General features: G+C 74.2%; 185 protein-coding genes, 1 pseudogene and 3 CRISPR repeat arrays (1 of these 189 cut by a window edge). Of the genes and pseudogenes, 79 read left to right on the forward strand and 107 right to left on the reverse strand.

Annotated elements, in window-relative coordinates; translation table 11 throughout:
* Nucleotides 1-928: 928 nt before the first annotated feature.
* Both cyaB and K1J57_RS29640 read left to right on the forward strand, forming a co-directional pair.
* Complete coding sequence (gene cyaB, locus K1J57_RS29635; protein WP_255647261.1) at nt 929-1,516, forward strand: class IV adenylate cyclase; 588 nt, start codon at nt 929-931, stop codon at nt 1,514-1,516.
* Nucleotides 1,517-2,659: 1,143 nt separating this feature from the next.
* Nucleotides 2,660-3,022 (forward strand): hypothetical protein, encoded by a 363-nt coding sequence (locus K1J57_RS29640; protein WP_220561989.1) that lies wholly within the window; start codon nt 2,660-2,662, stop codon nt 3,020-3,022.
* A 79-nt stretch (nt 3,023-3,101) separates the two neighbouring features.
* Here the strand turns inward: K1J57_RS29640 and K1J57_RS29645 are convergent, their stop codons facing one another.
* The 12 genes from K1J57_RS29645 to K1J57_RS29700 are packed head-to-tail and all read right to left on the reverse strand — an operon-like array spanning nt 3,102 to nt 13,342.
* Nucleotides 3,102-6,041 (reverse strand): OmpA family protein, encoded by a 2,940-nt coding sequence (locus tag K1J57_RS29645; protein ID WP_220561990.1) that lies wholly within the window; start codon nt 6,039-6,041, stop codon nt 3,102-3,104.
* 19 nt (nt 6,042-6,060) lie between these two features.
* The gene (locus K1J57_RS29650; RefSeq protein ID WP_255646697.1) at nt 6,061-6,474 is read right to left on the reverse strand and encodes a TadE/TadG family type IV pilus assembly protein; all 414 of its coding nucleotides are present in this window, start codon (nt 6,472-6,474) and stop codon (nt 6,061-6,063) included.
* Nucleotides 6,471-6,887: a TadE/TadG family type IV pilus assembly protein gene (locus K1J57_RS29655; protein WP_255646698.1), complete on the reverse strand. Its 417-nt coding sequence runs from the start codon at nt 6,885-6,887 to the stop codon at nt 6,471-6,473. The genes K1J57_RS29650 and K1J57_RS29655 overlap by 4 nt, the downstream gene beginning before the upstream one ends.
* On the reverse strand, nt 6,884-7,246 hold the full coding sequence (locus K1J57_RS29660) for a TadE/TadG family type IV pilus assembly protein (RefSeq protein ID WP_255646699.1): 363 nt from the start codon (nt 7,244-7,246) through the stop codon (nt 6,884-6,886). The genes K1J57_RS29655 and K1J57_RS29660 overlap by 4 nt, the downstream gene beginning before the upstream one ends.
* Before the next feature lie 9 nt (nt 7,247-7,255).
* Nucleotides 7,256-7,429, reverse strand: a complete 174-nt coding sequence (locus tag K1J57_RS29665) for a hypothetical protein (RefSeq protein ID WP_220561991.1) — start codon at nt 7,427-7,429, stop codon at nt 7,256-7,258.
* Nucleotides 7,430-7,450: 21 nt separating this feature from the next.
* On the reverse strand, nt 7,451-8,344 hold the full coding sequence (locus K1J57_RS29670) for a type II secretion system F family protein (protein WP_220561992.1): 894 nt from the start codon (nt 8,342-8,344) through the stop codon (nt 7,451-7,453).
* Nucleotides 8,341-9,204 (reverse strand): type II secretion system F family protein, encoded by an 864-nt coding sequence (locus K1J57_RS29675; protein ID WP_220561993.1) that lies wholly within the window; start codon nt 9,202-9,204, stop codon nt 8,341-8,343. The genes K1J57_RS29670 and K1J57_RS29675 overlap by 4 nt, the downstream gene beginning before the upstream one ends.
* On the reverse strand, nt 9,192-10,550 hold the full coding sequence (locus tag K1J57_RS29680; RefSeq protein WP_220561994.1) for a CpaF family protein: 1,359 nt from the start codon (nt 10,548-10,550) through the stop codon (nt 9,192-9,194). The genes K1J57_RS29675 and K1J57_RS29680 overlap by 13 nt, the downstream gene beginning before the upstream one ends.
* On the reverse strand, nt 10,547-11,293 hold the full coding sequence (locus tag K1J57_RS29685; RefSeq protein ID WP_220561995.1) for a hypothetical protein: 747 nt from the start codon (nt 11,291-11,293) through the stop codon (nt 10,547-10,549). The genes K1J57_RS29680 and K1J57_RS29685 overlap by 4 nt, the downstream gene beginning before the upstream one ends.
* Entirely contained in the window at nt 11,293-11,967 is a 675-nt protein-coding gene (locus tag K1J57_RS29690) for an SAF domain-containing protein (RefSeq protein ID WP_220561996.1), read from the reverse strand. Before K1J57_RS29690 ends, K1J57_RS29685 begins: the two co-directional genes overlap by 1 nt.
* A 23-nt stretch (nt 11,968-11,990) precedes the next feature.
* Nucleotides 11,991-12,845: a hypothetical protein gene (locus K1J57_RS29695; protein ID WP_220561997.1), complete on the reverse strand. Its 855-nt coding sequence runs from the start codon at nt 12,843-12,845 to the stop codon at nt 11,991-11,993.
* On the reverse strand, nt 12,839-13,342 hold the full coding sequence (locus K1J57_RS29700) for a hypothetical protein (protein ID WP_220561998.1): 504 nt from the start codon (nt 13,340-13,342) through the stop codon (nt 12,839-12,841). Before K1J57_RS29700 ends, K1J57_RS29695 begins: the two co-directional genes overlap by 7 nt.
* 604 nt (nt 13,343-13,946) lie before the next feature.
* Between K1J57_RS29700 and K1J57_RS29705 the strand changes: the two genes are divergently transcribed.
* A complete protein-coding gene (locus K1J57_RS29705) occupies nt 13,947-34,961 on the forward strand; it encodes an ADP-ribosyltransferase (RefSeq protein ID WP_220561999.1) in 21,015 nt (7,004 codons plus the stop codon).
* Between the two features lie 164 nt (nt 34,962-35,125).
* A complete protein-coding gene (locus K1J57_RS29710) occupies nt 35,126-36,355 on the forward strand; it encodes a S8 family serine peptidase (RefSeq protein ID WP_220562000.1) in 1,230 nt (409 codons plus the stop codon).
* A gap of 2,342 nt (nt 36,356-38,697) precedes the next feature.
* Here the strand turns inward: K1J57_RS29710 and eccCa are convergent.
* Complete coding sequence (eccCa, locus tag K1J57_RS29715; protein WP_220562001.1) at nt 38,698-42,669, reverse strand: type VII secretion protein EccCa; 3,972 nt, start codon at nt 42,667-42,669, stop codon at nt 38,698-38,700.
* 212 nt (nt 42,670-42,881) lie between these two features.
* Between eccCa and eccD the strand changes: the two genes are divergently transcribed.
* The 10 genes from eccD (at nt 42,882) to K1J57_RS29760 (ending at nt 58,035) form a co-directional block, all read left to right on the forward strand.
* Nucleotides 42,882-44,282 carry a type VII secretion integral membrane protein EccD gene (gene eccD, locus K1J57_RS29720; RefSeq protein WP_220562002.1) on the forward strand — a complete coding sequence of 467 codons (1,401 nt, stop codon included), beginning with the start codon at nt 42,882-42,884 and terminating at the stop codon, nt 44,280-44,282.
* A 1-nt stretch (nt 44,283) separates the two neighbouring features.
* Complete coding sequence (eccB, locus tag K1J57_RS29725) at nt 44,284-45,732, forward strand: type VII secretion protein EccB (protein WP_220562003.1); 1,449 nt, start codon at nt 44,284-44,286, stop codon at nt 45,730-45,732.
* A gap of 24 nt (nt 45,733-45,756) precedes the next feature.
* On the forward strand, nt 45,757-46,080 hold the full coding sequence (locus K1J57_RS29730) for a WXG100 family type VII secretion target (RefSeq protein WP_220562004.1): 324 nt from the start codon (nt 45,757-45,759) through the stop codon (nt 46,078-46,080).
* Between the two features lie 60 nt (nt 46,081-46,140).
* Nucleotides 46,141-46,437, forward strand: coding sequence for a WXG100 family type VII secretion target (locus K1J57_RS29735; RefSeq protein WP_220562005.1), 297 nt, complete (start codon nt 46,141-46,143; stop codon nt 46,435-46,437).
* Between the two features lie 146 nt (nt 46,438-46,583).
* The gene (locus K1J57_RS29740) at nt 46,584-49,175 is read left to right on the forward strand and encodes a hypothetical protein (protein WP_220562006.1); all 2,592 of its coding nucleotides are present in this window, start codon (nt 46,584-46,586) and stop codon (nt 49,173-49,175) included.
* Nucleotides 49,176-49,221: 46 nt separating this feature from the next.
* On the forward strand, nt 49,222-52,311 hold the full coding sequence (locus tag K1J57_RS33810) for a hypothetical protein (protein ID WP_255647282.1): 3,090 nt from the start codon (nt 49,222-49,224) through the stop codon (nt 52,309-52,311).
* Nucleotides 52,256-52,537 carry a YbaB/EbfC family nucleoid-associated protein gene (locus tag K1J57_RS29745; protein WP_255646700.1) on the forward strand — a complete coding sequence of 94 codons (282 nt, stop codon included), beginning with the start codon at nt 52,256-52,258 and terminating at the stop codon, nt 52,535-52,537. Before K1J57_RS33810 ends, K1J57_RS29745 begins: the two co-directional genes overlap by 56 nt.
* A gap of 40 nt (nt 52,538-52,577) precedes the next feature.
* The gene (locus K1J57_RS29750) at nt 52,578-52,919 is read left to right on the forward strand and encodes a hypothetical protein (protein ID WP_220562008.1); all 342 of its coding nucleotides are present in this window, start codon (nt 52,578-52,580) and stop codon (nt 52,917-52,919) included.
* Nucleotides 52,916-54,649 (forward strand): hypothetical protein, encoded by a 1,734-nt coding sequence (locus K1J57_RS29755; RefSeq protein ID WP_220562009.1) that lies wholly within the window; start codon nt 52,916-52,918, stop codon nt 54,647-54,649. The genes K1J57_RS29750 and K1J57_RS29755 overlap by 4 nt, the downstream gene beginning before the upstream one ends.
* Before the next feature lie 83 nt (nt 54,650-54,732).
* Nucleotides 54,733-58,035: a right-handed parallel beta-helix repeat-containing protein gene (locus K1J57_RS29760; protein ID WP_220562010.1), complete on the forward strand. Its 3,303-nt coding sequence runs from the start codon at nt 54,733-54,735 to the stop codon at nt 58,033-58,035.
* A 307-nt stretch (nt 58,036-58,342) separates the two neighbouring features.
* Here K1J57_RS29760 and K1J57_RS29765 read toward each other — a convergent pair whose 3' ends face one another.
* The gene (locus K1J57_RS29765) at nt 58,343-59,068 is read right to left on the reverse strand and encodes a response regulator transcription factor (RefSeq protein WP_255646701.1); all 726 of its coding nucleotides are present in this window, start codon (nt 59,066-59,068) and stop codon (nt 58,343-58,345) included.
* On the reverse strand, nt 59,056-60,312 hold the full coding sequence (locus K1J57_RS33815) for a sensor histidine kinase (RefSeq protein WP_255646702.1): 1,257 nt from the start codon (nt 60,310-60,312) through the stop codon (nt 59,056-59,058). Before K1J57_RS33815 ends, K1J57_RS29765 begins: the two co-directional genes overlap by 13 nt.
* 133 nt (nt 60,313-60,445) lie before the next feature.
* Here K1J57_RS33815 and K1J57_RS29770 point away from each other — a divergent pair, with 133 nt between their 5' ends.
* Nucleotides 60,446-61,435, forward strand: coding sequence for a CPBP family intramembrane glutamic endopeptidase (locus tag K1J57_RS29770; protein WP_220562012.1), 990 nt, complete (start codon nt 60,446-60,448; stop codon nt 61,433-61,435).
* 86 nt (nt 61,436-61,521) lie between these two features.
* Here K1J57_RS29770 and K1J57_RS29775 read toward each other — a convergent pair whose 3' ends face one another.
* Entirely contained in the window at nt 61,522-63,015 is a 1,494-nt protein-coding gene (locus K1J57_RS29775; RefSeq protein WP_220562013.1) for a serine hydrolase, read from the reverse strand.
* Nucleotides 63,016-63,134: 119 nt separating this feature from the next.
* Here K1J57_RS29775 and K1J57_RS29780 point away from each other — a divergent pair, with 119 nt between their 5' ends.
* The 4 genes from K1J57_RS29780 to K1J57_RS29795 all read left to right on the forward strand — a co-directional run bounded on the left by K1J57_RS29780 (nt 63,135) and on the right by K1J57_RS29795 (nt 67,063).
* On the forward strand, nt 63,135-64,589 hold the full coding sequence (locus K1J57_RS29780; protein ID WP_220562014.1) for a sensor histidine kinase: 1,455 nt from the start codon (nt 63,135-63,137) through the stop codon (nt 64,587-64,589).
* Entirely contained in the window at nt 64,586-65,239 is a 654-nt protein-coding gene (locus K1J57_RS29785; RefSeq protein ID WP_220562015.1) for a response regulator transcription factor, read from the forward strand. The genes K1J57_RS29780 and K1J57_RS29785 overlap by 4 nt, the downstream gene beginning before the upstream one ends.
* 9 nt (nt 65,240-65,248) lie before the next feature.
* Complete coding sequence (locus K1J57_RS29790; protein ID WP_220562016.1) at nt 65,249-65,683, forward strand: MarR family winged helix-turn-helix transcriptional regulator; 435 nt, start codon at nt 65,249-65,251, stop codon at nt 65,681-65,683.
* 129 nt (nt 65,684-65,812) lie between these two features.
* Nucleotides 65,813-67,063, forward strand: a complete 1,251-nt coding sequence (locus K1J57_RS29795) for an MFS transporter (protein WP_220562017.1) — start codon at nt 65,813-65,815, stop codon at nt 67,061-67,063.
* Nucleotide 67,064: 1 nt separating this feature from the next.
* On the opposite strand, the gene K1J57_RS29800 is transcribed toward K1J57_RS29795, so the two are convergent.
* The 6 genes from K1J57_RS29800 to rpmG all read right to left on the reverse strand — a co-directional run bounded on the left by K1J57_RS29800 (nt 67,065) and on the right by rpmG (nt 72,049).
* Entirely contained in the window at nt 67,065-67,715 is a 651-nt protein-coding gene (locus tag K1J57_RS29800) for a hypothetical protein (RefSeq protein ID WP_220562018.1), read from the reverse strand.
* Nucleotides 67,716-67,803: 88 nt separating this feature from the next.
* Nucleotides 67,804-68,637 (reverse strand): MetQ/NlpA family ABC transporter substrate-binding protein, encoded by an 834-nt coding sequence (locus K1J57_RS29805; protein WP_220562019.1) that lies wholly within the window; start codon nt 68,635-68,637, stop codon nt 67,804-67,806.
* Nucleotides 68,638-68,786: 149 nt separating this feature from the next.
* The gene (locus tag K1J57_RS29810; protein ID WP_255646703.1) at nt 68,787-71,165 is read right to left on the reverse strand and encodes a lysylphosphatidylglycerol synthase transmembrane domain-containing protein; all 2,379 of its coding nucleotides are present in this window, start codon (nt 71,163-71,165) and stop codon (nt 68,787-68,789) included.
* Between the two features lie 181 nt (nt 71,166-71,346).
* Nucleotides 71,347-71,517 (reverse strand): 50S ribosomal protein L32, encoded by a 171-nt coding sequence (gene rpmF, locus K1J57_RS29815; RefSeq protein WP_220562020.1) that lies wholly within the window; start codon nt 71,515-71,517, stop codon nt 71,347-71,349.
* 60 nt (nt 71,518-71,577) lie between these two features.
* The gene (locus K1J57_RS29820; RefSeq protein ID WP_220562021.1) at nt 71,578-71,820 is read right to left on the reverse strand and encodes a type B 50S ribosomal protein L31; all 243 of its coding nucleotides are present in this window, start codon (nt 71,818-71,820) and stop codon (nt 71,578-71,580) included.
* A gap of 64 nt (nt 71,821-71,884) precedes the next feature.
* Nucleotides 71,885-72,049, reverse strand: coding sequence for a 50S ribosomal protein L33 (gene rpmG, locus K1J57_RS29825; RefSeq protein ID WP_220562022.1), 165 nt, complete (start codon nt 72,047-72,049; stop codon nt 71,885-71,887).
* 180 nt (nt 72,050-72,229) lie between these two features.
* On the opposite strand from rpmG, the gene K1J57_RS29830 reads away from it, so the two are divergent.
* Nucleotides 72,230-73,990: a PhoX family phosphatase gene (locus tag K1J57_RS29830; protein WP_220562023.1), complete on the forward strand. Its 1,761-nt coding sequence runs from the start codon at nt 72,230-72,232 to the stop codon at nt 73,988-73,990.
* 16 nt (nt 73,991-74,006) lie between these two features.
* On the opposite strand, the gene K1J57_RS29835 is transcribed toward K1J57_RS29830, so the two are convergent.
* On the reverse strand, nt 74,007-74,753 hold the full coding sequence (locus K1J57_RS29835) for a DUF2087 domain-containing protein (protein WP_220562024.1): 747 nt from the start codon (nt 74,751-74,753) through the stop codon (nt 74,007-74,009).
* Entirely contained in the window at nt 74,750-75,946 is a 1,197-nt protein-coding gene (locus K1J57_RS29840) for an amidohydrolase family protein (RefSeq protein WP_220562025.1), read from the reverse strand. Before K1J57_RS29840 ends, K1J57_RS29835 begins: the two co-directional genes overlap by 4 nt.
* Nucleotides 75,947-75,997: 51 nt before the next feature.
* On the opposite strand from K1J57_RS29840, the gene K1J57_RS29845 reads away from it, so the two are divergent.
* Nucleotides 75,998-76,633: a TetR/AcrR family transcriptional regulator gene (locus K1J57_RS29845; RefSeq protein WP_255646704.1), complete on the forward strand. Its 636-nt coding sequence runs from the start codon at nt 75,998-76,000 to the stop codon at nt 76,631-76,633.
* A gap of 199 nt (nt 76,634-76,832) precedes the next feature.
* Here K1J57_RS29845 and K1J57_RS29850 read toward each other — a convergent pair whose 3' ends face one another.
* The 7 genes from K1J57_RS29850 to metH form a co-directional block, all read right to left on the reverse strand.
* Entirely contained in the window at nt 76,833-78,590 is a 1,758-nt protein-coding gene (locus tag K1J57_RS29850; RefSeq protein ID WP_220562026.1) for an ABC transporter ATP-binding protein, read from the reverse strand.
* 41 nt (nt 78,591-78,631) lie between these two features.
* Complete coding sequence (locus tag K1J57_RS29855; protein ID WP_220562027.1) at nt 78,632-79,645, reverse strand: ABC transporter permease; 1,014 nt, start codon at nt 79,643-79,645, stop codon at nt 78,632-78,634.
* A gap of 85 nt (nt 79,646-79,730) precedes the next feature.
* Nucleotides 79,731-81,482, reverse strand: coding sequence for an ABC transporter substrate-binding protein (locus tag K1J57_RS29860; protein WP_220562028.1), 1,752 nt, complete (start codon nt 81,480-81,482; stop codon nt 79,731-79,733).
* 113 nt (nt 81,483-81,595) lie between these two features.
* A complete protein-coding gene (locus tag K1J57_RS29865) occupies nt 81,596-82,654 on the reverse strand; it encodes an ABC transporter permease (RefSeq protein ID WP_220562029.1) in 1,059 nt (352 codons plus the stop codon).
* Nucleotides 82,655-83,349: 695 nt separating this feature from the next.
* Nucleotides 83,350-83,853, reverse strand: coding sequence for a cellulose synthase (locus K1J57_RS29870; RefSeq protein ID WP_255646705.1), 504 nt, complete (start codon nt 83,851-83,853; stop codon nt 83,350-83,352).
* Between the two features lie 169 nt (nt 83,854-84,022).
* Nucleotides 84,023-84,715 (reverse strand): HAD family phosphatase, encoded by a 693-nt coding sequence (locus K1J57_RS29875; protein WP_220562030.1) that lies wholly within the window; start codon nt 84,713-84,715, stop codon nt 84,023-84,025.
* A 286-nt stretch (nt 84,716-85,001) separates the two neighbouring features.
* Nucleotides 85,002-88,475, reverse strand: a complete 3,474-nt coding sequence (metH, locus tag K1J57_RS29880; protein ID WP_220562031.1) for a methionine synthase — start codon at nt 88,473-88,475, stop codon at nt 85,002-85,004.
* 440 nt (nt 88,476-88,915) lie between these two features.
* Here metH and K1J57_RS29885 point away from each other — a divergent pair, with 440 nt between their 5' ends.
* The gene (locus tag K1J57_RS29885; RefSeq protein WP_220562032.1) at nt 88,916-89,752 is read left to right on the forward strand and encodes a PAC2 family protein; all 837 of its coding nucleotides are present in this window, start codon (nt 88,916-88,918) and stop codon (nt 89,750-89,752) included.
* A gap of 62 nt (nt 89,753-89,814) precedes the next feature.
* Here K1J57_RS29885 and K1J57_RS29890 read toward each other — a convergent pair whose 3' ends face one another.
* The 3 genes from K1J57_RS29890 to K1J57_RS29900 all read right to left on the reverse strand — a co-directional run bounded on the left by K1J57_RS29890 (nt 89,815) and on the right by K1J57_RS29900 (nt 92,139).
* Complete coding sequence (locus tag K1J57_RS29890) at nt 89,815-90,093, reverse strand: hypothetical protein (RefSeq protein ID WP_220562033.1); 279 nt, start codon at nt 90,091-90,093, stop codon at nt 89,815-89,817.
* Between the two features lie 222 nt (nt 90,094-90,315).
* Entirely contained in the window at nt 90,316-90,729 is a 414-nt protein-coding gene (locus K1J57_RS29895) for an ABATE domain-containing protein (RefSeq protein WP_220562034.1), read from the reverse strand.
* A 135-nt stretch (nt 90,730-90,864) separates the two neighbouring features.
* Nucleotides 90,865-92,139: a hypothetical protein gene (locus K1J57_RS29900; RefSeq protein ID WP_220562035.1), complete on the reverse strand. Its 1,275-nt coding sequence runs from the start codon at nt 92,137-92,139 to the stop codon at nt 90,865-90,867.
* Between the two features lie 194 nt (nt 92,140-92,333).
* Between K1J57_RS29900 and K1J57_RS29905 the strand changes: the two genes are divergently transcribed.
* Nucleotides 92,334-92,903, forward strand: a complete 570-nt coding sequence (locus K1J57_RS29905; protein ID WP_220562036.1) for a hypothetical protein — start codon at nt 92,334-92,336, stop codon at nt 92,901-92,903.
* Between the two features lie 277 nt (nt 92,904-93,180).
* On the opposite strand, the gene mshC is transcribed toward K1J57_RS29905, so the two are convergent.
* The 3 genes from mshC to K1J57_RS29920 form a co-directional block, all read right to left on the reverse strand.
* Nucleotides 93,181-94,404: a cysteine--1-D-myo-inosityl 2-amino-2-deoxy-alpha-D-glucopyranoside ligase gene (gene mshC / locus K1J57_RS29910; protein WP_220562037.1), complete on the reverse strand. Its 1,224-nt coding sequence runs from the start codon at nt 94,402-94,404 to the stop codon at nt 93,181-93,183.
* A gap of 126 nt (nt 94,405-94,530) precedes the next feature.
* Entirely contained in the window at nt 94,531-94,722 is a 192-nt protein-coding gene (locus K1J57_RS29915; RefSeq protein ID WP_220562038.1) for a hypothetical protein, read from the reverse strand.
* 342 nt (nt 94,723-95,064) lie between these two features.
* Nucleotides 95,065-95,430, reverse strand: a complete 366-nt coding sequence (locus tag K1J57_RS29920) for a hypothetical protein (RefSeq protein ID WP_220562039.1) — start codon at nt 95,428-95,430, stop codon at nt 95,065-95,067.
* Nucleotides 95,431-95,730: 300 nt separating this feature from the next.
* Here K1J57_RS29920 and K1J57_RS29925 point away from each other — a divergent pair, with 300 nt between their 5' ends.
* The 3 genes from K1J57_RS29925 (at nt 95,731) to K1J57_RS29935 (ending at nt 99,649) form a co-directional block, all read left to right on the forward strand.
* Nucleotides 95,731-96,528, forward strand: a complete 798-nt coding sequence (locus K1J57_RS29925; protein WP_255646707.1) for a siderophore-interacting protein — start codon at nt 95,731-95,733, stop codon at nt 96,526-96,528.
* A 328-nt stretch (nt 96,529-96,856) separates the two neighbouring features.
* The gene (locus K1J57_RS29930; protein WP_220562040.1) at nt 96,857-98,098 is read left to right on the forward strand and encodes a glycoside hydrolase family 16 protein; all 1,242 of its coding nucleotides are present in this window, start codon (nt 96,857-96,859) and stop codon (nt 98,096-98,098) included.
* A 339-nt stretch (nt 98,099-98,437) separates the two neighbouring features.
* Complete coding sequence (locus K1J57_RS29935) at nt 98,438-99,649, forward strand: MFS transporter (RefSeq protein ID WP_220562041.1); 1,212 nt, start codon at nt 98,438-98,440, stop codon at nt 99,647-99,649.
* Nucleotides 99,650-99,682: 33 nt separating this feature from the next.
* Here K1J57_RS29935 and K1J57_RS29940 read toward each other — a convergent pair whose 3' ends face one another.
* A complete protein-coding gene (locus K1J57_RS29940; protein ID WP_220562042.1) occupies nt 99,683-101,113 on the reverse strand; it encodes a PLP-dependent aminotransferase family protein in 1,431 nt (476 codons plus the stop codon).
* Nucleotides 101,114-101,157: 44 nt separating this feature from the next.
* Here K1J57_RS29940 and K1J57_RS29945 point away from each other — a divergent pair, with 44 nt between their 5' ends.
* The 4 genes from K1J57_RS29945 to K1J57_RS29960 all read left to right on the forward strand — a co-directional run bounded on the left by K1J57_RS29945 (nt 101,158) and on the right by K1J57_RS29960 (nt 108,447).
* Complete coding sequence (locus tag K1J57_RS29945) at nt 101,158-102,141, forward strand: DMT family transporter (protein WP_220562043.1); 984 nt, start codon at nt 101,158-101,160, stop codon at nt 102,139-102,141.
* Nucleotides 102,142-102,375: 234 nt separating this feature from the next.
* Nucleotides 102,376-104,466, forward strand: coding sequence for a WD40 repeat domain-containing serine/threonine protein kinase (locus tag K1J57_RS29950; protein ID WP_220562044.1), 2,091 nt, complete (start codon nt 102,376-102,378; stop codon nt 104,464-104,466).
* A 25-nt stretch (nt 104,467-104,491) separates the two neighbouring features.
* Nucleotides 104,492-106,585: a WD40 repeat domain-containing serine/threonine protein kinase gene (locus K1J57_RS34075; RefSeq protein ID WP_220562045.1), complete on the forward strand. Its 2,094-nt coding sequence runs from the start codon at nt 104,492-104,494 to the stop codon at nt 106,583-106,585.
* A 14-nt stretch (nt 106,586-106,599) separates the two neighbouring features.
* Nucleotides 106,600-108,447, forward strand: coding sequence for a hypothetical protein (locus tag K1J57_RS29960; RefSeq protein WP_220562046.1), 1,848 nt, complete (start codon nt 106,600-106,602; stop codon nt 108,445-108,447).
* A gap of 75 nt (nt 108,448-108,522) precedes the next feature.
* On the opposite strand, the gene K1J57_RS29965 is transcribed toward K1J57_RS29960, so the two are convergent.
* The 7 genes from K1J57_RS29965 to K1J57_RS29995 all read right to left on the reverse strand — a co-directional run bounded on the left by K1J57_RS29965 (nt 108,523) and on the right by K1J57_RS29995 (nt 111,696).
* Nucleotides 108,523-109,047: a hypothetical protein gene (locus tag K1J57_RS29965; RefSeq protein WP_220562047.1), complete on the reverse strand. Its 525-nt coding sequence runs from the start codon at nt 109,045-109,047 to the stop codon at nt 108,523-108,525.
* Nucleotides 109,048-109,338: 291 nt separating this feature from the next.
* A complete protein-coding gene (locus tag K1J57_RS29970; RefSeq protein WP_220562048.1) occupies nt 109,339-109,527 on the reverse strand; it encodes a DUF397 domain-containing protein in 189 nt (62 codons plus the stop codon).
* Between the two features lie 111 nt (nt 109,528-109,638).
* Nucleotides 109,639-109,833 (reverse strand): DUF397 domain-containing protein, encoded by a 195-nt coding sequence (locus K1J57_RS29975; RefSeq protein ID WP_220562049.1) that lies wholly within the window; start codon nt 109,831-109,833, stop codon nt 109,639-109,641.
* 75 nt (nt 109,834-109,908) lie between these two features.
* Nucleotides 109,909-110,091 carry a DUF397 domain-containing protein gene (locus tag K1J57_RS29980; protein ID WP_220562050.1) on the reverse strand — a complete coding sequence of 61 codons (183 nt, stop codon included), beginning with the start codon at nt 110,089-110,091 and terminating at the stop codon, nt 109,909-109,911.
* Nucleotides 110,092-110,292: 201 nt separating this feature from the next.
* Nucleotides 110,293-110,478 (reverse strand): DUF397 domain-containing protein, encoded by a 186-nt coding sequence (locus K1J57_RS29985; RefSeq protein WP_220562051.1) that lies wholly within the window; start codon nt 110,476-110,478, stop codon nt 110,293-110,295.
* 164 nt (nt 110,479-110,642) lie between these two features.
* A complete protein-coding gene (locus K1J57_RS29990) occupies nt 110,643-110,831 on the reverse strand; it encodes a DUF397 domain-containing protein (RefSeq protein WP_370634548.1) in 189 nt (62 codons plus the stop codon).
* 10 nt (nt 110,832-110,841) lie between these two features.
* Nucleotides 110,842-111,696 (reverse strand): helix-turn-helix transcriptional regulator, encoded by an 855-nt coding sequence (locus K1J57_RS29995; protein WP_220562052.1) that lies wholly within the window; start codon nt 111,694-111,696, stop codon nt 110,842-110,844.
* A gap of 176 nt (nt 111,697-111,872) precedes the next feature.
* On the opposite strand from K1J57_RS29995, the gene K1J57_RS30000 reads away from it, so the two are divergent.
* From K1J57_RS30000 to K1J57_RS30015, 4 genes are read left to right on the forward strand one after another with little or no spacing between them, the layout of a single operon-like run.
* On the forward strand, nt 111,873-112,379 hold the full coding sequence (locus K1J57_RS30000) for a hypothetical protein (protein WP_220565937.1): 507 nt from the start codon (nt 111,873-111,875) through the stop codon (nt 112,377-112,379).
* Complete coding sequence (locus K1J57_RS30005) at nt 112,379-112,597, forward strand: hypothetical protein (protein WP_220562053.1); 219 nt, start codon at nt 112,379-112,381, stop codon at nt 112,595-112,597. Before K1J57_RS30000 ends, K1J57_RS30005 begins: the two co-directional genes overlap by 1 nt.
* Nucleotides 112,594-112,824, forward strand: coding sequence for a hypothetical protein (locus K1J57_RS30010; RefSeq protein WP_220562054.1), 231 nt, complete (start codon nt 112,594-112,596; stop codon nt 112,822-112,824). The genes K1J57_RS30005 and K1J57_RS30010 overlap by 4 nt, the downstream gene beginning before the upstream one ends.
* Nucleotides 112,825-112,827: 3 nt before the next feature.
* Complete coding sequence (locus K1J57_RS30015) at nt 112,828-112,971, forward strand: hypothetical protein (RefSeq protein WP_220562055.1); 144 nt, start codon at nt 112,828-112,830, stop codon at nt 112,969-112,971.
* A gap of 214 nt (nt 112,972-113,185) precedes the next feature.
* Nucleotides 113,186-113,639: direct repeats of the CRISPR family, unit length 29 nt; unit sequence CTGCTCCCCGCGCACGCGGGGATGGTCCC.
* A gap of 121 nt (nt 113,640-113,760) precedes the next feature.
* Here K1J57_RS30015 and K1J57_RS30020 read toward each other — a convergent pair.
* Nucleotides 113,761-114,126 (reverse strand): MerR family transcriptional regulator, encoded by a 366-nt coding sequence (locus tag K1J57_RS30020; RefSeq protein ID WP_220562056.1) that lies wholly within the window; start codon nt 114,124-114,126, stop codon nt 113,761-113,763.
* Between the two features lie 151 nt (nt 114,127-114,277).
* Here K1J57_RS30020 and K1J57_RS30025 point away from each other — a divergent pair, with 151 nt between their 5' ends.
* Nucleotides 114,278-115,183 carry an NADP-dependent oxidoreductase gene (locus K1J57_RS30025; protein ID WP_220562057.1) on the forward strand — a complete coding sequence of 302 codons (906 nt, stop codon included), beginning with the start codon at nt 114,278-114,280 and terminating at the stop codon, nt 115,181-115,183.
* A gap of 269 nt (nt 115,184-115,452) precedes the next feature.
* On the opposite strand, the gene K1J57_RS30030 is transcribed toward K1J57_RS30025, so the two are convergent.
* Nucleotides 115,453-115,938 carry a MarR family winged helix-turn-helix transcriptional regulator gene (locus tag K1J57_RS30030; RefSeq protein ID WP_220562058.1) on the reverse strand — a complete coding sequence of 162 codons (486 nt, stop codon included), beginning with the start codon at nt 115,936-115,938 and terminating at the stop codon, nt 115,453-115,455.
* 94 nt (nt 115,939-116,032) lie between these two features.
* On the opposite strand from K1J57_RS30030, the gene K1J57_RS30035 reads away from it, so the two are divergent.
* Entirely contained in the window at nt 116,033-116,467 is a 435-nt protein-coding gene (locus tag K1J57_RS30035) for a nuclear transport factor 2 family protein (protein ID WP_220562059.1), read from the forward strand.
* A 160-nt stretch (nt 116,468-116,627) separates the two neighbouring features.
* Nucleotides 116,628-117,011 (forward strand): VOC family protein, encoded by a 384-nt coding sequence (locus K1J57_RS30040; RefSeq protein ID WP_220562060.1) that lies wholly within the window; start codon nt 116,628-116,630, stop codon nt 117,009-117,011.
* Between the two features lie 206 nt (nt 117,012-117,217).
* Here K1J57_RS30040 and K1J57_RS30045 read toward each other — a convergent pair whose 3' ends face one another.
* Nucleotides 117,218-117,763 carry a lytic polysaccharide monooxygenase auxiliary activity family 9 protein gene (locus K1J57_RS30045; protein WP_220562061.1) on the reverse strand — a complete coding sequence of 182 codons (546 nt, stop codon included), beginning with the start codon at nt 117,761-117,763 and terminating at the stop codon, nt 117,218-117,220.
* Between the two features lie 632 nt (nt 117,764-118,395).
* Nucleotides 118,396-119,064: an HNH endonuclease family protein gene (locus K1J57_RS30050; RefSeq protein WP_220565879.1), complete on the reverse strand. Its 669-nt coding sequence runs from the start codon at nt 119,062-119,064 to the stop codon at nt 118,396-118,398.
* 188 nt (nt 119,065-119,252) lie between these two features.
* Here K1J57_RS30050 and K1J57_RS30055 point away from each other — a divergent pair, with 188 nt between their 5' ends.
* On the forward strand, nt 119,253-119,708 hold the full coding sequence (locus tag K1J57_RS30055) for a DUF6098 family protein (protein WP_220562062.1): 456 nt from the start codon (nt 119,253-119,255) through the stop codon (nt 119,706-119,708).
* Between the two features lie 297 nt (nt 119,709-120,005).
* On the opposite strand, the gene K1J57_RS30060 is transcribed toward K1J57_RS30055, so the two are convergent.
* From K1J57_RS30060 to K1J57_RS30085, 6 genes are all read right to left on the reverse strand, one after another.
* Nucleotides 120,006-120,335 (reverse strand): PRC-barrel domain-containing protein, encoded by a 330-nt coding sequence (locus K1J57_RS30060; RefSeq protein WP_220562063.1) that lies wholly within the window; start codon nt 120,333-120,335, stop codon nt 120,006-120,008.
* The gene (locus tag K1J57_RS30065) at nt 120,332-120,718 is read right to left on the reverse strand and encodes a hypothetical protein (RefSeq protein WP_220562064.1); all 387 of its coding nucleotides are present in this window, start codon (nt 120,716-120,718) and stop codon (nt 120,332-120,334) included. The genes K1J57_RS30060 and K1J57_RS30065 overlap by 4 nt, the downstream gene beginning before the upstream one ends.
* 1 nt (nt 120,719) lies before the next feature.
* Nucleotides 120,720-121,949: an NRAMP family divalent metal transporter gene (locus K1J57_RS30070; protein WP_220562065.1), complete on the reverse strand. Its 1,230-nt coding sequence runs from the start codon at nt 121,947-121,949 to the stop codon at nt 120,720-120,722.
* Nucleotides 121,946-122,446 carry a hypothetical protein gene (locus K1J57_RS30075; RefSeq protein ID WP_255646708.1) on the reverse strand — a complete coding sequence of 167 codons (501 nt, stop codon included), beginning with the start codon at nt 122,444-122,446 and terminating at the stop codon, nt 121,946-121,948. Before K1J57_RS30075 ends, K1J57_RS30070 begins: the two co-directional genes overlap by 4 nt.
* 341 nt (nt 122,447-122,787) lie before the next feature.
* Nucleotides 122,788-124,014: a triacylglycerol lipase gene (locus K1J57_RS30080; RefSeq protein ID WP_220562066.1), complete on the reverse strand. Its 1,227-nt coding sequence runs from the start codon at nt 124,012-124,014 to the stop codon at nt 122,788-122,790.
* Nucleotides 124,015-124,330: 316 nt separating this feature from the next.
* Entirely contained in the window at nt 124,331-124,540 is a 210-nt protein-coding gene (locus tag K1J57_RS30085) for a hypothetical protein (RefSeq protein WP_220562067.1), read from the reverse strand.
* A gap of 201 nt (nt 124,541-124,741) precedes the next feature.
* Between K1J57_RS30085 and K1J57_RS30090 the strand changes: the two genes are divergently transcribed.
* Nucleotides 124,742-126,961 (forward strand): molybdopterin-dependent oxidoreductase, encoded by a 2,220-nt coding sequence (locus tag K1J57_RS30090; RefSeq protein WP_220562068.1) that lies wholly within the window; start codon nt 124,742-124,744, stop codon nt 126,959-126,961.
* A gap of 218 nt (nt 126,962-127,179) precedes the next feature.
* On the opposite strand, the gene K1J57_RS30095 is transcribed toward K1J57_RS30090, so the two are convergent.
* The 7 genes from K1J57_RS30095 to K1J57_RS30120 all read right to left on the reverse strand — a co-directional run bounded on the left by K1J57_RS30095 (nt 127,180) and on the right by K1J57_RS30120 (nt 133,116).
* On the reverse strand, nt 127,180-128,007 hold the full coding sequence (locus K1J57_RS30095; protein WP_220562069.1) for a SigB/SigF/SigG family RNA polymerase sigma factor: 828 nt from the start codon (nt 128,005-128,007) through the stop codon (nt 127,180-127,182).
* Nucleotides 128,008-128,578: 571 nt separating this feature from the next.
* On the reverse strand, nt 128,579-129,460 hold the full coding sequence (locus K1J57_RS30100) for a GntR family transcriptional regulator (RefSeq protein WP_220562070.1): 882 nt from the start codon (nt 129,458-129,460) through the stop codon (nt 128,579-128,581).
* Between the two features lie 19 nt (nt 129,461-129,479).
* A complete protein-coding gene (locus tag K1J57_RS30105; protein WP_220562071.1) occupies nt 129,480-130,739 on the reverse strand; it encodes a carotenoid oxygenase family protein in 1,260 nt (419 codons plus the stop codon).
* 249 nt (nt 130,740-130,988) lie between these two features.
* Nucleotides 130,989-131,171, reverse strand: coding sequence for a hypothetical protein (locus K1J57_RS30110; protein WP_220562072.1), 183 nt, complete (start codon nt 131,169-131,171; stop codon nt 130,989-130,991).
* A 150-nt stretch (nt 131,172-131,321) separates the two neighbouring features.
* Nucleotides 131,322-131,450 carry a hypothetical protein gene (locus K1J57_RS33825; RefSeq protein WP_255646709.1) on the reverse strand — a complete coding sequence of 43 codons (129 nt, stop codon included), beginning with the start codon at nt 131,448-131,450 and terminating at the stop codon, nt 131,322-131,324.
* A 157-nt stretch (nt 131,451-131,607) separates the two neighbouring features.
* A complete protein-coding gene (locus K1J57_RS30115) occupies nt 131,608-132,345 on the reverse strand; it encodes a hypothetical protein (protein WP_220562073.1) in 738 nt (245 codons plus the stop codon).
* 171 nt (nt 132,346-132,516) lie between these two features.
* Nucleotides 132,517-133,116, reverse strand: a complete 600-nt coding sequence (locus K1J57_RS30120; protein ID WP_220562074.1) for an ABATE domain-containing protein — start codon at nt 133,114-133,116, stop codon at nt 132,517-132,519.
* 67 nt (nt 133,117-133,183) lie between these two features.
* Between K1J57_RS30120 and K1J57_RS30125 the strand changes: the two genes are divergently transcribed.
* The 13 genes and pseudogenes from K1J57_RS30125 to K1J57_RS30180 all read left to right on the forward strand — a co-directional run bounded on the left by K1J57_RS30125 (nt 133,184) and on the right by K1J57_RS30180 (nt 145,915).
* The gene (locus K1J57_RS30125; RefSeq protein ID WP_220562075.1) at nt 133,184-133,573 is read left to right on the forward strand and encodes a RidA family protein; all 390 of its coding nucleotides are present in this window, start codon (nt 133,184-133,186) and stop codon (nt 133,571-133,573) included.
* Nucleotides 133,574-133,646: 73 nt separating this feature from the next.
* Nucleotides 133,647-135,080, forward strand: a complete 1,434-nt coding sequence (locus K1J57_RS30130; protein ID WP_220562076.1) for an MFS transporter — start codon at nt 133,647-133,649, stop codon at nt 135,078-135,080.
* Between the two features lie 57 nt (nt 135,081-135,137).
* The gene (locus K1J57_RS30135; RefSeq protein WP_220562077.1) at nt 135,138-135,635 is read left to right on the forward strand and encodes a GNAT family N-acetyltransferase; all 498 of its coding nucleotides are present in this window, start codon (nt 135,138-135,140) and stop codon (nt 135,633-135,635) included.
* Nucleotides 135,636-135,645: 10 nt separating this feature from the next.
* A CRISPR array of direct repeats spans nt 135,646-136,224; the repeat unit is 29 nt; unit sequence CGGTCCATCCCCGCCTGCGCGGGGGTCAC.
* Between the two features lie 165 nt (nt 136,225-136,389).
* Nucleotides 136,390-136,644, forward strand: a pseudogene (locus K1J57_RS34215) (HD domain-containing protein); the annotation flags it as partial.
* Nucleotides 136,645-136,670: 26 nt separating this feature from the next.
* Entirely contained in the window at nt 136,671-139,154 is a 2,484-nt protein-coding gene (gene cas3, locus K1J57_RS30140) for a CRISPR-associated helicase Cas3' (protein WP_255647262.1), read from the forward strand.
* Between the two features lie 66 nt (nt 139,155-139,220).
* Nucleotides 139,221-140,798: a type I-E CRISPR-associated protein Cse1/CasA gene (gene casA, locus K1J57_RS30145; protein WP_255646710.1), complete on the forward strand. Its 1,578-nt coding sequence runs from the start codon at nt 139,221-139,223 to the stop codon at nt 140,796-140,798.
* A complete protein-coding gene (gene casB, locus K1J57_RS30150) occupies nt 140,795-141,574 on the forward strand; it encodes a type I-E CRISPR-associated protein Cse2/CasB (protein WP_220562079.1) in 780 nt (259 codons plus the stop codon). Before casA ends, casB begins: the two co-directional genes overlap by 4 nt.
* Nucleotides 141,571-142,704 (forward strand): type I-E CRISPR-associated protein Cas7/Cse4/CasC, encoded by a 1,134-nt coding sequence (gene cas7e, locus K1J57_RS30155; protein WP_220562080.1) that lies wholly within the window; start codon nt 141,571-141,573, stop codon nt 142,702-142,704. Before casB ends, cas7e begins: the two co-directional genes overlap by 4 nt.
* The gene (gene cas5e / locus K1J57_RS30160) at nt 142,701-143,459 is read left to right on the forward strand and encodes a type I-E CRISPR-associated protein Cas5/CasD (protein ID WP_220562081.1); all 759 of its coding nucleotides are present in this window, start codon (nt 142,701-142,703) and stop codon (nt 143,457-143,459) included. Before cas7e ends, cas5e begins: the two co-directional genes overlap by 4 nt.
* Nucleotides 143,456-144,139: a type I-E CRISPR-associated protein Cas6/Cse3/CasE gene (locus K1J57_RS30165; protein ID WP_220562082.1), complete on the forward strand. Its 684-nt coding sequence runs from the start codon at nt 143,456-143,458 to the stop codon at nt 144,137-144,139. The genes cas5e and K1J57_RS30165 overlap by 4 nt, the downstream gene beginning before the upstream one ends.
* A 5-nt stretch (nt 144,140-144,144) precedes the next feature.
* Complete coding sequence (gene cas1e / locus K1J57_RS30170; RefSeq protein WP_255646711.1) at nt 144,145-145,134, forward strand: type I-E CRISPR-associated endonuclease Cas1e; 990 nt, start codon at nt 144,145-144,147, stop codon at nt 145,132-145,134.
* Complete coding sequence (cas2e, locus tag K1J57_RS30175) at nt 145,134-145,547, forward strand: type I-E CRISPR-associated endoribonuclease Cas2e (protein ID WP_220562083.1); 414 nt, start codon at nt 145,134-145,136, stop codon at nt 145,545-145,547. Before cas1e ends, cas2e begins: the two co-directional genes overlap by 1 nt.
* Nucleotides 145,548-145,753: 206 nt before the next feature.
* Nucleotides 145,754-145,915, forward strand: coding sequence for a hypothetical protein (locus tag K1J57_RS30180; protein ID WP_220562084.1), 162 nt, complete (start codon nt 145,754-145,756; stop codon nt 145,913-145,915).
* Between the two features lie 56 nt (nt 145,916-145,971).
* Nucleotides 145,972-146,549: a CRISPR direct-repeat array (repeat unit 29 nt; unit sequence CGGTCCATCCCCGCGTGCGCGGAGCTGAC).
* A gap of 359 nt (nt 146,550-146,908) precedes the next feature.
* Here the strand turns inward: K1J57_RS30180 and K1J57_RS30185 are convergent.
* Entirely contained in the window at nt 146,909-147,979 is a 1,071-nt protein-coding gene (locus tag K1J57_RS30185; RefSeq protein ID WP_220562085.1) for an alkene reductase, read from the reverse strand.
* A gap of 259 nt (nt 147,980-148,238) precedes the next feature.
* On the opposite strand from K1J57_RS30185, the gene K1J57_RS30190 reads away from it, so the two are divergent.
* Nucleotides 148,239-149,324 (forward strand): S-(hydroxymethyl)mycothiol dehydrogenase, encoded by a 1,086-nt coding sequence (locus K1J57_RS30190; protein ID WP_220562086.1) that lies wholly within the window; start codon nt 148,239-148,241, stop codon nt 149,322-149,324.
* Nucleotides 149,321-149,953 (forward strand): MBL fold metallo-hydrolase, encoded by a 633-nt coding sequence (locus tag K1J57_RS30195; RefSeq protein ID WP_220562087.1) that lies wholly within the window; start codon nt 149,321-149,323, stop codon nt 149,951-149,953. Before K1J57_RS30190 ends, K1J57_RS30195 begins: the two co-directional genes overlap by 4 nt.
* 79 nt (nt 149,954-150,032) lie before the next feature.
* On the opposite strand, the gene K1J57_RS30200 is transcribed toward K1J57_RS30195, so the two are convergent.
* A complete protein-coding gene (locus tag K1J57_RS30200; protein WP_220562088.1) occupies nt 150,033-150,824 on the reverse strand; it encodes an NRDE family protein in 792 nt (263 codons plus the stop codon).
* Nucleotides 150,825-151,338: 514 nt separating this feature from the next.
* Here K1J57_RS30200 and K1J57_RS30205 point away from each other — a divergent pair.
* The gene (locus tag K1J57_RS30205; RefSeq protein WP_220562089.1) at nt 151,339-153,882 is read left to right on the forward strand and encodes an HAD-IC family P-type ATPase; all 2,544 of its coding nucleotides are present in this window, start codon (nt 151,339-151,341) and stop codon (nt 153,880-153,882) included.
* 82 nt (nt 153,883-153,964) lie between these two features.
* A complete protein-coding gene (locus K1J57_RS30210) occupies nt 153,965-154,441 on the forward strand; it encodes a nucleoside deaminase (RefSeq protein ID WP_220562090.1) in 477 nt (158 codons plus the stop codon).
* A gap of 1 nt (nt 154,442) precedes the next feature.
* Here the strand turns inward: K1J57_RS30210 and K1J57_RS30215 are convergent, their stop codons facing one another.
* The 10 genes from K1J57_RS30215 to lnt all read right to left on the reverse strand — a co-directional run bounded on the left by K1J57_RS30215 (nt 154,443) and on the right by lnt (nt 163,729).
* Nucleotides 154,443-154,787, reverse strand: coding sequence for a helix-turn-helix domain-containing protein (locus K1J57_RS30215; protein ID WP_255646714.1), 345 nt, complete (start codon nt 154,785-154,787; stop codon nt 154,443-154,445).
* The gene (locus K1J57_RS30220; RefSeq protein WP_255646715.1) at nt 154,784-155,155 is read right to left on the reverse strand and encodes a type II toxin-antitoxin system RelE/ParE family toxin; all 372 of its coding nucleotides are present in this window, start codon (nt 155,153-155,155) and stop codon (nt 154,784-154,786) included. The genes K1J57_RS30215 and K1J57_RS30220 overlap by 4 nt, the downstream gene beginning before the upstream one ends.
* A gap of 58 nt (nt 155,156-155,213) precedes the next feature.
* Nucleotides 155,214-155,753, reverse strand: coding sequence for a suppressor of fused domain protein (locus K1J57_RS30225; protein WP_220562091.1), 540 nt, complete (start codon nt 155,751-155,753; stop codon nt 155,214-155,216).
* A gap of 107 nt (nt 155,754-155,860) precedes the next feature.
* A complete protein-coding gene (locus K1J57_RS30230; protein WP_220562092.1) occupies nt 155,861-156,184 on the reverse strand; it encodes a nuclear transport factor 2 family protein in 324 nt (107 codons plus the stop codon).
* 66 nt (nt 156,185-156,250) lie between these two features.
* On the reverse strand, nt 156,251-158,500 hold the full coding sequence (locus K1J57_RS30235; protein WP_220562093.1) for a xanthine dehydrogenase family protein molybdopterin-binding subunit: 2,250 nt from the start codon (nt 158,498-158,500) through the stop codon (nt 156,251-156,253).
* Nucleotides 158,497-159,483, reverse strand: a complete 987-nt coding sequence (locus K1J57_RS30240) for a xanthine dehydrogenase family protein subunit M (RefSeq protein WP_220562094.1) — start codon at nt 159,481-159,483, stop codon at nt 158,497-158,499. The genes K1J57_RS30235 and K1J57_RS30240 overlap by 4 nt, the downstream gene beginning before the upstream one ends.
* Nucleotides 159,483-160,058 carry a (2Fe-2S)-binding protein gene (locus tag K1J57_RS30245; RefSeq protein WP_220562095.1) on the reverse strand — a complete coding sequence of 192 codons (576 nt, stop codon included), beginning with the start codon at nt 160,056-160,058 and terminating at the stop codon, nt 159,483-159,485. Before K1J57_RS30245 ends, K1J57_RS30240 begins: the two co-directional genes overlap by 1 nt.
* 221 nt (nt 160,059-160,279) lie before the next feature.
* Nucleotides 160,280-161,287, reverse strand: coding sequence for an aldo/keto reductase (locus K1J57_RS30250; protein ID WP_220562096.1), 1,008 nt, complete (start codon nt 161,285-161,287; stop codon nt 160,280-160,282).
* A gap of 205 nt (nt 161,288-161,492) precedes the next feature.
* Nucleotides 161,493-162,059 (reverse strand): FxsA family protein, encoded by a 567-nt coding sequence (locus K1J57_RS30255; protein ID WP_220562097.1) that lies wholly within the window; start codon nt 162,057-162,059, stop codon nt 161,493-161,495.
* 110 nt (nt 162,060-162,169) lie between these two features.
* The gene (gene lnt / locus K1J57_RS30260) at nt 162,170-163,729 is read right to left on the reverse strand and encodes an apolipoprotein N-acyltransferase (RefSeq protein WP_255646716.1); all 1,560 of its coding nucleotides are present in this window, start codon (nt 163,727-163,729) and stop codon (nt 162,170-162,172) included.
* Nucleotides 163,730-164,417: 688 nt separating this feature from the next.
* Here lnt and K1J57_RS30265 point away from each other — a divergent pair.
* From K1J57_RS30265 to K1J57_RS30275, 3 genes are all read left to right on the forward strand, one after another.
* The gene (locus K1J57_RS30265) at nt 164,418-165,635 is read left to right on the forward strand and encodes an ABC transporter ATP-binding protein (RefSeq protein WP_220565885.1); all 1,218 of its coding nucleotides are present in this window, start codon (nt 164,418-164,420) and stop codon (nt 165,633-165,635) included.
* Nucleotides 165,636-165,949: 314 nt separating this feature from the next.
* A complete protein-coding gene (locus tag K1J57_RS30270) occupies nt 165,950-168,130 on the forward strand; it encodes a prolyl oligopeptidase family serine peptidase (protein WP_255646717.1) in 2,181 nt (726 codons plus the stop codon).
* Between the two features lie 214 nt (nt 168,131-168,344).
* Nucleotides 168,345-169,547, forward strand: a complete 1,203-nt coding sequence (locus tag K1J57_RS30275) for a cupin domain-containing protein (RefSeq protein WP_220562099.1) — start codon at nt 168,345-168,347, stop codon at nt 169,545-169,547.
* A 46-nt stretch (nt 169,548-169,593) separates the two neighbouring features.
* Here K1J57_RS30275 and K1J57_RS30280 read toward each other — a convergent pair whose 3' ends face one another.
* Nucleotides 169,594-170,388 carry a TetR/AcrR family transcriptional regulator gene (locus K1J57_RS30280; RefSeq protein WP_255646718.1) on the reverse strand — a complete coding sequence of 265 codons (795 nt, stop codon included), beginning with the start codon at nt 170,386-170,388 and terminating at the stop codon, nt 169,594-169,596.
* A 98-nt stretch (nt 170,389-170,486) separates the two neighbouring features.
* On the opposite strand from K1J57_RS30280, the gene K1J57_RS30285 reads away from it, so the two are divergent.
* The 4 genes from K1J57_RS30285 to K1J57_RS30300 all read left to right on the forward strand — a co-directional run bounded on the left by K1J57_RS30285 (nt 170,487) and on the right by K1J57_RS30300 (nt 174,361).
* Nucleotides 170,487-171,476, forward strand: coding sequence for an ATP-binding cassette domain-containing protein (locus K1J57_RS30285; RefSeq protein ID WP_220562100.1), 990 nt, complete (start codon nt 170,487-170,489; stop codon nt 171,474-171,476).
* 22 nt (nt 171,477-171,498) lie between these two features.
* A complete protein-coding gene (locus K1J57_RS30290; protein WP_220562101.1) occupies nt 171,499-172,344 on the forward strand; it encodes an ABC transporter permease in 846 nt (281 codons plus the stop codon).
* Between the two features lie 149 nt (nt 172,345-172,493).
* The gene (locus K1J57_RS30295) at nt 172,494-173,228 is read left to right on the forward strand and encodes a DUF2306 domain-containing protein (RefSeq protein ID WP_220562102.1); all 735 of its coding nucleotides are present in this window, start codon (nt 172,494-172,496) and stop codon (nt 173,226-173,228) included.
* Between the two features lie 272 nt (nt 173,229-173,500).
* Nucleotides 173,501-174,361, forward strand: a complete 861-nt coding sequence (locus tag K1J57_RS30300; protein ID WP_220562103.1) for a ferric iron reductase — start codon at nt 173,501-173,503, stop codon at nt 174,359-174,361.
* Between the two features lie 70 nt (nt 174,362-174,431).
* Here the strand turns inward: K1J57_RS30300 and K1J57_RS30305 are convergent, their stop codons facing one another.
* From K1J57_RS30305 to panD, 5 genes are all read right to left on the reverse strand, one after another.
* Nucleotides 174,432-175,847 carry an MFS transporter gene (locus K1J57_RS30305; RefSeq protein ID WP_255646719.1) on the reverse strand — a complete coding sequence of 472 codons (1,416 nt, stop codon included), beginning with the start codon at nt 175,845-175,847 and terminating at the stop codon, nt 174,432-174,434.
* A gap of 338 nt (nt 175,848-176,185) precedes the next feature.
* On the reverse strand, nt 176,186-177,316 hold the full coding sequence (locus tag K1J57_RS30310) for a DUF4352 domain-containing protein (RefSeq protein ID WP_338151182.1): 1,131 nt from the start codon (nt 177,314-177,316) through the stop codon (nt 176,186-176,188).
* A gap of 128 nt (nt 177,317-177,444) precedes the next feature.
* The gene (locus K1J57_RS30315) at nt 177,445-178,713 is read right to left on the reverse strand and encodes an MFS transporter (protein ID WP_220562104.1); all 1,269 of its coding nucleotides are present in this window, start codon (nt 178,711-178,713) and stop codon (nt 177,445-177,447) included.
* Nucleotides 178,714-178,806: 93 nt separating this feature from the next.
* Nucleotides 178,807-179,049, reverse strand: coding sequence for a hypothetical protein (locus tag K1J57_RS30320; RefSeq protein ID WP_220562105.1), 243 nt, complete (start codon nt 179,047-179,049; stop codon nt 178,807-178,809).
* Between the two features lie 181 nt (nt 179,050-179,230).
* On the reverse strand, nt 179,231-179,638 hold the full coding sequence (panD, locus tag K1J57_RS30325) for an aspartate 1-decarboxylase (RefSeq protein WP_220562106.1): 408 nt from the start codon (nt 179,636-179,638) through the stop codon (nt 179,231-179,233).
* A 280-nt stretch (nt 179,639-179,918) separates the two neighbouring features.
* Here panD and K1J57_RS30330 point away from each other — a divergent pair, with 280 nt between their 5' ends.
* Nucleotides 179,919-181,013 (forward strand): LacI family DNA-binding transcriptional regulator, encoded by a 1,095-nt coding sequence (locus tag K1J57_RS30330; RefSeq protein WP_370634551.1) that lies wholly within the window; start codon nt 179,919-179,921, stop codon nt 181,011-181,013.
* Here the strand turns inward: K1J57_RS30330 and K1J57_RS30335 are convergent.
* The 7 genes from K1J57_RS30335 to K1J57_RS30365 all read right to left on the reverse strand — a co-directional run bounded on the left by K1J57_RS30335 (nt 181,006) and on the right by K1J57_RS30365 (nt 189,080).
* Nucleotides 181,006-183,867, reverse strand: a complete 2,862-nt coding sequence (locus tag K1J57_RS30335; RefSeq protein ID WP_220562108.1) for an RNA helicase — start codon at nt 183,865-183,867, stop codon at nt 181,006-181,008. The two genes, K1J57_RS30330 and K1J57_RS30335, sit on opposite strands and share 8 nt — an antisense overlap.
* A gap of 12 nt (nt 183,868-183,879) precedes the next feature.
* Nucleotides 183,880-184,779 carry a diacylglycerol kinase family protein gene (locus tag K1J57_RS30340; RefSeq protein WP_220562109.1) on the reverse strand — a complete coding sequence of 300 codons (900 nt, stop codon included), beginning with the start codon at nt 184,777-184,779 and terminating at the stop codon, nt 183,880-183,882.
* A gap of 88 nt (nt 184,780-184,867) precedes the next feature.
* Nucleotides 184,868-185,296, reverse strand: a complete 429-nt coding sequence (locus tag K1J57_RS30345) for a DUF397 domain-containing protein (RefSeq protein ID WP_220562110.1) — start codon at nt 185,294-185,296, stop codon at nt 184,868-184,870.
* 108 nt (nt 185,297-185,404) lie between these two features.
* Entirely contained in the window at nt 185,405-186,235 is an 831-nt protein-coding gene (gene tatC / locus K1J57_RS30350; protein ID WP_220565890.1) for a twin-arginine translocase subunit TatC, read from the reverse strand.
* Nucleotides 186,236-186,397: 162 nt separating this feature from the next.
* Nucleotides 186,398-186,715: a Sec-independent protein translocase subunit TatA gene (gene tatA / locus K1J57_RS30355; protein WP_220562111.1), complete on the reverse strand. Its 318-nt coding sequence runs from the start codon at nt 186,713-186,715 to the stop codon at nt 186,398-186,400.
* Nucleotides 186,716-186,781: 66 nt separating this feature from the next.
* The gene (locus K1J57_RS30360; protein WP_220562112.1) at nt 186,782-186,961 is read right to left on the reverse strand and encodes a hypothetical protein; all 180 of its coding nucleotides are present in this window, start codon (nt 186,959-186,961) and stop codon (nt 186,782-186,784) included.
* Between the two features lie 103 nt (nt 186,962-187,064).
* Nucleotides 187,065-189,080 (reverse strand): YafY family protein, encoded by a 2,016-nt coding sequence (locus tag K1J57_RS30365; RefSeq protein ID WP_220562113.1) that lies wholly within the window; start codon nt 189,078-189,080, stop codon nt 187,065-187,067.
* Nucleotides 189,081-189,175: 95 nt separating this feature from the next.
* On the opposite strand from K1J57_RS30365, the gene K1J57_RS30370 reads away from it, so the two are divergent.
* Nucleotides 189,176-190,255: a DUF3866 family protein gene (locus K1J57_RS30370; protein ID WP_220562114.1), complete on the forward strand. Its 1,080-nt coding sequence runs from the start codon at nt 189,176-189,178 to the stop codon at nt 190,253-190,255.
* Between the two features lie 3 nt (nt 190,256-190,258).
* Here the strand turns inward: K1J57_RS30370 and K1J57_RS30375 are convergent, their stop codons facing one another.
* The 6 genes from K1J57_RS30375 to K1J57_RS30400 all read right to left on the reverse strand — a co-directional run bounded on the left by K1J57_RS30375 (nt 190,259) and on the right by K1J57_RS30400 (nt 196,265).
* Nucleotides 190,259-191,320 carry a methionyl-tRNA formyltransferase gene (locus K1J57_RS30375; protein WP_370634552.1) on the reverse strand — a complete coding sequence of 354 codons (1,062 nt, stop codon included), beginning with the start codon at nt 191,318-191,320 and terminating at the stop codon, nt 190,259-190,261.
* Nucleotides 191,321-191,463: 143 nt separating this feature from the next.
* The gene (locus tag K1J57_RS30380) at nt 191,464-192,579 is read right to left on the reverse strand and encodes an FKBP-type peptidyl-prolyl cis-trans isomerase (RefSeq protein WP_220562115.1); all 1,116 of its coding nucleotides are present in this window, start codon (nt 192,577-192,579) and stop codon (nt 191,464-191,466) included.
* A gap of 234 nt (nt 192,580-192,813) precedes the next feature.
* Nucleotides 192,814-194,172 (reverse strand): Pup--protein ligase, encoded by a 1,359-nt coding sequence (gene pafA / locus K1J57_RS30385; RefSeq protein ID WP_220562116.1) that lies wholly within the window; start codon nt 194,170-194,172, stop codon nt 192,814-192,816.
* A 97-nt stretch (nt 194,173-194,269) separates the two neighbouring features.
* Nucleotides 194,270-195,007, reverse strand: coding sequence for a proteasome subunit alpha (gene prcA / locus K1J57_RS30390; RefSeq protein WP_220562117.1), 738 nt, complete (start codon nt 195,005-195,007; stop codon nt 194,270-194,272).
* 57 nt (nt 195,008-195,064) lie between these two features.
* The gene (gene prcB, locus K1J57_RS30395; protein ID WP_220562118.1) at nt 195,065-195,916 is read right to left on the reverse strand and encodes a proteasome subunit beta; all 852 of its coding nucleotides are present in this window, start codon (nt 195,914-195,916) and stop codon (nt 195,065-195,067) included.
* 148 nt (nt 195,917-196,064) lie between these two features.
* Entirely contained in the window at nt 196,065-196,265 is a 201-nt protein-coding gene (locus tag K1J57_RS30400; RefSeq protein WP_220562119.1) for a ubiquitin-like protein Pup, read from the reverse strand.
* A gap of 350 nt (nt 196,266-196,615) precedes the next feature.
* Between K1J57_RS30400 and K1J57_RS30405 the strand changes: the two genes are divergently transcribed.
* The gene (locus K1J57_RS30405; RefSeq protein ID WP_220562120.1) at nt 196,616-197,677 is read left to right on the forward strand and encodes a S1 family peptidase; all 1,062 of its coding nucleotides are present in this window, start codon (nt 196,616-196,618) and stop codon (nt 197,675-197,677) included.
* Between the two features lie 522 nt (nt 197,678-198,199).
* Nucleotides 198,200-199,339, forward strand: a complete 1,140-nt coding sequence (locus K1J57_RS30410) for a S1 family peptidase (protein WP_220562121.1) — start codon at nt 198,200-198,202, stop codon at nt 199,337-199,339.
* 129 nt (nt 199,340-199,468) lie between these two features.
* On the opposite strand, the gene K1J57_RS30415 is transcribed toward K1J57_RS30410, so the two are convergent.
* Both K1J57_RS30415 and K1J57_RS30420 read right to left on the reverse strand, forming a co-directional pair.
* The gene (locus K1J57_RS30415) at nt 199,469-201,079 is read right to left on the reverse strand and encodes an amidohydrolase (RefSeq protein WP_220562122.1); all 1,611 of its coding nucleotides are present in this window, start codon (nt 201,077-201,079) and stop codon (nt 199,469-199,471) included.
* 129 nt (nt 201,080-201,208) lie between these two features.
* Nucleotides 201,209-202,513 (reverse strand): MFS transporter, encoded by a 1,305-nt coding sequence (locus K1J57_RS30420; protein ID WP_220562123.1) that lies wholly within the window; start codon nt 202,511-202,513, stop codon nt 201,209-201,211.
* 183 nt (nt 202,514-202,696) lie between these two features.
* Between K1J57_RS30420 and K1J57_RS30425 the strand changes: the two genes are divergently transcribed.
* A complete protein-coding gene (locus tag K1J57_RS30425; protein WP_220562124.1) occupies nt 202,697-204,313 on the forward strand; it encodes a PucR family transcriptional regulator in 1,617 nt (538 codons plus the stop codon).
* 57 nt (nt 204,314-204,370) lie between these two features.
* On the opposite strand, the gene K1J57_RS30430 is transcribed toward K1J57_RS30425, so the two are convergent.
* The gene (locus K1J57_RS30430; protein WP_220562125.1) at nt 204,371-204,976 is read right to left on the reverse strand and encodes an NAD(P)-dependent oxidoreductase; all 606 of its coding nucleotides are present in this window, start codon (nt 204,974-204,976) and stop codon (nt 204,371-204,373) included.
* 264 nt (nt 204,977-205,240) lie between these two features.
* Here K1J57_RS30430 and K1J57_RS30435 point away from each other — a divergent pair, with 264 nt between their 5' ends.
* The gene (locus K1J57_RS30435; RefSeq protein WP_220562126.1) at nt 205,241-205,837 is read left to right on the forward strand and encodes a TetR/AcrR family transcriptional regulator; all 597 of its coding nucleotides are present in this window, start codon (nt 205,241-205,243) and stop codon (nt 205,835-205,837) included.
* A 22-nt stretch (nt 205,838-205,859) separates the two neighbouring features.
* On the opposite strand, the gene K1J57_RS30440 is transcribed toward K1J57_RS30435, so the two are convergent.
* A complete protein-coding gene (locus tag K1J57_RS30440) occupies nt 205,860-206,654 on the reverse strand; it encodes an SDR family NAD(P)-dependent oxidoreductase (RefSeq protein WP_220562127.1) in 795 nt (264 codons plus the stop codon).
* Between the two features lie 93 nt (nt 206,655-206,747).
* Nucleotides 206,748-207,356, reverse strand: coding sequence for a TetR/AcrR family transcriptional regulator (locus K1J57_RS30445; RefSeq protein ID WP_220562128.1), 609 nt, complete (start codon nt 207,354-207,356; stop codon nt 206,748-206,750).
* Nucleotides 207,357-207,430: 74 nt separating this feature from the next.
* Between K1J57_RS30445 and K1J57_RS30450 the strand changes: the two genes are divergently transcribed.
* Nucleotides 207,431-208,246 carry an SDR family oxidoreductase gene (locus K1J57_RS30450; protein ID WP_220562129.1) on the forward strand — a complete coding sequence of 272 codons (816 nt, stop codon included), beginning with the start codon at nt 207,431-207,433 and terminating at the stop codon, nt 208,244-208,246.
* A gap of 12 nt (nt 208,247-208,258) precedes the next feature.
* Here K1J57_RS30450 and K1J57_RS30455 read toward each other — a convergent pair whose 3' ends face one another.
* Together K1J57_RS30455 and dop are read right to left on the reverse strand one after the other, a co-directional pair.
* Nucleotides 208,259-208,735, reverse strand: a complete 477-nt coding sequence (locus tag K1J57_RS30455) for a PPOX class F420-dependent oxidoreductase (protein WP_220562130.1) — start codon at nt 208,733-208,735, stop codon at nt 208,259-208,261.
* Between the two features lie 133 nt (nt 208,736-208,868).
* Complete coding sequence (dop, locus tag K1J57_RS30460) at nt 208,869-210,386, reverse strand: depupylase/deamidase Dop (protein WP_338151183.1); 1,518 nt, start codon at nt 210,384-210,386, stop codon at nt 208,869-208,871.
* Between the two features lie 341 nt (nt 210,387-210,727).
* On the opposite strand from dop, the gene K1J57_RS30465 reads away from it, so the two are divergent.
* Both K1J57_RS30465 and K1J57_RS30470 read left to right on the forward strand, forming a co-directional pair.
* A complete protein-coding gene (locus K1J57_RS30465) occupies nt 210,728-212,176 on the forward strand; it encodes a basic amino acid/polyamine antiporter (RefSeq protein WP_220562131.1) in 1,449 nt (482 codons plus the stop codon).
* A 22-nt stretch (nt 212,177-212,198) separates the two neighbouring features.
* The gene (locus K1J57_RS30470; RefSeq protein ID WP_220562132.1) at nt 212,199-213,452 is read left to right on the forward strand and encodes an arginine deiminase; all 1,254 of its coding nucleotides are present in this window, start codon (nt 212,199-212,201) and stop codon (nt 213,450-213,452) included.
* A 178-nt stretch (nt 213,453-213,630) separates the two neighbouring features.
* Here the strand turns inward: K1J57_RS30470 and K1J57_RS30475 are convergent, their stop codons facing one another.
* From K1J57_RS30475 to K1J57_RS30485, 3 genes are all read right to left on the reverse strand, one after another.
* Complete coding sequence (locus K1J57_RS30475) at nt 213,631-214,413, reverse strand: SDR family NAD(P)-dependent oxidoreductase (protein WP_220562133.1); 783 nt, start codon at nt 214,411-214,413, stop codon at nt 213,631-213,633.
* Nucleotides 214,414-214,535: 122 nt separating this feature from the next.
* Nucleotides 214,536-216,305 (reverse strand): proteasome ATPase, encoded by a 1,770-nt coding sequence (gene arc, locus K1J57_RS30480; RefSeq protein WP_220562134.1) that lies wholly within the window; start codon nt 216,303-216,305, stop codon nt 214,536-214,538.
* 402 nt (nt 216,306-216,707) lie between these two features.
* A complete protein-coding gene (locus tag K1J57_RS30485; RefSeq protein WP_255646721.1) occupies nt 216,708-217,718 on the reverse strand; it encodes a tRNA (adenine-N1)-methyltransferase in 1,011 nt (336 codons plus the stop codon).
* Nucleotides 217,719-217,910: 192 nt separating this feature from the next.
* Between K1J57_RS30485 and ppgK the strand changes: the two genes are divergently transcribed.
* Nucleotides 217,911-218,687, forward strand: coding sequence for a polyphosphate--glucose phosphotransferase (gene ppgK / locus K1J57_RS30490; protein WP_220562135.1), 777 nt, complete (start codon nt 217,911-217,913; stop codon nt 218,685-218,687).
* 398 nt (nt 218,688-219,085) lie between these two features.
* On the opposite strand, the gene K1J57_RS30495 is transcribed toward ppgK, so the two are convergent.
* On the reverse strand, nt 219,086-219,388 hold the full coding sequence (locus K1J57_RS30495; protein WP_370634555.1) for a hypothetical protein: 303 nt from the start codon (nt 219,386-219,388) through the stop codon (nt 219,086-219,088).
* A gap of 377 nt (nt 219,389-219,765) precedes the next feature.
* Here K1J57_RS30495 and K1J57_RS30500 point away from each other — a divergent pair, with 377 nt between their 5' ends.
* A complete protein-coding gene (locus K1J57_RS30500; protein WP_220565894.1) occupies nt 219,766-221,019 on the forward strand; it encodes a helix-turn-helix transcriptional regulator in 1,254 nt (417 codons plus the stop codon).
* Between the two features lie 21 nt (nt 221,020-221,040).
* Nucleotides 221,041-221,514 carry a hypothetical protein gene (locus K1J57_RS30505; RefSeq protein ID WP_220562136.1) on the forward strand — a complete coding sequence of 158 codons (474 nt, stop codon included), beginning with the start codon at nt 221,041-221,043 and terminating at the stop codon, nt 221,512-221,514.
* A gap of 48 nt (nt 221,515-221,562) precedes the next feature.
* Here the strand turns inward: K1J57_RS30505 and K1J57_RS30510 are convergent, their stop codons facing one another.
* Complete coding sequence (locus tag K1J57_RS30510; protein ID WP_220565895.1) at nt 221,563-222,627, reverse strand: site-2 protease family protein; 1,065 nt, start codon at nt 222,625-222,627, stop codon at nt 221,563-221,565.
* 184 nt (nt 222,628-222,811) lie between these two features.
* Here K1J57_RS30510 and K1J57_RS30515 point away from each other — a divergent pair, with 184 nt between their 5' ends.
* From K1J57_RS30515 to K1J57_RS30530, 4 genes are all read left to right on the forward strand, one after another.
* On the forward strand, nt 222,812-223,630 hold the full coding sequence (locus K1J57_RS30515) for a RecB family exonuclease (RefSeq protein ID WP_220562137.1): 819 nt from the start codon (nt 222,812-222,814) through the stop codon (nt 223,628-223,630).
* A gap of 49 nt (nt 223,631-223,679) precedes the next feature.
* Nucleotides 223,680-224,363, forward strand: coding sequence for a response regulator transcription factor (locus K1J57_RS30520; RefSeq protein ID WP_220562138.1), 684 nt, complete (start codon nt 223,680-223,682; stop codon nt 224,361-224,363).
* Nucleotides 224,364-224,561: 198 nt separating this feature from the next.
* Nucleotides 224,562-225,989, forward strand: coding sequence for a threonine/serine exporter ThrE family protein (locus K1J57_RS30525; RefSeq protein WP_255646722.1), 1,428 nt, complete (start codon nt 224,562-224,564; stop codon nt 225,987-225,989).
* 179 nt (nt 225,990-226,168) lie between these two features.
* Nucleotides 226,169-226,360 carry a DUF5999 family protein gene (locus K1J57_RS30530; protein WP_220562139.1) on the forward strand — a complete coding sequence of 64 codons (192 nt, stop codon included), beginning with the start codon at nt 226,169-226,171 and terminating at the stop codon, nt 226,358-226,360.
* A gap of 116 nt (nt 226,361-226,476) precedes the next feature.
* Here K1J57_RS30530 and K1J57_RS30535 read toward each other — a convergent pair whose 3' ends face one another.
* Both K1J57_RS30535 and gcvP read right to left on the reverse strand, forming a co-directional pair.
* Nucleotides 226,477-227,709: a tetratricopeptide repeat protein gene (locus K1J57_RS30535; RefSeq protein ID WP_220562140.1), complete on the reverse strand. Its 1,233-nt coding sequence runs from the start codon at nt 227,707-227,709 to the stop codon at nt 226,477-226,479.
* Nucleotides 227,710-227,940: 231 nt separating this feature from the next.
* Nucleotides 227,941-230,686, reverse strand: partial view of an aminomethyl-transferring glycine dehydrogenase gene (gene gcvP, locus K1J57_RS30540; protein ID WP_370634695.1) — the 3' portion only. 131 nt of this gene lie beyond the right edge of the window; 2,746 of the gene's 2,877 nt are visible here — the last part of the coding sequence; its start codon lies off the right edge, out of view — the gene reads right to left on this strand; its stop codon occupies nt 227,941-227,943.

The following is a 230,686-nucleotide window of genomic DNA, read 5'->3' on the forward strand; positions in this document are numbered from 1 at the left end:
CCCCGGCCGCAGGGGGTTGTCCACCCGACTGGGTCCCTCAGCCACAGCCGGAAGGTGAACCGCCTTCTGCGCCGCAGGGGGTTTCCCACCCGACCGGGAGCTCCGCCCCAGCCGTGTCAGGCCAGTGGGGTGCCCGGCCATAGGGGGTCTTCGCCGAGGTAGTTGTAGGTTTCCAAGAGCTCGGCCGCTTGGGAACGGCGGTCCGCGCCGGGTGGGCCCGGCCCCGGCCGCAGTCGGCGCACGGCAGACCACCAGGGGGAATCGTTGGGCGCGCGTGGCGGGTGGTGGGGGTGTGACTGCCGGAGCCGGGTGCACCCGGAGCGCGCACACCCGCACCGCCTGGAAAGGTTGGGGGCGCCGACGGCGGTGAAGGGGCTCCACGCTGGTGCCTACTCCCGCGGATGACCGCGGTACGGACGGGAGCGGGGGTGAAAGCCGCACGCACCCGCGACCCCGGCCCCAGACCGGGCACAGGACCGCGCACCTCAGCCCAGGGGGTGAAGGCCGCACACACCCGCGGCATCAACCCGAGGGGGTGAGGAAGGAGGAACCGCGACCTCCGCCCCAGGGGGTGTTGCCGCACGTTCCCGCGGCCCCGGCCACAGACCGGACACCGGACCGCACACCTCAGCCCCAGGAGGTGAAGGCCGCGCGCACCCGCAGCCCCGAGCCCCAGGGGGTGTGGGAAGGAAGAACCGCGACCCCCGCCCCAGAGGGGTATGGCCGCACCCACCCGCAACCCCGACCCCAGGCTCGCCAACCCTCTACCGGACGCCAAACAGCTGATGCTGTTCCGTAACATCCCGACGTCGGATTCCCGGACTCTGGCCGAAGCGCTGACAGGGGTACGAGAGTCGGTCAGCAAGCACAACCTCGCCCGCGTGTACGCGGCCCTCACCCCTGGAAGGGGATGATCCCGGTGGCCTTGGTGGAGATCGAGCGCAAGCGTGTTCTGGAGGAACGCGGGGCGCTGGAACGGCGCTTGGAAGAGTCGGGCTTCGCCTCCGCCGGTTCGGCGGTGGAGGTCGACACCTACTACAGCCGCCCTGACGTCGACTTCCTGGAGACGGTCGAGTGCCTGCGGGTCCGGGCGAAGGAGGACCGGTGCGAGATCACCTACAAGCCGGCCTCCGACGGGAACACCAGCAGCGCCGAGGGGGTCATCGCCAAGCGGGAGACGAACGTGGCGCTGGCCGATGGAGGAGAGGCCGAACACGCGCATCGGTTGTTGGAGGCGTTGGGCATGGTGCTGCTGGTTCGGGTGGAGAAGGTGCGCACCTGTTATCGGGCGCCGAGGCGGCCGGGACTGGCTGTAGTGGTGGACGAGGTCGCGGGTGTGGGCTCGTTCGTGGAGACCGAGATCGTGTCCGCGGACGCCTGGGAGGAGGTCGCGCGCCGGTTGGAGGAGACGGAACGGCTTCTGGGGTTGGAGGCTCTTCCGGTGGTAGCGGTGCCGTACCGGGATCTGGTGTTGGCGGCGGCGAAAGAGGGTTCTGGGAGTGTTGTGAAGCGATGAGGTCGTGAAGTCGTGCAGGCGGGGCGTCGTCTGATGACGTCTGTGGGATGCGGGTGCGGTCTACTCGGTGGCGCCGTGTGGGGGGTGCGGTTCTTCCTATGGGCTGGGGGCGGGGTCGCGGGGACGTACCGCTTTCACCCCCTGGGGCGGGGGTCGCGGGCCCTCCTTCCCACACCCCCTGGGGTGGAGGTGCGCGGTCCTGTGTCCGGGCTGGGGCTGGGGTCGCGGGAACGTGCGGCAACACCCCCTAGGGCGGGGGTTCCGGTTCTTCCTTCCCACACCCCCTGGGGCGGAGGTGCGCGGTCCTGTGTCCGGGCTGGGGCTGGGGTTGCGGGAACGTTCGGCAACACCCTCTGGGGCGGGGGTTGCGGTCCTTCCTTCCCACACCCCCTGGGGCTCGGAGCTGTGGGTGCGTGCGGCTTTCACCCCCGGCACTGACCGGTACCGCGGTCATCCGCGGGAGTAGGCACCAGCGTGGAGCCCCCGCACCGCCGCCGGCGCCCCCAACCTTTCCAACCGGTGCAGGTGTGCGCACCTCGCGCGGACCCGCCCCCGGAAAGCGCACCCCCACCGCCCACGATGTGCGCCCAACGAAACCGCCCGGTGGTCTGCCGGACGCCGACTGCGCGGGGACGGATCCACGCTCCGCGACTGTACCTTCACAGGCGATCGGGCTCTTGGAAACCAGTCACCTGTGGCTGCGACCACAGACCGCCGTTCCCAGATGGCGGACGTCTTGGAAACCTCACAGTCCGCCTCACCCCCTGGAGCCCGGGCCGAGTACCGCCCTACCCCAACCCCCTGGGGCCGGGGCGGGAAGCCACCCGCGGCCCTCACCCCCTGCGGCGGAGGAAGCAGCGATGCCCTCCGGCAGTGGCTCAGGGCCCCGGTCAGGTGAGAAACCCCCTGCGGCGGAGGTAGCGGTTCGCCCTCCGGCTGTGGGTGAGGGGCCCGGCCGGGTGGGAACCCCCTGGGCTGCGGGTGTGGTGTCCACGGTGTCCGCCCCGGGAGGCGACTCCCCGTGTACACCCGCGCGTTGCCGGGCGCATGGGTGCCGATCACCCGGCGGGGCTAGAACGTGGCCGGGGGACGTGTGCGGTTCCGGTCAGGCGGGGCCGCGCCCCCGTACGGGAAGGAACGCCGATGTCCGACGACCACCTGACAGTGCTGCCGGAAGATATGGCGCGGGCCGGTGAGGACCTGCGCGAACCCGGTCGGCTCGTGCGCGAGGCCTTCGCCCGGCTGCGGACGGCCCGGCAGTCCCTCGGGGCGGTCTGGGGGTCGGGCGATGACATCTCGGAGTCCCTGACGAAGAACCTCACCCCCATGATCGAGACGCTGGACGAGTACGGCGAGGCGCTGCCCACGGCTTTCGACCAGGCGGCCGACCGGACGCTCCAGATGGCCCGCAACTACGAGGTCAGCGAGGACTACGCCTTCGACGTCAGCAGCGACCTGGGCTCCGGGTCGGGCTACGGCGGGGGTGGTGGCGGCCGCAACGGCTGACGGTCCGGGTGAGGCCCGGGACGCCGAGGGGCGGCCCCCTGGAGGGGGCCGCCCCTCGGCGTCGTGGGACCGGTGCGGGTCAGCCGTCGTCGCGCGGCTTCCAGGTGCGTCCCCGGCCCGCCTTGCGGGGCTTGGCGGGCTGGGGGCGGTAGGCCGGGGAAGCCTCCTCCTCGGCCATCGGAGTGGGCTCCGCGTCGCGCGGCTCCGCCCGGTCGCGGACGACCGCCCTGCGGCGCGGACGGGCGGCGGCCGCCGCCGGGGCCCGTTCCGGTCGGGTGCCGGGGGCCGGTGCCACGGGGCCGGCCGGGACCGGTACGGACACGGGCTCGGCCGCCTGCTGTTCCGGGGCCTCCGGACGGTCCACGCGGACCACGCGGACCCGGCCTGCCTTGCGGCCGGGGGCGCGCTCGTGGCGGACCCGGGTCCTCTGCTCCTCCTTCGGGGCGGGAGCCGCGGGGGCTGCGGGAGCCGCGGGAGCGGCGGGTGGGGACGGAGGTGCGGGCGGGGCCTGGGCGGCGGCCTCGGGTGCCTCTCCCCCGGCCTTGGGTTTCTCTTCCCCGGTCTCGGCGCCGTCCGTGTCGGGGGGCGTGACGGCGGGAGTGTCCCGCACGGGCTCCGGGGTTTCGGCCGGAGCGGGCGCGGGAGCGGCCGCGGGGCTCTCCGGTGCCGGGGTCGCCCCGTTGAGGGCGGCGAAGGCGTCCCCCTGCTCAGCGGGGGTATCGCGTGAGCTCCGACGGCCGGTCGGGGACGCGTCGGCGTCCTCCTGCCCGGTGGTGGTGCCGACCTCGGCGGGCGGGGCGGCCGGGGCTTCGGCGGCCGTGTTCTCGTGAGGACCCGGGGCGTCGTCGGGCTCCGGTGTGCCGGGGGCCTCAGCGGTCGTGGTGGCGGAGTCGTCCGGGGCCGTTTCTCGGACGGGCTCTTCCGGGACGGGGGTCTCGTCCCACCAGGAGTCGTCCTCGGCATCCGCCGTGGTGGTCGTGTCAGCCGCGGTGGTCGTGTCCGTCGTCGGCCTGTGCGCGGGGGTGTCCGTGGCGGTCTCGGCGTACTCCCCCTCGCGGAGCGCCCGGAAGGCGGCGTCCACGGTGGCCCCGTCGTCCGGGGCGGGTTCGGGGTCCAGAGCTGGTTCGGGCTCCAGGGCGGTGGTGGTCTCCCCGTCGTCGTCGGCCGTGGTGCCGGCCGCGGCCTCCTCCTCCCAGGCGCGGGTGAGCCGTTCCCAGGCGGCGTCGTCGCCCACCCGGACGAAGGCGTCGTCATCGTCCCAGTCCTCCGCGACCAGCACCGGGCGCGGCTCGGCGGCCCCCCGGTTCCGGGAGGACGGCCGTACCGGCCGCTCCGACCCCGAGTGGTCCGCCGCGTGGTGGGCGTGCACGGCCGCGTGGACCTCCTCGGCCGTCGAGCCCGGCCAGGAGCAGTGGAACAGGGTGGCCAGCGGCTGGCTGGTCTGCGAGATGAGCCCGTCCGCGTCGATCGTGCAGTTGCCGCCCAGCGGCCAGCTCCCGAGGATGACGGCGGTGACGCCGCGGTGCTGCCCGTGCAGCAGGAGGCCGGACAGGGCGTGCTCGTGCTGGGCCTCGGGCGCGGAGATGATCAGGGCGAGCGGGGCCCGGTCCTCCTCGGCCATGGCGTGGAGTTCGGTGGCGAGCACCGCCAGCGCGTCCTCCGTTCCGGGGACCAGGGTGACCGGCTCGCACGGGCGGTCGCGCAGCAGGTCGCGGCCGGTCTCGCCGAGCAGCCGGACGGCCTCGTCCTCGGTGATGAGGATCCGCACCGCGAGGGGTTCGGTCGGGTCGAGGGCGTTGGCGATCAGGCGCCGGGCCGCCCCGTCCGCCCCCTTGCCGGTGAGGCCCAGGCCGGGGACGTGGTCGAGTTCGACGGTGACCCGCTCGTCGATCTCGGCGCCGGGCTCGGGGCGCGGCGGGACCGGCGGCAGCGCCAGGCGGCGCGGGCGGCCGGTGAGGCGCCGGGGCAGGCTGAGCGCCATCCTGGGGACGAAGGAGCCGCGCTTGCCCAGGAGGTAGCCCCCGGCGAGGCCGGCGAACCCCACGAACCCGGCGACCGCGCCGTCGGGGATCTCCAGGACGACGACGCGGGGGCCGTCGTCCTCGACGGCGGCGGCGTTCTCCACGGTGATGAGGGACCGGTCGGCCTCCTCCTCCGCCGCGGCGGCGCCGTCAGCGGCGTCGTCGCCGGTCTCCTCCGGGGCCGTGTCCGTGCCGGCCTCCTCCTGCGGGGCCGGGGTAGAGGCGGGAGCGGACGCGGGGGCGAGGGTGTAGGCGATCTCGACGCGGCGCTGGCTCTCGGCGGGCCCCTCCACCGGCTGCTCGGCCCCCCTGCCCGTGACCTCGGTGTCCGGGGCGTCCTCCCCGAGCTCCTCCTCCAGGTAGTCGGCCACCGCCTGGGCCCGCTCCCGGGACAGCTCCCGGTTGCGGTCGGCGTTGCCGCTGGGGTCGGCGTGCCCGGTGATCGCGACGGGGACGTTCTCGTCCCAGTGGTCCCCCAGCATCTCGACGGTGGGGGCGAGGTCCTCCCGCATCCGCTCGGTCAGCTCGGCCGATCCGACCGCGAACCCGCTGATGGTGCGGGTGCGCTCCACCGGCCCCTGCTCCGCGGTCTCCTGCGGGGCCGCGGGGGCGCTCTCCTCCCGGTCCGGCGACTCCTCGTCCTGGGCGACGGTGTCGGCGAAGGCGGCGGCGGGGGTGACCGCGGTGGCCGCGACGGCGGTGGCGGCGATGGCCTGGAGCGGTCCGAACGGGCGCAGGCGCAGGGGCACGCCCCGCAGGCGGGCCACGGCCTCGGCGGCGAGAGCCAGGGCGAACATCCCCCACAGCGCCCACAGCGCGGTGATCAGCACGGCGGCGGGCACGCCCGGGGGCAGCCGCCAGCCGCGCAGGTGGGCGAGAGCGACGTCCCAGGAGGGGAGCGTGTCGGGCCAGGCGGCGTGCCACAGCAGGACGTAGGGGACGCCGACGAGGAAGGCGAGCGCGAACACGGCCGCGCCGAGCCTGTTCAGTGGATGCATGTCCGCCTCACAAAGGTGCTCAGGGGGTCGTCGTCTGTGTGTAGGGACGTGCCGTGGCGGTCGTCTCGACGGTGGTCGATCCGGCCGGGACGAGGGTGAAGGAGTAGGACATCGTGCAGGTGACGGTGACGGTGTCGCCGGAGACGCTGACGGTCCCGGTGGCCCCGGCGGAGGAGAGGAAGGCCTGGGCGGCGGCGGAGGCGGCGGCCGGGTCCAGCGGGACCTCGTCGGCGCCCTCGCGGTACGTGTTCCAGTCGAGCTGCTGGGCGCCGACCCGGGCGGCCTCCTGGGCGAGCGTGGCGGTCTGTCGCCGGGCCTGGAGGAGTTCCCCGCCCTCGTAGACCAGGCCCAGGCACGCGATGAAGGCGACCGCCATCACCGCGACGAAGGCGCTGACCTGTCCGCGGTCGTCCCGCGCGGCGGCGGTGGTCACGGCTGCCCCCGGAAGGTGTCCACGGCGACGGTGGCGCCGCCCTCGATGGTCTGGCCGCCGGGGAAGGCAACCCCGTACAGATCGGAGAAGTCCACCGTGCAGTGGACGGTGACGGAGACCGCGCCCCCGGCGGCCAGGCCGCCGTGGTCGACGGTGGTGGTGTGGTCGGTGCAGGCCATGCCCTGCTCCTGGAGCCCGGCGGCGGCGATGGCGGTCGCCGTGGAGGAGGCGGCCGTGGGCGTGCGCTCCAGCGAGGCGGCGCGGGCGGCGGAGTGGGCGACCTCCCCGACCGTGGCCCGCGCGTCGACGACGCGGCCGGCGAAGACCATGAGCATGGCGAAGGTCAGCAGGGCGGGTGCCAGCAGGGCCAGCTCCACCGAGGCCGAGCCGCGGTCGCGGTCGCGGTGCCTCACGGTGTCTCACCTCCGGGGACGAAGCGCTCGACGGGGGCCACGGACACGTGCCGCACGTTCCAGGTGACCCCGGGGACGAGGCTGGGGACGGAGCCGGTCACGGTGACGGTGACCTCCTCGGCCCCGCGTTCGACGGCGATGTCGATGTCGGACAGGACGGAGCCGGAGGGCGCGGCCGCCGGGGCGGCCGTGCCCTCCACGGTGCGCGACTGCTCGGCCGTGCGGCGTGCGAGGTCGGCGGCGACGTGCTCGCCGTGCATCCACAGGGCGGCCTGGACGACCAGCATGACCAGGAGGAGGAGCGCGGGGGCCGCAACTGCCAGCTCGGCACTGCCCCGGTCGTCTTTCTGCTGTCGCAAGGGAGTCTCCTACGGAGTGCCGAAACTGGCGATCTCTTCGGCGACGAAGGTGCTGATACCGCCGACCGCCGCGATGCCGACGAGGATGAGGAGCGCGGTGACCACCACCGTCTCGGTCGAGTAGCCGCCGTCGTCCTTGGGCAGGGTCAGCGCGGTGACGATGCGGTAGTACAGCTCTTTCATGGTGCTTCTCCAAGCAGGGGATCAGGTACTGAAGAGGATGAGGTTCATGGCCGGGTATCCCAGAAGGACCAGGAACCCGGCGAACAGCAGGACGACGGGCAGGCTCATTCGCTCCGTTGAGGCCTGGGCGGCGGCCTCCATCTCGGCGAGGAACTGCACGCGCAGGGTCTTGGCCTTGGCGGAGAGGGAACTCCGGACCCGGGCGCCGTCGGCTCCGGCCAGGTGCAGGCTAGCGGACAGTTCCGCGAACTCCGGGGTGTCGTAGCGTTCGCCCAGTTCGCGGAGCACCTGCCAGGCGGGTACCCGGGTGAGGGACGCCTCCCGGAGGGCGTCGCGGATCGCGGCCATCGCCCAGCCGCCGCCGTTGGCAGAGGCGTCGGTGAGGGCGCCGCTGACGCCCGCGCCCCCGGCCAGGGAGACCACGACCAGGTCGGCGAAGCCGGACAGGGTGCGGCGCATCTCTTCCTTGCGCTTGGTCGCCTCGTCGTTGAGGGACAGGTCCGGGGCGAACCACATGAGGAGGGCGAACCCCACCCAGAGGATGACCGGCACGAGAGGCCCGTTCAGCACCCCCAGGGGGGACAGCAGCAACCCCATCACCGGCGGGAACAGCACCCCCACCACCACTCCCGCCGCCTTCTCCGCCAGGTAGCCGCCCGGGTCGCGGTCGCAGATCCTGAGGTTGCGCGCGGCGCGCTTGCCGGGCAGACCGGCGGCGTGCAGCAGGGGGACGCCGACCCGGCCGAGCCGGGTCAGGAGGCCGCCCTCGGAGGGGCGCAGTGCGAGCCGTGCCGGCGGGCGGGGGCCGGACAGGCGCTCGGCCAGGGTCGGGCGGGCCCAGCGGGCCGCCGCCAGCGCCCACAGGGCCAGGCCCAGGGCGGCGCCGGCCAGGGCCGCCGCGGTCGTGGGGTTCACAGCGCGGCCTCCTTGAGCGGGTCGGGGGCCAGGACGCGCGGCCCGAGGGAGAAACGGGACATCCGGGTCATCCACACCACGGCGGTGGCCCAGATGCCGCCGATGGCCGCCAGGACGATCTGGCCCAGCAGGCCGTCGAACGGGGCCAGGTACTCGGGGTTGAACAGGAGCATGAACGCCGCCATCCCCAGCGTCGCGCCCATGATGATGCGCGAGGAGGTGCGCAGCCGCGCCCGGCCGGCCGACACTTTGACCAGCATGGCGGCCTGGTCGCGGGCGGACTCGGCCAGGGCGCCGAGCAGGACGCCGAGGTCGGTGGCGTGCCGGGTGGCGGCCATCGCCAGGGCGGAGGCGACCAGGTCGCCGGTGGGGTTGTCGACGGTGCGGGCGAAGGTGTGGAGCGCGTCGCGCGGCTCGCGGCCGCGGCGCATGTCGTCGGCCAGCCGCTGCACGGCCCCGCGCAGCGGTTCGGGGGCGATGGGCGCGGTGGCGGCGACCGCCTGGTGCAGGCCGGAGGACCCGGCCATGAGGTCGCGCAGCATCTCGGTCCAGGCGGCGACCGCCTCGACCCCCTCGACCTGCTGCTTGTGTTCGGCGTCGCTGCCCAGGACCTGCGGGGCCCACCAGACCGCGGCGGCGGCCAGCGCCCCGGCCACCGGCCAGCCGGTCAGGAGCCAGGCGCCGACGCCGGCGGCGGTCGCGAAGGCGACCCTGCCCGGGCGCGGGAGCGGCCGGGACCGGCCCCGGCGGAGGCGTTCGGAGACCAGCGGGGCGGCCCAGACGAACAGGAGGAAGACGCCGAGTCCGGCGACGCCCCCGGCGGTGGCGAGCAGGAGCGTGTTCGTGTTCACCGGCCCCACCCCGCCGTCTCCGCCTGGAGCGAGAGGGGGTCGAAGCCGTGGTCGGCGAGCACGTCGAGGGTGTCCGGGCTGGGCGGGGCCGCGGCGAGGCGGCCCTGGCGCGGCGAGTAGCGGTAGATCTCGTTGGAGACCACGTTCTGCCCCTCCGCGCCCACGACCTCGCGCACGCTGGTGACGCGGCGTTCGCCGGTGGGCAGCGCGGAGACGTGGACGACCAGGTGGACGGCGGAGGCCACCAGCGACGCGGTCGCCTCCAGCGGCAGCCGTTCGGCGGACTGGGCGGCGTAGGCGCCCAGCTTGGTGAACGCCCCGGCGGAGCCGGCCGCGTGCAGGGTAGTGAGGCTGCCGTCGTTGCCCTGGCTCATGGCGTTGAGCAGGGGGACGGTCTCGCTGCCGCGGGTCTCCCCCACGATGACGCGGTCGGGCGACATGCGCAGCGCGGTGCGGACCAGGTCGGCGATGGTGATCTCGCCGACGCCCTCGATGTTGGCGGGGCGGGCCTGGAGGGCGACGCAGTCGGGGTGGGCCTCGCGGTCGCGGTCCAGGCCGAGCTCGAAGACGTCCTCGATGGTGACCAGGCGCTCGGTCGGGGGGATCTCCGAGGCCAGGGCGCGCAGCAGGGTGGTCTTGCCCGCGCCGGTGCCCCCGGTGACGACCATGTTGCGGCGGGCGCGCACGGCGGCCCGGAAGAGGGAGACCAGGGCCGGGTCGAGCGTGCCGAGCTTCTCCAGCCGGCGCAGCGACGAGTGGGTGTACCGGTGGCGGCGGATCGACACCGAGGGCTGGCGGGAGACCTCCATGACCGCGTTGAGGCGCTCCCCGCCGGGGAGCTGGAGGTCGAGGATGGGCGCCCCGGGGTCGAAGCGGCGCTCGCCGCTGGCCGACTCGGCGGCCAGGCGGCGGACCAGGGCGATGACGTCGTCGGTGTCGGCGAACAGCCCGGCGTGCAGGCGGCGGCTGCCGTCGGCGAGCCGCACCCAGGCGTCCACGCCGTTGATGTTGATGTTCTCGATCTCGGGGTCGTCGAGCAGGGGCTGGAGCGGCCCCACACCGGTGACCTGGGCGAGCGAGGCGGCGGCGATGGCGGCCTCGGTGGCGGGGGCCAGCAGGGGGCGGCCCTCGGCCAGGGCTGCGCGGGCGGCCTCGTCGAGGATGTTGGCGATGACCCGGTCGGCGCGGGCGCGGTGCTCCTGCGGGGTGTCCGGGTCCTCGCCGCGGGTCTCCTCACTGATCCTGCGGCCCGCCTCGGCGGACACGTAGGCGACCCACTGGGCCTCCACCCGGTCGGTACCGGGGTCGAGGAAGCGCTCGGCGGCGCGGTCCGCGAACTCGTCGGGCGGGGTCATGCGTTCACCCCCGGGGGCAGCGGCGCGTAGACGACGGGCTCGGTCCGGGCGGCGGCCAGTGCGCGCGCCAGCCGGTCGGCGGCCCGGAACAGGGGGCGCTTCTGGGGCCGGGCGATGTCCTGTTCGCCGCGCAGGAACCGGGCGGAGCGGGGGTCGTCGGGCACGCGCCCCCAGACGGCGGAGCCGAGGGCGCCGGTGATCTCGCCGACGCCGCCGCGGCCGCCGCAGACCACGACCGTGAGGTCGCGGGCGGGGAAGGACGGGGCGAGGAGGTGCTCGCGGGCGCGGCGCAGCTCGGTGAGGCGCTCCGAGACGACGAGGACGGCGTGGTCGACCCGGGCGACGAGGGCGCGGGCCGGGGAGGAGGGGGTGAGGCGGCCGAGGTCGAGGACGGCGACCGGCGCCGCCATCGCGCCGAACGGCAGGGGGTGCTGGCCCAGGAGCCGCACGGCGCCCTCGGCGGGGTCGGCGGTGATCGGCGCGGGGCAGACCCGGAGCCCGCCGGGCAGGGCCTGGGTGTGGGCCTCGGGGTCGGCGCCGCCGCCGCGGCGCATGGCGGCGGCCAGGCCGGTCAGGCCGGGCTCGGTGGGCAGGCGGCGCCAGACGGCGACCGCTCCGCCGGAGGGGTCGGCCTCCACCAGCACTCCGGGCGCGTCCCCGGGCCAGACCGCGGCCAGGGCCATGCCCAGGCTGGTCACGCCCGGGGCGCCGCCCAGGGAGAAGACGGCGACCGTCGTCGTCATCACGCCCCTCCGCGCGGGTGGACCTGCACGAGGCTGACCTGTCCGGCGGAGGCGGCCGCGGCGATGCGGGCGGCGTCGGCGGAGGAGACCAGCAGCTCGACGTTGACGGCGCCCTCGACCCCGGGGTCGGGGACGAGGGTGCGGACCAGGGCGAGGTAGGCCTGGGGGGCGCCGTCCTCCTGCTGTTCGCCGCCGCTCACGACCACGGACACGCTGGCGCCCGCGCCCAGGGAGGCGGGGAAGCGCCCGGGCTGGAGGGTGGCGCCGACCAGGGCCCGGTCGGACTCGGGGAAGGCGGCGTCGGCGCCCAGGGCGGACTCGGGCAGGACCCCGCCCTCGACCACGGGGAGGGTGAGGGTCAGGCCCACGACCTCCTCCAGGCGGGCGGCGTCCACGAAGGACAGGTCGGAGGACACCGACATCTCCGAGACGCGCAGGTCGTCCATGGTGAGGACGTGGCCCGCGGGGAGGTCGGTGTCGGCGACGACCACCCCGGTGCGGTCGTCGAGGCGTTCCAGGGCGATGACGCCGCTGAGCGCGCCCGCCGTCGTCAGGGTGAGGGCCAGCGCCAGCCACCGCCAGCGCCGGGCGCCGCCGCCGGAGAGCCGCACGGCGGGGGGCTGCTGTGTCTGCCGCCCCGCCCCGGGGGGCGGGGCCGTCGTCGTCTCGACCACGTCTGTCTCAGTTCTTCTCGGTGTCAGTGGGTGTCCGTGACGAGCCCGTGGGACTCGCGGACGGTGAGGTCGACCTCGGAGGTGCTGGTGAGCTGGTCGAGGGCGCCGCCACCGCCGCCGGAGAAGCTCCACTCGGTGTCCCAGAGCACGCGGACGGTGACGGTGCGGACGCCTTCGGGGGCCGCGTCCGAGGCCGAGGTGTAGACGTGCCCGCAGTCGGGGGAGGCGGAGTCGGCGTCGTGGACGGCGGGGTCGAAGGGGGTGCCGGGGCCCTCGCACTCCACGGTGGAGCCGTCGCCCATGGTCCACAGGGTGCGGGCGGGGGTGGCGGTCACGGTGAGGGAGGAGTCGCCCAGTTCGGCGGAGGTGGACTCGGCGCCCCAGCTCTGGGGGTCGACCCACAGCCACAGGGGGGTGTTGACCAGGATGAGGGAGTCGGTGCCCGGGGAGGTGGCGATGGTGGGCTCGGGGAGCTGGAAGGAGGCCATGGCCTCCTCGATGCTGGTGAGGGGGTCGGTGCCCTCCTCGCCCTCGGCGGCCTCGGCGAAGACCTCCTCCCAGTCGATGGCGTCCCAGTCGACCATGTTCTCCCAGTCCATGGACTCCCAGTCGATGGCGTCCCAGTCGACGTCGGCGTACTCGTCGGAGCCGCCCGCGCCGCCGGTCCCCCCGGAGCCGCTGGCGCCGGGGGTGCCCGGGACGCCGCCGTGCTCCAGGAGCCAGCGCAGCAGGATCTGGCAGCCGTTGCCGCCGGAGGTGCCGCACTCGACGCTGCCGAGGAAGGAGCCGTCGTCGGCGTGCGCGGGTGCGGCGCTCAGGGTCGCCAGCACCAGGGCGGCGGCGGCCGCGGCAGCGGCGGGGGGTAGGGGTCTCAACATGATCCGGCCTCCCAGATGCGCAGTTCGGACACGCGCCAGGCGAGTCCGTCGTGGATGAGCGTGGCGTCGACCTTGCGGGGGCCCGCCGTCCCCGCGGAGCCGCCGGTCCGCCAGGCGGAGTCGTCCACGCAGTCGGCGACGACCGCGAGTTCGGGGCTCTCGACGGTGACGGCCGGGTCGAGGACGGGCTCGCCCTCGGCGTTCCCGCCCGCGGCCGCCTCGTCGAGCGCGGTCCGCATGATCTCCCGGGCGGCACCGACCGCGTGGTCGTCGAGGGCGCGCGAGGCCTCCTCGTCTCCGTGGGAGGCCGCGACCACCGCGTCCCACATCCCGGTGTAGGCCGCCAGGGCGGCCTCCTCGTCACCGCCGGCGGCGGCGGTGGGCGCGGGCCGCGGTTCCGTTCCGGCGCCGTCGGTCTCCGCGGCGGGTGCGGAGCACCCGGCGGCGGCGAGGAGCGCGCAGACGGTGAGCGCCAGGCGGGTCGAGCCGGATCGCATCGCGGCCTGTTCCCTTCGGTGTGCTCCGCCCGGGCGGGACGGGGGTGGGGGGTGGGGAAGCGGCAGGTGGGGCGGGTCCGCGGGGGGACGGGCCGACACCGACCGATGTGGGTTTGCGTGTGTTTCACGCTCTCTCAGCGTGAGAGTACCGAGAGCGCACAGTACACAACAACCCCCCAGAACGAGAAATAGGCCCTACATAGGGGAGATTCGACGCAACCGAAAACCGAAGGCCCGGTGGATCGCACAGAAACGGGCAGCCGAATGGCTGCGTGGGCCGGTGTCGCGGCACCTCCGCGCTCCGGCGCGGCGGTGCGGGCGGCCCGCGCCCGTCCCTCTGGCCTACCCCCGGATCCAGGGTGGAACACCTGCCCCACGGGGAGACCGGCACGGAATGAACCGCGGGGGATCACCCGGCGAAGTCTCGGTCTCCCGACCGGCACGAACACGGTGCTCGAACGAAGTCCAACGTTTCCGTGACACACCAACATGAACAGAAAGGGAAGAACCACCACTTCCACATGCACGGTTCGTGGTGCTAACGTAACCCCACTCCGCGGGCGGGTCGAAGGGGAGGGGATCGGGCGTGCCGCTGGATCCCAACATGTCCGACTCCAGCCGCAAGGCCATCCAGGTCCTGACCGGCATCGAGGTGCCCACCGCCGACCCACCGGCGATGCGCGCGGCGGCCGAGATCTACGACGGCCTCTGGTCGAGGCTGTCCCAGGACCTCAAAGATCTGATGAACACCGTGCGCGGCCGTGTTCGCAGGAACTTCGGCGGCCGTGCGTCGGATTACTACGACCGGTCCATCAACCAGTTCACCCAGGGCGAGAACGACTACCTGGGGTCGGCGGCGGAGATCTCCCGGACCCTGTCCGTGGAGCTGCGCAAGGGCGCGGCCAACGCGGAGTACATGTCCGCGATGGTGATGGTGCAGTTCGCCCAGCTCCTCGTGGAGATCGCCTGGGCGATCGCCATGGCCAAGTTCACCTTCGGCGCGACGCTGAAGTACATCCCCATCTTCAAGATGATCCGCAGCCTGGCCATGCAGCGGGTCCTGGCCTGGTTCCTCCTCACCGTGCCCGGCCACCAGATCATCAGCCAGCTCTTCGCGAGCATGGACAGCGTCATCCAGCGCATCCAGATCGCCAACGGCACCCGCGACACCTGGGACCACGACCTCACCAAGGGGGCCCACGTCGGCGCGGTGATGGAGGGGCTGGTCTCGGCCGGGCTGTCCGGGCTGGTCGGCGCCGTGTTCGACAGGCAGATCGTCAACCTGCTCAACAACCGGATCGACGTGCTGGGGGACCTGCCCGATCCCGTGCCCGTGCCGCCGGTGGGCAGGGGCGTGCCCGAACCCCTGCCCACGCCCCCGCCCCTGCGCGACATCGACGACGTGGTGCCGCCGCCCGCGGGTTCCGGACGGCCCGACCCCGTGCCGTCGGCGCAGCCGGACCCCCCGCCGCCGCGGCCGGACGTCCCCCCGACCGGTCCGGACGCCGACGTCCCGCCCCCTCCCCCGGGCGGGGGGCGCCCCGACCCCGACACGGTCCCCCGCCCCGACCCGGCGCCGACGCCGCGCCCCGATCCGGCGCCGGTCGGCGGCCCGGTCCCCGTCCCCGGGGCCGGAACCGGCGGGCGCGGGCTCAACCGCGACCTCGCCGACGTGTTCTCCCGGCACCGGGACGAGATGGCGGTGCCGTTCGGCTCCAACGCCCCGCCCGGGGCGACCGCCTGGAACAACGCCGCCAACCGGGCCCGGTTCCGCGAGGACATGGCGGGGGTGTTCGAGCGCAACTTCGGCGCCTCGCTGGGGGCCGACCAGGCGCGCCGCCTGGGCTCCGACTACGCGGACACGCTGGTGCGCACCTGGAACACCCCGGACGCGGGGGCGCAGCTGTCGCGCACCCTGGGCGACCACCTGCCGCCGCCCGTGCGCGAGCACCTGTCGCGGCTGCCCCAGGACATGCTCGACCCGGTGTACCAGCACTTCCGGAGCAAGGGGATGTGGTTCACCCAGCTCGGGGTCGGCGCGGGCTCGGGGGCCGCCGAGGGCTACCTGGGCGAAGGCCTGGGCAACGCCGCCATGGGCGAGGGCTTCAAGGCGTCGGTGTACTCCGCCACGTCCGGCGCGAGCATGAACACCGTCCAGCAGGTGTCGACCGACTCGGCGTTGGCCGGCATCGACGCCCTGAGCGGTTCCCCGGACCCGAACACGCAGACGGTGCCGCCGCCCGGGGAGGACACCCGCCCCGGGCCGGAGCCGGTCGCCGACCCGACGCGGGACAGGGTGCCGACGCAGACCGCCGACGGCGCGGGCTCCGACCAACCGCCGGGGCCCGGGCCCGGTTCGGGGCGCGGCGGGACGGACATCGTCGTGGACCTCGGCCGCGGCGACCGGAACGACGACCCGGACTCCGACGGCGGCACGCCCGTCCGGAACGGGGACGGCACGCGCACGGACGACGAGGACGGCCGCGTCCGGCCGCCCCGGCCCCAGGACGGGCCGGTCGCTCCGCCCGAGACCGGCGGTCCCGCGCGTGTGCCGGAGCAGCCGTCGTCCCCGGAGCGCTCCGGGGACGGCGCCCCGGAGGCGTCGCAGGACACCCGGGGCCACCAGGAGCGCCCGCCCGCGCCGGGCCGGGGCGGGGAGGCCGATGGGGCTCCCGCACCGTCCCCGGACGACCCGCCCGCGCCGGTCGGGATCGACGGCCGCGAGGAGTTCGGGGATGCCCCGGCGTCCCCTTCTCCCCCTCTCGGGCACGACGTCCGCACGCCCGGTTCGGGCGAGGGCCGGGAGTCCGCGCCGCCTCCCGGAACGGACGGCGCCGTGCGCACCGACCGGCCGGGCCAGGAGCAGGCCGGGGGTCCGGCCGCCGCCCCGCCGCCCGTGGTGGCGGGAGGCGACCGCGGCGCGCCCCAGCCCGGCCAGCAGCAGGGCGGTACGGGCGGCGACACCCGCACGCAGCGCACCGGGGACGGGGCGCGCGCGAATGGGGAGGGGAACGGCCCGGCCCCGGTCGACCCGAACACCCCCGTGCCGACGGAATCCGGCCCGCCGGACCCCCACGGGCAGGACCCCAGCACGCCCGGTTCGGGCGGGGGCGAGGGCCGGGAGTCCGCGCCGCCTCCTCCCGGAACGGAGGACGGCGGGCGCTTCGAGGTGCCGCCGACTTCCACCGGGGAGCCGGCGACCGGCGGCGAGGTGCCCCCGCCGCCCGCCGGGGGCACCGAGTCCCGCGAGGCCGCCGCGGAGGAGGCGCCCGCGCCGCGGGTCGAGGACGAGAACCCGCGTCCGCACGAGGACGGGCGGCCGGAGGAGGCGCCCGCGCCGCCGCGGGCCGAGGACGAGGACCCGCGTCCGCACGAGGATGTGCGGCCGGACGACACGCGCGACACCAGCGCGGACGACGCGGCCCTGGAGCGCGGACCGGACGGCCCGGCCGTGCCGGACACCCCTCCCCCGGCGTACTCGTTCGAGGACCAGCTCAACCCGGGCGGCCGTCCCGGCGAAGCGGAGGCGCCCCCGGTCCCGGAGGTCCCGGTCGCGGAGCGCGACGACCCGGAGTCCGACGACGACGCCGTGAGCGAGACCGACAGCGTTTTCAGCGAGGACGCGGAGTCGGTGGCCACCGACGCGACGAGCCCGCCCGACGACACCGGGCGGGATACTCCGGACCTGTTCGACGACACCGAACGGGACGAGGCGCCGCCCGCCTACGAGGACGAGCGGTCGTCCCCGCCCGCGTACCCGTACAGCGACCTCGTCGGCGTCCCCGGGACCAAGGATGCCAAGGCGCCGGTGTCCCCGCCGTCGTTCGCCGGGGACCTCAAGTGGCTGCTGGGGCCGGTCCCCCTCCTGGCCCCGCCGCCGCCGACCACGGTCCAGGTCTTCACCGCCGAGATCCCGCTGGTCCGGCTCGACAAGAGCGGCCGTCCGATCCCGCCCGGGACGGAGTCCGAGGGCGGCTCCGGCGGTGTGGAGCGCACGCCCGAGGACCGCTCCGTCCCCGCCGAGGAGACCCCCGAGGAGCCGGCACCGACCGTCACCCGCGGGGAGCCGCCCGCCGCGCCGCCGCGGGACGAGGCCGGTGTGCCCGTGACCGAGTCCGGCGATCCCGCCGACACGGACGACCGCACCCTCCCCGGTTCCGGGGACGACGCCCCGCCGCACACCGGCGGCCGCGACGCCGAACGCGACCGCGCCTTCGACGACCTCTACGACGACGACACGTCCGCGCCCCCGCCGCCCGGGGGCGACCGCACCACGCGGGACGACCGCGCCCGCGACGGGTCCGACGACGAGGCCCCCGCACCGCTCCCGCACACCGCCGAGGGCGACCGCACCGCCGACACCTCCGACGACGCCCCGCCGCCCCCGCCGCCGGGGGACGGCGACCGGACGCCCGAGCGCACCGCGGCCCCCGTCGACCTGGACTACCTCGTCGCCACCCGCTTCATCGACCTCGACGGCGTGCACGTCGAGACCGAGCACGTGCGCACGGCGATCTCCGACTCCGTGGACGCCCAGGGCTTCCTCGTCCCCCCGGACGTGCGCAGGGAGGCCCTGGACCACTTCGAGAAGGAGATGCGGAGCCGCTCCGGCGCCACCGCGTTCTTCGGCCGCGACGGGGTCTCCCACACCGTGCGGCGCGGCTCCGACCAGTGGCACTTCCAGGTGCGGCTGCGCGGCGACGGCGGGGACGGGACCGACGGGTACCACCGCGCGACCGTCGCGGACGACGGCGAGGTGCGGACGGCGACCATGCGCACCGACGCCGCCTCCCACGAGGGCAAGGCCGGCGGGTCCTCCTCGCAGGGGACCAAGAAGGGCCTCAGCGCCAAGTTCAACGTGAACCCGCTCTTCCTGTCCGCCACCCCCGACGGGTGGGCCTTCGGCCCCGTCCTGTCCGCGGGCGGCAGCGCGGGCCTGGGGCTGCGGACGATGACGTTCGGCGGCTCCGAGAAGGGCTCCACCGCCCTGGAGGTGAAGGGCAAGGGCGCCCCGGAGGTCTACACGTCCGACCTGCGCGTCCTCGTGGACGTCGCCGCTCCCCCGGGCGGCGTCCGCACGCCCGGCCCGCCCCCCGGCACCGACGGGGGCGCCCCGACGCCGGACCGCGGCCCGGCCGTGGTGCCCCGCGGCGTCGCCCTCGTCGTCCCCGGCGAGGTCAGGCCCCGGCCCGAGGGGGCCCCGACCGTCATGCGCTTCCGGCCGCGGCCAGACGGGGAGGCCACGGGCGGCCCCGGCACCCCGCCCCGCAGGCCGCGCCTGGAGCACGGCGGCCTGCCGGTCAGCGTGTCCTCCGTCGTCCCCACCGGGCCCCGCCCCAGGGGCGGCAGGGCCTACACCGACCTGGGCACCTGGCTGGCCGACAGGCTGCTGCCGCCGCGCACCGGCTCCGACGGCGGGCCCGCCACGGACAAGCGGGCCGATGCCGAGCGCGCCTGGCGCGAGGAGTTCGCCAAGAAGCTCGACAACGACTCGATCCGGCAGTACTTCCCCGCGATGGACCAGGGCCCGGTCCGGCTCACGGCGGTGCTGCCCGACGGGACCGAGCGGGTCGTGCACATCTCGTCCCCGGCCGCGGACTACCGGGCCAAGGGGCACACCCCGCGCGTGGACGAGTTCGTCCGCCACGACGGCACCGAGCAGACGCGCTCCGACACGCAGGGGCGCACGTCCAAGGCGGGCTTCACCGTGGGGGGCGGTTTCGGCGTCGAGATGCGCCTGCCCGGGGGCCGGCTGCGCCTGGACGCCCCGGTCGGAGAGTACGGCTACACCAGGACGTGGTCCTCGGAGACGCAGAACTCCTCCAAGACCGGCCTGCGCGACACCTTCGCCATGGCGACCTCGGACACCGACGACTTCGCCGCCTACGCGGTCGACCGCGACCTGGTGGTGCAGGTGGACGGCGAGACCGAGCGGCACACGTTCACCGGCGAGACCGTCGAACTCCTCTCGGTGCGCGACGCCCGGACCCTGGACGCCGCCGCGCGGGGCCTGCCCGACCCGCACGCCGCGCCCCGGCCGGACACCCGGCCGCCCTTCGACCACCTGCGCGGGGACCGGATCACCCGGTTCGACGGGTCCCGCCTGGGCGGCTTCTCCTGGCCGCGGACGCCGGGCACCGGGGACGGGGACGCGGCGGAGGGGGGTGCCACCCCGGACGGGCGCCCCGACCAGGTCACCGAGCACCTCATCCAACAGATCCTGACGGGGCTGGCCGAGAGGCTCCCCGGCATCGTGGTCCCGGAGCTGTCCCGCACGCACGCCGACTACGCGCGCAGGCCGGGCCGGGAGAGGGCCCCGTACTTCTCCCGCTCCCCGCGCGAGCACTGGGGCCTGCGCCGCAACCGCCGGGTGGCGCGGCAGAACACCGAGAAGGTCGAGCGGATGCTGCGGGAGGAGTTCCTCAACAACAACGGCGAGGCGCTGGCCTCCCGCGACGGCCTGGCCATCCACCTCGACGAGAAGGCGGTCATCGACCTCGGGAGGACCTTCACCGGCAAGGAGTTCCACCGCCCCGGGCTGGTCACCGTCCGGGTGAAGGCCGAGTTCGGCGCGCTCACCCACCAGGAATCCAAGGACGGCAGGACCGGCATCCACGTCGGCGGCGCCGCCAAGCAGGAGTCGGGCCGGGGCAAGGGCGCCTCGCACTCCGGGACCCTGACGGCGGGCCCGGGCCTGGCCCGCGGCAACCCCGAGGACGCCCGCGGCATGGCCAAGACCATGGGCAGCGGGAGCGTGGCCGCGACCATCGCGCGGGCCTGGAACAGGGACCGCTCCCACGGCTCGGAACACAAGTCCGACCAGCTCCTGCTCTTCCCCGAGGGCTCCGACGACTGGAGCGGCGACGTCCGCTTCACCGCGCGCCTGCACGAGTACGACGCCTCGGAGCAGGTGACGGGCAGGGACGAGAGCGTGCCGCTGCTGAGCGCGCCGATCGACGCGCGGTACTCCCTGACCACGCCCAAGATGCTCTCCGAGCCGGTGACCGGCCCGCCGCGGGCGGCGGACGGCGATGTCGAGACCCTGACCGCGGACGAGGCGCGCGCCCTGGTCCAAGGCGCGCTGGCACCGCCCCCGCCGCCCGCCCCCGCCGCGCCGGCCGAGTCCGGCGGCGACGGCCGGACGGAGGGCGGCGGCCGCACCGACGGGGACCGGGACCGGGGCGACGGCACCGACGAAGGGCGCGACGGCCGGGACGGGGGCCGCACCGACGGACGGCACGACGGCCGCGAGGGCCGCGGGGGCGACCGCACGGACGGGCACCGCGACGGCGACGGCGTCCGGGACGGGGACCGCCGGGAGGACGGCCGCACGGACGGGCACCGCGACGGCGACGGCATTCGGACCGGGGACCGCCACGAGGGCGACCGCACCGGCGAAGGGCGCGAAGGCCGCGACGGCGAGGGCGCCCGGGACGGGGACGCCCGGGACGGGGACGCCCGGGACGGGGACGCCCGGGACGGGGACCGCACCGGCGAAGGGCGCGAGGACCGCGACGCCGACCGGACCGAGGACCACCGCGACGGAGACCGCGGGGACGACACCCGCGACCCCGGCCGGGAGCGCCGTGAGCAGGCCGCGCGGGAGGACGCCCGCCGGGCGCGGGCCCTGGTCGACGACGGCGTGCTGGAACGCGTCAACAACGACCTGGGAGGCACCCGCGGCGACCTCGGCGGGCGGGCCCGCGGCCTGCTGTCCGCCCCCGTGTCGCCCCTCCAGTTCGCGGCCGGCCGCAAACTCCTGCACTTCCTGGACACCCGCGGGGGCCGGTCGTTCTTCGAGCGCCTGTTCTCCCCGACCGGCATGGCCGGGGACCCCGCCACCTTCTCCCCCGGCGGCCAGCGCGACGCCATGGACATGACCGGCGGCCTGTTCTCGCCCAACGACGGGCGCGCCGACCTCGTCACCAGGGCCGACCCCGACCAGGTGACCCGGATGCAGCTCACCAGGATGCAGCCGGTCCTGCACGCCGAGACCTCGGTGAACGCCGGGGCCTCGCACAACGTCACCACCAGCGGCAGCGCCCGGATCGGCGCCAACGCGGGCGGCTCGACCAACCCGGACAAGGCCCACGCCGACGGCCCCGACGACCTCACCCCGGCGGCCGCCCGCGGCCCCATCCCCCTCACCGGGCTCTCCGACACCTGGAACTTCTTCCGGTCGGGCCGGACCACCGGGGAGACCGGTACCTTCACCTCGTCGCTGACCATCGTGCCGAAGGCCGCGCTGGGCTACGCCTTCCAAGTCGGCGGCACGGTCACCCAGGCGGTCCAGCTCATGAAGGGCTGGGGCCTGGCCGTCCCGGGCCTGTGGTCGACGCACTACCGGGGCTGGAAGGCGTCGCTCTCCGACCTGGCGTCCGGCTACATCTCCGCGCGCGACGCGCGCCGGGCCGGGGTCATCGTGGACCGCCTACGGGAGAACGCGGACGGGACGCTGGAGGAGGGCGCCCAGCCCGAGCCCGACGACGCCGGGAACGTCCGCGTCCGCGAGGGGTTCGAGCACACCGGGCAGCGGATCCGCCCGGGCGACCCCACCGCGGCGCTGGAGTCCCTGGCCCGGGAGCTCGACAGGCAGGGGTACGAGCTCACCGGCCGCAGCAGGAAGCGACTGTTCGACAGGCTGACCACGCAGCTGGGCAAGTCCTCGGGCACGAACGTCCCGGTCGCCGTCAAGGTGCGGCCCAAGGGCGCCCCGTTCGGCCACGCGTCGTCCTCGGGCGTGGTGCGGGTCAACCTGCGCACGACCGCGCCCGAGGTGGAGTACCTGGGCTCGGCCGACGAGATGGTGGAGTCGCACACCTGGAAGTCCGAGGAGGTCCGGAGCCGTTCGCGCGGCGGCGGCAACTCCGTGGGCGCCGACCACACGCACCTGATCCCCGCACCCTTCGAGGGCCAGGACCGGGGGCCGGACGACCAGCCCGACCACCGGCCCCTGTTCCTGACCCCCGCCGGGGGCGCGGGCCACACGACCTCGCAGGACCGGACCCACTCCGACACGGTGGAGCGGACCCGCACGGTGCAGCTGGAGACCTCCGGCCCCTACGCCAAGGTCGCCCAGCAGGGCACGCTCGAACTGAGCATCGAGTTCGACAGGCCGACCGACGTCCGCAAGGGCAGGGTGCACGTCCCCTTCACCGACAGGCAGGTCGTCGGCTTCGACGTCGACGGCGACGCGGGCCGGATCCGGACCCTGTACCCCGCCTCCTACCTGGACTTCTCCGGGGCGGACGCCCCGCGGACGGAGACCGGCTCCGGCGGCGGCCCCCGGATCGGGGGCGGGCCGGCCGACGACCGCCCCGACCTGGCGGACGCGATGCGGGACCGGCTGGCCCGGCAGTACACCGCGGGCGGGGCCACCGGCCTCGGCGACGGCATCGTCATGCCGACGGCCGTCGGCGGCCACGGGGCGGACGTCCGAGACACGGCGGTCGTCACCATCGCCCGTTCCCTGGGCTGGACACCCGGCCCCGGGGACGCGGCCGACGGGGCGGACCGGGTCTACTCGGCGCAGGAGATCGACTCCGCCCGCGACTTCCTCGCCGACGAGCTGGACCTGGACCCCCGGTACACGCCCATCGACAGCGTCCTGGAGTCCATCGCCCTGAAGTCCCTGTTCTCCGAGGCGCTCGGGGCGGACGAGGGCGTGCCCCTGATGAGGATCGGCTCCCTGGACTGGCGGCTGGGCGTGGCCCCCGACCTGCGCGGGGCCCGGGTCCTGGACGTGCTCCCCGACTCTCGGCTGAACTGGAGCGACACCGAGGAGCACGCCTCCGAGGACGGGCTCTCCCACAGCGCGGGGGCGACCGCCGAGGGCGGGTTCCGGCCGACCGGCATCAACACCGGGCACCCGGACTTCAAGGACCACGCCGCCGTGATGACCGGGGCGCCCAACGTGTCGGCCACGAGCCCGGCCGGCGCCTCCTCCGACGGGGGCGGTCCCAAGACGGACACTCCCCCGACCGCCCAGAACGAGAAGCGGGGCCCGGTCTACCTCATCGAGTTCGACACCACCTGGCTGCTGGGGGCGCGCTCCGAGAGCGGCCTGCCGTTCCTGAAGGACTCCCACCACCAGCACATCGGCCGGGTCAGCGGCAAGGTGAGCGCCTGGGTGTCCCAGGAGGACGCGATCCGGCTCGGCGTCGTCACCGAGGCGCACGCGGGCGACCTGGCCGCCCGGGCGGAGGAGACCCGCCGGGCCGCCGAGGCCATGGGCCGCGAGGAGCTGTCCTACGACGAGGCCCGGGGCGGGCTCACCGACCCGGTCACCGCCTACCGGGAGGCGCACGCCGCCTACAGCGCCGAGCGCGCCGCCGACGGGATGGAGGCGTCCCCCGAGGCGGCCGACCGGCTGGCCCGGGCCCGGAGCGCCTACCTCGCCCAGGAGGCGGAGGTGGAGAGGGCGAAGGAGTCCTACGAGGAGAGCGCCCGGTCCTGGGCCGAGTCGGTGGCCGACTCCCGCCGGGCGTACGACGCGCCGGAGGCGCTCTTCGAGTCCCGGGTCGCGCAGGACCGCACGACGGCGGACGCGCTGAACGAGCGCGGCGAGCGGGCCCGGGAACGGGTCGGGCAGGCCGAGGACGGCGCCGAGCAGGCGGAGCGCACCCTCGACACGCGTGTACCGCGCGGGGACCGCCTGCTCGACACCGACGGCATCGACGCCCGCCTGCGGAGCGTGCTGGACCTGCGCGCGGCCGTCGAGGGGCTCTCCGCCGACACCGGCGCCCCCCGGGACACGGCGGCGGAGGCCGCCCGGCGCGACGCCCTGCTGGACCGAGTGGACACCCTCCTCTCCCAGGCCCGCGACCTGCGCGCACACCTGGCGGACGCCGCCGACCGGGCCCGGGCGGAGATCGGGGGCGTCCTGGACCTGGTCGACTCCTCCCGGACCGGGGCCGAGCGGGCGCTCGGCGACCTCGCCGAACTGCGGGCCGAGCGGGACCGGGCGGCGGCCGAGCACGACCGCCTGGTGGAGGACGCCCGCCTCCGGACCCCCGCCCCGGCCCCCGAGGGGACGCCCGCACCAGAGGCCCCCGCGCCCGCCGCGCGGCTGGAGGACTCCGGGCGGACCCTGGAGGCGCTCGACCGCGAGCTGCGCGACCGGACCGCGGCCGCCGACGCGCTGAAACCCCGCCTGGACGGCCTGCTGTCCCGCACCGACACCCTGGCCCGCACCGAACTGTTCCGCCTCCAGGAGCAGCAGCGCTTCCACGCGGAACTGGAGGGGATCCTCACCGGCCTGGGCGAGAGGCTGGTCGACACGGCCGCGGCCGGGGTCGAGCGGGACACCGCCCCGCCGGGCACCCGGCTGGGCCGGCCGGAGCACGGGACCGCGGTGGACGAGGCGACCGGCCTGCTGGACGGGCACGCGAACGCCCACACCCCGCTGCCGCCGCGCGGGGACGGCTTCACGACGCCCGAGCAGGTGGCGGACCTGGAGCGGCGGATCGAGGGGTTCGCCCAAGACCTGCGGGAGTTCTCCGCGCTCCCCGAGCGCGGCGCGGCCGACGTCGAGGCCATGGAGCGGCGGCGGCAGGAGCTGATCGCCGAAACGGACCGGCTCACCGCTCCGGTGACCGGGCGCGAGGCCGAGGTCGGCACCCGCCTGGACTCCGGCCGCGCCGCGGCGGCGGGCGCGGCCGGACGCCTGGGCCCCGTCCGCTCGGCGGTGAACGACGCGGACGCCCGGCTCGGGGACATGGACACCCGGATCGGCGGGATCGCCGGGCGGTCCGACGCGCTCTTCCCCGGAGCCCCGGAGCGGGCCGCCCTGACCGCTGCCCGGGACGCCGTCGCACGCCTGCGGAGCCTCAGGGACGGCCTGGCCGACCGCCTGGACGGACCCGAGTCCCGCAACCGGACCCTCACCGAGACCGAGATCCCCGTCCTCGAAAGGGAGGAGGCCGCCCTGCGCGGCCTGCGGGGCGACCTGGAGGGGCTGCGCGCGCGGCTGGACGGCGCCGAGGTCCCGGGCCCGGTGACGCGCGGGGACGACGGCTCCGACGACGACGGCGCTCCCCCGCCCGGGGACGGCCGCCGCGAGGGTGACGGATCGACGCGGCGGACGGATCCCGAGGGGGACCGCTCGGACGGGCACCGCGGCCCGCCGCCGTCCGACGACCGCGACGGCGGCCGGGGGGCCGGGCGGGACACCTCGGCCGACGGCTCCGGCACGGACCGGGCCCCGGAGACCACGTCCCGGGACACGGAGACCGACGGCACGTCCGACACCCCGTCCACACCCTCGGACGACGACGCCTCCACGGTGCCGGACACCGACGGCGTCTTCGACCGCACCGCCGACGACCGCGGGCTGCCGCCCGCCTACGACGGCCCGCCCCGGGCCCCCCAGGAGTCCCAGGACACGGATGGCGTGCGCGAGGAGCCCCTGCCCGCCTACGACGACGAGGAGTCCCCTCCCCCCTACCCCTACACCGAGCTGCTGGAGGCCCTGAACGCCAAGGGCCCCAAGGGCCTGCCCGACCCGCTCGGCCCGAAGTCGCCGTACGGCGACCACTCCCCCCTGCCCGTGCCCGGTTCCACCGATGTCCAGGTGTTCGCCCTCCTGGACCACGCCCTGGACACCCTGGGGCCGGACGGGCGCGCCCTCACCCGGGAGACGGGCGAGGGTTCGGGAACGACGCACCGCGCCCCCGCGGAGACCGGCGAGGGCTCCGGGTCGCACCGCGCCCCCGGGGAGGACCGCTCGCCCGACGACGACCCCGGCGACCCGGACGACGACGGCTCCGGGACCGGGACCACCGACGACGGGGACGGCGGGGACCCCGCGCCGTACACGCTGGACGGCTCGCTCGCCGTGGACCGCGATGGCGAGGCCCACGACCTCGACTACCTCATCGGATCGCGCATGGTCGGCCCCGGCCGGCTGCGCACCGACGGCGTCCCCGACGCGGTCGAGCGGTCCCTGCGCGGGATGCGCCCGCGCATGCCGCGGGCCCGGCGGGAGGAGGTGCTGGCCGAGGTCGACCGCATCGCGCGCGAGGAGGGCATGGACCCGTTCTTCACCGGGACCGGCCCGGAGATCACCGTCGGCCCCGCCGGGGACCGGTGGACGGTACACGTCAGGCTGTCCTCCGACCGGCCCGGCGGCGGCGTCCCGCCCGCCTACCGGCACGTGCCCATCCGCGACGGCGAGGGCACCGACGCCGCGATCATCGGCGGCCAGGAGCGCACCCGCACGGTCTCCTCCGGCGACACCCTCACGCGCGGCGCCCGCCGGGGCGTCAGCGTCAAGTTCACCGCCAACCCGCTGTACTTCGGCCCGACGTTCCTGGGTGACCCGATCGGCCCCAGCTTCACTGTGGGCGCCAGTGGCGGCACCCGGCTGCGCGGCGGGGCGAGCGGCGGCTCCTCGAAGTCCACCGCCGTGCAGGCGATGGACAACAGCGGACCGGCCGAGGTCTACGCCACCGACCTGCGCGTGGACCTGGACGTCACCCCGCCCGCCGGGCCGACGGCCCGGGCACCCCGCCCCGCGGTGGTGCGCGACGGCCTGGCCCTGATCCTGTCCGGCAAGGCCGAGAAGCGCCCCGAGGGCGCCCCCGAGCACATCAGCATCCCCCGGCCGCCCGCCGGGGAGGGCGCGGACGACGCCTCCTCCGGCTCCGAGGGGCCCGCGCCCCGCCGCAACCCCCGCACCCTGCACGGCGGCCTGCCCGTCAAGGTCGAGCGGATCGTCCCCCACGGCGGAGAGGACGGGGCCGCCCCCGCCCACACCGACCTCGGCACCTGGCTCGCGGACCGCCTCGCGCCGGACGGCGCCGAGGGCGCCACCGGCAAGGGCACCCGGGGGTCCCGGGGCAGAGCCGCGCGCGACCTGCACAAAGCGATCCGGACCGTGCTCGACAACGACTCCCTCCAGGAGTACCTGCCCCACCTGGACCGGGGGCCGATCACCTTCAAGCTCTTCGGGCAGGACGGCTCGTCCCGGATGGTGCGCCTGGCGTCCTCCGCCACCGAGTACCGCGCCTTCGGGCACGCCCCGCACCTGGGCGAGCTCACCCGCCACGACGGCGCCGAGCACACCGTCACCTCCTCCGGCAGCCGCAGCAGGAACTTCGGGTTCAGCTTCGGCGGCGGCGTGAACATCGAGCTGTCGCTGCCCGGCGGCGGTATGACCCGCATCGACGTGCCCACCCTGGAGTACGTCTACTCGCGCACCCTGGACTCCGAGGGGCACTCCTCCTCCCGGACCGGCTCCCGCCGCACCATCGCCCGCGACATCGCCGACACCGAGGACTTCCTCGCCTACCGCGTCGAACGCGACATCTTCGTGCGGATCGAGGGGGAGCAGAGCCCGCACGCCTTCACCGGCGAGACGGTCGAGATCCTCTCCCGCCGCGACGCGGAGACCCTCCACGACGCCGCCGGGGGCGGGCCGCGCGGGCGCGACCACGGCGAGTCCCCCCGGCCGCCCATGGCCCACCTGCGCGGGGACACCGTCACCGACCTCAGCGGCACGGCCATCACCGGCTTCGAATACCCCGACCGGGACCGGAACAGGGATGACCGCGGCAGTGCCCCGCAGGTCCGGGACAACGGCTCCACGGTGTACGAGGACCTCCAACAGCAGGTGCTGGAGTCCGTCGCCCGCGAGCACCCCGGCATGGTCATCCCGGACATGGCCCGCAACCGCCGGGACTACGCTCGGCGCCCCGGCAACGAGCGGGCCCCGCGCGGCGAGCGCACCTGGCGCGAGAGGTACGGCGCCCGCCGCAACTACGAAGTGGCCCGTGAGAACACCCTGCGCGTCCTGGACGCCCTCACCCCCGACGCGCTGCACGGCCGCACCGGCGAGCTGACGTCGGACCCGGGCCTGATGATCCACCTCGCCGAGAACGCCCTCGTCGACCCGGCGCTGACGGTCAAGGGCAAGGAGGTGGTGCGCCCGGACAGCGTCACCGTGCACGTCCACGCGGAGTTCGGGGCGCTGTCCTTCGACGGGCGCACGCCCACCGAGACCGGCGTGCGGCTGGGCGGCGACGCCAGGAGCGGCGACTCGCGCGGCAAGGGCTCCTCGCACACGGTCAACCTGACGGCGGGAGCGGGCCTGCTGCGCTCCCGGGAGGCCGACGCCCGCGGCATGGGCCGCCGGATGGGCGGGGTGAGCGGCACCCTGAGCGGCTCCCGCGCCCACTCCTCGGACACCTCGCGCGCCGTCACCCACACGGCCGACGAGACCGTCTTCTTCCCCGGCGGCTCCGACGCCTGGCGGGGGCCCGTCGCGTTCACGGCGCGCATGAGCGACTACGAGGGCTCCGACCAGGCCCGCGGCACCGACCAGGGCACGGACCTGTTCGCCGGGCCGATCCGCGCGGAGTACACGGTGATCACGCCCCGGGTCCTCACCGAGACGGCGTCCCCGCCTCCCCGGGAGGGCGGCGAGGACCACCGGAACCTCACCGAGGCCCAGGCGCGCGCCCTGATCGAGGGCCCCTTCTCGGCGCGGACCGCCACGACGGACGGCGGCGGCTCCGAACGCGGCACGGACGGGGACGGCTCCCGACGCGGGACGGACGGGGACGGCTCCCGAAGCGCCACAGACGGCGGCGGCTCTGAACGCGCCACGGACGGCGACGGCTCCGAACGCGGCACGGACGGCGACGGCTCCCGACGCGCCACGGAGGAGGCCGCGACGGACCGCGACGGGGACCGGTCGGCGGGCGACGGGGCCGAGGGGTCCGGACGGCCCCCGAGGGAGACCGCCGAGCAGGCGCGCGAGCGCCGCCGCGCCGAGGACCTCGTCCGGGTCGGCGGCTCCGTCGAGCGGGTCGGCATCGGCTCCGCGAGCCGCACCTTCGAGCTGTTCTCCGGCTTCCGGCGCGGCCTGTTCCAGGGCTTCGAGCGCAAACTGCGCACCTACCTCAACACCACCGGCGGGCGCACCCACTTCCAGGAGCTGCTCTCCCCCACCGGCATGGCCGACGACCCCTCCACCACGGCCCCGACCGGGCGGCGCTCGCGCCCGGAGATGAGCGGCGGCATCCTGTCGCCCCGCGACCTGCGCGTCACCACCGCGACCCGTGTGGAGCCCGACCGGGTCGCGGAGTTCCAGCAGGTCGAGATGCAGACGATCGCCCACGGTGAGACCAGCGTGGAGATCGGCGCCTCCGACACCGTCACCAAGAGCGGCACCTTCCGCGTGGGCGCCACGGGCGGCGGGACGAGCAACCGGATCGTCGACGAGGCCGGGCAGAAGGACCCGGACACGGCCGTTCCGCCCAAGGACGCCACCCGGCCGATCCCCGTGGGCGGGCTCAACAACGCCTGGAACTTCTTCCGGTCCGTGGACGGCACCTCCGCCAAGGCGTCCTTCACCGCCTCCACGACCATCGTCCCCAAGGCCGCCCTGGGCTACGCGTACCGGCTGGCGGGCCGGGCGACCCAGGCGGTGGCGCTGCTGCACGAACGGGGCCCGGGGCTCGCCAAGGAGTACTTCCGCGGGTGGACGGCCCGCTTCCAGGACCTGATGTCGGGCTACATCTCGGCCCGGGACGCCCAGGAGGCGGGCATCGTCCTGGACCGGGTCACCGAGAACGGGGACGGCACCCTCTCCCTGTCCCCCCAGGACGACCCGGCCGACATCACCGATGTCCGGGTCCGGCCCGGTTTCGAGGACTCCGGCCGGCGCATCCGCCCCGCCGACCCCACCGCGGCGCTGGAGAGCCTGGTCGGGGACCTGCGCCGCCAGAAGTACGAGCTCACCGACGGAAGCCGCGAGCGGCTGCTGGAGGCGCTCACCACCCGGTTGGGCACCACGTCCGGCACGAGCGAGCCGGTGTCGGTGCGCGTGCGCAGGATCTCCGGCGACGGCCCCAACCACGGCGGGTCCGCCCAGGACGCCCGGGTCCACCTGGACCTGCGCACCCGGGAGCGCAAGGTCGAGTACCTGGCCTCCAGCGACGCGATCATCGAGTCCCACACCTGGACGGCCGCCACCGGGAGCAGCCACTCCCGCGGAACCGGCGACACGGTCGGCGGCGAGCTCGTCCCGCTCCAGCCCACCCGCTTCGACGGGGATGCGAACCCGCCCGGGCAGGAGCCGAACAGCCGGCCGCTGTTCACCTCGCCGGCCGTCTCGGGCAGCGCCTCCGCCTCCGACACGCGCACCCGCGGGAGCTCCGACGAGGTCACCCACACCGTGCAGCTGGAGATCTCCGGCCCCTACGCCAAGGTCGAGCAGGACAGCGAACTGGTGCTGCGCCTGAGCGGGCCCGACGACCTGGAGGCCACGGGCCGGGGGGAGTCCGGGCGCATCCACACCTACTACCCCGCCTCCTACCTGGACCTCTCGCCCCGGTCCACGGAGTCCTCGGGCGGCTCCGGCCGACGGAGCGGCCTGCGCGACACGGTGTCCCGGGCCCGCGGCCGGGACCTGGGGCGGGCCCTGGCCGACCGCTCCGGGGCCGAGTTCACCGGCGGACGCGCGTCCCGCCTGCCCGACGACCTGGTGATGATGCCGGCCGCCGTGCAGGACGGCGGGCGCGACGTCCGCGACACCGCAGCCGTCGTCGTCGCGCGGTCCCTGGGCTGGAAGCCCGGGGACGGCGACCGGGACGCAGGCGGGAACCTCACCCCCGCCGGGCTGCGCCACGCCCGCGAGCACGTCGCCGACGCCCTGCACCTGGACCGCCGCCACTCCCCCCTCGACAGCGGGCTGGAGTCCATCGCCCTCAAGGCGCTGTTCTCCCGCACCGCCGGCCACGGGGACGGCGTCGCCCTCATGGACCTGGGCTCGACCCGGTGGAGCCTGACCGCCCTGCCCGACCTGTCCGGGGCCCGGATCCTGGACGTGGTGGCCGGGGCCCGCCTGAGCACCACGAGCAGCAGGAAGAGCGGGATGTCCGACTCCTCCGAGCACGGCTCGGGGACGGCGCTCGACCCCTCGTTCCGCCCCGCCGGCCTGACCACCGACAAGGACGTCTACGACAAGCACACCGGCGTCCTGCCGGGGGCGCTCAACACCCAGCTGGGAGCCACGTCGACGACCGCCGCCGCCGGGCGCGAGATCGCCACGGCGGGCCCGCCGACCGCAGAGATCCAGCGCCTGGGCCCCGCCTACCTCGTCGAGCTCGACACCACCTGGATCGTCGGCGCCTCCTCGGGCAAGGACTCCTACACGGGGCTGACCCGGGACACCGTGAGCGTGTGGGTCTCCCAGGACGACGCCGTGCGGCTGGGCATCGTCACCCCCGAGCGGGCCGCCGAACTCGCCGCGGGGGCCGAGCGCGTCCACGTCGCCGCCGAGACCATGGGCGACGACGAGGGCTCTTACGGCCGCGAGCGCGGCCGCCTGGAGGAGCCCGTCCGCGACTACCTGCGCGCCCACGAGGTCCACCGGCGGACGGAGGAGGAGCGGGCCGTCCGGCCGCCGCGCGAGCCCCGGGACGGGTCCTCCCAGACCTCGGAGTGGGCGGCGGAACGCCTCCAGGAGGCCCGGGACGCCTACCGCGCCCAGGAGGACAGGTACCGGCAGAGCCTGCGCCGGTACGAGGCGAGCACCCGCGCCTGGGTGGACGCCCTCAACGCCGCGCGCGGGGACATGGGCCCGTCCGCGTCGGCCGCGCCCGCGCCGGGGACCGTCCCGGCGGCCCCGGGACTGTCCGGGACCACCCTGCGCGAGACCCTGGACACCGAGCTCGACCCCCGGGCCGGGGACCCGCAGGACCCCGCGGCCGACCTGCGCGGGAAGACCGAGGCGATCGGCGACACCGTCACCGACCTGCGGCAGCGCGAGCAGCGGGCCCGTGCGGACGTGGAACGCGCCGCGTCCCTGGTCAGGAGCGCGAACGACCTGTTGGCGGCCCTCCCCGACCCGACCGGCACGGCCTCCCCCGCCCCGGCCGCCGTGACGGACCTGCGCAACGGGATCGACGCCTTCGAGCGCGACCGCGCCGCGCTGACGGGGGACGAGTCCTCCGCCGACATCGACGCGCTCGACGCCCGGCGGGACGCCCTGCTGGCGGAGGCGCACGCCCTCCTCGACCGGGCCGAGGCGCACCGCGACCTGGCGCGGGAGCAGGCCCGCCTCACTCGGGCGACACAGGACAGGATCGCGGACCGGATGAACCGCGGCCGGGCCCTGGCGGAGTCCGTCGGCGACCGCGTGGGCCGGATGCGCACCGAGACCCTGAACACGCAGGCGCGGCACCGGCCCCTGACCCGGGAGGCCGCGGCGGGCGACGACGTCCGCCGCCTGGGCGGCGACCTGGACACCCTGTACGACCAGGAGAGGGAGCTGGCCGCGCGCAACCGCGCGGTCCGCACGGAGATCGACCGGGTCCTCGGTGACACGGACGCGGCGGCCCGCCGGAACCTGCCCCGGTTCGAGGAGCGCGCGCGGGTCCAGCAGGACCTGGCCGCCGACCTCGCCCGCCTGGGCGGGCCGCTGGTGGCCGACGTGATCGGCGACGTGCGCACCGAGGGCGACCAGGGCCGGCGGGCCTTCGACCAGGCCGCGGCCGCCCTGGACCGGGCGGACGGGGTGCTGGACGCCCGCGGCGCCGACGCCGCGCGGGTGCCCCCGCCGGCCCCCGACCTCACCACCCGCGCGCAGGTCGACGACCTGGCCCGGCGGATCACGGCCTTCGAGGCCGAGCTGTCCGCCTTCGCCGGCCGGCCCGAACGCGGCGGGGCCGAGGTCCAGCGGATGCGGGACCGGCTCGACGCCCTCATCGAGGAGACTGGGCGACTCGACCGGCCCGTGGCGGAGCGGGGCCGGACGGTCTCGGCCGAACGCCAGGCCACCGAGACGGCGGTCACCCGGGTGAACGAGGGGACCCGCGACGTCCGGTCCCTGGTGGACCGGTCCGGGGAGCACCTGGCGGACCTGCGGGCGCAGGCCGGCCGGATCGCCGAGGAGCACGCCCCCTTCCTCGACGCGCGCCCGGACCTGCGCACCACCCTGGACGGGGTGCGGACGACCCTGGACACCCTGCTGACCGACCGGACCGGCCTGGAGACGCGTCTGGGAGACCTGGACACCCGGGTCAGCGACCTCACGGACACCGAGCTCCCCCGCCTGCGCGGACTGGAGACCGACCTCCGCGGACTGCACCAGGACCTGGACACCCTGAACACCCGCCTCCAGGACCTGGACGTCCCCGAGGCGACACCGGACACGGGCGACGACTCCGATGATTCGGACGACTCGGACGACTCCGGCGACGAGGGCGCTCCCCCGGCACCCGGCACCGGCCGCGGAGGCGGGCCCGCCCCGGCGGGCCGGGACGGCCGCCACGGGCCGCCGCCCCCGGGAGGGAGCGCCCCGGAGGGGTCGCGCCACCGCGGAGAGGGCGGTCCCGCCGACGCCTCGGACTCCGGCGGCCGCGGCCTGCCGCCCGCCTACGACGGCCCGCCCCGGGACGCCGACGGCGTACGCGAGGAGCCCCCGCCCGCCTACGGCGACGAGGAGTCCCCGCCCCACTACCCCTACTCCGAACTGCTCGACCGCCTGCGCGACGGGAAGGAGAAGACCCCCGTCACGGAGACCGGCGGCGCGGAGGACGCCCTGTTCCGGCTCTTCGACGCCGAGCTCAACCCGGGCGCCGCCAAGGCGGCCGCCCTCCCCGCACCGGGAGCGGGCGACCTGTCCTGGCTGTTCGACGCCACGGCCGCGGTGCCGCCCCTGCTGCGCGCCGACGTCCCGGTGTTCGTCGTCGGGGCCCCCGAGTACACGGCGCCGGCCGAGGGGCCGGGGGTCCTGGGCACCGACGGCATCCGCCGGTTCCCCGGCGAGGCGGGCCTTCTGGAATACGGCGACCTCCTCCACGACCCGGACTTCAACCCCAACACCCACGACGCGCTCCCGCCCCGCACCCGCCGCTACGTCCACGCGTACACCGCCGACGGCTGGATCGGCGAGTTCTCCCGCCTCCAGCCCCTGGACGAGGACACCGTCCAGGCCGAACTCGACCGCCGCCGCGAACAGAGCCGCTCCCACCCCGGCTGGCAGCTCTACGAGGCCAACCACGGCCGGTGGCCCGCCCTGCACACCCTGCCCCACCTCCTCAACGGCGGCAGGCTCACCCACGAACAGGAGGCGGCCGTCCGGAGCGTCCTCGACTCCCGCCACCCCGAGGCCGCCCTGGAGAACCTCTACCGCGACGCCGGCCCCGCCGGCCGGATCGCCGAGACACTCCCCGACAAGAGGGGGCGGGGCATGTACCCCGACGCGCAGGACGTCCTCGACATCATCGAGCGCCTGGACGGCGCCACCGACGCACCCCTGCCCGAAGGCGTCGAAGCCGTGCGCGGCGTCTACGGCTTCGACCACCTGGCCCCCGGGGGCACCGCCGACCCCTCCACCCTCGTCGGCCGCACCTTCACCGACCCCGGGTTCATGTCCGCGTCCCTGGGACCCCGCCCCAGCGCCGCCGGAGGCTCCCCCACCGACCTCATCCGCCTCACCCTCCCGCCCGGCACCCGGGGCCTGTGGGTCGGCGACCGCAGCCTCCACCCCCACGAACGCGAGATCATCCTCGCCCGCGGCACCGCCTACCGCATCGTCTCCTACGAACCCTGGGGCCGCGGCTACGTCCTGTACGCCGAGGTGGTCCCGGACGGCGGGGAGGAGGCGTGAACACCGGACCCGGCGAGACGGACACCACTCCCCGGAGCGATGCGCAGCCGTTAGGGTGTGTTGCGCGCCCGGCGCGGCCCCCGTCACGGCGGAGCCCCGGCGCCGACCGCGCCCTCCCCTCCCGCGGCGCCCCGCCTCCCCACCCCCTTCGACAGGAGAGCCCGTTGAGATCCACCCCGGCTCCCGGCGCAGCGGTCGGCCGCGCGGCGGCCGCGCTGCTCCTCGCCCTGGTCCCCCTGGCCGCCCCGGCCGCAGCGGCGGCGGACACGGCGGGCGACGAGCCCCCGCCTCCCCTCCCCCAGGTCTTCGAGTTCAAGGGCGAACGGCAGCCCTGCTCCGTCATGGGCACCGAGGTGGTCGAACAGGAACCCTGGACCCGCGCCTTCCTCGGCCTGGACCGGGCGCACCGGCTGAGCACGGGCTCCGGCACGGAGATCGCCGTCCTGGCCCCGGAGCTCGACGCCGCGGGCCCGGCGCTGGAGGGCGCCGTGGAGGGCGGGGGCTCCCAGGACTGCCTGGGCCACGGGACGTTCCTGGCGGGGGTCGCGGGCGGCCGGGCCGTGGAGGACAGCGGGACCCTGGGGGTGGCGCCCGGCGTCTCCCTCAGGTTCATCCCGGCGGGGGACCCCAACACCGGGGTGACCCCGCCCGGCCAGATCGCCTCCGGCATCACCGAGGCGACCGCCGCGGGCTCCGACGTCATCCTCGTGGGCACGGCGGCCTGGGAGAACAGCACCGCCCTGGACGACGCCGTGGCGGCCGCGACGGAGGCGGGATCCCTGGTGGTGGCCCCGGCGACGGTGAACACGGTGCGCGGCCCGATGGCCGGGCACCCGTCCCAGCACCCCGACGCGCTGAGCGTGGCGGCCCACGACCCCGAGGGGCTGCCCGTGGTGGCCGCGCCGGTGCTGCGGGCCGACGGCGAACTGGTGCGGGTCGACCTCCTGGCGCCGGGCGACCTGACCGTGGGGCCGGGGCCCGGCGGCGGGCACGTGATCGGCTCGGGACCGGGGGTCGCGGCGGCCTTCGCGGCGGGGACGGCGTCCCTGCTGGCCGCCCGCGAACCGGAGCTCACCCCGGGCGAGCTGCGGCAGCGGCTCATCTCGACCGCCTACTCGTCCCCGTCGGGCTCGGGCGACCCGGTGGGCGGGGGCGGCCGGGTCGACCCCGTCGCGGCGCTGACCACCGTGCCCGCGGGAGAATCGGCCCTGTCCGCGGGCGGGCGGTTCGTCCCCGACCCCTCGCCCCTGGGCTCGCTGGACGCCCTCCCGACCTGGGCGGTGGTCGGCGGCGCCGGGCTCCTGATCGTGATGTGCGTGCTGGCCGCCGCCGTCGTGCGCAACGGCCGCGCCCGCGACTGGCGCCCCGCCACCCCGGGCGAACCGGTCCCCTGACCCCGACCCGTGGCCGCCCCCATGCCCTTTCAACGCTGTGGTGGGTGACGGGTGGGGCTGTTGGGGGTCGAGCCACGGTCGGAGAGCGCATCATCTCCTTCGACCCCAGAGGCCGGAGCGAGCGTCCCCACCGCCCCGGCCACAAGGCGGTGGAGGCCGCACATACCTGCGGGCCCCGGCCGCAGGGGGTTGTCCACCCGCCTGGAAACCTCGGCCACAGCCGGAGGGCATCGCTGGGCCCCGCCGCAGGGGGTTCCCCACCCGACCGGGCTCCTCAGCCACAGCCGGAGGACATCACTGCTCCCTCCGCCCCAGGGGGTTCCCCACCCGACCGGGGCCCTGAGCCACAGCCGGAGGGCATCGCTGGGCCCCCGCCGCAGGGGGTTCCCCACCCGACCGGGCTCCTCAGCCACAGCCGGAGGACATCACTGCTCCCTCCGCCGCAGGGGGTTTCCCACCCGACCGGGGCCCTGAGCCACAGCCGGAGGGCATCGCTGGGCCCCCGCCGCGGGGGGTTCCCCACCCGACTTGGGTGGCCCGCCATAGCCGTGTCAGGCCAGTGGAGCCCCCGGCCCCAGGGGGTGTTCGCCGAGGTAGTTGTAGGTTTCCAAAAGGCCGGCCGCTTGGGAACGGCGGTCCGCGCCGGGTGGGCCCGGCCCCGGCCGCAGTCGGCGCCCGGCAGACCACCAGGGGGAATCGTTGGGCGCGCGTGGCGGGTGGTGGGGGTGTGACTGCCGGAGCCGGGTGCACCCGGAGCGCGCACACCCGCACCGCTTGGAAAGGTTGGGGGCGCCGGCGGCGGTGCGGGGGCTCCACGCTGGTGCCTACTCCCGCGGATGACCGCGGTACGGATGGGAGTGGGGGTGAAAGCCGCACGCACCCGCGGCCTCAGCCTCAGACCGGGCACAGGTCCGCGCCCCTCAGCCTCAGGGGGTGAAGGCCGCACACACCTACAGCCCCGAGCCTCAGGGGGTGTGGGGAGGAAGGACCGCGACCCCCGCCCCAGGGGGTGTTGCCGCACGTACCCGGAAGCCCGGCCCCAAACCGGGCACCGGACCGCACACCTCAGCTCTGGGGGGTGAAAGCTGTGCGTGCCCACAGCCCCGGGCCCCAGGGGGTGGGGGAAGAAGAACCGCGCGCCTCAGCCCTGGGGGTGAAGGCCGCGGGTACCCGCGGCATCAGCCAGTGGGGGTTGGGGGGAAGGATTGTGACCCCCGCCGCAGGGGGTGGAACGTGCACGTGCTCGCGATCCCCGCCCAGGCCCGGAGGAGAGACCGCGCACCTTCACCCCCGCCGTGGCCGGGGTCGCGGTCCTGTGTCCGGGTTGTGGCCGAGGCTGTGGGTATGTACCGCTTTCACCCCCTGGGGCAGGGGTCGCGGGCCCTCCTTCCCACACCCCCTGGGGTGGAGGTCGCGGTTCCTGTCTCCGAGGTGTGGCCGGGGTTGCGGGTACGTGCGGCAATACCCCCTAGGGCGGGGGTCGCGGTCATGCCTCCCCAACCCCCCTCTGGCTGTTGCCGCAGGAGCGCGCGGCTTTCACCCCCTACGGCCAGGGTCGCGGTCCTGTGCCCGGGCTGGGGCCAAGGTCGCAGGCACGTGCGGCTTTCACCCCCGGCACTGACCGGTACCGCGGTCATCCGCGGGAGTAGGCAACAGCGTGGAGCCCCCGCACCGCCGCCGGCGCCCCCAACCTTTCCAACCGGTGCAGGTGTGCGCACCTCGCGCGGACCCGCCCCCGGAAAGCGCACCCCCACCACCCACGGTGTGCGCCCAACGAAACCGCCCGGCGCTCTGCCGGACACCGACTGCGCGGGGACGGATCCACGCTCCGCGACTGTACCTTCACAAGCGATTCAGCTCTTGGAAACCAGTCACCTGTGGCTGCGACCACAGACCGCCCTTCCCAAGCGGTGACCGACCTGGAAACCTCACAGTCCGCCTCACCCCCTGGAGCCCGGGCCGAGTACCGCCCTACCCCAACCCCCTGGGGCCGGGGCAGGAAGCCACCCGCGGCCCTCACCCCCTGCGGCGGAGGAAGCAGCGATGCCCTCCGGCAGTGGCTCAGGGCCCCGATCGGGTGAGAAACCCCCTGCGGCGGAGGTAGCGGTTCGCCCTCCGGCAGTGGCTCAGGGCCCCGATCGGGTGAGAAACCCCCTGGGGCCGGGGCGGGAAGCCTCCTGCGGCCCTCACCTCCTGCGGCGGGGACTCAGCGATGCCCTCCGGCTGGGGCCAAGGGCCCCGGCCGGGTGAGGAACCCCCTGCCGCGCAGGAGGCGGTTCCCCCGCCGACCGTGGCCGACCGCCCCGCCCCGTCCCGGGGCCCCAGGACGGGCCCACCCCCACTCAGGCGCCCTCTTCCTCCACCAGGGCCAGCTGCACCTCCACCGGGTCCCGGCGGGAGATCCACAGGGCCCTCCCCGGCGGCATCCGGCGGGCCCGGATGCTGCCGAACAGCATCCCCTCCGACGGCGGCGAGGACAGCATGATGCTGGGCGTGTTCAGGTCGATCAGCGACCGGATGAACGGCTCGCCGCTCGCCCGGCCGAACCCGCCCGCCGCGTGCACCAGGATGACGTGCATGCCGATCTCCGCCCCCTGCGCCAGCATGGGCGCCAGCGGGGCCATGGGGCTGGATCCGCTGCCCGCCACCAGCTCGAAGTCGTCCACGATGACGAACAGCTCCGGCCCGTTCCACCAGTCGCGGAGCCGGATGCGGTCGGGTGTGATCTCGGGCCCGGGCATGCGCACCTGCATCGCCTGCGCGGCGGCCTGCATCATCTCCCGCACGCTGTCGCCCGTCACCGCGTACCCCAGCTGCATCTCCTTGGGGACGGCGTCGTAGAGCCTGCGCCTCTGGTCGCCCAGGACGACCCGGGCCTCCGAGGGCCCGTAGTGGCTCCGAATCGCGTTGGTGATGTGCCGGACGAGGTTGGTCTTGCCCGACTCGGTGTCGCCCACCACCAGCAGGTGGGGCGTGGCCCCGAAGTCGTGCCAGAAGGGCTGCATGCGCCGGCTCTCCAGGCCCAGCGGCACCCGCAGGACACCGCCGGTCCCCTCCAGGTCGGAGCCGGGCAGCTCGGCGGCCCGGAGCACGGCGGGCAGGGTCCGCACGGGCGGGGCGACCGGGCCGTCCCAGGCGTCCTTCACCCTGGTGACCAGCTCGCCCATGCCCGCGGCCACCGTCACCGCCTCCGGGATCCCGTCGGCCCGGGGCAGGCCGGTCAGGAAGTGGTGCTTGTCGTCGGTGATGCCGCGGCCGGGGATGCGGGGCACGGTCTGGGCGGCGCGCATGTGGACGAGCGAGTCGACCGGGTCGCCCAGCCGCAGCTCGAAGCGGCTGCCCATGAGGTCGCGGACGCTGGTGTTGAAGTCCGCCCACCGGGGCGAGGCCACCATGACGTGGATGCCGTAGTTGAGGCCGCGCTGCACCAGCTGGACGATGGAGGCGACCAGGTCCATGTTGTCCTGCCGGATGGTGCCCCAGCCGTCCACGATCAGGAACACGTCGCCGTGCCGCTCGTCCGCGAACTCGCCCGCCGCGCGCCGGGCCCGGTAGGTGGCCATGGAGTCGATCCCCTGCTCCGCGAAGAGCGTCTCGCGGTGGGTGAGGATCTCGTGCATCTCCATGACGGTCCGCACGATGCGCCGCTCGTCGGTGCGCGCGGCGACGCTGCCCATGTGGGGCAGGCCCTTGAGCGCCTGGAGCAGGCCGCCGCCGCAGTCGATGCCGTAGAACTGCACCTGGGCGGGGGTGTTGCGCAGCGCCAGCCCCAGGATGAACGACGCCAGCAGTGTGCTCTTGCCGCTCTGGGGCCCGCCCGCGATGCCGATGTGGCCGCCCGCTCCGGTGAGGTCGGCGACCAGGGGCTTGCGCTGGTGCTCGAAGGGCCGGTCCACGACTCCGACGGCGATCCGCAGCGAGCCCCGGTCGTCCCAGAGCACCCCGCCCTCGGGGATGGCGCTCCCGGTCATGAGGTGCAGCTCGTCCAGCAGCGGCGGCACGCCCAGCGGGGGCAGCCACACCTCGCGGGCGGCGGGCCCGTGCCCCGACAGGCGGTCCAGGGCGACCTCCAGCAGGGGGGTCTGCGCGTCCTGCGGCTGCTCCTCCACGACCTGTTCGGTGACGGTCTCCGACATGCGGACGGGCGCGTCCGTGAACAGGACCGTGTCGGCCTCCGCAGCGCCGCTGACGCGGACGGCGCGCGGGCTCACCCGGTAGGCCCCCGAGACGTAGGCGGCCTTGAAGCGGGTCAGCGTCTCGGTGTCGGTCTTGAGGAACCCGTTGCCCGGCGCCGACGGCAGCCGGTGGGCGTCGGGCACCCCCAGCACGCCCCGGCTCTCGATCGCGGAGAACGTCCGCAGCGCGATCCGGTAGGAGAGGTGGCTCTCCAGCTGGTGCATCCGCCCCTCGTCCAGGCGCTGGGACGCCAACAGCAGGTGGACGCCCAGGCTCCGCCCGAGCCGGCCGATCATCACGAACAGGTCCATGAAGTCCCGGTGGGCGGCCAGCAGCTCGCTGAACTCGTCCACCACCACGAACAGGGTCGGCAGCGGCTCCATGGACGGGTCGGACTCGCGCGCCCGCTCGTACTCGTGCACCGAGCTGTAGCCGCCCGACGCCCGCAGGTGCTCCTGGCGGCGGACCAGCTCGCCGTGCAGCGCGTCCTGCATGCGCTCCACCAGGATGGCCTCGTCGGCCAGGTTCGTGATCAGCGCCGAGGTGTGCCGCAGCCCGTCCAGGCCGATGAAGGTCGCGCCGCCCTTGAAGTCCACGAGGATGAAGTTGAGCGTCTCGGGGGTGTGCGTGAGCGCCAGCCCGAGCACGAGGGTGCGCAGCAGCTCGCTCTTGCCGGAGCCGGTGGCGCCGATCAGCATGCCGTGCGGGCCCATGCCGCCCAGCGCCGACTCCTTCAGGTCCAGTTCCAGGGGCGCCCCCTCCGAGGTCATGCCGATGGGGACCCGCAGCCGGTTCTTGGGGTGCAGCTCCCCCCACATCCGCTCCGGGTCGTGGGACCGCAGGTCCCGGATGCCCAACAGCGTGGTCAGCTCGAAGTCGGTCGTCAGCGGCTCCGTCACCTCCACGGCGGCGCCGCTGGCCCGGTAGGGGGCGAGCAGCCGCGCCAGGGAGCCGGCGCGGGACAGGCTGAGGGAGTCGGGGCGGCCGAGGTCCTCCTCGGTGTCCCGGCCGGTGTTGTCGCTGCCCAGCATGACCAACCGGGTGGGCTCCACCCGCAGCGCGAGGGTGTAGGGGTCGTCCTCGGGCGGCATGGGGTCGGCGACGTCCACGACCACGGCGTTGCGGTACCCGCCGCCGAGCAGGCGGGAGCCGGGCGGGATGCTCCCGCCGTCCACGACCACGACCACGAAGGGCTCCTCGCGCCCGGGGGCCGCGGCGGGGTCGAAGCGGGGCCGGTCGGCGAGCCCCTCCCCGAGGAGCTGTTCGAGCTCGATCGCGTCGGTGCAGAGCAGGCGGGCCGGCCCGGCGCCGTCGCGGACGGTGGGGTGCTGGTTGTGCGGCAGCCACTTCACCCAGGACCAGTTGGGCAGGGCCGCCGCCGAGGCGCACACGGCGATGCGCAGCTCGTCGTGGGAGTGGAAGACGGCGAGCTGGCCCAGGAGCGCGCGGGTCAGCGCCCGGGAGGCGGCCAGGTCGCCGCGCATGGTCACCCGGGCGTAGCCGCGCAGGTAGACCTGCACGGGCTGGTCCTCGACCGTGCCGTAGGCGCGGATGAAGCGGCGCAGGGCGTGCGCGCTGAGGGGTTCGAGGTCCTCCACCGGCTTGGACGCGACCGGGGAGATCTTCATGGACAGCGCCTGCTCGCCGACCGCGACGCGGACCTCGCCGAAGTCCTCGTCGTCGGCCCGGCGCTCCCACAGGCGCGAGGTGCGGACGATGGACCACAGGGCGTCGGGGTCGGGGGCGCGCCAGAGCATGGCGTCGCGCTGCTCGGTGACGACCTGGCGCAGCCGGGTGCGCATCTGCCGCAGGTAGCGCAGGTAGTCCCGCCGATCGTCGTTGAGCTTGGCGCGGCGCTCCAGGACCGCGCGCAGGTACTGCCCGCCGAGCATGAGGACGGCGCCGGCCAGCATCATGCCGCCCGCGATGAAGGGCATCACGCTGTTGCCCATGTTCCCCGGCCGGATGAACATCATGAGCATCGCGAGTGAAGTGAACGCCATCGGCATGTACATGAAGACCGAGGACATGCTGGACTGCTGCTCGGTCAGCTCCGGCGGCTCCTGGAGGGTGATCTCCCCCGAGGGCAGGTCGGGGCCGGGGCGCCTCGGCGGGCGCCGTACGCGGATGGTGCTCACGGGGGTGGGTCCTCCTTGGTGGGGCCGGTCGGGGCCGCTCGCGGATGCCGGAACGAGGAGACCACGGCAGGGTGAGCGGCAGGCCACGGGAAAAGCTACCGTTACGAAACAAGGTCACAAATTCGGATACATAAACCAACACAACACCAGAAACCGATATCTGAGTGTTAGTGTCTGTGCCGTTCCGTAGCCCCCCGTCGAACGGCCGCCGGATGTCCGATTCCTCCGCCGCCGACCCCTGCCGCCTCCTGATCCGCGCCCCCGGGCGCGCGTTCGAGATCGCGGCCCCGGTCGAGGTCCCCTTGTCCGAGATCATCCCCACCCTCGTGCTGTACGCCGAGGGCGACGACGGCGAGGACCTGGACGAGAGCGGCCTCGAACACGACGGGTGGGTCCTCCAGCAGCTGGGCGACGAGCCCCTGGACGAGGACGAGACCCTGGCGTCCCTGGGCCTGTGCCACGGGGAGACCCTGTACCTGCGGCCCCGGCGCGAGCAGCTGCCCCCGGTCCACTTCGACGACATCGTCGACGGGGTGGCCACGGGCATGGCGGAGCGGCCCGACCGCTGGTCGCCCGCCCACACCCGCGTCCTGCTCCAGGTCATGGGGCTGGTGGTGCTGCTGATCGGGCTCGGCGTGCTCACCGCCGGGGGCCGGAACCTGTTCACCGTCCTGGGCGCGACCGCCTCGGCGCTCCTCATGCTGCTGTCGGCCTGGGCCGCCTCGCGCGCCATGGCCGACCTCTCCGCGTCCACCGGCCTGGCCGGGTGCGCCACCCTGGCCATGGGGCTGGCGGGGGCGCTGGTCCCCACCGGGGAGCCGGGGACGCTGTTCACGGGCGCGGTGCTCCTGACCGCCTCGGTGACGGCGGCGGGCGCCAGCGTGCTCGGGGTCGCCGCGGTGGCGGGCTCCATCCCCTTCTTCGCCGGACTGTTCGTCGTCGAGGTGCTGGGCGCCGTCGCGGGGCTGCTCCTGATGTTCCTGCCGGGCACCTCCGTCCCGGACGCCGCCGCCCTGGTGGCGATGCTGGCGCTGTTCACCGGCACCTACGCCCCCCAGCTGGCCTTCCGGCTCTCCGGCCTGAAGCTCCCGGCGCTGCCGGCCAACCCCAAGCAGCTCCAGGAGGAGATCGACCCGCTCCCGGCCCGGCGGGTGCTGGACCGGACGCACCTGGCCGACCGGTTCCAGACCGCCCTGTACGCCTCCACCGGCGCCGTGATCACGGTGTGCGCGTGCGTCCTGGCCCTCACCCCGGGCTGGATCCCCAAGACGTTCGTGCTGATCCTGTGCCTGGTGATGCTGCTCCAGTCGCGCGGGCTCGGCAGCGCCTGGCAGCGCGCGCTGATGGTGGGCCCGCCCTGGGCCGCCCTGGGCGTGCTCGCCATCGCCCTGGCCTGGGGCGCGGAACCCCTGGGCCGCCTCCTGGCCGTGCTGGGCCTGTTCGCTGCCACGACGATCCTCGCGGTGGTCTCCTGGAGCCTGCCGGGGCGGCGGGCCCTGCCGCACTGGGGGCGGGCCGCGGAGATCATCCAGCTGATCCTGTGCGTGGCCCTGGTGCCCCTGGTACTGGCGCAGTTCGGGGTGTTCGGCCTCCTGCGCGGGATCGGGGGCTGACGTGCAGTCACGACGCGACCGGGTGATGGCCCACAACTTCACCGTGGGCCGGCTGGGAACGGCGATGCTGGAGGCCGACCCCGACGCCGTCGACGCGCCCATGCGCCGCACGCGCACCGGCACCTACGTCGGCATGGCCATCGGGGCGCTGATCTGCATCGGCTTCCTGGTCTTCGGCCTGATCTTCCCCGGCGGGGCCACCTCCTGGCGCCAGGAGGGGCGGATCGTCATCGACCGCGACGGCGGGGCCACGTACCTGTACTCGGGCGGTGTGCTGCGCCCCGTCGCCAACCTGGCGTCGGCCAAGCTGGCCGTGGGCGAGGGCGCCGCCACCTCCCTCGTCTCCCAGCGATCCCTGGAGGGGGAGACGATGGGCGGCCCGGTGGGCATCGCCGGGGCGCCCGACGGGCTCCCCGAGGCGGGCACCCAGGGCACCTGGCGCCTGTGCGCCGTGGCACCGGTCGGCGAGGAGGACGCGCCGCGCGGCAGGACCGCCCTGGTGGTCGGCGAGGCGCCCGACCCCTGGGTCGTCGGGTCCGGCGACGGCGTCCTCGTCTCCGGCCCGGACGGCACCCCGTACCTGCTGTGGCAGGGCACCCGGCTGCGCATGGACGAGGAGGCCGGGGGCGTGCAGGCCCTCGGCTACGGGACGACCCCCGCGCTGCCGGTGGACTCCGCCTTCCTCAACACGGTCCCCGAGGGCCCGGACCTGGTCGCCCCCGAGGTGGCCGGGGCCGGGGAGGAGGGCCGCGAGCTGGCGGGCTCCACCCGGTCGGTGGGCCAGGTGTTCGCGGTCTCCGCGCCCGGCCAGGAGGACCAGCACTACCTGCTCACCCGGGACGGGCTGGCCCCCCTGACGCTCACCCAGGCGCTGCTGCTGCTCGGCGACACCGCGGTCTCCGGTCCCGCCTACGGCGACGCCTCCCCCGAGCCCGTGCCGCTCGCGTCGGCCGAGGTGCACGCAAATCTCGCCGCCGACCCCGCCACCCCGGACGCGGCCCAGGGCCTGCCCCCCGCCCCGCCCACCGCGCTGGAGGTGGGCGCCGGGGTGCCCTGCCTGCGCTGGGAGGCGGACGGGTCGATGGCCATGACCATGGACGCGCCCTCCGGCATCCGGGCGTGGCCGGTCCAGGAGCGCCCGTTCGTGGAACCCGGGTGCCCCACTCCCGCCCTCGTCGGCATCCCCGCCGGACAGGGCGGCGTGGTCCGCGCGCGGCCCGTGGCGGGCACCGACGCGGCCCCGACCTACTACGTGGTGACGGACGCCGCGGCCAAGTACCCGGTCGCCGACACCGCCGCGCTGACGGCCCTGGGATACACGGAGGACGAGGCGGTGCCGCTGCCGACGTCGCTGCTCCGGGTCCTGCCCACCGGGCCGCTGCTGAGCCAGGAGGCCGCCTCGCTCCCCTTGGCGTCCTCCCCCCGAGGCGGGGGCACCGCCTGCCCCTAGCGCCCAACACCAGAGGAGATGCACATGTCGAGAACACGGAGTACCGATGAGGCCAACCGGCTCGCCCAGGAGGCGATGCAGGAGGCCTACACGCAGTGCAACAACATCTACCAGAACGTCGACGACACCCGTGACGGCCTGCGCGGGTCCTGGCAGGGCGCGGCCTCCAACCGCTACAGCGAGGCGCTGGTGGGCTGGTTGGAGGAGCTGCGGCTCATCACCAACGACATGAACCAGATGATCGGCACCTTCGGCGGCACGGTCCAGGCCATGAACGCCACCGAGGACCAGGCCATCCTGACCGGCTCCCGGTGGATGGACGACCTGAACCCGAACCAGTCGGGCTGACCCCGGGCGGCGGTCCCCGGAGCCCCCTCCACGCACCCCTACGACGGCAAGGCGGAACCCATGAACGGATTCGACGTCAGCTACGGCCATGTCGACGACGCGACGATGCGTCTGGGCCAGCAGACCGAAGCGGTCGCACGGCAGATCGAGGAGCTCGACGCCAAGATGCAGAAGCTCCTGGCCGACCTCGAAGGTGAGACCAAGGAGAACTACGAGGCGAAGGTGAAGTCCTGGCGGCTCAACGTCGCCGACATGCGCACCCTGCTGGGCAAGGCCCAGAACGCCCTGAACGACATCCGCAACAACTACTCCGGCACGGACCGCCGCGAGGCCATGAACTGGGCCTCCCTCCTCTGATCCGCCCGGAAGCCGGACCGGGCCGGGCGGTGCGCGCGATCGCGCCGCCCGGCCTCCCCGGGCCGGACCCGACCGTCCACGGGTCCGGCCCGCACCTCCCCTAGTTCGGATGACGCCCCCGTACGGGCGGCAAGGAGACCGAGAACGTGTCCGAATCGCTGTACGACTTTCGCGCCGCCCTCTCCGGTGAGCCGGAGACGCCCGTCGAGGGCGAGGAGGAGCAGGCCGAACTCCTCACCACCCTGTCCTCCCAGCAGACCGGGTCCGGTTCGGGGACGGGCGGGGCTCCGCTCAGCCTGAACCTGGCCACCGGCCTGCTCATGATGACCAACCGGTCGGGCACGGTCGAGGTGGACACGGCGGACCAGAGCGTGGTGATCGACCCCGAGTCCTCCTCCGTCGTGGAGCGGAACGGGGACCTCGTGCTGGGCGCCACCGCGGAGGCGTCGCCGCTCATGGCCGGCCGCCTCGTGGAGGGCCAGCGGCTCGAACCGATGGTCCAGGGCGTCCCCGCCTCCAGGGAGGAGACCACCGAGGGCGTGGTCGCCGAACCGGTGTCCGCGCCGCTGGAGGATCCGGTGCACGTGGTGTCCGTCCGCGCGCCCGAGCAGTCGGACCTGGTGGAGGCGACGCCCGCCCTGGAGGCGGAGCCGGTGTCCGCGGGCCTGCCCATGGTCGAGCAGGCCCGCCTGGAGCCCGTCATGGCGGGCATCCCCGCGGTCGAGGCCGAGCCGGTGTCCGCCCCCGTCGAAGCCGTCCCCATCAGCGCTCCCGGGGACGACGGCTCCGGGGACGGGGCCTCCGGCGCCGTCGGCCCGGTGGTCACCGTGGACCCCGAGACCGGTGAGACCGTCATCCTCGCCGAGGACCTGCGGATCACGGTCGGCCCCGAGGACGGCGCCGTCAGGATCGAGCCGTCGGACGAGAACGTCCCGCTGGGTCCCGACGCCCCTCCGGTCACCGTGGAGGCCGGCGGCCTCGTCATGACGATCGACCCGGCGACGGGGACCCTCGCGGTCGACCCGGTCAAGGGCGAGTTCGCGGACGTCACCGTCGAGATCGGCGACCTGCGCATCGTCATGGACGGCGAGACCGGCGAGGTCTCGGTCGACCCCGGGGACGGCACCGTCTCGGTCGACCCGGAGACCGGCCTGGTCACCATCGAGCCGGTGGGAGAGGACGAGGGCTCCGAGGACGACAAGGACGAGGGCTCCGAGGACGACGACGAGGACCGCCCCGCCGGGGACGGCGAGGGCGACGAGGGCTCCGAGGGGGAGCACGGCGGCCGCCCCGGCGGCGACGAGGAGGGTGACCGTCCCGGCGGCGAGGACCGGCCCGGCGGCGACGAGGAGGGCGTCACCGACGAGGACGACCACGAGCCCGGCGGGGACCGGGACCGTCCCGGCGGCGAGGACCGCCCCGGCGGTGAGGAGGGGTACGAGGGCGTGCACGGCCGCCCCGGCCAGGACCCCGGCACCTCGGGCGGGGCACCCGGCTCGGTCACCCCCGTGGGCTCGCACCCCGGCGGGGACCACGGCGGGGACGACGGGGAAGGCGTCCCCGACCACATCGACACCGAGGGCATGTACGGGCCCGCCCCGGAAACCCCCGTCGCCGACGACACCCCCGTCCTGGTCGGCGGCCCCACGCCCGGCGAACAGTCCGGTGACCGGACCGGGGGGTACGGCTCCACGGACCCGGGATCCGACCCGGAGGAGGACTCCGGCGAGAACCCGGAGAGTGTCCCCGACCCGATCGTCACCGAGGGCATGTACGGGCCCGCCCCGGACGCCCCCGCCGGGACCGGGGACGAACCGGTCGTGGTGGGCGAGCGCATCCCCCGGGAGGAGATCACCGGTGAGGGCGTCTCCGACCCGGCGACGCTCGACCCCACCGAGAGCACCGAGTTCGTCACCGAGGTCCCCGGCGGGGAGGAGGACGGCTCCACGACGGGCGGGGAGACCTCCGGTCCCGGAACGGAGACCACGGAAGGGCTCTCCCACCTCGACCCGGACAGCGTCCCGGACCCGATCGGGGGCGAGGGCCTGTACGGGCCGGCTCCGGACCCGACCCCCCAGCCGTCCGGCGGCGTGACCGGCACCGGTTCCGAGGACGAGGAAGAGGAGCCGGAGGAGGACGAGGAAGAGGAACCGGAGGAGGACGAGGACGGAGAGGGCGACGAGGACGGCGAGGACGGCGAAGGAGAGGGAGAGGACGAGGAGGACGGCGAGGACGAGGAAGAAGAAGAGGACGAGGAGGACGAGGACGGAGAGGGATCCGGCGGGAGCGGTGACGGCGAGGGCACCGGGGGCAACGGCGACGGCCCCCAGGAGGGCCAGGGCACCAAGATCGACGTCGACCGCCTGCGGTCCTTCCAGACGGAGTACGTGGACGGGCTCGACACCGCCCTGAACGCGCACGACGACAACTACTCCGTCTACGGCGGCAGCGGCACCGAGGGCCAGACCACCGGCGTCACCCTCCTCGGCAACCCGTCCGGGCTCGCCAGCGCGGGCCTCCTCGCCGGCAGCATCGACCAGTCCATGGGCAACCTCTTCAGGATCGTCAAGGACATCCGCAAGGAGCTCGACGACATCAGCGACCGCCTCGAGGTCAACATCATCGAGTTCGAGCAGCTGGAAGAGGACCAGGAGCTCAACGCGAGCCAGGTGGTCTACCTGATCGGGAGCCCGCCAGGCACGACCGGCAGCGGCGGCACCACCACCACGGCCCCCTGACAGCGCCACCGAGACCCGCCGAGACCCCGAGGAGGTCGGAGGAAGAGTGCCCGCACTGCACGAGATCATGAACATCGTCGCCGACGCCGAGGACGGGGGGAACCACCCCCCGATGCCGAGCGTGGACACGATCATCGGCAGCGGTGTCAACTGGGTGGACCACGGCCGGTACCACTTCGCCAAGGACACCAAGCCGTTCGTCGGCTTCGAGTTCGACTACGGCGGCCACGAGATGAACCGCTGGTGGCGCATGCGCAAGCCCGGCTACCAGACCTACTCGTCCGGCTACTACACGTACCAGATGCCCAACGGCTGGGACTACGCCGGCTACACGATGATCGAGGAGCTGTGGACCGGCCCCGAGTCGGCCGAGTCCAAGTTCCGCACGGCTCTGGCCACCCTCGCCGGCGTCATCCCCAACTCCATGCCCGGGACCGGTTCCACCACCTTCCACGGCCAGCCGGTCAAGGACCTCGTCACGCACCTGTCCGAGCTGAGCACCATGCTGGACACGCAGAGCGAGAAGATGCGCACCGCGTACAACGAGCTCGACGTTCCCGACGGGCCGATGACGGGTTCGGCGGCGTCCGCCTACGCGGCCCGGCTCTACGACTTCGCCCTGCGCCTGCGGGACCTGAGGCGCCAGGTCGACAACAACCACGAAGCGCTCAAGGAGGTCATGGACCCGATCCGCCGCAAGGCGGTCGCGCTCCAGGACGCGGTGACGAATGCGCTGAACAATCCGCAAAGCGGCATGCGGCGGATCCTGGACGACTGGTACTTCAACGTGACCACCGGCCGCGAGCAGTGGAACAGCGCCCGCGGACAGTTCCAGATCCCCATCCACGCGGACCCGCCGGTCTACGGGATCGTCGGCGACGACATCACGGACAGCAACGTCAACAACGAGCTGAAGAACCGGTGGCGCGAGCAGTTCGAGGGCGTCTTCACGGCCGCGTCCGAGCTGTACAACAAGATGGAGGAGATGTACAAGAGGGCGCACACCGACCTCAACATCATCGAGGACCCCAAGGGCGGCCTGCCGCTGAGCATGGTCCCCGACATCAACGACACCGACAACCCGTACGACGACATGTTCGGCGACGGCGACGGTGAGGGGGAGGGTCCTCCGGAGATCAAGATCGACTGGGGCGACGGCCCGCCCGGGGGCGAGGGCCCCGACATCCCCGACTGGATGGAGGAGCCGCCCCCCGGCTACGGGGGCCCGGACGACCTCAACTACGAGGGTCCCGGGGAGGGCCCGCCCGACTACGAGGGCGGCCCCGACGACGGCGGGAACTACGGCAGCGGAGGGCCGGGGCCCGAGACCGTCCGCCTGGAGGGGCCGCCCGACCCGGGCAGCGACTACCCCGGGGGCGACGGCACCGGCCCCGGCGGCGAGGTGCCGCCGGGCGGCGTGGTGCCCCCTCCCGGGAGCGTGGCACCCCCTCCCCCGTTGGGTCTCAACGGCCCGGGCGACGTCAACGGCCCCGTCGGCGTCAACGGTCCGGGGGGACCCGGCGGCACCGTCCCGCCGCCCCCCGGCCTGGGCACCGACTTCCCCCAGGGGGGCGGTCCCGTCCCGGGCGGCGTGATCCCACCTCCCCCGCCGCTGGGCCTCAACGGCCCCGGTTCGGGCGGCGGCACCGGCCGCCGCAACGGCGGGGCGAACCTCCCGCCGCCCACCGGCCTGGCGGTGGACCCGGCGACGGGCCTGCCGATCGACCCGGACACCGGGCGGCCCTTCCCCGTCGACCCCGCGACGGGTCGGCCCTTCGACCCCGACACCGGCCTGCCCATCAACTTCGACCCGGAGACGGGCCGGGTCACACCGATCGACCCGGTCACCGGCGAGCCCGTGTCCCCGGACGGGGGCAGCCGCCTCGAACTCGACCCCGAGACCGGCCTGCCGATCGACCCGGACACCGGGCGGCCCTTCCCGGTCGATCCCGAGACCGGCCTGCCCTACAACCCCGACACCGGCCTGCCCATCGACTACGACCCGGAGACCGGGCAGGTCCACCCCGTGGACCCGGTCACCGGGGGTCCGGTGTCCCCCGACCCCGGACTGCCGATCACCTACGACCCCGAGACCGGCCTCCCCCTGCCGCTCGACCCCGTCACCGGCGAACCGGTCACCGGCGACGGCGGGACGCGGCTGGACATGGACCCGGCGACGGGACTGCCCATCGACCCCGAGACGGGGAGGCCGTTCCCGGTCGACCCCGACACCGGGCTCCCCTACAACCCCGACACGGGGATGCCCATCGACTACGACCCGGTGACCGGCCTCCCGGCCCCCGTCGACCCCGTCACCGGGCAGCCGCTGCCGCCCGACTCCTTCACCCCGCCGCCGATCGACCCGGGCCTGGACACCAACTTCCCCGGCGGCGGGGAGGACGTCCCGATCAACCCCGTCACGGGGGAGCCCGCGGAGGTCGATCCGGTCACCGGACTGCCCTACCCCGTCGACCCGGACACGGGCGAGGCGATCAAGGGCGGGTTCGAGGGACCGTCGGAGGAGGTGGAGTACCCGCCGCCGCGCTTCGAGAGCGGCGGGCCCGAGGGCCTCAACTACGGCGGCTACGGCAGCGGCAACGACTCCTCGGGCGGCGGGGGCGGGAACGGCTCCGACTCCTCGGACCGCACCCAGATGTTCGCCGCGCCCACCGGCGCGGGCGGGCCCCAGGTCCAGGCCGAGGGGGGCGGGGGCCCGGGCGCCGCGGGCGCGGGCGGCCCCGGGGGCGCCGCGGGCCAGCAGAACATGAACGGGATGGGCTCGCCGATGATGTCGCCCATGATGCCGCCGATGGGCGGTATGGGCGGTGGCGGCGGTGCCGAGAACCGCGACCGCAACCGGACCACCTGGCTCTCCGAGGACGAGAAGGTCTGGGGGACCGACAAGAACCAGCAGCGGGCCACGCTCGGACGGCCCGTGCCCGGACAGCAGAAGAAGGGGGCCCAGCGCCATGAGCTCATCGATGCGGGAGCAGATGGAGGCCGAACTGGAACGGCTTCACACGACGATGAGGGAACTCTCGGACGCAAGCGCAAGCCTGGAGTCGGCAACCGAAGAGGCCGTGGCCAAGAACAGGCTGGTGGCCGCGACGGTGGACGGGACGGGTCGTCTGACTGAGCTGAAGTTCCACACCGAGGGGTACCGGACCATGGCCCCGGCGGAGCTGTCCGCGGCCATCGTCGAGGTCGTCGGCCGCGCGCAGAAGCAGATGGCGGACCGCGTCGCGCAGGCCTACGAGGCCTTCATGCCCGAGGGCATCGACACGCAGGCGGCGATACGGGGCGACCTCGACCCCGAGGAGACGCTGCGCCGCATGGGCGTCTCCCTGGACGACCTCGGGTGAGGGCCCGGCGCCGCCGGACACGGATTCGAAGGAGGAACCGATGACAGCACCGGGACGAGGCCTGTCGGCCTTCCCTGAGGGCATCAGGAGGAACGGCTCGCGGATCTACGACGCGGCCGACTACACGGACGAGCTCATCGCCCACACCCGCGCCGCGCGCGAACCGCTCGGCGTCCCGTGGGGGACCAAGGGCGAGTACGCGGAGCAGATGCAGAAGAACATCGGCGAGGCGGAGGAGGTCCTGTACACCCTGCTGGACCTCATCGCCGTGGCCCAGCGCCAGGCCGCGGACGGGACCCTCAATATGGGCGGCAGCTTCCAGGGGACCGAGGACGCCAACATCGACCTCGGCGGGACCTTCACCCCCGGAGGACGCAGATGAGCCCGAACCCCGCCTCCGGGGCCCCCGTCCCCGAGGAGGCGCCGGGCGCGGCCGCCCGGCCCGCCCCGGCCTCCGCGGCGCCCGCCGCGGAGGACTTCGGCGCGGCCCTCAACGGCGGGGCCCCCGCCGCCGAACAGTCCGCCGAGAGGGCGGCCGGACAGGCCACCGCGGCGGCCCCGGCCCCGGAGGCCCCCCGGGAGCAGGAGGGCCCCGGCCCCGAGGGCCCCGCCCGCCGGGTGGGCTCGGTGGTCGGCGCCGACCGCGAGGCCGCCGCCGAGGCGGAGCCCGCGCTGGACCGGCCCGGGGCGCCGATGCTGGCGGGCGCCGCCATCGCCGGGCTGATCCTGGTCGCGGCGCCCTTCGCCGTGGTGACCGGCACCGGCGGGGGCCCGGTGTCCCTGGACGTCATGGCGGGCGGTGAGCCGGTGTCCCCCGCCCTCTCCGGGCAGGCGCAGGCCGGCGCCCAGGCCGGCGGGCAGACGGGTGGACAGCCCGGCGGGCAGGCCGGCGGCGACACCGGGAGCGGCCAGTCGGTGCCGGCGGGCGGGGAGGGTGGCGGCTCCCCCGTCACCGACACCGCCCCCGACACCGGCTACGTCCCGGAGGTCCAGCCCGACCTGCGCGCCCCCACCATGCCCGACCCCGGCGACACGGTCGGCGGCTCCGCCGTGCAGACCTCGACCCCCGACCGGGGGTCCGCGCCGGAGGCCGAACCGCCCGCCGCCGAGGGCGCGGAGGCGGACACCGGCGCGGTGGCCGCGTCCGACGGCAGCGGGGACACCGCCGGCGACACCGCCGGGGACCCCGCCTCCGACACCGCCGGAGACGGCGGGGACTCCGCCGGGGAGGCGGAGGCGGAGACCGGCACCGACGCCGCGGCGGATCCCCCCGCGGGGGAGGACGCCGCCGGAGCGGAGGGCGGGCCCCCCGCCCAGGAGGGCGACGCCGCGGACGGGGCGGCCGCGGGCGCCCAGGAGGGCCGCGGCGAGGAGTCCGCGGCCGAGGCGTTCTCCGACACGGGCTCCGCCGGGGACGGTGCCGGGCAGACGGCACCGCAGGACTCCGGGGACGCCGCGCAGAACGCGAACGCGGCCGACCCCGCCGGGCCGCAGGACCCCGGGGTCCCCCAGGACCCGAGCGCGGCGAACGGCGGAGACTCCTCCGTCCTGGGGGGCGTCGCCGAGCGCTTCGCCCCCACCGACGGCTCCTACCTCGCCGTGGCCGGGCCCGGCTGCCCGGCGCTCCCCGGCGCCTCCTACGGCCACGAGGGCCGGTGGGGCGGAGCCGAGGACGCGGACGAGGGCTGGGCGACCCGGCCCGGGGGCTACGACGGCGAGGGGTGCGCGGGCGAGTACGACGCCCTCCCCGTGTCCGGCGACCCCGAGCAGGGGAACGGGCAGTACGCGGTGTGGTCCTTCGTGCCCGGGCGGGAGGGCGTCTCCTGCGAGCTGTACGTCCACGTCCCCGACGACGAGAGCCCCCTGTGGCTGGCCCCCGGCGAGGCCCGGTACCTGATCCGGCCGGGTGTGGGCACCGAGCAGCCGCCCGTGGCGGTGTTCGGCTTCGACCAGTCGCAGGTCCGCGGCGGCTGGGTCCAGGTCACCGGCTTCGTCACCCCCGCCGCGGAGTTCACCGTCGAACTGACCAACGCGGGCGCCGACCCCCTGGCGGCGCAGGAGGGCGCGAGCGCCCACGTCGCCGCGTCGGCCGTGCGCGCCTCCTGCCCCTGACACCCCGGCGGGGCGGCCCTGCGGGCCGCCCCGCCCTCCCCCACCCGGGCCGCGGCGCGGCCGGACGAACAAGGAAGGCACCGATGAGCAGGCAGCTCCTCACCGTCAACCCCGGCGCCCAGGGAGCGCACGAGACGATCACCGCGGCGCTGGAGGAGGCCTCCGGCGGCGCGCTGATCACCATCGCGCCCGGCAGGTACGAGGAGAGCCTCGTCCTGCGGGAGGTCGTCACCCTGGTCGCCCGCGACGGCCGCGGGAGCGTGGAGGTGATCAGTCCGTCCGGGAGCGCCGTGCTCTCAGGCGCGGAGGCGGTCAAGCTCTCGGGTCTCGTCCTGCGCGGCCGCGACGAGGAACGGCCCACGGTGGACATCCCCGCGGGCCAGGTCGAGATGGCCGACTGCGAGGTCGTCGGCGCCTCCTGGGCCGCGGTGTCGGTGCGCGGGACGGGCGCCGTCGCCATGCGCGACAGCCGGGTGAGCTGCGCCGGGGGCGCCGGGGTGGTCATCGTCTCCCCCGGGCTCAGCCTCATCGAGGAGTGCGTGGTCGAGGACGTCGGGACCAGCGCCCTGGTCATCGGGGAGCAGGGGCGGCCGACGGTCCGGTCCTGCGTGTTCCGCGACGCCGGGGGCAACGGGCTGTTCGCCAGCGGCGACGCCTCGGGCACCCTGGAGGGCTGCGAGATCACGGCGACCGGCAAGCCCGGCGTGGCCCTGGAGGACGGGGCCGCCACGACCCTGCGCGGCCTGTACGTGCACCGCACGGAGAAGGACGGCATCGCCCTGTCCAGCCAGGCGCGCCCGGTGGTCGAGGACTGCACGGTCGAGGAGGTCGGCGGCGACGGGATCGTGGTCCGCGGCAGCTGCGACCCCCAGGTGGCCCGGACCCGGTCGGTGCGCGTGAAGGGCGCCGGGGTGCACGTCACCGAGCGGGCCCGCGGCGTGTTCACCGACTGCGAGGTGGAGGAGTCCGGGGGGGACGCGGTCCGCTCCGGGGGGCGCGCGTCCACGGCGTTCCTGGGCCTGCGGGTGCGGGGCGGCCGCGGCCTGCTGCTGGCCGAGGACAGCGTCGTGGAGTTCGACCGCGGCGAGGTCGGCGGCACCGGCGGACACGGCATCGTCATCACCGGCGGGGCGCCGTTCCTGCGGGGCATGGCGGTGTCGGACACCGACGGGCACGGGGCCCTGCTGGAGGGCTCGGCCCGCGGCCGGCTGGAGGGGATGACCTTCGAGCGGACCCGCAGCGCCTCCGTGGCGGTGCGCGAGGGCGGCCGCCTGGAACTGGAGGGGGCGCGCATCGCGGAGAGCCGCGACGCGGGCGTGGCCGTGGGCCCGGACGGCGAGGCGGACCTGCGCGACTGCGAGGTCTCCGCGTCGGCGGGGGACGGGGTGTCGGTGCGCGGCGGCAGCCGCGCGACGGTGCTGCGCACCCGGGTGCGGGAGGGCAGGCGCAACGGCGTGCTGCTGGCCGCCGGTGCGCGGGCCACCCTGCGCCGGTGCGAGGTGTTCGGCAACCGCGCCGACGGCGTCCTGGTCCACTCCACCGAGGAGGTGGTGGTGGAGGACTGCACGGTGCGCGACAACGGGCGTTCGGGGCTGCGCCAGACCGTGGCCAGCGAGCAGGCCCGCACCGAGGACCTGTTCAGCCAGGGCAACGGCTCGCCCGACGCGTTCGGCGAGCAGGCGGGCACCGCCGTCCCCCTGGCGCCGCTGCCGGAGGAGGAGGGCGCGGGCGGGGAGGAGGCCGCCGCCGGCCCGATGCTGGAGCTGGACGCCCTGATCGGCCTGGGCAACGTCAAACAGGAGGTGCGGACCCTCATCACCCGCAACCAGATGGCACAGCGGCGGGCGGAGATGGGCCTGCCCACCCCGCCGATGAGCCGCCACCTGGTCTTCGGCGGCGCTCCCGGCACCGGCAAGACGACGGTCGCCCGCCTGTACGGGCGCATCCTGGCCGAGCTGGACGTGCTGCGCTACGGACACGTGGTGGAGGTGGCCCGGGCCGACCTGGTCTCGCAGTACGTGGGCGGGACCGCGATCAAGACGACCGAGGTGTTCGAGCAGGCCAAGGGGGGCGTCCTCTTCATCGACGAGGCGTACACCCTCTCCAGCGGCGGCGACGGGGGCAAGGGCCCCGACTTCGGCAAGGAGGCCATCGACACGCTGGTCAAGCTCATGGAGGACCACCGCGACGAGGTGGCGGTGATCGTCGCCGGGTACACCGAGGACATGGACCGCTTCCTGGCGGCCAACCCCGGCCTGGCGTCGCGGTTCAGCAAGACCATCGAGTTCGTCAACTACGAGGTGGGCGAGCTGGTGGAGATCGTGCGCCGGCTCTGCGAGGGGCACAGCTACCGGCTGGCCCCGGAGACGGAGGCCGCCCTGGCGGGGATGTTCGAGAGGATGCCCAAGGGGCCGAACTTCGGCAACGCCCGCGAGGCCCGCAAGGTGTTCGAGGAGATGATCGACCGCCAGGCGAACCGCCTGGGCGCCTCCTCCCCCGAGGACCACGAATCGCTGACCCTGCTGCTGCCGGAGGACCTGGGGGCGGGGGCGGTGGAGGAGGACTCCCCCGCCGACCGCGACCGGCAGATCACCGAGCTGCGCGAGGAGCTGGACGCCCTGGTGGGCCTGGCGCAGGTCAAGGACACCGTCAACGACCTGGCGAACCTGCTGCTCATGGCGGAGCAGCGCAGGTCGATGGGGCTGCCCGTGTCCTCGATGAGCCACCACCTGGTCTTCACCGGTCCCCCCGGTACCGGTAAGACCACGGTGGCGCGCCTGTACGGGAGGCTGCTGCACACGCTGGGGGTGCTGCCGGGCGACCACGTCGTGGAGGCCGCCCGGTCGGACCTCGTGGGGCGCTACGTCGGGCACACGGCCCAGCTCACCGCGGAGGTGTTCGAGCGGGCCCGGGGCGGTGTGCTCTTCGTGGACGAGGCCTACACCCTCACGCCCAAGGGGGAGGGCAACGACTTCGGCCAGGAGGCCGTGGACACGCTGCTGAAGCTGATGGAGGACCACCGCGACGAGGTCGCGGTGATCGTCGCCGGGTACCCGGCCGAGATGGACCGGTTCATGGACTCCAACCCCGGTCTGGCCTCCCGGTTCAACCACCGGGTGGAGTTCCCGTCCTACGACGACGGCGAGCTGGTCACCATCGTCACCCGCATGGCGGCGTCCTCGGGGTACGAGTGCGGGCCCGAGACGCTGGCGGCGCTCGCGGCGCACTTCGCCACGGTGGAGCGGGACGGCTCGTTCGGCAACGCCCGTTACGCCCGTCAGGTGCTGGAGCGGATGATCACCCGCCAGGCGGGCCGCCTGGTGGGGCTGGGCGCCTCGGCGACCCGGGAGGACTTCACCGCGCTGCTGCCCGCCGACGTGCCCTGACCCGCACGGCACCGCCCCGGCGCACCGTCCGCGCCGGGGCGGTCTCATGCCCGGCCCACGCCGAAGGGCCCTGCCGGAGCCGCGGCGGAACGGGGCGGCGACGGCTCCCGACACCCGGCGGCCCCCGCTCGGGCGGACGTCAGCCCGGCGGTCCTCCCCCGGAAGCGCGGCCGGAGCCGCGGCGGAACGGGGCGGCGACGGTCCCGGCGCCCGATGGGCTCCCGGGCGGGCGTCAGCCCGGTGGTCCGCACCGGGAGCGCGGAACAGGGCGCCGGCGGCCCCGGCACCCGGACCACCCGGGCGGGGGTCAGCCCGGCGGCGGGCCGCCGGGGGCGCGGGCCGTGTGTTCGAGCACGCGGATCGCCAGCTGCACCCGGTTGGTGACGTGCAGCTTCGCGTACAGGTTGCCGAGGTGGGTCTTCACCGTCGCCACGCTCAGGCCGAGCTCCTCGGCGATCTCGGCGTTGGTCCGGCCCTCGGCGACGAGCCGTCCGACCTCCCACTCCCGCGAGGTCACGTACCCGGGCGGCCCGGCGGGGTCCGGGTCCGCGGCCTCCGCCGCCCCGCCCCCGGTCCCGCCGTTGGCCGCGGCCAGCGCCACGAGCCGGGACAGGACACTGGGCGAGAACACCGGCCGGCCGCGCGCCGCGTCGTGGATCGCCGTCACCACGGTCTCCGGCGGGGACTCCTTGAGCAGGAACGACACCGCGCCCCCGCGCAGCGCCTCCAGGAGGTAGTCGTCCGTGTCGAAGGCGGTCAGGACGATGACGCGCGCCCGGGAGCCCGCCGCCCGCAGCTCCCGGACGGCCTCCAGGCCGTCGGTGCCGGGCATGCGCACGTCCATGAGGACCACGTCCGGGTCCAGCGCCGCGACCTGGGCCACCGCCCCCGCCCCGTCCGATGCCTCGCCCACGACGGCGATGCCGTCGGTGCCGTCGACCATCAGCCGCAGGCCGGCGCGCATCAGCGCCTCGTCGTCCACGATGAGCACCCGCACGGCGGGCTCTCCCGAGCCCCCGGTCAACGCCGCCACGGGACCCTCACCTCCACCTCGAACCGGTCGCCCACGCCACCGTACCCGGTGGTGCCCCCCAGCAGCTGCGCGCGCTCGGCGACACCGATGAGCCCGAGCCCGGTTCCCTGGGCCGGGGGCGCGCCGCCGGCCAGGGGGTTGGAGGCGCGCACCGACAGCTCGTCGCCCTCGCGGGCGAACACGAGGGTCACCGGCTCCCCCGGCGCGTGCTTGCGCGCGTTCATGAGCAGCTCGGAGGTGATCCTCGCCAGCGACACGGCGGTCGTGGGGGACAGCGATCCGAGGTCTTCGGGGGCCAGTCCGTGCCATCGCGCCTCGACCGGCCGCCCGGCGGCGCGCGCCTCCTCGATCAGGTCGGTGACGGCCCCGGGGGCGGGCAGCGGCGCGGTGTCGGGGTGCGACGGGCCGTCGTCCCCGACGGCCCGCAGCGCCGAGAGCACCTCGCGCAGGACGCCGTTCGCGTCCGCCGCGGCGTCCCTGACCGTGCGGGCCGCCTCGCTCATCCGGTCCGGCGGCAGGTCGGAGCGGTAGGCCAGGGCGCCCGCGTGCATGGCGATGATCGCGAGCTGGTGGGAGAGGCCGTCGTGCATGTCCCGCGCGATGGCGTTGCGCTCCTCGGCGCGGGTCCGGGCGATGTCGGCGCTGCGGCCGCGCTCCGTCGCGACCCGGGCGCGCTCGGCGGCTTCGGCCCGCTCCTCCAGGCTGGCCAGCAGCGCCTCCCGCGTGCCCAGGGCGTAGCCCCACAACAGCGGGACCGCCGTGCAGAGCGCGAGGGCGGGGACCACGAAGAGGAGGGGCTCCTGCGGGATCCCGGTGAGGTCGGCGTACAGCCACGAGAACGCCGTGCCCGCGCCCACCGTGCCCGCCATGACCAGGCCGGCCAGGGGGTAGGAGCGCCGGGCCCCCAGCCGCACGATCGCGACGGCGCACGCGGGCAGCGCCCAGGCGCTGACGATCCCGGCGGGGATGAGGAGGAGGTTGCCCGTCCGGGACCGGTGGACGGGACCCACGGCGACGCAGGCGACCAGGCCCACCAGCGCGTCCACCAGCAGGAACACGATCATCACCACGGGTTCGCCGGGTTCGGGCTCTTCGAGCTGGAAGCCGAGCACCAGGAGGAAGAGGAGCGGTCCCAGCAGGCTGCACAGCACCGAGACGAACACGGCGCGCACGCCGCGCCGCCGGTGGAACGCGCGCCTTCGGCGCGTGTCCGGTCCGGGCGCCTGCATCACGGATTCGGTCACGCCGCCATCCTAGGGACGGCGCCGGGCGCACCGGATCAACCGATCGGCTGATGCGCCTCCGCCGCGCGGATGAGGCGCGGTCCTGGTCCGAACGACCGATCCGCCGCGCGGCGCGGGCGGGCAGCCTGGGGGCATGACCGCAGAAACCCTTCCTGTGCGGCCCCGCCCGAACACGGGGCTGCCGTACCACCGGCTCACCCTCCTCGAACACCGCACGTCCCGGTGGTGGCGGCCGCTGGCGACCGTCGCCGTGGCCTGTGCGCTGTTCGTGGTGCTCGGCCTCCTGAGCGTCGTGGTCCTGCCCCTGGCCTCGATGTTCGTGACGTGGCTGCCCGAGCCGTCGGACGCCGACTCCTTCGCCCTGGACAACCCGACCGACGTGCTCCTCACCTTCGGGATGCTGGCCCTGATGATCCCGGCGGTCCTCCTCGGCGCGCGCTGGGGCGGCGGCCGTTCGCGGATCCTCCACTCGGTCGCGGGCCGGCTGCGCTGGCGGATGATGCTCACGGCGGCCGCCGTCCTCGTGCCGCTCTACGCGGCCGTGTACTGGGGGGCGTTCCTGCTCGACCCGCCCGCCGACGCCTCGGTGCCGCGGGCGGACCCCATGCTCGTCGTCGGGCTCCTGCTCTGCCTGGCGCTGGTCCCGTTGCAGTGCGCGGCCGAGGAGTACGCGTTCCGGGGCCTGCCGCAGCAGGTCCTGGGCACCTGGCTGCGCTCGCCCCTGTGGGGGATCGTGCTCCCGGTGCCGCTGTTCATGCTCGGGCACGGCTACGACTGGGTGGGCCAGGTGGACATCGCGGTCTTCGCGCTGTGCATGGGCTTCCTCGTGTGGAAGAGCGGGGGCCTGGAGCTGGCGATCGCCGTCCACACCGCGAACAACCTGACGCTGCTCCTGGCGGCGCCGTTCAGCCCCTCGTCCCTGGACCAGGGCGCGGTGGACCCCGCCACCCTCCTGATCTCGGTGCCGCTCACCCTCGTGTCCACCGCCGGCCTGGCCCTCTGGTTCTCACGCGTCCACGGGCTGCGGCCGTTCGAGCCGCTCCGGGGGACGGGCGGGGCGCAGACCGTCCCCGCTCCCGACGCCCTCCCCCGCGAGGCGCGGCCGGCCGCCCCGTCCCTCTGAGCACATGTGCCGGTAGCGCCCCGCCCCGGTGGCCGGACACGGTGCCCCGCCCCGCTCTCCCCCGGGGCGCGGGCACCGTCCGCCGTTCAGGGGGAGGGCACGGCCCCGGGGGCCGCGGACACCCCCTCCGCGGGGCGTCGGCGGAGGCGCCACAGGCGGGTGCCCGCCACTGCGGCACAGACCAGGGCGGCCGAGACCAGCAGGACCAGTTCGGCGGGGACGCCGTAGAACCGCTGCAGCCAGGTCCCCTCCCGTCCGCCCATCACGAACGTCACCGCCGGGTCGAAGGCGGCCAGGGCCAGCGGCGGCAGGGCGTAGGGCGCCAGGCGGACCGCCGCCCGCCACCGGGGCCGGCCCGCGCGGGCCGCCGCCCAGGCCGGGGCGCGCAGCACCCCGCGCACACCCAGGGCGAGCACCGCGAGGGTGGCCGCGCCCAGGACGGCGTCCACCTTCCACAACACCGAGTCCGCCGGGGCGGGTGTCCGCCCCTCGGTCAGGTCGATCAGCCCCTCGGCCAGGGCCCAGGTGTCCTCCTCGGTGAGCGCGATGCCGACGTTGGTCAGGACGGCCACGCCGTACCCGGTCTCCGGGACGAGGACCTGGTAGGCGGTGTGCGTGGAGTTCGTGCCGCCGTGCCAGACCTGGACCCGGGACGCCCCGTCGGCGGGGCCGCGGCGCATCCAGCCGAGCCCGGTGCGCCCGTTGGGCGCGGAGGGCGTGTGCGCCTCCTCCACCGTCTCCGGCGAGACGACGCGGGGCCCGCCCGGGACGGCGCCGCCGTTGAGGTGGAGCAGCAGCCAGCGGGCCATGTCGTCGGCGGTGGAGACCATGTCGCCCGACCCGGTGGCGAAGTGCGCGGGCTCGGCCACGGGCAGGTTCAGGCCGTAGGCGCGGAAGTGGCCGGGCGCCGTCCGGGCCCCGTCGGAGGCCGACCGGGTGTCGGCCATCCCGGCCGGGGCCAGGACGGCGCGCTCCAGGTACGCGGTGAAGGGTTCGCCGGTGACGGTCTCCACCAGGCGGGCCGCGACGTGGTAGTTGGGGTTGTGGTAGTTCCACTCCCGGCCCGGGGCCGCGGCGAGCCGGGCTCCGGACAGGCGGTCCACGGCCTCGGCGAGGGTGGCGGGTTCGGGGCCGTCGGGCAGGCCGAGGTCGTGCAGCCCCGAGCTCTGGTCGAGGACCTGGCGGACGGTGATGTCCGCGCCGCGGGGGTCGGCGGTGGCGAACCCGGGCAGGTGCTCGCGCACCGGGTCGTCGAGGCCCAGGGCCCCCTCCTCGACCAGGCGCAGGACGGCCAGCGCCGTCATGGACTTGCTCAGCGAGGCGACGGGCAGCGGGGTGTCGGTGCGCAGCGGGCGGCCGTGGCCGTCGCGGCCGTGGGCGCCGGTGTGCACGACCCGGTCGCCGTGGACCACCGCGAAGGCCGCGCCGGGCAGGCCGGTGCGTTCCAGGTGGTCGGCGACGAAGGCGTCCAGTTCGGCGGGGGCGGGTCCGGCCGGGGCCGCGGAGGCCGGGGGCGCCGGGGCCAGGACGGCCAGGCAGGCCAGGGCCGCGGCGGCGAGGGCGGTGCTCTTGAAGGGCATGCGGAGGACGGTAGGTCCCGGGCCCGGGGGCGGGCCTCCCCCGAACGGGTGCGGGTGGGGCGGGCGACCGGCACTTTCGGGTGAGGCGGCCGGGGCCGGGGCGCGCGTAGCCTGGGCCGGTGCACAGAGGACGAGGGCCCGACACGCTTCGGGCGGGACTGCTGGCCGCGGCGACCGCGGCCGCGTGCGCGTTCCCGGTGACCGATCCGTCCGCCCTGCCCTGGCCCTCGCTCGCGGTGGCGGCGGCCGCTGCGGCCGCGGGCCGGTGGGGCCCGTACGGGCGCCCGGGGGCGGTGCTCGCCGGGGTGTGCGCCGCGGCCTGGCCGGCGGCGGCGCTCGTGCGGGGGGCCGACCCGACGCTCACCGCCGCGCAGGCCGGGTTCGCGGTGCTGTGCACGGTGCTGCCGTGGCTGGTGGGGCGTGCGCTGCGGTACCGGTCGGAGGTCACCGACCTGGGATGGCGCCGGGCCGAGCTGCTCGAACGCGAACGCGCGCTGGTGGCGGCCCGGGAGCGCGCCCGGACCCGGGAGCGGATCGCGGCGCGCATGCACGACTCCCTGGGCCACGACCTCAGCCTGCTGGCGGTCCGGGCCGGGGCCCTGGAGGTGGCCGAGGGCCTGTCGCCGCAGGACTACCGGCGCGGCGCCGCGGAGCTGGGCGCCGGGGCCATCGGCGCGGTCGAGCGGTTGCAGGAGATCATCGGCCTGCTCGACGGGCCCGACACGGACCCCGAAGGCACGGCCGAGCACCGGGCTCCCGGGATCCCCAGGGCCGGCGGAGCGGTCGGCCCCGACGCCCTGGAGGGGCTGCTGGCGGGGGCGCGCGGCGCGTCGGTGGAGGTGTCGGCGGCCGGCGCGGAGCTGTGGGAGGACATGGCGCCCCCGGTGCGCGTCCTCGCGCACGCCGTGGTGCGCGAGGCGCTGACCAACGCGGTCAAGCACGCCCCCGGCGCGGCGGTGGCCGTGGACACCTCCCGGACGGGGGACGGCGGGTTCGCCGTGGCGGTGCGCAGCGCCCCCGGCCGGGACGGCCCCGCACCGGCCTCCGGCGGGCGCGGGCTGGCCGGACTGCGCGACCGGGTGGCGGCCGCGGGCGGCGTGTTCGAGGCGGGGCCCGGGGAGGACGGCGGTTTCCGCGTGGCGGCCCGGCTGCCCGCACGGCCGGACCCCGCGCCCGGACCGGGCGGTTCGGAGTCCGACCGGCGGCGCGGAGCCGCGCGCCGCGCCCGGCGCGCGGCGGTGCAGGCCGCCGCCGTCCCGGCCGCGCTGCTGCTGCTCGTGGTCCTGGCCTGGTCCGGGTACTACGCTTCCGCGTCGGCGCGGGCCGTGCTGCCGCCGCCGGTCTACGCCGGGCTGGAGGTCGGCGCGCCGCGTTCCGCGGTGGAGCCGCTGCTGCCGCCGCGGACCATGCTCGACCCGCCCGAGGCGGCGGCGCCCTCCGGCTGGGAGTGCGTCCACTACCGTTCCGGCACGGGGTGGCCCGGGAGCGCGGGGAGCGCGTACCGGCTGTGCTTCGCGCAGGACCGGCTGGCCGCCAAGGACGAGGTACCGCTCAACGGGGAGGGGACGCGATGATCCGGGTGCTGCTGGCCGACGACGAATCGCTGATCCGGTCGGGCATCGCGGCGATCCTGGGCTCCGACCCGGGGATCACCGTGGTGGGCGAGGCCGCCGACGGCCGGGAGGCGGCCGACCTGGCCGCGCGGGAGCGCCCGGACGTGGCGCTGCTGGACATCCAGATGCCGGGGGTGGACGGGTTCGCCGCGATCGAGGCGGTGCGCGCGGCCTCCCCTGCCACGGCGGTGGCGATGCTCACCACCTTCGGCCGGGACGAGTACGTGGCCCGGGCGCTGGACGGCGGGGCCAGCGGGTTCCTCCTCAAGGCCTCTCCCCCGCGCGAGCTGCTGGCCGGGGTGCGGGCGGTGGCGGCGGGCGGCGCCGTGCTGTCGCCCAAGGTCACCGGCCGGGTCATCGAGGGCTTCCGGCGGCGCCGGGGCGCGGACGCCCACGCCCGGCTCGACACCCTCAGCCCGCGCGAGCGCCAGGTGCTGGCCCAACTGGGCTCGGGGGCCTCCAACGCCGAGATCGCGCGCACCCTGCACCTGGCCGAGGACACGGTCAAGACGCACGTCAGCGCGGTGCTGTCCCGGCTGGGGGTGCGCAACCGGGTGCAGGCGGCGATCATCGCCCACGACGCCGGGCTCTCGGAGACCGCGCGCGACTAGGCTGACCGTGTGAACGACCCGGATGTCGCCCGCCTGCTGGTGCGCGTGATCAACATCAGCAACCGCCTGGCGCGCTACGCCGCCCACGAGACCGGGGAGCGGACCTCCCCGGCGACTTGGCGGGCGCTGAGCGTGCTCCAGGAGAAGGGGCCGCTGCGGCTGGGCGTGCTGGCCGAGTTCTGCCGGGTGCGCCAGCCCACGATGACGGTGATCGTGGAGTCCCTGAACGCCTCGGGGTACGTGCTGCGGCGGCCGGATCCGGCGGACGGGCGGGCGCACCTGCACGAGCTGACCCCGGCGGGCGCCGAGGCGCTGGACGACTGGCGCCGCCGGGTCGGCGAGGCGCTGCTGCCGCTGTTCGACGACCTCTCCGAGCACGAGCGCGCCCTGCTGGCCGACGCGGTGGCGCTGCTGGACGGGCGGTTGCGGCGCGGCGAGGGCTGACCGGCTCCCCCGGTGCGCGCCGGGGAATGCGCGGGGATTAACATAGGTTACCTATATGAATTCCCGTGAGGGCCCCGACCGCAAGGCCGCCGTCCTCCCCACCTGAACCCGTGAAGGAGCCGTATCCCCATGGTGGCGGAGACCGCAACACCCACCGTGTCCACCCCGGAGGCGCCGTCCCTCCTCAGGCAGCCGCGGGCCGTCTGGGCCGTGGCGTTCGCCTGCGTGATCGCGTTCATGGGAATCGGGCTGGTCGACCCGATCCTGCCCGCGATCTCGCGCAGCCTCGACGCCACCCCCACCCAGACCTCGCTGCTGTTCACCAGCTACCTGGTGGTCACGGGCCTGGCCATGCTCGTCACCAGCTGGGTCTCCAGCCGCCTGGGCGCCAAGCGGACGCTGCTCGCGGGGCTCGCGCTGATCGTCGTGTTCGCCGCGGCCGCCGGCTCCGGGGACACCGTGGAGGCCGTCATCGGGTTCCGTGCGGGCTGGGGCCTGGGCAACGCCTTCTTCATCTCCACCGCCCTGGCCACCATCGTCGGCGCCGCCAGCGGCGGCTCCGCCGCGGCGATCGTGCTCTACGAGGCGGCGCTGGGCCTGGGCATCGCCACCGGGCCGCTGATGGGCGGGCTACTGGGCGGCGTCAGCTGGCGCGGCCCGTTCTTCGGCACCGCGGTGCTGATGGCGGTCGGATTCCTCACCATCGCCGTGCTGCTGCGCGGGGACACCGTCCCCAAGGGCGACCCGGTGCCGCTGTCGGCGCCGTTCGCCGCGCTGCGGGTGCCCGGGCTCCTGGTGCTGTCCCTGATCGCGCTGTTCTACAACATCGGGTTCTTCGCCCTGCTGGCCTACACCCCCTTCCCGCTGGGCCTGGACGAGACGGGGCTGGGCCTGGTCTTCTTCGGCTGGGGCCTGGGGCTGGCGGTCACCTCGGTGTTCGGCGCGCCGCTGCTGACCCGGCGGCTGCCGCGCACCGGCGTCCTGTGGGCCACCCTGCTGCTGCTCGCGGCGGACCTGGTGGCGGCGGGCGCCCTCATCGGTTCGCGACCCGGGCTGATCACCTGCGTCATCGTCGGCGGGCTGCTGCTGGGCGTGCTCAACACCGTGCTCACCGAGTGCGTCATGGAGGCGAGCGACCTGCCCCGGTCCGTGGCGTCCTCGGCCTACTCCGCGGTCCGCTTCCTGGGCGGCGCGGTCGCCCCGCCCGCCGCCTCGGCGATCGCGGTCGCCGTCTCCCCCGGCGCCCCGCTCTACGCGGCCGCCGGATCGGTGGCGGTGGCCGCGCTGATCGCCCTGGCCGGCCGCCGGGTCCTGCGCCGCGTGGACGACGGCCCCGAGCCCGCGGAGGTCGAGGCCGAGGCCATCACCCGCGGTGCCTGACCTACCCCGCCCGGCCCACCGACTCCCGTGCCCGGCGCAGCAGGTCGGCGGGATCGGCGGCGTCCGGGTTCAGCAGGGCCGCGGTCTCCTCGGTCGGCTCGCCCAGGACGGCGTCCACCACGGCGAACTCGTCGAGGGGGCGGCCGTAGTAGACCTGGAAGTGGTCGCGGTAGTGCATCTCGGGGGCCGGGTGGAAGAGGCCCTCCAGCAGCCACCCGGAGCCGTCGTCCATGTCGCCGGGGACCCCGGTCCCCCACCGGCCCGACCCGTCCCGCCACCAGATCAGCGCGCTCACCGAGAGCGGGTCGCCGCCGTTGAAGCCGGGGTCGGCGAGGACGTCCGCGAACTCCGCGGGCAGGAGGTCCACGGTCCCCGGCCGGTGCTCCTCGCCGTTGGCGTAGGGGCTCATCGGCGACTCGTGGTCGAAGCAGCGGATCACCGCGGACGTGTCGGAGAAGGCGATCGCGTAGTCGTCCCCTCCCCCGTTGGCCATGGTCGCCAGGTCCCACCCGGGGCGCGGGCCGGCGCGGAAGGCGTGCTTGCGGTAGGGGCTGTCCGGGGCGATGAGGAACTCCAGCAGCGCGATCCTGCGGGAGAGGTCCCGCACCCGGTCGGGCGCGGGCAGGCGGCGGGCGGTCTCCGGTGCGTTCATGCGGACCATTCAACCCCGCCCCGGTGACACGCGCCGCCCGCCCGCCCCGCCCTCGGGCGGGCCGGACGGGCGGGCGCCGGGGCGCGGGTCAGCCCTGGGCGGCGGGGATGACGCTGCCGCCGAACTCCTCCTCGATGAACGCCGCGGTCTCGGCCGAGGTGAGCAGCTCCACCAGGGTGGCGATGCGCGGGTCGTCGGCGTTGTCGGCGCGGGCGGCCAGGATGTTCACGTACGGGTTGTCCTCGAAGGCCTCCAGCAGGATGGAGTCCTCCTGGAAGTCCAGCCCCGCCTCCTGGGCGTAGTTGTTGTTGACGATGGCGGCGTCCACGTCGTCCAGCGAGCGCGGCAGCTGGGCCGCCTCGACCTCGCGGAATACCAGGTCCTTGGGGTTGTCCTCCACGTCGTCCAGGGAGAAGGTCGCGGCGTCGGCGTCCTCGGAGAGGGTGATGAGGCCGCCTTCCTGGAGCAGGAGCAGGGCGCGGAACTCGTTGGTGGGGTCGTTGGGCAGCGCGACCTCCGCGCCCTCGGGCAGGTCGTCGACCGCGTCGACGGTGCGGGAGTACAGCCCCAGCGGCGGCAGGTAGACCTGCTCGACGGCCACCAGGTCGGTGCCGTTGCCCTCGTTGTACTCCAGCAGGAACGGCTCGTGCTGGTACAGGTTGACGTCCAGCTGCCCCTCCGCCAGGGCGGCGTTGGGCGCGATGTAGTCGGAGTACTCGACGATCTCCAGGTCGAGGCCGGCGTCCGCGGCGAGCTCGGCGTCGACGAACCCGAGGATGTCGCCCGCGGGGACCGCGGTGGCGCCGACGGTGAGGACCTCGGTGCCCTCCGCGGGGGCGGCCGCGTTCTCGGAGGGGGCGCCGCAGGCGGCCACCGCCAGGACGGCGGCGGCGGTGGGGGCGGCGAGGGTCAGGCGGCGCATCGTCGGGGTCCTTTGCACGGTTCCGGTCGGTTATTTCCTACTTATCCGACCTTAAATCAGGACTAACCGCCGCCGCGACCGCGCGCGGACTTCTGTGACAAACCGCACGGATGGGTACTTTTCCGGCGTTCCTCCAGGTTACCGGCCCCTCAGACGGCCTCCCGCCGCTGGAGGTAGGAGAACGCCCCCCACCCTGGCAGCACCGGGAACCAGAACGTGAGCACCCGGAACAGCAGCACCGCGGGCAGCGCCACCGCCGCGGGGACCCCCGCCACCGTCGTCAGCCCGCCGATGAGCGCGGCCTCCACGGCGCCCAGCCCGCCCGGGGTGGGCGCCGCGGAGCCGACCGCGTTCCCGGCCAGGAACACCACGGCGACCGCCACCAGGCTCACCTGCGCGGCGTCCGGGGCGAACGCCAGCACCGAGAAGTACAGGCACAGCACGAACGCCACCGTCAGCAGCACGGTCCCGCCCAGCCCGATCGCCAGGGAGGCCGGCCGTTGCAGGGTGTCCAGCAGCCGGGGCAGCACCCCGCGCAGGTAGGGCCGCACCCGGTCGGCGATCGCCCGGCGCAGCTTCGGCGCCAGCAGCACCGCCGCGACGAGCACGGTGACGGCGATCGCGATGGTCACCACCGTCGGCGAGGGCGTGAACCCCGTCCAGTACGAGGTCCCGGTCAGGTAGGCGCACACCAGCAGCAGCGGCACGTGCACCAGCAGCCCGACCAGCTGGCCGAGCCCGACCCCCGACAGCGCCAGCGGGGTGGACGCCCCGGCCTTGATCGCGAACCGGGTGTTGACGGCGATCGACCCCAGCCCCGCCGGGGCGGCGATGCGCACGAACGACGCCGCGTACTGCACCAGCACGCTGCGCCACCAGGGCAGCCTGACCGGCACGAAGCCGATGAGCACCATCGCCGCCGCGACCATGCACACGGTGGACATCGCGAACGCGGCCAGCGCCCACCCCGGGTCGGCCCGGCCGACGGCGCTCAGGTCCACGCCGGTGAGCTGGTAGAGCAGGACCAGGCCGACCACGGTGGCGACGATGACGCTGACCACGGTGCGCGGCCGCATCCGCTCCACCCGCGCCGGTTCGGCGGGAGCCTCGGGGGCGACCTCGACCACCGCCTCGCGCAGCCGGCCGATGAGCCCCTTGCGGGCGCGCAGCGCGCGGCGCAGCGGGTAGGGCAGCCCGGGCGGTTGCAGGAACGGCAGGATCGCGGCGGTGGCGGGCACCCCCAGAGCGCGCACGGCGGAGGCGACGGCGCGTTCGGCGCCCACCCGGGTGGCCAGCAGGGCGACCAGGGCGGCGGAGTCCAGGGAGACGGTCAGGGGCGGCGCGGCCACCGAGCCGCGGCCCACCCCGGTGAACACGATCCCCCCGTGCTCCAGGTCGGTCCCGACGGTGGCCCCGTGCAGGTCGCCGTGGGCGATGCGGTGCCGGTGCAGCAGCCCCAGCGCCTCCCAGCAGCGGTCGAGCAGGGCGTCGGTGAACTCCTCCTCGGCCAGGTCGTCCAGGGGCCGGACCCCGGGCAGCTCGCGGACCAGCAGGACGGTGCCGGGCCGGGGCTCGCCGACGGCCAGCACCCGGGGGGTGGCCACCCCGGCGTCGCGCACGGCGTGGGCCATGAGGGCGGCGTGCTCGGCGCGGCGGCGCACCCCGTAGAGCATGCGGGGGGCGAAGGGGCCGCGCAGCAGCAGCAGGTCGCGCAGCCTCCGCCAGAACCCGGCGGTGTTCTCCGAGCCGAGCACGACGGCCTCGGCGCGCCCGCCGCCGGCCAGTTCGACCAGGTGGCGGGGGTCGCCCTCGGGGTCGGTCCCGGCCGGGACCACGTCGGCGGGCTCCAGGCCGAACCGGCGCAGCTCGGCGCGGATCGCGTCGTCGGCGGGGGGCGGGGTGCCCGCGCCGACGGCGTAGCCGAGCAGCCCGGCGCAGGTGGCGCCGGCGACGGCGGTGAGCAGCAGGGCGGGCAGGCTGGTGACCCCGGCCAGCAGGGCGCAGGCGGCGGCGGTGGCGGTGGCGGCCCACAGCAGGGAGCGCACGCGGGGCTGGCCGGCCGGCATGGTGAGGAGGTAGGCCAGGGCGGCGGCGACATAGCCCAGGGTGGCGCCGGTGAACAGGTCGCCGGGGGCGCCGGGCAGGCCCGGGGGGACCCGGTCGGGGCCGATGAGCGTGTACAGGACCGCGTTGACCAGGGAGGTGAGCGCGTAGGCGGCGACGGCGGCCGCGCCGGCCCGCAGCAGGTCGCGCAGGGCCCCGGTGAAGAGGGTGATCAGGACCGAGGCGCAGATCAGGACGATGAGGGCGAGGTTGGCGCCCAGCGCGGCGAGGAAGAGCGGTCCGGCGGGCAGCAGGGAGCGCAGGGCGTCGGGGCCGGCCTGGCCGTCGGTGGCGGCCCGGGCGGCGAGCAGGATCACCGCGATCACGCACAGTCCGCCGACCCCCACGAGGAGGTCGACGGGTCTGCGCGGAGCGCGCACTGTGGTGGGGCCGGGGGACGGGTCCCCCGTGGCGGTCGTCGTCACCCCACCAGCCTGCCCGACGGCGGGAGTGCACGGGCACCGGGACGGGGGCGTTTCGCGCGGTCCGTTCGGCGCCTCCCGGCCGCCCCGGCGCGCGGCGCCCCGGAGACGCGGACGGGGGCGCCCGGCGGGCGCCCCCGTGCCCGGGGCCGTGTCGGGCCGGGCCGTGTCGGGCCGGACGGCGTCAGGCCGGCGGGGGCAGCAGTTCGCGCCGGTAGGCCGGGACCAGGTTGCGCGGTACGAGGTACTCGCGTCCGCCCAGGGTGAGGGGCACCAGGTCGGGGGTCTTCGCCCGCCACTGCGAGCGGCGCGTGCGGGTGTTGGCGCGCGACATCCTGCGCTTGGGTACGGCCATCGTGTCCTGTCCTGGAATGTTCGGCGGCGGGGCCCGCGGGCCCCGCCGTCACCGTGTGTCTTACTTGTTGTAGCGGCGCTTGAAGCGCTCGACGCGGCCGGCGGTGTCCACGACGCGGGCGTTGCCGGTGTAGAACGGGTGGCTCGCGCTGGAGATCTCGACGTCGATCACCGGGTAGGTGTTGCCGTCCTCCCACTCGACCGTCTTGTCGCTGGTCCGGGTGGACCGGGTGAGGATGGCGAAGTCGCCGGCGCGGTCGCGGAAGACGACGGGGCGGTAGTCGGGGTGGATGCCCTTCTTCATGTCCGTGTGCCCTTTCCGGGGTCGGGGTGCGTGTACGCGGTGGCGGCCGGGGTGCGGCGCGGGGTCAGCGCTCTTCCCTGAAGTCGACGTGGCGGCGGACCACCGGGTCGTACTTGCGCAGGGTGAGGCGGTCGGGGTTGTTGCGCCGGTTCTTGCGGGTCACGTAGGTGTATCCGGTCCCGGCCGTGGACTTGAGCTTGATGATGGGGCGGACGTCGTTGCGCGCCATGGGACTCTCCTTCACCTGTGGACTGCGGGGCCGCTGTGCACCCTAGAAGGAAATGATAACCGTTTTTATTTCCTCCGCGCGACGCGAGTCCCGCCTGCGGGCAATTGGTTACTCTGTGTGGTTATCTCATCACTATTGGAGAGATTCGTCGCGAGCGCGACACACCCCCGGAGGGGACCCATGCCCGACCGCACCCGGCCGACCGCCGCGGCCGCACCCGCCGTGTCCCGGCGCAGCCTGCTCTGCGCCGCGGGCGCGGGGACCCTGGCCGCCGCCCTGGGCGGAACGCCCGTCCCGGCCCTGGCCGCCCCCGACGACGGGGCCCCGGGGTTCACCGAGGTCCCGGTGACCCGCACCGACCGGGTGACCGTCCCGGCCGGGTACACCGCCCGCGTCCTGCTGCCCTGGGGCGCGCCGATCGCCCCGGGCGGGCCCGTCTGGCGGCCCGACGCCTCGAACACCGCCGCCCACGCCGGGCAGCAGGTCGGCACCGGGCACAGCGGTCTGCACTACCTGCCGCTGGGCCCCTCCCGCGAGGGCACCCGCAACGGTGTGCTGGTGCTCGGGCACGGCGCGCTGGACCCGGCGCTGCTGCACCCCGACGGCGGCCGCGCCGACACCCCCGAGCGCGCCGCCAAGGAGATCGCCTCCCTGGGGGCGACCGTGGTGCGGGTCGAGCTGTCCGAGGGGCGCTGGCGGATGGCGCGCGACGAGCTCAACCGGCGGATCACCGCCGACACCCCCGTGGTGTTCTCCGGCCCCCTGGCCGAGCACGAGGCCTTGGACACCGGGGCCGAACCGCTGGGCACCACCGGCGGGTCCGCGTACGCGGTCACCCCCTGGCACACCTACCTGACCGGGGAGGACGCCTTCGCCGACGCCTTCGGGACCCGGGACCCCTCCTGGCGCCCGCGGTCCGAACACGAGGCCTACGGGCTGACCGCGGACTCCGCCCGCGGCTGGCACCGGCACCTGTCCCGGTTCGACCTGGCCCGCACGCCCGGGGAGGCCGACCGGTTCGGCTGGGTGGTGGAGATCGACCCGTTCGACCCGCAGGGCCCGCCCGCCAAGCGCACCGCGCTGGGGCGGCTGGGGCACAGGGGGCTGGTCGTCGCCCGGTCGCTGGGGCGCCCGGTGGTGTACATGACCGACGACGCCCACGTGTACAAGTTCGTCGCCGCCCGCCCCTGGAGGGAGGCGCGCGGACCGTCCGCGAGCCCGCTGGACGAGGGCGCCCTGTACGCGCTGCGGCTGGACGCGGACGGGACGGGGACCTGGCTGCCGCTGGCCCACGGCCGCACCGGGCTGACCGCCCGGGACGGGTTCGCCGACCAGGCCGCCGTGCTGCTGCGGGCCCGCCGGGCGGCCGCCGCGGTGGGGGCGACCGGGTTCCGGGGGCCGGGCCGCCCGGCGGTCCACCCCCGCACCGGGGAGGTGTACCTGCCCGAGGCCGGAGAGGGCGGCGGCGGCCGCCTGCTGGCCTGGACCGAGGGGGCGATGGACCACGCCGCCACCGTCCTGGCCTGGCGGGAGTTCGCCCGGGCGGGGCAGGGCACGGGGTTCGCCTCGCCCGGCGGGGTGTTCTCCGGGGCGGACGGGCGGCTGTGGATCACCACCGACGTGACCGGACTGGGCCGGGACGACGGCCGCGAGCAGCTGGGCAACAGCGCCCTGCTGTGCGCCGACCCGGACAGCGGACGGGTGCGCCGCTTCATGACCGGACCGCGCGGGTGCGGGATCGCGGGGGTGAGCGCCACCCCGGACCAGCGCACCCTGTTCGTGGCGGTGCGCGGGCCGGGGTCCTCCGACGCCCGCTGGGGCGAGCCCACCGCAGAGGACCCGCGGGCGGTCGGCAACTGGCCCGGGTTCGACCCGCAGGGCCGCCCCCGCTGCGCGGTGGTGGCGGTGCGCAAGGACGACGGCGGGACCGTCGGCACCTGACCGGCGGGGGCGGGGGTCAGACCTCGCGGCCGGGCAGGGCCCGCCAGTACTGGCGGTGCTCCCGGTCGCGCACCACCAGGCCCCGGTCGGCCAGCGCGGCGCGCAGCTCGGCGGCGTCGTCGGCGTCCTTGCGCTCCAGGGCCTCCTGGCGGGTGCGCAGCAGCGCCTGGGTGCGGGCGTCCAGGTCGGGGGTGCCGTCCAGCCAGCGCTGGAACGCGTCGGCGTGCGGGTCGCCCTCGGACCACGCGTAGCCGTGCGCCTCGAAGGCGGCGCGCAGCCGCTTCGCCTTGTGGTCGGTCCGGGCCCGCACCGCCTCGGCGGTGCCGGCGTCCAGGACCACCAGCTCCCGGCCGTCCAGGAAGGCGGTCCCGAAGCGCTCGCGCGGGACCTCGGCGGTCTCCCCCGAGGCGGTGACGCGCACGGCCTCCCCGTCCACCTTCACCGTGATGACCTCGTCGTACGACATCAGCGCCAGGAAGCACCCGGCCACCACGCCGATGACCGTCAGGACGGCGGTGAGGATCGGCCCGCTCACCCCCGCCAGCAGTTCGAGCTTGTCCGCCCCCGGGAGGAACGGCAGGGCCAGGACCCAGTCGGGCAGGGCGAGCAGCCAACCCGGGAGCAGGGACAGCAGTCCGCCCGCGGCCGCTCCCAGCGGCAGGAGGACGCCCCACACGGACAGGTGGTAGGCCGCACCGTGGCGGACGACGGCGGGCGGGGCGGCGGGCTGGGCGGTCACGTTCACTCTTTCCTCGGTGTTCACGGTGTCCCTCCTCGGCGGGGTCGGCGGCGGGCGACCGGGCGGCCGTCGCGCACGACCAGGGCGACCCGGCGCAGGGAGCCGGGGTCGGTGCGCGGGTCGCCGCGCACGATCAGCAGGTCGGCGGGGGCGCCGGGGGCCAGCGGGGCCCCGGCGCCCAGGGTGCGGGCGGGCCCGGTGGTGGCGGCCGCCAGGGCCTGCGCCGGGTCCAGGCCGCAGGCGGCCAGCAGCTCGATCTCGCGGACCAGGCCCGCGCCCGGGCGCACGGCGGGCATGCCGCTGTCGCTGCCCGCCAGCACGGTGCCGCCCGCCTCGTGGAACTCCAGGACGCGGCGGCGCAGGGTCCGTGCGGTGTCGGCGTCCAGCGCCGCCTCGGTGACGGCGAGGGTGGGCGCGAGGGTGACCCCGCGCGCCACCATGGCCTCCAGCATCTCGGCGGGCCAGCCGGCCAGCGGCCCGCGCGGCTCCAGGTGCTGGAGGTGGTCGACCCCGGCCTCCAGCAGTTCGGCCAGGTCCGGCAGGGTCCCCCAGTGGGCGACCACGGGGACGCCGTGCCGGTGGGCCTCGTCCGCGATGGCGGCCAGTACGGGCGGGGCGATCGGCTCCAGCGACCGCCGGGCGGGGTCGCCCCGGTCCTGGACGACCTTGACCACGTCGACGGGGTCGTCCCCGCCGGCCAGTGCCGCGACCTGTTCGCGGGCCTGTCCGGGACTGCGGGGGACACGGACCCAGTCGTCGCCGGGCGAGGCGCCGATGGTGGCGACCGGGTGGCCGCCCGGCGCGGTGAAGAGCGGTCCGGCGATGCGCACGCGCGGACCGGCCAAGGTGCCGTCCGCGGCGCGGCGGCGCAGGTCGTGGACCCAGGCGTTCTCGTCGCCCAGGCTGCACACGGTGGTGACGCCGTGGGCGAGGAAGGCCCGCCGCTTGCCCGGCTGGAAGCGCAGGTGGTCGGCGATCGCCCGGACCGTGGCGAGCGGGCCCCGGCCGTCGGGGGCGCCCAGGTGGACGTGGGTGTCCACCAGGCCGGGCAGGACGGTGCACCCGGGCAGCGGGACCTCGCGGGCCCCGGCGGGGACGGAGGCCACACCCACGGCGGCGATCCGGCCGTCCTCGATGACGAGGGCGCCGTCGACCGGTGCCAGGTCGCCGCCGGCCAGCGCGGTGACCCGTGTCAGCGCCACGGTTCCGGATTCCATGGACCCTCCTGTGGTGGACTCACTCCTAGTTGAGCATATAGTATCCTGTACATGCAACCAGGAAATGAGTCGGAGGGGTCCGGGGAGACGTTCGTGGAGGCCGCCCGGCGCGACCAGATCGTGCGCGCCGCCATCGCGACCATCGCGGACGAGGGGTACGCCAAGGCGTCGTTCGTGCGCATCGCCGGGCGGGCGTCGATCAGTCCCGGCCTGATCACCTACCACTTCAAGACCAAGGAGCGGCTGATCCGGCGCGTCATGCAGGACATCGCCGCCCGGCTCGACAAGGCCATGGAGGGCGGGGAGGAGCCGCTGGAGGGGTTCGAGGACGGCCTGCGCCGGATCATCACCGGCAACGTCGCCTACTGCGCGAGCAACCCCGAGGAGATGGCGGCCCGGCGGGAGATCGTGTCCGCCGCCACGTTGCCCGAGGCCCTGCGCGCCGAGCTGGACGCGGAGGAGCTGGCCGGGCGGGCCGAGCTGACCGGCTTCCTCACCGAGGGGCAGCGGTACGGGGAGTTCCGGGGGTTCGACCCGGAGGTCTTCACCGACGTGCTGTTCGCCGCGCTGCGGGGCGCCCCGGCCGTCCTGCGCGAGCGGCCCGGCGTCTCCCCCGACGCCTACGGCCGCGAGCTGGCCGACCTGTTCTGCGCCGCCGCCACCGGGCGCCCGCCCGCGGCGTTCTGAGGGTCCCGGCGAACGCCGACGGGGGCCGGCCCGCGGATCGCGGACCGGCCCCCGTCGTGGCCCGGTGTATCAGACCGTGTTCTCCCGAACCTCCACTGCGCTTCGGTCCGTGCCCGGCGCCCCCTGGGGGCGGGCCCCCGGCCCCGCCGGGCGCCTGGCGAACCCCCGGCGGCGCGGGAGGGCGTTCGGGGAACAGACCCTAGACGGCCTGGGCGCGCAGCGCCTCGCGCTCGGCGCGCTGGCTGCGGGCCTCGTCCGGGTCCAGCAGCGGAGCGGCCGCCAGCAGCTGGCGGGTGTAGTCGCTCTGCGGGTTCTCGTAGATGGAGTCGCTGTCGCCCAGCTCCACGATCTCGCCCTTGCGCATCACCGCGACCCGGTCGCTGACCTGGCGCACCACCGCCAGGTCGTGGGCCACGAAGATGTAGGTCAACCCGAAGTCGTCCTGCAGCTCCGACAGCAGACGCAGCACCTGGTCCTGGGTGGACACGTCCAGCGCCGACACCGGCTCGTCGCAGATGATCAGCTTGGGCTTGAGGATCAGCGCCCGCGCGATCGCGATCCGCTGGCGCTGACCGCCCGAGAACGCGTGCGGGAACCGGTTGTAGTGGTTCGGCTGGAGCCCGACCCGGTCCAGCAGCTCCTGCACCTCGCGCTTGATCTTCTTGGTGTCGCGCTCGCCCTGCACCCGCAGCGCCGTCCCGATCGCGTCGCCCACCGTCACACGCGGGTTCAGCGACGAGTACGGGTTCTGGAACACCATCTGCACATCACGCCGCAACGGACGCAGCGCGCGCTCGGACATGTGCGTGATGTCCTGGCCCTCGAAGACCACCCGGCCCCGGGTGGGCTCCAGCAGGCGCATGACCATCCGCGACAGCGTGCTCTTGCCCGAGCCCGACTCGCCCACGATCCCCAGCGTCTCACCCTTGTACAGGTCGAAGCTGACGCCGTTGACGGCCCAGAAGTCGGTGGAGCGGCCCATGGCCCCGCCGCGCACCTTGAAGCGCTGGGCGACGTCCTCGACCTTGAGCAGCGGCTCGCCGTCGGTGGAGGCGGGGGTGAACGCCTCGAACTTCGCCGGGTCGGTGACGGTCCCCTCGCGCTTCTCCTTCTCCAGGCGGTCGGCGCGGTCCTGGGCGCGGCGCTGGGCCCGGGAGACCTCCACCCGCGGCACCGCCGCCAGCAGCGCCTGCGTGTAGGGGTGCTCCGGCGCCGACAGCACCGTGCGCACGTCCCCGCGCTCCACCGCCACACCGTGGCGCATCACCACGACCTCGTCCACCGACCCCGCCACCACGGCCAGGTCGTGCGAGACCAGGATCAGGGCCATCCCCAGATCCCGGCGCAGCTCGTCCAACAGGTCCAGGATCCGCGCCTGCACCGTCACGTCCAGCGCCGTCGTCGGCTCATCGGCCAGCAGCACCTTGGGATCGCACATCAACCCCATCGCGATCACCACACGCTGGCGCATACCACCGGAGAACTCGTGCGGATACGAATTGATCCGCTTCTCGGGCTGGGGGATCCCCACCCGGTCCAGCGCCTCGACCGCGCGCTTGAGCGCGACGGACTTGGACGCCTTGGGGTGGTGGACCCGGTAGGCCTCGACCAGCTGGTTGCCGATGGTGTACTGCGGGTGCAGCGACTGCATCGGGTCCTGGAAGACCATCGCGATGTCGTTGCCGCGCATCGCCCGCAGCTGCCTGTCCGTGGCGGTCACCACGTTCTTCCCGGCCACCTCGATGGCGCCGGTGATCTTCGCCCGGCTGCCGCGGTGCAGGCCCATCAGGGCCAGCGAGGTCACGCTCTTGCCCGAGCCCGACTCGCCCACGATGCCGAGGGCGCCCCCGGCGGGCACCTCGAAGGACAGTCCGTTCACCGCCTGGACGTCGCCGTCCATGGTCGGGAACGTCACCCGCAGGTCGTCCACGCGGACGACGGGCTCGGTCGAGGCCATGTCACATTCCTTCACTAGAGCTGATCGGTACCGGCGCGGGGTCAGGCCGCGATGCGCACCCGCGGGTCGACCAGCGGGTACAGCAGGTCGACGATCAGGTTGCAGACGACGATGAAGACGGCGCCCAGGAGCGTCACACCGAGCACGACCGGCAGGTCCTTGCCGATGATCGCGTCGATGGCGTAGGCGCCCACGCCCTTGAGGGAGAACACCTTCTCCGTGAGGATGGCGCCGCCCAGGACCAGGCCCAGGTCGAGGCCGAAGATCGTCAGGATGGGCGTGAGCGCGGGGCGCAGGGCGTGCTTGAAGATCACCTTGCGCTCGCTCAGGCCCTTGGCCCGGGCGGTGCGGATGTAGTCCTCGCCCAGCACCTCCAGCATGCCCGCGCGGGTCTGGCGCGCGTACTGGGCGGCGTGCAGGAACGCCAGGGTGATCCAGGGCAGCAGCATCGCGGTGAACCAGGCACCGGGGTTCTCGGTCAGCGGCGTGTAGCGCGGGACCGGGAGGACCTTCCACTCGTGGACGATGAAGGCCAGGGCCAGCAGGCCGGTGAAGTAGATCGGCAGGGACACGCCCACCAGGGCGGTGCCCATCGCCAGGCGGTCGAAGAGGCTGCCCTTCTTGACCGCGGACAGGACGCCGACGGCCACGCCGCCGATGAGCCAGATCACGGCGGCGCCGAGCGCCAGGGACACGGTGATCGGCAGGCGGGCGAGCAGCTGCTCCAGCACGGGGCTGTTGGTGGTGAAGGAGTAGCCCAGGCAGGGGGCCGCGCACTCCACCGTCTCCCGGCCGAACTGGAACTGGTCGCCGAAGACCAGGGACCGGATGAAGTCGAAGAACTGCACGATGACGGGCTGGTCCAGGCCCAGCCGCTCCACCGTGGCGTCGAGCGCCTCGGGGGTCGGGGCCTTGCCCACGTACATCGCGGCCATCCCGCGCGGGGTCACGCCCGCCCACTTGGGCAGGACGTAGAAGATCCAGAAGGTCACCGCCGTGACGACGGCGAGCAGCAGCAGTCCCGCACCGAGGCGGCGAAGAATATAGTTCAGCATCGCGGTCGGCGGCGGGGGTCCACGGGGCCGTGGACCCCCGCCGCGTTCACCTGCCTTCTCGTACTAGTTCAGGCCGGTAGGGGCGTTAGCCCCGGTTCACGCCGAGGGCCATGTAGTCGTACATGGCGTAGGACGACGTGTAGTAGACGTTGGTCAGCTCGTCCGAGCGGTAGAACATCGCGCGGTCGAACACGACGGGCAGGATGGCGGCCTGCTCCATCACCAGGGTGTCGATCTGGCCGTAGATGTCGGCGCGCTCGTCCGGGTCCTCGGTGGTGAGGGCCTGGTCCCAGAGCTCGTTGACCTCGGGGTCGTCCAGCTCGGAGGTGTTGTAGTTACCGGTCTCCTGGATGGCGTCGCCGGCGGTGATCTTGTAGCCGAAGCCGTAGCCGCTGGCCCAGTCCGGGATCCAGCCCGAGACGCTCAGGCCGATGTTGTTCTCACGGACGTAGTCCTGGGAACCGGCGTACTGCGCGAAGAAGTCCTCGGCCGGGAAGGTCTTGATCTCCAGCTCGATGCCGACGCGCTTGAGCGACTCCTGGAGCGACTCGGCCGTGGCCAGGTCGTTCGGGCGACCGTCGCGGACGGCGATGACGGTGTCGAAGCCCTCGGGCTCGCCGCACTCCTCGAGCTTCTCCTGCGCGGCCTCGAGGTCGCCCTTGTTGTCCTCGGACGGGTAGAGGTTGGCCTCGGGGTCCGAGCCGGGGATGGTCGGCGGGAGCAGGTTGGTGGCCAGGTCGCCACCGGTGTCGCCGCCCCAGGCGCGGTGCAGGCTGTCACGGTCGGCCGCGTAGGCGATCGCCTGGCGGCAGGCCGTGTCGAGGACCGGGGTGTGGACGTTGACGTAACGCAGGGCACCGGACAGCGGGTTGTCCAGGTTGTCCTCGTAGGTCCCCAGGTCCTGGAGGAACTGGCTCTTCATGGCCGGGCCGACGCCCACGCCGGACAGGTCGACGTCGAGCTCGCCGTTGACCAGGCGCTGGTCGATCTCGTTCTGCTCCACACCGATCTCGACGGTGACCTCGTCCGGCAGGGCCGGGCGGATCGGGTCGGTCTCGGGGTCCCAGTGCTCGTTGCGGACCAGGTTCAGCTTCACGCCGGGCTCGTAGGCGCCGTCGAACTTGTACGGGCCGGAGGAGAGGACGTTCTCCCGGTACAGCGCGCCGCGGTCGGCCTCCTGGGGCACCGGGGCGGTCTGCGGCTGGGTCAGGATGTAGGGGAACTCCGAGAAGCTCTCCTTGAGGTGGAAGACCAGGGTGTAGTCGTCCGGGGTCTCGACGGCCGTGAAGGTGGCCATCGGGTCGTCGACGTCGTAGACGTTGAACGGCTCCTGGTCGAGGCTGGACTCGAAGTAGCGCGGGCCGTTGGGCAGCTCGCCGCCGTTGTAGTTGGAGCGGGCGATCGCGTACTTGATGTCCTGGGCGGTGATCTCGGAGCCGTCCTCGTACTTGAGGCCCTCCTGGATCTTGACCGTCCACTCGGTGAAGTCCTCGTTCGGCTCGGGCATGCCGGCGGCGAGGTCCGTGGTCAGCTCGGTGGACGCCTCGGCCGGGGCCGGGGTGAACGCCAGCAGCGTACGGGCGTAGTAGCGGGTGAAGTTCCAGCTGAAGCCGTAGTACGTGTCGCCCGGGTCCGTGGAGTCGAAGTCCGACGAGATGGCGTACCGCAGGGTGCCGCCCGTCTGGTCGGACGGGTTCACGATCTGGGTCGAGCCGGCGTCGTACCCGGCGGCCGCGGCGGCGTCGCCGGACTCGCCGGTGTCGCCGCCACCGCACGCGCTAAGGAAGATGGACGCCGCCGCACCGAGTGCGACGAAGCCGAGGGTGCGTTTCCTCAAGGAACTGCCTCTCTTGCGAACCTGATGTGGGGATGGGTGGGACCGTCCGGGGCCGAGTGCGCCCTTGCCGTGGTGCGGGCCGAGCGGGTGTGCCGCGCACCGGGCGCACGGGCCTAGTCGGAGGTCTTGGGGTCGAAAGCGTCTCGGAGGCCGTCACCGAACAGGTTGAACGCGAGCACGGTGATGAAGATGGCCAGGCCGGGGAAGATGATGAAGTAGGGGGCGGTGGCGTAGTAGTCGACCGCCTCGGAGAGCATCTTGCCCCAGCTGGGAGTGGGCGGGTTGATGCCGACGCCCAGGAAGCTCAGGGCCGCCTCGAACAGGATGTTCGTGGGGATGAGCAGGGTGGAGTACACCACGATCGGGGTGACGAGGTTCGGCAGGATCTCCTTGAACAGGATGTGCCGGTTGCTCGCGCCCAGGCTCCGGGCCGCCTCGACGAACTCCCGCTCGCGCAGGGAGAGTGTCTGGCCGCGCACGATGCGCGCGATGTAGGGCCAGTTGAAGAACCCGATGATGAAGACGATGACGCCGACGCGCAGTCCGTTCCCCTCCAGGCCGAGGAAGCCGTTGGGGATGACGCCGACCAGCGCGATCGCGAAGAGCATCAGCGGGAAGGCCAGGAAGATGTCCATGGCGCGGCTGATGACGGTGTCGATCCAGCCGCCCTTGTAGCCGGCGATGATGCCGAGCAGGGTGCCCAGGACGACGCACAGCAGGGTGGACAGGAACGCCACCAGCAGGGAGATCTGCGCGCCGTAGACGATGCGGCTGAACAGGTCGCGGCCGGTCTTGGGCTCCAGGCCCAGCAGGTGGTCGCCGCTGATGCCGCCCCAGGTGTCGACCGCGGGGAGCGGCTGGCCGGGGGCCGGCTCCCGGTTGTTCGGGTCGGCGTAGGGCAGGCCGGTGTTGGGCTCCATCAGGTCCTGGTTGAACTGGGTGGGCGGCTGCCCGAACCACTTGACCAGGAGGGGCGCGAGGATCGCGGCCAGGATGAGCAGCACGACGATCACGCCGGACACCATCGCGACCTTGTCCTTGCGCAGGCGCTGCCAGGCGATCTGGCGCAGGGACCGGCTGTCGGCGTCACCGCGCCCACCCGGCGCCTTGACGCCCGCGGCGGCGGCCTCGGGCCGCTCCGCCGACTCTGGGGCATGCGAGGGCGCGCTCATCAGGCCACCACTCTCCACTCATACGCTTCTGGCCGAGGGGGGACAGAGCCCACACGTGAGGCCTGTGGGGGGTGACCCATGCGGGTCTCACGGGTGGGGCCGGCCGGTTCTCGACGCTGGCTGGCGTGGGCGCCGGGTCCGCGGTGCGGGAGGATGACCCGTCACCGTGGGCCCCGCCCGCGGAGGTGTCCGGTTTCATACGAGGAGTTGGACACGACCACAGGACGTTCCGCCCGGGTTGTTACACAGCGACAAACCTACTCGCCCCGTGGGTGCATATCGTCCAATCTCTGGCCATGTAGCTAAATCGTGACAAAAGCACGGAAAAGTCTCATATAACTACAAATGCCTAGATAGCTCGCATTCGTCGGATGACCGCCGCGAGCTGGGGAGACACGGGTATATCGCCGGGCCAACCATACGTGCGTGATCCACCCACGTCATCACCGGGTCGGACAAGCTATGGCAAGTGCTATGAGTCCGCCCATGTCGATACGTTTCCGTTACTGTACGGAGTCCTTCCTGTTTGCTGGGGGTCCTCCAAGCATGGGGTTTCTGTCACCCTCTGTGATTACGGACGACCCCTGGGGCACCAGTGGCCAGAGGGGCGTAAGATGCGCGGTCACCCCCGACACGCGACGGGGCCGCCCCGCGCGGTGCGCGGAGCGGCCCCGGACGACGGACCGGCGGTCGGGCTACTCGATGCCGTGCTTGCGGAGCAGGTCCTCGATGTCGCCGAACTCGGAGAGGTCGTCCTGCTTCTTGCCGCCCTTGGGGGCGGCGCCCCCCACCTGTCCCTTCGGGGCGGTCGGCGCTCCGGCCGCGGGGGGCGCGGCGGCCCCGCCCTCCTCGGCGGCCCCGGGCTCCCTGGCCCGGCCCCGGGTGCCCACGCCGCGGGCGCGCATGAACCCGGAGACGACGTAGAGCACCACGGCCAGCCCGGCCAGGGCCACGCCGGCCCACACCATCGGGTTGAAGATCAGGCCCATCAGGATGCCCAGGATGCTGAGCACGAACTGCCACACGGCGTTCATCAGCCCCAGCAGCCCCGCCGCCAGCGGCACCAGCGACCAGGCCACACCGCGCAGGCCCGAGGCCGGGCCCTTGGCCCGCCACACCAGGAAGCTGATGACGAGGCCCACGAGGGTGAGGCCGCCGCCCAGGATCACACCGGTCATCGTCGTCAGAGTGTCAGGCATGGCACCAGTCTCCCACTCCACACCGCCGCGCACATCGGGCCGATCCCCTAGGGCGATCCCCCCATCCGGGCCCTCTACCCGGGCCGGCGGGGCGGTGCGGGAGCCCGCTGGTCACCACCGTACCCGCGGCGGGCCGGCCCCGCCGGGACGGCGCACCACGGGCGGCGGGTCAGCGGTCGGCGACCAGGGACTCCAGCCACTCCAGGTCCACGCCCACCAGGCCGTCGCGGAACACCACGCCCTCGCGCGGCGGGATCTCCACGTGGTCGGGCACCGCGACGGTGACGCACCCGGCGTCGGCCGCGGCGGTCACGCCCACCAGCGAGTCCTCGAAGGCGACGCAGCGGCGGGGGTCCACGCCCAGGCGGCGGGCCGCCCGCAGGTAGGGGTCGGGGTGGGGCTTGTTGGCCTCCACCTCGTCGCCCGCCACCGAGTCGTCGAAGCTCTCCAGGCCGATGCCGTCGATGGCGTCGGCGACCAGCTCGCGCTCGGTGGAGGTCACCAGCGACACCGGGACCCCGGCGGCCGACAGCATGCGCACCAGTTCCTTGGCCCCCGGGCGCAGCCGGGCGCCGCCCGAGAGCTTGGTGCGGAAGCGCGCGTACAGCAGGTCCGCGACGTCGCGCGGGGTGAGGTGGTCGGCGCCGGTCAGCTCGATGATGTAGCGGCCCACGGGCTCGGCGGCGTTGCCCACGTTGGCCTCGTGGTCGCGTTCGGTCCACACCCCGCCGAGTTCGGCGACCGTCTCGGCCTCCGCCTCGTTCCACAGGTGCTCGCTCTCGATGAGCGTGCCGTCCATGTCCAGGAGCACCGCCTGTAGGCGGCGCTCGGCGGTCGGGTGCGGGCTGCTGGTCTCGGTCATGCGCTCGGCGGCGGCCCCGGGCGGTGCGGGCGCGCCGCGCTCTCCCCTCGGATGCGGTGGTCTCGTCGGCACGGCGGTCGGCCCTCCATGCTGGCCGGTCGGGGGTGCCCGCCCGTGAAGCCGGGCTGTCGCCGTCCTTTCCACCGTACGAACTCTCGGCCCGCCGCGGGGGGCCGAGGGCCGCGTATCCGCCGAGAGGTGCCCCACACCCGCGCGGGCCCCGTGTCCGGGCACGGCCGCGGCCGGGCACGGGGCCCGGCCGCGGTGCGCTGTTCTCCAGGGGAGGTCAGACGTTGAAGTACGTCGCCTCCGGGTGGTGGACCACGATCGCGTCAGTGGCCTGCTCCGGCACCAGCTGGAACTCCTCCGACAGGTGCACGCCGACCCGCTCCGGCTCCAGCAGGCGCATGATCTTGGCCCGGTCCTCCAGGTTCGGGCAGGCGCCGTAGCCCAGCGAGAAGCGGGCGCCCCGGTACCCGAGCTTGAAGAACGCCTCCAGCTCGGCCGGGTCGTCGCCGGCGAAGCCCAGCTCGGCGCGGACCCGCGTGTGCCAGTACTCCGCCAGCGCCTCGGTGAGCTGCACCGACAGGCCGTGCAGTTCGAGGTAGTCGCGGTAGGCGTTCTTCTCGAACAGCTCGGCGGTGGCCCGGCTGATCGCCGACCCGACGGTCACCACCTGGAAGGACACCACGTCCAGCTCCCCCGACTCCTTGGGCCGGAAGTAGTCGGCCAGGCACAGGTGCCGGTCGCGGCGCTGGCGCGGGAAGGTGAACCGGGTGCGCTCGGTCCGGCCCTCCTCGTCCAGCACCACCAGGTCGTCGCCCTCGCTGTAGCAGGGGAAGTGCCCGTGCACGACCGCGGCCTCCAGCAGGCCGTCGGTCTGGATGCGGTCCAGCCACATCCGCATGCGCGGGCGGCCCTCGGTCTCCACCAGCTCCTCGTAGGAGGGGCCCTCGCCGCCGCGGGCGGCCTTGAGCCCCCACTGGCCCATGAAGGTGGCGCGCTCGTCCAGGAACGCGGCGTAGTCCGCCAGCGGGATGCCCTTGCTGATCCGGTCACCGAAGAACGGCGGGACCGGCACCCGGTTGTCGGTGGCCACGTCGCTGCGGGCGGGCATCTCCTCGGGCTCGGTGACCTTCAGGGAGGCGCCCCGCTTGACCCGCCGCTGGCGCAGCTCGGGCAGAGCGGCCCCTTCCTCCCCGCGCTTGACCGCCATGAACGCGTCCATCAGGCGCAGGCCCTCGAAGGCGTCCTTGGCGTACCGCACCTGGCCGTCGAACACCTCGGCCAGGTCCTGCTCCACGTAGGAGCGGGTGAGCGCGGCGCCGCCCAGCAGGACGGGGAACCGCTCGGAGATGCCCCGGGAGTTCATCTCCTCCAGGTTCTCCTTCATGATCACCGTGGACTTGACCAGCAGCCCGGACATCCCGATGACGTCGGCGCGCTCGCGCTCGGCCGCCTCCAGGATCGCCGACACCGGCTGCTTGATGCCGATGTTGACGACGTCGTAGCCGTTGTTGGACAGGATGATGTCGACGAGGTTCTTGCCGATGTCGTGCACGTCGCCCTTGACCGTGGCCAGGACGATGCGGCCCTTGCCGTCGGCGTCGCTCTTCTCCATGTGGGGTTCGAGGTAGGCGACGGCGGCCTTCATGACCTCGGCGGACTTGAGCACGAACGGCAGCTGCATCCGGCCGGAGCCGAACAGCTCGCCGACGGTCTTCATGCCCGCGAGCAGGGTGTCGTTGACGATGGACAGGGCGGGGCGCTGCCGGAGCGCGTCGTCGAGGTCGGCCTCGATGCCGGTGAGCTCGCCGTCGATGATGCGCCGCTCCAGGCGCTCCCACAGCGGCAGGGCGGCCAGCTCCTCGGCCCGGGAGGCCTTCATGGACTTGGCGTCGACGCCCTCGAACATCTCCATGAACCGGGAGAGCGGGTCGTAGTCGCCCTCGCGGCGGTCGTAGACGAGGTCCAGGGCCACCTCGAGCTGGTCCTCGGGGATCTGGTTGATCGGCACGATCTTGGAGGCGTGCACGATCGCCGAGTCCAGCCCCGCCTGGACCGCCTCGTGGAGGAACACGGAGTTCAGCACGATGCGGGCGGCGGGGTTGAGGCCGAAGGACAGGTTGGACAGGCCCAGGGTGGTCTGGACCTCGGGGTAGCGGCGCTTGAGCTCGCGGATGGCCTCCAGCGTCTCGATGCCGTCGCGCCGGGTCTCCTCCTGGCCGGTGGTGATGGGGAAGGTGAGGCAGTCGATGATGATGTCGCTGGTGCGCACCCCCCATTCACCGGTGACCTGGTCGATGAGGCGGGAGGCCACCCGGACCTTCCAGTCGGCGGTGCGGGCCTGGCCCTCCTCGTCGATGCACAGGCCCACGACGGCGGCGCCGTGCTCCTTGACCAGGGTCATGATGCGGGTGAACCGGGAGTCGGGGCCGTCGCCGTCCTCGTAGTTGACGGAGTTGACGACCGCGCGCCCGCCCAGCGCCTCCAGTCCCGCCTCCAGCACCGGGGGCTCGGTGGAGTCGAGCATGATCGGCAGCGTGGAGGAGGTGGCCAGCCGGGAGGCCAGCTCGCGCATGTCGCGCACGCCGTCCCGGCCGACGTAGTCGATGTTGAGGTCGAGCAGGTGGGCGCCGTCGCGGATCTGGTCGCGGGCCATCTCCACGCAGCCGTCCCAGTCCTCGGCGAGCATCGCCTCACGGAACTTCTTGGACCCGTTGGCGTTGGTGCGCTCGCCGATGGCCAGGTAGCTGGCGTCCTGGCGGAAGGGGACGCTCTGGTAGAGGGAGGAGGCCGCGGCCTCCAGGACGGGCCGGCGGTCCTTGATGCCGCGGCCCTGCACCCGCTCGACGACCCGGCGCAGGTGCTCGGGGGTGGTGCCGCAGCAGCCGCCGACCAGGCTCAGGCCGAACTCGGAGGTGAAGGTGTCGTGGGCGTCGGCCAGCTCCTCCGGGGTGAGGGAGTAGACGGCGCCGTCGGGGCCCAGCTGGGGCAGGCCCGCGTTGGGCATGCAGGAGATCGGCAGCCGCGAGTAGTGCGACAGGTAGCGCAGGTGCTCGCTCATCTCGACCGGGCCGGTGGCGCAGTTGAGGCCGATCATGTCGATGCCCAGCGGCTCCAGGGAGGTCAGCGCGGCGCCGATCTCCGAGCCCATGAGCATGGTCCCGGTGGTCTCGATGGTGACCTGGGCGATGACCGGGACGTCCCGGCCCAGGGCCTTGCGCGCCCGGTTGGCCCCGACGACGGCCGCCTTGACCTGGAGCAGGTCCTGGCAGGTCTCGATCAGGACCGCGTCGGCGCCGCCGTCGATGAGGCCGCGGGCGCACTGCTCGTAGTGGTCGCGCAGGAGGGAGTAGGGGGCGTGGCCCAGGGTGGGCAGCTTGGTGCCCGGGCCCACGGAGCCCAGCACGTAGCGGGGCTGGTCCGCGGTGGAGTAGGAGTCGGCCGCCTCACGGGCGATGCGGGCGCCGGCCTCCGCGATCTCGTAGGTGCGGTCCTCGATGCCGTACTCGGCGAGGCCGCCGTAGTTCGCGGAGAAGGTGTTGGTCTCGACACAGTCCGACCCCACCGCCAGGAAGGCGGCGTGGGTGTCGTGGACGATGTCCGGCCGGGTGATGTTGAGGATGTCGTTGCATCCCTCGTGCCCTTGGAACTGGTCCAGGTCGAGATCGTGCGCCTGGAGCATGGTCCCCATCGCGCCGTCCGCCACGACGACTCGCTGGGAAAGTGCTTCACGGAAGGTCAGGCGAGCTTTCATAGTCCGCAACTCTAATCTCGGGGCACCCGGGGGATCCGGTGCTCGACCCCCCGTATCCCCGTGTCCGATCGGTGGCTTGTGGGGTGCCCGTGCCGGTGCAGTCCGGCTCTCCCCGTCCCGTGGTCGCGTGCCGAGCAGTGGCGGGCTCGGTCGGACCCGTGGAGCGGTGGCGGCGAGGCCGCCGGGCTGGTCGCTCACTGGACCCGTCCGTGGTGCGGTCGGGTCGATGCGGCCGGGGACAACGGTGTCCGGATCAGTCGCTGCACCGAGGCTACAACATCGACCGTTCCGGGACCTGAGACGGATGTCTTACATCGTGTCCGGGCGGCGTGTCGTACACGGCGCCGGGGCGGGAGAGCGCGTGCTGTGAATAACCGTTCCCTCCGCGGGGTGCCACCCCATAGGGTGGACTGCGTTCGTGTGCAGGAAGGGGCCGCCGAATGACCAAGCTCACCCGGGAACTCGTGGACCCGGTGCTGGTGGCTGCGTTCGAGGGCTGGAACGACGCGGGCGAGGCCGCGAGCCTGGCCGTGGAGCACCTGGCCCGGGAGTGGGACGCGCAGGAGCTGTGCTCCATGGCGCCCGACGACTACTACGACTTCCAGGTGACGCGGCCGCGGCTGACGGTGGTCGACGGCCAGGTCGGCCAGGTCGAGTGGCCCACCACCCGGGTGCGGGTGGCGCGCATGCCGGGCGGGCGCGACGTGGTGCTGGTCACCGGGCCCGAGCCGAACATGCGGTGGCGCTCCTACGCCGCCGACCTGCTGTCCATCGCCCGGGGTCTGGGCGTGCGACGCGCGGTGATGCTGGGGTCCCTGTTGGCGGACGCCCCGCACACGCGGCCGATTCCGGTCACCGGCATGGCGTCGCCGCGCGAGCTGGGCGCGGAGATGGGACTGGACGCCACCACGTACTCGGGGCCGACCGGCATCGTGGGCGTGGTGCACGAGGCGTTCTCCTCCGCCGGGACCGAGGCGGTGTCGCTGTGGGCGGCCATCCCCCACTACGTGGCCCAGCCGCCCTGCCCCAAGGCGACCCTGGCGCTGCTGGCCTGGGTCGAGGACTTCCTGGACGCCAAGGTGCCGCTGGGCTCGCTGCCCGAGGAGGCGGTGTCCTGGGAGGCGGGGGTCAACGACCTGACCGCCGAGGACGAGGACATCGCGTCCTACGTGCGGGGCCTGGAGGAGGCCAAGGACACGGCCGAGCTCCCGGAGGCCTCCGGCGACGCGATCGCCCGCGAGTTCGAGCGCTACCTGCGCCGCCGCGACGACGAGTGAGCGACCCCGGGGAGGGGCGGACGGGGCGGCCCGGTCCGCCCCTTCTCCGTTCTCCGTGCCGTTCACCGCAGGACGTACAGCCTGACGGTGTTGGGCGGGCCGACGATGATGGGCGTACAGCGGTAGTCGGTCCACTCCCCCGCCTCGAGCCCCCTCCGTCCGGCGTAGTCGCAGGAGGTCCGGCCGCCGGGGCCGAGGATGGAGCTGTAGGTGCCCGCGTACTCCCAGGCGGGTTCGGCCGCCGGGGCCGGGTCGGCCCACGCGGGGGCGCTCTCCGCGAGGAGCGCCAGCGGGAGGGTGAGCAGGAGGGCGGCTGCGCGGCGCGCGAAAGGAACAGGCACGGGTCTCCTCCGGGGTGCGGGCGCCCGGGACCGTCCCGGGGCCTGTCCCAGGGTCCGCCGCCGTCCTCACAGGCGGCTCACGGGCGCTCACACGCGTCCGGCGGCCGGGGCCGCCGTTCCCGGTTCCCTCGGTTCCGCGGTCCCCGGTCCGGGGCGCCGTGCTCCCGGGCGCCCCCGGACACCGGTGCCCGCCGGAACGTCCCGGGCCCCGGCGGGCGGGCCCTACCGGCGCAGGTGGCGCCACTCGCCGCTGGCGAGCACGGTGGCCCAGGCCCCGGCGATGCGGGCCAGGCCGCGGCGGACCTCGTCCACCACGGCCGGGGCCAGCTGCTCCTGGGAGGGCTGCAGGCGCACGGTGACGCGCAGGCCGTCGAGCACCTTCTGGCCGCGGGCCAGCGCCTCCTGGTCGGGTTCGGCGGCCTGCTCCAGGACGGCGCGGATGCCCTCGCGCAGGGCGATGGCCTCGTCCAGGTCGGCCAGGGTGATGGGGATGGCCCCCTCGGCGGCCAGGCGGTGGGCGCGCAGGAAGTGCGCCAGGTCGGCCCGGTCGCCCAGGGCGGCGCCGGTCGAGACGAAGGCGGCGACGAGGTCGGCCGCCGGGCTGAGTCGTACGGGGGATTGGGGCTGCGTCTTCATGGGGGGTATCCCACCACGCTTCGGTAGCGGATTTTGCTGAACGGCGGGGCCGGTGGCCACAGGTGGTCACCGCCCGCGTTCACATCGGACCGAAACCGGACGAACACCCCCGGTACGCCCGGGATGTCCGCGGTTTCATCCTGCCCCGAAACCGGGTTCGCGGTCGGCCGGTTCGCGGTCGGCCGGTTCGCGGGCCGCACGGCCGCCGCCCGTCGGGGCACCGGCGGGGACGCCGGGCCGGGCGTCGTCCGCCCCGGCGGCCGCGAGGGCCCGCACGGCGTCGCGGTCGCCGGGCAGGCCGAGCCGTTCGAGCAGCGCCGCGAACCCGGTGGCGTGCGCGCCCGTCCAGGGCAGGGCGCTGTCGGCGAGCACGCGCAGGTACTCCCGCTGAACCCGGCCCGGCCGTGCGGGCGCCCCGGCGGGGAAGGCCGCCTCCAGCATCGGCCCCAGGTCGGCGCCGGCCCGCAGCGCCGGGGCCGCGGGTGCCAGCGCGCGGAACACCGGCAGCATCCGCTCGGCGTCCCCGGGCCCGCAGCGGCGGGCGGCCTCGCGCAGGAGGGTGGCCCGCACGCTCCCGGAGAAGTACGCGGGCCGCTGCGCGAACCACGCGTCGGGCACCTCGGGGCCGCCCGCGGCCGCCAGCAGTTCGGCGAGCGCGGCCGGGTTCCCGCGCTGTCCCGGGGCGAGCGCCGCGCAGGCGCGGATCGCCGGGTCGGAGTGGGTGAGGAACTCGGTGGTGTCCCCGCCGGTCTCGCCCATCACCAGCACGATGACCGCGCCCTCCTCCCGGGTCTCGGCCATGTCGGCCGCCCCCGACAGGTCCGGGGCCGGTCCGCCCAGGAGGGCGAGGGCCCCCGCCGCCTCCACCGCGCGGATGCGGGTGGTCCCGTCGTGGTGGGTGAGGTGGGGGCGCACCGCCGCGTACAGCTCCGGGGCGGCGTCGCGCAGCGCCACCGCGGCCTCGTGGTACATCAGTGCGTGGAGGACCTCGTCCTCCCAGATCCCGAGGGCCTCGTCCTCGTCGTCGGAGGCCAGGGCCGCGTGGACCCGGTCGCGTTCGGCGGAGTCCGGCGCCGGGGGCGCGGGCTCGCACAGGTGGCCGGCGACGCCCTCGGCGGCGTCGCGCAGGAAGCCGAGCAGGTGCGCGCGCAGGGACGCCGCGCCGACGGGCGCGTCCAGCCGGGGGTCGGCCAGGACGCCGGCGACGTACCGGGCCGCCGGAACCGTCGCCGAGTAGACGGTGCCCTGGTGGATCACCGCGGAGTAGAGGTGGTCCAGGGCCCGGGAGCGGTCCGCCGGGTCGTCGGAGAGCAGGAGGGCCAGGTGCCCGGGCACGTCGGTGCCCGGCCCGTAGGCGTGGAAGGTCCGGTTCCAGTCGGTGGCGGCGAGTACGTCGGTTCCTGTGCTCATGCCTGGATCGTGACAGCGCCCACCGACGTTTCCGGGCCCCGGTCCCGGCCGCGCGGACGGGGGCCGGCGGGCCGGGGAACCGATCGGCCGGGGGCGGCGTCCCAGGGGACGAACGGCTTCTCCCCCGTCACCCCTGCACCGGACCCCGGATCCGGAGAAGCGGACCACCCGCACCCTAGGCTGGGAATCCCCTGATGACCCGCAGCACCGCCATCCCCTCCCCGACCGCCCCCGTGCTCGCCAGAGCGACCGCCGCGATCGCCTCCCTCACCCTCGCCACGGCCCTGACCTCCTGCTCCTTCTCGGTCGGCGAACTGGAGCCGGTCGGCGGTGAGGAGACCGCCGCGGCGGAGCCCACCGCGGCCGCCGAGCCGGACGCCCCCGGGCAAGGCGAGGAGAGCCCGGCCGCCGAGGCCCCCGGCGCCGGGGAGTCCGGCGCCCCGGCCGAGGGGCTGCCCATGGACGCCTCCGAGGCCCAGGCCTGGGCGGAGGACGTCTACTGGCTCAGCGGCTCCGGGGAGGCGTTCTACCGGCTCGACTGGACCGCGTCGGCCTCCACGGCCCTGGAGCTCACCCACTCCGGCAGCAGCAACTTCATCATCGTGGCCTACGGCGCGGACGGGGAGCGCTACGCGAGCATCGTCAACGAGATCGGCTCCTACGAGGGCGGCAGCACGTTCGGCGACCTGCCCCTGCTCGACGGCCCCGAAGCGGTCGAGTTCGTCCACATCCAGGCCGACGGCGCCTGGACCATCGGCCGCTGACCCGGCGGCGGTCCGCACGGGTCGAAGCCCCGAACGCGCCTGCGGCCCGGCCGTTTCCGGCCGGGCCGCGGGCGCGGTGCCGGCCGGCTCCCCGCAGGGGTCCTCTTCGCGCCACTCGTGGCCGGCGGCCTCACCGCCCGCGCCCCGGTCCTGCGAGGCCGTGTGGGTACCGGTCGGTACGACCGACGCGCGGGCGTCGGTGAACATCGATCGCGGACGCGCCGGGCCCGGCGCGTCCGCGAGAGCGGGAATCCCCGGAACCTTCTCGGGGAGGGCGTCAGAGGGCCACGCCGAGCAGGGTGTCGACGGTGGTGCGGGCCAGCGCCGGGGCGGCGGTGTCGGTGCCGCCCTCGGTGAGCGCGGCCTGCGCCCAGGCGTCCACCGCGGCCAGCGCCGCCGGGGAGTCCAGGTCCCGGGCCAGCGCGGCGCGCACCGCGGCCAGCAGCGGGGCGGCGTCGGGGGCCGCGCCCAGGGCGAACGCGGCGCGCCAGCGCTCGGCGCGGGCGTGGGCCTCGGGCAGGTGGTCGTCGGTCCACTCCCAGGCGCCCCGGTAGTGGTGGGTGAGCATGGCCAGGCGGATCACCGCCGGCTCCACCCCCTGCTCGCGCAGCTTGGACACGAACACCAGGTTGCCCAGCGACTTGGACATCTTCTCGCCGTCCAGGCCGACCATGCCCACGTGCAGGTGGGCCCGGGCGTTGGGGCCGCCGGTGATACAGCGGGTCTCGGCCGCGCCCATCTCGTGGTGGGGGAAGACCAGGTCGTTGCCGCCGCCGTTGAGGTCGAAGTCCGGGCCCAGCCGGTCCAGGGCGATGGCGCTGCACTCGATGTGCCAGCCCGGGCGGCCCCGCCCCAGCGGGCTCTCCCAGGCGGGCTCGCCCGGCCGTTCGGCGCGCCACAGCAGCCAGTCGAGCGGGTCCTTCTTGCCGGGGCGGTCGGGGTCGCCGCCGCGCTGCCCGAACAGGTCGAGCATCACGTCCCGGTCCAGGTGGCCGATCTCGCCGAAGCGTTCGGCCTCGGCGACGGAGAAGTACAGGTCGCCGTCGAGGTCGTAGGCGGCGCCGGTGTCGCGGATGCGGGCGGCCAGGTCGCTGATGAGGTCGACCGACTCGACCACGCCGACGTAGGAGGTCGGCGGGATGATGCGCAGGGCCGCCATGTCGTCGCGGAAGACGTCGATCTCGCGGTGGGCGAGGTCGCGCCAGTCGACGCCGATGGCCTCGGCCCGCTCCAGCAGCGGGTCGTCGATGTCGGTGGTGTTCTGCACGTAGTTCACGTCGTGCCCGGCGTCGCGCCACACCCGGTTGACCAGGTCGAAGGTCAGGTAGGTGAACGCGTGGCCCAGGTGTGCCGCGTCGTAGGGGGTGATTCCGCAGGCGTACATTCCGGCCCGGGGCCCGGGGGCGGTCTCCTGTATCCGGCCGGTGGCCGTGTCGTGGAGCCGCAGGGGACCGCCGGTACCCGGCAGGGGGACGATGTCAGGCGCAGACCAAGAACGCATACCGGGAAGACTATCCGGACACCGGGTGGGCAAACGCCCAGGGAGGGGCGGTGCCGCGGTGATGATCACCCCACGGGGACGGGGAATCGGCGGCGGGCGTGCGGGGTTCGGCCGGGGCCGGCGCGATCAGCGGTGGGCGGCGAGGTCGTCGCGGTGCCGGGCGGCGATGAGGAGCGCCGCGAGGACGGCCGCCGCCCCGCAGATCGCCGCCAGCTCCTCGTTGCCCAGCCTCCAGTGCATCAGCGCGCCGCAGACGGAGACCACGTAGAGGAGCCAGTAGGCCCCGGTCTCCATGAGAACGCCGTTGCGTCCCTCCATCTCGTTTCCCCCTGCCGTGCGCACGTCGCCGCATGGTGCGCGTGTGACGGCGTGTCCACCGTCTCTGACAGAGACGCACCGGTCACGCAGGGGGTTGTCACGAAGTGGCATCAAGGAGTGTGACAGCCACCATTGGTACGGAGTGCCCGCAGGTACGCGTACGTCCTCTCCGTCCTTTTCCGTGACCAGAGTGACGGAAGGCGGGGCGGTCGCGACCTCCGGCCGGGACGGCCCCGGCACCCCCTCCGGGGCCGGGACTGTCCGAAACCCGGCCGCGGGGGCCGGGGGCGGGGACGGCCCCCGCTCGGAGCGCGCCTGTTCCGAGCGGGCGGCGCACCCGGCTCAGGGCCGGGCCGCGGCCTCCAGCTCGAGGAGGTCCAGGTCGGCGGCGGCCCGCGCCAGGGCCGGGTCGTCGGGGGCGCCGAACTCGGCCAGGTCGGCCAGCTCCGCGCGCAGTCTGCGGCGGGCCGAGCGCAGGTCGGCGGTTTCGGTCAGGGGACGAGCGGCCAGCGGGCCGCGACCCGAGACGACGCCGTCGGAGGTGCGCAGCTCCCACTCCCAGCCGGCGCCCCCTCCGGTCCGCCGGGCGTGTTCGAGGACCCCGACGGAGGCGGGGGCCCGGTCGTCGACGCGGACCCAGCGGCCGACCAGGGCGGCCGGGTCGGCGGGGCGCTGGTAGGGCTGGTCGGGGGCGGGGATGGCGCTCATCGGCGGTCCTTCCATCGGGGACGGCTGACCTGGGCGTGCGTTGCACTCCTCGTGCGGGTTGACGCAACACCCGGGTTTTCGGTTCACCCTCAACACGTTCATGCGGGTCGCCTATGACGCGGTTTCGGAATTCTTTCGGAGGTTTTTTGTGGCGACCGCCCGGGTGGGTCCCCTACCGGTTCCCCGGGGAGCCCTACCCGAAACACCGGACGGGAAGTTGGATAGGCTAACCTAACCAGGACCGGGTCCCCTCGCAGATGCCCGGCCCCACCCTTCGCCGGGAGAAGAGAGACGACCCCCATGAAGATCCGCAACCCCGAGCGCCGCGCCATGGTCCGCGCCCGCGTCGTCCGCACCGAGCGGACCACCCCCAACTTCGTCACCGTGACCCTGGGCGGCGAGGAGCTCGCGGACTTCGAGTTCCTGGGCCTGGACCAGTGCGCCCGGCTGTTCCTGCCGCGCGAGGGCCAGGAGCGGCTGCGGCTGCCCCAGGCCGCGGGCAACGGCTGGATCGCCAAGTACTACCTCATGCCCTCCGCCGAGAAGCCGCTCTTCCGCAACTACACGCCCCGCCGGTTCGACGCCGAGCGCCTGGAGCTGGACATCGAGTTCGCGGTGCACGGCTCCCGGGCCCCCGCCTCCGGCTGGGCGCTGAACGCCAAGGAGGGCGACGAGGCCGGCCTGTTCGCCGAGGGGTACTACTACCTGCCGCCCGAGGACGCCGACTGGCAGCTGCTGGTGGGCGACGAGAGCGCGTTGCCGGCGCTGCTGTCGATCGTCGAGCAGGCTCCCGAAGACCTGCGCGCCGAGGTGTTCCTGGAGGTCCCCGAGACGGCCGACGTCCGCGAGGTCGAGGTCCCCGACGGGGTGAACCTGCACTGGCTGCCGCGCGACGGCGGCGGTGGCGTGCCCGGCGAGCTGGCGCTGCGGACGGTGCTGGCGGCGGACCTGCCCGCGGGGACCCCGTACTGCTTCGTGGCCGGGGAGCGGGCCCTGCCGACGGGGCTGCGCCGGGAGCTGGTGCGCGGGCGCGGGGTGCCCAAGACGCACATCTCCTTCATCGGGTACTGGCGCCACGGGGCGGCCGCCTACAAGTGACGCGCGCGGCGGCCGGGACCCGCGGTCCCGGCCCGGCCCGCCCCCGGCGGCGCCGGGGCGGGGCGGCACGCGGCCGGATGACACCCCACCGGATGGCGCGCGACCCGGCGGGCCGGACGGGGGCGACCGGGCGGCGGCCGGGAACGCGGCCCCCAAGAGACCGGGTCTCACCTCTTGTTCCGGTCCCCTGACTAAACGTAAAGTCACTTTACGATTCAGTGGGTCACACGGCGACCGCGCTCGGTCGCCATGGTCGCGCCCCGGCGGCACGACCGCTCCGTCCGCTCCCCCGCCCCCCGGGGCGGGACCACTCCCCCGGAGTACGCGCATGCGCACGAGACGATTCCGCACCCCCCTCTCCGTGGCGGCGGCCGTGGCCGCCCTGGCCCTCCTGGCCCCCGGCACCTCCGCCGCCTCCCCCGCCCCCGCCGAGGCCGAGCCGGCCGCCGCCGCGCAGGCCGCGCTGGTCTGGTCCGACGAGTTCGACGGCGCGTCTGGGAGCGCTCCCTCCGCCGCGAACTGGAACCACGAGACCGGTGACCACGGCTGGGGCAACAACGAGCTCCAGAACTACACGAACAGCCGCGCCAACTCCGCCCTGGACGGCAACGGCAACCTCGTCATCACCGCGCGCCGCGAGGCCGACGGGAGCTACACCTCGGCCCGGATGACCACCCAGAACAAGTTCCAGCCCCACTTCGGCCGGGTCGAGGCCCGCATCAAGATCCCGCGCGGCCAGGGCATCTGGCCCGCGTTCTGGATGCTCGGCGGGAGCTTCCCGGGCACCCCGTGGCCCAACTCCGGCGAGATCGACATCATGGAGAACATCGGCCGCGAACCCCACCTGGTCCACGGCACGGTCCACGGCCCCGGCTACTCGGGCGGCGAGGGCATCACCGGCTCCTACATGCACCCGCAGGGGTGGTCGTTCGCCGACGACTTCCACACCTTCGCCGTCGACTGGCGCCCGGGCTCCATCACCTGGTCTGTGGACGGCAACGTCTACCACTCCGTCACCCCCTCCAGCACCGGCGGCGACCCGTGGGTGTTCGACCAGCCGTTCTTCATGATCCTCAACGTGGCCGTCGGCGGGAACTGGCCCGGCTACCCCGACGGCAGCACGCAGTTCCCGCAGCAGATGCTGGTGGACTACGTGCGCGTGTACTCGCTCGACGGCGCGGGCGGCGGCGGGACCGGCACCATCACCGCCTCCAACGGGATCTGCCTCGACGTGGCGGGCGCGGCCAACGCCGACGGCACCCCGATCCAGCTCGCCCACTGCAACGGGAACCAGGCCCAGCAGTGGACGGTGGGCTCCGACGGCACCGTCCGCGCCTACGGCCGGTGCCTGGACGTGGCGGGCGGCGGCACCGCCGCGGGCACCCGGGTTCAGCTGTGGACCTGCAACGGGACCGGCGCCCAGCAGTGGACGCACACCGCCCAGCAGGGGCTGCGCAACCCGCAGTCGGGGCGCTGCCTGCAGCCCGTCGGCCGGGCGCAGACCGACGGGACCCGCACCGAGATCGCGAACTGCGACGGCAGCGCCGTCCAGAGGTGGAACCTGCCCTGACCCTCCCACCCGCGCCCCGGGCCGTTCCGGGGCGCACCCGTGACCCCCGTTGAATCGCGCGGCCCGCCGGTCTTCCCCACCGGCGGGCCGCCCCCTTTCCCGGGGGCCGCGCGGCCCGGCCGCCGGGCGGCGCACCGGCCCGCCGCGCCGCAGGTCGGCGGGCGAGTCGGACATCACACCCGGTGGCCGGCGGTTACCGGGAAGTAGACCACCCCCGGCCCCGGTTGTGCCAGTGTCGCCGGATGTCCGGACATCCGACGCCCCGGGCAACGGAGCCCGCACCCCCGCACACCGACCTCACCCCCCGGTCCACTCCACAGCCGTTCAGAGAGGTCCGCCATGCCCTTGGCCCTGCTCGCCCTCGCCCTGGGCGCTTTCGCCATCGGAACCACCGAGTTCGTCATCATGGGCCTGCTGCCGGAGGTCGCCGACGGGCTCGGCGTGAGCATCTCCCACGCCGGGTACCTCATCTCCGCCTACGCCCTCGGCGTCGTCGTCGGCGCCCCGCTGCTCACCGCGATGGCCACCCGGCTGCCGCGCAAGACCGTCCTGATCCTGTTCATGGTCCTGTTCGCCGTGGGCAACCTGGCCACGGTGCTGGCCCCCACCTACGAGACCGTGTTCGCCTCCCGGGTGGTCGCCGGGCTCCCGCACGGCGCGTTCTTCGGCGCCGGGGCGCTGGCCGCCGCCCAGATGGCCGGGCCCGCCCGGCAGGGGCGCGCGGTGGCCCGCATGTTCCTGGGCCTGACCGTCGCCAACATCATCGGCGTCCCCGCGGGCACCCTGCTCGGCCAGGAGCTGGGCTGGCGGTCCGCCTTCCTGGTGGTGACCGCGATCGCCGTGCTGGCCGTGGTCGGCATCGCCGTGTTCGTGCCCCGGCTGGAGCGCACCGGCACCGGGCGGCTGATGCCCGAGGTGCGGGCGCTGGGGAACTCCCAGGTGCTGCTGGGGCTGCTGTCGGCGGTGTTCGGGTTCGCGGGCGTGTTCGCCGTGTACAGCTACATCGCGCCGATGATGACCGAGCTGGCCGGGATGAGCGGCGGTGGCGTGACCGTGGTGCTGGCGCTGTTCGGCATCGGCATGACCCTGGGGTCGCTGGTCGTGGGCCCGCTGGCCGACCGGGCGCTGCGGCCCACCATCTACGGCGCGCTGGGGTCGCTGGCCGTGGTGCTGGTGGTCTTCACGTTCACCGTGCACAACCCCTGGACCGCGATGGCGTCGGTGGTGGTGCTGGGCGCGGTCGGGTTCGGCGTGGCCACGCCGTTGCAGCTGCTCGTGATGAACAAGGCGGGCGCCGCGCCGGCCCTGGCGTCGGCGGCCAACCACTCGGCGTTCAACCTCGCCAACGCGGGCGGCGCCTGGCTGGGCGGGGTGGGCATCTCCGCGGGGCTGGGGCTGTCCTCCCCCGCCGCGATCGGCGCCGTCCTGGCAGTGACGGGGCTGGGGATCGCGCTGACGGCCGGACTCCTGGACCGGCGCGCCGGGGCGGGAGAGCCGGAGGCCGCCAAGGCCGCCGCCGAGCCGTCCCGGGAGGCCTCGCAGGTCTCCTGAGCCGCCCGGCGGACCCGCGGCCCCGGCCGCCCGTCAGAGGCGGACGGCGGCGCCCAGCCGGGCCACGGCCTCGCGCAACCGCGCGGGGCCGTGGCCCGCGTAGGCGATGACCAGGCCCGGCGGTCCGGGGGCGGTGCGGTGCCGCGACAGCGGCTGCACCGCCACCCCGGCGCGCTCGGCGCGGGCGGCGGCCTCCCGGTCGTCCACTCCCCCGGGCAGCAGCACCAGCAGGTGCAGGCCCGCCGCCACCCCCAGGACCGTGCAGCCGGGCAGGTGGGCGCGGACCGCCGCCACGGCGGCGTCCCGGCGGGCGCGGTGGCGCGCCCGCATCGTGCGCAGGTGGCGGGCGATGGTGCCGTCGCGCAGCAGCAGCGCCAGGGCCAGCTGGGGCAGCGAGGGCGAGCCCAGGTCGGCGGCCCAGCGCGCCTCGACCACGTCCTCCAGCAGGTGCGGGGGCGGGACCAGCCAGCCCGCGCGCAGGGCCGGGGCCAGGGTCTTGGACAGGCTGGAGGTGTGCGCCACCAGGTTCGGGTCCAGGCCGTGCAGGGCGCCGACCGGTGAGCGGTCGTAGCGGTACTCGGCGTCGTAGTCGTCCTCGATCACCAGGCCGTCGCGCTCGCGCGCCCAGGCCAGCAGCGCGCGGCGGCGCAGCGGCGACAGGACCACGCCGGTCGGGAACTGGTGGGCGGGCGTGACCAGGACGGCGCGGGCGTCGGTGGCGGCCAGGGCGTCGGTGTCGATGCCGTCGCCGTCCACCGGGACGGGGACCGTGGAGCGCAGCCAGTGCCCGAGGATCATGCGGTTGCCGTCGGCGCCGGGGTCCTCGCGGGCCATGGTGTCCAGGCCGCGGGCGCGCAGGACCTGGGACAGGATGCTCAGGGCGCCGGTGACCCCGGCGGTGACCACGATCTGCCCGGGGGCGGCGCGCACGCCCCGGGAGCGGGCCAGCCAGGCGGAGAGCTCGGTGCGCAGCTCCGGGGTGCCCTGGGGCGGGGCGTAGCCGAGGGAGCGGGCGGTGGCGGTGGACAGGACCTCGCGTTCGGCGCGCAGCCAGGCGGCGCGGGGGAAGGCCGCCAGGTCGGGGATGCCGCTGGCGAGGTCGACGGTCTCGGGCGCGTAGACGGTGGGTTCCCAGGTGCCGGTGGAGCGTGCGGCGGGGGCGTCCAGGGGGCGGGCCGCCACGGCGGTCCCGGCGCCGCGGGCCGCCGTGAGCAGGCCCTCCTCGGTGAGGCGCTGGTAGGCCTCGACCACCGTGCCGCGGGCCACGCCGAGGTCGGCGGCCAGCACGCGGGTGGGCGGGAGCCGGGTGCCCAGCGGCAGGACACCGGAGGCGACGGCCGAGCGCAGGGCCCCGGTGAGCCATTCGGTGCGCTCGCCGCGCGGGACGGCGGAGGCGTCCAGTTGCAGGAAGTCCGAGCCCTGGGCCATCTCCCCCGCCCCCTTTGGTCCGGTCGGAACGCTCATGCTTGGTCCTGTCGGTCGGACCATACCGGGTCCAGAGTGGAGGCGTGCAAAAGACACCTTCCCTGAGCCCCGCCCCTTCCGCCTCCGCGGCCTCCGCTCCGTCCGCCGCCCCCGCGCCGCCGTCCCTGTGGGGGCTGGGGCCCGCCCTGGGCGGGATGGCGCTGATGGGCAGCAGCGTCGCCGTGATCGGGGCGACCGCGGACATGCCCGCCTTCGTCGTCCAGTCGGCCCGGTACGCGGTGGCGGCGGTGGCGGTCGTCGCGCTGGCCCGCCTGTTCGCCCAGAAGGTGCCGCTGCCGCGCGGCCGGGACGTTCTCTGGGTGATCGCCGGCGCCCTCTCCGGGCTGGTGGGATTCAACCTGGCCCTGATCGTGGGGACGGCGCACGCGGAACCGGCGGTGCTCGCGGCGGCGGTGGCGTGCATCCCCATGGTGCTGTCGGTGGCCGGGCCGCTGACCCGCGGCGAACGGCCGTCGGCTCGGGTCGTGGCGGGGGCGCTGGTGGTCAGCGCCGGCGCGGTCGCGGTGACCGGGTGGGGGCACGCGGACGTGATCGGCGTGCTGATGGCGCTGGCGCTGATCGCGCTGGAGGCCGGGTTCACGCTGTTCGGGGCGCCCGCGCTGCCGCGCATGGGGGCGTGGGGGTACACGGCGGCGACGACGGTGACGGCGGCGCTGGTCTTCGGGGTGCTGTCGCTGTTCGTGAACCCGGCGGGGTGGGCGATGGTCGCCGACCCGGCGGTGCTGGGCGCGGTGGTCTACCTGGGGGCGGTCGCGACCGCGCTGTCGTTCGTGCTGTGGTTCACGGGTGTGGCGCGCATCGGCGCGGGCGCCGCGAGCCTGGCTGCGGGTGCGGCCGCCCCGACGGCCGCCCTGGTCGCCACCGCCCTGGGCGCCCCCATGCCCTCGCTCGGCGCGTGGATCGGCATGGCGGTGATCGGCGCCGGGCTCGCGGTCGGCTTCGCCCCCCTGCCCCGGCGGAGCCCGCGGAACGCGGCCCCGGCGGCGACGTCGGCCCCATCGGCCTGAGCCCGCGGAACCCGCGGGCGGCGGCAACGGCGGCCTGATCCGCCGGGGCCGCCGGGACGGGGCCCACGCGATGATCGGGGGCCCGGTACCGAGGGTGCGCAGTCCGGCACGGCACGGAGTCCGCATTCGGCCACGGGCTCCGCGCACGGCCGTCCGAGAGATATCTTGGCCGAGCCCTCCCCTGCCCCCGGTACGGCGCCCCGGTCCCGCGACGCCCTGAGGAACCCCCGCCCCGTGTACCCCCTCACCTCCGACGACCCGCGCACCGTCGGCCCCCACCGCATCCTGGCCCGCCTGGGCGCGGGCGGCATGGGCCGGGTCTACCTGGCCCGCACCCCGGGCGGGGACCTGGCCGCCCTCAAGCTCGTCAAGGACGACCTGGCCCAGGACCCCGAGTTCCGGGCCCGGTTCGCCCGCGAGGTCCGCGCCGCGCGCCGGGTCTCCGGCCCCCTCACCCCGGCCGTGGTGGACGCGGACACCGACGCCGCCGTCCCCTGGATGGCCGCCGAGTACGTGCCCGCCCCCACCCTCAAGGAGGCGGTGCGCGAACACGGGCCGCTGCCCGCCGAGTCCCTGCCCGTGCTGGTGTCCGGCCTGGCCCGCGCCCTGGAGGCGGTGCACGCGGCCGGGCTGATGCACCGCGACCTCAAACCCGGCAACGTGCTGCTGTCGCCGCGCGGGCCGCAGGTGATCGACTTCGGGCTGGCGCGAGCGGTGGAGGGCACGGTGCTCACCCGCACCGGGCAGACCTTCGGCACCCCCGCCTACACCTCGCCCGAGCAGATCAGGGGCCGGGACGTCTCCCCGGCGAGCGACGTGTTCTCGCTGGCCGGGACGGTGCTGTTCGCCGCCTCCGGGGAGCCGCCCTTCGGCTTCGCCCCGCCCCGGGAGACCCTGCGCCGGATCCTGGAGGAGGCGCCGAACCTGGGCGCGGTCCCGGAGGGCCCGCTGCGCGACCTGCTCGCCCGCTGCCTGGCCAAGGGCCCCGGGCACCGTCCGGACATCGCCGGGATCCTGGCCGAACTGGCCGACGTCCCGATGCCGGACACCGGGCACCCCTGGCTGCCCGGCCCCGTCACCGAGGACGTCCGCCTCCTGCGGGAGCGGGAGGCCGGGGAGCGCGCTCGTGCGGACCGGGCCCGGTGGCGGCGGCCCGCGCTGGCGGCGGGGGCGGCGGCCGCCGCACTGGCGCTGGTGGCCGGGGGCGGGTACGCGCTCACCGTTCTGCCCGGAGGCGGAGGGGGCGGCGGCACGGGCGACGGCACAGCGTCGGCCGGCGCAGGCGGCACGACGGGCGGCGCGGACGGCGAACCGTCCGCCGACCCGGCCTTCGCCTCGGAGGAGTACCAACAGAGCCTGTCCTCTGCCGACGGGGTGGCCTTCTCCCCCGACGGCGAACGGATCTACGTGACCGGCTCGTTCTACTTCGCCGTATGGGACTGGCGGGCGGGTGAGATGACGGCCTTCCTGGACCCCTCGCCGTCCGAGACCGACATCAACGCCGAGGGCACGATCGCGGCGGTCCACGCGGACGGTTCGGGGCCCGACCACGAGGACCGCATCGAACTCCTCCGGGACACCGGCGGCCCCCTGGCCCGGGAGGCCGTCCTGGTCTACGAGGAGCAGGGCACCAATCCCCGCAGGCCGGCGCTGTCCCCCGACGGGACCCGCCTGGCGGTCGTCGCCAACGAACTCGACGGGGACACCATCGACCACGTCGTCCACGTGTGGAACGTCCCGGCGGGCGAACGCGTCCTCACCGTCCCCCTCCTCGGGCCGGACACGTTCACCTACGTGTTCGACCTGGAGTTCACCGCCGACGGCGAGATGCTCGTCGGCACCGTCAGCGACGACTTCGAGCGCGTGCTGGGCGTCGCCGTGTGGGACGTGGAGACCGGGGACTGGGTCCACTACTTCGAGGGCCCGGGGAACCTGGGGTTCGCCCTGCACCCGGCCGAGCCGTCGGTGATGGCGCTGCTGGAGGGCGGCGACCGGGTGCGCCTCGTGGACCTGGGGACCGGGACCACCCTCCGAGACCTGGGCCGCGCCGGCGAGGACTCCCCCGAAGTCGCGCTCTCCCCCGTGTTCTCCTCCGACGGGGAACGGCTGTACCTCGGCGTCGAGGACCCTTTCGGTGCCACCGACCTGCTCGGGACCGTGTGGGACACCGGCACGGGCGAGGTCCTCCGCGACGGCGACGCCCTGCTGCCCGGACCGGTGGGACCGCACCCCCGCGACGAGTTCCTGGCCGTGCTCGACACGGAGGCGGACCAGGTGCTGGTACTGGACGGCGAGAACCTCACCGTCGTCGACGAGCTGTACTGAGACACCCCGCTGAAACGAAGGCCCCATGCACGACCTCTCCCCGGACGACCCCCGCGACATCGGCCCGTACCGCCTCCTCGCCGTTCTCGGCTCGGGCGGCATGGGCCGCGTCTACCTGGCGACGGGCGCCGACGGCACCCTCGCCGCGGTCAAGTCGGTGCGGGCGGAGTTCGCCTACGACCCCGGCTTCCGCGCCAGGTTCGCCCGTGAACTCGACCTGGCCGGCCGCACCCTCGGTCCCTTCACCCCGCGTGTGCTGGACAGCGACCCGGCCGCCCGGATCCCGTGGATGGCCACCGAATACGTGGCCGGTCCCACCCTGCACGAACTCGTCCGGGAGTCCGGACCGCTCCCCGAGGGGGCGGTGCGGTTCCTGCTGCGGGCCGTCGCCTCCGCACTGGAGGGCATGCACGGGAACGGGCTGGTGCACCGGGACCTCAAACCCGGCAACGTCATGGTCGCGGCGTCCGGTCCACAGGTGATCGACTTCGGGGTCTCCCGTGCCCTGGAGGAGGCCGAATCCGCCGAGGACGAGGAGACGATGGTCGCCGGAACACCCGGGTACACCGCACCCGAACTGTACGGAGGCGCGGAGGCGTCATCCGCTGCGGACGTCTTCTCCCTGGCGGGCACCGCCGTGTACGCGCTCACCGGTACCGGGCCGTTCGGCGAAGGGCACCCCTCCGCGGTGGCCTACCGCATCACCCGCCTGGAGCCGGACCTGGACTCCGTCCCCGGGAACCTGCGTGCACTGCTCTCCCGGTGCCTGGCCAAGGACCCCGGCGACCGGCCGACCGCGGCCGGGGTGTTGGAGGAGCTGGGCGGGCCGGTGGACCCGGCCGGCTCGGCCCCGGACTGGCTTCCGGCCGAGGTGGCCCGGAAGGTGGAGGGGGTCGCGGAGGAACACCGGGAGTACGTCTCCCGGGACCCGCGGAACGGGTCGGCGCCCTCCCGTCGTGGTCGGTCGTGGGCGGTGGGCGCCGGCGCGGCCGCACTGGTCCTGGCCGTGGGCGCGGGGGTGTGGGCGGGTTCGGCGCGGAATGCGGAGGGGAACGGGCCGCCACGGGAGGAAGCGACTGCGCAACAGGGCGAAGGGGACGACGGCGAGGCGGATACGTGTTCGCGGCCCGAGGAATTCGCGGCCGAGTACGCACAGGCCGCCCGGGACCGGTTCGAGGTTCCGGGCGAGGACACCTACGACCTCGACTTGGCAGTCCGCCCCACACTCGGCTTCGTGGCCGACGGCGGCCTGCTGGCCGTGTCGCATCCGACCGGTGTCGCCCTGTGGGACTGGGAGGCGGGAACGGAGGTCGCCTTCACCGGTGATTCCCTACCCGAATTGGCGGGGACCCCGACCGTGAGCCCGGACGGGTGCCGTTTCGCCTACACGTCCCGGGAAGGCGGGGTGCACGTCTTCGACCTGCGAACCGGAGAACGGGCCGTGTACGCCGAGGAGCTGACGATCGATCACTACGACGACGACCCGCTCGCGTTCTCACCGGACAGCGGGAAGATCGCGGTCAGCCAGGGTTTCAGCAGCCATGGAACCCGAGTGATCGATCTGGAGACCGGTGAGGTCGAAACCGTCCTCGCCGAGTCGAGTCACTGGCCCGCCTACTCCCCGGACGGAAGGTACCTCGCCCTGAACCTGCAACATGCCGTCGTTGTGTTGGAGACCGCGACCGGCCGAGAGGTGTTCCGCAGGGAGGAGGCCACCGAGTTGGCGCGCGGCTCGATCGCCGTACCCAATGATGAGGGGGATCTGCTCTACCTCACCAGGGAGGGGATCGCCCATGTGAACTTCCTGGCGGAGGACGAACCCCGTCTCCTCCGTCCGGAGGGCGAGCCGCCCCATTGGTTCAAGGAACTCACCGCGGTGCCCGGCACGGACCTGTTCCACGTCGTGTACGAGGCGGGCATCCTCAACGGGGACAGCGGATGGGCCGTCTCCTGGGACTTCTCCACCGGAGAGCAAGTGGTGGCCGGCACCGGTGAGCGGGACACCAGGAGCCTTGCCGCCCACCCGGCGGGGGGCGTACTCGCCGTACTGCCGCCGGAGGCGGCCTCCGTCCGCATCGTCGATGCCACGACCTCGGATGTCCTGGCCGAACTCGGCTGACGGAAAGGAACGGCATGCTCCCCCTGCACCCGCACGACCCGCCCTCCATCGGCCCCTACCCGCTGCTCGGCAGACTCGGAGAGGACGGGGCGGCACGCAGCTACGTGGGCGGAACCGGTGACCGTGCGGCCGTGACCATCGTGCTCCTGAAACCCGCGCGCGCCACCGACCCGTCGTTCCGTGCCGAGTTCGCCCGCCGGGTGGAGGCCCTGCGGAAACTGAAGAGCCGGTACGTGTGCGCGGTGGCCGACGCCGACACCCGGGGCGCCGTCCCCTGGGTCGCCTTCGTCCGGCCAGGGGAGGAGACCCTGGCCGACCTGGTCGAGGGTAACGGGGGTGCGCTGGCCCCGCAGCGGTTCCCCACCGTGGCCACAGCACTGGCCAGGGGACTGGCCGACCTGCACGCGGTGGCGGTGCCGATCGGACCCCTGCGGGCGGAGGACGTGCTGCCGGCTCCGGGCGGCGCGGTGTTCGCGGGACCGGTCTTCGCTGAGCCGCCCGAAGGAGAGAAGGGGGCCGTACGGCATTGGGCGGCCCTGATGTCCTCCATCGCGGGAGAGGCCGGTCCCCCGCTCCGGTTCCGGAAGGTGATCGACGGTTGTCTGCATCCCGACCCGGACCTGCGGCCGAACCCGCGCGAACTGGCGAACATGCTCGCGGGGGCCGCAGCGGAGGAGTCGGCGCCACGTGGAAAAGAGGGCGAAGAGGACGCTGCCGACGGGAAGCGGAACGGGATGCGCCCCCTGGTACCGCTCGCCGCCGGGGCTCTCGCCGTGACCGCTGCCGCCACCACCGCGCTCGTGGTGTCGGGGGGCGAGCCGGCCGAACCCGCTGGTACACCGGAGGCCGTGGTCACCGACTGCACCGAGGCCGAGGGATTCACTCCTCCCGAAGCGCGAAGCGGCGGGGAACTGGACGCCTCCCACATGGCGTTCTCTCCGGACGGGGACCTGCTGGCGGTCGGCACGTGGCAGGACGGGGTGGGTGTCTGGGATTGGCCGGAGGGCAGGGAGATCGCCCGGTTCCATGAAGGCGCCCCGGAGACCGGAGCCGTCGATTTCCTGCCACAGGGCTGCACCGTCGCCGCAGTCGTACCGGATCCCGATGCGAAAGAGGAGGTCCCACCCCTCAACGCCGCCGTGTTCGACCTGGTGGCGGGCACGACCACCCGGCACCGGCTCAAGGAGCCGGCAAGAGGCACGGGGCTGAACGCAGAGCTCGGCGTGAGCGAACTGGCGGTCTCCCCTGACGGGCTGATGGCTCTGACCGGTTGGAGCCCTGACCACACCGTATCGGTCATCGACGGAGGGACGGGAGAGCCCGTGAGCAGTATCGACGTTCCAGGGAACAATCCCGTCTTCATCGATGACCAAAGGCTGGCGGTGACGGAGCTGGTGAGCTTCGACGACTGGAGCATCACCATCTGGGACGCGCGCGGGGGTGAACGCCTGCAGACCGTTCGTCCGGCCTCGGAACTGGACTTCGCCCCGATCGCCGGAACCGACAGGATCGCTTACGTGCGCGGAGACCAGATCATCGTCCAGGACTTCGTCACCGGTTCGCAGGTCGACACGTTCACCATGGAGGGGTTCGCGGATCTCGAAGAGCCCAGGGTCATCGAACTCGTGGTGGACCCGTGGCTCGGCCGGGTGTACTCCACATGGCTCGATAACACCCCGGAGAAGGTGGAGTACCACGGGAGTGCGTGGGATATGCGGAGCGGGGAGGATGTCCTCCCGGAGGGGATGGTGCCTCTCCTGGTGGCCCCGCACCCGGACGGCGAGGTCGTCGCGGTGAGAACGGAGGAGCCGGGGGTGCGGCTCCTGGATCCGGAGACCTGGGAGGTCGTCGGGGAGTTGTGAGGGGCTGTAGGGGCGTCAGGGCGGCCCCGGAGCGGGCGCTCCGGGGCCGCGGTCACCGGGCCGTGCGGCCGCCGGTCAGTACCCGCAGGAACCCGCCGGGTTCCAGGGGCTGAACAGGCCGCTCGGGTTGTGCTGGTACAGCCACACGTGCAGCGTGTAGTTGACCGGCAGGCCCGGCTCCTGGGGCTCGTCGGGCCCGTCGAACGGGTGCCCGAAGAGGGAGGGACGGTCGTCGTCGGTCTCCACGTCCTGGTCGGCGTCGACGTAGTAGTACTCCAGGGCCACGAGCTTGCGGCCGCCGTACCCGTCCGGCTGGTAGACCAGCACCTCGGGGGTGCGGATGTCCAGCTTCCGGTCGATCAGGTACGGGTTGACGTAGTGGTAGCCCATAGCACCGTCCGGGCTCTGCGCGCACTGGTCGGTCGGCACGTAGCCGTCGGCGATCGCCTCGGCCTCGTCCTGGTACTTGGTGGTGGCCTTCTTGGCGGTGGCGAGGTCCTGCTCCACCGTGCTGTGAGCGCTCGCGGCCATCGGCGCGAGCAGCGCCAGTGCGGTCCCGACCGCCGCGGCGGCGGTGAGGCGTGCGGCACTTAGCGACATCTTGTCCCCCTGAGCTTCGAGCGCCCTCGCGAGTCGTCCGCCCGGTCGAGGACCGGGTCCGGCACCGATTCCGGGAGCGGTGCCGGGGGCACGGGCCCTTGCGGACCGGGGCGCTTATCCGGGGACAGCATGCATCCGTCTGCGCTGGTCAGAGCGTTGAACATCGCGCCGGTAGAACCAAAGCCGACCCAAGCTTGACCTTGAAGGGGTGGCGATGTGCTCCCGTACGCCCCCATAACCGGCAAACCGCGAGCCCCGCCGGCCACGCCGGAGTCACCGGTTCCCGGCTCCTTAGCTAGGGGCAGCCGCGCGGAGGAGGAAGACCCACTCCGAGGAGGGGAGGCGGAGGAGCCCCGCGTCCGGGTTCTGCGAGTCGCGGACAGCGGTGTCGCCGCCCAGATCCGCCACCTCCACACAGTCGTTCGCGGTCGCGCTGTAGGACGACTTGCGGAAGTTCGGCTCGAGGGAGCCAGCACTCATGGTCACCCCTCAGTGGTCCCCCGCGCTTGGCTTCTCACACCCTGTCTGTCCCCATGCGGCCACCAGGCCCCGGTGCCTTCCCGCCCCCGAGGCCTCTCCGACTATCCGCACCTAACCGCGTCGAACCACACCCAGGAGCGCTCCCCACTCCCGACCGGTCAGCAGGAAATATCCAGCATCGGGGTTCTGGGAGTCACGGACCGCGGCGTCGCCATCGGGCACGTCGGCGACCTCCACACAGTCCTGACCCTGTCCGCTGCTGTAACTGGACTTACGGAAGACGAGCTGGTCAGTGGATGAGTACATCAGTGCTCCTAACCGATCAGGGACCGTAGGTGAACGACGGGACCCTCTGCGGAGGGCCCCGTTCTTGTCTTCGCCCTACGCCTCTGCCGTGCGCAGGAACGCCGCCCACTCCGCCGCCGGGAACGGGAGTTGCCCGAGCTCGGGCTGCTTGGAGTCGCGGACCAAGGTCTCTGCACCTTCCGCCACTTCGACACACGCGGATTCGTTAGCGCTGTGGCTGGACTTGTGGAAGGCCGGCCGGTCGGTGGATGAGTACATCGGCGCTCCTAGACACGAGCAAGGCGGAGATTCTGCGGCAGCGGTCCACCTGAGGGCGTTCAGCCAGGCACAGACCAGCTCCATCCGCCTCAACGAACACGATGGGTTCCAGGGCTTCGGCCAGGTCGGCAGGAAGCCCCGGCTCTGTACACGGCATGGGGTGCCCGCCCGACCATGCCGGAGTTTCGGCCCGCCGCACCCTTACCTGCGGGCAGCCGCGCGGAGGAGGGAGACCCACTCCGAGGAGGGAAGGTGAAAGAGTCCCGCGTCCGGGTTCCGGGAGTCACGGACGACCGTTTCGCCACCCAGATCCGCCACCTCCACGCAGTTGCTTCGGTCGCTGTAGCTCGACTTGCGGAAGTTCGGCTCAAAACCGCCAGCGCTCATGATCACCCCTCCGTGATCCCCTGCGGCCGGCTTCTCACACCCTGCCTGTCCCCATGCGGCCACCGAGCCCCGGTGCCTTCCTAGACCGCCCCTTCGGTGTAGGGCGAGAGCCCCGGGGAGCACGGAAGCCCTCAGCCTCGCCCTGGGGGCTTCCGTGTTCACTCCTACAGCTCCCGGCGAGCAACACCGAGCAGGATTGCCCACTCTGAAGCCGGAAAAGCGAGGTGTCCGTCCTCCCGGTTCTGGGTGTCGCGCATCGCGGCGCCTTCGGGAAGGTCGGCGACCTCGACGCACTCCTGGGCGGTCGTGCTGTAGCTGCTCTTGCGGAATTTCAGATCGTCGGTCAGGTGCACGTGCAGTGTCCTAGTCGGTGAGTAGTCGGGTCAGGTGTTGCACGGACTCAGCTGGTGACAGCGCCGTGCCCTGGAGGTGGTCGAGAACGTCGCGGTAGTCCGCGACCTGCTCCGCATCCTCCAGATAGAGCCCATCGTGACGGGTTTCCAAGAACACGATGGGCCGGTCTAGGGGGTTGGGAAAGTCCAGCAATACGAAGGGGCCACCGGTTCCAGCGTGCAGTCCCGTTGAGAACGGGAGTACCTGGACGGTGATGTTCGGACGTTTGGTCATCGTCACCAAGTGGCGAAGCTGGCCATGCATCACCTCGGGATCGGTGGCGGTGGCCGGACGTGCGAGGGCCGCCTCGTCGATGATCGCCCACAACCGCGGCGGCGTCCCCCGATCAAGGATGCGCTGACGGCGCACGCGGGCGTCGACAATCCGCTCGACATCCTCCGGCGGGGTGAGCGCGGCCCGCGTGGATGCGGCCGCGTACTCCGGTGTCTGAAGCAACCCCGGAATGGCACCCACTTGGTATGTCGCGATGGACGATGCCTCTGCTTCGAACCCGAAGTAGGCCCCGGCGAAGTCGCTGTATCGGGTCCACCAGCCCTTGATGCGGGACTGCCGAGTCAGTTCGAAGAGCGCTTCTCTCCGAGCCTCGTCGGTAACGCCGTAGACGTCCAACAGCAGAGCGATGTCCGTGACGTAGGGCCTCAGGCGCTTTCCGGTCTCGATGTTGGCGATTTTCGCCCTGCTCCATTCGAGCTTCTTGGCTGCCTGCTCCAAGGTGAGCCCGGCCGTCGCCCGAAGCTGCTTCAGCTCCTCGGAAAGCCTCCGGCGGCGGATGGTCGGACTGAAGTCACCTGTGGATTCGGGCATGCGTCGATGGTAGGGGCGTGAGCGCGTTGGGGCCAATGTCCGATTCACCTTCCCATCTTCACGATGACCGTTTCACCGTACCGCCTTGAAAAACGGTGATTCACCGTTTTTAATGGAGCCCTATCCAACCCCTGCCGGGCCACCCACCCGGCACCCCTGACCGGAGGTGTGCGCGTATGGCGCGATACCGCTACCTGAACTGCTCCGAACCCGTGGCCGCCCGCTGGCCAGCGGGCGAGGCCCTGCGCCGGCGGCGGCCCCGCCGGGCCGCCCGGGCCCGCGCCTACGTCACCCACCCGGCCCGCGACCTCGCCCCGCTCACCCTCGCGGTCCGCCGGTGGCTCGCCCGGCAGAACCCGACCCCGCCGGCGTTGCCGCCCTTCCTCCCCGCCGAGGACACGACACCCCTCCGTCCGCGGGTCCCGGCGCCCCGCACCAGCCCGGACTCCGACCCGGGATTCGCCGCAGCGGTGGCGTCCCGCCCCCGCATCCGGGCCCTGCGTTCCAAAGCCCGCACCCGGCCGGAGTCCACCACCGCCAAGAGCAGGGCCGCCGCGCGGCTGCGGGTCCGCACGGCCACCATCCGGTCCACCACCCGGCTGACCGCCGACCGGGACGGATTGTGGAAGGACGCCCTGGCCGCCGCCCGCATCCTCAAGCGCAACCTGGGGAGGGCGGCCTGATGCGGCACGTGTGCGACATCCGCGAATTCCCCTCGATCCAGACCCTCGGCTTCTGGGCCCACACCCACCGGGTGCCGCTGCGCTACCTCGGCCCCACCCTGGAGGGCCGCGCCGTCTACGCCGCCACCAGCGGCCACACCACCCGCGTGGCGATCACCGCCGGACGCGACCCCCACCCGCACCCGCTCATCTGGCGCAGCCCCCTGGAGGACCTGTGACCACCCACCCCGCCGACCCGGATCCGCGGGTGCGGGTCCTGGACGACCTCATCCACGGCCGCTGGGTCCTCACCCTCGAACCCGCCCCCGGCGGCGGCACCGAGGTCGTCGCCTACCGGCCGCCGGGCTGGACCGGCCCGGACCCGCACGAGCGCCTGGCCGCCCCCGACCACGCCGGGATGCGGGAGCTGCTGGCCCGCCGCCACACCACCGAAGCGAGGGAGTAGGACATGGACGATCCCGCCTACGATCCGGCCCGGGACCCGATCCCGGACGACCTCACCGACGAGGAGAAGGAAGCGGTCCGCCGCCAGGGCGAGTTCCTCGCCTGGCAGCGCACCCAGCGCGGTGGTACCGACCCGGAGGGGGACTGAGCCGCTCTCGGAGCAATAGGGACCGTATCTGCTCGCACCCGAGGGGAAGCCGCCCCGTTGCTCCGATCCCGGGCCTGCAAGCGGATGGGTGAATCAGCTGCTGGCGCTGTGCTTGGCCGCTACAGTGAGCAGCACGTTCCCGGGTGGAATGTCCGTTTCTTGAGAACTTGCAAATTCGACTGGTTGACGCCGTAATCCGCGCAGGTCAACGAGCCTGCTCCCCGCGCACGCGGGGATGGTCCCCCGAAGGCCTCCCGCGAGGAGCTGCTGGCCGACTGCTCCCCGCGCACGCGGGGATGGTCCCTCCTCTAACCCGTTTCACCTGCACAGACAGGACTGCTCCCCGCGCACGCGGGGATGGTCCCGACAAGCTTCAATGGCGGTCCGACTTCGGCCTGCTCCCCGCGCACGCGGGGATGGTCCCTCCGCCACGGTGGCGGGGGCGGTGGGGTACGCCTGCTCCCCGCGCACGCGGGGATGGTCCCATAAGACAACCGCTGAGCGGGGGTGCTAGACGCTGCTCCCCGCGCACGCGGGGATGGTCCCAAAGCACCCCCCGACTCCGAAGAGTCGGGGGGCTGCTCCCCGCGCACGCGGGGATGGTCCCAGCCACCGGCGTTCGATGATCTTCGGGACCGCCTGCTCCCCGCGCATGCGGGGATGGTCGACCGAGCTGACCCACACGGTCCGCTCCCCTCTCACTCCCGACCCATCTCCTCGGGGCGGCGGGGGCGCCGCTGCGTCCGGTGGCCCGCCCGCACGGCCCCGGACGCGACCACTCCCTCACCCTCACCACATGTGCTCGCATTCCGGAGGAGGGTTCCGCGTGTTCGCGATCACCACGTCGAGCCGGTCGCGCGCCGCAAGCAGGTCAGCGATCCGCTCACTGATCCGATCGCGCTCGACCTCCAGATGGTCCACCAGCCCCGGGGGTGCCGTCCCCTCGTCCACGCACGGCAGCACCTCGCGCACGGACCTGCTCGGCAGGCCGGCGGCGAAGAGCTGCCGGATCAGCCGGACCCGTTCCACCGCGGACTCGGTGTACAGGCGCTGCCCTCCGGCATTGCGCTCGGACCGCAGCAGCCCCTGCTCCTCGTAGTACCGCAGGGCCCGAACGCTCACCCCGGCCTCGGCCGCCACCTCACCGATACGCACCGCTCCCCCGCCCTCCATCCCGCCCCATGCCCGCCCCCGCCCTCCGGGCCGTCCGCCCGATTTGCACCTGACGTTGACGTCAGGTTTTAGCGTAGCGGCGTCGGGGTCCACCGCCCCCGGCGAGCCCACCGATCCGATAAGGCAGGACACCATGCGCGCAGCCCGTTACCACGAGTACGGCGGTACGGACACCCTGATCATCGAGGAGGCGCCCGACCCGCACCCCGGCCCCTCCGAGATCCGCATCCGGGTCTCGGCGGCCGGCGTCAACCCCGTCGACTGGAAGGTGCGCAACGGCGCGGTGCGCGACATGCTCCCCGTGGAGCTGCCCGCCGTCCCCGGACGCGACGCCGTCGGCGTGGTGGACGCGATCGGCGACGAAGTGGACGGGGTCGGCATCGGAGACCGCGTCTTCGGCCTGGGCGGCCTCACCGGCGCGACGGCGGAGCTGGCCCTGCTCTCCGCCTGGGCCCCCGCGCCCGCCGCCTGGAGCGACGAGGAGGCCGCCGGCGCCGGTCTGGCGTCCGTGACCGCCCTGGCCGGCCTGGAGGTGTTCGGCCCCCTCAAGGGCCGCACCCTCCTCATCGAGGGCGCCGCCGGAGGCGTGGGCAGCGCCGCGGTGGAGATCGCCCTCGCGCGGGGTGCCACGGTCATCGGCACGGCCGGCGAGCACAACCACGGGTTCCTCGCCTCCCTGGGAGCCAGGGCCACCACCTACGGGGAGGGGCTCGCGGAGCGCGTCCGCTCCCTCGCCCCGGACGGCGTCGACTTCGTGCTGGACACCGCGGCCTCCGGTTCCCTGGCGGACCTCGTCGCGATCGCGGGCGACCCCGCCCGCGTGTCGAGCGTCGCCGACCACGTCAACGCCCCGCTCCTGGGCACGCACCTGGCGCACGCCCGCAACGATTCCGCACTGTTGGAGGAGGCCGCGGACCTGGGCCGTCAGGGGCTCTACACACCGCGGATCGAGCGTTCCTACCCGCTCGAGGAGATCGTGGAGGCGCACACCCACTCCGAGCGCGGGCACGTGCGGGGAAAGATCGTCGTCCGCGTCTGACCCACCGGGTCACGCACCCGCTCGCCCGGCCGGGCTCCCTGCCCCGGCCGGGCTCCGAAGTCTCCCGTTCGAGTCCGGGCCCGGCCCGCCCGGGTGACCGGCCGTGCGTCCCCGCCCGGGCGGCCGACCGCAGCCGGGCCGTGCACACCCCGCTTCCGCACGGCGTGAACACCCGCACCACACCCGCGCCCACTGCGGCGTTCCACCCCACCCGGGTGCGCCCCCGCCCGGGGCCCGGAACCGCCAGCCGTCCGCTCCAACCCCGGCGGTCAGGCACTCCCCTGCGGGTCGGCCAGGTGGGCGTTGATCCGGCCCAGCAGCGCGAACAGCTGCGCACGCTCCTCACTGTCGAGCGGCGCCATGACGTGCTCGTTCACGCCCTCAAGGACGCGGTCGAGTTCGGCGAGGCGGCGCTCGCCCGCGCCGGTGATGGTGATGACGTTGCGCCGCTTGTCCGCCGGGTCGGGGGCACGGCGGACCCACCCGCCCTTCACGAGGTCGTTGAGAACCGAGACGAGGTCGCTGGTGTAGATCCGGGTGCGGCCGGAGAGGTCCGCCTGGCTGGCGTCGCCGAACTCCGCGAGTGCGGCCAGCACCATGAAGTGGTTCTTGTGGGCGCCCACCGCGGCGAGCGCGTCACCCGCGACGCGGCCCGTCTGGACGGCGGTCATCCCGAGGAGGCGCGAGAGCTGGCCCCTGAGTCGGGCCGGGGTCTCGTCGCCGTGGTCGAAGCGCAGCTCGTCTCCGGTCTCCATGCGGACAGGCTACCGGCTTGCGTTAGTGCCACTAACGATCTAAATTCATTAGTGCCACTAACATTAGTTCCACTAACAAACCGGAGGACCTCCCATGACCGGCACCGACACCCTCGTCCGCGAACTCACCGACCGCGCCGAACTGGCCGACCTGGTCGCCCGCCACAGCCTGTGGATCGACGAGGGCCGCTACGACGAGAGCGACCGGCTCTTCACCGAGGACGTCGTCGTCACGTCCCTCCGCGGACGGGCCCGCGGCATCGGGGCGCTCGTCGAACTCGTCCGCTCGCGCCACGACGACTACGCCCGCACCCTGCACAACAAGTCCAACCTCGTCATCGAGATCGACGGCGACACCGCCGCCGTCCGCGCCCACGACATCGCCGTGTTCGTCATGGACGACGAGTCCGAGGCCATCGCGGCCGCGGTCCACCGCTACGGGGCGCGCCGCACCGGCGACGGCTGGCGCTTCGACCGCCTGGAGATCACCCCGGTCGCGCTGACCGCGGCCCTCGACCGAGCCCTCTAGGACACGGGCACCGCGTTCGGCGCGGGGGCCGCGAACCCGCCCCTGCTCTGCTCCTCCCCTCCCCCGCCCTCCCCGCTCCCGCACGACCGGGCCTCGCGGACGACACCGGCACGGGGAAACCCGGTGGCGTCCGGAGCGCGGATCGGCGAAGCTGGGCCGCATGGTCTCGGTAGTGCAGAATGTGGCGATCGACTGTGCGGATGCCTATGAGCTGGCCCGGTTCTGGAGCGGGGTGACCGGACGCCCGCTGCATCCGGAGGACGAGCCGGGAGAACCGGAGACGCAGGTGATGCTGGCGGAGGGCCCGATCCTGCACTTCAACCAGGTGCCCGAGCCCAAGACGATCAAGAACCGGATCCACCTGTGCCTGCGCCCCGAGACCTCACGCGACCGGGAGGTGGAACGGCTCCTGAGCCTGGGCGCCGCCTTCGTCGCCGACCACCGGAACCCCGACGGTTCGGGCTGGGTGGTTCTCGCCGACCCCGAGGGCAACGAGTTCTGCGTTCTGCGCAGTGAGTCCGACCGGGCCGCCGCGCACCCCTGACGGGCTCCGGCGGAGGCACGGGGCCGGGACCGGCGCAGGCACAGGCACCGAACACGGGCCCGGACCCGCGTCCGCGGCCCCCTGCCCCTCCCGGCGCACTCGGCCCTGAAGGCGGGCCGCGCCGGCCCGGCGGGTTCCACGGCGTTCGCGACGCCGCCGCCGGGCCGGACGGGCCCTCGGAGGTCCCGCGTGCGCGGGACCGGTCTCTAGCTGCGGATGTTGATGTCCACGCAGGCGTAGAAGGCGTTGGCCGTGTCGGCGACGTTCCACCGGGCCAGCAGCTTCTGCCGTCCGCTGTACCCCGACAGGTCCACGGTGTGGCTGAACGACCACGGCGGACGGGCGCCGTTGTCGTTGAACACGGCCACCCGCTGGTTGCCGATGAAGTACTCCCAGGTGGACGTGGAGTGCGCCGCCGTGATGGTCCAGTTGAACGTCTGGACCCGGCTGACGTCGGTGACCCGCCAGCCGTGGTTGTCGTTGTTCAGCTCGGAGAAGCGGCCGACGCCGCCGTCGCACCGCATGAGCCCCTTGGGGCCCTCGACGCTCTGCGGCTCCCACTGGATGCCGCCGCACTGGACGATGCCCGCGGCGCACTGGGCCTGGCGGCTCATCGGGTTGGAGATGTAGCCGTGGGCGCTGGCCGTGCCCGTGGGCATGAGGCCGAGGAAGAGGGTGGTCGCGGCGGCCACTGCCGCCGCCGCGCGGAAACGGTGCTTCTTACGAGAGGTGTCGGACGTGAGGGTCGGCATGGTGCGGGTCCTTCGGTCGTGGATCGCGTCCCGGCACCGCGGAGGCCGGGAGGTAGCGGGAATCCATTGGGGGGAGTCCCGGGCCGGTACCGGCCCGGGGCGAAGGCGAGCGCTCGGAACTGCGGAGGTGTCGGAGGGGCCACGGGCTCCGAGCCGTGGGGGGCGGGTACCCGGGATCCCTCTGTCTCAGGGGTTTCCCGCCCGCGGGGGCCGGTAAGCAGCCCGTGACGAAGCGTCGGATCCGCTGGTGGGCGGCGGGACCGGACCGCCCACAGGACCAGTGGGCGCCCTGCGCACGGCGGTACGGGCGGGGCCGCCGGGCACCGGCGAACCGGAACAGGAAGGATTCCGTCCCATTGCGCGGGTGGTTCGCACCCGCGGGCAGTGGACCAATCCGGCCCGGGCCGGTCGGCCCCGGTAGACCTCACCGGAAGGCCACATTTTGCTTCCCCGGAGCGGTTTCCGCCACCGGAGCGGCGGCCGGGGCCGGAGGCCGCGCACGGGAGCCCGGACGGAACTCCGGCCGGGGCCGCGCACGGGAGCCCCGCGGGGAACGCACGCGGGCCCCGGCACCGCGTCGGACGCGGTGCCGGGGCCCGGCGGCGGGCGCCCTCCGTCAGGCCGCGGACTCGTCAGGCCGCGGGCTCGGTCTCCACGACCGCGTCCGGGCAGGACTGCGCGAAGCCGAGCAGGGCCTCCCGCTCGGCGGTGTCGACCGACAGGCCCCACCGCGTCTTCACGGTGGTCCACTCGGTGACGTACCGGCAGTGCGCCTCCGCGGAGGCGGGCATCCACTCGGCCGGATCCTGGTCGGCCTTGCTGCGGTTCTGGCGGGCGGTGACGGCGACCAGGGCCACCGGCTCGCCCAGGTCGTTGGCGTAGTCACGGCGCCGGGCGGTCGTCCACTGCGAGGCTCCGGAGTCCCAGGCCTCGGCGAGCGGCACCATGTGGTCGATGTCCAGCGCCCGTGCCTCGGTGACGGTCTCCCCGTCGTAGTAGGAGGACCACTCCCCGCCGGAGATCCGGCACCGGTCCCCGACCTCGGGGGCCACCACGGCCTCCTCCAGCAGGACCTCGGAGCGGGTGTTGCACCCGTTGCGGTCGGCGTCCACCCAGTGGGGGAAGAGCGAGCGGTCGTAGCCCTCCCGGGCCTCGTCGGCGACGGGCAGGGCGGCCACCGCGGCGGCCAGGGGCAGGGGGACGGACACGGCGGTCTCGTGGGCATGGGCGGGAGCGTGGGCCGGGAGTGCCACGACCGCCGCCAGAACGGCCGGGGCGAGGGCGGAGAAGCGTGCGAGCAGGGACACGGAAGCGCCTTTCGATGTCGATCACTTTCTGTGACGGCAGGGTGATTCTCCGGTAAGGAGGCGGGCGGGGGCGGGCGACGCGCGAGGGGCGGCCGTATCCTCCCGGAATGACCGGGGCCCTCTCCCACCCCGGAAAGGGGCGTTCCTGGCATGGCCCGGGGCCGGGCGGGTAGTCGGCACCCATGGCGGACGGTTCCCGACTCTTCGCCGCCGGAGGCGAGCCGACGGTGGTCACCGACCTGAGCGGCCTGGCGGACCTCGTCCGCGACCCGCGCCCGCTGTACCTGCGGTACTCCGAGGGCCCCGAGCGGGACGCCTGCATCACCAGCAGGGACTACGAGAGCGGGCTGGACCTGCCCGGGCTGTCGGCGACCCCGCTGACGCCGGAGCCGTGGTGGACCCGCCCGCTGGAGGACTGGCTCGCCCGCCAGGTGCGCAAGTACGCGTCGCTGGCCGAGGAGGACTCCGGCCGGCACGGGTGGGCCCTGCGCGGGCGGGTGGTCGCCCGCGGCCCGGACCACGAGCCGCTCCTGGACCGGGTCGAACCGGTCGCCCGCCTCGCGGCAACGGTCATGGAGGAGGCGCTGGAGAGGTACCGGCTGCGGTTCTCGGCGGGCCGGGGGCCCAACGACGAATGAGCCGGCGGGGCGCGGCACATGCGCCCCGCCGGACCCGCGGGCACGGCTCCCCGGCCCGCCTACCGCCCCTCCCCCGCGCCGCCCTCCTCCGGCGCGACCCGTACTCCGACGCGCCTCTCCTTCGATGCGCGCCCGCCTCGGCGTGCCTCCGCTCCGGCGCGCGCCCACCTCGCGGTCCCGCCTCAGCGCGTCCGGCGTGCCCGCGCCCCGCGTTCCCGCGCCCTGTGCTTCAGCGCGCCTCACGACTCAGTGCGCCCCGCGCTTCAGTGCGCCCCGTGTGTCAGTGCGCCCCGTGTGTCAGTGCGCCTCGTGCCAGCGGCGGGGCAGCGACCCGTGGTCGACCCCGATCTCGATCCGGTCCTCCCGCACCGCGATGACGTCCTCCCACTTCACGTAGCGTTCGTGGCGCCGCAGCCAGCCCAACAGGTGCTTCCACGGCGTGGGCGGCTCCAGCGAGTCCCCGTACCCGAAGCGCCCGGCGAGCGCGGAGCGGCCCAGGACCAGCCCCAGGACCGTGTAGACCCCCTCCTCGTGGCGCACGACGATGTCCTGGACCGAGCCGGCCTCGCGCCCGTACCGGTCCACCACCCGCACCCCGAGCAGCTCGCCCGCGCGCAGCCGCCTCACCGCCGGCCCCCGGGTATACGGCAGATGATGTGCTCCGCCACCCAGGTCTCCATGGGGCGCATGCCCGACGGCGCCGGGATGGACAGGACCGTGGAGGGGGCGAACCGCTCCACGTCCTCCGAACGGATGAGCGTGGGCTCCTCGTCGGACGGCCGCAGCCTCCCCAGGAGCACCTCCCAGGACCGGCCCAGGCGCCCGGCGATCCTCGGGCCGAGGGCCGCGGTGTCGCTGACCAGGGCCGTCATCGTGGGCGGCTCCCCCTCACGCCACTCGAACTCCACGTCGTCGACCTTGCCCACGTTGTCGCCGTCGGCGTCGACGATCTGGCGGTCCAGGACGGTGAACCCGATCCGGAAGACGGAACCGTCTCCTCTGTCGGACATCTCATTGACCCGCTTTCGTGTAGACCATCAGGGGGATGGCGGCCAGGGAGACCGCGGACAGGAGCACCAGGTAGACCGACCCGAGGACGTTGGTGAAGCGCGAGTTGACGCGGTCCCCGAGATAGGAGCGGTCGTTGGCGACGACGAAGATCGGCAGGTAGGTGAGCGGCAGGGCGGCGGCCGACAGCACCAGGCTGTACTCGGTGACGGTGATCGGGTCGACGCCCGTGAGGACGAAGAGCGTCCCCGCCAGCAGGCCGCCCAGGATCACGAGCTGGAAGTAGGCGGCCCTGCGGGGCGGGAGCTCCTTGCCCCACTGCCACCCGAAGTACTGGGCCACCGCGTACCCGGCGGCCAGGCCCGACTCCAGCGAGGCGCCGAAGGTGGCGGCGAAGAACCCGAGGATCGCGATGACCACCCCGATCTTGCCCAGCGAGGAGACGACCGGGAGGGCCACCTGACCCAGGTCCGACACCTGGATCCCGGCGGGCAGGAGCGCGACCGCGGCGCAGCCCATGATCGCCAGGGCGAGCAGCCCCCCGAGGGGGAGGCCGAAGAAGATGTTGACGCGCGCCGTGGCCAGGTCCTTGGGGGTCCACTTCTCCTCCACGCCGCTGGAGGAGAAGAAGAGGACGCTGTAGGGGGTCATCGCGGACCCGAACAGGGCGATGGCGTAGTACCACCAGACCGCCGTGCCCTCGTCCGCGGGCGGGGCGAACGCGAGCGCGTCCTCCAGCAGCACCCCCCAGTCCGGCCCCAGCCGCCACAGCGCGACGCCGAACACCACCAGGGCCAGGCCCATGAAGCCGTAGATCTTCTCCATCCGGTCGAACGGCACGCGCCAGAGCACGATCCAGACGAGGGCGGCGGCCACCGGCACCCACAGCAGGTAGTGGATGCCGCTGGCCAGTTCCAGGGCCAGGGCGATGCCGCCGAGCTGGGCGGCGAAGGTGAGGAGGGTGATGAGGTAGGAGGCCAGCAGGTTGGCGAGGCCGACCCGGGAGCCCAGGCGTTCGCGAACCAGGTCGAAGGTGCCCCGGCCCGTGGTGGAGGTGACGCGGGCCGACATCTCGGTGAACAGCATCAGGCCGACCAGCCCGACGAGCATCACCCAGGCCAGGGTCATGCCGAAGCGGGAGCCCACGACCGCGTTGGCGACGAGGTCGCCGATGTCGAGGAAGCCGCCGACGGCGGTGAGCAGGCCCAGGGTGAAGGCCGTCAGCCACCTCATGAGAGCTCCCCCTCGAGGCGCTCCAGGGCGTCGGCCGTCTCCGTGAGCAGGCGCGCGGCCTCGGCGACCCCCGCGGAGTCGTCCCTGCGCAGGGCGATGCGCAGGTCGGCGAGGGCGTTGACCGCGTCGTCGCACAGGGGGACCAGACGGGCGCGCAGGAGGTCGGACTCGGCCGAGGGGGGCTGGATGATCCCGTAGGTGTCGGCGATCGAGCGGGCCGCGGACTCGGCGTCCCAGGCGACCGTCTCCAGGTAGGGGGAGAAGGCCTTCCCGTCCCGGTGGGCCGCGGCGACCAGGACTCCGGAGTTGACGGCGGAGAGGAGGTCGGTGACGGTCTGCCCGGCGGAGGCCCGGTGGGAGTCGGTGGTGGGGGTGGGGGCCACGCAGCCGGTGAGCGCGAGCACGAGGAGGGCCAGCGCGGCGAGGAGTCCGCGGGCCGCCGGCGTCGGGGGCCACCCGCCTGAGGTGCGCACACGGGGCGCCAGGGTTTCCAGCACCCTTCGACCATAGCTCTGGGTAACGATTTTATCGCTTATCGCAACCGGGAGTTCGGGGAAGTCGCGGTCGGGCCGCCCGGGCGCCGCGGGAGGGCGGGCCCCGGGCGGACCGGGCGCCGTCCGGCCCCCTCCGGTCGCCGGACACGAGAGGGCCCCGCCCTCCGGGGGTACCGGAGGGCGGGGCCCGGTGGTGCACCCGACCGGTGGGACACGCTGGAGCTCGGGGACCGGGATCGGCCGGCGGGCTCGCGTCCGCGGGTCCGCCCGGGTGCGGTCCGCCCGGGTGCGCGGCGGGCAGGCCGTCACTCCTCCCCGACACGCCCCCGGTCCCGAGCCCGGTCTCAGGGCAGCTGGTTCAGGAACCAGGTGGCGAGCTCCTCGCTGACCAGGGCGTGCATCTCGTTCCGCGTGGCGAGTTTGACGGCGTCGAAGGGCGTCTTCTCCAGTTCCTCCTCGCTGAGCGGGGTGTACAGGTCCTCGTGGGTGGCCGGCTCGCGCGCGGCGACGGCGCTGACGGCCGGGACGAAGCAGTGCTCGCGGACCGGGGCGTCGACCTTGAAGCCCAGCAAGGCCGGGAGCGCGTTCAGCGCGTCGGCGAGGATCCCGAAGCCGGGCAGGGTGCCGCCGGGCGCGCCGTCGGCGTCGGGCAGTCCGCTGGTGCGGATCTGGCGGGTGGGCAGGGTGACCACCCGGAGCTTGGCGGCCAACCGGTCGTCACCCTCGGCCTGGGTGCGCAGCTCGGTCCCGGTGACGGCCGGCCCCTTGCCGACCACGGCCTCGGCATCGGGGTCCACCCCGTTGCCGGCACCGGTGGCCGGGCCGTTCGCCAGGGCGATCAGCCTGGGCTCCTGGGGCCAGTTGCCGACCTCCTCCAGCGCGCGCAGGAACGCCCGGCGCTTCTCACTGGCGGTGGGCTTGTCCTTCCAGCTCGCGGTATGCCTGGTCAGCAGTTCCTGGGAGGCCGGGCTGTTGATCTGGTCCGAGAAGCGGCCGTCGAGCTTCTTGATGTAGTGCGCGAACGCCTGCAGGGGGACCGGGATCCAGGCGCCGGTGTGCGGACTGTCCCAGGAGTAGTAGAGCCGCGCCTGATGGTCGGTGCCCGTCGTCTCCATCTTGGCGAGGGCGTACCGCGTGACCAGACCGCCCATGCTGAAGCCGCCGACGGCCAGCGGGTGGTCGCCCACCCGCCGGTCGTTCGCCTCGGTGACGGCCGCGATCACCGTCTCGGCGTTCTGGAGGATCGGGGCGCTGCGCTCGTGGTAGCCGACCAGGACCACGTCGCGGCCCCGGCGGCGGAGCTCGCTCAGCAGCGGGAACGGTCCGTACTCCAGGAGCTCCCAGGTGAGGGCGAGGTCGCTGGGGCCGGAGCTGAAGCCGTCCGCGATCAGGACCGGGCGGGTGAGCCCGCTGTTGCCCTCGCCCTGGTAGACCCAGGCGGTGCCGTAGGGCAGGTCCCAGACGTCGGTGGGCGGGGGCGGGATGCGGTCGGTGGTGCGCGGACCGGGCGCCAGGATGATCGGAGGAGCGGCCTGCAAGGCCTCGGCGGCCTGCTCTTCGGTGGTGCTCACGAGCGTCCTTCCTTTGTTCCCGGCGGGCGCCGACTGCCCGCCGCGTCCCGGCCATCGTCACTCTCCGTTAACGGATTCGCGGGAGGACAGACCGTCGACGTCCGAACAATGGGGCGAGGCGCGCGCTTGGCGACGGTATGGGCGGCTACAGCATCCGCATCCGCGAGAGATCCGGCCGACCGTAGATCCCCCTTGCGGCCTGACCGAGTCCGGGGTGGAGGTCGGCCCGGCCGGTGGCGGCGCATCCTTCGGGGCGCACGTGCCGCGCCCTCGGTACCGGCAGCGGCGTGGCGGCCGCCGTGGCCTCGGTGCGGCCTCAGCCGTCCGCCGGGCCCCGGCCGCGGATGGCGGCCTCGATGCGCAGGCCCACCGCCAGCAGGGCGAGCACCGGTACCGCCAGCGTGGTCCAGTGCGTCGGGGCGACGACGTGCAGCACGAACATCACGGCGCACAGGCCCAAAAGGCCGTTCGCCGCCGCCTCGACACCGGTCGCCGGAACACGGGTATCCCCCGCACGCTTTGTCATGCGGCCATTGTGGCCGTGCCCGGGGCGGGCTCAGTCGGCGGGCCCGCGTTCGGTACCCGGCTTCTCCCCGTCCTGGTCCGCCTCCGGCTCCGGCTCCGGGACCGGGACCGGGACCGAGGAGCACCCCGATCTGTACGCCCCGGTACGGGCGGAGGTAGTGTCACACCAAACCGACTGTCCGGTATGTCACTGGAGCCCCCCATGGAAACGGCACTTCGGATCTGCCCGCTGTGCGAAGCCACCTGCGGCCTCACCCTCACCATCGACACCGGTCGGGTGACGGCCGCCCGCGGCGACCGCCGGGACGTGTTCAGCGCGGGGTTCGTCTGCCCCAAGGGCGCGACCCTGCCCGCCCTCGACAACGACCCCGACCGCCTGCGCCGCCCCATGGTGCGCGAGGGCGGGCACTGGCGCGAGGTCGACTGGCCCGAGGCGTTCGCCGCCGTCGACGCGGGGCTCTCCGGGGTCCTGCGCCGCCACGGCCGCGACGCGACCGCCGTCTACCTGGGCAACCCCAACGTTCACACCCTGGCCGGACAGCTGTACTCGGGCCTGCTCGCGCGCACCCTGGGCAGTACCAACGTCTACAGCGCCAGCACCGTCGACCAGATGCCCAAGCACGTCTCCTGCGGGCTGATGTTCGGCGACCCGCTGGCCATCCCCGTCCCGGACCTGGACCGCACCGACCACCTGCTCATGCTCGGCGCCAATCCGGTGGAGTCCAACGGCAGCCTGTGCACCGCGCCCGACTTCCCCGGCCGGCTCAAGGCGCTGCGCGCCCGCGGCGGCCGCCTGGTCGTGGTCGACCCCCGGCGCACGCGCACCGCCGACCTGGCCGACGAACACGTCCCAGTCCGGCCCGGGACCGACGCCTACCTGCTCTTCGCCATGGCGCAGACCCTCTTCGCCGAGGGGCTCGCGGACCCGGGGGCCCTGGCCGGGCACGTCGAGGGCCTGGCGGAGGTCCGCGCCCTGTCCGAGGAGTTCACCCCCGAGGCCGTCGCGTCCGTCTGCGGCGTGGACGCCGACCGCATCCGCGCCATGGCCCGCGACCTGGCGGCCGCGCCCACCGCCGCCGTCTACGCCCGCGTGGGCACCACCACCGCCGAGTTCGGCACCCTCACCAGCTGGCTCGTGGACGTGCTCAACCTGATCACCGGCAACCTCGACCGCCCCGGCGGTGCCCTCTTCCCACGCCCAGCCCACCGCCCGGCCGGAGCCGGCCGCAGCCGCCCCTTCCGGCTCGGGCGCTGGCGCAGCCGCGTGCGCGGCCTGCCCGAGGCCAAGGGCGAACTGCCCGCCGTGACCCTCGCCGACGAGATCGCCACCCCCGGCACCGGGCAGGTGCGGGCCCTGGTCACCGTGGCCGGGAACCCGGTGCTGTCCACCCCCGGCGGCGACCGCCTGGACCGGGAGCTGGCGGGCCTGGAGTTCATGGTGAGCGTGGATCCCTACCTCAACGAGACCACGCGGCACGCGCACGTCATCCTCCCGCCCGCGCCGCCGAGCCGCACCCCCCACTTCGACCTCGCCTTCGCCGAACTGGCGGTGCGCAACACCGTCCGCTACTCCCCCGCACCCCTGCCCCTGGGCGAGGGGGAGGCAGACGAGTCGCTCATCCTGCGCCGACTCGTGCAGATCGCCGCCGGCCAGGGGCCTGACGCCGACCCCGACGCGGTGGACGAGGCCGAGGCCGCCCGGCTCCTGTCCCGCGCCGTCGCCGACCCCGACTCGTCCGTGTACGGACGCGACCCCGCCGAACTGACCGCCGCCCTGTACCCGGGCACCTGGTCAGAACGCCGGATCGACCTGCTCCTGCGCCTGGGTTCCCACGGCGACGCCTTCGGCGCCCGCCCCGGCGGCCTCACCTTCCAGAGCCTGCTGGACGCGCCGCACGGTGTGGACCTGGGGCCGCTGGACCCCCGCGTCCCCGAGATCCTGTCCACCGCCTCCGGCCGCATCGAGGCCTGCCCCGCACCCGTGGCCGAGGACGTGGCACGCCTCCGCGAGGGCCTGGCCGCGCGCCGCGACTCCCTGGTGCTCGTCGGCCGCCGCCACCTGCGCTCGAACAACAGCTGGTCGCACAACGTCCCCCGGCTCACCGGCGGCAGCAATACCTGCACCCTGCACGTCCACCCGCAGGACGCCGCCCGCCTGGGCCTGGCCGAGGGCGCCGAGGCCACCGTGCGCAGCGCCTACGGGGAGGTGAACGCCCCCGTGGAGCTCACCGACACCGTCTCCCCCGGCGTGGTGAGCCTGCCGCACGGCTGGGGGCACGGCCTGCCCGGCACCCGCATGGCGGTCGCCGCACAGAACCCGGGGGTCAACGTCAACGCCGTCACCGATCCCTCGGTGGTGGATCCGCTCTCGGGCAACGCGGTCCTCAACGGCGTCCCCGTCGCGGTGCTCCCCCTCGGCTGACCGACACGGCAGGCGGGGCGGGGCGACCGGTCCGGTACGGGGCGGCGTGCCCGCGGCGGCGCCGGGGCCGCTCCTCGTCGGTCGCGGACCGTCGGAGGGCCGTCCACCGGTCCGCTCCGCCCGGGCGGGCAGCGGCCCGGCAGGACCGCGGTCCCGGGGCCGGGCAAAGGGGCCGGCGGGGATCGGCCGCCCGGTGGCGGCGGTGCGGCACCGGGCCGTCAGCCGGGTGGCCGGTCGGACTCCCCGAGCCGGTCGCGCACCAGGTCCAGGACCTCGCGCAGGAGGCGGGAGACGTGCATCTGGGAACAGCCCAGGTGCTCGGCGATCTGGGCCTGGGTGAGGTCGTCGAAGAAGCGCAGGCGCAACAGGGCGCGGCCCCGGTCGTCCAGGCCGGCCAGCACCGGCTTGAGGGACTCGCGTTCCAGGACCAGCTCGTAACCCGTCTCCTCATCGCCCAGGCGGTCCTCCAGACGGGTCCCGGCCTCCTCGCCCTCATCGTCGGGCTCGGTCCGGTCCAGGGACAGGCACTGGTAGGCCTCGGACGCCTGCAGCAGCCGCCGCACCTCCTCATCGGACAACCCCAGCAGCCCGGCCAGTTCGGCCGTGGTGGGACGGCGCCCGTGCTCCTGCTCGAAGCCCTCCGACACCCGGCGCAGCCTGATCCGGTTCTCCTGGTGGCAGCGGGCGACCCGCACGGCCCAGGTGTGGTCGCGGAAGTGCCGCTTGATCTCGCCGGTCACGGTGGGCCGCAGGTAGGCCAGGAAGGGCGTGCCGCGACCGGGATCGAACCCGTGCACGGCCTTGACCAGCCCCACCATGGCGGCCTGGGTGACGTCTTCCAGGGGCTCGCCCCTGCCCCGGTAGTCGCGCGCGATCCGGGACACCAGGGGAACGAACTCCTCCAGGAGCCGCTCCCACAGCTCCCGGGCCTGGGGCGCGTCGGGTGCCAGGGAGTGCAGCCGGGCCAGGATGTCCTCGGCCGAGCCCTCCTCGAAGCCGTGGGAGTCGACGGGGCGTCGGGGCCGGGGCACCTGGACCGGTGCCATCGCGGTCGGAGTCGCGGTCGGAGTCGGAGACGGGGTGGCGTGTGCTGCGGGCGGGACCAAGAAAACCCCCGGTGCTGTGTCCTGCGTGGAACTCGTCCCTGCGGGTGGACAGGGCCGGCCGGTATCTCCCCGGCCGCACCCACCACCCGTGTGACACATGAGGCCCAAGGGGGGATCCGGTGAGCCTGACCCTGCCCGGAAAAATCCCCCCAAAGCGCCATAGAGACGGTTTTCTCCCCTGAGCACCTCGGGCCCGTCACGTGTCGCGGTCGGCGCCCCGGGCCCGGAACCGCCCCTTGGATCCGGGGCCGGGGCGCTCACCGTGCGGGTCATCCCCCGAACACGCGCGGGCCGCACGGCCGTCCCGCCCGGACCGGGCGCGCATCCGTTCGACGGCGCCCGGACCGGTCGAGGCCCGCCCACGGTAAGCACACGGCCGCGCCGGGTCCCGGACCGCGGGCGGCGTGTTCGAAATCGGCCGCCCCGCTCCTGGAACCGGAAAGGGCCCCGTCCGCCCCGGAAGGACGGGGCGGGCGGGGCCCGGTGGTGTTCGGGGAAGCGGTGGGCCCGGTCAGGGGCGGGGCCCGCGCGGCGTCACCACATGGGTCAGACCGTCCAGCAACCGCTCCAGCCCGAAGGCGAACAACGACTCCAGGTCCAGCTCCACCCGCGGATCCGTGACCCCGGGCACCGGCATCCCCTCGGCCGCGACCCGCGCCGCCGTCCACTGGCGGCTCGTCATGCCGGTGTCCATCTCCGCCAGGGCCTCGCTCTCGATGCTCATCGCCGTGCCCCGCACGTAGTTGACCACCGTGGCGTACACGTGCAGCCGCACCACCGGGTCCAGGTCCAGGCCGTCGAGCGCGGCCAGCGTCCAGCGCCCGTACTCCAGCAGTCCCGGCAGCAGGGCCGGGCGGGTGATCGACACCAGCCGCGGCAGCCAGGGGTGGCGCAGGTAGGCGTCCCACTGCAACCGGGCCGCCACCCGCAGGTGGGAACGCCACCCCGGCGGCGGCTTCGGGTAGTCGATCTCGGCGAACGCGGCATCGGCGATCAGCTGCGTGAGCTCCGCCTTGGCGTCCAGGTGCCGGTACAGGGTCATGGTGGCGACCCCCAGCCGGGCCGCCACCGCACGCATCGACAGGGCCGACAGGCCCTCGGCGTCGGCGATCCGCATCGCCGCGCGCACGATCCGCTCGCGCTCCGGTCCCTCGCCCGAACGCGGCACCGCCCTGCGGGGGGCGACCACCGAGCCGACACGGGGCACCGACACGATCACCCCCGACTGCCGCAGTGTGGTCAGCGCCTTGGTGGCCGTCGCCATGGCCACCCCCCAGTCGCGGGTGATCGCCCGGGTGGTCGGCACGGGGTCGCCCGGCGCCAGTTCCCCCCGGGTGATGCGCCCCTCGATGTCGGCGGCGATCCTGAGGTAGGCCGGCCGGGAATCGTTCACGCTGCCATGCTGCCACGCCTCAGCGGTCGGGCAGCCAGCTGCCGTGCAGCCCCAGCGGCACCCGCGCGGGCAGGTGCACACGGGCCACCGGCGGACCGGTGAAGTCCTGGGCGGCGAGGATCACCAGGTCGGCGGCGCCGCGCCCGGGGTCGTGCACGTACACCAGCAGGAACCCCTCGTCCTCGCCCGGCCCGGTGGCGGCGAACACCGCCTCCCCCACCGACTCCTCCCTGCCGAACCGGTGCACCTCGCTCGTGCCCCGCTCCAGGTCGTGCTTGACCAGGGCGTTGGTGAACGCCGCATCGGGCGGCGTGCCCTCGCCCGTGAACGGGATCCCGTACAGGTCCGTGGCGGCCGTGTACCCGTACCGGTGCACCAGCGTGGCCCGCGCCTCGTTCACACGCGGGAAGTCCTGGGGCCGGTCGTCGATCCGCGCCCGGCCGACACCCCCCGGTGCGATCGTCCAGCGGTCCAGGACGGGACGGATGCCGCCGGGGTCGGCCGGATCGAAGGGCCCCTGGGCCGTGACCAGGTCGACGACGACCGCGTCGCCGTCGTCGTAGGCGTTGAGGGTGTGGCTGACGTGGACGGGATCGACCTCCAGCCAGCGCACCGCGCCGCCGGTCCGGGGCATGACGCCCACCCGGGTGGGCCGCTCGGGGTCCCACCGGCAGTCGAACCCGTCGAAGCCCAGAGGCGTGTCCCAGAGCACGACGTGCCGCTCGGTGAGCGCGAAGTCGTGCAGGAACGGCGTCCGCTCCATGGGCACCGACACCGCCCGCACGACCTCTCCGGAGGGGGAGGTCACGATGTGCTGGACGAAGTCGCGCCCTGGCATGTAGGACAGCGAGTGCAGTTCGCCGGTGAGCGGGTCGTGCTTGGAGTGGGCGCCCGCGGTGAACCCCTCCGGGGTCCCGCCCAGGGTGCAGGGGCCCAGGGTGTTCAGCTCCCCGTCCAGTTCGGCGGGCGGGAGCCCGCCCTCGGCCATGGCGAAGACGCGGCCCGCGTGCCCGAGCACGTGGACCATGGGGGCGAAGCCCGGGGCGCGCACGAACCGGTTGCGGTACCACTCGGCGCGGCCCTCCCGCAGGCGCACCCCGTGGACCATCCCCTGTCCCATGCCCCAGAGGTGCACGGCGGGGTCCTCCACGCCCAGGGGGTTGGGGCCGTTGCGCAGGTAGCGGCCGTCGAGGCCGTCCGGGATCCGGCCGGTGACGGGGAGGTCGTGGGCGGTGATCTCTTCGGTGACGGGGGCGAAGGGCCCTTCGAGGTATCTCATGGGGACAACGTACGCACGAGGCCTCTGCTTTCCCCTGGGGAAAAGGGAAATGGTCCGCTGTGCACTAGTGCAGGGCGTTCGCGGGCCCGTCCCGGCCGGGACGGGTCGTCGCCCCTCCCCGGCCCGCCCGTCCGCCCGTCCCGGAGTCGGCACCGCAGTGGTCGGGGTGGGGCCGTGGTCGCGGTGGGGCCGTGGGGTGTCCGCGCCGCCGAACACGGACCTGTCCGGCGGCGACCGGCACAGCCGGGTTCAGGCGGGTGAGACGACCTCTGCCTGGCAGGCGAAGCACATCAGCGTGTACTCCACCACGCGCCCCTGGTCGAACCGCTGGCCCACATGGACGGTGTACTCGTCGCACTCGGGGCACGACCAGGGGCCGGACTCGTCCTGCTTCGCCGAAAGGATGATGCGGTTCCACTCGTCATCGTTCATCCCGGGAGCCTACTGCTCTCCCAGGACATCGGCCGGGGCCGGGATTCCGGCTCACCCGAGCGCCGGATGAGCGACGGTCACGGGCACGCCGCCCCGGAGGGCAGACCCGGAGTTGGCACGCCTGGAACACGCGAAAGGCGCGGGACCGGGTCAGCCCGGCTTGCGCTCGGTGCCGGGCCTGTCCGCCTCCGGCTCCGACTCGGGCTCGGGGACCGGGTCGATCGGGTCCCACGGCACCCGGCCGCCGACACTCGGTCCGCCACCCCTGGCTCTGCGCATGAGAGACCTCCTTCCCGGCGGGCGTCCGGTCCGCCCGCTCGGGAGCGGCCTACCCCGCGCCGACGGCGGTCAGGCCCGCCTGGCCGGGACAGGCCATCGCCCCTTCCCGGTTCACCTCGCCGCCTTCCCGCCGAGCCCTCTCCCCCGCGGCGCACGTTCAATCACCGCCCCCTCCGTCTCCGCCGTCACCGCTCACGCCGCCGTAGCCGTCGTAGCCGGACGCATCTCCGGAGCCGCCGCTGTAGCCCGAGCCGGAGTCACCGCGGCCCCGGTACCGCTCGCGGTACCGCCGCAGCATCCGCTGCTGCCGGTTCCACACCTGCCTGCTCATCCCCGGAGGGCGCCGGGGAGTGTTCGGTTCGTCCCAGCTCAGGAGGATCATGAACCCGAGGACCACGATGAACGTCACGACGATGGCCACCAGGGTCAGCAGGCCCTCGAAGACCGCGCCGACCGTGTCGACCACGTCGCCGAGTGCCTCCCGGGCGCCGGGCTGGGAGACGACCCCCACCGAGGCCAGGAACACGGACCCGATGGCGGCCCCCAGCGCGACCGTCAGGAGTTCACGGATGCGGTCTCGGTGGCGGGCCCGGTCCAGGCCGTCGGTCACCCAGATGCATCCCGCGCAGACGAGCGCCTCCGCGACCAGTAGCACCAGGAGGACCTTCGCGCCGGTGCTCTCCGGCCGCGCGAGCACGAGCACGAGCAGGCCCGAGCACACGGTGCCGCCGGCGGCGGCCGCCGCCACCTGGGGGAGCACATCGTTGCGTTTCTCGAGGCGCTCCTCCTCGTGGGAACCGGTCATCTTCTTGTGGAAGCCGACCACGTCCCACAGCGCCCAGGCGCACGCGAGGGCGCATCCGGCCGCGACCAGCAGCATCGGCGACGTGGACATGGCGGACCTCCCCGGCGTGGCGGTGATCGGTTCCTACCCGGCCCCGCCCTGCCGACGGCCGACGGCGGTGGCCGGATCAGGACGGCAGGGCGGGCGCCGGGCGCCTCCAGGGCCACGGGCCACGGCACGGGAGGAGACCCACGCCCCGCGGTACCGGCGGTGCCCCGGCCTTCACACCTCCGCCTGCCGGGCGCGGCGGGCGCGGAGCTTGTGGCGGTTCCCGCAGCGCTCCATCGCGCACCAGCGCCGCGCGCCGGGGCGGGAGGAGTCCACGAACACCAGCGGGCAGTTGTCGCCCGCGCACTCGCGGATGCGGTGGGCGAGCGGCCCGGACAGCAGGTCGATCATCTCCCGGGCCATGCTCGACAGCGCCTGGCCCGCCCGCACCGGCCGGGCCCATCCCACGGTGGTGCCGTCGGCGGCGAGTTCGGGGGTCAGCGGCGCCTGCGCGGCCGCCGCGTTGATCGCGGCCACCGCGGCGGCGTCGGGCGCGCAGTCCGCCGCCCGGTCGTGCGCAGCAATCCAGATCGCCTGGCGCAGGGCCTTGGCGGCGGCCAGCTCCTCGTCCGTGACGGGCTGCGTCACCACCACGCCCAGCGCCGGATGGGCCAGCCATTCGGCCAGGTCGGAAGGGTCGTGCAGGGTCTCGAAAACCGCGTAGCGGCCCTCGCCGCCCGTGTGGGCGAAGTCCAGGCACAGGGCGCCGGCATCGAAGCGGAACGACCCGCCCTTGGGGTCGTGCAGGACGCGTCCGGTTGTGCTCGCTCGCATGAAACCAGTATAACTGGTGTCACTTGGACACCGGTTATAGCGGTGTCCCGACTGAAAGGGGCGACACATGCCCGTACGTCACATCAACCCCGAGGGCCTCCACCGCAGCCCCGCGTTCAGCCAGGCCGTGGTCGTCGAGCAGCCCGCGAAGACCATCTACATCGGCGGACAGAACGGCGTCGACGCCGACGGCAAGGTCGTCGGCCCCACCGTCGGGGAGCAGGCCCACCAGGTGTTCCGCAACCTCGCCGCCATCCTCGAGAGCGAAGGGGCGGGCCTGGGGAACATCGTGCACTGGACCATCGCCGTGGTGGAGGGCCACTCCTTCGACGAAGGGGTGGCCGCGTTCCAGCAGGTGTGGAACCGGGCCGACCCGCCGCCGGCCATCACGGTCCACGTGGTGGCCGGCCTGAACCCCGGGTGCCTCGTCGAGATCGACGCCGTCGCCGTCGTGTGACGCCGGCGCCCCGCCCTTGACCGCGCCCGGCGTCCCCTCCGGCGTTCCCCTCCACCGACGAAGAACCAGGAAAATGACGAACAACGTCGAGGGGCCGCCCGCCGGGCGCGTCCCCGCGCACCCGCCCGACACCGTATGGCCGGTCATCGCGCTGGTCTGCCTGGCGCAGTTCATGATGGTCCTCGACGCGGCGATCGTGAACGTCGCCCTGCCGGCCATGGAATCCGACCTCGGCCTGGGCACCGAAGGGTTGCAGTGGGCGGTCAACGCCTACCTCCTCACCTTCGCCGGGTTCCTGCTGGTCGGCGGCCGGATGGCGGACCTCTGGGGACGCAGGCGCGCCTTCATCGCCGGCCTGGTCGTGTTCACGATCGCGAGCCTGGTCGGCGGGCTCGCCACCACACCGGGAACGCTGATCGCCGCGCGCGCCGCTCAGGGGCTCGGCGCCGCCGCGGTCTCCCCGGCCACGCTGACGATCCTGACCACCGCGATCCCCGCCGGCCCGGCGCGGGCCCGGGCCATCGCCACCTGGGGAGCGGTCGGCGCCATCGGCGGGACCGCGGGGTCACTCGCGGGCGGGCTGCTCACCGACTACCTGTCGTGGCGCTGGACCCTGCTGATCAACGTGCCGATCGGGGCGGTCGCGATCCTCGCCGCGTTGTGGCTGCTCACCGAGAGGCGGGCTCCGGGGACCCGCGGCCTCGACCTGGCCGGCGCGATCGCGGTGACGCTGGGACTGTCGGCGCTGGAACTCGGGCTGCTCCAAACTCCCCAGTACGGCTGGGGGTCGGCCCGCGCCCTGGTCCCGTTGGTGTTGGGCATGGTGGCCCTGGCCGTGTTCGTGCTGGTGCAGGCCCGGTTCGCGCGGACCCCGCTGATGCCGCTGCGGATCCTGCGGTCGCGCTCCGTCTCCGGCGCCCTCCTGGTGCAGTTCTTCCTGGGGGCCGCGGGTTTCGCGGTCTGGTACTTCCTCTCGCTCCACATGCAGCAGGTGCTGGGCTACAGCGCGCTACAGGCCGGTCTGGCGTTCCTGCCCCACACCGTGGCCGTCATCATCGCCTCCAAGGCCACACCGCGGCTGGTCGAGAGGTTCGGCCTGCGTCCGCTGCTGGTCGCCGGGGCGCTGATCTCGGCGGCCGGTTTCGCCTGGCAGGCGACGATCACGCCGGACAGCGGCCTGCTCGCGGGCATCGTGCTGCCCGGTGTGCTCATCACCGGAGGGCTGGGGCTCACCTCGGCGCCGATCGCCATGGCCGCCACGGCCGGGGCCCGCCGCGGCGAGGAGGGGGCGGTCTCCGGCGTCCTCAACTCCTCCCGCCAGGTCGGCGGATCGCTCGGACTGGCGGCCCTGACCACCCTCGCCGCCTCCCAGGCGGGCGCGCCCGCCTCGGGATACGCGCTGGCGTTCGCCGCCTGCGCCGGCCTGGTGGCGGCCGGGGCACTGTCCGTGTTCGCGCTACCCGGGCCGTCGACGGGAGGAGGCGGGCGGGCCGAACCCGCCCGGTGACCGATAGAGTGTGCGGGAGGCCTCCGTCCGGCTCGATCCGGGTGGAGGTTTTTCCGTATGAGCGAACTGAGCATTCGACCGGTGGGCCCCGGGGACCGTTCCGCCCTGGAACGGCTGTGGCCCCTCTTCCAGCACGACCTGTCCGAATTCACCGGTGCGCTGCCCGACGCGCGGGGCCGCTTCCGCCGGGAGCGGCTGGACCTGGCGCTGAGTGACCCCGGCTGGTGCGCCTACCTGTTCCGGCTGGGAGAGGTCCCCACCGGGTTCGCCTTGGTCCGGGCGCTCGACGAGGAGGAGCGGGTGCTGTCCTCGTTCTTCCTGCTCCGGCCGGTGCGCGGGCGCGGGCACGGACTCGCCGCGGCGGCCCGGGTGCTGCGGGCGCACCCCGGCCGGTGGGCGGTGTACTACCAGGAGGCGAACCGGGCGGCCGCCGCGTTCTGGCCGCGGGTGGCCGCCGAGGTCGGCGCCCCCGGGTGGGAGGTCGGCGAGCGGCCGGTCCCCGGCCGCCCCGACCTTCCACCGGACCGCGTCGTCCGCCTCCGAGTCGGCGGATGACCCCGGCCCGCGACCCATCCCCGCCTGCGGGGAACTGACGACGCCGACCCGCGCGAGGTACTGGACACCATCGGTCCATCCCCGCCTGCGCGGGGCTCACGTGGCGACCAGTGAGCAGATCATGCGGGGCTGGGGTCCATCCCCGCGTGCGCGGGGGTCACGCGGGGTTTTCGGCGCTGTCCGGGCAGGTGAACGGTCCATCCCCGCCTGCGCGGGGGTCACAAGAGCGGCATGCAGGCCTGGGTGCTGCTGCCCGGTCCATCCCCGCCTGCGCGGGAGTCACACGAAGGCGTCGATCCACGCGCCGTGTTTCTTCGGTCCATCCCCGCCTGCGCGGGGGTCACGGGGGAAAAGGGGTGACGCAGGAGATTTACACCCGGTCCATCCCCGCCTGCGCGGGGGTCACGAGCATGGACGCGAGCACGCCCAGGCCGTCGGCGGTCCATCCCCGCCTGCGCGGGGGTCACCACGACACCGCACTGGTGGTCGCCGCCGTGGCCGGTCCATCCCCGCCTGCGCGGGGGTCACTCGCCCTCGGGCCCATACGGCAGTACGAAGATCGGTCCATCCCCGCCTGCGCGGGGGTCACAGTTAATGACCTGGGATAACGCGGTCCATTATCTCCGCGAGACCTACTGGCGGGTTAAGAAATGACCTAATCCGGCCACATCCACCAAACGCCTGCGGAAGCTCGCACACCCGCGTTAACTTCAATCTCCACACCATGCTCTCATGACCTCTGGAGCACACCCGGATGCCTCCCCCTCCCCCACCCCCTCCCCCCGATCCCTCCGATGACCCCACCTATATCGACCTCGATCTGTGGGCCAAAGAGCGCAACCTCCAAGGCAGCCGCTACCCCTACATCCTCCACGCCCTCGACGCCACCGCCGCAGCCCTGAGCCTCTGGGACGCCTTCCTCTCCCCCGGTGTCAGGCGCGGCATCGCGGACGGTCTCGGTGTGGACGAGTCCCGCGCCCGCGCGCTGGTGGCCTTCTGGGCCGGCTGCCACGACATCGGAAAACTCATCCGGGAATTCCAGGAGCAAATCCCCGTCGCCCTTTCCTCCTATCCCCACGAACACCCCCCGGCGACAGGAGCGGACATTCCTTCGTCACCCACCAATGGCTCACCTCCGCCCTCCCCCGTTTCGGTTATCCGGGCGAAGACGAATACGTCGCCGACCTGGTGGCCCAACTCCTCGGCGGGCACCACGGTGTCTATCCCGACCCCCTCGACGAATACACGACGCACCGCTTCGCCGAGGGCCCCTGGTCGGAGCAGCGCGAGCGCGCCACCCTGCTGGTCCGCGAGGCCGCCGGCTCTCCCGAGCCCCCCGAACGGTTGAAGGCCGCCATCGCCCCCCTCGTCTGCGGGCTGGTCATCCTCGCCGACTGGCTGGTCAGCCAGGAGCACTTCCTCCTCGCCCAACTGAAGACACCTCCCGCCGACGGCAGCCGTCCCGCGCTCCTCGCCCGCTTCCACGCCTCGCTCCCCGCCGTCACCCGCTTGGTCGACGACGCGGGCCTGCGCCCCCTCACCACCTCCCCCACGTCGTTCGCCGAGTCCTTCCCCTCGATCGACACCCCCAACGGCCTCCAGGCCTCACTCGCCCGGCACCTCCCCGACCTTTGCTCCGACGGCGGCCTGGTGCTCATCACCGCCCCTCCGGGCGAGGGCAAGACCGAGGCCGCCCTGCACGCCGCCGACCTGTTGGGCGCCGCCACCGGCCACCACGGCCGCTTCCTCGCGCTCCCCACCATGGCCACCGCCGACCAGATGTACGGCCGCCTGCGCGAGTACGCCCTGCGCCGGGCCGACGTCCGGGCTCCCCTCGCCCTGCTGCACTCCATGGCCTGGCTCAACCCCGAGTACGCCCCCACCGACGAAGAGCTCTCCGAGCCCGACGGGCTGGCCCCCACCACCTGGCTCATGAAGTCCAAACGCGGCCTGCTCGCGTCCTGGTCGACCGGCACCATCGACCAGGCACTCATGGCCGCCCTCCCCGCACGGCACAACGCGGTGCGCATGCTCGGCCTGTCGGGAAAGGTCGTGATCGTGGACGAGGTCCATGCCGTGGACCCGTACATGCAGATGCTCCTGGAACGCCTCCTGCACTGGCTCGGCGTCTACGGCGTCCCCGTCGTCCTGCTGTCCGCCACCCTGCACCACTCGGTGGCCAACGCCCTGGTCAAGGCCTATGTCTCCGGCTCCAAGGGCAAGGTGAAGCGCTCCGCACCGCCGTTCGTCGAACGGATCGCCTACCCCGGCTGGCTGCACGTCCACCCCGCCACCGGTGAGGTCACCGCCACCCCCGAGCCCTTCACCACCACGGAACGGCACCCTCTGAAGGCGGACCTGGTCCCCGTCCCCCTCCAAGACGGCCGGCCCGACCGGGAGCAGGCCCTGCGCGAACTCCTGGGCCCCCTGGTCGCCGAGGGCGGCTGCGCGGCCGTCATCTGCACCACCGTCGCCGAGGCCCAGCAGACCCGGGACCTGCTGGCCGAGTGGTTCTCCGGCATGGACTCGGCGCCCGAACTGTTCCTCCTGCACTCGCGCTTCCCCCAGGAACAGCGCACCTCGATCACCGCGGAACTCACCCACCGGCTGGGCAGGAAGGGCGCCGCGGAGAACGTCCGCCCCGAGCGGGCCGTCATCGTGGCCACCCAGGTCATCGAGCAGTCCCTGGACCTGGACCTCGACCTGCTCATCACCGACCTGGCCCCCATCGGCCTGCTGCTGCAGCGCGCGGGCCGCTGCTGGCGGCACGAGCACCTGGGTATCGTCACCCGCCCGGCCTGGGCGAACGAGCCCCGAATGGCGGTCCTGGTCCCCCGCGAGGAGCAGAGCAGGGGGCACCTCCCCAAGTCCTGGGACTACATCTACACCGCCTCCCTGCTGATGCGCACCCACTCCCTGTTGGCCCGTCGGGGTGACCGGCCGATCAGGGTTCCCGAGGACGTCCAGTCCCTGGTGGACGACCTGTACGACGACGCCTCCCTCATCGAGGACGTCGACGCCGACATCAAACGCATCGGGGAGGAGCTGGCCCTGCGCACCCACGGCCGCAACGCGGTGATCCCCACCGCACGGGACCTGCACGCGGACCTGTCCCCGCTCACCAGGTCCGACCTCCCCATCGGCGAGCACTTCCTGGCCACCCGCTTCGGCGCCGACTCGGTGCGGGTCCTGTGCTGCTACCGCGACCCGCACGGCGGCCTGTGGCTGGACGCCGGGCTGACGCGGCGCCTCCCGGGGGCCGGTGCCGACGGCCGTATGGACGGTGACGACCTGCGCGCGGTCATGGCCCGCACCATCCCCATGCGCGCCACGCACGACACGGAACCGCCCCTGGCGGAGGCCAACCGGGTCCCGAAGGGGTGGGAGGACGACTACCACCTCCACGACCTGGTGCTCCTCGTCCATCCGGTCGACGCGGACGGCAGGGCCGGTGAGGCCCTCCTCGGCGACAGACGCCTGTTCCTCCATCCCGACAACGGCCTGGAGTACCGCACCTGACCCGCGCCCGGCCACCCGGACGCCTTCCCATTCCGCATTCCGAGCGACCCTCCCCACGGAGCGACGGTGACCCCACCCTCATACGACCTGGTGACGCGGCCCTGGCTGCCGGTCAGAACGGCCGACGGCACGCCCGCACCCCAGGTCGGGCTGCGCGAGCTGCTGTACCGCGCACACGAGTTCTCCGACATCGAACTCCCCCTCCCCCCGGCCTCCGCCCAGCTGTGGCGGGTGCTGACCCTGCTGGCCGCCCGCGTCACCGGCCTGGACTGCGGTGACGACGCCGCCGAGTGGTACCGGGCGCGCCGCGGAGTCCTCGAGGCGGGAGGGTTCGACCGGACCCGGGTGGACGCCTACTTCTCCGGCCTCCCGAACCGGTTCGACCTCTTCCACCCCGAGCGGCCCTGGTCGCAGGACCCCCGGCTGCGCGAGCAGTGCTCCAAGACCTCAGGCGTCAACAAGCTCGCCTGGGGCCGCACCGCCGGCCAGAACCAGGTGTGGCTGGGCGGCCATCACCACGACCTGGCCCCGGTCCCCCTGCTCCCCGACGAAGCGGCCTGGCACCTCCTCGCCACCCTGGGGTACGGCCCCTCGGGGCGCTGTACCTCCCGCACGGTCGACGGCCGCTCCGAGGCCAACAGCACGGCCGGGCCCCTGCGCGGAACCGTGTCCTACCACCCCCTGGGCCGGAACCTGTTCCAGAGCCTGGTCCTCAACATCCCCTTCGGTTCCGACAACGAGGACGAACCCGGTGACGTGGAACCCGCCCCCTGGGAGCGGGACGGCCTCCCTGACCCGCTGGGCGCGCCGGAGGAGTCCACCGGCCTGGCCGGCACCCTGCTGAACCAGGCCTCGCACGCGGTCCTGCTGGTGCCCGACCCGGGCGGCGACAAGGTCGTGGACGCCTATGTCACCTGGTCGCGCCGGGACCGGCCGGTCCCGCCCACCGACCCGTACCTGATCCACCAGACCAGCAAGGACGGCCGCCGGTACGCGCGTCCCGCGGACGCGGCGCGTGCGGTCTGGCGCGACCTGGACTCGCTGCTGTCCGAGGACATCCGGGACGAGTTCCGCCCGAGGCTGTTCGACCACCTCACCAAGCAGGCGCGCCTGTCCGAGGACCTCCGCAAAGGCATGCGGCTGCGCGCCTTCGGCTTCGACCAGGACGGGCAGACCCGCGACCGCCAGTGGTTCACCGCCACGACGCCGCCGGTGCTGCGCTGGCTGGAGGACTCCTCCGACACCTCCGAGGAGGCGGTCAGGGCGCGACTGCGCATCCGGCTCGCCCGGCGTTCCGCCGAATCCCTCGGGTACCGCCTGCGCAAGGCCCTCACGGACGCCTGGAAGGAGGGCAACAGCCCCTCGGGCGGCTCCGCGCGCACCGACACCGGAACCGGCCCCTGGCTGCGGCGCGGCCTGTCCCATTACTGGTCCACCGCCGAGAAGGAGTTCTGGCGGATCGCCTTGGACGAGGAGGCCGAAGGCCCCGGTGTCTCCTTCTCCCGCCTGGCTCTGGCCGCCTATGACGAGGTGACCGGCCCCTACTGCTCCCGCCCCCGGGTGGCCGCCGTGGTCGAGCACCACCGCCGGCACCTGTTCCACCGCAACCCCGCCCGCCGCACCGACCGAGGAGAGACCTCTTGAGCACCGAATCCGAGATCCTCCGCGCCGCCGACCGGATGGTGAAGAGCCTCGAAGAGAGGGTGCGCGACGAACCCGCGGTGCGGGCCACCCTGCGCCGGGCCGCGGGCAGGCGGGTGGACGACCCCGCCGTCCTGCCCGTGCACACCTTCGTCGCCCGCTACCTGAACGGGCCGCTCACCCACCTCGAGAGCGACCCCAGCACCCGTCGGCGGACTCCGGAACAGGATGTGGAACGCGCCTTCTACGGGGTGGCGGCGATGATCGCCGCCCAGCCCCGCCGGGCCCGCGACCGGAAGGCCGCGGAGGGAACGGAAGAGGCCGAAAGCACCGGCGGGGACGCCCGCGACACCCTGCCGGAGGAACCCGGCCCCTCTTCCTCCCCGGGCACCGGCAGAGCCCCGGGCACCGGGCAGAAGGGCACCGACCCGTTGCGGCGCGGCTCCAACCTCGGGGCGATGATCGGCAGGGCCGTCACCGAGGGCCGGCTCAACGGGGAGACCACGGAGGGGCGCCTCCACCTGTTGTGCCGCCAGTCCGTCGACGGCGTGCACTCCCAGCTCCCCCGCCTGGTCCTGCACGCCCGCGACAGGGACATCGACATCGACTGGGGCCGCCTGACCCTGGACCTGTCCCGCTGGGGCGGCGACCGCGACGCCGTCGCCAAGGAGTGGGTGCAGTCCTACCACCGCGTCATCGAGACCGAACGGGCACGGCGGGAGAAAACCCCCGCGGACCCGAACACCACCGACGAAACCGACGAGGACACCGCCGCATGAGCACCCCCGAGTTCCTGGACGTCCACGTCCTGCACACGCTCCCCTACTCCAACGTCAACCGCGACGACCTCGGCTCTCCCAAGACCGTCGTCTACGGCGGCACCGAGCGCACCCGCATCTCCAGCCAGAGCTGGAAGCGGGCGGTCCGCCACCAGGTCGAGGAACGCCTCGGCGACCCGGCCGTGCGCACCCGGCGCATCGTCGGGGAGATCGCCCGGCGGCTCACGGCCCTCGGGTGGGAGGCCCCTGTGGCCGAGCAGGGCGCGCGCCAGGTCGTCCTGTCCGCCGCCAAGGGCGGGATCAAGCTGGAGAAGGAGAAGGAGGGCGAACCGCCCGCCACATCCGTCCTCTTCTATCTCCCCGTCTCCGCCATCGACGCCCTGGCCGCCATCGCCCACGAGCACAAGGACGCCGTGGCCAAGGAGTCCGCGAAGAAGACCCCCAAGGGGATCCTGCCCGCCGACGACATCGTGGCCGTACTGCGCTCGCGCAATGCCACCGTCAACCTGTTCGGCCGGATGCTCGCCGAACTGCCCTCCACCGAGGTGGACGGCGCCGTGCAGTTCGCGCACGCCTTCACCACCCACGGCACCAGCGTGGAGGTCGACTTCTTCACCGCCGTCGACGACGTCCCCAAGGAGGACGACCACGGCAGCGGCCACATGAACGTGGGCCAGTTCAGCACCGGCACCTTCTACCGCTACGCCAACATCGACCTGCGCGGGCTGCTGCGCAACCTCGACGGGGACGCCGCCACGGCCCGCGAGCTGGTGTCGGAGTTCCTGCGTGCCTTCTTGGGAACTGTCCCCTCGGGCAAGCAGAACGCGACCGCCGCGATGACCCTGCCCGACCTGGCCCACGTGGCGGTGCGGTCGGACCGCCCGGTGTCGTTCGCCCCCGCCTTCGAGGCCGCGGTGCGCAACACCGAGGGGTTCGGTGCGGCCTCCGTCGGCAGGCTGAGCGAGTACGCCGGGAAGATCAACGAGCTCTGGTGGCCCGAAGCCGTTCTGGCCTCCGTGCATGCCGGGATCGACGACAAGCCCGTGCAGAACCTCGGTGACCGGGTCTCCGGCTACCCGAAGCTGGTCGACACCGCCGTGGCCGCCGCCTACCCCGGGGACGGGTCGTGACCGGTCTGCTGCTGCGCCTGGCCGGGCCGATGCAGAGCTGGGGGGAGCACAGCGCGTTCGGCGATCGCGACACCCTGTCCTTCCCCACCCGGTCCGGGCTGGTGGGCATGTTCGCCGCCGCGCAGGGGGTCGGGCGGGAGGACCCCCTGGAGCGGTACGACGGGCTGCGGCTGACCGTGCGGATCGACGCACGCGGGCTGCACATGACCGACTTCCACACGGTCGGCGGCGGCCTGCCCCGGGAGCGGACGGTGCCCACGGCCGAGGGCAAACGGCGCCCCGAGGGCGCCACCACCATCGTGACGCGGAGGTCGTACCTGGCCGACGCGGTGTTCACGGTGGCCGTCACCGGCCCGGGAGCAGGGGAGATCGGGCGGGCGCTGCTGTCGCCGCACTGGCAGCCCTACCTGGGGCGGCGGTCCTTCGTGCCCGATCCCCTCCTGGTGCTGCGCACCGGGGTCCCGGACCCGGAGCACGAACTGCGCACGTCGGTCCCGTTGCCGCACCGACGTGTCCCCGACGGGGACACGACCGTGGCGGTGGAGATGGTCTCCGAGCAGACCCCGGGCGGAGGCGGAGGCACGGACACCCGGACCGTGCTCAACGACGTCCCCCGTTCCTTCGCCTCGGCCCACCGCCGGTACGCGAGCCGGGAGGTCCGAGTGGAGGAGGCCGACCTGCCCGCGCACCTGGTCGCCACCGACCGCCACGACTACCGGAAGCGCCTGTTCTCCTACGTTGAGGAGCACCGTTGACCTGGCTCACGAAGATCACCCCCGACCTGTCGTCGCGGCGGGCCCGCGCCGCCTTCTCCAACGCCGGGGAACTGCACCGTCTGCTCATCGACCTGGCCTCCGAGCACCTAGGAGAGGAGACCATGCCCTCCCCCCGACAGCACGCCGGGATCCTGTTCCGGGTGGACGAGGCGCGCACCGGTCCGGTGCTGCTCGCCCAGAGCCATGGCCGGCTCGCCGTGGACCGGCTCGGCGACGGGTTCGGGCAGGCCGCCGAACGCGACCTCGCGCCCTTCCTCGCCGGGTTGGAGAAGGGCCGGGAGGTGCGGTACCGGTTGGCCGCCACCCCCTGCAAGCGGCTCGGCAAGTCGGAGAAGAACGCCGAACGCCTCGGGGAGCGCGCCCGGCCGGGCGTGAACGCCTACACACGGCCGCTGTACGGGGCCGATGCCGAGCAGTGGTGGCGCGAGCGCGCGGAGCGGTGCGGCCTGGAGCTGCGCGAGGTGCGGAGCACCGGCATGGGCCCGGCCCTGGACCCGGGTCGGAGCGGGAGGCGCAAGGTGCGCCTGCACATGACGAGGTTCGACGGGTACGCGGTCGTCACCGATCCCGAGGCGGTGCGCGGGGCCGTGGTCGAGGGCGTGGGGCGCGGCAAGTCGTTCGGCTGCGGAATGCTCAGCCTCGCGTCGGCGGAGTGGTGAGGCCGGTGACCGCGACGAACGAGGCGCAGGCGCGCAAGGCGCTGGCCCGGCCGACCCTGGCGATGCTGCCGAAGGTCTCGGACAACCTGTCGTTCCTGTACGCCGACATCTGCCGCATCGTGCAGACCGACACCGGGGTGTGCGCCGAGGTCGCGGCGGGGGCCGGGACGGTGCACCGGGTCCCGATCCCGACGGCCTCCCTGGCCTGCCTGCTGCTGGGCCCCGGAACCTCGATCACGTCACCGGCGCTGGCCACCTTCATGCGGCACGGGACGACGGTGGTCTCCTGCGGGTCGGGCGCCATCCTGCACTACGGGAGCCTGGTGCCCGAGAGCCGGACGACCCTGTGGCTGGACCGTCAGGCGCACGCGTACACCGACAAGGCGGCACGGCTCACGGTGGCCAGGCGGATGTACGAAATGCGGTTCGGGGAGGAGGTGGAGGAAGGGATCGGCATCGAGAGGCTGCGGGCCCTGGAGGGGCAGCGGATGAAGGCCCTCTACCGGAGCCTGGCCACCAAGCACCGGGTGAAGCCGTTCAAGCGCAACTACGATCCGGCGGTGTGGGACGAGCAGAGCCCGGTCAACAAGGCGCTGTCGGCGGGGAACGCGGCGCTGTACGGGGTGGTGCACTCGGTGATCGCGCACCTGGGGTGCTCGCCCGCCATGGGGTTCGTGCACGCCGGCAAGCAGCAGTCGTTCGTGTACGACATCGCGGACCTGTACAAGGCGAAGACGACGATCCCCCTGGCCTTCTCCCTGCACGATGCGGAGAACCCGGAGGCCCGGGCGCGGACCCTGCTGCGGACGGAGTTGAAGCTGTACCGGATGATCCCGCGCATGGTGCGGGACATCCAGGTGCTGCTCGACCCGGAACTGGAGGACGAGGAGGACGACGACGGTCCGGTGCCGACGCGGTGGCGGGTGGTCGACCTATGGGACCCCGTCCTGGGCGCGGTCTCCGGCGGGGTGAACTACGCGGGGGAGGCGAACTGATGGGGTCGATGGTGGTGATCTCCACGACCGCGGTACCGGACCGGGTGCGCGGTGCGCTGTCCCGGTGGATGATCGAGCCGGATACGGGGCTGTACGTGGGCACGATGAACGCCCGCGTACGCGAGAGGCTGTGGGCCGCGGTGAGCGAGTCCGTGGGGGATGGCGCCGCCGTGTGCCTGCACACGGTCGACAACGAGCAGGGGTACGTCGTCCTGACGGCGGGTGAGCGGCGTCGGCGGGTGGTGGACTTCGACGGCCTGCAACTGGTGAGGTTCACCGCGCCGGTCGAGGAGGAGGATCCCGCCTGGCTCGCCGAGGCCCCGGAGGGGCTGGGGGGTGCGGAGGAGCCGGAGGGTCCAGAGGTGTCGGAGGGCCCCGGAACGCCGGGGGTTCCGGAAGAGGACGGCGGCTAGCGCGCCCTGCCGGTGCGGGGCTCGTGAGGGGCGCTTTCGTCGTTCCTGGGATGCTGTCTTCACCCGCCCGGCTGGAGTCGCGACCCCGGCGGCGCTCAGCCACGATCGGCTCCACGTGAGAAGCGGTGGAGCGGACCCCGGATGGAGAGGACATCCGGGCCCGCCCCTCCCGGAATCGTGCACCGTACCCCCGAGGAAAGAGAAGCATGAGCACCAAAGTCGCCGTCTGGTTCACATGGGCGGCGCTCGCCGTCGCTGGAATCGCCCTGCTGCTCGGCGCCGCCTGGTGGGCGTGGTGCATCTGGGCTGCTCTGGTCGTAGGGGCCGCCGTCCTGCACACGCTGGCGTACCGGGCCGGCCTGATGTAGCCCGGGGGCAACGGCGCCCTGTCCTCCCTAGGGGGCGGGGCGCCGTCGACCCCTTCCGGTCCATCCCCGCGTGCGCGGAGCTGACAAGCAGTACCTGTCCCCTCCCGGGGCCGTCCGCGGTCCATCCCCGCGTGCGCGGAGCTGACGCGTTGAGCGCCCACTGGGCGGTCGTCCACAGCGGTCCATCCCCGCGTGCGCGGAGCTGACTCCCACTCCGGCAGGAAGTCCTTCGGCTTCGCCGGTCCATCCCCGCGTGCGCGGAGCTGACCAGGCGGCCGATGTAGTCCTCGCTGACGTCCGCGGTCCATCCCCGCGTGCGCGGAGCTGACACCGAGGCCGGGATCGCCAACCACAGGGCGATCGGTCCATCCCCGCGTGCGCGGAGCTGACTCGGGCTGTGGCTCATGGCCGCACCTGCGAGCCGGTCCATCCCCGCGTGCGCGGAGCTGACCTAGATGCTATTGACATGCTGTCATAGCAGCACGGTCCATCCCCGCGTGCGCGGAGCTGACTCCGCGCTGCCCCCGGGCGACCCACGTCTCCACGGTCCATCCCCGCGTGCGCGGAGCTGACAGCCCGCAAAGAAGCCCAGGCCACGGCCTGGGCGGTCCATCCCCGCGTGCGCGGAGCTGACAGTTAACGACCTGGGGAAACGCGGAGCGTTATCTCCGCGTTATGAAAGATCTGGCACGTACCACTCTCTGCCCTGAACACTGTCGCACGCGGACCCCACCAGCTCAAAGCGAGGATGTACAACTGGCTGGAACACGACTCGTCCAAGAGCAGGTAGGCGAGGCAGCCACTATCACCACCGGCCCATCCCCACCTGCGCGAGGCGGCCCCCAGGCACAGGTGCGCGTATCGGGTGCGGCCCGGTTCATCCCCGCGTGTGCGGGGCGGACCTCAGCTTCACCGCCGAGCAGCGCGGAGACGCCGGTCCATCCCCGCGGGGCGGGGCTGGCTGGGGATGACCTGGGGCGACGCGGGACACGGCTACGCCCCCAGGGTCGGGTAGTCGAGGTAGCCGTGGTCGTCGCCGCCGTAGAAGGTGGCGCGGTCGGGCCGGTTGTACGGTCCCCCGGCGGCGAGGCGGGCCGGGAGGTCCGGGTTGGCCAGGAAGGCCGAGGCGAAGGAGACCAGGTCGGCCCCCGCGTCCGCCAGGGCGTCGGCGCCCGCCTCGTGCGGCGGGAGCGGGTCCTCGTCGCGGTGGGGGTTGAGGACCAGGGTGTGCGGCCACGCCGCGCGCAGCGCGCGGGTCAGGTCGCGGCGGCCCGGGGCCTCGACCACGTGCAGGTAGGCCAGCGGGATCTCGCGCAGCTCCTCCAGCAGGGCCGTGTACAGGGCGAGGGGGTCGCCCTCCTCGATCCCCTGGGAGGTGCTCGCCGGGGACACGCGCAGCGCCGCCCGGCCGGGTCCGAGGGCGTCGGCCAGGGCGCGCACGAGTTCGACGGCGAACCTGATGCGCCCGCGCACCGACCCGCCCCACTCGTCCGTGCGCAGGTTGGCGCTGGTCGAGAGGAACTGCTGGGTCAGGTAGCCGTTCGCGCCGTGCACCTCGACGCCGTCGAAGCCCGCCGCGAGGGCGTTGCGGGCCGCGTCGACGTGCTCCCGGATCACCCCGCGGATCTCCCCGGCGGTGAGCTCGCGCGGCACCACGGGGTCCTTGCGGCCGGTGGGGGTGTAGATCTGTCCCGGCGCCGCCACGGCGGACGGGCCGACCGGCCGCAGGCCGCGGACGTCCGGGTGGCCGACCCGGCCGGCGTGCATGAGCTGCGCGAAGAACAGGGCGCCGTCGGCCCGGGCCGCCTTGACGACCGGCTTCCAGCTCTCGGCCTGCTCGGCGGTGTGCAGGCCGGGCGTGTCCGGGTAGCCCTGGCCGGTGAGGCTGGGCTGGACACCCTCGGTGACGATCAGGCCCGCCGTCGACCGCTGGCCGTAGTACCGGGCCATGGAGTCGGTCGCGTGGCCCTCGGGGGTGGCCCGGCTGCGGGTCATGGGCGCCATGGCGATCCGGTTCGTCGTCCGGGCCGACCCGATGGTCGACGCCTCGAAGAGTGTCGGCATGTTCTCTCTGTCTCCTGGGGGGCTGTACGTCTCGGCCGGGGCCGTTCCCGTCGGCCGGCCCGGGCTCCCCGGTCCGGCCGTTCGGAGGGTACGGGGAGCGTCCGGACGCGTCACCGCCGGGGTGGCGGTCCGGCCCTCCCCGGCCCGGGCGGGTGGCGTCCGGGCGGTGGGGTGGTGGACACGGGCGGGCCGGTGGACGAGGGTGGCGGTACCGCGAGCGCGCTCGCGGACGCTCACCGTTCGGAAGGGGACGATCTCCGTGTCGCAACGAGTCCGGGGCGTGGTGGCCCGCGCCGTGGGGCAGCCCGTCGAGCTGACGACCATCGTGGTACCCGATCCGGGTCCCGGGGAGGCCGTGGTCGCCGTCCGCACCTGCGGGGTCTGCCATACCGACCTGCACTACCGGGAGGGCGGCATCAACGACGACTTCCCGTTCCTGCTCGGGCACGAGGCCGCCGGGGTGGTGGAGGCGGTCGGCGAGGGCGTGACCGACCTGCGGGCCGGGGACTTCGTGGTCCTCAACTGGCGGGCGGTGTGCGGCCGGTGCCGCGCCTGTCTGCGCGGCCGCCCCCAGTACTGCTTCGACACCCACAACGCGGAGCAGAAGATGACCCTGGAGGACGGCACCGAACTGTCCCCCGCCCTGGGCATCGGGGCGTTCGCCGACAAGACCCTGGTGGCGGCCGGGCAGTGCACCAAGGTGGACCCGCAGGCCTCCCCCGCGGCGGTGGGGCTGCTGGGCTGCGGCGTCATGGCCGGGATCGGCGCGGCCGTCAACACCGGGGGCGTCACCCGCGGCGACTCGGTGGCGGTGATCGGCTGCGGCGGTGTGGGCAACGCGGCGATCGCCGGGGCGAGCCTGGTCGGGGCGCACCGGATCATCGCCGTGGACGTGGAGGAGCGCAAGCTGCGGTGGGCGCGGGGCTTCGGCGCGCACCACACGGTGAACGCCGCCGAGACCGATCCGGTGCAGGCGATCCGCGACCTCACCGGCGGGTTCGGAGCGGACGTGGTGATCGACGCCGTGGGCACGCCGCGGACCTACGAGCAGGCGTTCTACGCCCGCGACCTGGCCGGGACGGTGGTGCTGGTGGGGGTGCCCACCCCCGACATGCGGCTGGACCTGCCGCTGCTGGACGTGTTCGGCCGGGGCGGCGCCCTGAAGTCGTCGTGGTACGGCGACTGCCTGCCCTCGCGGGACTTCCCGGTGCTGGTGGACCTGTACCTGCAGGGGAGACTGGACCTGGACGGGTTCGTGAGCGAGCGGATCGCGCTGGACGAGGTGGAGGAGGCGTTCGCCCGGATGGAACGCGGTGAGGTGCTGAGGTCGGTGGTGGTGCTGTGAGCGGCGCGCGGGTGGAGCACCTGGTCACCTCCGGGGTGTTCGCCCTGGACGGCGGCGAGTGGCAGGTGGACAACAACGTCTGGCTGGTCGGAGACGACTCCGAGGTGCTGGTGGTGGACGCCCCGCACGACGCCGACGCGATCGCGGCGGCGGTGGGCGGGCGCCGGGTGGTGGCGATCGTGTGCACGCACGCCCACAACGACCACGTGGACGCGGCGCCCGCGCTGGCGGACGCGGTGGGGGCGCCGGTGCTGCTGCACCCGGACGACCGGGTGCTGTGGGACATGGCCCATCCGGACCGGGAGCCCGACGGGGCGCTGGCCGACGGGCGGGAGATCACGGTGGCGGGGACCGTGCTGCGGGTGCTGCACACCCCGGGGCACACGCCGGGCGCGGTGTGCCTGTACGCGCCCGGGCTGGGCACGGTGTTCAGCGGGGACACGCTGTTCCGGGGCGGTCCGGGGGCCACCGGGCGGTCGTTCTCGGACTTCCCGACGATCATCGAATCGATCCGGGACCGGCTGCTGGGGCTGCCGCCGCACACGGTGGTGCGCACCGGGCACGGCGACCCCACGACGATCGGCGAGGAGGCCCCGCACCTGAAGGAGTGGATCGAGCGCGGGCACTGACCACCGGGCGCGGGCGCCGACAGGCCGTGGGCGCCCGCGGCCGCCCGCCGTCCGGGGCGGGGCCGGGTCCGGCCCCGCCTCAGCCTGACGCGGTGTCCACCATGGCCCAGGCGCCCGGGTCGGCCGGGTCGGAGGTGAAGGCGTAGCGGACCGTGTCCCGGTCCATCGCCAGCAGGGTCACCGACCCGGTCGCCCACACCTTCCCGCCGCCCAGGTCGGCGTGGGCGATGAGGCCGCCGGGGTCTCCGCTGTCGTCCAGGCCCGCCGAACGCGGCGCGGCCTTGGCCGCCTCGGTGATCAGCCGCGGCCACTCCCCCCAGACCTCCTCGGGCGTGCGGGCCGCCGCCAGGCGCGGGTCCGGGCGGGTGCGCGCGAACTCGGGCGTGTGCCGGGCCGCCCGCGGGTCGGCCGGGTCCAGGCCGGTGTTGACGATGACGCTCACCCCGGCCGGGATCCGCCGGGTGTCCAGGCAGCGCCCGTCCCAGCTGTACAGGTCGGCGTGGTGGGCGTCCGCGTCCAGCAGGTGGAACGGCGCGTACAGGGTCGGGTCCTCGCCCTGGAGCGGGTCGCGGACGGGGTGGGTCAGGGCGCGCAGCGGCAGTTCGCCGCGGCTGGCCGGGTAGGTGCCCTCCCAGGGCATCTTCCCGTCCCAGGGCCACCCGTTGAGCAGCGCGGCGGTGCGGGGCCGGCCCGGGTCCACCGCCAGCCAGGTGCCGCCGGCCAGGCGGTCGCGTCCGCCGACGAACCCCGGCCGCTCCGGCCAGTGGCGCCCGGGCCCGTCCCAGGGGCGGTCGCGCATCTCGTCCCGGATGGCGGCGATGACCAGGGGTGTGTCGGCGTCGGGGTCGAAACCGACGATGACGGTGCACATGTGGACCTCTACCTACCCGTCTCTCCGGGTCCCCGCGGTGGGACCTCGAAGGCTGGGAACACGGTACCCGGACTCACCCGGGCCGTACACCGCGGCTCCCGGACCGGACCCGTACCCCGCTCCCCGGGCGCCCACACCCGGCCGCCCGCACCCGGACGTCCGCCCGGGCATCCGCGCTCCCCGGCAGCCGCACGCCGCACCCCGGCATCCCGCGCCCCACCCCCGGCGCCCGGTGTCCCCGCCCCCTGGCGCTCTCCCCGGCCTCTCCGCCGTCCGCGCCGCGGACCCGCCCGTCCCACCGGCCCCGCCCGCCTCCCGCGCGCCCCGCGGGCGTTCCCCGCGCACCGGTGTCCGGGCACCCGCCCCGGGCGTGGTGCCGCCCCCACCCGCGTCCGGGAGCGGGCACGACTGCGTCCGATGTCACCGATCTTCTAGTCTTGTGTCCCTCCCCTACTCCCGAGGTCCCTCCTCGGGGCGTCCCGGGACCGCCGACCGGCCCGGGCGCGCACCGTCCATGTCATCCGCAGGAGCACGTGTGCCCGACAACCACGACCGCCCCGGCGGCGCGGAGGCCGCCCCGGAGCGGCCGTCCCCGCTCCCGACCGGCCCCTCCCGGCCGCCGGAGGAACCCGGACTGTCCCTGTCCCAGGTCTCCGAGCGGGTCGCCGCGGGCCGGACCAACGACGTCCCCGTCCGGGCCAGCCGCACCGTCGCCCAGATCATCCGCGGCAACGTGTTCACCCGCATCAACGCGATGATCGCGGTGCTGTTCGCGATCATCGCCGTGATCGGCCCCGTACAGGACGGGCTGTTCGCGATGGTCATCCTCATCAACACGCTGATCGGCATCGTCCAGGAGCTGCGCGCCAAGCGGACCCTGGACAAGCTCGCCATCGTCAACGCGGCCCGCCCCCGGGTGGTGCGCGAGGGCGCGGTGGTGCGGGTGTCCGCCCAGGAGATCGTCCTGGACGAGGTCCTGGAGGTGGGCGTCGGCGACCAGATCGTGGTCGACGGCGCCGTCACCTGGTCGGGCGGCCTGGAGGTCGACGAGTCGCTGCTGACCGGCGAGGCCGACCCCGTGGTCAAGAAACCGGGCGACACGGTGATGTCGGGCAGCTTCGTGGTGGCGGGCACCGGCCGGTTCCGCGCCACCAAGGTGGGCCGGCACGCGTACGCGGCGCGGCTGGCCGAGGAGGCGAGCCGGTTCTCCCTGGTGCACTCGGAGCTGCGTTCGGGCATCAACCGGATCCTCACCTGGATCACCTACGCCCTGTTCCCCATCGGCGGCCTGTTGATCTACAGCCAGCTGTTCATGGGCGGCCACGTCACCCTGGACGAGGGCGCCGCGGGCGGGCAGATCTCCGGCCCGCTGGCCGACGCGCTGCGCGGCATGGTGGCGGCCCTGGTGTCGATGATCCCCGAGGGGCTGATCCTGCTCACCAGCATCGCGTTCGCGGTGGGGGTGATCCGGCTGGGCCGCTACCAGTGCCTGGTGCAGGAGCTGCCCGCGATCGAGGGCCTGGCCCGGGTCGACGTGGTGTGCACCGACAAGACCGGGACGCTGACCGAGGTCGGCATGAAGATGGCGGAGATCCGCGACCTGGGCGGCGGCACGGCGGGCGGGCCCACGCCCACCGAGGTGCTGGCGGCGCTGGCCGCCCACGACCACGACCCCAACGCGAGCATGGCGGCGATCGCCCAGGGGGTGCGGGCCGGCGGGCACCGGGCCCCGGACTGGGAGCCCACGGCGCAGGCGGCGTTCTCGTCGGCGCGCAAGTGGAGCGGCATGGGGTTCCGCACCCCCGAGGGCGACGTGAACTGGGTGCTGGGCGCGGCGGACGTGCTCGCCCCGGGGCACGCGGCCTCCTCCGAGGCGGCCCGGCTGGGCGCCCAGGGGCTGCGGGTGCTGCTGCTGGGCCGCACCCCGCTGCGGGTGGACCACCCGGCGGCGCCCGGCGAGGTGGAGCCGGTGGCGCTGGTGGTGCTGGACCAGAAGGTGCGCGCGGACGCCGGGCCCACCCTGGACTACTTCGCCGAGCAGGGGGTGGACGTCAAGATCGTGTCCGGCGACCACGCCGCCTCGGTGGGCGCCGTGGGCCGGGAGCTGGGGCTGCCCGGCGCGGACCGGCCGGTGGACGCCCGGGAGCTGCCCGAGGACCCGGCGGAGCTGGGGCTGCGGGTGGACGACCACTCGGCGTTCGGCCGGGTCACCCCCGAGCGCAAGCGCGACATGGTCAAGGGGCTGCGCGACCGGGGGCACACGGTCGCGATGACCGGTGACGGGGTCAACGACGTGCTGGCGCTGAAGGAGGCCGACATCGGCGTGGCGATGGGCTCGGGCAGCCCGGCGTCGCGGTCGGTGGCGCAGCTGGTGCTGCTGGACGACCGGTTCGCGGTGCTGCCGCGGGTGGTGGCCGAGGGGCGCCGGGTGATCGGCAACATCGAGCGGGTGGCGAGCCTGTTCCTCACCAAGACCGTGTACACGATGGTGATGGCGACGATCGTGGGGCTGCTGGCGGTGTCGTACCCGTTCTTCCCGCGGCACGCGACGCTGATCAACGCGGTGACGTTCGGCATCCCGTCGTTCTTCCTGGCGCTGGCGCCCAACACCGACATCGCCCGGCCGGGGTTCGTGGCGCGGACGCTGCGGCTGGCGGTGCCCTCGGGCATGGTGGCGGGGCTGGCGGCGGTGACCACCTACCTGCTGGTGCTGGGCGGGCGGACGGTGCCCGACCCGGCGGACCGGACGGCGGTGGTGATCACGCTGTGCACGACGACGCTGTGGGTGCTGCTGCTGGTGGCCAAGCCGTACGTGTGGTGGAAGGTCGCGCTGGTGGGGTCCATGGTGGGGCTGCTGACCCTGGCGATGGCGACCCCGCTGGGCCGGTGGTTCTTCGACCTGGACGTGAGCCAGCCCGGCAAGCTGCTGACCGGCCTGGCGGTGGCGGGCGTGGCGATCGCGGTGATCACGGTGATCCGGGTGGTGGACGACCGGGCGATGGCCCGCTCCGAGGCCCGGGCCGCCGAGGAGGCCGAACGCGAGCCGACCCCGGTCTGACGGACGCGGACGGCCGTGTCGCCCCGGCGGGCGGCACGGCCGTCGCCGTGTGTACGGTCGGGGGGAACAGGAGGAGGAACCCATGGACGAGACCGACCTGCGGCACCTGCGCCGGGCGGTGGAGCTGGCCGGGGAGGCCCTGGACGCCGGAGACGAGCCGTTCGGCTCGGTGCTGGTGGCGGCCGACGGGACGGTGCTGTTCGAGGGCCACAACGAGGTCTCCGGCGGCGACGGCACCCGCCACCCGGAGCTGGCCATCGCGCAGTGGGCGGCGTCCCGGATGCCGGTGGAGGAGCGGGCATCGGCGACGGTGTACACCTCGGGCGAGCACTGCCCCATGTGCGCGGCGGCGCACGCCTGGGCGGGGCTGGGCCGGATCGTGTACGCGAGCTCCTCGGAGCAGCTGACCGCGTGGCGGGAGTCCTGGGGGCTGCCGCCCGGCCCGGTGCGGCCGCTGCCGGTCACCGAGGTCGCCCCGGACGTGCCCGTGGAGGGTCCGGTCCCCGAGCTGGCCGAGGCCGTCCGCGCCCTCCACGCCCGCTTCGCGGACCGCTCCTGAGTCAGGCCGCGGAGGAGCCCCTGCCCCCGGGATGCGGGGTGAAGCGGAAGCTGGAGGCGTCGCCGTCCAGGTCGATCGTCAGCGACGCCTCCAGCGCCTTGGCCAGACGGGTGAGCAGGGGGATGGTCGGGGTGGAGTCCCCGCCTTCGATATTGGAGATCTGCGGCTGTGTCATGCCCGCCCGCCGCGCCACCTCGGCCTGCGACAGGCCGAGTTCCGTGCGCCGGTCGTACACGGCCTGGCCCAGGGCGAAGGCGTGCCCCGCCTCCACGTAGGCCTGGGATTCCTCGACCCGCTCACCGAGCAGTGCCCGCTCGCGGCGGGTCCTCCACGCGGAGTGGTTCACTCTTCCCCCCTGATCCGTCGGTAGTCGTGCTCGGCCGGCCCGTGCAGCGCCTCGCACTCCTTCTGGGCCTGGTGTGCCCGTTCGAGCTCCGCCCGCTCACGCCACCGTGTCTTGCGGAACACCGTCAACAGCACGATCCGGCGGTCGGGAGCGAGCCAGTAGGTGATGCGCACCGCGCTGCCGCCCAGGACGAAGCGCAGTTCGCGCAGCTTCCCGCCGAGGTGGCGGGAATAGGGCTCGCCCAAGGTCGTCGGGTGGGTCGCCAGCATGTCGGCCGCCCGTTCCGCCTTGTCATAGTGCGGCTCCGAGAGCAGTTCCAGCCACTGTCGGACCTCCGGCTCGATTTCGATCTTCCACAGCTCGTCCACGGAGGGACCATACAAAGATCTATATGATCATGTCCTGGAAACCGCGAAAGGACAAGGGTCAGACGACGGGTGGGCGGTCGACGGCGAGGATGTCGACGCCCTCGGCCTCCAGGAGCTCCTCGAAGGCCTCCGGGCCCTCGGCGAGGACCAGCTCGGCCTCGGCGGCGTGGACGGGCAGCAGCCACAGGTACCGGACGCCGCCGGGGGCCTGCTCCAGCAGCGGCCCGTAGGGGTAGGGCGGGCTGACCAGCAGGTGCTCCATGCGGGAGCCGTCCGTCCAGGGGCGGCCGAGGTGCAGGACCGAGCCGGCGTCGACCCGGTACTCCTCGAACGAGTTGAAGTGGGCGACCGCGGCGAGCGTCTCGGCGTGGTCGTCGGTCCCGGAGGGGGCCATGAGCACGAACTCCAGGCCGCCCAGGGCGGAGGCGCCGACCGTGGCGTAGTTCCACCCGCTCCCCTGGGCCACGCGGTAGGCGGCGAAGTCCGGGAGCCGCTCCAGGACCGGCCCGTCCTCCCGGGCGACCGGCTCCAGTTCCCGCCCCGGCCAGAACCCGCGCAGGTGCTCCTCCAGCTCCGCCGTCCCCGCCCCTGCGCCCACCGCTGCTCCCGCCGTCGTGCTCCACCGGATCGGTGCCGTTCTACCGTGCCCGCCGCCCGGTTGTCACACCGGCCGTCCCGCACGGCGGCGCGGGACGGCCGGTGCGCTCACCCCTCGCGGATGGTCATGCGGGTGATGGTGTCGCCTTCGACGGCGAAGGTGAACTCGCTCGGCCCGTTGGCGTGGTTGGACCGCCAGTCCCCCACGACCCGGACCCCGTCCGGGGTGTCCTCGACCGATTCCACGGCCAGGACCCCCTTGGAGCCGATGAACTCCTTGGCGCTCCAGGCCGCGATCTCCTCCCGGCCCAGGAACTCGCGCCCCCAGTCGTCCACCACGGCGTCGTCGGCGAAGGCGTCCAGGGCGGCCTCGTCGTGGGCGTTCACCCGGTCGAAGAACGTCGCCACCGGCTCGGGGATCTGCGTGCTCACATCGTCTCCTTCGTGTTCGGGCCCGGATGCGGCTCCGGGCACGGCCTCGTTCCCCCGCGACCGCGTTCAGGCCGGGGCCATGACCGCCTCGACCGTGATGGGCAGGTCGCGGAACCTGCGCCCGGTGGCGTGGAAGACCGCGTTGGCGATGGCCGCGGCCATCCCCACCTGGCCGATCTCCCCGACCCCCTTGACGCCGAGCGGGTTGACCGCGCGGTCCTCGACCTCGATCATCTCCACGCGCACGTCCGGGGCGTCGGCGTTGACGGGGACCAGGTAGCCGTCCAGGCCCGTGTTGAGCCAGCGTCCCCGGTTGGGTTCCATGTGGGTGGCCTCCAGCAGCGCCTGGCCCAGCCCCCAGAGCATGCCGCCCATCAGCTGGCTGCGGGCGGTCCTGTAGTTGAGGACCCGGCCCGGGGCGAACACCCCGAGCATCCGGCGCACCCGGACCAGCCCCAGGTCGGGGTCGACGGCGACCTCGGCGAACTGGGCGCCGAAGGTGGCCGTCCCGTACTCCGCCTGTTCCGGCGGCGTCCATTCGCCCAGGGCCTCGGCGTCGAAGGTCATGTGGCGGCCGAGCATCTCCCCGTAGGTCTCCCCCGCCCCGGTGTCGGGCCGGACCATGCGGCCGCCGGACACCCGGACGGCGGCCGGGTCGGCGCCGTGCAGGGGCGAGCCGGGGTCGGCGACGGCCTGGGCGACGAGCCGCTCGCGCAGGGCGGTGGCGGCGGTGTGGGCGGCGGCGCTGATCGCCCCGGCCCCCGAGGAGCCGACGGCGGCGACGGTGGTGGGCAGATCGGTGTCGCCGTAGTGGGCGGTCACGGCCTCGGCCTCCACGCCCAGGGCGTCGGCGGCGACCTGCCGCAGCACGGTGCCGGCGCCGGTGCCGAAGTCGGAGCAGCCGGTCTCGATGACGGCGCGCCCGTCGGCGTACACGCGGGCGCGGGCCCGCTGCGGGTTGAAGACCCCGTAGACCGGGTAGATGGCGCCGGCCATGCCGGTGCCCAGCACCCAGTGGCCGTCGCGGGCGGCGCCGGTGACCGGCGCCGGGTCGCGGTCGGCCCAGCCGAAGAGCTCGGCGCCCAGCGTGTAGCACTCCCGCAGCCCCTTGCTGGACCAGGGCCTCCCGCTCTCGGGGTCGAGGTCGGCGTGGTTGCGCAGCCGCAGCTCGATGGGGTCCATGCCCAGTTCGTGGGCGAGCTCGTCCATCGCGGTCTCGATGACGAACGCGCCGGTGGCCTCGCCGGGCGCCCGCATGAACGTCGGCGTCATGGTGGCGGCCTGGAACAGGTGGTGCGCGCCCTCGAAGGCGGGGCACGCGTACATGCGGTTCACCGCCCCCATGGACGGTTCGGCCCAGTCGTCGAAGGGTGAGGTGGGCGACGTCTTGGAGTACCGGATGGCGGTGAGCCGCCCGTCGCGGGTCGCCCCCAGGGTGATCGCCTGCTCCTGCTCCTCGCGGTGCCCGGTGTTGGTGAACGTCTGGGCGCGGTTCAGCGCCAGGGTGACCGGCGCCCGCACGTGCCGGGCGGCCATCGCCGCCAGGGTGGGATGCGCCCAGATCATCGCCTTGGAGCCGAAGCTGCCGCCGACGAACCCACTGATCACCCGCACGTCCGAGGGCGGGATGCCGAGCAGCTGCGCGACGGTGAGCCGGGTGGCGGTGGGCCCCTGGGTGGAGTCGTACAGCGTGAGCCCGGAGCCCTCCCACACGGCGGTGGTCGCGGACGGCTCGATCGGGTTGTGGTGGTTGGCCGCGAAGTGGTGGGTGTTCTCGATCCGCACGTCGGCGCGGGCCAGGCCCGCCTCGACGTCGCCGCGCTCGATCCGGCCGGGGGCGAACCCGCCGAAGATCCGTTCGGGCTCGTAGGTGTCCCCGCGCCCCTGGGCGAGGGTGGCGACCCAGGGCTCCTCCTCGTAGGAGACGTCGACCAGCCCGGCGGCGTACTCGGCGCGCTCCAGGGTGTCGGCGACCACGAGGGCGACGGGCTGGCCCGCGTAGTGGACCCGCTCGTCCTGCATCGGGAAGAAGCTCTGCCCGTGCGCGGTGGTGCCCGCCAGCGACGGGATGAGGTGCGGGGCCTCGGCCACCCGGGGCAGGTCCAGGTGGCTCAGGACCGCGGCGACCCCTTCGGCCGCCAGGGCGGCGGACGCGTCGATCGCGGTGATCCGGCCCCGGGGGACCCGCGCGCCCACCAGGACCGCGCGCAGGGTGCCGGGCGGCCCGTGCTCGGCGGAGTAGCGGGCGGCGCCGGTGACCTTGGCGCGGGCGTCGACCCGGTCCATGCCCCGGCCGATCTGCGGTGGAATGGTCATGCCGCCCCTCCTGCGATACGGGACGCGACGGTGGTCAGCGCCCGGACCATGGTCCTCTCGGCCAGTGCGATCTTGAAGCCGTTCATGGAGCGCGGGACCGCGTCGGCCATCTCGGCCGCGGCGGCGCGGGCGAACGCCTCGGCGGTGGCCGGGGCGCCGATCAGGATGTCCTCGGCGCGGCGGGCCCGCCAGGGCTTGGTGGCGACCCCGCCCAGGCCGATGCGGGCCTCGGCGACGGCGTCGCCGTCCATGCGCAGGGCCGCGGCGCAGGAGGTGAGCGCGAACTCGTAGGACTCCCGGTCGCGCACCTTGAGGTAGTGGGAGGTGCGGGCCATCGGCAGGTCGGGCAGGTCGATGCCGGTGATGAGCTCGCCGTGTCCGACAGGGTGCTCGCGGTCCGGGGTGTCCCCGGGGAGCAGGAAGAAGTCGTCGAACGCGACGGAGCGCTCCCCGGCCGGCCCGCGCAGCCGCACCACCGCGTCCAGGGCGGTGAGGGCCACGGCCGCGTCGGAGGGGTGGGTGGCGATGCAGTGATCGCTGGTCCCCAGCACGGCGTGGTCGCGGTTGACGCCCGGGATCGCGGCGCAGCCGCTGCCGGGCGCGCGCTTGTTGCAGGCGCGGTCGCCGTCGCGGAAGTAGGCACAGCGGACCCGCTGCATGAGGTTGCCGCCCATGGTGGCCATGTTGCGCAGTTGGGGCGAGGCGCCCTTCTCCAGGGCCTCCGCCACCATGGGGTAGCGCTCGCGGACCGCCGGATGGGCGGCCACGTCGCTCATCCGGGCCAGCCCGCCGCCGGGCGGCTCCTCGACGGCGGCGATGGGCAGGTCGTTGATGTCGACGACGCGGCGCGGCCGGGCCACCCCGATGCGGAGCATGTCGACCTGGGTGGTGCCGCCGGCCAGGTACTCGCTGCCGGGGTCCCGGGCGACCTCGGCGATGGCGGCGTCGACGTCGGTGGCGCGGGTGTAGGCGAAGGGTCGCATCACCGGTCCCCTTCCGCTCCGGCACCGTCGCGGACGCTGCGCACGGCCCGCCGGATGTCGGGGTAGGCGGCGCAGCGGCAGAGGTTGCCGCTCATCCACTCGGCGATCTCGGCGTCGTCGCCGGCGTGGCCCTCCTCCAGCAGGGCGACCGCGGACATCAGCTGCCCGGGGGTGCAGTACCCGCACTGGAGGGCGTCCTCCTCGACGAAGGCGCGCTGCACGGGGTGCAGTTCGTCGCCGTCGGCCAGGCCCTCGGCCGTGGTGATCTCCCGGCCCGCGCAGGCCACGGCCAGGGTCAGGCAGGAGAGCACGCGGCGGCCGTCGACGTGGACGGTGCAGGCGCCGCAGGCCCCCTGGTCGCAGCCCTTCTTGGGGCTGGTCACGCCCAGGCGCTCGCGCAGGGCGTCCAGCAGGCTGACCCGGGGTTCGACGGCGACCCTGCGCCGGGTGCCGTTGACGGTGAGCAGGACGTCGACCGGCCCGGGGCCCAGGTCGCCGCGTTCCTCGGCGCGGGCGGCCTGGCGGGGGACGGCGGGGACGGCGGTGCCCGTGCGGCCGGGCTCGCGGGGCGTCATGACGCCCTCCCGGCGGCGGATCGGGCGGATCGGACGGCGGACATGGGGCTCCCCCTCGGGCGCGGACGTGCACGCGGCGGCCGCCGCCCGTCACGGGCGGGTGACGGCCGCCGTGTTCTCGATCTCTGTGGATGCTCGCACCGTTCGGTCCGCCGCCGCGTCCACAGGGCGCCAAGGTCGGGTAAAACACCGGCCCCCGGGCTCCCGGGGGCCGTTCGCGGTCAGGCCGGCCGTTCGCTGTCCAGGAACGCCATCTGGGCGGCCATGTAGCGGTCGCCCGCCGCCGCCCCGGCCGGGACGGCGGCCTCGATGGCGGCCAGGTCCGAGGCGGAGAGCTTCACGTCCTGCGCGCCCAGGGCCTCGGCCAGGCGGTCGCGGCGCCGGGCGCCCACCAGCGGGACGATGTCCTCGCCGCGGGAGGCGACCCAGGCGATGGCGACCTGGGCGACGGTGGCGCCGAGCCGGTCGGCGACGGCGCGCAGCCCCTCGACCAGGCGCAGGTTGGCGGCGAGCTCGTCCCCCTGGAACCGGGGGCTGTGGCCGCGGAAGTCCCCGGCGGCCAGGGCCCGTTCGGGGCTCCAGTGGCCGGAGAGCAGGCCGCGGGAGAGCACCCCGTAGGCGGTGACGCCGATCCCGAGCTCGCGGGCGGTGGGCAGGATGTCGGCCTCGACGCCCCGGGAGAAGAGGGAGTACTCGATCTGGAGGTCGGCGATGGGGTGGACGGCGGCGGCCCGGCGCAGGGTCTGCGCCCCCACCTCGGACAGGCCGATATGGCGCACGTACCCGGCCCGCACCATCTCGGCGATGGCGCCGACAGTGTCCTCGATGGGGACGCCCGGGTCCAGGCGGGCGGGCCGGTAGATGTCGACGTGGTCGGTGCCCAGGCGGCGCAGAGTGTAGGCGAGCCGGTCCTTCACCCCGGCCGGGGTGGTGTCGTAGGGCGCGTGCTGGAACGCCCCGCCGGGCTGCTTGCGGGCGCCGAACTTGACGCTGATGACGGCGTCGTCGCGGGAGCGGGTGCGCAGGGCGTCGCGGATGAGGAGTTCGTTGTGGCCCTCGCCGTAGAAGTCGCCGGTGTCGATCAGGGTGATCCCGGCGTCCAGGGCGGCGTGGACGGTGGCGATGCTCTCGGCCTCGTCGGCCGGGCCGTACAGGTCGGACATGCCCATGGTGCCCAGGCCCAGGGCGGAGACGGTGGGGCCGGTGGTGCCGAGCGTGCGCTGGTTCATGCGCTTCCCTTCGCCGACGGGTCGCGGACGGACCCGTTGGTATCGCTGATAACAAGTGAACGCTACCAGAGATACCAATCAAGGGAAACAGTTTTCTGTTATCGGCGATACCAAGCCGGGCCCGGACACGGGACGGGGCCCACCGAGGGACGGACGCTCGGCGGGCCCCGTCGCTCCCGGCGGACCGGGAGGGAGGGTGGTCTGTTCAGTCCTTCGTGTCGCCCTCCGGCTCGAAGTGGCCCTGGATGACCCGGCCGCGCGAGGTCGCGGGGCGCTCCTCGCCGCGGGCGGCACCGGCCCCGGCGCCGCCGGAGGGGCTCTGCCCGAAGGGGTTCTGGCCGAAGGGGTTCTGGCCCGGCACCCGCACGCCCTGGGCCAGCAGCTCCTCCTCCATGCGGTCCTGCATGCGGCGCATCCGCCGCTGCGCCCAGCCGGCGAACGCCCAGCGCAGCAGGGGGCGGGTGAACGGCAGCACCAGCAGCAGGCCCACCACCGCGGTGAGGAAGCCCGGGATCACCAGCAGGACACCGCCGGCCATGAGCATGAGCGGGTCGAGCAGCCCGCCGCGCGGCTGCCGCCCCGAGCGCAGCGCCTCGTCGGCGTCGCGGAAGGCCCGGGTCCCGGCCCGGCGCAGCACCGCCACGCCCAGCACCATGAGGGCGACCAGCGCGGCCAGCGTCCATGGGACGCCGATCCAGCCGCCGACGACGATCATGAGCCACACCTCGACGAAGGGCAGCGCCATGAGTGCGAGCACTGTCAGGATCGGCATACGGAACCATCCTCGGGGTCGTACGGGCCGGTGAGGTCCTCCCTCACCGGGAAGAACGCCCCGCCGGCCCGCATGGTTCCCCGGCCGCCGCCGTTCGCCCCGGGCGCGGGTCACTCCGGGCGGGCCCCGCGGGCCCTGCGGGAGGCGACCACCGCGACGGCCACGGCCGCCAGGCCCACGGCGGCCAGCAGCGCCTCGGGGGCCGCGCCCAGCCGGGTGGCGAGGGTGGGGCCGTCGGCGGCGGTGAGCTCGGCGATGTGGATGTCGGCCTCGGCCTCGGGCGACCGGTAGGCGACCGTGCCGTCGGGGTTCACGACCGCGCTGATGCCGCTGGTGGACACCACCACGGCGGGGCGGCCGTGCTCGACCGCGCGCAGCCGGGTGATGGCGAGCTGCTGGTCGGACTGGCCGGTGAAGTTGTAGTTGGCGTTGTTGGTGGGGATGACGATGATCCCGCCGCCCGCGGCCACGGACTCGCGCACCGGTGCGTCGAAGGCCACGTCGAAGCAGATGCCCACGGCCAGGGTGGTGCCGCCGATCTCCACGGCGCCGGGCTCGGTGCCGGGGACCGCGTCGGAGCTGACCTGCTCCAGGCGCTGCACGAACCGGGTGAAGAAGTCGCGGTAGGGGATGTACTCGCCGAAGGGCACCAGGAAGCGCTTGTCGTAGATCTCCCCCGGGCCGGTCTCGGGGTCCCACACCACGCTGGACACGTACCGGGTGCCGTCGTCGTTGAAGCGGCTCATCCCCCACAGCAGGGGCACCCCGGCGTCGGCCGCGGCGGCGTCGATGATCTCGCGGGCGGCCGGGTCGCGGAAGGGGTCGATGTCGCTGGCGTTCTCCGGCAGCAGGACGAGGTCGAGTTCGGTGCCCTCGGCGCGGGCGGCCCCGGCCAGCTCGTGCACGCCGTCGGCGTGGTTGCGCAGGACCTGCATGCGCTCGCCCGCGATGGACATCTCCCCGACGTTGGGCACGTTGCCCTGCACCATGCCCACGGTGACGGTCTCCCCCGCCGGGGGGCGGCCGACGGCCGGGGCGACGGTGCCGCAGAGCACGACCGCGGCGGCGGCGGCCAGGGCGAGGGCCGCGGCGGGCAGGCCGGTCCGCGGGCCGCGCGCGACGACCCGCAGCAGGGCCCACAGCAGCAGGCCCCCGGTGAGGGCGACGGCGAAGGTCACCAGCGCGGAGGAGCCCAGGGCGGCGTAGCCGGCGAAGGGCGTGTCGGGCTGGGCGAAGGCGAGCTTGCCCCAAGGGAAGCCGCCCAGCGGCCAGCGGGCGCGCACGGCCTCCTGGGCGACCCACAGGGCGGCGGTCCACACCGGCCAGCCCGGCAGCCGGGCGGCCAGCGCGATGCCCATGGCCATGGGCAGATAGTAGACGGTCTCGGCGGCCGCGATGAGCAGCCACACGTCGGTGCCGAACACGTCCTGCCACCGCACCAGCGGGACCATGAGGGCGGCCCCGGACAGGGCGCCCAGCCAGGCGGCGCGGCGCATCCGGGCCCCGGCGACGGCGAAGAGGAGCAGTGCGGCGCTCAGCGGCCCCAGCCACCACAGACCGTAGGGGGGCAGGGCGAGCAGTTGGGCCACGCCCGAGCCCGCGGCCGCGAGGACGCGCCACAGGAGGTCGTACCGTCCCCAGCGGTGACCGAGGGGGAGGACGCCGGCCACTGGGCCTCTCACCGGCGCCGTGGGCGCCTGGGGGCCGGCGGCGGGGGCCCCGCCCCGCTCCGTGTGTTCGGTGACCACGTGGGGTCTCGCTTTCCGCAGGTGTGGTGAGGGTGTGCGGTCAGCATATTGGGGGGACGCGGAAAAGGCCCGAGCCACCCTTCGGACCGGCTCCGTCCCGTCGGCGGCGAGCTCGGAAGACCGTTGTCTACTGGATGTTCGGGCCTTTTCCGGGTCCAACCCCCCGCCCGGTCGCGCTACTTCCGCCCCTCACCCGATCCCGGCTGCACCTGGCGCGTGATGCAGCGTCCGATCGGACGAGTGGGGGCCGCACAACCGGTCCGTCCAGTGCTGGACTGGTCGTTAGGTTACCCAGACTCCCCAACCGGATGCCTCAACCCGGCCGCCGTGTCGTGGCGGCCCCGCAGAGTGTCCGTCGGGGAGGAAGTGGTGAACCGTCGGACAGGCTAACGCACCTGGGGCCGCCATGCCAGTTGAGCGCTCCGGGTTTCAGTCTGACCGCAATCAGATCGACTCCGATCCAACTCTGGACTTTTCGATCAGAATCCTGTCTGATGTGATCAGCAAAGCAGTCCGGTTCGATCAACCCGAACACGAACCGGTCCGGGTGACCCGGGTCGACGGCCACGAGACCCCTGTCACCCCCGACCCGATGCAGCGGAGCACAGACATGGCGGAGATCGTCCTCGAGGGCGTCGACAAGATCTACGGCGGCGGCGTCAAAGCCGTCGACGACCTGAACCTGCGGATCGAGGACGGCGAGTTCATGGTGCTCGTCGGCCCGTCCGGCTGCGGCAAGTCCACCGCGCTGCGCATGATCGCGGGCCTGGAGGAGATCTCCGCCGGCACCCTGGTCATCGGCGACGAGATCGTCAACGACCGCCCGCCCAAGGACCGCGACATCGCGATGGTCTTCCAGAACTACGCGCTCTACCCGCACATGACCGTCGAGCAGAACCTCGCCTTCGGCCTGAAGCTGCGCAAGGTCCCCAAGCCCGAGATCGCCCGCCGCGTGCAGGAGGCGGCCGAGATGCTGGGCCTGGAGCCCTACCTCAAGCGCAAGCCCGGCGCCCTCTCCGGCGGCCAGCGCCAGCGCGTGGCCATGGGCCGCGCCATCGTCCGCGAGCCGCAGGCCTTCCTCATGGACGAGCCGCTGTCCAACCTGGACGCCAAGCTCCGCGTCCAGATGCGCGCCTCCCTCAACCAGCTGCACGAGCGCCTGGGCGTCACCACCGTCTACGTCACCCACGACCAGATCGAGGCCATGACCCTGGGCGACCGGGTCGCGGTGCTGCGCGACGGCCGCCTCCAGCAGGTGGACACCCCCAAGCGCCTGTTCGACGCCCCGGTCAACCTGTTCGTCGCCGGGTTCATCGGCTCGCCCGCCATGAACTTCGTGGACGCCTCGCTGACCTCCGAGGGCGGCGGCGCGGTGCTGAAGTTCGCCGAGCACACCCTGCCGGTCCCCGCCTCCGTCCTGGACTCCCGTCCGAACCTGCGCGAGTACCTGGGCCGCGACATCATCCTGGGCATCCGCCCGTCGGACTTCAGCGACGCCGAGCTCGACGGCAACGGCGACCCGCGCATCCAGGTCACCGCGGACGTCACCGAGGAGCTGGGCACCGAGATCAACGTGATCTTCACGGTGGACGCCCCGCCGGTCCGCCACGAGGACGCCGCCGCCCTGGCCAAGGACGCCGCGGGCGACGACGGCGACGGCGACGCCGCGCTGCCGCTGGGCGCGAACCGCTCGTTCTTCACCGCCCGCGTGAGCCCGCGCAGCCAGGTGCGCCCGGGCAGCACGATCACGCTCGCGGTCGACGTCAGCCAGCTGCACTTCTTCGACCAGGAGACGGGCCTGGCCATCGGCCACCCGGACAACGTCTGACGCGGACTCGGACGGGGTGTCGACTCCCGAGGTGGCCGGGCGGTCCTCTCGCCACTGACGCCCGGCACCTGACACCCCTGCCCTGCGGCGCCCCGCTCCGAGCGGGGCGCCGCCCTTTCACGTGCGCCGCCCTCCGCTCGGTCCGGTCCGCACCGGTACCCCGTTCCGCGCGGATAGGGTCGGTCCGAATCCCGGGGGGCGCGGTCCGCCACCGTCCCGGCCTGCGGACCTCACCTTCCGGCAAGGCCCGTGTCACCTCCGGGTGAGCCGGTTCTTTCTTGACCGTCCGACACGGCGGGCCGAACGATGTGAGGGTGCGCAACCGAGCCCCCGGAGTCGCCCTCGTCCGCGAACCCTTGTCCATCGTGGACACCCTCCACGGCCGCCCCGTGCCGGACCCCTACCGATGGCTGGAGTCCGCCGACGACCCGCGGACGCTGCGGTGGCTGGAGGAGCGGGCCCGCGACCACGCCCGCGAGGCCGCCGGGTGGCCGCTGCGCGACCGGCTCGCCGAGCGCATCCGCTTCCACCTGGACGCCGACCTGTGGTCGGTGCCGGTGCACCGCCCCGGGCTCGTCATGGCCACCGTGCGCCCGGCCGGGGCCGAGCACCCGCGCCTGGTCGCCTTCGACGTCCCCGCCGGCCTCCCCGCCGGGACCGCCGCGGTGCGCGCCGACCCGGCCCGGGTGGTCTACGACCCGGCGGCGGCCGACCCCAGCGGCCGCACCACCCTGGACGCCTGGGAGCCGGACCCCACCGGGCGCCTGGTCGCGGTGCAGACCTCCACCGGCGGGGTCGAGCGCGGCGTCCTCCAGGTGCTGCGCACCGCCGACGGCCTCCCGATCGGCCCGCCGGTGCGCGGGGTCCGCTACTCGCACGTGGCCTGGACGCCGCAGGGCCCGCCCGCGTTCTACTACGTGCGGCGCGACGACGAGGGCGGCACCCGCGGGGTGTGGCTGCGCCGGGCCGCCGACGGCACCGAGGCGTTCGTACGGGCCTGCTCGGGGCCGGGGACCGTACCCGGCGTGCGGGTCCTGGGCGGGCGGCTGCTGCTGTTCACCGAAAGCCACGGCACCGGGCACCGCACCGACCTGTGGCTGGCCGACCTGGAGGCCGGGCCGCCGCAGGCGCCGGACTTCCGGCCGGTCCAGGTGGGGGTGGAGGCCGAGACCGAGGCCGACCTGGGCCCGGACGGGCTGCTGTACCTGCGCACCACCCTGGACGCCCCCTGGCGGCGGATCTGCGCCGCGCACCCGGACCGGCCCGGGCCGGAGCACTGGCGCGAGGTGGTCCCCCAGCAGGAGGGCGGCACGCTGGACGCGTTCGCCCCCTGCGGCACCGCCGACGCCCCCGAGCTGCTGGTGGTGCGCACCCGGCTGGGCATCGACTCCGCCACCGTGCACGACGCCCGGACCGGGGCCCCGGCGCGCACCGTCGACCTGCCCGGCGAGGGCATGGTGAGCGGTCCGGCCGCCGCCCCCGACGGGGCCGTGTACCTGGGCTACGCCGACGTCACCGCCCAGCAGCGCGTGCTGCGCCTGGCCCCGGGCTCGGCCCGCCCGCTGCCCTGGCCCGCCGGGGCCGCCGCGCCGCCGCCCGCGCCGGAGGTGGAGCGCACCGTGCTGTGGTGCCGCTCGGCCGACGGCACCCGGGTGCCCGTCACCGTCCTGACCGCGCGCGGCGCCGCCGTGAAGGTTCCGCCCCCCGGTTCCGGGGCGGGGCGGCCGGCGGAGCCGCTGCCGACGCTGCTGCACGCCTACGGCGGGTTCGGCCGCCCGCGCCGGTTCGGGTTCAGCGCGACGGTGCTGGCCTGGCTGGCCTCGGGCGGGCGCTACGCGGTGGCGCACGTGCGCGGCGGCGGCGACATCGGCCGCGAGTGGCACCTGGCCGGGGCCGGACGCGGCAAGCCGCGCGCGGTGCAGGACCTGGTGGCGGCCGCCGACGCCCTGGTCGCCCGGGGCCTGTGCGTCCGCTCGGGGCTGTGCCTGTCCGGCGGCTCCGCCGGCGGGCTGCTGGTGCTGGCCGCCGCCGCGGCCCGGCCCGACCTGTGCTCGGCGGTGATCGCCTCGGCGCCGCTGGCCGACATGGCCCGGTTCGAGCACCTGGGCCTGGGGAGGATGTGGACCCGCGAGTTCGGGACCGTCGCCGACCCCGACGACTTCGCCGCCCTGATGTCCTACTCGCCCTACCACCGGGTCCTGGAGGGTGCGGTGCGCACGCCGGGGCTGCGGTACCCGAGCGTGCTGCTCACCGGGTTCGCCGGGGACACCCGGACCGACGCCGCCCACCCGCGCAAGATGTGCGCGGCGCTGCTGGCGGCGGCCCGGCCCGAGGACGGGCGGCCACCGGCCCTGCTGCGGTACGAGCGCGACGTCGGGCACGGCCCGCGCGCGGTCGGCCGCGCGGTGGGGCTCGCCGCGGACGCGCACGCGTTCGCGGCCCACCGAACGGGGCTGTCGCCGCGCCGCCCGGCGCGGGGCCGGCCCTGGTCCTAGAGGAAACCCACACGGAAAGCGAGGTGCGGCACATGGACCCCATCGAGGTCGAGGTCGAGGAGCTGGCCGAGGTGACCTCCCGCGACATCACCGCGGGCGGCGACAGCGACGGTACCGACTCCAGTTCCGACTTCATCTGATCCCATCCGCACCCGCCCGGTCCGGCCGTGTCCGGGCCGGGCGGGCCCCTTCGCCGTTGAAAGGCGGGAACCCAGTGACCGATCCCGGCCACCTGTTCAGTGAAGGGCTGTGCGGCGCCGTGGGCCGGGAGGCCCTGACCGCGCGGCTGTCGGAGGAGTTCGTGTTCGCCGACCTGGGCGCGGACGCGGTGCGCTCCCTGGTGACGTTCGACGACCTCAACGCCCTGTTGGCGGCGTGCGCCCCCGAGCCGCCGCGGCTGCGGCTGCACCGGGACGGCTCCCCGGTCCCGGTGGACCGGTACACCGAGGCGGGGACGGCCTCCCGGGTGACGCGCCGGGTGGTGCGGCCCGAGGCGCTGTACCGGGAGCTGCGCGCCGGGGCGAGCCTGGTGCTGGACGGGCTGGACCGGATGCACCCGCCGGTGGCGGCCGCGGCCGACGACCTGATGCGGCTCGTGCGCGAGCGCGTGCAGGCCAACATGTACCTGATCTGGGGCGAGTCGCGCGGGTTCGACACCCATTGGGACGACCACGACACGGTGATCGTGCAGGTGGAGGGGACCAAGCACTGGCAGGTGCACGGCCCCGGGTCGCGCCCCCACCCGATGAAGAACGACGTGGACCACGCGCACACCCCGCCGCGGGACGCCGACGGCGAGCTCCAGGTGGTGTGGGAGGGGGTGCTGCGGCCCGGGCAGGTGCTGCACGTGCCCCGGGGCTGGTGGCACACGGTGACCGGGACCGGCGACGTGAGCCTGCACCTGACGTTCGGGTTCACGCGGGCGACCGGTGTGGACTGGGCCGAGGCCCTGGTGCGGCGGCTGTTCGAGGAGGAGGCGTTCCGGCGGGACCTGCCCCGGTTCGCCGACCCGGACGTGCGGCGCAAGCACCGGCGGGAGCTGGCGGCGCGGCTGGCGGAGCTGGCCGAGGAGGCCGACCTGGACGCGTTCCTGGCCGAGCGGGACGCGCGGTTCCCGCGGCGCACGTCGTTCTCGCTGCCCTGGCCGGTGGAGGAGGGCGCGCCGGGGCCGGACGCCCGGGTGGAGTTCGTGCCGATCCTGCCGCCGCCGGTGGCCCGCGAGGGCGACCGGGTCGCCCTGTCGGTGGGCGGCCGCCGGTACACGTTCCCGGCGGAGGTCGGGGACGTGCTGGGGGTGCTGGCCGAGCGGCGGTCGCTGACGGTGGCGGAGCTGGCCGGGGCCGCGGGCACGGAGCCGGAGCGGGCCGCGCAGGTGGTGTCGGTGCTGGCCCGCCACCACCTGGTCCTCATCCGCTGAGCAGCCTGACGGGGGCGGTGCCGCGCCGGGCGCGGCACCGCCCCCGTCACGTCCCGCCCGCCCGCTTGGCCCGCACGTACACCTCGATCCCGTCCAGGATGCGGCGGATGCCGAAGTCGAGTTCCTCCGCCGGGCCGCCGGAGCGCTCGTCGTCCTCCCCGGCCTCCTCTTCGAGGATGTGCTCCTCGAGCATGCGGGCGACGGTGGGGAACCGCTCGGCGGTCACGACCCTGCGCAGCCCGAGGCTGTAGTCGCGTTCGCTGTCCACCATGGTGCCCCCCGCGGCGCGGGCGGCGCGCGACATGTCCGCCTCCAGGCGCGCGGTCTCCCGGGTGACGGCCGAGAGCAGCACCAGCATCTGGAGCGCCTCGCCGATGTCCAGGCCCGAGGCGACCAGCTCCCGCAGGCCCGACTCCATCCAGCGCAGGCCGTTGGGCCCGCTGGGAGGCCCGGAGATGCCGACGTACACCGACCAGGGATGGGCGCGCGACATGTCGATGGCGCGGTGGCACCACTCCTCCAGGCCGGCGCGCCAGTCGCCGTCCTCGCGGGGGCCGGGGGGCTCGCCGTCCATGGCGGCGTCGAGCATGAGGACGAGCATGTCCTCCTTGCTGTCCACGTGCCGGTACAGGGACATCGTGGTGTAGCCGAGCTCCTTGGCCACCCGCTGCATCGAGACCGCCTCGATGCCCTCGGCGTCGGCGACGGCGACCGCCGCGCGGACCACCGCCTCCCGGCTGAGGCGGGGCTTGGGACCGCGCCGGGCGGGCGCCGTGTCCAGCCCCCAGAGCAGTTCCACATCCCGCGCCATCCGGCTCTTGCGCTCGTCCTCGGTCGTCATGGGCCACCAGTCGTCGGGGTCGTCGTTGACACCATCCTAGAACTGTGTATTACTTACACCAATAAGTGTGTCACATAAACAGTTTAGGAGGTACACGGATGTCCGCCGAACCCCCCGCCGTCCGGGCCGAGGGACTGCGCAAGGACTACGGGGAGACCCGCGCCCTGGACGGGCTCGACCTGGAGGTCCCCGCCGGCACCGTCTTCGGCCTGCTGGGCCCCAACGGGGCGGGCAAGACCACCGCCGTCCGGGTGCTCGCCACCCTGCTGCGCCCCGACGCCGGGCGCGCCGAGGTCGCCGGGCACGACGTCGTCCGCCGGGCCGACCGGGTGCGCGCCGCCATCGGCCTGACCGGCCAGTACGCCTCCGTCGACGAACTGCTCACCGGCCGGGAGAACCTCGTGATGTTCGCCCGCCTGTACGGCCTGGACCCGCGCGCCGCCCGCGAACGAGCCGAGGAGCTGCTGGAGCGCTTCGACCTCACACACGCCGCCGACCGGCGGTCGGACGGCTACTCCGGCGGCATGCGCCGCCGCCTCGACCTGGCCGTCAGCCTCATCCAGCGCCCGCGGGTGCTCTTCCTGGACGAGCCCACCACCGGCCTGGACCCGCGCAGCCGCCTGGGCGTGTGGGAGTCGGTGCGGTCCCTGGTCTCGACCGGGACCACCGTCGTGCTCACCACGCAGTACCTGGAGGAGGCCGACCGGCTCGCCGACACCGTCGCCGTCATCGACCACGGGCGCGCCATCGCCGGGGGCACGCCCGACGCCCTGCGCTCCCGTGTGGGCGGCGACCGCCTCGACGTGGTCGTGCGCGACCCCGCCGACCTGTCCACCGTCGCGGCCCTGCTGGGGGCCGCGCTGGACGCCCCGGCGACCGTGCACCGCGAGGAGCAGCGCGTCAGCCTGCCCGCCCCCGACCGCCTGGCCGTCCTGACCGGGGCCGTGCGCGCCCTGGAGGACTCGACCGCGGCCATCGCCGACATCGGCGTGCGCAGGCCGAGCCTCGACGAGGTGTTCCTGGCCCTGACCGGCCACGACACCGACGCCGCTACCGGCGCCGGCACCGCCCGCCCCCTTCCGGCCTGAGACCCCTCTGGAGTGATCCGCGATGACCGCCGTCCTCGACACCCCTCCCGGCGCCGCCCCGGCCCGGCCCGCCGCCGCCCGCCCCGGCAAGGTCCTGTCCGACACCCTGGTCCTGACCCGGCGCAACCTCCTGCACATGGTGCGCAGCCCCTTCGAGCCGGGCATCGCCGTCGTCATGCCCGTCGTGATGGTCCTGCTGTTCGGCTTCCTCTTCGACGAGGTCATGTCCGGGCACGGGGCCGGGAGCTACCGCGAGTTCCTCGTCCCGGCGATGCTGGCGATGGTGATGGTCTACGGCGTGGCCGGGAGCGCCACCGGCACCGCCCGCGACGTCTCCCGCGAGGTGATGGGCCGCTTCCGGTCCATGCCCATGTCCCCGGTGTCGCTGCTGACCGCCCGCACCGCCGCCGACATGGTGCGCGCCTGCCTGGAGGTGGCCCTGCTGCTCCCGGTGGGCCTGCTGCTGGGCTGGCGGGCCGAGAACGGCCCGGCCGACGCCGCGCTGGCGATCGGGCTGCTGCTGTTCTTCCGCCTGTCCCTGGTCTGGCTGGGGGTCCTCATGGGCCTGGTGATGCCCGACCCCGACGCGTCGAGCATGATCGTCTACCCGCTGGCGTTCCCGCTCACCATGCTCTCGACCGCGTTCCTGCCCGCCGACGCGATGCCCTCCTGGATGGCGCCGATCGCCGAGTGGAACCCCCTGTCGGCGGTCGTCTCCGCCCTGCGCGAACTGTTCGGCAACGCGGACGTGCCCTCCGACTCCTGGCCCGCCGACCACGCCGGGCTCCTGGCCGTGGCGATCCCCGCGGCCCTGCTCGTCCTGTGCGTCCCGCTGTCCCTGCGCCGCTTCCGGGCGCTGAGCCGCTGAGGGTGGTGCGCGCACCACTCCCCCACCGGGTGGGCGGCTCCCGCGCGGCGGCGGCCGCCCACCACCCGCGGCCGGGTGGGCGCACCCTCGTGCCCTCCCCCGCCCCGGACCAGACTCGTGAACACCGCATCCGCGAAGGAGAACCGACCATGGCACCCCCCGCCCCGACCGACACCGCCGCCCCGCCGGCCCGCCCGGCCCCGGCCCCCGTCCGCTGGTGGCAGCGGCCGTGGATCCTGCCGCTGGCCCTGTTCAGCCTCACGTTCCTGCTCTACTCGGTGCCGCCCTACTTCTCCCTGGACCCGGCCGACGCCCGCCTGCCCATCCCGGAGACGCCCTCCTGGTACTTCCCGATGCTGGTGACCCACATCTTCGGCGGCACCCTGCTGACCCTGCTGGTGATCCTCCAGGTGTGGCCGTGGCTGCGCGCGAAGTACCCGGCGGTGCACCGCTGGAGCGGGCGGGTCTACGTCCTGGCGGGGATCCCGCTGGTGGGGATCCCGGCGCTGCTCATCTCGCCGTTCAGCGGCAGCGGCACCAGCACCCAGATCAGCAACACGATCTGGGCGGTGCTGTGGCTGGGCTTCACCGTCCTGGGCTATGTGATGGCCCGCCGCCGCAGGTTCGCCGACCACCGCGAATGGATGCTGCGCAGCTTCGCCCTCATCTACGGCATCGCCTTCAACCGGGTGATCATCTTCCTGCTGATACCGATCGCCGTCCTCCAGGCGAGCCCCGAGGCCCTGGCCGGCGACCCGCGCGAGCTCGGGATGGCCATCGCCCCCGCGTCCAGCTTCCTGTCCTGGCTCGTGCCGCTGCTCTTCGTCGAGTGGTGGATCAAGTACCGCAGGCCGCGCCGGCGCCGCCGCCCGGCCGCCGCCTGACCCGCGGGGGTGCGCCCGCGGCCCCGGCGCACCCCGTTCCCGGCGCCGCACGACGAACCCGAACGGAACCTTGGAACGGCCGCGACCTGCCCCTCCCCCCGTACGGGAAGGATTCCGGTCACCCCGGCGATCATTGCGGAGACCCCGATCGTTAGGGTAGCCTCACTTAACGAGGCGCAGACGTTCTATCCGTCCCCCGGTGGCCTGCGACCGCGACCCCCGGACACGACGGCTCCGCTGCGACGAAGGGCAGGTTCCCCACGGTGACTCCGGTGACCTCCGATCCGATCGAGGCCCTCCGCGACGCCTGCGCGCCCCTGCGCTTCTCGCCGCTCCCCGAGCTGCTCTCCTTCGGAGAACTGCACGGGCGCCCGGCCGGCACCGTGCAGTGGTACTCGGCCCGCGCCCTGGCGGCCGAGGGCTGGGTGCCGGTCCTGTTCGACAAGCTGCGCACCGAGCACGGGCCCGGGCACCGGCTCCCCGCCGCCACCAACTTCCTGAGGGTCACCCTGCGCGAGCCGATCTTCATGGTGTCGGCGTCGCTGTACCTGACCGGCCGCGCCCCCCTGCTCGACCCCGACGGCCTGTACCTGCCCTGGGACACCGCCGACGCCCGGTTCGGCACCCCGGTCTCGGTGGACACGCGCTTCGCGGTCCTGCCCGGCGACCCGGCCGCCGGGGCGTCCGGCGCCGTGACGGCCCGCGACGCCGACGAGCAGGTCCGCCTGGCCGCCGAGGCCCTGTTCGCGACCTTCGAGCCGCTCATCGACGCCCTGCACGGGCATTCGCGGGCGGGCAAGCGCACCCTGTGGGGCTGGGTGCTCGACACCCTGCACTTCTACATGCTCAACCCGGCCCGCTACCTGGCCCGGGACGCCGAGCAGGCCTGGGACCTGGCCGAGCGCCTGGCCGACGCCGTGGTGGCGGCCGGCGCGGTCACCCGCAAGCGCCCGCGCCTGTTCCCCTTCGCCCCCGGGCACCCGCAGGGCACCTGGGCGGTGCGCGGCACCTGCTGCTTCGACTACAAGGGCGACCCCGAGCACGGGTACTGCACCACCTGTCCGCTCAAGTGCGACAGGGAACGGCAGGACTCCCTGGCGGAGTGGCTGCGCGACCCCGCGCTGGCCCCCTGACCCCGCCCCCGGGCGGTCGGGGCGCCGCGGTGCCGCGCCGTCGGCCGGCACGGCACCGCGGCACGACCCCCTAGCCGGCCTGCGGCCGCGGCTCCCCCGCGACCGGGGAGCGGCCGACGACCACGGCGCCGACGGCCAGCCCGGCGACCGCGAGGGCCGCCGCGACCAGGAACGGGTCCTGGCCGTGCACGGCGGGGGCGAACCCGACGCCCACGTAGACGGCCACGCCGGCGGCCCCGCCGAGCTGGTCGGCCGCCCGCTGGACGCCGGAGGCGATCCCGGCGTCCTCCTCGGTGGTCCCGCCGACCGCGATGTACTGCAGCCCCACGAGCCCGAAGCCCATCCCCGCGGCGATCAGCAGCATCGCCGGCAGCAGCCAGGCCGCCCCGGCGCCCAGGACCGCCACGAGGGCGATCGCCGCCATGGCGGCCGCCGCGGCCCCGAGGCCCGCCAGCACGCACACGCGCGCCCCCCAGCGGCCCAGCAGCCGGGGCACGAGGACCGAGGCCGCGATCAGCGCCACGGCCAGCGGCAGCATCGTGAGCCCGGCTCCCAGCGGGCCGATCCCCAGCCGGTCCTGCAGGTAGAACGTGAACAGCAGGAACGAGGTCGACAGCGCGCCGCTGAGCAGCACCGTCGTCAGGTTCGCCCGCACGCGGGAACCGTTGGCGAGGAGGGCCGGGGGCACCAGCGGGTCCGGCGACCGCGATTCGACCAGCACGAACCCGGCGGCGGCCAGCACCGCGCCGGCCAGCGCCGCGGCGCTCGCCCACGGGTTCGCACCGGGCTCGCCGGCCCCGACCACCGCGTAGGCGAACAGCAGCGGGCACGCGGTCAGCAGGAGCGCGCCGGGCAGGTCAAGCCGGGCCCGCTCCCGGGAGGCGGGGCGGTCGGCCGGGACGAACACGAGCGCGGCCGCGAGCACGGCCAGGATCAGGGGCACCGAGAGCAGGAAGATCCAGCGCCAGCCCAGGTGGGCGGTGATGATCCCGGAGAGGGCGAACCCGAGCACCAGCCCGCAGCTGGCGACCGCGGCCCACACGCCCAGGGCCCGCGAGCGGCGCGGACCCTCGGGGAACATCAGCACGATGGTGGCCATCGCGGCGGGCAGCGCCACGGCCTCGCCGGCCCCCTGGGCGAGGCGCGCGGCCACCAGGACCGGGAACGAGGGGGCCAGCCCGGCCAGCAGGGACGCCGCGCCGAACAGGGCCACGCCTGACAGCAGCGTGCGGCGGCGGCCCAACAGGTCGCCGAGACGGCCGCCGAGCATCAGCAGCCCGCCGCCGGTGACCGTGTAGCCGACCACCACCCAGGTCAGCGAGTGGCCCCCGACGCCGAGGTCCGCGCCGATCGAGGGCAGGGCGATGTTGACCACGGTCACGTCGACCGCGATGAGGAACTGCAGCATGGCCATCGCGCACAGCACGAGCCGGGCGCGCAGGGGGGACGGGCTCCGCCCGTGGGAAGAGGGAATGCCTGAAAGCATCGAGTGCTCCGTCGCTCTGAAGCGTTTCGAGCAGCACAAAGCGCCGCTCCGGACCGGTCACGAAGCGGCTGGACGTTCCAGGTGGTGGTGTGTCGTCGTACGTCGAACGTCCCGCCGCTAGCGGGACGTCCTCGTCACTGCCGCACAAGCGGCCGAACTCGATGCGCCTGCCATGCCGGCCAGCCTAGCAGCGGCGCGCCGGGAGGACCCGGCCGCGCGCCCGCGGGCCCGGGAGGGCCGGAGGCGGGCCGCCCGGGACGGGTCCGCGGAGCCCTCCGCGCGGGCGCCGCCGGCCGGGGCGCGCCGTGGCGGGACGCGGGACCGCGCCCCGCCCGGGGCTACAGGACCGGGGCCTCGATCGGCTCGCCGTAGAACGGCTCGAACACGACGCGGTCGGCCTCCACCAGCCCCTGGACGGTGATCACCCCGGACGTGCTCTGCCCCGGGACGAGGGTGCTCGCGTCCAGCTCGCGCTCGTCCATCCCGATCCCCTCGGAGGTGCTGTGCAGCGTCCCGGAGACGTCGATGACGCTGAAGTACAGCGGGTTGACGTCCAGCGGCTCCTGGCCGTCGTTGCGCACGGACACGTCGACGCTGGTGAAGTCGCCCGACGAGTACAGCGGCCCGGGCTCGAACTCGGTGCGCCCGGCCGTCACCTCCGCGCCGCTGGTACCCTCCTCCGACGGCGACCCGGAGTCCTCCGTCTCGGGCGCCCCCACACCGGGCGTCCCGCTCTGCGCCAGGACCAGGCCGATGGCGGTGCAGCCGCCGCCGACCAGCAGCAGGAGCAGCAGCACACCGCAGCCGATGCCGAGGATCTTGCCCCAGGGGGTCTGCTTCTCCTGCGGCGGGCCGTACGCCTGCTGCGCGCCGTGCCCGCCGTACCCTCCGGGCCCGTACGCGGCGCCGTACCCGGCCCCGTAGGGACCGGACGGCGGCCCCTGCTCCCCGTAGCCGGGGCCGGGCGCGGACTCCCCCCGGTACGGCGGCTCCGGGTAGCTGCCCGCGCCCGCCCCGGACACGTCCGCCTCCCCGTAGCCGGGGGCGTATCCGGCGTGCTCGTATCCGGCCTGGGCGGGACCGCTGGGTCCCTCCGACAGCTCTCCGCCCACCGGCTCGGGCGGCCCGCCCGTGGGGTGGTCGCCCGGCGGGTAGCCGCCGGGCGGCGGTGGCGGAGGCGGAGGGGACCCGGGGCCGGGGCCGGGCCCCTGGTCGCCCAGGGGCGGCGGCGTCCAGTTCGGCCCGGGCGGGGGCGGCAGGTGGCCGCCCTCCTCCGGCGGCCCCGGGTGCCCCCCGTGCGACCGGCCGGGGAAGACGTGCGGGGGCTCGCCGGGCGGCTGCGGGCCGCCCTCCATCGGGTCCTCGGGGTCCCCGGGGCGCCACTCCTCCGGAGGGTGGTGGTTCACCGGGTCGCCCGGCCTCTCCTGCGGTCGCTCCTGCGGCCCTTCCTCGGGATCCCGATCGGTCACGTGAGAACACCCCTCCAGTGGCGTCGGCCCACCGAGGGCGGTGGGCGCCCCAGACCTGCACGGTAACCGCGCCGGTCCGGGGGCCGAGGAAGAAGTCGGGGCGTTTCCGGTAAAGGTCCGGAAGTTTTTCAGCGCCCGGCGCGCGCCGCCCGCAGCGCCAGCACGAACACCGGGACGGTGAACAGGGCGGCGAACAGGTTGAGGCCGCCGAAGCCCGTCTGGGACAGGACCACGCCGGACAGGCCGCCCGCGGCGGCACCGCCCAGGTTCATCAGCAGGTCGCTGACCCCCTGGGCGCGGGGGCGCACGCCCACCTCCAGCGATCCGGCCAGCAGCGCCGTGCCCGACACCAGGCTGAGCGACCAGCCCAGCCCCAGCAGGAACAGGCCCGCGGTCACCCTGGCCTCGTCGTGCCCGGCGGTGCCCGAGACCGCCGTCGCCGCCAGCAGCACCGCCTGCCCGGCCAGCAGCACCGGGATCCGGCCCAGCCGGTCGCTGAGCCAGCCCACCAGCGGGGAGAAGGCGTACATGCCCGCGATGTGCAGGGAGATGGTCAGGCCGATCACGGTCAGGGCGGCGCCGTGGTGGGACATGTGGACGGGGGTCATGGTCATGACCGCGACCATCACCGTGTGGGCGCAGACGATGCCGACCACGGCCAGCAGCGCGCCCGGGGAGGCCGCGACGATCCTCATGACCTCACCCACCGGCAGCCGGCCCGGGGCCTTCGCCGCGGGGTCGGCCGAGGCGGCCGCGCGGGCGGCGGTGAGCAGCGGGTCGGGGCGCAGCAGCGCGAAGGTGAGCAGGGCGCCCAGGACGAACCCGGTGGTGGTGAACACCACCGGGCCCAGCAGATCGGGCAGGCCGAGCACGGCGGCGACCCGGGCACCGGGGGCGGTGAGGTTGGGGCCCAGTACCGAGCCGACGGTGGTCGCCCACACCACGACGGACAGGTCGCGTCCGCGGCTGCGGTCCGAGGCCAGGTCGACGGCGGCGTGCCGGGCCTGGAGGTTGGTGGCGGTCCCGGCCCCGACCAGGACCATGCCCAGCAGGAACAGCGGGAACAGCTCGGCGACCGCGGCGGCGATGACGACGAGGCCGCCGACCGCTCCCATCGCCCAGCCCAGCCCCAGCCCGGGGCGGCGGCCGCGGCGGGCCGCCAGCGAGGCCAGCGGCAGCGCGAACACGGCGGCGCCCAGGGTGATCATGGTGGTGGCCATGCCCGACCAGGTGTCGGAGCCGGTGAGGTCCAGGGCGATGAGCGCGCCCACGGCGATCATCGCCCCCATGCCGACGCCGCCGACCACCTGGGTGAGCATCAGCGCCGCGACGGTGCGGCGCTGGAGGCGAAGGCGCGTCTCCTCCGGCAGGGCGCCGGGAACGATATGCGTGGACACGCGACCTACTTCCGATTCGTCCGATCAACGGGGGAATCGTAACGCCGCGTTCATATCGTCCGCCATGTCATATGGCCCACCGTTCCGGACCCCTCAGCGGCGGCGGTGGCGCCAGCCCAGGTAGTCGTGTTCGCGCTCGACCTCGCGCATCGCGGAGTAGAGGTCGCCCGGGTCGACCGCGCTGACCACCACCCCCTGCGCCGGGATCACCGGCCAGCAGGCGAACGCCCAATAACGGCGGGTGTGGACGCCCCAGAACACGACCCAGGCACCCTGCTTCTGCCACTGGATGTGCTCGGCGATCCGACGCTGCTCGGCGTCCCGCGTGTCGTCCATTCCGCCCCGGGATGTACCCGGCGCCGGGCCCGCCGACCAGTCCGGAACCGGCCATACGTCAGGGGTTTTCGGCCCTTTTCGGACACGTCGGGACACACGTCGGCGCCACCCCCCGCGCCCCTCCCCCGGGGCCCGCGGCACCCCGGCCGGCGCCCGGCCCGCGGGCGCCGGCGGGGGGCGTTCAGCGGCCGGGGACGAGCTCCGGGTCGCCGGGGACCGGCTCGGCCGGGTCGGCGCCCAGGGCGACCACCCGGTTGTCCCGGTCCACGTGCACGATGTGGGGCACGTGCCCGGCGCGCTCGGCCTCGGTCAGCTGCGCGTAGGAGATGATGATGACCAGGTCGCCGGGGCTGACCAGGCGGGCGGCCGCGCCGTTGATCCCGATGACGCCGGTGCCGCGCTCGCCGGTGATCGCGTAGGTGACGAGCCGGGCGCCGTTGTCGATGTCGACGATGTGGACCTGCTCGCCGTCGACGATGTCGGCGGCGTCCATCAGGTCGGCGTCGATGGTCACCGAGCCGACGTAGTGCAGGTCGGCCTGGGTGACGGTGGCGCGGTGGATCTTGCCGTTGATGAGGGTGCGCAGCACTGCTCGGTCCTCGTTTCAGGTGTCTTGCGGACTACAGGCTCCTCGCGGAGTCCCGTGCCCCTCCATGATGGACTCCGCCGTGACCGCTTTCGACCACGGGGTGCCCATCGCGCCCAACACCCCTTTCGGGACGGATGTTCCGCCCCCGCCGCCCCGCTCCCCGGACGGGCGCGGACGCCGGCGCGGGACGACGGTGAACAGGCGATGGTGAACAATGGGACCGCCCCGGGCTCCGTCCGGGACCCGGGGCGGTCCTGTCGTCGAAGAGAAGAAGATGCGGGTGTCGGTGAACCACAGCGGCGGCCCCGGGGCCGCCTCCGAACCGGTGCGCAGGGCCACCATGCGCGACGTCGCCGCCCTGTCCGGGGTGAGCATCAAGACCGTCTCGCGTGTCATCAACGGCGTGCCCTCGGTCTCCGAGGAACTGCGCGACCGCGTCACCCGCGCCATCGCCCGGCTGGACTTCCAGCCCAACCTGGCGGCCAGCAGCCTGCGCCGCACCGACGGGGCCACCCGCCAGATCGCCCTGCTGCTGGAGGACGTCGCCAACCCGTTCTCGGCCACGCTGAGCCGGGCCGTGGAGGACGCGGCCCGCGAACACGGGACGCTGGTCCTGGCGGGCAGCCTGGACGAGGACCCGCAGCGCGAGAGGGAGCTGGTGCGGGCGGCCACCCTGCACCGGGTGGACGGCATCCTGCTGGTCCCGGCCGGCCCGGACCACGGCTACCTGCACCGGGAGATCCGCAACGGGACGCCGGTGGTGTTCGCCGACCGCCCCCCGCGCGGCCTGGCCGCCGACGCGGTGCTGTCCGCCAACGCCGAGGGGGCGCGGCGGGCCGTGCTGCACCTGGCCGACCACGGGCACACCGAGATCGCGTTCCTGGGCGACGGGCACCGGATCAGCACCGCGGTCGAGCGGCTGGCCGGGTACCGGGCGGCACTGGCCGAGCGCGGCCTGCCCGAACGGCCCGGCCGCGCGGTGTGGGACCTGTCCGACCCGCGGAGCGCCGCGGAGGCGGTGGCGGCGATGCTGGACTCCGACGACCCGCCCACGGCCCTGTTCACCGCCCAGAACCTGGTGACGATCGGCGCCATCCGAACCCTCCAGGCCCGCGGCCTGCACGGCGAGGTGGCGGTGGTGGGGTTCGACGACTTCCCCATGGCCGACCTGCTGATGCCCCGGGTGACGGTGGTCGCCCAGGACGTGGCGGGCATCGGGGCGCTCGCGGTGCGCCGCCTGTTCGAGCGCATCGCGGGCGACACCTCCCCGCCCCGAGAGGAGCGTGTGCCCACCGCCCTGGTCGTCCGCGGCTCCGGCGAGATCCCCCCGGCCGCCGGGCGGTGGAGCGGGGCCGGGGGGAGCGCTCCTAGGTGAGCGAGGAGTAGGCGACCACCCCGCGGCGGACCAGGTCGGAGGCCTTGCGGGCGGTGGAGCGCACGCTCTGGTCGCCGGTGGCCCCGGCGATCTGGCCGAGCATGTCCACCAGCATCTTGGCGGTGCGTACGAAGTCGCCCGCGGTCATGTCGGACTGGCGCAGGATCGCGTCCAGCCGGTCGCCGCGCGCCCACCGGTGGGCCGTCCACACGAACCCCAGGTCGGGGCGGCGCAGGAAGCTCACCCGGTGGCGGGCCTCCACCTCGTTCAGCTCGCCCCACAGGCGCACCATCTCGGCCAGGGTGTCGTCCACCCGGCCGCCGGGCAGGCGCGGGTACGCCTCGTCGTTGCGGCGCGCCTCGTACACCAGGGACGCCGCGCAGGCGGCCAGCTCCACCGGGGAGAGGTCCTTCCACAGCCCCCGGCGCAGGCACTCGGCGACCAGCAGGTCCAGCTCCGAGTACACCTTGGCCAGGCGCGACCCGTCGTCGGAGACGTCGTCGCCGTCCAGGTACCCCAGGTCCTCCAGCACCCCGCACACGCGGTCGAAGGTGCGGGCGATGACGTGGGAGCGGCCCTCCACCCGGCGGCGCAGGGACTCGGTCTCGCGCTGGAGCCGGTGGTAGCGCTCCGCCCAGCGGGCGTGGTCCTCGCGCTCGGCGCAGCCGTGGCAGGGGTGCTCGCGCAGCGCGGCGCGCAGCCGGAGCACCTCGGAGTCCTCCCCCGCGTTGCGCGGGCCCCGCTCGTAGACGGGGTCGGTGCCCTGCTCCTTGAGCTTGTTGCGCAGGGTGGAGGCCAGGTCCTGGCGCGACCGCGGCGACTTGGCCGAGAACGACTTGGGGATGCGCATCCGCCCCGACGCGTGCACCGGGACCGGGAAGTCCGCCGCGTTGATCCGCTTGACCTGCTTGTCCACGGTGAGCACCAGCGGCGCGGGCAGGTCGTGGCGCAGCCCCGGGTCCAGCACGACGGCGTGCCCGGTGTGGCGGCCCGCGGGGATGCGGATGATGTCGCCGGGGCGGAGCCGCTCCAGGCTCTCCAGCGCCTCCTCCCGCCGCCGCGCCGACCGGTTCTTGGACAGCATCGCCTCGCGGTCGCTCAGCTCCCGCCGCAGCCGGGCGTACTCCATGAAGTCGCCCAGGTGGCACTCCGCGGACGCGGCGTACCCCTCCAGCGCCTCCTCGTGCTTGCGCAGCTGCTTGACCAGGCCCACCACCGCCCGGTCGGCCTGGAACTGGGCGAAGGACTCCTCCAGCATCGTGCGGCTGCGCCGCCGCCCCACCTGGCCGACGAGGTTGACGGCCATGTTGTAGGAGGGCTGGAAGCTGGAGTTGAGCGGGTAGGTGCGGGTGCCCGCCAGCCCGGCGATGGTCTCGGGGTCGCTGCCCGCCTGCCAGACGACGACCGCGTGCCCCTCCACGTCGATGCCGCGCCGCCCGGCGCGCCCGGTGAGCTGCGTGTACTCGCCGGGGGTGAGCTGGACGTGGGCCTCGCCGTTCCACTTGTCGATCTTCTCGATGACCACGGTGCGGGCGGGCATGTTGATGCCCAGCGCCAGGGTCTCGGTGGCGAACACGGCGCGGATGAGTCCACGCGAGAACAGGTGCTCGACGATCTCCTTGAACGTCGGCAGCATCCCCGCGTGGTGGGCGGCGATCCCGCACTCCAGGGCGCGCAGCCACTGGTCGAACCCCAGGACCGCCAGGTCGGCGCCGGGGATGTCGGCGCAGCGGGTCTCCGCGTACTCGCGGATGACCTCGGCCTCCTCGGGGGTGGTCAGGACCAGCCCCGCGGACAGGCACTGGCGGACGGCGTCGTCGCACCCGGCCCGGCTGAAGATGAACGTGATGGCCGGCAGCAGCCCGAGGTCGTCGAGCTCCTCGACGATCGCCGGGCGCGAGGGCGGCGCGAACCGGCTGCGCGGGCGCACGGTCCCGCGCGAGCGCGCCTGCGGGTGCCGCCTGCGGTGGGCCAGCTGGGTCAGCCGGGAGTCCTCCTCGGCGATGCGCGACAGCCGCGGGTTGATCCGCAGCGTCTGCCCGCCCACGCGGATCTCGCGGGGCTGCCAGCCGCGCTCGCGCCTGCGCTTCTTGCCGCCCTTGCGGTTCCTGCCGCGGTCCCGGTCGCCGGCCTCGGAGTCCTCGCCGTCCCCGCCGGTCCCCTCCTCCGCCTCCAGGTCCACGAACAGGTCGTGGATGCGGTCGCCCACCATGACGTGCTGCCACAGCGGGACGGGGCGCTTCTCGTCCACGATGACCGTGGTGTCGCCGCGCACCTGCTGCAGCCACTCGCCGAACTCCTCGGCGTTGGACACGGTGGCGGAGAGGGCGACCATGCGCACCGACTCGGGCAGGTGGATGATCACCTCCTCCCAGACCGCGCCGCGGAACCGGTCGGCGAGGTAGTGGACCTCGTCCATCACCACGTACGCCAGGCCGCCGAGGGTGGCCGAGCCCTCGTAGAGCATGTTGCGCAGCACCTCGGTGGTCATCACGACCACCGGGGCGTCGCCGTTGACGCTGTTGTCACCGGTCAGCAGCCCGACCCGGTCGGCGCCGTAGCGCGCGACCAGGTCGTTGAACTTCTGGTTGGACAGCGCCTTGATGGGCGTGGTGTAGAAGCACTTGGTGCCCTCGGCCAGGGCCTGGTGGACGGCGAACTCGCCGACCACCGTCTTGCCCGAGCCGGTGGGCGCGGCCACCAGCACCCCGTGGCCGTTCTCCAGGGCCTTGCAGGCCCGGACCTGGAACGGGTCGAACTCGAACCCGTACAGCCCCTGGAACGCCTCGATGGCGGGGCTGGAGGCGCCCTGGCGCCGACGGAAGGCGGCGTACCGCTCAGCGTGACTACTCATATGGCCTCCAGCCTATGAGGTCAGCTCCAACATCTCGACCGACTTCGGCACCACCTCGCACACCAGGGGCGCCCCGCCCAGGCGTTCCCCGTCGGCGTAGACCGGCACGCCCTCGGCGCGGATGGTGACGGTGCGCCCGCGTTCGGAGACGATCTCGGGCCGGTCGAGGTGGCCGCCGGTGAAGACCAGGGGGAACAGCAGCAGGAACCGGGCCAGCGGCGTCTCGCGGCCGAAGACCACGTCGATGAGGCCGTCGTCGGGCTCGGCGGCGGCGCACACCTTCATACCCCCGCCGTAGGAGGTGGTGTTGCCCACGGCGACGAGCATGCCGGGCTCGTCGATGACCCGGCCGTCCACGTCGATCTCGTAGCGGACGGGCTTGAAGGAGCCGAGTTCGGCGACGACGCCCGCGAGGTACCCGGCCCGGCCGATCCTGAACCGGAACCCGTTGACGCGCTCGTTGACGCGGGCGTCGAACCCGCACGCCAGCACGCTGAGGAAGTGGCGGCGGGTCCCGTCGGCCAGCTCGACCCGCACGCAGTCCACCGAGCGGGTGCGCCCGCGCAGGATGGCGGCGGCCACGTCGCGGACCGACCCGCGCGGGCGGCCGAAGGCGCGGGCGATGTCGTTGCCGGTGCCGGCGGGCACCACGGCCAGGGGCACCCCGGTGCCGACCACGCCCTGGAGGGCCTGGTGGACCAGCCCGTCGCCGCCCACGGCGACCAGGGCGTGCGGTGCGTCGGCGGCGGCGAGGCGGGCCAGGCGGCGGCTGTCGGCGGCCGAACCGCCGCTGTAGACGTGGACGCGCGCCCCGGCCTCCCGCAGCGCCTCCTTGAGGCGGACCGCGGTGACGGCGGCGCGGCGCCGTCCCGACTTGGGGTTGACCAGCAGGGCGATGTGAGGGGACTGCATGGGGGTCCTTCGCTACCCGGGGGCGGGGAGGGTGTACGGACGGCGCGGGGACGCCGCACACCCTCGCGCCCGGGTGTGCGCGGACCGCTCAGGGGGCGTCGGTCCCCCGCGCGGCCGCGTCGGCCTCCTCGCGCTGACGGCGATGGTACTCCTCCATCGCCTTGGGGCTGTTCAGCGGGGAGGGGACCCATCCGACCTCGACGTCCACCTCGCCGCGCTGGATCCTGGCCTCCTCCTCGGTGAGGTACTCCTCGGGGATGTCGAACTCGCCGTCGCGGGCCCCCAGGACGAACGCCTCCCACTCCGCGGGGGTGAAGAACAGGGTGCCCTTCCCGGGCGACTTGCCGTCGCGCACCGCGCGGAAGCCGTCGTCGAAGGTGGCGACCTCCACGATCGCCTCCGAGTCGGGGTTGGAGAGGGAGGAGCGCATCCACACCGCGTCGGTGGTGTCGTGCCACTTCTCGTTGCCCATGGCCTCGGGCGGGAGCTCCCGCCCGGTCTGTGTCTGCTCGCTCATCGGATGTCCTCTTCACACTGCCGGGGACGCCGTCCGGGGAGGGGGAAAGGGGTCGGCGCCGGGGGCCCGACGGCCCCCGACGCCGACCCTAGCGCGTACGGGAGGTGCTCAGGAGCGCTTGCCCGCTTCCTCCTCCAGGTCCGGATCGTCCAGGGAGGAGGGGGTGTCGTCCAGTTCGGAGATCTCGTCGTCGGACAGGTCGCCGTAGGGGTCGTGGCGCTTCTTGCGGCGGTCGTTGAAGAACGCGAAGAGCTCGGCGGCCTCGAACAGGACCACCAGCGGTACCGCCAGGGCCAGCATCGAGATGGGCTCGGCGGGGGTGACCACGGCGGCCAGGACGAACGAGCCGAAAATGATGACCCGGCGCCACTTGGCGATGGCGGCGTGCGGCAGGACGCCGATGATGTTGAGCAGGGCGACCAGCAGCGGCAGCACGAAGCCCAGGCCGAACATGGTCATCATGATGAGCATGTAGCTCAGGTACTCGCCGATGGTCAGGAAGGGCTCGGCGTCGTCGGGCAGGAAGCTGAACAGCACCGTCAGCGCGTAGGCCGTGACGTAGTAGGCCAGCGCGGCACCCGCGACGAACAGCACCGCGGCCAGCGGGGCGAAGATGTAGGCGTAGCGCTTCTCCCGGGTGTGCAGCGCGGGGGCGACGAAGGCCCACACCTGGTACAGCCAGAAGGGAGCCGAGACGATCGCGCCGACGAACAGCCACACCTTGAACGCGACGAAGAACGCGTCGAAGGGGCCGGTGACGATGAGGGAGCAGCCGTCCTGCGCGGCGACCTTCGACTCCGGCAGCGAGCAGTAGGGGGCTTTGAGGAACTCCCACACGTAGTCGTAGGCGAAGTAGCCGACCACGCATCCCAGCGCGAGCGCGATCACCGCCTTCACCACGCGGCCGCGCAGTTCGCGCAGGTGCTCCATGAGCGGCATCCGGGCATCCGGGTTGGCCGCCCGGCGTCGGGCCCTCATCCTGTGGTCACTCTTCTCTCCCTCGGGGCCGCGCACCCGTGGTGCGGCCGCCTGCCCGGGCACGGCGCGCCCCTGGGCGCCGCGCCCGCCGCCACGGCCCACCGGGACCGCGCGAGCCTGCCGTTACTGCTGGTTGTTGTAGGGCTGGGGCTCGCCGGCCTCGTTGACGATGCGCTGGCCGGGCGGCAGCTGCGGGTAGGAGGTCTGCGGCTGCTGCGGCTGCGCCTGGGGCGCGGCCTGCTGCTGCGGCTGCTGGGCCTGCGGCTGCTGCTGGGCCTGCTGGTTCTGGTCGTCCTCGTTCTCCACCAGGCCCTTGCTCTCGGCCTTGAGGATGCGGGCGCTGCGGCCCAGGGAGCGGGCCAGGTCCGGGAGCTTCTTGGCTCCGAACAGCAGCAGTGCGATGACCAGGAGGATCAGGATCTCACGTGCCCCGATACCCATCCTTCTCACTTCCTTTCGCGGCGCGACCAGGCGCCTTCGATGGTACGCGCACCGGACACGGGGTCGTCACCCGTCCCCGCCACGGCGGAGGGGGAGCGCCTGCGCCCCCTCGGTCCGGTGCTCGCCCGACGCCCGCGCCACCTGTCGGGCCAGCGCGTCCGCCGCCCGGCGCACACGCAGCGCGAGGACGCCGATGAGGACGCCTCCCACCGCAAACGCGCCGAACAGGACAGTCAGGACGATCACGCTTGTACCTTATCCCTTCCACCCCGACCTACACCCTGCCCCCGGATGAACAACCGAGGCTCACTCGTGCGACGAATCGGTCTCGGCCGACCGTCCGCGGGTTTCAGGGCGCCCGGTAGAGCTCCAGCGTCCGGCGCGCCTCGGCCCGCGCCTGCTCGGCCAGCGCCGGCGGCGCCGTGATCCGCCCCCGCGGGCCGAGCCGCAGGGCCAGCCGCACCACCCAGGCGGGCGCGGGGGTGCGCAGCGAGGCGCGGACCCCGCCCCCCGGCAGCTCCGCCGTCGACTCGCACACGTAGTCCTCGGTGACCCACCGGGCCGAGGACTCCAGGTCCAGGGTGACCAGCGCGTCGCGGTCGGAGAGCTGGAGCAGCCCGCCGGACAGGTCGCGGCGGCCCACCCCCTCGGGCACCTCGGCCGGGTAGGGCAGCACGGTGAGGGCCAGCACCCGGTCCAGGCGGAACAGGCGCACGTCCTCGCGCAGCCGGCAGTACCCCTCCAGGAAGGTGTGGCCGTCCTGGACGACCAGGCCCATGGGGTCCACGTCGCGCTCGGTGACCTGGTCCAGGTACCCGGACAGGTAGCGCAGGTGCAGGCGCTGGCCCGACTCCAGGGCCTCGGCGCAGCGCCGCCGCGTCTGCTCGACCTGCTCGTCGTCGGAGTCCTCCAGGCGGACCTGCACCGAGTCGGCCAGGGAGCCCAGGGCGGTGCCCGCGGCGGTGCGCAGCTTCTCCGAGACCCGCTTGAGGGCGCCCGACTCCAGGCCCTCGGCCTCGGGCAGCGCCTCCAGCAGCGACAGGCCCACGACCAGGCTGGCCGCCTCGTCGGCGGTCAGCCGCAGCGGCTGGGCCAGCGTGTCGGCGTTGCCGATGATGATCTCGCCGGTCTCCCTGGCCGCGTCCAGGTCCACGTCGATGAGGTCGCCGGGGGTGTACCCGGGCAGGCCGCACATCCACAGCAGGCTCAGGTCGGCGACCACCTGCTTCTCGGTGAGGCCGAAGTGCTCCGCCACCTCCGGCACCCGCACGTCGCGGCCCAGGGCGTAGGGCACGAGCATCAGCAGGCGGCGCAGCTGGTCGGCCGAGCGCGGCCCGCGCGCCGGGCCGCCGCCGGGGGCCGCCTCGGCGGCCGGGGCCGGGTCGGGGTCGGGGACCCCGGCGTCGGCCGTCGCCGACAGGTGCTCGACCACGGCGGCACGGGCCTCGGCGGGTTCGACGATGACGGCGTTGGCGCCGTAGGAGGCCACGTGCTCGACCAGGTCGGGGACGTCGGTGTAGGGGACGGTGAGGACGTCCCAGCCGCCGTCGGCGCCCTCGCGCCCGCCCGGGACCACGCGCAGCGCCCCGCGGCGCAGGGCGTGGGCGGTGTCGGCGCGCACGCGCACGGTGGCGGTCGCCTCCGGCTCGGCCCGGTGCCCGGCCGCCACCGACCGCAGGTCGACGCCCTCGGGCACGACCACGTCGGGGCCGCCGCGCAGGACCTCCACCTCGCCGCGGATGCGGCCCAGGCGGAACACGCGGCGGGCGTCGCGCAGCCGGTCGTGGCCCACCACGTACCAGTGTCCGCGCAGGTTGACGATGCCCCAGGGCTCGACCTCGCGCCGCTCGGGCTCGGACTGGCCGGGTTTGCGGTAGTCGAAGGCGATCGGCCGCCGGTCGCGCACCGCCTGCCAGACCGGCCCGAACGCGGGCTCGTCGGTGCGCATGGCGGGGGTCAGCCCCGGGGCGGCCTCGGTGTCCACCGGCACCCCGGCCGAGCGCAGCTTGAACAGGGCGTTGGCCGCGGCCTCGCCCAGGGAGGCGTGCCGCCAGGCGCGGGCGGCCAGGCCCAGCACCACGGCCTCGTCGGGCAGCAGCTCGATCTCGGGCAGCTCGTAGTCGGCCCGGGAGATGCGGTAGCCCTCCTCGCCGCTGATCGCGTCGCCGGTGCCCACCTGGATGGGGATGCCGCTGTCGCGCAGCTCCCGCTTGTCCCGCTCGAACATGCGCTTGAACGCCTGCTCGCTGTCGGCCTCGGCGTAGCCGTACACCGTACGGCGGATCTCCTGGGCCGTCAGGTGGCGGCGCGTGGACAACAGGCAGATGACCAGGTTCAACTGCCGTTCCGTCTTCCTGCGCGACATCGCCTGCACCCTCTTCTCGCCCGCGTGTGGAATGCCGTCGGCCCCGGGGCGCGTCGTCCCCGTACCGACTCAGCAACGAAGGTACCGTGCCTTGCATGATCCGGTGGCGCCGTGGTGAAGTCCGTGAACTCCTCCCGTCCTGGCCCGGGGTGCGGGTGTGCCTGGCCGCCGTCGAGGACGGCGCGGGCGGGGAGGCGCAGTGCCGGGCGATCGCCTACACCGGTCTGGTGGGCGACCCCCGCCCCGGCGACACCGTGCTGCTCAACACCGGGGCCCTGGACCTGGGGCTGGGCACCGGCGGGTACGCGATGGTGGTGGCCCTGCCCGACCGGCTGCCGCCCGACCGGGAGGGGCCCGGGCACCTGGTCAAGGCGCGGTACACCCCGCTCCAGGCATTGGTGGAGGGCGCCGACGAGCAGGACTCCCCGCACCACGCGACGCTGCGCGACGCGGCCGGGCTGGCGGGCATGCCCGTGGTGGTCGCCGACCTGCACTCGTCGCTGCCCGCGGTGCTGGCCGGGGTGCTGCACGAGCGGCCCGGGGCGCGGGTGGTCAACGTCATGACCGACGGCGGTGCGCTGCCCGCCGCGTTCTCCCGGACCCTCGGGGTGCTGCGCGAGGAGGGGCTGCTGGCGGGGTGCGTGACCACCGGGCAGGCGTTCGGCGGCGACCTGGAGGCGGTGACGGTCCACTCCGGGCTGCTGGCCGCCCGGCACGTGCTGGGCGCGGACGCGGCGGTGGTCTGCCAGGGCCCGGGCAACCTGGGAACCGGGACCCCCTGGGGGTTCTCGGGGGTGTCCTGCGGCGAGGCGGTCAACGCGGCGGCGGTGCTGGACGGGCACCCGGTGGCGGCGCTGCGGGTCAGCGAGGCCGACCCCCGCCCCCGGCACCGGGGGGTGTCCCACCACAGCCTGACGGCCTACGGGCGGGTGGCGCTGGCCCGCGCCGACGTGGTGGTGCCGCTGCTGCCGGGGGTGTTCGGGGAACGGGTGCGCGCCCAGGCGGCGCCGCTGGGCGCCCGGCACACGCTGGTGGACGTGGGTGTGGAGGGCCTGGAGGAGGCGCTGCTGGCGCTGCCGGTGAAGCCCTCCACCATGGGCCGGGGCCTGGAGGAGGACCGGGCGGCGTTCCTGAGCGCGGCCGCCGCCGGCCGCCACTGCGCCGCCCTCATCTGACCCTCAGCGGACGGCCCTCGCCCCCGGCACCTCCTTCACGGGGCCGTCGGGGCCGGGCGCCTGGCCGGGCACCGGGACCGGCCGGGCCGGGGTGAGCGAGTGCGGCGAGGGCTCGTCGAAGAACGCCCCGGGCCGGAACATGGCCAGTGACGTCGGGTCGGCGCGGACCCCCTCGTCCACGCGGATCGCCGCGGGCACGAACACCGCCCCGTCCCCGCAGGTCACACCCCACACGCGGCCCGGTCCCGCCGACACCACCTCGCCCGGGGCGCCGCCCCGGACCCCCTCGTCCAGCATCCCCGGGCACAGGGTGATGCGGCTGCCGCCGAACATCGCGAAGGCGCCCGGGTAGGGGTCGGCCAGGGCCCGCACCAGGCGGTCCACGTCGCGGCCCGAGGCGGTGAAGTCGATGCGCCCGTCGCTGGGCCTGCGGCGCGGCCACACCGACGCGTGCCCGCGCTGGGGCCGCCGTGGCGCGGTGCCCGCCAGCAGGTCGTCGATGCGGGCCGCGAGCATCTCGGCCTGGCGGCGGGCCACCCGGTCGTACAGGCCGGTGGCGGTGATGTCGGGCTCGACGTCGAACCACGCCTGGTCGATGATGTCGCCGGTGTCGCCGCCCCCGTCCAGGTGCAGCAGGGTGACGGCGCTGGCCCGCATGTCGCGCAGGATCGTCCACGGGATGGGGGCGCGGCCCCGGCCGACCGGCAGCGGAGCCGGGTGCAGGCCGACCCCGCCCCGCGGCAGGGCCGCCAGCAGGCGTTCGGGCACGGGGCTGGACCACCCGGCGACGACCAGCAGGGCGACGCCGCGGACGGCGAGCGCGTCGCGGACCTCGTCCGAGCCCAGGTCGGAGGCGCGCAGGTGCTCCAGGTCGTGGCGTCGGGTGACCGCCTCGTAGTCGACGTAGCCGGAGCGGTGGGCGAGTTCGGCGGGGTAGGAGACCACCAGGGACGGCGGGCGTCCCTGGGCGCACAGTTCCTCCAGGGCGGGGACCCCCAGGCTCAGCCCCGACACGTAGCAGTAGCGCAGCCGGTCCTCCACGGACTCCCCCTCCGCTCGGTCCACCTTGGCACGACTCTACGCAGCACAGCGGCGGAGCCGCCGGAGGCCGCCGTCGCTCTGCGTGTCCGGTGCGGCCCGCGGGGAAAGCGCGGGGGCCTCCCGGCGGTCGCCGGGAGGCCCCTGTGCTCGCGGGATGCGGGGGTGCGCTACTCGGTCGCCTCGCCCTCGGGGGACTCCTCGTCCGCGGGGGCCTCCTCACCGCCGTCCTCGGCTCCCTCGGAGGCGCCCTCCTCGGGCTCGGCCGGCGGCGGGTTGTCGAAGGCGCCCAGGACGTCCACCACGAAGACGAGGGTGCCCGCCGGGGCGCCCATCGCCTCCTCCTCTGTCTCGCCGTAGGCCATGTCGCCGGGCACGACCAGGAGCAGGCGGCTGCCGGTCTTCTGGCCGACGATGCCCTCGTCCCAGCCCTTGATCACCGAGCCCGCGCCGATGGTGGTGTCGAAGGGGGCGCCGCCGCGGGTCCAGGTGGAGTCGAACACGGGGTGGTCGCCGTTCTCGTCGGCCTCCCAGCGCACACCGGTGTACTGGACGATGACCTGCTGGCCCTCCTCGACCTCGTCGCCCGTCCCCTCGATCAGCGGGACGACCTCCAGCTCCTCGGGCGCGTCGCCCTCGGGGATCTCGATCGTGGGCTCGCTGTGGCCCTCCTGGGTCACGGTGGGCAGGCCGTCGCCGCCGTCGGTGGTCTGCTCGCCGGGCACCACCGAGCCCATGCCGAAGCGGTCCAGGATGTCGACGACCAGGACGCTGGCGCCCACCTGGGGCGGCTGGCCCATGGACTCGGCCTGGGCCTGCTCCTCCTCGGTCAGCGGCGGGAAGACGTACACCGCGCGGCTGCCGACGGCCTGGTTGACCAGGACCGAGCTGATCTGCTCGGGCATGTCGGTCATACGGATGAGGTCCGGGGCCCCGGTCTCGTAGCTGGACTGGCCCTCGACCGGCTCGCCCTCGCCGGGGCCCGTCCACTGGAACTGGGCGACGTTGGCGATGACGAGGTCGTCGGCGCGGACCAGCTCCTCCTCGCTGGGGCCCTCGTCCACGACACCGGAGAGCTCCTCCTCGGGGGGCTCGATGTCGGGGAAGGCGACCTCGGGCGCCTCGCCGACGTCACCGGTGACGGTGGGCAGCCGGGAGTCGAGCTGGTCACCGTCCATCCGCATGAAGGCGGGAGTGCGCCACTCCTCGGGGATGTTTCCGCAGCTTGAGACCGTCAAAGCGATGACGGTCAGGGGCACCGCGAGGGCGGCGGCACGTCGGTGCATGGGTCACTACCTCTGTTTTCCGGCTCGGGACAGGGTCACACTACCGAAAAGCGCGACCTCCACCACCTCCCCCCGAGGCGGAACATCGGTAACAAAAGGTCACCGCGGCCCTGCGCGGCGCCCCTTTCGAAAGCGCCGGGAGGCGTTCCGGCCCCACTGCGGGGCGGTCCCGACGGCGGGCACGGCACGGCCCCGGCGGCGGGGGAACGCCGCCGGGGCCGCTGGTGCCGCCGGTCACATCCCGGCGATGAGCTTCTCCACCCGCTCGTCCACCGACTTGAAGGGGTCCTTGCACAGCACGGTGCGCTGCGCCTGGTCGTTGAGCTTGAGGTGCACCCAGTCGACGGTGAAGTCGCGGCGCTGCTCCTGGGCGCGGCGGATGAACTCGCCGCGCAGCCGGGCCCGCGTGGTCTGCGGGGGCACCGACTTGGCCTCGAAGATCTTCAGGTCGCCGACCACCCGCTCCATCTGGCCGCGGTTCTGCATCAGGTAGAACAGGCCGCGGTCGCGGTGGATGTCGTGGTAGGTCAGGTCGAGCTGGGCGATCCGGGGCGAGGACAGGGACAGGTCGTGCTTGGCGCGGTAGCGCTCCAGCAGCATGTACTTGGCGACCCAGTCGATCTCCCGGGAGACCGACTCCAGGTTCTGGGTCTCGACCGCCTCCAGGGTGCGCTGCCACAGCTCCAGGACCCGCTTGCCGGTCGCGTCGGTGCCGTGCCGGTCGACGTAGCTCTGCACCTTCTCCAGGTACTCGCGCTGGATCTCCAGCGCGCCCGCCTCGCGCCCGTTGGCCAGGCGCACCTTGCGGCGGCCGGTCATGTCGTGGCTGACCTCGCGGATCGCCCGGATCGGGTTCTCCAGGGTGTAGTCGCGCATGACCACGCCCGCCTCGATCATCCGCAGCACCAGGTCGGTGGAGCCCAGCTTGAGCAGGGTGGTGGTCTCGCTCATGTTGGAGTCGCCGACGATGACGTGCAGGCGGCGGAAGCGCTCGGCGTCCGCGTGCGGCTCGTCGCGGGTGTTGATGATCGGCCGGGACCTGGTGGTGGCGGAGGAGACGCCCTCCCAGATGTGCTCGGCACGCTGGCTGACGCAGTACAGGGCGCCGCGCGGGGTCTGCAGGACCTTTCCGGCCCCGCAGATGATCTGCCGGGTGACCAGGAAGGGGATGAGCACGTCGGCCAGCCGCCCGAACTCCCCGTGCCGGCCCACGAGGTAGTTCTCGTGGCAGCCGTAGGAGTTGCCGGCGGAGTCGGTGTTGTTCTTGAACAGGTAGATGTCCCCGGCGATGCCCTCCTCGTGCAGGCGCTGCTCGGCGTCGACCTGCAGCCCCTCCAGGATGCGCTCGCCGGCCTTGTCGTGCGCCACCAGGTCCACGAGGCTGTCGCACTCGGGGGTGGCGTACTCGGGGTGGCTGCCCACGTCCAGGTAGAGGCGGGCGCCGTTGCGGAGGAACACGTTGCTGCTGCGCCCCCAGGAGACCACCCTCCGGAAGAGGTAGCGGGCGACCTCGTCCGGCGACAGCCGGCGCTGTCCCCGGAAGGTGCACGTGACCCCGTACTCGTTCTCCAGCCCGAAGATCCGTCGTTCCACGCGGCCTCACCAACTTCCCGTCACCGTCGGCCCGGGACGACGGGGCCGCGTCGTCCGCCGGCCGGTGCGGCGCCCGCGGGGCGCCGCACCGCTTCTGCTATGCGTCGTCCTCGGTGGTGGTACCGCCGGGGGCGGCCCCGCCGCGCCCCTCCTGGAGGAGGGAGACCAGGCGCTGCCCCTGGATGCGGCGGAACTTGCGGTGCTCCCTGGAGCGCTCCAGGACGGCGACCTCCAGGTTGGCCGCCTCCAGCTCGCGCTCCTCGCCGTTCTCCCTGGCCAGGGCGTGGGTGGCGGCGTTGAGCGCGGCAGCGAGGGAGGCGGTCGCGGAGAACCGGTCCTTGAGCGCCTGGGAGACGTGGTCGGAGGACCCGCCCACCGCGACGAACCCCTGCTCGTCGACGATGGAGCCGTCGAAGGTGATGCGGTAGATCTCGTCGCCGTCGGCGGTGTCGCCGACCTCGGCGACGACGATCTCCACCTCCCAGGGCTTGAGGCTCTCGCTGAACACCGTGCCCAGGGTCTGGGCGTAGATGTTGGCGAGCTGGCGCCCGCTGACGTCGCGGCGGTCGTACTGGTACCCGCGCACGTCCGCGAAGCGCACGCCCATCAGGCGCAGGTTCTCGAACTCGGGGTAGCGGCCGACCGCCGCGAAGGCGATGCGGTCGTAGAGCTCGCTGATCTTGTGGAGTGTGCGGGAGACGTTGTCCGCCACCAGCAGGATGCCGCCCTCGTACTGCAGGACGACGGCGCTGCGGCCGCGCGCGATGCCCTTGCGCGCGTAGTCCGCCTTGTCCTTCATCTGCTGTTCGGGGGCGACGTAGAACGGCATCGACACCGCGGATCGTTTCCTTACCTAGAAGTCCAATGGGGCGGGTGGGGCCGGGCCGGCGGCTCAGGCCAGGGGGGCGGTGGGGCCGTCCGGGTGGACGGCGCGCCCCTCGACCACCTCGGTCGCCAGGCGGGCGACGTCCTCGGCGGGCAGGCGGCGGTGGCCGTCCGCGGTGATCACGTCGACCAGGGGGAAGATCCTGCGGTGCAGGTCGGGGCCTCCGGTGGCGGAGTCGTCGTCGGCCGCGTCGTAGAGGGATTCCAGGGCGGCCTTGACGGCGTCCGTCTCCGTGAGGTCATCGCGGTAGAGCTTCTTGATGGAGCCCTTGGCGAAGACCGACCCGGAGCCGATGGAGTAGTAGCGCTGCTCCTCGTAGCGGCCGCCGGTCGCGTCGTAGCTGAAGACGCGGCCGCGGCCCTCGTTCTCGTCGAAGCCGACGAAGAGGGGGACCACGACGAAGCCCTGCATGGCCAGGCCGAGGTGGCCGCGGACCATCTGCGCGAGCTTGTTCGCTTTGCCCTCGAGGGAGAGCGAGCGGCCCTCCATCTTCTCGTAGTGCTCCAGTTCCACCTGGTAGAGACGGGCCAATTCGATACCGAAGCCGGCGGAGCCCGCAATGGCCACCGCGGAGAACTCGTCCGTTCGATAAACTTTTTCCATGTCGCGGTTGGCGATCACGTTGCCCTGGGTGGCGCGCCGGTCGCCCGCGATCAGAACGCCCCCGGGGAAGGTCAGCGCGACGATCGTCGTCGCGTCGGGGGCGAGGTGCTCGGCGGCGGCCCCCTGCGCCTGTGCCGACAGTCCGTGGCCGGGCATCAGTTCAGGCCTGACCTCCCGGAGAAACTCGGTGAAGGACGAGGTCCCCGCACTCATGAAAGCGGCGGGCAACCCCTTGCCCTCGAACCCTTCGAACACGCGACTCCCTCCACTCGCGCCCCGCCCCGACGCGGGCGGGACGCCTCGTCCTCAGTCTTCTCGGATCAGACCCTAGCCGGGTCCGCGGCGGCGCCGACGGCATCGCCGGTGCGCTGTCAGCGAACCGCCGCGGGGCCGGGCCGCCGGGCTACTGTCCGCCCTTCTGCACGAACTGCCGGACGAAGTCCTCGGCGTTGCTCTCCAGCACGTCGTCGATCTCGTCGAGGATGTCGTCGACGTCCTCGTCCAGCTGGTCCTTGCGCTCCTGAACGTCGGCGGAGGCCTCGACCTCTTCTACCTCTTCGTCGCGGCGCGACGCGTGCTTCTGACCGCCGGTGTCCTTCGCCATACCTGCTACCTCCCGTTCGGGGCTCTCGCCCTTATCTTGGCCCAACACCGGGCACCTCAACCCACTTCCCGGAGCCCGATACCGGCTGGTTACCTCGAACCACGGGGCGTACGCGCGGCCGGAATCCGCACCGGCGGCCCCCGCTCCCGGGCGCGTCGCGCCGTGACCGGCCCTGCGGCGGCGCCCGTCAGGCCGGGGGCGCGGGCGCGCGAGGGCTCGGCCGGACCGGGCGCTGCGGGCCGGTGCTCGGATGATCCCAGGTGGTGACCGAACGGAAAAGCGGGAATACCCGGGGTCACGGGCCCACGGGGCCCGCTCCCCCCGCCCCTTCCCACAAGGAAGTCACCCCCATGAAGCACTCCCCCGCTCTGGCCGCGCTGGGCCTGGCCGCCGCGATGCTCGCGTCGGCCGGCCCCGCGGCGGCCGACACCGTCGAGGACGCGCTGGTCCGGGACCTGGGCCTGACCGCCGAGCAGGCGCACGGGCTGCCGCGGGCGCAGGCCCGGGCCGCGGAGATCGACGCCGCGGCCGCGGACCTGGACGCCTACGCCGGGTCGGTGTTCGACGTCCGGACGCGCGTGCTGACGGTCCACGTCACCGACGGGTCCGCCGTGGCCGCCGTCGAGGCGCTGGGCGCCGCGGCCGAGGTCGTCGACGGCGACCCGGACGAGGCCGTCCGCGCGCTGAACGCCGCCGAGCCCCCCGAGGGCGTCGTCGGCTGGTACCCCGAGGCCGGCGCCGTCGTGGTGGAGGTCCTCCCCGGCTCCGGGGTGTCCGCCGCCGACCTGGGCGTGCCGGACGACGCGGTGCGCCTGGTCGAGGCCGCCCGGCCGTCGACCTACGGGCGGATCATCGGCGGCCACCGTTTCACCGCCTACGGCGGCAGCTGCACCATCGGCTTCTCGGCGCGCGGCGACGGCGTCGAGGGCTTCCTGACCGCCGGCCACTGCGGCCGCCCCGGGGACGTCCTCCAGGGCCCCGACGGTCCCGTCGGCGTGTTCCGGCACTCGGTCTTCCCCGGTTCCGACGGCGCGTTCGTGCAGGTCTCCCCGCCCTGGGTGGTGACCAACCTGGTCGAGCGCTACAGCACCGCATACCTGGAGGTGGCGGGCTCCACGCCCGCCCCCGTGGGGTCGGCGCTGTGCATGTCCTCGCCGTCCTACGGCTGGCAGTGCGGCACCCTCCAGGCCCGCAACCAGACCGTGAGCTACCCCCAGGGGACCGTGCGCGGCCTGTTCCGGACGAACCTGTGCGCGGGCCCCGGGGACTCGGGCGCGCCCATCGTGGCCGGGGCCCAGGCCCAGGGGATCGTCTCGGGCGGCTCCGGTTCGCCCGGGGGCGGGTGCACCACGTTCGGCCAGGAGGTGAACCCCCTGCTGGCGATGTGGGGGCTGACCCTGGTGACCTCGTGACGGCCCCCTTCCGGGAGTAGGCCCTCCGCGACGGGGCCGGGCCGCGGCCCGGCCCCTCCTCGTTCCGGCCCCCTCGCCCCGGCGCGCCCCCGGCCGATCCGGGACCGGTCGCGCCTCCGCGGGCGGCGGCACCGTGACCTCGGTTGTTACCGCCGTGTAGCCACGCGGTCACGAAGGGGACGGGGTCCCGTGACCGGATCCGGCCAGGGAACCCCCCTTGCGGCACCCGGCTTTACGCGCAGGGTAACCGGACGACTGCGGAAAAATACAGGTCGTTCAACATTCGACTACCAACAGCCACCGCGGGACCCCGTCTCATCGGATGATCCCCTTGCCACTTGGGCGCTTTCCGGAGAAAGCGGGTCTTTCCCTCGCCAAAGTGTCCACTTATGGTTTGGAATCGTTTACCGAGCGTCTCGGTGAGCTTCGCGGAGTGGACCAATCCCACTCCGCGGAAGGGCCGCCCGTCCCCACCGGAACGGGAGCCCATTCCCCCGTCAATCCCCCTGGAGAGTAGGGATCATGCGACCCTCCCCCGTTATCTCCGCCGTCGGAACGGGAGCCCTGGCCTTCGGCCTGGTGCTCGCCATGTCCCCCGGCGCCTACGCGGCGACCGCACCACAGACCCCCGTGGCCGATGACAGCGCCGCCACCATGCAGGAGGCACTGGCCCGCGACCTCGACCTGACCCAGGCCGAGGCCACCGAGCTCCTGGAGGCCCAGGAGGACGCCCTGGACGTCGACGCCGAGGCGACCGAGGCCGCCGGCGACGCCTACGGCGGCTCGCTCTACGACATCGAGACCCAGGACCTCACCGTCCTGGTCACCAGCGCCGACGCCGTCGCGGCGGTCGAGGCGACCGGTGCGCAGGCCGAGGTCGTCGAGTACGGCACCGAGGGCCTGGCCGAGGTCGTCGAGGCCCTCGACGCGGCCGACGCCCCCGAGGGTGTCACCGGCTGGTACCCGGACGTCGCGAGCGACACCGTCGTCCTGGAGGTCCTGGAGGGCACCGACGTCGACGCGCTCCTGGCCGACGCCGACGTGGACGCCTCCGCCGTCGAGGTCGTCACCACCGACGAGGCCCCGCAGCTGTACGCGGACATCATCGGCGGCCTGGCCTACTACATGGGCGGCCGCTGCTCGGTCGGCTTCGCCGCCACCAACAGCGCCGGCCAGCCGGGCTTCGTCACCGCGGGCCACTGCGGCACCGTGGGCACCGGCGTGACCATCGGCAACGGCCAGGGCACCTTCGAGCGCTCGGTCTTCCCGGGCAACGACGCCGCGTTCGTGCGGGGCACCTCGAACTTCACCCTGACCAACCTGGTCAGCCGCTACAACGGCACCTACCAGTCCGTCACCGGCACCACCCAGGCGCCGATCGGGTCGGCGATCTGCCGCTCCGGCTCCACCACCGGCTGGCGCTGCGGGACCATCCAGGCCCGCAACCAGACGGTCCGCTACCCGCAGGGCACCGTGAACGCGCTCACCCGCACCAACGTGTGCGCCGAGCCCGGCGACTCCGGCGGCTCCTTCATCTCCGGCTCGCAGGCGCAGGGCGTCACCTCCGGCGGCTCCGGCAACTGCTCCAGCGGCGGCACCACCTACTACCAGGAGGTCCTGCCGATGGTGAACTCGTGGGGCGTGCGGATCCGCACCAGCTAGTCGTCCCGCCCACCCCCTCCCCCGGTGTCCCCGCCCGCGCGCACAGCGCGGGCGGGGACGCCCCCGTTCCCCCGCGGGTCCCCGGCCGGGAGGGCCCGCCCCTTTCCCGGACTCGGGGATGCGCGGGCCTCAGGCCCGGTGGACGACCTTCCCGTCCAGCACGGTCAGCCAGGCGTTCACCGAACGCAGCTCATCCGGGCCCAGCCCCTCGACGGCGCGGTCCAGGACCACGACGTCGGCCAGGTACCCCGGCCGGAGGGCGCCGAGCCGGTCCTCCATCCCCACCGCGTGGGCGGCGTCCAGGGTGTGCGCCCGCAGCGCCTCGTGCAGGGTGACCGCCTGGTCGGCGCCGATCTCGTCGCCCTCGCGGGTGGTGCGCCCCACCGCGTTGGCGATGGTGTCCATCGGGCGCAGGCTGGAGACGAACGCGTCGCTGGACAGCGCCGGGCGCAGGCCCAGGTCGAGCTCCTCGCGCATCGGCTGGAGCCGGTGGGCCCGGTCCCCCAGGCGGCGCAGGAAGTCGCGCCCGCTGTCGTAGAGGAAGTTGGGCTGGTTGACCGGGATGACCCCGTACTCGGTGAACCGCTTGGCCTGCTCCACCGTCGGGTACCCGCAGTGCTCCACCCGCGGGCGCGGGTCGGGCCCGGACACCTTCGCCGCCGACGCGATCGCGGCCAGGGTGTGCTCCATCGCGGCGTCGCCCTGGGTGTGGATCGCCACCTGCCAGCCCTCGCGGGCGGCCCGGGTCACCAGGTCCACCAGCTGGTCGGGGTGGTGGTACAGGCTCCCGGCGAACTGGCCCCGCTCGCCGTAGGGGACGGTGAACTTGGCGGTGCCGCCCAGCAGGGTGCCGTCGGAGTAGAACTTCATGCCGGTCAGGCGCAGCCAGTCGTCGCCGAACGGCGAGGCCAGCCCCGCCTGGGTGAGGGCGTCGAGCTGGTGGGACAGCGGCATGCCGAAGGTGCGCAGCGGCAGCGTCCCGGCGTCCCGCGCCGCCCGGTACACGCGCAGCTCGCGCGCCGACACCTGCGGGTCGCACACGGTGGTCACGCCGGCGGAGAGGTAGGGGCGGGCGGCGTCGGACAGCCAGCCCAGGAGGTGCTCGGTGGGCAGGTCGGTGTGGAAGTTGGGCCCGTGGCAGCCGATGTCGACGGCCAGCGGCAGCAGCAGCTCCATCGCGGCGTCGGTGACCATGCCGGTGAGGCGGCCGCCCTCGTCGCGCACGAACGAGCCGCCCGCCGGGTCGGGCACGTCCTCGCCGATGCCGCTCCAGGCCAGGGCCGCGGAGTTGACGACGGCCTGGTGACCGGACACGTGGTAGACGATGACGGGGTGCTCGGTGGTGGCCGCGTCCAGGTCGCGTCGGGTGGGGCGGCCCCCGGGGTACTTGGCGTCGTCCATGGAGAAGGCGCGGATCCACTGCCCGGCCGGGGTGCGGGCGGCCTCGGCGGCGACGGCGGCGACCAGCTCGGCGGCGCTGCCCACCCGGGGGTAGCGGGCGTCCACGGCGGCCAGGGACTCGGCGGTGGACAGCAGGTGGTTGTGCGGGTCGATGAACCCGGGCAGGACGGTGCGCCCGCCCGCGTCGATCTCGGTGGCGCCGGGCCCGGCCGCGGCGCGGGCCTGCTCGGCCGTGCCGGCCAGGAGCACGCGCCCGTCGCGCACGGCCAGTGCCTCGGCGCGGGGGCGGGAGTCGTCCATGGTCAGGACGGCGGCGTTGTGGATGAGCAGGCCGGACACGGCTTCCTCCTCGGTTCGGATGCGGGTGGGAGCCCCGGGGCGGGCCGGAGGACGGCCGGCCCGCCCGGGGGGACGGAAGAACGTCGATCGGTGCTTCCGGTTCGGGGGGTGTCGGGGGGTGCGCCCGGTTCAGGCCGACGCGGACTCCAGCAGGTCGGCGTCGCGGTGCCGGGGCGCGTTGGCCAGGCAGATGATGCTGACCACCGCCATCGCCATCAGCAGGCCCGCCACCGGCAGGATGCTGCCGGTCGCCGCGTACAGCGCGGTGCAGGCCAGCGGCGACAGGCCGCCGAAGATCGCGCCGGCGACCTGGTAGGCGATGGAGATGCTGGTGTAGCGGGCCCGCGGCGGGTACATCTGCGCGAGCACCCGGGCGATCGGGCCGTAGACCGCGGCCATGGCCAGGCGCATGACGCACAGCGACAGGAAGATCAGGCCGACGCTGCCGGTCTCCAGGACCAGGAACTGCGGGATCGCCAGGACGATGACGCCGACCAGGCCGATGGTGACCACGCGGACGGTGCCGAAGCGGTCGCCCAGCCAGGACACCCCCAGGGTGGCGACCAGCTCCACGAACGCGGCCAGGCTCAGGCCGTTCAAAATGACCTGTTCGCTGATGCCGACCTCGGTGACCCCGTACCCCTGGAGGAAGGTGGTGACGATGTAGTAGCCGCCGACCGCGACCGGCAGGATCCCGATGCCCAGCAGCAGCGGCCGCCAGGAGGTGCGCAGCGCCTCGCGCACGGGCAGCTCGGTGGGCGCGCCCTTCTGCTGCGCAGCCTCGAAGACCGGGGACTCCTCCACCTTGAGGCGGATGAACAGGCCGACCAGGACCAGCAGCACCGACGCCAGGAACGGCAGGCGCCAGGCCCAGTCGTGGAGGGCGTCGGCGTTCCAGGCGGCGATGAGGCCGAACGAGCCGGTGGCCAGCAGGGCGCCGGCCGGGTTGCCCAGCTGGGCGAAGGAGCCGTAGAAGGTCTTGCGGTCCTCGGGCGCGTGCTCGACCGCCATGAGGACGGCGCCGCCCCACTCGCCGCCGACGGCGATGCCCTGCACGAACCGCAGCACCACCAGGAGCAGCGGGGCGAGGAACCCGACCTGCTCGTAGGTGGGCAGCAGGCCGACGCAGAAGGTGGCCACGCCCATCATGAGCAGGGTGATGACCAGGGCCGACTTGCGGCCGAGCCGGTCGCCGTAGTGGCCGAAGACCAGGCCGCCCAACGGCCTGGCGAAGAAGCCGACGGAGAAGGTCGCGAAGGAGGCCATCAGGCCCACGACCGGGTCCGTCCCGGCGGGGAAGAACTGGGTGGCGAAGACCAGGGCCGCGGCCGTGGCGTAGACGTAGAAGTCGAACCACTCGATGGTGGTGCCGACGAAGGCCGCCACGGCCGCACGCGCGGGGTGCGAGGACGTGGGGGCGGTCCGCTCTGACATGGGAACTCCGGTTGCGTGTGGCGCGATCGTCGGGCGCTGCTCAGGTGTTGTTGTGACCGTAGACACTCCCCTGTCACCGGCGCCGGGATGTTCCGCACAGGGCGTACCGTGACAAAAGTGCGGCGCGCACAGTCGGTCCCACCGCGCGCCGCCGGGACGCACGACCGGGACCCGGGAGCAGCCGTGAGCATCACCGTCCGCGACATCACCTCGGCACCGCACCTGGAGGTGTACGCCTCGGCCGGGTCCCCGGAGCTGGACCGGGTGGTGCGCTGGGCGCACGTCACCGAACTGCCCGACCCGGTGCGCTGGCTGCGCGGCGGCGAACTGGTGCTGACCGTGGGGCTGGGCCTGGGGTCCGGCGAGGAGGAGCGGCGCGCCTATGTCCGGCGGCTGCACCGGGCGGGGTGCGCGGCGCTGGCCTTCGCCATCGACGTGTGGCTGGGCGGGACGATCCCGCCGGAGGTGCTGGACGAGGGCGACCGGCTCGGCTTCCCGGTGCTGCGGGTGGAGGGCGAGACGTCGTTCATCGCCGTGGTGGAGACCGTGGCCGACCACTACGCCGCCGAGCGGAGCCGGGAGCAGGGCAGGGTGCTGGCCGCCCAGGACGCGATGGCGCGGGCGGCGCTGCGCTCGGGGCCGGCGGGGGTGATGCACGAGCTGGCGTCGGCGGCGTCCGGGGAGTGCCTGCTGCTGGACCGCAACGGGATGACCAGCCGGGCCGTCCCGGACGCCGAGCCGGCCTGGCACGCGCCGGTGCGCGCCGCGGTGGCCGGGTCCGGCGGCACGCCGGGCATGCGGGTCCTGGCCGGGGACGGCCGGGGCACGGCGGGCGCGGACGGTCCGGGCGCCGCCGAGGCGGACGGCACGGGCCCAGGGACGGGCGGTGCGGCGGACGGCGAGGGGGTGATCCTGCTGCAGACGCTGGGCACCACCGGCCGGACGCTGGGGTGGCTGGCGCTGCGCTGCGCCGCCCCCTCCACGAGCGTGCGGGTGCTGGCCAACCACGCCGCGTCGCTGCTGGCGGTGGACCTGCTGCACTCGCGCGACGCGCGCCGGGCGATCTTCCGCGAACGCGCCCCGCTGCTGCGGGCCGCCGTGCTGGGCGGGCCGGTGGGCGTTCCGCTCACGCTGCCGCCCCCGCCCTGGGAGGTGGTCTGCTATCGGACCGGCGGGGAGCGCGACCCCGCTCCGGGGACGCCGAGCGCGCTGGACGCGGCGGCGGACGCCCTGGTGGACGTGCTCGGGGACACCGGTGCCGCGCAGAGCACGGGGCTGTGCCCGCTGGACGGGGTGCTGGTGGCGGTGCTGCCCGACACGGGCCGCCCGCACGCCGGAGAGCGCCTGCTCGCACTGCTGCCGGGGGTGCCGGCGGCGGGGGCCTGCCGGGCGCGCGGGCCGGCCGACCTGGCCTCGGCGGTGTCCCGGGCCCGCGACGCGGTCCCCCCGCAGGGGTACCGGCACGTGGACGAGGCGGACGCCTGGGCGCTGCTGCGGTCGGCGGTCCCCGAGAGCGGGTCGCGGGCGTTCACCGAGGCCGTGCTGGGGCCGCTGCTGGAACACGACGTGCGCAACGGGACGGAGCTGGCGCACACCCTGCGGCACTACCTGGACTCCGGGGCGCAGGTGGAGGGGACCGCCCGGGACCTGGGGGTGCACCGCAACACGCTGCGGGCGCGGCTGCGCACCGCCGAGCGGGTGCTGGGCCGCCCGCTGTCCGATCCGCGGACCCGGCTGGAGCTGTGGACGGCGCTGAGCCTGCACCCCCTGCGCTGCACCGACGGCACCTGGCACGACTGAGCGCCCGCGGGGGCACCGGCGGTCCTCCCCGCCGCACGTGGGGAGGACCGCCGGCGGTCAGGCGGCGACGGTGTAGAGCCGTCCGGAGTGGGCGTCGGTCTCGATCTCGTCGACGAAGGCGACGGCGTAGTCGGCGTCGCTGAGCCGGCTGCGCCCGTGCTCGTCGGTGAGGACGACGTCGCCGCCGGTCCGGTAGCGGCCGGTGCGCTCGCCCTCGCTGACGAGTTCGACCGGCGGGGCCAGGTAGGTCCACCGCAGGTCGAGGCTGATCTGGTAGAGGAAGTAGGCGCGTTCCAGGGAGCGCGCCAGGTCGCGCAGGGGGCCGCGGGCCATCCTGCTCTGCCAGTAGGTGGCGGTCCTGGACTCGTCGGCGTACAGGTGTCCGTGGCTGCCGGCCACGAGGAGCCGCACGGGGGTTCCGGTGAGCAGCGAGATCAGGTGGCGGTCGACCTCTATGTGGTCGCGTTCGCGGCCCACCTGGGCCTGGTGGGCGTTGACGAGGACGTCCAGGCCGTCGAGGTCGCCGTAGCCGATCTCCAGGGGGTCGCGGCGGATGTCGCACACGTCGTGCCCTCGCTGACGGGCTTCGGCGGCGATGAGCGCTCCGATGCCCGTGGTCGCGCCGATGACACCGATCCGCAGGGAAGTGGCGTTGTCTTGCATGGCGGGTCCTTAGGGACAGGTGCTGTGACCCGGTGCGGGGCCGTCGAACCCGAAGGAACGGCCCCCACCGAGGAGAATGAAGTGACGGAGAGGTCTCCGCCACGTACACAGAACTTACCGGAGAGGTCTCCGCCAGGCAATCCCGAAAACCTGTGACGCGAGCCGCAGCACCCTCGGAAAACACCGTCTGAACTGGGATGACAAAAAATCGAAATATCGGCTAACCTATGACGGAGAGATCTCCGCCAACGAAGGACCACGACCGTGTCGACCAAGCGCGTCGAGCAGCTGCACGCCCAGGGCGTCCGCACGCGCGCCCACCTGCTGGAGACCGCCCGCGAGGCGTTCTCCACGTGCAGTGACGCCTCCCTGAACTCCATCGCCAAGAAGGCCGGGGTGGGCATCGGCACCCTGTACCGGCACTTCCCCACCCGCGAGGACCTGGTCTTCGAGCTGTACCGCGCCGAGGTGCAGCAGATGGCGCAGGCCGCCGACGACCTGCTCGACGAGCACCCGCCGCTGGACGCCTTCAAGCTGTGGCTCACCCGGTTCGCCCGGTACGCCATGACCAAGGCCGGCCTCATCGGGGCGCTCCAGAGCGCCACCAGCAGGGGCCGGTTCGCCCAGGAGGCCCGCGGGCCGCTCACCTCCGCGCTCCAGCGGCTGCTCGACGCCAACCGCGCCGCCGGGACCCTGCGCGAGGACCTCGAACCCGACGACGTGCTGCTGGCCATCGCCGGGCTGTACCAGCTCGACCCGGCGGGCGACTGGGAGCCGCGCGCCAGGCGCCTCCTCGAACTCGTCTGCCTGGGCCTGTGCCGCCGGGACACCGTCCTGCCGGGCGGGACCGTACGGGCCTGACCCCGCGCCCCGGGCGGGGCGGTCAGGGCAGGATCGAGTCCACGTAGCCGCCGTCCACCCGCAGGGCGCCGCCCGTGGTGGCCGAGGCCAGCGGCGAGGCGAGGTAGACGACCATGTTCGCGATCTCCTCGGGCTCGATGAGCCGCTGGATCAGGGACATCGGGCGGTGCTCGCGCATGAACACCCGCTGCGCCTCCTCCCAGGGCAGGTCCCGGTCCACCAGCTCGTAGACGAAGTCCTCGACCCCGCCGGTGTGCGTGGGCCCGGCGATGACGGAGTTGACGGTGACCCCGGACCCGGCGGCCTCCTTGGCGAAGCCCCGGGTGACCGAGAGCAGGGCGGTCTTGGTCATGCCGTAGTGGATCATCTCGGCGGGGACCACCACCGCCGAGTCGCTGGCGATGTTGAGGACGCGGCCCCAGGAGCGCTCCACCATGCCGGGCAGGTAGGCCCGGGTCGTGCGCACCGCGGTCAGGACGTTGACCTCGAAGTAGCGGCGCCACTCCTCGTCGGTGATCTCCAGGGCGGGGCGGGCGCCGAAGACGCCCAGGTTGTTGACCAGGACGTCCACGGCGGGGACGGCGTCCAGGACGCGCCGCAGGCCGCCGTCGTCGGTCAGGTCGCCGGGGGCGGCGACCAGGTCGGCGCCGGGGTGCTCGGCGGCGATGCGCTCCAGCGCGCGGTCCACGGTCTCCGGGCCGCGCCCGTTGACCGCGACCCGCGCCCCGGCGCGGACCAGGCCGGTCGCGATCGCCGCGCCGATGCCCTGGGTGGATCCGGTGACCAGCGCCGTCTTCCCGCTGAGGTCGATCTGCATGGTGCGCCCTTCGTCGGAGTCGGGAACGAAGATAGTTGCGCACGCGCTCTAAGCGCAAGAGCACATAACCGGCGTGTCGCCCGTACCGGGCGATCAGGCCCGGACGGCGGCGACGGCCTCGTCCCAGAGGTCTTCGAGGGGGACCGCCCCGTCGACGCGGAGCCAGGTGTCCGTGGCGACGTCGATGCAGGTGAGCGCGGTGGCGATGATCGCGGCGGCACGGTGGTCGGCGCTCACCCCGTCGAGGCCGTGCGCCTCGCGCAGGCGCCGGGCGAGCTCGGGGACCAGGACCTCCTGCCAGGCGAGGTGCTTCTCCAGGCTGCGGGCGCGCAGCGACGGGGTCCCGTGCAGCATCCGCCCGATGCGCAGCTCCTCCTCGGGGCCGCCGGAGGCCTCCTCGCGCAGCGCCATCAGCGCGGCCCGGACCGCCGCCCAGGGCTCCTCCCCGGAGGGGCGCGCGGCCAGCGCCGCGCCGATGCGGTGCCCCCGCTCGATCATGTCGCCCAGGACCACGTCCTCCTTGGTCGCGAAGTAGCGAAAGAAGGAGCGGCGGGAGATCCCGGCGGCCTCGGCGATCTGGTCGACGGTGGTCTCCTCGAAGCCCTGGTCCAGGAAGAGCGCCATCCCGGCCTCGGCGATCTCGCGGTGGACCGCGCGGCGCGTGCGCTCCCGCAGGCCGGGGGTCGGTTCTCCGGTCGTCATCCCGCCAGCCTACAAGGAAAGGCACCCAGAGGCGATCTTGACACCGAGTGTCACACATGGCGTAGGGTGTCGCCATGACCCTTGATCATGCCTCCCAGACCACACTCATCACCGGTGCCAGCTCCGGCATCGGCGCGGCCCTGGCCCGCCTGCTCGCCGCACGCGGCTCCGACCTGGTACTCGTCGCCCGCCGCACCGAACGGCTGGAGGCCCTGGCCGCCGAACTGCGCGGGGCCCACGGCGTCCGCGTGGAGACCGTCTCGGCCGACCTCGTCCGCCCGGGCGCGGGCCGGGACCTGGCCGCCGAGGTCGACCGCCGCGGCATCCGCGTGACGAGCCTGGTCAACAACGCGGGGATCGGCGCCGACGGCACGTTCGCCGAACAGGACCCCGACGAGCTGGAGGCGCTGCTCGCGCTCAACGTGACCGCGCCGGTGGACGTGTCACGGGCGTTCATCGGGCGGCTGGACCCGGGTGGCTACCTGGTCAACATCGCGAGCATGGCCGCCTACCAGCCGATCCCGGGGATGGCGGTGTACGCGGCGAGCAAGGCGTTCGTGCTGAGCTTCACCGAGGCGCTGTGGTGGGAGACCCGCGGGAGCGGTCCGCGCACCCTGGCGTTCTCGCCGGGCCTGACCCGCACGGAGTTCTTCGACGGGATCGGCACCGAGGGGTACCCGGGGGACTTCCGGACGCCCGAGCAGGTCGCCGCGGCGCTGGTGCGCGCCCTGGACCGGCGCCGGTCGGCCCCCAGCGCGCTGTCGCGGGCGGCCGACGCCGCCGCCCCGTTCCTGCTCCGGCTGTTCAGTCGCCGGTCGGCCGTCCTGACCACCGCCCGCGTCGCCGGTTCGGCGGACCTGGTGCGCAAGAACCGGGCCGCGGCGGTGTGAGCCCGGTCCGGGTCAGCCGGCGGACGGGGGGACGCGGTCGGCGGGGAAGCCGCCGGTGGCGATCGGGCCCCAGCGCCGCGGGGTCACCCGGACCAGCGCCTTGCCCTGGCGGCGCATCGCCTCCCGGTACTCCGCCCAGTCCGGGTGCTCGCCCGCGATCACGCGGAAGTACTCCACCAGCGGCTCGACGGCCTCCTCGCCGTCCAGTACCTCGGCCTCCCCGTCCACCTGCACCCAGGCGCCGCCGAAGTCGTCGGACAGCACCACCACGCTCACCCGGGGGTCGCGCGCGGCGTTGCGGGCCTTGGCCCGCTCCGGGTACGTGGAGACGACGATCCGCCCCTGCCCGTCGACACCGCAGGTCACCGGGGAGGCCTGCGGCCCGCCGTCGCCGCGGCGGGTGATCAGCAGCGCGTTGTGCCGGGGCCGCACGAACTCCAGCAGCCCGGCCAGGTCGACGGTGGTGTTGGTCGCGATCGAAGGACTCATGGACCTCTCTCCTCAGCGGGAACGGGCCCAGCCTATCCCCGCGGGCCCCTGCCGTTCCGGGTCCCGCGCCCCGGGTCCCGGCGTGCGGCGGGGCGGGGGCGCACGCCGCCCCCGCCCCGCCGCGCGCCCGCGGTCAGCGCCCGCCCGACAGCACCGCCACCAGGTCGGCCGCCGTCGGCGAGGCGTCCAGCAGCTTCCCCACGTGCTCCTTCGTCCCGCGGCGGGGCTCCAGGGTGGGCACCCGCTGCAGCGAGTCGTAGCCCGGCAGGTCGAAGATCACCGAGTCCCACGACGCCGCCGCCACCGAGTCCGCGTACTTGGCCAGGCACCGGCCGCGGAAGTACGCCCGGGTATCCTCCGGCGGCTCGGTGACCGCCCGCTGCACCTGGGACTCCTCCAGCAGCCGCTTGACCCGCCCGCGCGCCGCCAGCCGGTTGTAGATCCCCTTGTCCGGCCGCACGTCCGAGTACTGCAGGTCCACCAGCTGCAGCCGCGGGTGCGACCAGTCCAGCCCGTCCCGGGAGCGGTACCCCTCCAGCACCTTGAGCTTGGCCACCCAGTCCAGCTCGTCGGCCAGGTCCATCGGGTCGTTGCCCAGCCGGGTCAGCGCCGACTCCCACCGGTCCAGCACGTCGGCGGTGTCGGGGTCCACGTCCGTGCCGTAGCGGTCCTCCACGTACTTGCGCGCCTGGTCCAGGTACTCGCCCTGGAGCTCCAGCGCGGTCATCCGGCGCCCGTCGCGCAGCTTCACGCGGTGCGCCAGCGTCGGGTCGTGGGACACCGCCCGCAGGTCGGCGACCGGGGTCTCCAGGGACAGGTCCACGCTGATGAACCCGTCCTCGATCATCGACAGCACCAGCGACGTCGTCCCCAGCTTGAGGTAGGTGGAGATCTCGCTCATGTTGGCGTCGCCGATGATCACGTGCAGCCGCCGGTACTTGTCCGGGTCGGCGTGCGGTTCGTCCCGCGTGTTGATGATGGGACGCTTCAGCGTGGTCTCCAGCCCCACCTCGACCTCGAAGAAGTCGGCGCGCTGGGAGAGCTGGAAGCCGGTCCCCTGCCCGTCGGAGCCGATGCCCACCTTGCCCGCGCCCACCACCACCTGGCGGGACACGAAGAACGGGACGAGGTGGCGCACGATGTCGCCGAACGGCGTCGACCGCTGCATCAGGTAGTTCTCGTGGCAGCCGTAGGACGCGCCCTTGTTGTCCGTGTTGTTCTTGTACAGCTGGATGGGCTCGATCCCCGGCGTGGCCCCCGCCCGGGCGGCCGCGTCCGCCATCACCCTCTCGCCCGCCTTGTCCCACAGCACCGCGTCGAGCGGGTTGGTGACCTCGGGCGCCGAGTACTCGGGGTGGGCGTGGTCCACGTACAGCCGCGCCCCGTTGGTGAGGATGACGTTGGCCAGCCCCAGATCCTCGTCGGTGAGCTGCGTGGGGTCGGCCACCTCACGCGCCAGGTCGAAGCCGCGCGCGTCGCGCAGCGGGTTCTCCTCCTCGAAGTCCCATCGTGCCCGTCGCGCCCGGGCCGCCGAAGCGGCCAGATAGGCGTTGACCACCTGGGTTGAGGTGACCATCGCGTTGGCCCCGGGGTTGCCCGGCACGGAGATCCCGTACTCGGTCTCGATACCCATAATCCGCCGCACACTCATGGTGAAGAGATTATCCACCGGGGGCCGGTCTTGAACGCTTCCGCGTCGATTGTGGCCCAAGCGCCGTCTTCCCGGGAGTTCCGGGCCTCCCGGCGCGCCGTTGTCATCGCAGGTGGGACCGGCTTTCCCCGGGCCGGGAAAAACCTTTCACCCGTTTTCCGGGAAAAGTCGGCCGACCGTTGCCGCCTCCCTTGCGGCCGCGGTCCGCGCGGCAAAGCGCAAGACACCCCGAGGACACGGGCAAGGCCCGGCGACACGGACCCATCCGCCTAGATTATGACCATGTGCCACATTGCGAACACGCCGGGCGACGACCGCCCCGGACCCCGCGAGCGGCAGGCATGAGCGGCGCGCACGCCGCCGAACGCGCGTCCGGGGGCGCGCCGGTCAGGCTCACCCTGCCGACCCTGACGGCGATGGTCGTCGGCTCGATGGTCGGGGCCGGGGTCTTCTCCCTGCCGTCGCGGTTCTCCGAGTCCACCGGCGTGGCCGGAGCCCTCATCGCCTGGGTGATCGCGGGCACCGGCATGCTCATGCTCGCCTTCGTCTTCCAGATGCTCGCCGTGCGCAGGCCCGACCTGGACGCCGGGGTCTACGCCTACGCCAAGGCGGGCTTCGGCGAGTACCTCGGGTTCTTCGCCGCGTTCGGGTACTGGGCCAGCGCCTGCGTCGGCAACGTGACCTACTGGGTGCTCATCATGTCGACGCTCGGGGCCCTCTTCCCGGCCCTGGGCGACGGCGACACCCTCCTGGCCGTGGGGCTGTCCTCGGCCGGCCTGTGGGGGTTCTTCCTGCTGGTGCGCCGGGGCGTCAGGGAGGCCACGGCGATCAACCGGGTGGTCACCGTCGCCAAGCTCGTGCCCATCCTGGTGTTCGTCGTGCTGGCCCTGTTCCTCCTGGACCCGGCGGTGTTCGCCGACAACCTCACCGGCACCGCGGACGCCGGGACCCTCTTCGACCAGGTGCGCGGCACCATGCTGGTCACCGTGTTCGTGTTCCTGGGGGTGGAGGGGGCCAGCGTCTACTCCCGCCACGCCGCCCGGCGCGAGGACGTGGGCCGGGCGACCGTCCTGGGCTTCCTCAGCGTCTTCGCGGTCTTCGCCTCGGTCACCCTCGTGTCCTACGGCATCATGCCGATGGAGGAGATCGCCGCCCTGCGCCAGCCCTCGATGGCCGGGGTCCTGGCACACGCCGTGGGCCCCTGGGGGACGGTGTTCGTGAGCGCCGGGCTGATCGTCTCGGTGCTGGGCGCCTACCTGGCCTGGACCCTGATGGCCGCCGAGGTGCTGTTCGTCGCCGCCCGGGACGACGACATGCCCCGGTTCCTGCGCCGCTCCAACGCCGCCGACGTCCCGGTCCCGGCCCTGGTGATGACCACCGCGCTGTCCCAGGCGGTCCTGGTCGTCACCCTGTTCTCCGAGGACGCCTTCGACTTCGCGCTCAACATGACCAGCGCGCTGACCCTGATCCCGTTCCTGCTCGCGGCGCTGTTCGCGGTCAAGGTCGCCCGGGGCCCCGCCGCGGGCGCCGGGGCCGGGGCGTCCCGGGGCGCCCTCGCTATCGCGGTGCTCGCCACCGCCTACACCGCGTTCCTGCTGTACGCGGCCGGCCTGAAGTACGTCCTGGTCTCCCTCATCGTCTACGCGCCCGCCACCGTGCTGTTCGTCAAGGTCCGGCGCGAACAGGGCCGCCGCCTGTTCACCCCGGCCGAGCTCGCCGTGTGCGCCGTCTCCGTCGCGGGGGCGGCGGCCGGCGTGGCCGCCCTGGCCACCGGCCTGATCACGCTCTGAACCGCTCCGAAGGGACTCCGCCATGCCCGACACCGCCCCGCCGCCGCACGGCGTCCACTCCGAGGTGGGCCGCCTGCGCAAGGTCCTGGTCTGCTCACCCGGGCTCGCCCACCGCCGCCTCACCCCGACCAACGCCGCGGACCTGCTCTTCGACGACGTCATGTGGGTGGACAGCGCCCTGCGCCATCACGAGGAGTTCGTCGCCGCGCTGCGCGGCCGCGGCGTCGAGGTCGTCGAGCTCCACGACCTGCTCGCCCGGACCCTGGCCGTGCCCGGGGCCCGCTCCTGGCTGCTGGACCGCAAGATCACCCCGAACGAGGTCGGGACCGGCCTGATCGAGGGCACCCGCGCCTTCCTGGAGTCCCTGGACCCCCGCGGCCTCGCCGAGCTCCTCATCGGCGGCATGGCCGCCGACGACCTGCCCGAGGAGTACCGCTCGCCCTACCTCGCGCTCGCCCAGGAGTCCACCGGCGGCCGCGAGTACCTCATGCCGCCGCTGCCCAACACCCTCTACACCCGCGACACCACCTGCTGGCTCTACGAGGGCGTCACGCTCAACCCGCTCTACTGGCCCGCCCGCCGCGACGAGACCCTGCTGATGAAGGCCGTGTACCGGTTCCACCCGGACTTCGCCGGGGACACCGTCTGGTGGGGCGACCCCGAGCTCCCCTGGGGCCAGGCCACCTTCGAGGGCGGCGACGTCATGCCCGTGGGCGACGGGGTCGTGCTCATGGGCATGAGCGAGCGCACCTCGCGCCAGGCCGTCACGCAGGTCGCCGCGGCGCTGTTCTCCGCCGGGGCCGCCCGCCGGGTCATCGTGGCGGGCATGCCCAGGCTGCGCGCCGCCATGCACCTGGACACCGTGCTGACCTTCGTGGACCGCGACGTGGTCACCCTCTACCCGCGCATCATGGACGCGGTGCACACCTTCTCGCTGTACCCGTCCGACCGCGCCCCGGGCGTGGAGGTGGTGGACGAGGGCGCCCGGGCGTTCACGGACGTGGTGGCGAAGGCGCTGGGGCTGTCCGCGCTGCGGACCATCGAGACCGGCGGCGACGTCTACGCCTCCGAGCGCCAGCAGTGGGACAGCGCCAACAACGCGGTCGCCGTGGAGCCGGGCGTGGTCTTCACCTACGACCGCAACACCCAGACCAACGCGCTGCTGCGCGCGGCGGGCATCGAGGTCCTGCCGATCGTCGGCGCCGAACTGGGCCGGGGGCGCGGCGGCGGCCACTGCATGACCTGCCCCCTGGTCCGCGACCCCGTGGACTTCTGACCGGGCCGTACCCGGCCGCCGGACGCGGCCTGAACACGGAGGGGGCCGGCCGGTCGCCCGGTCGGCCCCCTCCGTCGTCCTCTCAGGCGTGGTCGTCACAGGTACCGGCCGGTGCCGGCCGCCGTCGCAGGCGGCCCGCCCCGCGTCGGCGGCGGACGGACCCCGGTGGCCGACACGGTCACAGGGCGTGCCCGCCGGCGACCTGGAGAACCTGTCCGGTGACCCATCGCGCTTGGTACGAGGCCAGGTACACCACCGCGTCGGCGATGTCCTGCGGCTCGCCCACCCTGCCCATCGGCACGATCCCCTTCGCCCGGGCCAGGAGGTCCTCGTCCATCCAGCCGGTCTGGACGGGCCCCGGGGCGACGGCGTTCACCCGGATGCCGCGGGCCGCCAGGTCCAGTGCGGTGGACCGGGTGAGCGCCTCCAGCGCCCCCTTGGACGTCCCGTAGCCGGTCTGGCCGGGGAAGGCCCGCGCGGCATCGGTGGTGATGTTGACGACGCACAACGGGTCTTCCGCACGGTGCAGCCGCGCCACCTCGGCGGTGAGGAGCGCGGGGGCGATGGCGTTCACCCGGTAGTGGCGGTCCAGCGACGCGGCGGTCAGCGTGTCGACGGTGTCCGGCGTCTCGCAGTGGGCGGCGTTGTTGACCAGGACGTTGATCGCGCCGGCCCGGGCCGCGACCTCGCGCACCAGCCGGGAGGCCGCCTCCGGTTCGGACAGGTCGGCGGCGACGGCGAAGGCGCCGTTGCCGAGTTCCTCCGCGAGCCCGTCCGCCTCCTCCGCGGCGGGGGTGATGTGCGCCCATTCGGTGCCCGCCGGGGCGGGGGGATCCTGGGCGAGGTAGTGGATCGCGACGCGCGCCCCCTGGGCCGCGAAAGCGCGGCCGATCGCCGCGCCGATATTGCCGGAACCGCCGGTCACCAGGACGTTCCGGCCGGCGAGGCGGGTATCGATCATCGTGTCTCCTCGTCGGAAAGGTGTCGGCACCCCGCTGACACGGAGCCCGGGGACCACCGGCACGGGAGGGGGCCGACCGGAAGTCCGGTCGGCCCCCTCTGTCGTCCTCGGAGGTGCGGTCGTTACAGGTACTGGCCGGTGTTGGCCACCGTGTCGATGCTCCGCCCGGAGTCCGCGCCCTTCTTGCCCGTGACGAGGGTCCGGATGTAGACGATGCGCTCGCCCTTCTTTCCGGAGATCCGCGCCCAGTCGTCGGGGTTGGTGGTGTTGGGCAGGTCCTCGTTCTCGCTGAACTCGTCGACGCACGCCTGGAGCAGGTGCGCGACCCGGATCCCCTTGGAGTCGTGGTCGATGAAGTCCTTGATGGCCATCTTCTTGGCCCGCGAGACGATGTTCTCGATCATGGCGCCGGAGTTGAAGTCCTTGAAGTACAGGACCTCCTTGTCACCGTTGGCGTAGGTGACCTCCAGGAACCGGTTCTCCTCGCCCTCGGTGTACATCCGCTCCACGACCGTCTGGATCATGGCGTCCACCGTGGCCTTGGTCGACCCGCCGTGCTCGGCCATGTCGTCCTCGTGCAGCGGCAGGTCCTCGGTGATGTACTTCGCGAAGATGTCCCGGGCCGCCTCGGCGTCGGGCCGCTCGATCTTGATCTTGACGTCCAGGCGGCCGGGCCGCAGGATCGCCGGGTCGATCATGTCCTCGCGGTTGGAGGCGCCGATGACGATGACGTTCTCCAGGCCCTCGACACCGTCGATCTCGCTCAGCAGCTGCGGGACGATGGTGTTCTCCACGTCGGAGGACACGCCCGATCCGCGGGTGCGGAAGATCGAGTCCATCTCGTCGAAGAAGACGATGACCGGCGTGCCCTCGGAGGCCTTCTCCCGGGCCCGCTGGAAGACCAGGCGGATGTGCCGCTCGGTCTCGCCGACGTACTTGTTGAGCAGCTCCGGGCCCTTGATGTTGAGGAAGAAGCTCTTGCCCACGTCGCGGCCGGTGCGCTCGGCGACCTGTTTGGCCAGCGAGTTGGCGACCGCCTTGGCGATGAGCGTCTTGCCGCAGCCGGGCGGGCCGTACAGCAGCACGCCCTTGGGCGCGCGCAGCTTGTGCTCGCGGAACAGGTCCTTGTGCAGGTAGGGCAGCTCGACCGCGTCGCGGATGAGCTCGATCTGCCCGGACAGGCCGCCGATGTCGGTGTAGGCGATGTCGGGGACCTCCTCGAGGATGAGCTCCTCGACCTCCGACTTGGGGATGCGCTCGTACACGTACCCCGAGCGCGGCTCCAGCAGCAGGGAGTCCCCGGGCCGGATCGGCTCGTCGCGCAGCGGGTCCGCCAGGCGGACGATGCGCTCCTCGTCGTGGTGCGAGATCACGAGGGCGCGCTCGCCGTCCTCGAGGATCTCCTTGAGCATCACGACCTCGCCGACCGTCTCGAAGGACTCCACCTCGACGACGTTGAAGGCCTCGTTGAGCATGACCTCCTGGCCGGGACGCAGCTCGTCCAGGTCCACGGAGGGGCTCACGTTGACCCGCATCTTGCGGCCGTTGGTGAAGATCTCGACGGTCTCGTCGTCGCGCCCGCCCAGGAAGACGCCGAAGCCGGACGGCGGCTGCGCCAGCCGGTCGACCTCCTCCTTCAGGGCCACGATCTGCTCGCGGGCCTCCTTGAGAGTGGAGACCAGCCGCTCGTTCTGGCCGTTGGCCGCCGCCAGGTTGGCCTGGGCCTCCCTGAGGCGCTCCTCGAGGAGGCGTACATGTCGGGGCGAGTCGGCGAGCTTGCGCCGGACCACGCTGAGTTCCTTTTCCATGTAGGAGACCTGGGCCGTGAGTTCAGCGACTTCACGGTCCCGGTCGCTCTGACGCTCGTCGTCGCGCTCGGCCACGTCCGCCACCTCCCTTTAGAAGGACGACTACTCGGGAGCGTACCTACCCCTGCCCTATTCCTAACCTCCCAGCCCTGACGAGTGTCGTAGGCCTCATTTCAAGACCTTGCGTCACCGCAGGTCAGGCTGCTAGAGGATGACCCGACGTAATGAGAAAGTAACCTCTCGGTCGGGGCCGGGTCACGCTTCGGCCCCTTGACGGCGCGGCGGCGCCGTGCACGTCGCCGGGGATGAAACGGACATGTTTACGGTACTCGAGCGCCGGGGAGCGCCCCGGGACGCCTTTTCCGGAAACGCGACGGCCCGCCCGGAGACGTGCTCCGGACGGGCCGTGCCGCGGTTCCGCCCGCCGCCCCGCCGGGGCCGCGGGGCGTCCCGCGGCCGGTGCGGTCGGCGCGGCCCCGCGCGGGGTCACTCCGCGGCGGTGTCCTGGGCGGGGGTGTCCTGTGTGGGGGCCTCCTGGACGGCCGGCTCCCGCTCCGCCCCGGCGGCGGGCGCGACCTCCGCGGCGGGCGCGGCCTCGGGGGCCGCGGCGCCGCCGCCCGCGGCCGCGCGGGCCGCCTCGTAGTCCTGGCCGTAGGCGCCCTTGGCCGGGCGGCGGCGGCGCTCGGGCGCCTCCACCCCGTCGGCCAGGCGGCGGGCCACCACCAGGAACCCGGTGTGCCCGATCATGCGGTGGTCCGGGCGCACCGCCAGGCCCTCCACGTGCCAGGTCCGCAGCATGGTCTCCCACGAGCGCGGCTCGTAGAACCGCTCGTCCTCGCGCAGCTCCTCCACCACGCGAGAGAGCTGGGTGGTGGTGGCGACGTAGCAGCACAGCAGGCCGCCGGGGATGAGCGCCCCCGCCACGGCGTCCAGGCACTCCCAGGGGGCCAGCATGTCCAGGAACACGCGGTCCACGTCGGTCTCGTCGAGCTCCTCGACGAGGTCGCCGACGGTCAGCTTCCACGCGGGGTGCGGGCCGCCGTAGAACCGCTCGACGTTCTTGCGGGCGATCTCGGCGAAGTCGGCGCGGCGCTCGTAGGAGTGCACCATGCCCTTCTCCCCCACCGCGCGCAGCAGCCAGCTGGACATGGCGCCGGACCCGGCGCCGGCCTCCACGACGCGCGCGCCGGGGAAGATGTCGGCCTCCACCAGGACCTGGGCGGCGTCCTTGGGGTAGACGATGGTCGCCCCGCGCTTCATCGACAGGGTGTAGTCGATCAGCAGGGGGCGCAGCGCCACATAGGCGGTACCGGTGTTGGAGCGCACGACGCTGCCCTCGGGCCGGCCGATGAGGTCGGAGTGCTCGACCTTGCCCTTGTGGGAGTGGAAGGTGCCCCCTTCGTGGAGGGTGATCGTGTGCATGCGCCCCTTGGGGTCGGTCAACTGCACGGTGTCACCGTCGGTGAAGGGACCACGGCGGCCATGGATACCGGTCAACGTCGCTCTCGTCTTCCCAGATTCGGTTCGGTCGGGGCGATCGTCCAGCGTATCGGTCCGCCGACACCACCTGGGCCCGTCCGCGGCGGGCGGACACGCGCCGGCCCCGTGTGCGAAGCCCCGCCCGTCAGGGCAGTATCAGCCCAGCGGGCCGATCTGCTCGCCTGAGCACGGACACGGAGACGAGGACCCATGTCAGAGCCGACCACCGGGCTGGGGATCGACATCGGCGGCAGCGGCATCAAGGGGGCCCCGGTCGACCTGACCACCGGGGAGTTCCTCGAGGACCGCCTGAAGATCCTCACGCCCCACCACGCCGGACCCGAGGAGGTCGCCGAGATCGTCGGCGAGATCGCCGCGCACTTCCCCCTGGCGGACGCTCCTCCCCTGGGCGTCACCTTCCCGGGCGTGGTGCAGAACGGTGTGGTGCGCACCGCCGCCAACCTGCACAAGAGCTGGATCGGCACCGACGCGCGGGCGCTGTTCGCCCGGGTCACCGGCCGGCCGGTGCGGCTGCTCAACGACGCCGACGCCGCGGCGGTGGCCGAGGCCCGCTACGGGGCCGCCAAGGGGGTGTCGGGCGTGGTGCTGATGACCACCCTGGGCACGGGGATCGGCACGGCGCTGGTGGTGGACGGGCACCTGGTGCCCAACACCGAGTTCGGGCACCTGGAGATCGACGGCCACGACGCCGAGACCAAGGCGTCCTCGGGCGCCAAGGAGCGCGAGGGCCTGTCCTACCACGAGTGGGCCCACAAGCGCCTGCAGAGGTACTACCGGGTGGTGGAGGACCTGCTGTGGCCGGACCTGATCGTGGTCGGGGGCGGTGTGAGCCGCAAGTCGGACAAGTTCCTGCCGCTGCTGGACATCCGAACCCCGATCGTCCCGGCCGAGCTGCGCAACACGGCGGGCATCGTGGGCGCGGCGCTGGCGGCCCACGGCCCCGGGGCGGCGCTCCCGGGCGCCTGACGCCCCGGCCCGCGCCTCGGACGGGGGCGGTGGCGCGCCCCGGCCGCAAAGGGGAAGGGGCCGGGGCGCGCCCCGTCGTGAACCGCCCGGGGGCGCGGGGCGGGACCGCCGCGGCACGGGGGACCGTGCCGGCGGTCGTCGTGCTCCGGCCACGGGGGAGGTGCGGCCGGAACACTTCCGGACCCGGCCCGGCCGCGGAGGGACTGCGGTCGGGACGTTCCGGTCTCCCCGCCGGGTCCGGGCGCGGGGGGCGCGGTCCGGGGGCGGGGCGGTCGGGCGGGCGGGGCCGGGCGGCCCCGCACAGAGGGAGACTGGGTTCCGGGGAAGCCCATGCACCGCCCGCCCTGGGGCGCGGGCCGGGTCCGCGCCCCGGGGGGCGCGGTGCGGACCGCGCGGTCTCAGGTACGGTCCAGGGCCCCCAGGATGCGGCGGACCGCCTCGGAGGTCCGTGTGGCCGGGGACAGGGGCACCCCCGCCAGCGGCCGGGGCTCCCCCGGCCACCGCATCCACCACCACAGGTCGCCCCGGTGCGGCCGGAGCAGCGCGTGCTGCGGTCCGGCGTGCACGATCCCGTGCACCCCGTCCTCACGGGCCTCCACCCCGTGCGAGCGCAGTTCCGCGGCCAGCCCGCGCAGCACGAGGTCGATCTCGCCCGGACACCGCATGTCCGGGTCACCCGCCGGTGGGGTATCGACGGTCACTCAGGCCTCCCCTGTGGTCGCCAACGACGTTCCCACTCTGCCCCACCGCCGGGACCGGAAAAGCACGCCTATGCGGATCACGCATGAGCGGTTATGCGTGCCCCTCCCGGGGAAGGCCGCACCCTCCCGGAGAACACCCCCGGAACACAATGAAAGCCGACAGAAGGTTTTTATCGCCCTTATCCCAACAACCCATGCCACAAGGCGCGGAGCGCTCACCTAAGAACGTTAGAACGGGGTTGTGAGAAGCCACGAAAAACCGCGATCCCGGGCTTTACCCGGTACCGCCGGACCGAACACGGCCACCTCCGGCACCGCGAATCCCTAATCTGAACTCCATGTCCCAACTTCCACCGGACCTGTGGTCCCGGCCGCGCATCGCGGCCGCCCTGGCCACCTGCGACATGGCGACCGTCATCGAGGGGGTGCGCACCGCCCGCGGCTGGTCCCAGGGCGACCTGGCGCGCGCCGTCGCCTACTCCCAGAGCTGGGTCTCCCGGGTCGTCAACGGCCAGCAGTCGCTCACCGTCACCCAGGTGCACGACCTGGCCCGGCGTCTGGACATCCCGCTGCACCTGCTGCGCTTCGACGGCACCCTGCCGCTCGACGCCGACGAGGACCCGGCGCCCGCGCCCGCCCCGGCGGCCGCCCGCGCCGCCGACGCCGGTGCCGCCTTCGGCATCCCGCCCGAGGGCGGCCACGCCGCCGTCGACGAGACGACCGCGCCCGCGCTGCGCTCCATCACCGGCGGCCAGCGCCGCATGGACTCCACCTCGCCCGCCCGCGACCTGCTGCCCAGCGCCGTGGCCCACGTGCACCTGGCCGAGCGGATGCTCCTCAAGGCCCGCGGCACCGCCCACCACTCCGCCGTCAGCGCCGCCGCCAGCGAGGCCTCCGGGTTCGCCGCCTGGCTGCACGCCGACCAGGGCGACATGGGGTCGGCCCGCATGCACTACCGCACCGCCGTCATCCGCGCCCGCCAGGCCGGGATGCGCCTGCTCGACGTGTACATGCTCGGCTCCCTGGCCGCCTTCGAGATCGACACCGCGGAGGACCCCGAACTGGGCCTGGGCCTGGTCCAGGAGGCCGAGCACGTCCTGGGCCCCTCCGCGCACCCCACCGCCCGCGCCTGGCTGGCCTGCGTGGGGGCGCTGGCCCACGCCGGCATCGGCGACCGCTCCGCCGCGGCCCACGCCATCGGCCGCGCCGAGAAGGAGATCTCCCGCTCGGGCAACGTCAACCCGCCCTGGCCCTGGGTGTTCGCCTTCGACCAGGCCAAGGTCTCCGGCTACCGCGCCCTGGTGGGGGTGCGCCTGCGGCGCCCGCACGACGCCCGCGACGCCTTCGCCGAGGCGTCCGGCCCCCAGGGGCGGGGCGCCAAGCAGGCCGCCGTGCTCAAGGTCGAGCTGGCCGCGGCGCACGCCGAGGCGGGCGACGTCGACGAGGCGTTCCGACTGGCCGTGGAGGCCCTGGAGACCGGGACCCGGTTCGGCTCGGCCCGGGTCGTGGACCGCGTCCGCTCGTTCAGACGGCGCTACAGAGGGCCGCAGGCCGCGTGTGTCCGAGACCTCGACGACCGCCTCGCACTGCTCGTGAACGCCGTCCCTGCATCTGGGTACAAAGGCGGCTAAACGAACAGCAGGGAGGGTGACGTGATCCGCATCGGCATCACCGGCCATCGCAACCTGACCCCCGGTGTGGGCGACGCCGTCGCCGCCCTCATCGACTCGCACCTGGAACCCTACGGATGCGACCTGGTGGGCCTCTCCTGCCTGGCCGACGGGGCCGACACCCTGTTCGCCGCCGCAGTCCTGGACGCCGGGGCCCCGCTCGAGGCGATCGTGCCCGCCCGGGAGTACCGCGACGGGCTCCCCGCCGGACACCACCCGCTCTACGACCGCCTGCTCGCCCAGGCCGTCCTCGTCCACACGCTGCCGCACGTGGAGTCCACGCCCCGGGCGCACCTGGAGGCGGGCCGCCTCCTGGTGGAACGCTGCGACCAGCTCGTCGCGGTGTGGGACGGCGAGCCCGCCCGCGGCCCCGGCGGCACCGCCGACATCGTCGCCTACGCCCGCTCCCTGCACCGCCCGGTGTCCGTCCTGTGGCCCGAGGGCGCCCGCAGGTGAGGGCGGCGGGCGGGGAGGGGCGGGGGCGGCGTCACGGCGCCGCCCGGCTCACTCCCGGCCGGACATGGCCGCGTTGACGTCGGCGGCGCGCAGCACCCCGTGCACCGCGCCGTCGGCGTCCACCACCAGGTACTCCGGAAGCGGATGGGAGGTCAGGCGCTCCAGCATCTCCTCCCCCTCCAGGTCCAGCGGGAGCACCGAGTGGGCGGTCAGCGCCCGCGCCACCTCCGCCACGGGCACCCACGCCCGCCGCGCGTCGGTGACCTCCGCGGCCAGCCCGGGATGCACCACCGCCGTCGGCGTGCCCTCGGAGTCGGTCACCACCAGGGCCGTCGCCCCGATCACCGCGGCCCGCCGCTCGGCCTCGGCCAGCGGGGTGTCGGCCGGGACCGCCAGCGCCGCCCGTGCCAGGTCGCGGACCCGCAGCCCCGGCACCCGCGAGCGCACCCGCGCGGCCCGCAGGGAGTCGGTGGCCCCCATCCACATGAACCCGCCCAGCACCAGGCCCCAGACCGTGCCCCACGGGTTGAGGGCGCCGGCGGCCCACCCCAGCAGCAGCGGCACCGCCACCACCACCAGGGCCAGCACCCGGCCGCCCCAGGCCGCCGCCACGCTGCCCGCCAGCGGCCGCCCGGTCAGCTTCCACACCGCGGCCCGCACCAGCCGCCCGCCGTCCAGCGGCAGCCCCGGCAGCAGGTTGAACACACCCACCAGCAGGTTGGCCACCCACAGCTGGAACAGCAGCTCGCCCACCACCGAGAACGGGTCCGCCAGCCGGAACAGCCCGTACGCCCCGGCCGCGATCAGCAGGGAGAACAGCGGTCCCGCGAACGCGATCCAGAACTCCCGCCCCGGCGTGGGCGCCTCCTTCTCGATCTCGGAGACCCCGCCCAGCACGTACAGCACGATCCGCCGCACCGGCAGCCCGTACCGCCGGGCCACCACCGAGTGCGCCAGCTCGTGCACCAGCACCGACGCGTACAGCAGCAGCGCGAACACGAACGCCATCGCATAGGAGAACACCGACGGCAGGGCCAGGCGGTCCTGCACGATCCCGCCGTACACCAGGGTGATGAGGACCGCCACCACCCACCAGGACGCGGTGACGTACACGGGGACCCCGAAGGGCCGGCCCAGGAGCAGTCCGTTGGAGCGGTCGCGGGGCGCGGGACGATCGTTGCCGGTGGTCACGCCCCCAAGGTTACGGGGCCGTGCCGCGCCCGGCACGCGGGCCCGGCACCACAGGGCCTGCGCGCACGGGTGTCGTCTGTCACGCCCTTCTCATAGGCTCACGTGTATGACCACCGTGCTCCTGCCGTCCGCGCTCTCGCCCTCCCGGGCGTCGGACTTCCTCCAGTGCCCGCTGCTCTTCCGGTTCCGCACCATCGACCGGCTCCCGGAGGCACCGAGCGCGGCGGCCCTGCGCGGCACCCTGGTCCACGCCTGCCTGGAGCGCCTGTACGAGCTGCCCGCCGAGACCCGCACCCCCCGCACCGCGATCGGCCTGGTCGACCCCCAGTGGAACAGGCTCCGGGAGAAGCGCCCCGAGGTGGAGTCGCTGTTCGCCGACGAGGCCGCCCGCGACGCCTGGCTGGAGTCCGCCCGCGACCTGGTCCGCCGCTACTTCGACCTGGAGAACCCCACCGCCCTGGAACCGCGCGAGCGCGAGATGCGCATCTCGGTGGAGCTGCCCACCGGCCTGCGGCTGCGCGGCTACGTCGACCGCCTCGACGTGGCCCCCGACGGGCGCATCCGCGTCGTCGACTACAAGACCGGCAAGTCCCCCTCCCCGCGCTTCGAGGACAAGGCCAAATTCCAGATCTTCTTCTACGCGGTGATGATCTGGCGCGACCTGGGCGTGGTCCCCACCCGGCTGCAGCTGGTCTACCTGGGCGGGGACGGGGCGATCCGCTGGTACGACCCCACCGAGGACGAGCTGCGCGCCGCCGAGGCCGAGATCTCCGACATCTGGGCCCGGATCGAGGCGGCCGGCCGCGCCGGGGTCTGGGAGCCGAAGAAGAGCAGGCTCTGCGACTGGTGCGAGCACCAGGCCATCTGCCCGGCCTTCGGCGGCACCCCTCCGCCGCTGCCCACCTCCCTGCCCCCGGGGGCCTGACGTCGCGCACCGTCCCCGCCGGGCACCCCGGATGCGGCACAATCGGCCTGTGCCCGTCTCAGTGCTGCTGGTCGACGACCAGCCCCTCGTCCGCGCCGGCTTCCGGATGATCCTGGAGGCCGCGCCGCACCTGTCGGTGGTCGGCGAGGCCTCCGACGGCCGCGAGGCGGTGGAGGCGGCCCGCAGGCTGCTGCCCGACGTCGTCCTCATGGACGTGCGCATGCCCGGCATGGACGGCGTCGAGGCCACCCGCCGCATCGTCGAGCGCTCGCGCTCCCTGGACCAGGACGTCCGGGTGCTGGTGCTCACCACCTTCGACCTCGACGAGTACGCGGTGGGCACCCTGCGGGCGGGCGCCCACGGGTTCCTGCTCAAGGACTCCCCGCCCGAGGAGCTGGTCGCGGCGGTGGAGACCGTCGCCTCCGGCGGCGCCGTGGTCTCCCCCCAGGTGCTGGAGCGGCTGCTGGCCCGGTACGCCCCGCTGCTGCCCGCCCCCGACGGCTCCGGGGACGCGGCCCCCGACCCCCTCACCGACCGCGAGCGCGAGGTGCTGCGGCTGGTCGCCCGCGGCTGGTCCAACTCCGAGATCGCCGCGCATCTGATCGTCGGCGAGACCACCGTCAAGTCGCACGTGGGCCGCATCCTCACCAAGCTCGGCCTGCGCGACCGCGTGCAGGCCGTGGTGCACGCCTACGAGAGCGGGCTGGTGCGCCCCGGGGAGCGGGACGGATGACCCCCGATCCGCCCCCGCGGCCCCCGGCGCGTTCAGCCGCACGGGCCCGTCCGGCTTGGGAGGATGATCCGGTGATCGAACTCACCGGTACCCGGTCCCCGGGCGGGCGAACCCGAGCCGACGGGCCCGCGTCCCCTGAAGGGGTCGTGAACACCGGGTCGACCGCCGCCGGGCGGCGGCGGGAAGGGGAGGACGGACATGGGGGACAAGCGGGGCCGCCCGCCGTCGGGTGAGGACCGCATGCTCAGCCGGATGCGCGACTGGCGCGCCCGGCACGAACGCGACCTGGCCCCGGACGAGGAGGAGGACGAGCGCCCCCTCCCCGACGCCCGGGCCATCGACCTGGTGCTGCGGGTCGGCGAGCTGATGCTCGCCAGCGGGGAGGGCACCGAGGCCGTCAGCGAGGCGATGCTCAGCCTCACGGTGGCCTTCAACCTGCCCCGTTCGGAGGTGTCGGTCACCTTCACCACCATCACCCTGTCCACGCACCCGGGCGGCGACCAGCCGCCCATCACCGGCGAGCGCGTGGTGCGCCGCCGCTCCCTGGACTACTTCCGGGTCAACGAGCTCCACACGCTGGTGCAGCAGGCCGCCCTGGGCCTGCTGGAGCTGGAGGACGCCGCAGCCAGGCTGGAGCACATCCGGCGGGCCCGCATGCCCTACCCCAACTGGGTGATCGTGGTCGGGTTCGGGCTGATCGCCTCCAGCGCCAGTGTGATGATGGGCGGCGGCCTCATCGTGGCGACGGTGGCGTTCCTGGCGGCGGTGCTGGGCGACCGCACGTCGGTGTTCCTGGCCCGGCGCGGGGTCGCCGAGTTCTACCAGATGACCGCCGCGGCGATGGTCGCGGCGACCATCGGCGTGGGGCTGCTGTGGGTGAGCCACGAGCTGGAGCTGGGGCTCCAGGCGGGGGCGATCATCACCGGCAACATCATGGCGCTGCTGCCCGGGCGCCCGCTGGTGGCCAGCCTCCAGGACGGGATCAGCGGCAGCTACGTGTCGGCGGCGGCCCGGCTGCTGGAGACGTTCTTCATCCTGGGCGCGATCGTGTCCGGGGTGGGCGCGGTCGCGTACACGGCGGTGCGCCTGGGCGTGTCCATCGACCTGGACGCCCTGCCCTCGGCGGGCACCGCCATGGACCCGCCCGTACTGCTGGGCGCGGCCGGGATCGCGATCGCGTTCGCGGTGTCGCTGGCGGTGCCGCCCCGGATGCTGGTGACCATCGGCCTGCTGGGCGTGATGATCTGGGTGATCTACGCGGGCATGCGGGCGGTGTTCGAGGTGCCGCCGGTCGTGGGCACCGTCGTGGGCGCGGTGGCCGTGGGGGTGGTGGGCCACTGGCTGGCCCGGCGCACCCGCCGCCCGGTGCTGCCCTACCTGGTGCCGTCGATCGCGCCCCTGCTGCCGGGCAGCCTGCTGTACCGGGGGCTGATCGAGTTCACCCAGGGCACGGCGGTGGCGGGCCTGCTCTCGCTGGTGGAGGCGGTCATGGTCGGCCTGGCGCTGGGCGCCGGGGTGAACCTGGGCGGCGAGCTGGTGCGGGCGTTCCAGCGCGGCGGCCTGGCCGGGGCCGGGATGCGCAGCCGTCCGGCGGCGCGCCGGACCCGGGGCGGCCAGGGGTACTGACCCCGCACGATCCGGCCGAAGGTGATGCGAACCACAGGCGGTCCGCGGGTATCTCACCGTGTGAGAGCGGACGACGACACCGACCGCGTGTTTTCGCCCCGAAACGCGACAAGCATGTGATGTGAGCCACTATTCTTGGCGTCAGCTCAATGACGAGTCCCTAGCGAAAGGCCGATCCCATGTGCAGCCACGAACCCGCCTGCCCGTCCTTCGAGGACACCGACCGCGAGGCCGCGCGCGTCGTGTCCAGTCACCCGGAACAGGGCTGGAGCCTGCTCTGCAACGGCGTCGTCCTTTTCGACGACACCGGTGAGCTGCTGCCCGACGGCGCCGTCGTCGCCCCGCACCGCCCCCGCGTCCTGGCCGCCTGACCGCGAACGCCCGACCACCACCGCCCCCACCGGTCCCCCGACGGGCCGGACGAACCCCGCCCGGGAGCAGAGCCCCCGGGCGGCGGTACGCGCGGACCGCTCCGCGGCCCGCGGCCTCACAGGCCCTCGGGCCAGTCCTCGGGCAGCAGGTCGCGCTCACCGGTGGCCTCCGCCAGCCGCCGCCGCAGGTCCGCGTGCAGGCCCGGACCCCACACCAGTTCGTCGGGGGTGCGCACCGCCTGGACCAGCGCCTCCCGCAGCCGCGCCGGGTTCGCCTCCCCCTCCAGCGCGGGCAGCGCCGCCAGGGCGTGCATCCGCGTCAGCACCGCGAACAGCTCCGCCGCCAGCGCCGGCGCGCTGGCCGTGGCCACCGCCTCCGTCAGGTAGGGCTCCCACCAGGGCTCCCCGTCCTCCTCGCCCCCGTGGGCGAACCCGCGCCGCAGCCGGGCGCCGACCTCCTCTGCGGTGGCGTCCCCGAGGTCGCGCAGTCCGCCGCGCCACACCCCGGCGGCCCCCTCGGCGTCCCCGCGCAGCGCCAGCAGGCCGGCCAGCAGCTCCACGGCGGCCCCGGCGGTCGGCGGGGCGGCCGGCTCCCCGCCCTCCCCGGGCGGTTCGAGGACCGCGTCCAGGTCGGCGATGGCGTGTTCGAGGTGGGCGGCGGCGCGCAGCAGGCGCAGCTCCGGGTCCTCGGCCGCGGACAGCCCCCGGTCGGCGGCGCTCAGGGCGGCGCCCGGCGCCCCCCGGCCCAGCAGCCTCCCGGCCAGGTCCCGGGCGGCCTCGGCCACGGTCTCGGCGTGCAGCCGCTCCGCCCGCTCGGGCGGCGGGGCCAGCGCCGCCTCCCAGTGCTCCTCGGCGGCCCCGGGGTCGCCGCGCTCCTCGGCCGCGCGGGCCAGCCCGTAGTGGGCGACGGCGGCGTGCCCGGAACCGCCCAGGTCCAGCAGGCGGCGCCAGACCCGCTCGGCCTCAACGCCCTCGCCGTCCTGCTCCAGCGACAGCGCCAGGTGGTGGGCGGCCCGGGGCGCGTGCCGGGCGTCGCCCGTGTCCAGGGCCCGGCGGGCGGCGTCGCGCGCGGCGGCGGTGTCGCCGCGGCCGTCCTCGACCACGGCCAGGCCCAGCAGCGCTCGGGCCAGCACGTCCGGGGGCGGGTCGGCGGCGACGGCGCCGCGGTAGAGCTCGGCGGCGCGGTCGAGGTGGCCGCTCTCGGCCAGGTCGCGGGCCTGGTCGCACAGACCGGCCGCCTCCGACGCCGAGGGCGCGGGTCCGGCGGGGGCGTCCCGGGGGTCGACGGCCCGCGGCCGGGGGTCGACGGGGCCGCCGTGGCGTGCGGAGGGTCCGGACGTCGTGGTCATGCTGGGCGCTTTCCGGTGGGGGTCCGCGCGGTGGGACACGCGGGTGTCGCCGCAACTCTAACGCGCGCGACGGCGGCGGGAGAGGGCCGTGGGGGCCGGTGTCGCCCTTCGGGGCGCGTGTGCCCCGTGGGAGCCCGGAAGCCTCACCTTTATGTCGTAGATTTTCCTTATGTCCGAATAGGGGGCTCCGTCCGGATCCGGACGGAGCCCCCCGCGCCCTACCGGGCCGGACTACAGCTCGAAGGCCTCCGGCGGCGGGCAGGAGCACACCAGGTTCCGGTCACCGTAGGCCTGGTCGATGCGGCCCACCGGCGGCCAGTACTTGTCGCGGCGCAGCGACGGCACCGGGTAGGCGGCGTCCGCGCGGGTGTACCCGTGGGTCCACTCGTCGGCCGTGACCTCCTCCGCCGTGTGCGGGGCGTTCTTGAGCGGGTTGTCCTCGGCGTCCCACTCCCCCGCCGCCACCCTGTCGATCTCCCCGCGGATGGCGATCATCGCCTCGACGAACCGCTCCAGCTCCGCCAGGTCCTCGCTCTCGGTGGGCTCCACCATGAGCGTCCCGGCCACCGGGAACGACATCGTCGGGGCGTGGAAGCCGTAGTCCATCAGCCGCTTGGCCACGTCCTCGTTGCTGATGCCGCTCGCCTTCTGCAGCGGGCGGATGTCGATGATGCACTCGTGCGCGACCAGGCCGTCCGCGCCGGTGTAGAGCACCGGGTAGTACGGCTCCAGGCGCTTGGCCACGTAGTTCGCCGACAGCACGGCGACCTCGGTGGCGGTGCGCAGCCCCTCGCCGCCCATCATCCGCACGTACGCCCAGGAGATCGGCAGGATGCCGGCCGAGCCGAACGGCGCCGCCGACACCGGGCCCACGCCCGTGTGCGGGCCCGCCTCGGGCTGGCCCGGGTGGTTGGGCAGGAACGCCGCCAGGTGCGAGCGGACCGCGACCGGGCCCACGCCCGGGCCGCCGCCGCCGTGCGGGATGCAGAAGGTCTTGTGCAGGTTCAGGTGGCTGACGTCGGCCCCGAACTCGCCCGGCTTGGCCCAGCCCACCAGCGCGTTCAGGTTGGCGCCGTCGACGTACACCTGACCCCCGGCCTCGTGGACCAGGCGGCACACCTCGGTGATGGTGTCCTCGTACACGCCGTGCGTGGACGGGTAGGTCACCATGATCGCGGCCAGCGCGTCGGCGTGCTTCGCGATCTTGGCCTTGAGGTCGTCCACGTCGATGTTGCCGCCCTCGTCGCAGGCCACCACGGCCACGCGCATGCCCGCCATCACCGCGCTGGCGGCGTTGGTGCCGTGCGCGGAGCTGGGGATCAGGCACACGTCGCGGTGGTCGTCGCCGCGCGAGCGGTGGTAGCCGCGGATGGCCAGCAGGCCGGCGAACTCGCCCTGGGAGCCGGCGTTGGGCTGCAGGGACACCGCGTCGTAGCCGGTGATCTCGGCCAGCCAGGACTCCAGGTCGCGGATGAGCGCCACCGAGCCGGCCGCCTGGTCCAGCGGGGCCAGCGGGTGCAGGCCCGCGAACTCCGGCCAGGTGATCGACTCCATCTCAGTGGTGGCGTTGAGCTTCATGGTGCACGAGCCCAGCGGGATCATCGTGCGGTCCAGGGCCAGGTCGCGGTCCGACAGCCTGCGCATGTAGCGCAGCAGCGAGGTCTCGCTGCGGTGGGTGTTGAACACCGGGTGGTCGAGGTAGTCCACCCCGCGCGCCAGGTCCCCGGGCACGCGGTCGGCGTCCTCGTCCACGGCCACGGCGGCCTTGGGGCCGTGCCCCGCCCCGCCGAACGCCTCGGCCAGCGCGGCCAGGTCGGCGGCGGTCGTGGTCTCGTCGACGCTGACGCCGACGGTCGAGGCGTCCACGCGCAGCAGGTTGAACCCGGCGGCCAGGGCGCTCTCCACGACCCGGTCGGCGCTGGGCACCCGCACCCGCAGGGTGTCGAAGAACGCACCGTGGACCACCTCGAAGCCGCGCTCGGCCAGGGCGTCGGCCAGCGCCGCGGTGCGGGTGTGCACCTGGCGGGCGATCGCGCGCAGGCCGTGGGGGCCGTGGTAGACGGCGTACATCCCGGCCATGACGGCCAGCAGCACCTGCGCGGTGCAGATGTTGCTGGTGGCCTTCTCGCGGCGGATGTGCTGCTCGCGGGTCTGCAGGGCCAGGCGGTAGGCCGGGCGGCCCGCGGTGTCCACCGAGACGCCGACCAGGCGGCCCGGGATCTGGCGGCGCAGCTTCTCGGCGACCGACATGTAGCCGGCGTGCGGGCCGCCGAAGCCGAGGGGGACGCCGAAGCGCTGGGTGGAGCCGACGGCGATGTCCGCGCCCAGGGAGCCGGGGCTGCGCAGCAGGGTCAGCGCGAGGATGTCGGCGGCGACCACGGCCAGGGCGCCGCGCTCGTGGGCGGCGGCGATGACCGCGCCCGGGTCGCGCACCGCACCGCTGGAGGCCGGGTACTGGACCAGGACGCCGAAGGCGTCACCCTCGGGCAGGCCCCGGGAGAGGTCGGCGACGACGACCTCGATGCCCAGCGGCTCGGCGCGGGTGCGCAGCACCTGGAGGGTCTGCGGGAAGACGTCGGAGTCGACGACGAAGACGTCGGCCCTGCTCTTGGAGGCGCGGCGGGCCAGGGTCATGGCCTCGGCGGCGGCGGTGGCCTCGTCCAGCAGGGAGGCGCCGGTGACGGGCAGGCCGGTGAGGTCGGAGACCATGGTCTGGAAGTTGATGAGGGCCTCGAGGCGGCCCTGGGAGATCTCCGGCTGGTAGGGCGTGTACGCCGTGTACCAGGCCGGGTTCTCCATGATGTTGCGCAGGATCACCGGCGGGGTGAAGGTGCCGTAGTAGCCCTGGCCGATGAGGGGCTTGACGACGGTGTTGCGGTCGGCGAGCGCGCGCAGCTCCGCGAGGGTCTCGGCCTCGCCGATGGCCTCGGGCAGGTCCAGGTCCGCGCTGCGTCCGGGGGCGCTGAGGATGGACGCG

The organism is Nocardiopsis sp. MT53 (assembly GCF_019598965.1).
Classification (GTDB): Bacteria; Actinomycetota; Actinomycetes; order Streptosporangiales; family Streptosporangiaceae; genus Nocardiopsis; species Nocardiopsis changdeensis.

Bases quoted from the DNA above. Each gene is read 5' to 3' on its own strand.
- K1J57_RS30470 (WP_220562132.1), top strand. From the start codon at position 212,199: ATGCCCGACACCGCCCCGCCGCCGCACGGCGTCCACTCCGAGGTGGGC.
- K1J57_RS30305 (WP_255646719.1), bottom strand. From the start codon at position 175,847: ATGCTTTCAGGCATTCCCTCTTCCCACGGGCGGAGCCCGTCCCCCCTG.
- K1J57_RS30085 (WP_220562067.1), bottom strand. From the start codon at position 124,540: ATGACAAAGCGTGCGGGGGATACCCGTGTTCCGGCGACCGGTGTCGAG.
- K1J57_RS30095 (WP_220562069.1), bottom strand. From the start codon at position 128,007: ATGGCACCGGTCCAGGTGCCCCGGCCCCGACGCCCCGTCGACTCCCAC.
- K1J57_RS29645 (WP_220561990.1), bottom strand. From the start codon at position 6,041: ATGCATCCACTGAACAGGCTCGGCGCGGCCGTGTTCGCGCTCGCCTTC.
- K1J57_RS30070 (WP_220562065.1), bottom strand. From the start codon at position 121,949: ATGAGGTGGCTGACGGCCTTCACCCTGGGCCTGCTCACCGCCGTCGGC.
- K1J57_RS29735 (WP_220562005.1), top strand. From the start codon at position 46,141: ATGAACGGATTCGACGTCAGCTACGGCCATGTCGACGACGCGACGATG.
- K1J57_RS29925 (WP_255646707.1), top strand. From the start codon at position 95,731: ATGAAGATCCGCAACCCCGAGCGCCGCGCCATGGTCCGCGCCCGCGTC.
- K1J57_RS30475 (WP_220562133.1), bottom strand. From the start codon at position 214,413: ATGATCGATACCCGCCTCGCCGGCCGGAACGTCCTGGTGACCGGCGGT.
- K1J57_RS30450 (WP_220562129.1), top strand. From the start codon at position 207,431: ATGACCCTTGATCATGCCTCCCAGACCACACTCATCACCGGTGCCAGC.
- K1J57_RS29820 (WP_220562021.1), bottom strand. From the start codon at position 71,820: ATGAAGAAGGGCATCCACCCCGACTACCGCCCCGTCGTCTTCCGCGAC.
- K1J57_RS29805 (WP_220562019.1), bottom strand. From the start codon at position 68,637: ATGCGCCGCCTGACCCTCGCCGCCCCCACCGCCGCCGCCGTCCTGGCG.
- K1J57_RS29755 (WP_220562009.1), top strand. From the start codon at position 52,916: ATGAGCCCGAACCCCGCCTCCGGGGCCCCCGTCCCCGAGGAGGCGCCG.
- K1J57_RS30530 (WP_220562139.1), top strand. From the start codon at position 226,169: ATGTGCAGCCACGAACCCGCCTGCCCGTCCTTCGAGGACACCGACCGC.
- K1J57_RS29760 (WP_220562010.1), top strand. From the start codon at position 54,733: ATGAGCAGGCAGCTCCTCACCGTCAACCCCGGCGCCCAGGGAGCGCAC.
- K1J57_RS29965 (WP_220562047.1), bottom strand. From the start codon at position 109,047: ATGTCGCTAAGTGCCGCACGCCTCACCGCCGCCGCGGCGGTCGGGACC.
- K1J57_RS30110 (WP_220562072.1), bottom strand. From the start codon at position 131,171: ATGAACGATGACGAGTGGAACCGCATCATCCTTTCGGCGAAGCAGGAC.
- K1J57_RS29795 (WP_220562017.1), top strand. From the start codon at position 65,813: ATGGTGGCGGAGACCGCAACACCCACCGTGTCCACCCCGGAGGCGCCG.
- K1J57_RS30340 (WP_220562109.1), bottom strand. From the start codon at position 184,779: ATGCAGTCCCCTCACATCGCCCTGCTGGTCAACCCCAAGTCGGGACGG.
- K1J57_RS29895 (WP_220562034.1), bottom strand. From the start codon at position 90,729: ATGAAGACGCAGCCCCAATCCCCCGTACGACTCAGCCCGGCGGCCGAC.
- K1J57_RS30135 (WP_220562077.1), top strand. From the start codon at position 135,138: ATGAGCGAACTGAGCATTCGACCGGTGGGCCCCGGGGACCGTTCCGCC.
- K1J57_RS30295 (WP_220562102.1), top strand. From the start codon at position 172,494: ATGGCACCCCCCGCCCCGACCGACACCGCCGCCCCGCCGGCCCGCCCG.
- K1J57_RS30090 (WP_220562068.1), top strand. From the start codon at position 124,742: ATGGAAACGGCACTTCGGATCTGCCCGCTGTGCGAAGCCACCTGCGGC.
- K1J57_RS29920 (WP_220562039.1), bottom strand. From the start codon at position 95,430: ATGAGCGCCATCCCCGCCCCCGACCAGCCCTACCAGCGCCCCGCCGAC.
- K1J57_RS29785 (WP_220562015.1), top strand. From the start codon at position 64,586: ATGATCCGGGTGCTGCTGGCCGACGACGAATCGCTGATCCGGTCGGGC.
- tatC (WP_220565890.1), bottom strand. From the start codon at position 186,235: ATGCCGCTCATGGAGCACCTGCGCGAACTGCGCGGCCGCGTGGTGAAG.
- K1J57_RS30525 (WP_255646722.1), top strand. From the start codon at position 224,562: ATGGGGGACAAGCGGGGCCGCCCGCCGTCGGGTGAGGACCGCATGCTC.
- K1J57_RS30455 (WP_220562130.1), bottom strand. From the start codon at position 208,735: ATGAGTCCTTCGATCGCGACCAACACCACCGTCGACCTGGCCGGGCTG.
- K1J57_RS29830 (WP_220562023.1), top strand. From the start codon at position 72,230: ATGCCCGACCGCACCCGGCCGACCGCCGCGGCCGCACCCGCCGTGTCC.
- K1J57_RS30515 (WP_220562137.1), top strand. From the start codon at position 222,812: ATGACCACCGTGCTCCTGCCGTCCGCGCTCTCGCCCTCCCGGGCGTCG.
- K1J57_RS30055 (WP_220562062.1), top strand. From the start codon at position 119,253: ATGGCGGACGGTTCCCGACTCTTCGCCGCCGGAGGCGAGCCGACGGTG.
- K1J57_RS29680 (WP_220561994.1), bottom strand. From the start codon at position 10,550: ATGACCCCGCCCGACGAGTTCGCGGACCGCGCCGCCGAGCGCTTCCTC.
- K1J57_RS29885 (WP_220562032.1), top strand. From the start codon at position 88,916: ATGACCAAGCTCACCCGGGAACTCGTGGACCCGGTGCTGGTGGCTGCG.
- rpmF (WP_220562020.1), bottom strand. From the start codon at position 71,517: ATGGCCGTACCCAAGCGCAGGATGTCGCGCGCCAACACCCGCACGCGC.
- mshC (WP_220562037.1), bottom strand. From the start codon at position 94,404: ATGCGTTCTTGGTCTGCGCCTGACATCGTCCCCCTGCCGGGTACCGGC.
- K1J57_RS30045 (WP_220562061.1), bottom strand. From the start codon at position 117,763: ATGCCGACCCTCACGTCCGACACCTCTCGTAAGAAGCACCGTTTCCGC.
- K1J57_RS29800 (WP_220562018.1), bottom strand. From the start codon at position 67,715: ATGAACGCACCGGAGACCGCCCGCCGCCTGCCCGCGCCCGACCGGGTG.
- rpmG (WP_220562022.1), bottom strand. From the start codon at position 72,049: ATGGCGCGCAACGACGTCCGCCCCATCATCAAGCTCAAGTCCACGGCC.
- cas2e (WP_220562083.1), top strand. From the start codon at position 145,134: ATGGGGTCGATGGTGGTGATCTCCACGACCGCGGTACCGGACCGGGTG.
- dop (WP_338151183.1), bottom strand. From the start codon at position 210,386: ATGAGTGTGCGGCGGATTATGGGTATCGAGACCGAGTACGGGATCTCC.
- K1J57_RS30365 (WP_220562113.1), bottom strand. From the start codon at position 189,080: ATGTCGCGCAGGAAGACGGAACGGCAGTTGAACCTGGTCATCTGCCTG.
- K1J57_RS29855 (WP_220562027.1), bottom strand. From the start codon at position 79,645: ATGCTGAACTATATTCTTCGCCGCCTCGGTGCGGGACTGCTGCTGCTC.
- K1J57_RS29695 (WP_220561997.1), bottom strand. From the start codon at position 12,845: ATGTTGAGACCCCTACCCCCCGCCGCTGCCGCGGCCGCCGCCGCCCTG.
- K1J57_RS30535 (WP_220562140.1), bottom strand. From the start codon at position 227,709: ATGACCACGACGTCCGGACCCTCCGCACGCCACGGCGGCCCCGTCGAC.
- K1J57_RS29705 (WP_220561999.1), top strand. From the start codon at position 13,947: ATGTCCGACTCCAGCCGCAAGGCCATCCAGGTCCTGACCGGCATCGAG.
- K1J57_RS30400 (WP_220562119.1), bottom strand. From the start codon at position 196,265: ATGGCGAAGGACACCGGCGGTCAGAAGCACGCGTCGCGCCGCGACGAA.
- K1J57_RS30280 (WP_255646718.1), bottom strand. From the start codon at position 170,388: ATGACGACCGAGGACGAGCGCAAGAGCCGGATGGCGCGGGATGTGGAA.
- K1J57_RS30035 (WP_220562059.1), top strand. From the start codon at position 116,033: ATGACCGGCACCGACACCCTCGTCCGCGAACTCACCGACCGCGCCGAA.
- K1J57_RS29850 (WP_220562026.1), bottom strand. From the start codon at position 78,590: ATGGCCTCGACCGAGCCCGTCGTCCGCGTGGACGACCTGCGGGTGACG.
- K1J57_RS29700 (WP_220561998.1), bottom strand. From the start codon at position 13,342: ATGCGATCCGGCTCGACCCGCCTGGCGCTCACCGTCTGCGCGCTCCTC.
- K1J57_RS29935 (WP_220562041.1), top strand. From the start codon at position 98,438: ATGCCCTTGGCCCTGCTCGCCCTCGCCCTGGGCGCTTTCGCCATCGGA.
- K1J57_RS30290 (WP_220562101.1), top strand. From the start codon at position 171,499: ATGACCGCCGTCCTCGACACCCCTCCCGGCGCCGCCCCGGCCCGGCCC.
- K1J57_RS29865 (WP_220562029.1), bottom strand. From the start codon at position 82,654: ATGAGCGCGCCCTCGCATGCCCCAGAGTCGGCGGAGCGGCCCGAGGCC.
- K1J57_RS29915 (WP_220562038.1), bottom strand. From the start codon at position 94,722: ATGGAGGGACGCAACGGCGTTCTCATGGAGACCGGGGCCTACTGGCTC.
- K1J57_RS30265 (WP_220565885.1), top strand. From the start codon at position 164,418: ATGGCGGAGATCGTCCTCGAGGGCGTCGACAAGATCTACGGCGGCGGC.
- K1J57_RS29665 (WP_220561991.1), bottom strand. From the start codon at position 7,429: ATGAAAGAGCTGTACTACCGCATCGTCACCGCGCTGACCCTGCCCAAG.
- K1J57_RS29845 (WP_255646704.1), top strand. From the start codon at position 75,998: ATGCAACCAGGAAATGAGTCGGAGGGGTCCGGGGAGACGTTCGTGGAG.
- K1J57_RS30130 (WP_220562076.1), top strand. From the start codon at position 133,647: ATGACGAACAACGTCGAGGGGCCGCCCGCCGGGCGCGTCCCCGCGCAC.
- K1J57_RS30120 (WP_220562074.1), bottom strand. From the start codon at position 133,116: ATGCGAGCGAGCACAACCGGACGCGTCCTGCACGACCCCAAGGGCGGG.
- K1J57_RS29900 (WP_220562035.1), bottom strand. From the start codon at position 92,139: ATGAGCACAGGAACCGACGTACTCGCCGCCACCGACTGGAACCGGACC.
- K1J57_RS30105 (WP_220562071.1), bottom strand. From the start codon at position 130,739: ATGAGATACCTCGAAGGGCCCTTCGCCCCCGTCACCGAAGAGATCACC.
- eccD (WP_220562002.1), top strand. From the start codon at position 42,882: ATGTCCGATTCCTCCGCCGCCGACCCCTGCCGCCTCCTGATCCGCGCC.
- K1J57_RS30185 (WP_220562085.1), bottom strand. From the start codon at position 147,979: ATGCCGACACTCTTCGAGGCGTCGACCATCGGGTCGGCCCGGACGACG.
- K1J57_RS30255 (WP_220562097.1), bottom strand. From the start codon at position 162,059: ATGCCGATCCTGACAGTGCTCGCACTCATGGCGCTGCCCTTCGTCGAG.
- K1J57_RS29870 (WP_255646705.1), bottom strand. From the start codon at position 83,853: ATGCCTGACACTCTGACGACGATGACCGGTGTGATCCTGGGCGGCGGC.
- tatA (WP_220562111.1), bottom strand. From the start codon at position 186,715: ATGGGTATCGGGGCACGTGAGATCCTGATCCTCCTGGTCATCGCACTG.
- K1J57_RS30250 (WP_220562096.1), bottom strand. From the start codon at position 161,287: ATGAACCAGCGCACGCTCGGCACCACCGGCCCCACCGTCTCCGCCCTG.
- K1J57_RS33825 (WP_255646709.1), bottom strand. From the start codon at position 131,450: ATGCGCAGAGCCAGGGGTGGCGGACCGAGTGTCGGCGGCCGGGTGCCG.
- K1J57_RS30205 (WP_220562089.1), top strand. From the start codon at position 151,339: ATGTCATCCGCAGGAGCACGTGTGCCCGACAACCACGACCGCCCCGGC.
- K1J57_RS29980 (WP_220562050.1), bottom strand. From the start codon at position 110,091: ATGTACTCATCCACCGACCGGCCGGCCTTCCACAAGTCCAGCCACAGC.
- K1J57_RS30420 (WP_220562123.1), bottom strand. From the start codon at position 202,513: ATGTCAGAGCGGACCGCCCCCACGTCCTCGCACCCCGCGCGTGCGGCC.
- K1J57_RS29770 (WP_220562012.1), top strand. From the start codon at position 60,446: ATGACCGCAGAAACCCTTCCTGTGCGGCCCCGCCCGAACACGGGGCTG.
- K1J57_RS30015 (WP_220562055.1), top strand. From the start codon at position 112,828: ATGGACGATCCCGCCTACGATCCGGCCCGGGACCCGATCCCGGACGAC.
- K1J57_RS30335 (WP_220562108.1), bottom strand. From the start codon at position 183,867: ATGAGTAGTCACGCTGAGCGGTACGCCGCCTTCCGTCGGCGCCAGGGC.
- cas7e (WP_220562080.1), top strand. From the start codon at position 141,571: ATGAGCACCCCCGAGTTCCTGGACGTCCACGTCCTGCACACGCTCCCC.
- K1J57_RS34075 (WP_220562045.1), top strand. From the start codon at position 104,492: ATGCACGACCTCTCCCCGGACGACCCCCGCGACATCGGCCCGTACCGC.
- K1J57_RS30235 (WP_220562093.1), bottom strand. From the start codon at position 158,500: ATGACCATTCCACCGCAGATCGGCCGGGGCATGGACCGGGTCGACGCC.
- K1J57_RS29970 (WP_220562048.1), bottom strand. From the start codon at position 109,527: ATGAGTGCTGGCTCCCTCGAGCCGAACTTCCGCAAGTCGTCCTACAGC.
- K1J57_RS30410 (WP_220562121.1), top strand. From the start codon at position 198,200: ATGCGACCCTCCCCCGTTATCTCCGCCGTCGGAACGGGAGCCCTGGCC.
- K1J57_RS29750 (WP_220562008.1), top strand. From the start codon at position 52,578: ATGACAGCACCGGGACGAGGCCTGTCGGCCTTCCCTGAGGGCATCAGG.
- K1J57_RS29640 (WP_220561989.1), top strand. From the start codon at position 2,660: ATGTCCGACGACCACCTGACAGTGCTGCCGGAAGATATGGCGCGGGCC.
- K1J57_RS30440 (WP_220562127.1), bottom strand. From the start codon at position 206,654: ATGCAGATCGACCTCAGCGGGAAGACGGCGCTGGTCACCGGATCCACC.
- K1J57_RS30445 (WP_220562128.1), bottom strand. From the start codon at position 207,356: ATGACGACCGGAGAACCGACCCCCGGCCTGCGGGAGCGCACGCGCCGC.
- K1J57_RS30465 (WP_220562131.1), top strand. From the start codon at position 210,728: ATGAGCGGCGCGCACGCCGCCGAACGCGCGTCCGGGGGCGCGCCGGTC.
- K1J57_RS29995 (WP_220562052.1), bottom strand. From the start codon at position 111,696: ATGCCCGAATCCACAGGTGACTTCAGTCCGACCATCCGCCGCCGGAGG.
- K1J57_RS29775 (WP_220562013.1), bottom strand. From the start codon at position 63,015: ATGCCCTTCAAGAGCACCGCCCTCGCCGCCGCGGCCCTGGCCTGCCTG.
- K1J57_RS29685 (WP_220561995.1), bottom strand. From the start codon at position 11,293: ATGACGACGACGGTCGCCGTCTTCTCCCTGGGCGGCGCCCCGGGCGTG.
- K1J57_RS30320 (WP_220562105.1), bottom strand. From the start codon at position 179,049: ATGGACGACACGCGGGACGCCGAGCAGCGTCGGATCGCCGAGCACATC.
- ppgK (WP_220562135.1), top strand. From the start codon at position 217,911: ATGTCAGAGCCGACCACCGGGCTGGGGATCGACATCGGCGGCAGCGGC.
- K1J57_RS30285 (WP_220562100.1), top strand. From the start codon at position 170,487: ATGTCCGCCGAACCCCCCGCCGTCCGGGCCGAGGGACTGCGCAAGGAC.
- K1J57_RS29875 (WP_220562030.1), bottom strand. From the start codon at position 84,715: ATGACCGAGACCAGCAGCCCGCACCCGACCGCCGAGCGCCGCCTACAG.
- metH (WP_220562031.1), bottom strand. From the start codon at position 88,475: ATGAAAGCTCGCCTGACCTTCCGTGAAGCACTTTCCCAGCGAGTCGTC.
- K1J57_RS30025 (WP_220562057.1), top strand. From the start codon at position 114,278: ATGCGCGCAGCCCGTTACCACGAGTACGGCGGTACGGACACCCTGATC.
- K1J57_RS29840 (WP_220562025.1), bottom strand. From the start codon at position 75,946: ATGGAATCCGGAACCGTGGCGCTGACACGGGTCACCGCGCTGGCCGGC.
- K1J57_RS30030 (WP_220562058.1), bottom strand. From the start codon at position 115,938: ATGGAGACCGGAGACGAGCTGCGCTTCGACCACGGCGACGAGACCCCG.
- K1J57_RS30240 (WP_220562094.1), bottom strand. From the start codon at position 159,483: ATGCGACCCTTCGCCTACACCCGCGCCACCGACGTCGACGCCGCCATC.
- K1J57_RS30040 (WP_220562060.1), top strand. From the start codon at position 116,628: ATGGTCTCGGTAGTGCAGAATGTGGCGATCGACTGTGCGGATGCCTAT.
- K1J57_RS29985 (WP_220562051.1), bottom strand. From the start codon at position 110,478: ATGAGCGCTGGCGGTTTTGAGCCGAACTTCCGCAAGTCGAGCTACAGC.
- K1J57_RS29960 (WP_220562046.1), top strand. From the start codon at position 106,600: ATGCTCCCCCTGCACCCGCACGACCCGCCCTCCATCGGCCCCTACCCG.
- K1J57_RS30370 (WP_220562114.1), top strand. From the start codon at position 189,176: ATGATCCGGTGGCGCCGTGGTGAAGTCCGTGAACTCCTCCCGTCCTGG.
- K1J57_RS29930 (WP_220562040.1), top strand. From the start codon at position 96,857: ATGCGCACGAGACGATTCCGCACCCCCCTCTCCGTGGCGGCGGCCGTG.
- K1J57_RS29730 (WP_220562004.1), top strand. From the start codon at position 45,757: ATGTCGAGAACACGGAGTACCGATGAGGCCAACCGGCTCGCCCAGGAG.
- K1J57_RS30180 (WP_220562084.1), top strand. From the start codon at position 145,754: ATGAGCACCAAAGTCGCCGTCTGGTTCACATGGGCGGCGCTCGCCGTC.
- K1J57_RS30210 (WP_220562090.1), top strand. From the start codon at position 153,965: ATGGACGAGACCGACCTGCGGCACCTGCGCCGGGCGGTGGAGCTGGCC.
- K1J57_RS29940 (WP_220562042.1), bottom strand. From the start codon at position 101,113: ATGAGCGTTCCGACCGGACCAAAGGGGGCGGGGGAGATGGCCCAGGGC.
- K1J57_RS30405 (WP_220562120.1), top strand. From the start codon at position 196,616: ATGAAGCACTCCCCCGCTCTGGCCGCGCTGGGCCTGGCCGCCGCGATG.
- K1J57_RS29975 (WP_220562049.1), bottom strand. From the start codon at position 109,833: ATGTACTCATCCACTGACCAGCTCGTCTTCCGTAAGTCCAGTTACAGC.
- K1J57_RS30115 (WP_220562073.1), bottom strand. From the start codon at position 132,345: ATGTCCACGTCGCCGATGCTGCTGGTCGCGGCCGGATGCGCCCTCGCG.
- K1J57_RS30430 (WP_220562125.1), bottom strand. From the start codon at position 204,976: ATGCAAGACAACGCCACTTCCCTGCGGATCGGTGTCATCGGCGCGACC.
- K1J57_RS30200 (WP_220562088.1), bottom strand. From the start codon at position 150,824: ATGTGCACCGTCATCGTCGGTTTCGACCCCGACGCCGACACACCCCTG.
- K1J57_RS29905 (WP_220562036.1), top strand. From the start codon at position 92,334: ATGACCCGCAGCACCGCCATCCCCTCCCCGACCGCCCCCGTGCTCGCC.
- K1J57_RS30245 (WP_220562095.1), bottom strand. From the start codon at position 160,058: ATGACGCCCCGCGAGCCCGGCCGCACGGGCACCGCCGTCCCCGCCGTC.
- K1J57_RS30065 (WP_220562064.1), bottom strand. From the start codon at position 120,718: ATGTCCGACAGAGGAGACGGTTCCGTCTTCCGGATCGGGTTCACCGTC.
- K1J57_RS30345 (WP_220562110.1), bottom strand. From the start codon at position 185,296: ATGAGCGAGCAGACACAGACCGGGCGGGAGCTCCCGCCCGAGGCCATG.
- K1J57_RS30380 (WP_220562115.1), bottom strand. From the start codon at position 192,579: ATGCACCGACGTGCCGCCGCCCTCGCGGTGCCCCTGACCGTCATCGCT.
- K1J57_RS30000 (WP_220565937.1), top strand. From the start codon at position 111,873: ATGGCGCGATACCGCTACCTGAACTGCTCCGAACCCGTGGCCGCCCGC.
- K1J57_RS30005 (WP_220562053.1), top strand. From the start codon at position 112,379: ATGCGGCACGTGTGCGACATCCGCGAATTCCCCTCGATCCAGACCCTC.
- K1J57_RS30125 (WP_220562075.1), top strand. From the start codon at position 133,184: ATGCCCGTACGTCACATCAACCCCGAGGGCCTCCACCGCAGCCCCGCG.